The following is a 230,686-nucleotide window of genomic DNA, read 5'->3' as shown; positions in this document are numbered from 1 at the left end:
AACCCCGCGCTCGCGGGCAAGATCCGCTCCATGCTGCCCAAGTGGAACCTCAACTCCTTCGCCGAGACCGTGGTGTTCATGCTCAAGGAGCACGGGCAGGAGTACATGGAGAGCCTGCACCTGGTGCGCCGCGACCGCCTCGACATGGCCCGCCAGCTCGCCGCGCTGCCCGGTCTGACGGTCTACCCCTCGCAGGGCAACTTCCTCTTCGTACGCCTGCCGGTGGGTGCCGAGGGCACTGTCGTGCGCGACCGGCTGCTCACCGAGCACCGGATCCTGGTCCGTGAGTGCGGCAACAAGATCGGCTCGTCCAGTCGCTTCCTGCGACTCGTGGTGCGCCCCGAGACGGACGTGCGTCGCCTGGTGTCCGGCCTGGAGCAGGTGCTCTACGGGTCCAGGAGGGGAGCCGCCGTACCCGAGCTGGGCACAGGGACCAGCTACAGCTCGGGTACGGCGGCGGTGGACCGGCTGATCAGCGAGACGAACGGAGTCGGCATGCCGCTGGCCGCGCAGGCCGCCGCGATGCAGAGCCTGCCGCCCGCGCAGACCTGGCCGGGCCCGCCCCCGGCGCAGGCCCCCAGCGGAATGCCGGGCCTGGTCCCCGCTCCGGCCGCGGCCGCGATGATGCCGCAGGCGGCGCCGATGCCCGCGCCGCAGCAGCAGCCCATGCCCGCCGTCGCGCAGATGCCCGCCGTCGCGCAGATGCCCGGGGTCGCCCAGATGCAGCCGGCCATGCAGATGCAACCGGCGGCCCAGATGCAGCCGGCCCAGATGCAGCAGGTCCCCCAGATGCAGCAGGCCCCGTCACCGGCGGCCCAGGCACAGGCACGGTCCATGACACCGCCACCGGCGATGCCCGCCATGTCTCCCGCCCCGGCCGCCGGACTCGGCCAGACCGGCATGCCGGGCCTGCGCAACAGGGGTCTGACCGCCGCCCAGGTACGCGGCCGCACCGAGCCCGAACCGACACCCGCACCCCAGCCCACGGGCTGGCCGGCGGCGGGTGCGATGTACAACCAGGTCGGCTAGTACCGCCCGGTGCGGGCAGTGATCGTTTCCCACTCGCCCGCACTGAGGTCCGGTCGACGGGGCGGAGATGCGGTGGGTCGTCCTCGGACGGCTAGGACTTGTCCGGCCGATCACGGCGGAGACGCGGGGTGTGGCACGCACATCTGCGGCGTTGTCGTCGGTCGCCGACGCTCCGCGTCGCCTCCCTCCTCCGCCTTGCAGCTGCACGCACCACACCCCGCTCACCGGCGCCGACAAGGCGCCGTTGCTTTCCTCCACCGTGATCGACCGGACAGGTCCTAGGCGGTCCCGCCGTCGTTCCACAGTTGCTGGGGCTCGTCGCTGTTGCAGGTGGCCACCATCACCTGCTTGCCGCCGCCGTACGCCGGGGAGGCGATCTCCAGGCAATGCCCGGTCTCGGTGTTCTTCAGGGTCATGCCCGCCGCGGTGGAGGTCCCGAGACGCCACTGCACATAGCCGGTGCCTCCGACGCCGCCGCAGGTCTCCAGCCCGGCCGCGTAGTTGTTGTTGAAGGGCGCCGACAGGCATTTTCCGCTCGCCCGGTTGACCAACTCGAAGGTGCCGCCGCCGGAGGAGCGCAACGTCCATGCGTAGGCATCGCTGGAGTCGCAGGTCCCGAAGGCGGGGTAGACGGAACCCTCGCCGGACACGCACTGGCCGGTGGAGACGTTCCGCAGGCGCGACACGGACCCCGGGGAGAGTGCGGTCGCCCCGGACTTCGCGGACGGCGGCGGTCCGGCCTCGGGGGTGTCCGCCGCACCGGTCTGCACCGGCCCGGCCACGGCCGCCGCGGAGCCGGTCGCGCGCGCGGTCGCGGCCGACGGGGAGCCGGTGGCGGACGGCGTCCCGGCGGACGACGGTGACGCGGAGAGCGACGGTGACGGGGAGAACCACGGCGCCGGGGAGGACCGGTCCGGGCCCGACCCGGATGAGTCCGGCGCGAGAGTGATGGCCGTGATCGTCCCGCCCGCCACGACGACGGGCACGACCAGCATGCGCAAACGGCGTGCACGCTGCTTGCGGATGTAGGTGACCTGGTCGGCGTGGCCGACCGCCACTCCTCCGTGGGAGGCGGTGATGTACGGGGCCCGGCTGTCACCGGCGGCGCCGAAGCCCGCCATGTGCAGCAGTCTGCCGAGGAACGCGCTCCGGCCACGGCGCTGTGGACCTGACGAGCCGGGGGCGGTCAGTGCTGGGCCGCCCCCGGCTTCGGAGGGTCCAGGCGTACGCCTCCGTTGACCACACCGGCGACAACCGATCCCTGGGTGGCCTCCATGATCACGTCGCCGCCGGCCGCGAACCCACCGGAACCGGCCGCGGCACCGGTACCGACCGAGACCCCGGCACCGGCCGCGGCACCGGAGCCGGAAGCGTGCTGCCGGACCTGCTCGACCAGGGCACGCAGCACCCTGACGGCCTCGTCCCGCTCGGGTTCCGGCAGGTCCTGGAGCAGGTCCGTGAAACGCGTTTCCCAGGACAGGGACTGTGCGACCCGTACCCGTTCCAGCACTTCCTGCGCGTCTTCGTCGGAGGCCCGTGCGAGATCGGCGGCGGTCCGGTCGAGGCGCTGTAATACCGCCTCTTCCCGTTGCCCGGCTCGCCCCAGGAGCCGGGCCACTGTTGTTCTGGTCCCGGTCCAGGTGTCGGTGCCGGCCGCCGTCACGACCGCCGTTCCCCCCGAGGCGGCAAGCCCGACCAAGATTTCCGGCAACATCCAGATCCCCTATGAACAGTTGAGTGACGGAAGTTGAGCCACGCCATTCAACACGCCTCGTCGGGTGAAAGGGCACCGAATCCGACAAAGGCCCGGCGGAACCGCGCGATGAATCGCCGACGGTCGAGCCGGTCGAGTCGTGGGCCGGGGCGCACGAAGAGCGGATCCACGACTGGGCGCGCCTCGCGATACGCCCGGTCGCCTCCCGGCCGAAAGACGCCCTCCCGTGCGACCCGCGCGGGAGGCCCCGTCGACCGTCACGGCGACGCCCCTGCCACCACCCTGATCGCTCGGCCAACTCCCTTAATACGCAGGTGACTTGAGGCCACTCATGTCACACCACCGGAACCAGAACGCAACTCCGGCGGCCCTGTGCCCCACCCCCCTCCCGGCCTACGATCGACGCTCTTCGTCCACCCGTGTCATCGCGGATGGCTATGCCGGGTGGCTGGAACAGAGGTGGGAACCGTGCGCCGCAGAGCCCGGATCATGATGTCGACGACGGCCGCGCTGGCCCTCACGGTGGCCGTGAGCGGCTGCGGCGCGGAGACGGGATCGGGGTCCGACACCACGACCCTCACCGTCGTCGCGACGAACTACGGCGACAGCGTCCACAAGAACTCCATCGGCTACTGGGACCGCGTCGGCCTCGCCTTCCAGGCCGCCCACCCGGACATCCGTGTGGAGACCAAGGTCTACCCCGCCGACCAGGTCGCCGCGAAGGTCGCCGCACTGGTCGAGCAGGGCAGGGCGCCGGACGTCGTACAGACCGACAGCTACGCCGAGTACGCGGCGCAGGGCCGGCTCTACCGGGCGGACGAGCTGCTGTCGATCCCCGTGCAGGGCAGCTTCGTGCAGAGCCTCGCGGATGCCGGGCAGGTGCGCCGCGTCCAGTACGGCCTGCCGTTCACCGCGAGCACCCGGCTGCTCTACTACAACAAGGACCTCTTCACGGCGGCGGGCCTGACCCCGCCCACCACCTGGCAGGAACTGGTGGTGGACGCACGGGCGTTGAAGGCGCAGGAAGTGAAGTACCCGATCGCGGTGCCGCTCGGCCCGGAGGAGGCGGAGGCCGAGACACTGATGTGGCTGCTGGCCGGGGGCGGCGGCTACACCGACAACACCGGCAGCTACTCCCTCACCTCCGAGGAGAACGTCTCGACCCTGCGGTGGCTGCGGTCCTCGCTGGTCGCCGAAGGCCTCACCGGCCCGACCCCGCCGGGCGAACTGAACCGCGACGACGCCCTCCAGGCCTTCCTGGACGGCAAAGCCGCCATGGTCAACGCCCCCCTCTCGCTGATGCGCCAGATCGAGGACTCGACACAGAACGTGTCCTACGGCACCGTCCCGCTCCCCAGCAGCACCGGCCGGACCGTCCCGACCATGGGCACCACCGACTGGACCATCGCCTTCCGGCAGGCCGGACATCGTGAGGAGACGGGCGAGTTCCTCGACTTCCTGTACAGCGACAAGTACGTCATCCAACAGGCCGCCGAGTACCAGCTCCTGCCCGTCACCGTGCCGGCGAGCACGGCCATGCGCCAGGACAAGCAGTACCGCAAGCTCTGGAACGGCCTGGACACACTGGACAACATGGACCTCTACCCCCTCTCGGAGACCAGCTGGTCCAAGGTGGTGTCGGCGATCAGGGACCGGATCGGCAGGGCGGTGACACCGGGCGGCGACCCGGCGTCGGTACTGTCGTCGATCGCGACGGCGACACACTGAGCGGGCGGCGATCAGTGACCAGCGAGCAGTGGTCAGTGGTCGTTCTCCAGGTGCAGCTTGAGCAGGTCCACTCCGTAGTCGCCGCCGTTGGGGGTGCGGATGATGGTGTGGATGTGCTGCTGCGTGGGCGTCCCGTTCGGGCCGCCCATGCCGCCGCCGCTGGACTTGTTGCCGTACGCGAGCGGGGACTGGGCGTCGTACTCGATCAGTACGACCGGGCTGTGCACGCGGTAGTAGAACGCGGAGGAGTCCTTGGTCTCGCCGATCCAGGAGAAGTACGTGGTGTCGAGGTGCTTCTCCACCTCGGTCATCCTCACCTCGGCGTGCCCGTCGGCCATGTTCCCGACGTAGACCCGTACCAGGTCGAGCAGCTTGTCCCGCTGCGCGTCGGTGAGCGCGGAGCCCGCCAGGCCCTGATACGCGAGCTTGGCGTTGTCCTGCCCCGCGCCCGCCTTCAGGTTGTCGCCGGCCTTCTGCTCCGAGGAGATCACCTTGGCGCGCTGCGCGTCGGTCAGGGAGCGCAGCAGCGTCAGGCCGGCCGTGGTCTCCTTCTTGAAGAGGGTGATCTTCTCGCCCTTGTACGTGGCCGAGGTCGGCTCGGAGCCCATGAAGGTGGGCGTCATGACGACCTGGTCGCCGAGCACGAAGTAGTTGATGGCCACGTGGTGACCCTCGTACTGGAAACCCCAGGGCTCGGTGGTCGAGGGTGTGCCCATGAAGGTGAAGAAGTAGGCGCCCTCGGTGAGCGTGTCCCTGTTGCCTCCGCCGTAGTCGCCCAGGAACGCGTTGAGCTTCATGATGTTGCGGGTCTGGGTGAGCCCGTCCGCGGACAGGGCGGCGCCGAGCAGCGTGTACCCGAGGTCGCGCTGTTTGTCGGTGATGTCGCCCATCCGGACACCCGCGCGCTGGTACCCGTCGACATTGCTCCAGGCCGGCCATTCGTCGTCGTCCACGTCGAAGACCGCGGACTTCCGCTGCTGGGTGGAGAGGCCGTCCAGGAAGGCCTGCGCGGCCTTCACCACCGCGTCGGTGGAGACGTCGGTGGAGTGGATCGAGTACAGGTCGTCGACAAGCTTGCCGTCGGTGGTGAGACCCGTGAAGTCGGCGTACTTGACCTCGCTCGCACCGGGTCCCATCCCTCCGGCGCCACCGCCGGGACCGCCGGAGGGAGCACCGGACGGGCCGCCGGACGGCATGCCGTTCGGGGCGGCGGCGGAGGACGTCGAGGAGCCCGACGAGTCGGAGCCGGAACAGCCGGTCATGGTCGCCACCGCGGCGACGCCGCCGGCGAGCAGCGCCTTGTTCATGAACCAGCGGCGGCCGCGGTCGGCTTCGGGGGTTCGAGGTCTGTGTCCATGTCCATGCATGCGGGCCACACTCCCCGACGGACCTGTCGCGCCCTCGGGGGCCGCCTGTGAGTTGCTGGTGACGAGGACCCGTACGCCGCCCGGGTCCGGCCCCTACAACAGGCGTGAACCACTCACCGTGAAGCCGACCTCCGCCCCTCCCCCCGCCCGCGTGCCCGCGAACACCGTGCCGCCGTGGGCCTCGGCGACGTCGCGGACGATGGCGAGGCCGAGTCCGGAGCCGGGCAGGGCGCGGGCGGTGTCGGCGCGGTAGAAGCGGTCGAAGACGCGCCCGGTGTCGGCGGCGTCGATGCCGGGACCCCGGTCGCAGACGGTGATCGTGCCCCGGCGGATGCGCACCTCGATGGGCTCGCGGTCGTCGTCGGGGGCGAACTTCGCCGCGTTCTCCAGCAGGTTGCCCACCGCGCGGTCGAGCCCCTGGGGTCGGCCGTGGACGACGGAGTCGTCGGCGTCGATGTGCACGAGGCGGCGCGTACGCCGGTGCACGCGGCGCGCGGCGCGGCGGGCCACCTCGGCGAGTTCCACGGGCTCTTCGGGCTCGTCGCGAGCGCGGGCGAGGGCGAGCTCGACCAACTCGTCGACGAGGTGGCCGAGTTCGCGTGTCTCGCCCTCCACGTCGTCGAGGAGCCGGGCACGGGCGTCCGGGGACAGCTCGTCGGCGCGGCGGAGCACCCCGGCGTTGGTGCGGAGGCTGGTCAGAGGGGTGCGCAGCTCATGGGCGGCGTCCTGCACCAGCCGGTCCTGGGCCTCGCGTGCGGCGGCGAGCCGGGCGAGCATCCTGCCGAAGGAGGCGGAGAGGCGGCCGACCTCGTCCCGTCCGCCCACCGGCCCGTCGTACACGACCCGCCCGTCGAGGCTGACGTCCTCGGCGGCCGCCGTCAGCCGTACCAGGCGCCGGGTGATGCGCCCCGCGAGCAGTCGCCCCACGGCCGCCGCGGCGAGCGCGACCAGGAGCCCGGCCCCGGCGATCTCCCTGGCCATGCCGCCGAGCACGTAGTGCGTCTGGTCGACCTGGACGGCCACCTGGAGGGCTCCGCGGTCGCCGCCGAGCGCGGTGGTCAGCAGGCGGTGCGTGGCGCGGTCGGTCTCGACCTCGGTGGTGTACGACTCCCCGGCGGCGCCGGAGGCGGCCAGGGCGCGCGCGGTGTCGGGGACCGGCAGCGCCACGGCCGGGCCGCCGAGATGGGTGGGTGTGCCGTCGGGCGCCACGGCCTGCAGGATCACCTCCCGCTCCGCCTCGTCCCCCGGGCCGGGGAGGTCGGGCCCGGGGAAGAGGTCGGGACCCTGGGCGACCGCCTCGGAGAGGGCCACCGCCCGGTCCCGGTCACGGACGAGGGCGGTCATGGCGGACCGCAGGGTCCGGTCGGTCTCGGCGGTGATGCGGTCGGCGGCGGCGCCGTAGCTGAGCATGCCGACCAGGACCGCCACCAGGGCGCCGACCGCGGCGAAGGCGAGCGCGAACCGCGAACGCAGACTCATGACCGTCGCCTCACCGCCGCCGTCGCCTCACCGCTGCCACTGCCACTGCCACTGCCGCTGCCGTTGCCGTTGCCTCACCGCTGTCGCCGCCTCATGGCCGCCGTACCGCGTAGCCCACACCTCGCACGGTGTGGATCAGGTCGGGCGCACCGGCGTCGGCCAGCTTGCGCCGCACATAACCGACGTAACTCGCGAGGTTCTTGGCGTCCACGCCGGCATCGGGGCCCCATACCCGCCCGTAGACCGTCGCGTGGTCCAGCACCAGCCCCTCGTTGCGCACCAGGAGCTCCAGCAGGTCGAACTCGGTCCTGGAGAACCGTAGTTCCCGGTCCGTCCACCAGGCGCGGCGGGCGGCCGGGGCGACGCGCAGGGACGCGATCCGCAGTACCTCACCGGCCCGGACCACCGGCTCGTCGTCGTCCGTGGCCAGGTCGTCCGTGGCCAGGTCGCCCCTGCGCAGCAACGCCCGTAGCCGGGCGAGGAGTTCGGGTATCTCGAAGGGCTTGGGGAGGTAGTCGTCGGCGCCCGCGTCCAGGCCGGTGATCCGGTCCGGGGTCCCGGCCCGCGCGCTCAGCATCAGCACCGGGGTCCGGTCGCCGTCGGCGCGCAGTACCCGGCACACGCCCACCCCGTCGACGTACGGCATCATCACGTCGACCACCAGCGCGCTGAACGATCCGCGCCGGACCCGGGTCAGCGCCTCCACCCCGTCGGCGACCGTGACGACGTCGTACCCCTCCAACTCCAGGGCCCGCGCGAGGGATTCGCGGACCGCACGATCGTCGTCGACGACGAGGACACGATTCACCACGTCCACATGATGACCCACCGCCCCATGAGCAACGGTCGTTTCTCGCCCGCACTCCGGCCCCGGCTCTTACCGAACTCCGGACTTCCTCCCGCCGAGGTCTGAGATCACCCACCCACGATGGGAACCCCTGACCCGCCCCCCCACGGGAGTCCCCCCATGCCGACCGTCGCTGTCCGACTCACGCACCGCGCCCTGGCCGTCGCCGCGTGCGTCACCCTCGCCGCCACCGGCTGCACCGTCCTCAACTCGGCTTCCTCGTCGACCGAGTTGACGGCCAGAGCGCCGATCCCGGCCTCCGCGGCCCGGCACGGGGCCGGCGGGGCGAACACCGCCCAGGTCGTGGCCGCCGCCAACGCCTTCCTGGCGACGCTCTCCGACGAGCAGAAGGACACCGCCCTCTACGACTTCGACGACGCGGCCAAGAAGACCGGCTGGTCGAACTTCCCGACCCCCGTCGTGGCACGCAACGGCCTGAAGCTCGGCGACCTCACCGACGAACAGCAGGCGGCCGCCCTGAAGGTCATGGAGGCGGCCCTCAGCAGGAAGGGCTACGAGGAGCTCGTCGAGATCCGCAAGGCCGACGACTACCTCGCCTCGCTGCCTCCCCGCACGCCCACCCCTCCGACCGGCACACCGACCGGCACACCGACCGCGGCCCCGACGGGAGGCGGCGGCCGTCCCCCGGGCGGCGGCGGGGGCGCCAACTTCGGCTCGCAGTGGTACTACATCTCGTTCTTCGGCCTGCCCAGCAGGACCGGTGAGTTCACCGTCCAGTACGGCGGCCACCACGCGGCGTACAACCTCACCTACGCCGGGAACAACGTGAGCATCTCGCCCACCCTGACCGCGGTCGAACCGATGCAGTTCGACTGGGAGAACATGTACTACGCCCCGCTGGAGGACAAGCGGACCGCGACCATCGGTGCCATCCAGTCGCTCACCGCGGACGAGCTGACGGCGGCCGAGATCGACGGCAGCTTCGACGACCTGTACTTGGGACCCGGCCACGACGGCCCCTTCCCGGCGCAGCCCGAGGGCGTCCTCGTCAGCAGTCTCACCAAGGCCCAGCGGGCCGAGGTCACGGCGATGCTGAAGGCCTGGGTCGACGACCTGGACGAGCGGGCCGCCAAGCGGCTGCTGGCCAAGTACGTCTCCGAGTACGACAGGACGTACATCGGCTGGAGCGGCGGCACGACGCTCGACAACAACCAGACGTACGTACGCCTCGACGGTCCGTCCGCCTGGGTCGAGTTCTCCAACCAGCCCGGTGCCTCGACCGACGGGATCCATCAGCACACGATCTTCCGGGACGAGACCTCCGACTACGGCTGGGAATGACGGTCCACCACCGTGCGCCGCCCGCCGACCGCGCTCCCGATCGCGGTACTCCTGCCGTTCTTGCTGTTCCTGCCTTTCCTGCTGGTCGGCGGCCTCGCGTCGCCGGCCGGCGCGCACCCCATGAGCACCTCCGCCGTCCTCCTCGACATCGGCGACGACCGGGTCGAGGGGGAGGTGCAGCTGCCCATCGACCGCCTGGCGATCGCCGTGCACCGCGACCTGACCGGCGACAGTGTCCTCGGCGCCGACCGGGCGTTCCTGGGCCGCTACACGGCCGGGCACATCAGCGCCACAGCCGCGGGCGGCACCCCCTGGAAGGTCTCGCTGGGCACGCCGTCGGTCCGCACGATCGACGCGTCGCCGCACCTCGTCTACCCCCTCACCCTCCGCCCGCCCGACGGCCGCCCCGTCACGGACTTCGACCTCCACTACGACGTCATCGTCGAGGAACTGCTCACCCACAACGTCATCGTCACCGTCCGGTACGACTTCGACCGCGGCATCCTCAAGGCCGACGACGCCGAGACCCTCGGGATCTTCGACTTCGACACCAAGACGCTGAAGGTCCCCGCGGGCGAGGGCTCCTGGTTCCGGGGCTTCGCCACCACCGCCGGTCTGGGCATCAAGCACATCGGGGAGGGCGCGGACCATCTGCTGTTCCTCCTCATGCTGCTCGTCCCGGCCCCGCTGCCGGCGGCCGGCGGCCGGTGGCGCTCCCCCACCACCGCGTCGGCACGGCGCAGCGTCCTGCGCGTGGCGCATGTGGTCTCGGCCTTCGCCGTGGGCCACTCCCTCACCCTGGCGCTGGCGGCCACCGGGGTGATCGACCTGCCGTCCCGCCCGGTCGAAACGCTGATCGCCTTCTCGATCGCGGTGTCGGCGGTGCACGCGATACGCCCGCTGGTGGCCCGCGGCGAGATCCTGATCGCCGCGGGTTTCGGCCTGGTCCACGGTCTGGCGTTCGCCTCGCTGATCGGCGACCTCGGCCTCGACCGAGGGTCCCTCGTCACCACCCTGCTGGGCTTCAACCTGGGCATCGAGCTGACCCAACTGCTGGTCGTGGCCCTGCTGATGCCGTCCCTCCTGGTCCTGGCCCGCACCGCCGTGTACCCCGCGTTCCGTATCGGCCTGGCCGTCCTGGGCCTCCTCTTCGCCACCTCCTGGATGCTGGAGCGCGCCGGGCTCACCGCCTCCGACCCGTTCGAGGGCGTCCAGAACTGGCTGGTGGGACACCCCTTCCTCGTGGCACTCGCGCTCGCGGCGCTGGCCGCCACGGCGTACCGCGTCGCCCCGCGGGCACGACCGGCCGCGTCCACGGTCGCGAACGTCCCGGCCGTGTCGGCTGTCTCACAACAAACTTGACGAGTCGTCACTTTGCCGTACTGACAGCCGATCGACAGCATCCCTTCCTACGGTGCCGTGTCCATGACAGACACTTCAGGAGCAGCACACCCGATCGGGCGCCGCACCGTACTGATCGCCACGGGCGCCACGGCCGCCACCCTGGCCGTGGGCGCCGCCGCGCCCGAAGCCCCCACAGCCGACACGGCCCCCGCCGCCGCGGCGGCCGTCTGCACCCTCACCAAGGAGATGACCGAAGGCCCCTACTACCTGGACGGCGCCCTGGTCCGCGCCGACATCACCGAGAGCAAGCCGGGCATCCCGCTCAAGCTCGTGCTCCCCGTCGTCGACGACGACACCTGCGCCCCGCTCGCCGGCGCCCTCGTGGAGATCTGGCACTGCGACGCGCTGGGCGAGTACTCCGGCTTCGTCGGCAACAACGGCCACAGCGAACCGGACGACGGCACGTTCCTGCGTGGCGGCGTCCTGACGAACTCCAGCGGCGTCGCGAACATCACCACGATCTACCCCGGCTGGTACCGGGGCCGCTGCGTCCACATCCACGTGAAGGTCCACACGGGCGTCACCCTCACCGCCGACGGCTCGTTCACGGGCGGCCGCGAACTCCACACCGGCCAGCTCTTCTTCGACGAAACGATCACCACGGCGGTGGCCAGGCTCTCCACGTACTCCACGAACACGGTCACCCGCACCACCCTCGCCCAGGACTCGATCTACGACGACGGGGGCGCCGCGTCCGGCCTCCTGACCCTGACCCCCCTGGGCAGCACGGCGTCGTCGGGCTACACGGGCGCACTGACGCTCGGCGTCGAAACGAGCTGACCCCCGACCCCCACGGATCTCCCACCAGGGCCCCGCCGGACCGTACCGGCGGGGCCCTCCTCATCGATAAGACCACGATCATCTCTATTGCCGCGCATTCCCCTGAATGCCCGAATGCCTTACGCCCTATGGTGCTCGTTAAGCCGTTGTGACCCTGAAAGATATGCAGGTAAACGAGACTCATTCGCCCCCGTCTCCTGCCGGAAGCGGCAGTGTCTGGCTTGATGTCGCCGACGGACGCGCGCATCTGGAGCACTGTGCGGACCTGCTGGAGGAGTTCCTCAAGGCCATAAACCGTATGGAAAGCGAATACCTCCGGGCCGCACTGGACGCACATGCCGCAGATGGATCCCTCTGAGCAGGGTCGCGAAGGAGCCAAAGACAGATGGACTGGATTGAGGATGATCCAACCCTCCGCGACATCCAGATCGATCCGAGAGCCGCCCCCTATGATCCGCACGATCCGCTGAACCAGCAGTTCAACGGGGTCGACCCGCTCGGAACGCATCACCTCTGGCACGTCCCCGAGCCCGCGATCGCACCGGACGCGTGGGATCCGGACGAAGAGCTGGCTCAGATGCTGTACACGACGACCGCCGGCGTGACCTCCGCCGCGGTTCCACCGAACAGCCATGCGCATCGCCGCCGCCCGGTCAGCCGACGCCGGCCCCGGCCGGGATTTCAAGCCATTGCCGCAAAACACCGGATCATCGCGGTGGTTTTCCTCGTCACAATGATCATTGTATCCGCAGTGATGATGCTGGGATGGTCCGTCTCTTATTCGTACAATCAACTCCGCGGCATTTCCTTACTGGTGGTGTCGGCCAAGTTGGCGCGATGGTGGCCATTGACCGTGTACGGGCCCTGGCTCGTGGCGGGTCTGTCCATCCTGCGGGCATCGGTTCAGCACCGGAGCGCCCGGCGGTCCTGGGCCGTGATGCTGATCGCCTCCGGCACGGCGGTGGCACTCTGCGTCGGCCAGTCACCGCGTTCCCTGCTCGCGATGGTGGTCGTGGGAATCCCTCCGATCACCGCCCTGATCTGCTTCCGGGAACTCGTCGGCCAGATCTCGCCCCAGAACGGCCCCCGGCACGCCTGCCAGACTGTGAAGCGACCCAAGCAGCCAAGACCGTAGGCAGTCGACGGGAACACCCGGAAGGGCCCGCATGACACTCTCCATCGAAGACCGCCTGGCCATCGCCGAGTTGATCTCACTGCACGGCCATCTCTTCGACGACGGGCGCCTCGACGAGCTCGCGGAGCTCTTCAGCGACGACGTCGTCTACGACGTGCCCGCGTTCGGCCAGGGGGAGTTGGTGGGGATCGGGGCGATCCGGGACGCGGCCCTCGCGCTCGGCGCCGCGAACCCCGTCGCCCATCACGTCACCAACATCGTGATCGCCGACCTCGGGGACGACCGGGCGCTGGTGCGGTCCAAGGGGCTGGGGGTGACGGCGGACGGGGGCTGCGGATCGGTGTCGTACGAGGACGTCGTGGTGCGCCGGGCCGGGGGCTGGCGGATCTCGCGGCGGACGGTGGCGGCGCGGCGGGTGCCGCTGAACGGGGTGACGCTGAACGGGGTGACGCTCGGGGAACGATGAGTTCCCCGCCCCCCTCTGCCGCCTCCACTTCCCTCCACTTCCCTCCACTTCCCTCCACCCCTTCCACCCCCTCCGCCTCTCCACCCCCACCGGCCTCCACCTGCCACCTTGGCCGAGTGGCTGAGCGAGTGACCGGGTGTGCAGGAAGATGACTCGCGTGACGCGCATCGAACGGTGGATGGACGGGCTGGAGGAACGGGCCGCCGCCTCGCTGCCGGAGGACGTGTACGCGTACTTCCGGCGCGGCGCCGGGCAGGGCCTCAGCGTGGCGGAGGCGACCGAGGCCTGGGACCGGTTCCGGTTCCGGGCCCGACTGATGCGGGACGTGTCGAACTGCGAGGCCTCCACGACCGTACTGGGCACGCCCGTTCGTACGCCCGTGCTCGTCGCGCCCAGCACCCTGCAGCGCAAGGCGCATCCCGACGGGGAGGCCGCCACCGCGCGGGGCGTCGCGGACGCGGGGTCGCTGCTGGCGGTGACCTCGAACACCGCTGTCCTGTTCGCCGACCTGGTGCCCGCCGGGGCGCCGTGGTGGGTGCAGACCCATCTGACCCGGGACCGGGCGCTGACCGTCGAAACGCTGGAGCGGGCCGTCGTCGCCGGGGCACGGGCGGTCGTACTGACCGCCGACACACCGGCCATGGGCTCACGGGGCAAACGCGGCGCGCACGTCGGGGGCCTCGTCGGCCCGGAGGATCTGTACGGCAACGTCACCGGCGTTCCCGCGCCCGAGGCCGCCGAGCACGCGCTCGATCTGACGCTCGACGTGATCGGCTGGCTGCGCCGGCGGACCGGCGGTCTGCCCGTCGTGGTCAAGGGCGTGCTGCGCGGCGACGACGCGCGGGAGCTGGTGTCGGCCGGGGCGTCCGGGCTCATCGTCTCGAACCACGGGGGCCGCCAGTTGGACGGCCTGGTGCCCACCGCCTGGGCCCTGCCGGAGGTCGTCGACGCGGTGGCCGGTACCGGTGCCGAGGTCTACGTGGACGGCGGGCTGCGGCGCGGCACCCACATCCTGGCCGCGCTCGCCCTCGGTGCCCGAGCGGTGTTCATCGGCCGCCCCGCCCTGTGGGCCCTGACCGTGCGCGGCGCCGCCGGTGTGACCCGGCTGCTCGACGAACTCACCGACGAGCTCACCGAGGCGATGAGTCTGACCGGCGCGCCGAGCGTGTCCGAACTGACCCGCGACCTGCTGTGGACCGGATCCCCGCCGCTGCTGTGAGTCCGTGGTGGACATCCCGCGCTCCGTGCGCAGGCGCGTCCCACGACATGCAGGCCCCGACCGCCTGTGTCACCGTCATGTCACAGACAGTCACGTGGGTGAACCCCGGAAGCCGTCGCCTCGCTCTGAAGCGACGAGTGCCGGTGGGAGACCGGCGCCTGAACCACTTCGGGGGACTCCATGAAGACCATGAACGCCACGAACGGCACGCACGGTACGTATGACACGCACAGCACGCACAGCACGCACAGCACACGCGGCACACGCGGCACACGCGGCACACGCGGCACACGCGGCATCGTCATCCGCAGGACCGCGCCGGCGCTGGTCATCGCGGCCGCGGCCGCCCTGCTCATGACCGGGTGTCAGCCGGACGGGAGCAGCAGCGGGGCGGGGACGACCGGTACACCGTCCGGCGCATCGGTCGAGCCGGCGGCATCCACCTCCGAAGCCGCTCCCACGGCCCCGAAGGCATGTGCCCTGTCGGCTCTCGGCGCGTCCATGTACCAGGCCGCCGTACGACCGCCGGGCACCGGCACCGGAGCCGCGATCGTCGAGTTCACCAATGTGTCCGGCAAGCCGTGCACCGTCCACGGGCATCCGACCGTCGCGGGGGCGGGCAACGGTTCCCCGCAGAAGAACCGTCCGCTCAAGGTGACCCGTACGGGCTCCGCTTCCACGGTGAAGCTCGCACCGGGCGGGAGGGCGTGGACGAAGCTGACGTTCGTGCAGGTCCAGGGGGAGGCGGACGGCTACTGCGCGTCCGGGTCCACGCCCGTCACCTACCCGACGCTGGTCGTGGGTGTCCCGGGTGCCGGGGCGCACCAGGTCGCCCTGAAGGACGGCGTGCTGGCCGAGTGCGACGACAAGGTGACCGTCACCGCCCTGTCGGCGACCAAGCCCTCCTGAAGCACCTGCTCCGCACCCCGCCCCCGCACCTCGGGCCGCTACCGGCCGTTCCGCCGGACGGTGAGTTCCACAAGCGCCCGTACCGGGTAATCCGCCCGCGCCGAGATCCTCATATAACCATTGTGGGACATATCGGCGTGGAGAATGACCCCACCCGCGCCGCCGTACCGCTGCCCCTGGGAGCCCCGCATGGTGTTGAGCAGACGTACCTTCAGCACACTCGCCGGCACCTCCGCGCTCGGCTTCTCCCTCGGTGGGAGCAGCGGGGCGTTCGCCCACGCGACCACTCCCACCGGCCCCGCGCCCGGGCCGCCCGGCGCGGACGGCGCCCGGCACACCGTCGGCTTCGACCCGTACTCGATGCTGATCGACGGAAAGCGTGTCGTGCTGTGGTCCGGCGAGGTGCACCCCTTCCGCCTGCCGAGCCCCTCCCTCTGGCGTGATGTGCTGCAGAAGCTGCGCGCCCACGGCTACAACACCATCAGCGTCTACGTCTCCTGGAACTACCACTCCCCCGCCCCCGGGCACTACGACTTCACGGGCGTCCGCGACCTCGACCTGTTTCTGCGCACGGCCGCCGAGACCGGCCTGTACGTGATCCTGCGCCCCGGCCCGTACATCAACGCCGAGGTCGACGCGGGCGGCTTCCCCGGCTGGCTGACCGCCACCAAGGGCACCGCCCGGACCTCCGACCCGACCTACCTGTCGTACGTCGACGAATGGCTGAGCGCCGTGAACCGGATCGCGGCCCGGCACCTCCACACCCGCGGCGGCGGCACGATCGTCCTCTACCAGCTGGAGAACGAGTACGCGAACAACACCGCCAGTGCCCGGGGCCGCGACTACATGGCCCACCTCTACGCCAAGGTCCGCGCCGACGGCATCGACGTACCGCTCTTCCACAACGACAAGGGGCGCAACGGCTACTGGGCCCCCGGCACCTTCGACACGGGCGGGGAGAAGGGGCGTTATCTGTACGGCTTCGACGGCTATCCCTCGCCCTCCGGGCCGCCGCCCGACTGGGGGTACTACGGCATCGGCGGGGCGAAGGGCGGCTCCACCGCGAGTCCCGGGACCCCGGGGTTCCTGGCCGAGTTCGGGGGCGGCTGGTTCGATCCCTGGGGTGGCGTGGAGTTCGACGGCAAGGGGTACGCGGAGTCGGCGCGGACCCGTGACGCGGCGTACGAGCGACGCTTCTACCTCACCAATCTCGCCAACGGCATCAAGGTCCACAACGTCTACATGACCTTCGGCGGCACCTCCTGGGGCTGGCTGCCCGCGCCGGTCGTCTACACGTCGTACGACTACGGGGCCGCCCTCGACGAGGCCCGCAGACCCACCCCGAAGCTGGTCCCGATGCACCAGATCGGGCAGCTTCTGCACTCGGTGCCCGACCTCGCCAAACTCGACCGGGCGGAGGACGTCAAGGTCGGCGAGAGCGGCAGAAAGGCGGGGGCGGACGCCGGGATCACGGCGTACCACCTCGTCAACCCGGACACGAAGGCGCACTTCCACGTGCTGCGCAACGACCGGGCCGACGAGGTCGTGGCCGCCGTCACGCTCGCCGGGGAGGGCGTGACGGTACCGGTCCCCGGGCTCGACGCCCGGCTGCTCGCCACCGGACTCTCCCTCGGGCGCCGCACGTTGAGGTACTCCAGCGCCCAGCCCATGCTGCGGCTGACCGCCGGGCGCCAGGACATCGCCGTGTTCACCGGCCGGAGGGGCGAGCGGACGCGGACCGTGCTGGAGTGCGCGAGCGAGCCGACGGTCACCGTGCTGGAGGGCGGGGCCGACCATGCCCACGCGCACGGACTGCTGCGGGTCGACGCCGAACTCGGCGGACTGACACGGGTGTTGGTCGAGGGCGGCGGCATCTCCGCCCCGCTCCTCCTGCTGCTCGCCGACGACGAGGCCTCCGCACGGCTGTGGCGCTACGACACCCCGTCCGGCCCGGTGCTCGTGCATGGTCCGGCGTTGCTGCGCACGGCCACCCTGCGCGGCAACGCCGTTCATCTGACCGGGGACACGGTCGAGGCGGCGGACCTGGAGGTGTGGGGGCCGCGCGGGATGAGCGAAGTGGTCTGGAACCAGGGCATGTTGACAGCCCGGCCCACCGCCTCCGGGAGTCTGCGGGCCGCGCGGCGACTGCCGGGCGTCGGGAGCGTCCGCCTTCCCGTGCTGGGCAGTTGGCGCCATCACGCCGAGAACCAGGAATCCGCGGCGGACTTCGACGACTCGGCCTGGACGGTCGCCGACCGGACTTCCTCCTTCAGCACCACCCCGGTACCGGCCGGGCAGCCCGTGCTCTTCGCCGACGACTACGGCTTCCACTACGGAGACGTCTGGTACCGGGGGCACTTCGACAACGCGGGGGCCCTGGGGGCCGCGGGCGGTGCCGCCGAGTCGGTGTCCCTCTCGTACGTCACGGGGACCCAGGGGATGCTGATGGCGTGGCTGGACGGCAAGCCGCTGGGCGCGCACCGGATGCCGGTGCCGGACAGGGCGACGGTCAGGCAGGGCACCTGGGCGGCCACGGCCACCTTCCCCGTGCGGTACGCGGACGGGCCGCACGTGCTGTCCGTCCTCGTCCGCCGGATGCAGCACGACATGGACGGCGCGGCGAAGGACACGCACAAGGTGGCCCGCGGGCTGACCGCCGTGACCTTCACCGGCGCCGCGCCGGCGCTGAGCTGGCGGATCCAGGGGGCGGCGGCACCCGACCCGGTGCGCGGGCCGCTCAACCACGGCGGGCTGTACGGGGAGCGGAACGGCTGGTATCTGCCGGGGTTCGCGGACGGCGGCTGGAAGGTCGTCGACTTCCCGCGGGCGGTGCGGGGGCAGGGCGTCGCCTGGTACCGCACCGCGTTCCGGCTGGCCGTCGACCCGGGCGTGGACGCCTCGATCGGACTCACCCTCACCGACGATCCGGCCCGCGCCTACCGCGTCCAGATCTTCCTGAACGGCTGGAACATGGGCCAGTACATCAACGACGTGGGCCCCCAGCACACCTTCGTCCTGCCGAACGGTGTGCTGCGCACCCAGGGGTCCAACACCCTGGCCCTCGCCGTGCTCTCCGACGGCACCACCCCCGCCGGTCCGGGCGAGGTGAAGCTGACGCTGCTGGGCAGCGCGGCCGGAGGAGTGCCGGTGACCACGGTGGACTCCCCCGGCGCCACACCCGCGTCCTAGCCCAGCCGGATCACGTTCCAGGACAGCGGCTCCAGGACGGCGGTCAGTGTGCCGTCGTCCTGGAGGGCGGTGCCCTCGACGGGGTGCGGGGCGACCCGCTCCTGGTCGTCGAGGGTGTTGCGGGCGTCCGGGTCGGCGTCCGCGATCGCGCTGTGCTCGACGACCGTCGTCAACCCCAGTCGGCTCAGGGTGACTTCGAGCGGCAGCGGCTCGCTCTGGCTGCGGTTGACCGCGAAGACGGTGACGGAGCCGTCCTCGGCGCGCACCGCGGTGGCGTGCAGCAGGTCCACCTCGCCGTACTTCTTCGTCTCGTACGTCGGCGACACCGCGCGGACGTCGAGGACCTCCCCGCGCCCGTACCTCGACGCCTGCGCGAAGGGGAAGAACGTCGTCTGCCGCCAGGCCGGGCCGCCCGGCTCCGTCATGATCGGCGCGATGACGTTGACGAGCTGGGCGAGGCAGGCGACGGTCACCCGGTCCGCGTGCCGCAGCAGCGCGATGAGCAGGGAGCCGAAGACGACCGCGTCCGTGACGGAGTAGACGTCCTCCAGGATCCGCGGAGCCTCCTGCCAGTCCTCGACCGGGTGCGGGTTGGGGCGGCTCTGGTACCAGACGTTCCACTCGTCGAAGGAGAGGTTGATCTTCTTCCCGGACTTCAGCCGGGCGCCCACGTGGTCGCAGGTCGCCACCACGTTCTCGATGAACGACTCGGTGTCGACGGCGGAGGCGAGGAAGGAGTCGCGGTCGCCGCCGGTCTCCTCGTAGTAGGCGTGCAGCGAGATGTAGTCGACCAGGTCGTACGTCTCCGCCAGTACGGTCGCCTCCCACTGGGCGAAGGTCTCCATGTTCTGCCCGGAGGAGCCGCACGCGACGAGTTCGAGGTCCGGTTCGATCTGGCGCATCGCGCGCGCGGTCTCGGCGGCGAGGCGGCCGTACTCCTCCGCCGTCTTGTGGCCGGTCTGCCAGGGCCCGTCCATCTCGTTGCCCAGGCACCACAGCCCGATGCCGAACGGGTCCTTGCCGCCGTGCGCCACCCGCAGGTCCGAACGGGCCGTCCCGCCGGGGTGGTTGGCGTACTCCTGGAGTTCCAGGGCCTCGGCGACCCCGCGGGTGCCGAGGTTGACGGCCATCATCGGTTCGGCCTGCGGGCCGATCTTCTTCACGAAGTCGATGAACTCCGACAGACCGAAGCGGTTGGTCTCGGTGGAGCGCCAGGCGAGGTCGAGGCGGCGGGGCCGGTCCGCCACCGGGCCCACCGAGTCCTCCCAGTTGTAGGCGGAGACGAAGTTGCCGCCGGGGTAGCGGACCGCGGTGACGCCCAGCTCACGGACCAGCTCCAGTACGTCCGTGCGCAGGCCCGCGGCGTCGGCCGAGGGGTGGTCGGGTTCGTGGACGCCGGTGTAGACGCAGCGGCCGAGGTGCTCGACGAAGGAGCCGAAGAGGCGGGGACTGACCTCGCCGATGGTGAAGGCGGGGTCGAGGGCGAAGCGGGCGGTGCGCATGGTTTCCCTTCGGGGCGCCTGGGGTGGAGGGGGTGGTTTCTGGTCCGTGGGCGACTGCGGGTTTGTGGTGGTGGGTCGCGCCCACGCGGCGGAGCCGTACAGGGTCAGGGCCCCGCGCCCCTGCCGGGCGCCCGGCCGGCCCGGCGACGAAGCCCCCGCCCAGTGACTGCCGTGACCGGGCGGGGGCTTCACAGGACGGGTCAGCCGGCGAACGCGGGCTGCGCCAGCCCCTTCCCCGCGCCGGGTACCACGAGCACCGAGCCGGCCAGCGGATGCGGCGCCTCCAGGCCCGTACGCGCCGTGGTGATGTACAGGTCGGTCAGGTCGGGGCCGCCGAAGGCGCAGGCGGTGGGGCGGCGAACGGGGAGTTCCACGACCCGGTCCAGCCTGCCGTCCGGGGTGTAGCGGCGGACCGCTCCGCCGTCCCAGAGGGCCACCCAGACGCAGCCGTCGGCGTCGACGGTGAGGCCGTCGGGCCAGCCCGCGCCCTCCTCGACGACGGCCAGCGGGCGCCTGTCGAGAGGGAGCCGGTCGTCACCGACGTCGGAGACATCGAAGACGTCGACGCGGCGGGTCGGTGAGTCGATGTAGTACATCAGCCGGCCGTCCGGGCTCCAGCCCGTGCCGTTGCTGACGGCGACGTCGTCGAGGACCGTGCGGACCGAGCCGTCGGCGGTGATCCGGGACAGCGTGCCGCCGCCCGGCGCCTCGTCGTAGCGCATGGTCCCGAAGAACAGCGAGCCGTCGGGGGCGACCGCGGCGTCGTTCGCGCGGCGGCCGGGGACGGGGTCGCGGTGCAGCCAGCGGAAGCCCTCACCGGACCCGGGCGGCCCGTAGAGCCCCAGGCCGTCCCGGAGGTTGACGACCAGGCCGCCGCCCGCGCGGGGCTTCGCGGCGCCCACGTGCTGCTCGGTGACCATGACCGTGCGGCGGCCGGAGGCGGGGTCGTAGGTGTGGACCCGGGAGCCGAGGATGTCGACCCAGATCAGCCGCCGCGCGTGCGGGTCCCAGGTCGGGCCCTCGCCGAGGGCCGCCTCGGCGCGTACCGCCACGTCGCATGCCGTCGTCCCGGTCATCCCACCACGCTCCGGTGGCCGAGCCGCTCGGACAGTTCGACGGCACCCTTCGCGGCGAGCTGTTCCAGCTCCACACGGCGCTCGTCGCTCCAGCGGATCATCGGTACGGAGATGGAGAGCGCGGCGACGACCTGTCCCGTACGGTCGCGCACCGGGGCGGCGACACAGCTGACGTCCGGGTTGGACTCGCGGCTCTCCACGGCGACACCGCGGCGGCGGATCTCGGCGAGTGCCTCGCGCAGGGCGCCCGGCTCGGCGATGCTGTTCGGGGTCATCGCGACCAGGTCCGCGTCGTCCGGGACGCGGGAGGTCAGCTCCACGTCGGGCAGCGAGGCGAGCAGCATCTTGCCCACGGAGGTGCAGTGGGCGGGCAGCCGCCGGCCCGCGGCCGACACCATGCGCACGGCGTGCGTGGAGTCGACCTTGGCGATGTAGATGACGTCGGTGCCCTCCAGGATCGCCACATGGACGGTCTCGTCGCAGGTCTCGGCGACCGAGCGGGCGACCTGCTGCCCCTCGGCGGCGAGGTCCAGCTGCTCGGCGTACCGGCTGCCGAGCTGGTAGGGCCGCACACCGAGGCGGTACCGTCCCGGCTGGCTCGGCACCTGCACGATGTACGAGCGGGCGGCGAGCGTGGTGACCAGTTCGTGCACGGTGGTGCGGGGAAGCTGCAGCTTGCGCACGATGTCGGGGGCGGAGAGCGTCCCGTCCCCGTCGAGGAAGAGCTCAAGTATGTCGAGAGCTCGGGTCACGGCAGGTACAAGGCGTCCCACAACCGGCCCCCTCCCTATGTTCGAAATTTCAACAGCCGATCGGCATGACGAACACAGGTTACTCATGGTGCTCTTGGGCGGGCAATGGGCGGGTAACGGTGAGGTGTCGGGGGCAGGGTGGTCAGCGCCGGGTTCGTGGGTCGCCGAGCTCACCCCGTAGCCGCTGCGCCCTGAGCACCAGCTCCAGCTCGAAGCGCCGGTCCGGGTCGTCGATCTCGTCGCCCCACAGTTCCCGTATCTGCCGGAGGCGGTAGCGGACGGTCTGGGGGTGCACCCCGAGCCGCGCCGCGACCTCCGGCGCGCCCCCGCGCGTCTCCAGCCACGCCAGCAAGGTCTCCGCGAGCCGCCGCCCGTGCGTGGGCCCGCAGTGCGCGAGCGGCGCCAGCGAGCGCAGGGCGAGGTCGTCGATCAGTTCCTCGGGCTGCAGCAGCACCAGGGCCTCGGTGTGCTCGGTGCAGTACAGCACCTCCCCGCCGGGCAGCAGCCGCCGCTCCATCAGCCGTACCGCCGCATCCGCCCAGCGCAGCGACTTCGCCGCGTCGGCCAGCGGCACCGGCGGCCCGATCGCCCCCGACCAGCCGGTCAGCGCCCGGTGCAGCAGCTCCGGGCGCCCCGCCGCGTCCGGCTCGGGCACGACCATCCGCGGCTGCTCGTACTCCATGTCGAGCAGCACCCCCTGCCCCACGGCGGGCGCCACGGCCTCACGGGCGGGCCGCAGCAGCACCCCGACGGCGACCTTGTCGGGCAGCGGCCAGCCGATCCGGGCGGCCCGCTCGACGAGGGCCTCGGCGGGGTCGCCCCGGTGGTGATGCTCGGCGAGGAGCAACTCCATCAGCCGGCGCTGCAGGCGCAGGCGCTCCCCCGCCTGCCGGGCCGCGGCCTCGGCGTAGCCCCGTACGGACTGATCGACCAGGCCGTCCAGATACTCGTATCCCGCGTCGACGAGTTCGTACATCGCCGGTGGCGGGATCTCGACCCGCTGCCCGATCTCGGCGAACCGGCGCCAGGCGAGGCGGACGCCCAGCCGGTAGATCGCCTGGAGCGAGTCGAGGCTGCGGCCGTGCAGGCCCTCGCCCCGGCCGAACTCCTGGAAGACCTCCGGGGGAATGCGGGGCCGCCCCTCCGCGGTCTCCAGGTGCTGCACAAAGACCTCGATGGCGCGGCGGATGCCGACGAGGGCCATCGGCTCGCCGGAGTCGTCCAGGACGACGGGCAGATGCGGGTACTCGCGGCGGATCTCGCGCAGGATCTCCTCGGCGAGCGCCGGCGCCTCGGCCAGGGCGATCGCCGCGAACTGGCACACCTGGGTGCGGGGAACGTCATGCCAGGCCGAGCGCATGGCGACGGCTCCCTGGCCGGCCTGCGCATCTCGGTCCGCCACCGGCACGGCCCTCCGGCTCGGCACGGTCAGCGCTCCTGGCCGGCATGCTCATAGGTGATCAGTGGGGTGTTCGGCTGGTCGGGGGTCGCGTCGAGCAACGCGACGATGCCGAGCGCGGCGCCCACGGCGAGCGCGGCGCCGGCCGCGACGGTCAGTACGGCGGCGAGCAGTCTGGACATCGCAGGGTGAGCCTCTCTGTCGGAGGTCGTCCCCACCCGTTCCCGTGATCTGCGCAACCCGTTTCGCCGGTCCCGTCCGGCAAGTCCTCAGTCTCGACAATGCATTGACACTCCGTCAAGGGTGCCCGTACGGTTCCCGGCCCATACCGCACGTGCACTTACCCTCCTGGTGTCGACGCACCCGTATCACCGCGTACCACCCCGCATCACCTCGATCACTCGCCATCACCGTGATCACCCGTGCGTCGAGCCTCCTCACGCCCCTGGAGTGCCCGGATGCGCCGGAAAGCCCACCCGTCTCCCGACCACCACCCCTCACGGAGGCCCTCCGGGCCGCACCTGCCAATCACCCTCGCACTGGTCCTGCTCGGCCTCGGCACGTTCCTGCTCGTGCTGGCCCCGATGCTCGCGTGGTACGTGGAACCACGGGCCGCCGTGAACCCCATCGACATCGACACGACCGCGGTCTACACCGGTACCGGCGCCTACTTCGACGCCTCCGAGGTGCAGACCGTGTTCGACCAGCGGATCACCATCACCCAGCAGGTCAGAGGCGATGTCGCCGACAGCGAGCACAGTGGGCGCGCCGTCTGGGACGTGACGACGACGGTCGACACGGACAAGACGCTGCCCGCCGCCGACCCGCACGACGCGCTGGAGTTCTTCCCGAACCGCTGGGTCACCGACCGGAAGACCAACCGGCCCGTGCACTGCTGCCAGGAGAACCCCTACTTCGCGGGCGACGCCTACCTCAAGTTCCCCTTCGACGTGCAGAAACACGCGTACCGCTGGTGGGACAACTCGCTCGGCGCGCCCATCACGCTGACCTACCGCGGCACCAAGAAGGTCCAGGGCTACACCGGCTACCGCTTCACCGGCACGGTCGCCCCGACGAAGATCGGCACCCGGCTGGTGCCGGGCGGCATCGTCGACCGGCCGGGCAGCAGCCAGGTGCTGGCCGAGGAGTGGTACTCCAACCACGGCATCGAACTGGTCGTCGACCAGCGCACCGGGCGGGTGCTCTACGCCCAGGTCGGCCCGCGCAGGACGCTGCGCGCCCCGGGCTCCACGTACGACTCGGTACTGCTCCTGGACGCCGACAAGCTGGCCTTCACCCCGGCCACCCAGAAGGATCAGGTGAAGCTGGCGAAGAAGGAGAGCGGTCAGCTGCGCATGGTGGGGCAGACGTTGCCCGTTGGTACCGGTGTGCTCGGGTTCGTCCTTGCCGCGGCGGGGGTCGTTTTGGTGGTACGCGGGCGACGGAATCCCGGTTCGTCCGGTAACTCCCCTTCAACGCTCACGATGTGACGGACAGTCAGCTCCACAAAGGCCCGAATTTGTCACCTCGGTGAGTAGCAGCTTCGAACCACCGGGCGAAAACTGTCCACCCCACCCGAGCACAGCCCGCCCGCACTCCCGTGACAGCAGGCATGCACGCATCCCCCACAGATCGGCGGATTCACCGCACCACCGCCCCACACCCACACCCCCTGCACCCCACCATCTGCCCCACCGAGTTCCGCACCGAGTTCCGCACCGAGTTCCGCACTGAGTTCCGCACCCTGAGACGAGTTGGAGCACAAATGCCCCAGCACGTGCCCTCCCCGCTGCGCAGCGCGGTCCCGCGCGATGCGCAGTCACTCCCGGCGCTTCCCCCACAGCCGCGCCGAATCGTCTTCCTCGCCCACCGGGACCTCGGAAACCCCTCCGCGGGCGGCTCCGAGATCCTCGTCGACCAGCTGGCCGACGGACTGACCGGCCTCGGCCACCAGGTCACGCTGCTGTGCGGCGGGCCCGCGGCCTACCACGGCTACCGGGTCGTCTCGGCAGGCGGCGACCTCGGCCACTTCCTGCGCGCCCGCTCCGCCTTCCACCGTCAGGTCGGCGACTGCGACCTGCTGGTCGAGGTGTGCAACGGGATGCCGTACCTGGCGCCGCTGTGGCACCGCGGTCCCACCCTGTGCCTGGTCAACCACGTCCACACGGACCTGTGGCGGATGCGGTTCGGCGGGCCGCTGGCGCCCGCGGCCCGGATCGGCCGAAGACTCGAACACTGGGCGCTGGCGGGTGCGCAGCGCAGCAATCTGCTGGTCGCCGTCTCACCGTCGACGGCCCACGCGTTGCGTGCGATCGGGGTGGAGCGGGAGCGCATCCGGGTCGTGCACAACGGGGTCGAGGAACCGGGTCCGCGGGCCGAACGCTCGGCGGAGCCGTTGTTCGTGGCGATGGGACGGCTGGTCGAGTACAAGCGGATCGATCTGCTGCTGCGGCTGTGGGAGCGGGTCCGCCCGGTCACGGGCGGCCGGCTCGTGATCGTCGGCGACGGTCCCGAGCGGCAGCGGCTCGCCCATCTCGCGGGCCCCGGCGTGGAGTTCGCCGGGCATGTCTCCGAGGCCGAGAAGCACCGGCTGCTGTGTGCCGCGTGGCTGCTGCTGCACCCCTCCGCCATGGAGGGGTGGGGTCTGGTGGTCACGGAGGCGGCGGCGCGCGAGACACCGGCGGTCGCGTTCGACGTGCCCGGGCTGCGGGACTCGGTGGTGGACGGCGAGACGGGTGTGCTGGCCCGCGGCGAGTCCTCGTTCGCGGCGGCCTGGTGCACGCTCGCGCTGTCCACCCATCGCCGCACCCTGATGGGCAAGGCCGCCCGCGACCACGCGGCCCAGTACCGCTGGAACAACACGGTCCGCCAGTTCAGGGCGGTGGCCGCGGAGGCGGTCACCTCCTGGCGGAGGTGACGCCCATGAACGGCGACCCCGGCACACCCCGCCGAACCACCACCGCGGGCCCACCGCCGGACCGGCCCGACACCGGCGCCCCCGGCGGAGGCGCGTCGGGGGGATGGAAAGACCCCTCCTTCCGGCGTTCGTTCGCGCTCTTCCGGGCGTTCCTGCGCGAGCAGGACGACCCCGAGGCCTGCTACTCGCTGCTGGCCCGTGACGCCGCCGACCAGGTGGAGGCGTACGGCGCCGTCGAGGGCCGTACCGTCGTGGACGTCGGCGGCGGCAGCGGGTACTTCACCGCGGAGTTCCGGCGGCGCGGCGCGCACGCGTATCTCTTCGAGCCGGACGTACGGGAGTTGGGGCCGAAGCCGCCGAAGGCCTCCGTGGTCGCCGACGGCTATCTGCTGCCGCTGGCCGACGGGGTCGCCGATGTCGCCTTCACCTCCAACGTCCTTGAGCACGTGGCCGACCCGGGGACCTTTCTGAGCGAACTGGTACGGGTCACCCGCCCCGACGGGCTGATCTACGTCTCGTTCACCAACTGGCTCTCCCCCTGGGGCGGTCACGAGTGGGCGCCCTGGCACTACCTCGGCGCGGAGCGGGCGCGGGCCCGCTATCACCGCCGTACCGGAAAGCCCGCCAAGCACACCCTCGGCGAGAACCTGTTCGCCGTGCACATCGGCCCCACCCTGCGGCAGGTGCGCGCCCGCGACGACGTCACGGTCGTCTCGGCGCGCTCCCGCTACTGGCCGTTCCTCGCCTCCGCCGTCGCGAAGACGCCGGGGCTGCGGGAGTTCGCCACCTGGAACCTCCTCCTCATCCTCCGGCGGTGTCCACCATGACGACCACGGTCCAGGCTCCTCCCCCGGCAGCCGTCCGCCCCGTCACGACCACCTCCGGCCCCCCGCACGGGCCGCGGTCCAGGCGCTGGCTGCTGGGGTTCTGGGCCGTGGTGTTCGTACTGTTCCTGGCCGTGCACCCCGGACGCATGACCTTCGACACCAAGCTGGGTGTCGCGCTCGACCCCTGGCAGTTCCTCTCCGACCTCGGCCAGCTCTGGCACGACCGGGGCGGCTTCGGCGGCATCCAGGACCAGTACGTCGGTTACGTCTGGCCGATGCTGCCGTTCTACGGCCTGTGCAAGCTGATCCACCTCCCGGTGTGGCTGGCGGAACGGCTGTGGCTGTCCGTCATCGTCTCCGTCGCGTTCTGGGGCGCCCTGCGGCTCGCCGAACGGCTGCGGATCGGCAGCCCGTCCTCCCGGCTGCTCGCCGCCGTCACGTACGCGCTGTGGCCGGTCTTCACGGTGGTCGTCGGCTCGACCTCCGCCGCCGCGCTCCCCGGCGCCCTCCTCCCCTGGGTCCTGCTCCCGCTCACCGACGAGCGTTACGGCGCCCGTGTCGCCGCCCTCCGCTCGGCGCTGGTCGTCCCCTTCATGGGCGGTGTGAACGCGGCCGCGACCCTGGCCTCCCTGCTCCCGGTCGGGCTGTACCTGCTGTCCCGCCCGCGAGGACCCCGGCAGCGCAAGCTGATCACCTGGTGGGTGCCCGGCGTCGTCCTGGCGACGGCCTGGTGGGTGATCCCGCTGCTGATGCTCGGCATCTACGGCGAGAACTTCCTCCCGTACGTGGAGACCTCGCAGACCACGACCGCCACCATGTCCGCCACCGAGTCCCTGCGCGGCGCCGGGAACTGGGTCGCGTATCTGCACTTCGGCGAGGCCTGGCTGCCGGCCGGCTGGACCGTCGCGGCCTCGGCGGTCGTGATCGTCTGCTCGGCACTCGCGGCGGGGCTGGGCCTCGCCGGGCTGGCGAGACGGGACATGCCCGAGCGGCGCTGGCTCGTGCTGACCGTGCTGTCGGTCGCGCTCATCACCCTCGCCGGGTACGGCGGTTCGTTCGGCGCGCCCTTCCACGGCGTGGTCCAGGACTGGCTGAACGGCTGGCTGGTCCCCTTCCGCAACATCTACAAGTTCCAGACGGGGCTCGCCCTGGCGCTGGTGTTCGGCCTCGCGCATCTCGTCGGGGTCGCCGCCGAGCCGCGCGGCGCCCGTCCCGTCCGCGGCCGCGGTTACGCCCCTCTCGTCGCGGCCGTGCTGATCCTGCCGGGGCTCGCCTGGCCGTACCTCAACGGGTCGATCCTCAACCCGGGTTCCTTCCAGCAGCTCCCCCGGTACTGGCAGACCACCGCCGACTGGCTGGAGAAGTACTCCCCCGACTCCCGCGCCCTCGTCGTCCCCGCCACCGCGCACGGCCTCTACACCTGGGGCTCGCCCATCGACGACCCCCTCGACGTACTCGCCGACTCCCGCTGGGCCGAACGCGACTACGTCCCCTTCGGCACCCCGGGCAACCGGCGCGCCATGGACGCGGTCGACCAGGCCCTGCTGACGGGGAGTCAAGTACCTGGGCTCGCGGACTACTTGAGTCGCGCGGGGCTGTACTACGTCGTCGTCCGCAACGACCTCGACCCCGACCAGCTCGGCTATGTCCCGACGGCGACCGTGGAGCGGACCCTGGAGCAGTCGGGCTACCAGCGCGTCACCGGCTTCGGACCGGTCATGACCGGCGGCCGGATCGCGAACCACACCCCTCTCCAGGTCGAGGGCCTCTATCCGCGCGGGCGCGCCGTGGAGATCTACGAACCGGCGAGCAAGGACGTACCCCGCCCCGGGCAGGCCGGGCTGAGCTCGATCGCCTCGACCGCCGTCGTCTCCGGCGGCCCGGAGGCGCTGCTGCCGCTGGCCGCCGACCCGGCGATGCGCGGTCGCGCCGCCGTCCTGACCGGCGACAACCATCCCGGCCTCGGAACCTCGGAGGTCCAGGTGGTGGGCGACGGGCTGCGCCGCGCCGACACCCGCTTCGGCCTGGTCAACGCCAACACCTCGTACACGTACACACCCGACCAGCGCAACGACAGCGACAGTGCGCAGGACCCCGGCAGGAAGCCGCACCAGATCCTGCCGACGAAGGGCATCTCCCACCAGACGGTGGCCGAGCTGCGCGGCGCCCGCTCGGTGACCGCCTCGTCCACCGGCAACTGGCTCTTCCACCTGCCCCAGTACGACCCGGTGAACGCCTTCGACGGCAACCCCGGCACCGCGTGGGCGGAGGGCGCGGCCGGTTCCGCGAACGGGCAGTGGCTACGGATCCGCTTCGACGGGTCGGTGGACATGCCGACGTCCTTCAAGGTCACCCCGCTGGCGCAGGACGGTATGCGGTCGGCGGCGACCCGGGTGCGGGTGGAGACGGAGAAGGGGTCCGCCACCAGCTACCTCGAACCCAACGGCATGACCCAGTCCATCAAGTCCCCCGCCGGTTCCACGGGTTGGATGAAGCTGACGATCCTCGACTCCACCGAGCAGCACGCCGGTCTCACCGGCGCGGGCTTCTCCGAGATCGCCCTCCCGGACATCCAGGTGACCCGGCTGCTGAAGCTCCCGACCGACGCCGCCGGCTCGGACGCCTCCGCCGAGATCGTCTCCCTGCACCGCGCCGCCGACCCCACGGGCCTCTCCCCGACGGGTACCGAGGCGGGCCTGCACCGCGCCTTCTCGACCTCGACGGCGGGATCGTACGAGGTGAGGGCGAGTGCGGTCGCGATCCCGGGCGAGGAACTCGACAAGCTGCTGTACGAGGTCGCGCCCGACCAGCAGAGCCGCATCACGGCGACGGCGGACTCGACGGCGGCACTCGGCGCCGGGCTGTCCGCGCGCAATCTCACCGACGGCGACCTGACGACGGCGTGGATCGCCGGGGCCGGCCCGACGATCCACCTCGGCTGGCCCGGCAAACAGCCGGTGTCCTCCATCGTGCTGGCCCCCGCGGGCGGTCTGTCGGCCCGCCCGACGAAGATCGACATCCACTCTGCGGAGGGGGACGCGGTCGTCGCGGTCGACGAGAACGGCTGGGCCCGCTTCGACCCGATCACCACGGACCACCTCGACATCACCGTCACCGAGACCGCGCCGCTGACCGTGCACAACCCGGTCGCGAACGCGGACCTGCAGCTGCCGGTCGGCCTGACCGAGGCGTACATCCCCGGCCTCGACCAGTACCGCACCCCGCAGCCGTCGGCCACCCGCGCCTTCTCCCTCCCCTGCGGGAAGGGGCCGGAGCTCGCGGTCGACGGGGAGCTGTACCGGACGGGCGTGAAGGGGACGGTGGGGGATCTGGTGGAGCGCCGGGAGGTCGAACTGACGCTGTGTCAAGGCACCTCCGAGAACGCGGTGTTGGACCTCGGTTCCGGTGCGCACCGGGTCGAGGCGGGCGACGCCGGGCCGCTCGCGATCACTGACGTGACCCTCACACGCGGAACGGTCACGGCCGCGGCCGGTGCGGGTCGGGAACTGCGGATCGTGGACTGGCTGGGCGACCGCCGCGAGGTGGCGGTCGGCTCCGGCGCCGCCTCGTACCTGACGACGTACGAGAACTACAACGACGGCTGGCAGGCCACGCTGAACGGCAGGGAACTCACTCCGGTACGGCTCGACGGCTGGCAGCAGGGCTGGCGGATACCGTCCGGCGCGGGCGGCACGGTCAAGCTGTCGTACGAGCCCTCGACGACGTACGAGGCCGGGCTGATCGGCGGCGGGGTCGGCGTGGCGGCGCTCGCGGGCCTCGCGCTGTGGCGACGCCGGGAGGCCAACCCCGACGAGCCGCAGCCGGTGGCGCCGGGGGCCGGGGGGTGGCTCGGCACGGTGGCGCTCACGCTGGTGGGCGTGGTGATCGCGGGCCCGTTCGCGCTGCTGGTCCCCGCGCTGGCGCTGCTCGCGTGGAAACGGCACGAGTTGCTCGTACCGATCGCGTTCCTCGCGCTCGCGGGAGCGGGGATCGCCGCCGCGGTGGGCGCCGGGTCGGCGCCGGGGACGGGCGACGGGGCGTTCGGGCCCGCGGCCCAACTGCTGGCGTTGATCGGCCTGTTCGCGAGTCTGGTGAGCGTCCAGGAGTCGCCGGGGGCAGGGCCCGCCGGGGGCTCCGGTTCGGCCCCGCGGTTCGGTGTACCACCGGGTTCGGCGCCCCCGACCGCACCGCTGCCGCGCCGCCGACGGGGCGAGAACCGCGGGCCGGGAGCCCTTGAGGAGAAACCGGGCGCGGAGACCGGGCCACCCGCGGCGACACCGGGTACGGGCGCCGGGCCACTCGGATCGGCACGCCCTGCCGATTCCGGCGAAGCCGCGCCGCGGGCCGAGTCGGGCGGCGGTGGGGTCGGTGCGGCGTACCCGGCGTCCGAGGCCGGGACACGGGCCCCCGGCGCCGGGCCCACCGCACCGGGCCCCGGGCCCGGACCCGCCTCCGGTCCCACCGTCTCCGCCCGCGGCCCCGGCTCCGCCCCTCGCGAGGCCGAGCCGCGCACCGCGCGGATCGGGTTCCGCAAACCGCGGTCCGGGGCGGGTCCGGTGGACGCCACGGGGAACCCGGCGGACGAGGACACCGGCACGGGAAGGGGCGAACCTCTATGACCGCGGTCGAGCACCCGGCACGGGACGGTACGGACGGGCCGTCCCGGCCCCCGACCCGCGTACCGTTCCCCGTGGTGGACGAGGTCGCCCGGCACTGCCTCCAGGAGGAGGAACCCGAGACCGTCCACATCGAGGTCCACATCCCGGGCCGTCTCGACCCCGCCCGCCTCACCTCGGCGTTCACCGAGGCCCTGCGCCGCCACCCCCGCGTCCTGATGCGTGAGGCCGCGGGCCCCTGGTACCGCCGCCGCTACGAGTGGGAGCTCACCCCCGACCCGGACGTACGGGTCGTGTCCTTCCCGGCGCCGGACCGGGACGCCCTCAAGCACGCCCGCGACCGGGCGCTGGGCGAGGCCCCGTCGCTGTCGGCCTCGCCCCCGATACGGCTGGAGGTCGTCGACGAGGACGACGGATCCGCCGGCACGGTCCTGTTCCTCACCATCAACCACACCGCCCTCGACGGCCCCGCCTGCCTCCGTGTCCTCGCCACCGCGGCGGAGCTGTACGGCGGCAGGGACAACTCACCGGCGGCACCCCCCGTACGGCCGCCCGAGGCGGCAGCGAAGACCGGGCAGGTCGACACCCCGTCCACCTGGGCACCGCCCGCCCGCGTCGCCCAGGGCACCCCCGAGCCCTCACCCGGCAACGGCCTCCTCGTCACCGAGCTCGGTGTCCCGCACCGCCCCAAGGGCTCCCCGTACACCGTGAACGACCAGCTCATGGCGGCCACGGCCCTGATGATCACCCACTGGAACAGGGAACACGGCGCCCGTCCGCGCCCCCTGCGCATCACCATGCCGGTCGACGACCGCCCCCGGGGCACGGACATGCCCATCGGCAATGGCACCCGACTCGTCGAAGTCCCCTTCGCGGCAGCGGAGTTGGACGCGGCCCGGATGGGCGAGCTGCTCCGTCGTACGGCCGAGCGGACGCGCGCCCTCAAGTCACTTCCGCGCCCCCAGCTCGGCCACGGGGCGGCCGTCCTGACCGCCCCCGTGGTCCCGGTCGCCTGGCGGGCCGCCCTCACCAGGGGCCTGCGCCGCGCGGCCGGCCCCTGGACGTCGACCACACTGCTGAGCAACATCGGCCGCATCCCGTACGCGCTGGACTTCGGCGGGGAGGCGGGGCGCGCGCACGCGGTGTGGTTCTCGGCGCCCGCCCGGATGCCCCGCGGTCTGACCGTCACCACGGCGTCCACCGCGGGCCGTCTGCACGTCGCCCTGCGCTGGTCGCGCACCCTGCTCAGCCACGGCGACGGCGCCCATCTCCGCGATCTCTTCGAGCACTATCTGCACGCGACGGAGGAGGACGGCAGGCCATGACGGCAACAGCCTCGACACCAGGCGCGACAACGAACGCGACGGCGGACGCCATGACAGACGCAACGACGGAGGCAACGGCAGACGCAACGACAGCTGCGATGAAAGCCGCAATGACAGATGCGACGATCAACTCGTCAACGGCCGCCTCCCGCGCAGGACTTCGCGACTTCTACGAGAATCCCGCCGTACCCGTCGCCTCCGGCACCCCCCGCAGCCTCCGTCAGGCCCGGATGCTGGCCGCCGTGCTCGGCCCGGCCACGGACGGCGCGCGGACCGTGCTGGACATCGGCTGCGGCGACGGCACCGCGGCCGCCACCGCCGCCCCCCTGCTCGCCGGGCACCGCCTCGTCGGCGTCGACTGGTCGCAGGACGCCCTCAGACGCGCCCACGCCCACCTGCCGTACACGATCCGCGGCGAACTCACCGACGGCGGGCTGCCGTTCGCCGACGCCTCGGCCGACGCCGTGCTGTTCAGCGAGGTCGTCGAGCACCTCGTGGACCCCGACGGCGCCCTCGACGAGATCCGCCGCGTCCTGCGCCCCGGCGGCCATCTGATGCTCTCCACCCCGAACCTCGCCGCCTGGTACAACCGCGCCCTGCTGCTCGTCGGTGTCCAGCCCGTCTTCTCCGAGGTGAGCCTGCGCGCGATCCACGGCCGTCCCGGGCGGGAGGTCGTGGGCCATCTGCGGCTCTACACCGCCCGCGCGCTGCGGGAGTTCGTGTCCGCGGCGGGCTTCGAGGTCGTACGACTGGCCGGGGCGCCCTTCCACGGCGTACCGCGCCCGCTGCGGCGGCTGGACCGGCTGGCCTGCGCGGCGCCCGCCCTCTCCTCCATCCTGCTGCTGCACGCCCGAAGGACGTAGCCCATGTGGTGGGGAGTGGCCGCGGCCCTGCTGGCGAACGTCCTGTACAGCACCGGATTCGTCCTGGAGAAACGTGCGCTGGCCGCGCTGCCCGAGGTGGACATCCGCCGCCCCGCCCGGCTGCTGCGGCTGGTGTTCGCCAGCCCGCTGTGGATCGGCGGTTCGCTGGCGCTGGCCGCCGGCTTCGGCGCCCAGCTCGCGGTCTACCGCACCCTGCCGATCGCCGCCGCCCAGGGCATCTTCGTCTCCGGGCTCGTGCTGCTGGTGCTGCTCTCCTCCCGGCTGCTCGGCGAGGAGACGTCCGGCCGCGAGCGGTACGCGCTCGGCGCGATCCTGCTCGCCCTGCTGATGGTGGTCCTCTCCCTGCGCGAGGGCTCGGACCGGGTCAGCCGCAGCGCCCCCGCGCCGCTGATCCTGACGGTCTGTCTGCCCTCGCTGGCGGCGGGCCTGTGGCTGTACGGGGCCGCCGAGCGCCGTGCGCGGCACCGGCACCGGATGCCGACGACGGGCGTCGAGTACGGCGTGGCGGTGGGCCTGCTGTACGGGGTGAGCTCGCTGGCCATCAAGGGCGTGTCGAGCTATGTGACGACCGACGACCTGGCGGGGGCGGTGGTCCATGTCCTGCGCTCCCCGTACCCGTATCTCCTGCTCTTCACCGGCGCGTTCGGTCTGGTGATGTCGCAGGCGGCGCTGCAGCGCTGCCGGGCCTCGCTGATCGTGCCGGTCTGTACGACGGTGACGAGTCTGTTCACGGCGGTGCTCGGCACGCTCGCGTTCGGCGAGGCGCTGCCGCACGACCCGGTGCGGCTGACGCTGCGCCTGGCGGGCACCGCCCTCGCGGTGTCCGTGCTGCTGGCCATGCCCAAGCACGACACGGCACCCGAACCGCCCATCGTGGCCAAGGAGTTGACACCCCCATGAACCCCGACGACCCGCTGCTGAAGATCCTGGCCTGCCCGCTGGACAAGGGCCCGCTGCATCTGCTCGTACCGGACGAGGCCCCGGCGTCCGACGAAGCGCTCTACAACCCGCGCCTGCGCCGCCGCTACCCGATCGTCGACGGCATCCCGCAGCTGCTGCCGTCCTCCGGGGAGCAGGTCACGGAGGACGAACACGAGGAACTCCTCAAGCGCATGACCCCGAGAGCATGACCCCGATGACCCCGATGACCCCGATGACCCCGATGGCCCCGATGGCCGCAATGGTCGCAATGGTCGCAATGGCTGTAATGACCTCGATGAGCTCGATGCTCCCGAGAAGGGAAGTGACCCCTTGACGAGGACCCTGGCCGCCCGGCTCGCGCCCCATCTCCCGACCCGGCTGGTGGCCGCGGCCGCCCGGCTGGTCTACCCGCGCTTCGAGCCCGAGCTGGCCCGTCTCGCGGACCTCTGTCCGCCCGGCTGCGGCACGGCGGTGGACGTGGGCGGCTGGTACGGCCCCTGGACCCGCCGGCTGTCGGGCCGAGCCCGCCGTGTGGTGACGCTCGAACCGGTCCCCCACCTGGCCCGGCTCCTCTCCTCCTCCACCCCGTCCAACGTCCGGGTGGTCCGTGCCGCCGCCTCCGACCGCCCGGGCTCGGCGCAGCTCTGGCTCCCGCCGGACGACGCGGGCGACCGGGGCGTGTCGTCGTTGGTCCGCCGGGACATCCACGCCCGCGCCCTGGAGGTCCCCTGTGTGACCCTCGACAGCCTGCGCCTCCACGACGTCGACTTCATCAAGATCGACGTGGACGGCAACGAACTGGCGGTGCTGCGCGGCGCCGACGCCCTGCTGACCCGCGACCACCCGGCCCTCTTCGTCGAACTGGAGTCCCGTATCCAGCCCATCGCCCCGGTGGTCACCCATCTCGCCGAGCGCGGATACACGGGCTGGGTGCTGCCCGCCGCCAGCTGGGTGCCCCTGGCCTCCTTCCCCCTGGAGGCCCACCAGGCGCGCACGTCCCACGTGGTCGAGCAGGGCCTGCTGCGCCGGGTGCTGCCCCCGCACGGCCCCCGCTATGTGAACTCGGTCCTGTTCCTCCCGGACGGCCGCCGTCCGGGCGCCACCCCCGTACGCGACCATGGACCCCATGCCCGCCAAGCGACCCGCTAGCCCCTTCACCCCGCTCGACTTCCAACTGGTCCTGCTGCGCCGCATGGCCGACCACAACCCGGACCTCGTCGAGGACGCCCGTCACCGACTGGGCGTCTCGATCGCCGACATGCGCGAGGCGAACCGCCGCTGGCAGGCGATGCTGCACGCGCCGCGCTCCCGCGCCGCCACCTCACGCTACCGCTCGATCCTCGGCGCCCCCGAGTCCGTCACCCCCCGCCGGATCGGCGACCTGTCCTGCGAGGCCCTGCTGTGGCCCGTCCCTCTCTGGCCCGACCTCCGCTTCGAGGTCCTCGTCGCCCCGAACGGCGCCGCCTGGAACGAGTGGCTGGTCCGCGCGCCGGGGGCCGCGGGGCCCGAGCCGCGCACCCTGGACGACCTCCGCCCCTGGTCCTGCACGGTCGACGAGGTCGCCCACGCCTTCGCCCCCGCCCGTCCCCTGGAGGGCACGGCCCCGACCCGCTGGGGGCTGGCGTTCACGGCCCCGGACGCGTCGGGGGCGCCGCGGAAGTGCGCGGCGGAGTTCACATGGGGGTTGCTGCAGCGCGTGGGCGTCAGCGCAGAGCGGCCTTAGCGCAGAGCTGCCTTAGCGCAGAGCTGCCTTGACGACGGCCTCCGCGACGACCGGCACCGACGCCGGATGCAGCCACAGAAACAGATTCGGCTCGACCAGTTCGAGTTCCATCACACACGGGCTCCCGTCGTCGCCGTCGACGAGGTCGACGCGGGCGTAGAGGAGTTCCGTGCCGCCGAGCCCAGCCGGTACGGCCGCCAACGCGCGTTCGGCGACGGCGAGTTCGGCCGGGGTCGGCTCCCATGGCTCCAGCCGGGGGTGCGCGACCTTGTCCGCGTCGTACGCCGTGCCGGGCGCGAGCACGGCGCCCTTGCGGCTGGCGTGCAGGAAGCGGCCGCCGTAGAACTGCAGCGCGCGCTCACCGGCGGTGTCGACACTGGCCAGATAGGGCTGGACCATGGCGGTCAGCCCCCGGGCGTGCATCCGCTCCAGCTGCCGTACGGCCGTCTCGCGCTCTTCGGGCCGGTACCGGGCGGCGAGCCGCGCCCCCGCGCCGGAGGTGGGCTTCACGACGAACTCGTGGCCGTCGGGGAACACGGCGGGCTCGCCCGGCGCGAGGTAGCGGGTCGGCACGGTCGGTACCCCGGCCTCCGCGAGCTCCCCGACGTACCGCTTGTCGGTGTTCCACCGCACCACCGCCGCCGGGTTCGCCAGCCGCGTCAGCTCCCCGCAGCGCTCGGCCCACGCCACGAACTCCGGCACCCGCCAGGTGTAGTCCCAGGTCGACCGGATCACCACGAGGTCGAAGGCCGCCCAGTCGACCGCCGGGTCGTCCCAGTACACGACCTCGGCCCGCGCCCCGATGTCCTCCAGGGCCGCCTTCAACACGGGCAGATCCCGGTCCGCGCTCTCCACGCCCTCCTCCGGCCGATAGGTGGCGAGGGCGACACGGGCACGGGCGGCTGTACGGGCCACGGCGGACTCCATCCTCGTAACGACTGATTCCCGGTAACGGCTGATACCTGATAACGACTGATATCCGGTAACGACTGATACCCGATAACGAGTGCTACCCGAGGAAGCTAACAACCACCGGTGCGAGGAGGGAAAGAGGTTTGTGCGTCAGCCGGGGTCGGCCGCCTTCCACTCCTCGTGGGTGAGGGGAGGCTCGGTGAGCTGGGGCTTCAGGGGGCCGATCAGGGCGGCGAGGAGCACGCTGGGGCCGAGGAGGACATGGGCGCCGCGCTGGAGGGAGGAGACGTCGGTGAAGCGGCGGGCGATGCGGCCGTTGCCGGTGGCCGTGCGGAGAAGGCGGCCGACGTACGCGGCCAGGACCCGGTCGCGGAGCGCGGGGCCGGACGCCGTCGCGCCGGGGTAGAAGACGTCCTGGCCGGTGGCCAGGTCCCAGGCGGCGTTGACCGGGCGTGCCATCGCCTTCTGCGCGGCGCGGGCCAGTCCGGGCGTGCCCCAGCCCCGCCGGCGGATCACGTCGCGCAGCGCCACCGCGCTCTGGGCCGCGACCGACATGCCGTGGCCGTAGATCGGGTTGTACGCGGTGAGCGCGTCGCCGAGGACGGCGAAACCGTCGGGCCAGCGCCGGGCGCGCTCGTAGTAGTACCGGCGGTTCGCGGTGGACCGGGTGACGGCCACGTCGGTCAGCGGTTCGGCGTGGGCGATGAACCGGCCGATGACGGGGTGGCGCAGCTCTTCGAGGGCGAACCGCTGGAAGTCCCTCTCGTCGACGGTGGGTTCGCCGCCGCGCGTGCCCGACAGGGTGACCAGCCAGCGGCCGTCCTCGATGGGCAGCAGGACACCCGCCCGGCCGGGGCTCCCGTCGGGCGGACCGGCCTGCACGTTGATGACGGGGAAGCCGTACCGGGCCTTGTCGGGGGCGCGGTAGAACCGGCTGGCGTACACGAGGCCGGAGTCGACCCGCCGTTCCTCGGGGGCCGGCAGACCGAGGGCCTTCAGCCACTGCGGGGTGCGGGAGGCGCGTCCGGTGGCGTCGACCACCAGGTCGGCCGGGAGGGTGCGCTCGGCGTCGTCGTGGCTGCGCACCCGGACGCCGGTGACGGCGCCGGCGGTGCCGGCCAGCCCCAGCGCCTCGGCGCGCTCGACGAGCTTGACCCGGTCGTCGTCGAGGACCTGCGCGCGGACGGTCGCGTCGAGCAGGTCGCGGCTGCTGAGCAGCATGAAGTGGGACTCGCTCCAGCGCCGGAACCAGCCCTGCGGCGACAGCGCGACCATGTCCGTCGTGAGCGGGAGGCGGTGCGCCCCGGCCTCCCTGAGCAGGTCGACGGTGCCCGGTACGAGTTCCTCGATCGCCTGGACGCCGCCGGACCACAGCAGGTGGGCGTGGCGGGCCTGGGGCAGGTTCTTGCGGCGCTCGGGGCCGTCGGGCAGCACGTCGCGCTCGACGATCGTGACCACGTCCGCGAACTCGACCAGGGCGCGGGCCGCGAGCATGCCGGCGAGGCTGCCGCCGAGGACGACGGCGGACTTCAGCGGCCGGCCGGGGACACTCGTCAGATGGTTGCTCGGACGACGGCCGCTCGCAGGGCGGTCGCCCGTACGCGGGTCACTCGTACGCGGGTCACTCGTACGCGGGTCACTCGTACGCGGGTCACTCGTACGCGGGGCACTCGTACGCGGGGCACTCGTACGCGGGTCACTCGTACGGCCGTCACGCGTACGCCGGTCGCGCGGGGGTCTGGGGCTGGCACTCATGGGGCTGGCACGCTCTCTGCTGCGGCGGCCGCGACCTCGCGGACCGCCCTGATGTCGTCGGGATGGCGGAGGGCTCGGGACACGGCCTCGATGTCCGCCAGCAGGTTCTCGGTGTCCGGGCTGTTGAGGGGGGCGGCGGTGTCGTCCTCCTTGCTGCGCTTCCTGGTCTGGATGGCATCCTGGATCGTCACGACATGCGCGAGGGCCCCCGCCCGGCCGGGCTCGAACCCGAGGCCGAGCGCCGCCTTGTACGCCCTGCGCCACAGGTCCTCGTCGAGGAACCGGGCCAGGTGCAGCAGCGCGTCCCGGATGAACGTCTCGCGGCGCGTCAGACGCAGTTCGGGGGTGGCGCGGAGCCTGAAGGGGAGACGGCCGCCGTCCGTGCCGGCCCGCGTCAGGCGGTACAGGGGCCGCAGGTGCCAGTGGCCGAGGCGGGTGCGGGCCCGGCGGTGCAGGTACTGGCCGGCGTGCGGAAGGATGAAGCCGACCGCGATGAGGATGGCGGAGAGACAGGCGACCGGCGGGGACAGGCTGGTGCTGAGCCAGTCGAGGTCGTGGCCGGTCCAGCGCGCGACGACCGCGCAGAGCTTGGCACTGTCGTAGAGCAGGTTCATGGCGTAGCCGACGCCGAGGAACTTCAGACCGCTGCGCAGCCAGACGTCGAGTCCGTCGGTGCGGATCCAGTTCCAGATCAGCTTGGACGTGATCAGACAGGCCACGGTGTGCGCGAGCAGGTAGAGCACGATCTCTTCGCGCATGAAGGGCGTACGCGCGTAGTACGTGTCCAGGTCGTGGATCCGCTCGACGGGCACGTCGGAGAGCGCGAACAGCACCCACAGCGCGACGATCACGCCGGAGTAGACGGAGACCACCCAGCGGGTGGTGCGGCGGGTGGTCTCGGAGCGGTCCGAGATACCGCCCCGCCAGGCGGTGATCAGCAGCAGGCAGGAGCCGCAGAACGCGGTGATCAGGCTGTAGACCAGGGGCGCCGCGATGTTCGGTACGCCGGTGACACGGTTGGTCCAGGCGATGGTCGGCGGCGCCGCGAAGACGAAGACGCCGCAGGCGAGCACGAGCAGGCCGCCGACCGCGCGCAGCAGCGGGTCCTTCCAGAGCTTGACGATGCTGGGAAGTTTGATCGCGAGGGCGGCGGTGAGGACCGCCGTCGGGATCCAGAACGAGATGTAGAACCCGTCGAAGAAGCGGGAAGGATTCATCGCCGGTCAGTCCTGGGGTCCGCGGTAGCCCAGGGAGGCCTGGATGGCCCGTCCGACCGGGTCGACGGGGCCCTGGGTGCAGGGGCCGGTGACCCAGGAGCGGAAGACGCTGGCGAGGTGCAGCCCGAAGTCCTCGGCCTCGGCCTCGTCGGCCTCGTGCGAGCCGTTGCGGGCGGCGACGTTCAGCGCGATCTCCTGCCAGCCGGGGTCGTCGGACAGGGCGCGGGCGGCCGCCGCGCCCGCGAAGTGGTGGTGGGAGTGGGAGTGTCCCGCCATCATGTGCCACAGCTCATGGCCGAGGATGACGAGTTGCTGCACCGTTTCGGCGCGTTCCTCGACGATGACGAGGTCGAAGTCCTGGAACTCCATCCACAGGCCGGTCACTTCGATCTCGTCCGGGAAGCGCTCGAAGCGGAGCTGGATGGGGCGGTCGTCGCGGCGTCCGCTCATCTCCTGGCACAGGGCCTCGGCCAACTGCCGTACGTCGACGGGCGCGTCGAGCCGTTTCTTCAGCGCGCGGGTGAGCTCGACGGTGAGACCGCGCATCTCGGAGTCGGACCGGCGGGAGAGCAGTGCGGTGGTGCGCTTCCACGCGGTGCGCAAAGGCTTCGCGGTGTGGAAAGGCCTCATCGTTCCCCCTCCTCACCCTCGCCGCTCAGCAGACCCTCAAGCATGAGCGTGAGCGCTTCCTGTTTGCGGGGTGTCAGCCGCCGGCCCCGCAGCGCGAGGGTGACGACTCCGTGCTTGAGCGTGAACTTGAGCAGCGGGCCGTCCTCGGCGCCGCCCTCCAGTTCCTGGAGGATCCGTCGCAGAGCCGTGTTCAGGACGACGGGGGCCGGGTCGGTGAAGAACTTCGTGCCCTCCTCGATCCGGAAGAACTCCGCGAGCAGGGTGAGGTCCGGCACGTTCGGCATCTTGTCGCCGTTGAGGAGACTGCGGGCCCACTTGTCGCTGATCCCCAGCCGCGCGGCGACGTCCCGGCACACATCGGCGGGCCGCTTCCCGCTCTCGGCGAGATACGCCTCGTACAGCGCGCGGACACGCCCGCGGATCCGGTCGTCGACCTTGTCCGCGCCGGGCGCCGCGCTGTCGAGCAGTGCCCGGATCTCTCCCTCGGCGAGGGCCGTCCTCGTCGACAACTCCCGTACGTCCAGGACGTCGCCCCGGTGGAGGCCCTTCTCCGCGATCCGCGCGTCGAGGCGCGCGAGCGTCTCGTGAAGAGGAGGCAGTGACGCACTCACCCGTGCACTCCCGGCAGTTGAACCGTCGATCCGTCAAATGGTCGCGCTGTGCGCCGAGACTACGGGCCCGGCTCGACCCGCGCCATGGTTTCCGAACGATCGTTCCCGGTTCCAGAACGATCGCTCCCGTTCAGGGAGCAGCCCAAGGAATTCACCAGGGATCACAGGAACCAACGGGATCGGCAGGTTCAACGGATGCAACGGGATCAACGGGATCAACGGGGCATGAAGCGACCCAGCTCCCGCGACTTCTCCCGCAGCTGTGCCGCCCAGGTTCCGCCGTCCGGCGGGGCGGACATCCCGGCGCGCTCCGCGAGGACCAGCACCGTGGCCACAAAACCCTCGGAGAGGGCCAGCATGATGGCGTGCCCCGTTCTTCGGTGCCGCGTCGGCAGGGCGTCCACGAACACCTCGAGGACGGCCGGGTCCTCGCGTGAATAACGGCCATCGGCGCGACGGACTCGTCCGGCGTGCGCGCCGAGCTCCGCGTCCGTCCGTCTCCGTCATCCGTCTCGTCCGTCTCCGTCATCCATCTCACCCCTCCGGCAGGTTTCCCTTCCCCTGGTGTAGGAACGGTTCTGACGGTCACCGCCAGCACCTCCCTACCGGCAAGGAGTCACCCGTGTCCTCCCTCTTCCCTTCCCTGGTCAGCGGCTCGACCGCGCGGCGGCCCGCGTTGCGCTTCGGCGACCGGTCCCTGACGTACGCGGAGCTCACCGCCTCCGCCGGCGCGCTGGCCGCGCGGCTGGACGGCCGGGGGAGGGTCGCCGTGTGGGCGACGCCGTCCCTGGAGACCGCCGTCGGGGTGGTCGCCGCGCTGCTCGCCGGGGTGCCCGCCGTGCCGCTCAACCCCAAGTCGGGGGAGGGCGAGCTGGGGCACATCCTGTCCGACAGCCGACCGTCGCTGGTACTCACCGGGCCGGGCGAGGAACTCCCTGCGGCACTCGGCGAGTTGGAGCGCATCGAGGTGGAGGTGAACGCGGACGGACCAGCCGTCCCCGCGCACTCCACCGAGCCGGACGACCCCGCCGCCCCCGCCCTCGTCGTCTACACCTCCGGCACCACCGGCCCGCCCAAGGGCGCCGTCATCCCGCGGCGCGCCATCGCCTCGACCCTGGACGCGCTGGCCGACGCCTGGCAGTGGACCGGCGACGACGTGCTCGTGCACGGGCTGCCGCTCTTCCATGTGCACGGGCTGATCCTGGGCATCCTCGGGCCGCTGCGGCGCGGCGGGGCGGTGCGGCATCTGGGGCGGTTCAGCGCGGCGGGCGTGACGCGGGAGCTGAGCGAGGGCGCGACCATGCTGTTCGGGGTGCCGACGATGTACCACCGGCTCGCCGAGGCGCTGGCCGAGGACACCGAACTGGCCAAGGCGCTCGGCGGGGCGCGACTGCTCGTGTCCGGTTCCGCCGCGCTCCCGGTGCACGACCACCAGCGGATCACGGCCGCGACCGGGCGCCGGGTGGTCGAGCGGTACGGCATGACGGAGACCCTCATGAACACGAGCGTGCGGGTGGACGCGGAACCCCGGCCCGGAACGGTCGGGGTACCGCTGCCCGGCGTGGACCTGCGGCTCGTCGAGGAGGACGGGACGACGATCGCCTCGTACGACGCCGACGGCACCCCGACCGGTGCGCGTGACGCGGACGGCAACCTCACGGGCCCCTACGACGGTGAGACCGTGGGCGAGATCCAGGTCCGCGGGCCGAACCTGTTCACCGAGTATCTGAACCGGCCCGACGCCACCGCCGCCGCGTTCACCGAGGACGGCTGGTTCCGCACCGGTGACATGGCGGTCATCGACCCCGACGGGTCCGTACGGATCGTCGGCCGCAAGGCCACCGACCTGATCAAGAGCGGCGGCTACAAGATCGGCGCCGGGGAGATCGAGAACGCGCTCCTTGAGCATCCGGCGGTGCGCGAGGCCGCCGTCACCGGTGAGCCGGACGCGGACCTGGGCGAGCGGATCGTCGCCTGGATCGTGCCCGAGGACCCGCAGTCGCCGCCCGCCGCCGAGGAGCTGGCCGACCATGTGGCCCGCCGTCTCGCCCCGCACAAACGCCCTCGTGCCGTGCGCTTTCTCACGTCCCTGCCCCGCAACGACATGGGCAAGATTCTCAAGCGCGCCCTCCCTGATGCCGTCACGAAGGCCCCCCAGCATGACTGAGCGACTCTCCGCCCGCGAGGCCATCGCCCTGGCCGGCGACGAGTTCAGTGAACTCCCCGTACCCATAAGGGAGTTCAAGCAGGATGGTCCGCTGTCCTGGCAGGGGTACGACGACGCGCGGGCCCGCGCCACCGCCCGTACCGGCGAGGACGAGTCCGTCGTCTGCGGCACCGCGGTCGTCGGCACCACCCGTGCCGTGCTGATCTCCTTCGAGTTCGGCTTCCTCGGCGGCTCGCTCGGCGAACGCACCGGAGACCGTCTGGAGGCGGCGTACGCGCACGCCCGCGAGTACCGCCTGCCGGTCGTCTCGCTCGTCGCGACGGGCGGCAGCCGGATGCAGGAGGGCATGCTCGCGCTCACCCAACTCCAGCGGTTGGCACGGCAGTCGGCGCTCGCCCGGGAGGCGGGGCTGCCGCAGATCGCCGTTCTGCGGGACCCGACCACGGGCGGCGGCTGGGCCACGCTGGGCGCGGGTGCCGATGTGACGCTGGCGCTGCCCGGCGTCCAGGTCGGCTTCGCCGGCTCCCGGGTCCGCCCGCCCGACGCGGACCCGGCGGCGTACACGGCCGAGGCCCAGGTGGCGGCGGGCGCGGTGGACGCCGTCGTACGGCCGCAGCAGCTGCGGGAGACGCTGGCGCTGTGGCTGTCCCTGCTCACCACCCCCTCGGCCGAGGCCGGAGCCCCGTCCGCAGCCGAAGCCCTGTCCCCAGCCGGAGCCGGGGTCGAAGCCGCCCCTCCCCCGTCCGCCCTCGGTGTCCCCGGCCTCCCCACCACCGGCTGGGACGCCGTCCAGCGCGCCCGCTCCCCCGAACACCCCCGCGCCACCGCCTACTTGGACGCCTACTTCACGCGCCGCGCCGCGATCGGCGGCGACCGCTGCGGCGGTACCGACGACGGCATGCTGTGCGGGTTCGGCGCCGGGCCCGGGGGACGGACCGTCGCGTACGCGGCCCAGTGCGGTACCGCGACCCGCCCCGCCGGCTATCGCACCGCCGCCCGGCTGGTACGCCTCGCCGGCCGGCTCGGCATCCCCGTACTGACGCTGGTGGACACCCCGGGCGCCGCCAACGACGCGGAGGCCGAGCGGCAGGGCGCGGGCTCCGCGATCGCGGACCTGTTCGCCGCGGTGGCCACCGCCCGTACGCCCGTCACCACGCTGGTGATCGGCGAGGGCGGCTCGGGCGGCGCGCTCGCGCTGGCCGCACCGCACAACACCTGGGCCACACCGGACAGTTACTTCTCCGTCATCGCGCCGGAGCTCGCGGCCGCGATCCTCAAGCGCCCCGCGAGCGAGGTGCGCGCCACGGCGGACCACCTCCGCATCCGGCCCCAGGACCTGCTCGAACTGGGCCTGATCCGGGGCATCGTGGAACACCCGGGGCACTGAAGAGGCCTTGAAGGGACGCTGAAGGAGCGCTGAAGGAGCACTGAAGTGGAACGGCGGCGCCGGCTCCCCTCCCGAGGGGAACCGGCGCTGTCCGCGCAGGGGGACGGACGGACGAGGGCGGCCACCGCCCCCCACCGCCCTTCACGTCATCGGCGTGGATCCCCGCCGGAACCCGGCCGCCGCCGCGCGCCGTGCCAGGGCCCGCCCCGGCAGGACCACCCGTCCAGCGGCCCCCCGCCCGGCCCCCCACAGAAGGCGCCCCGCCCCCTTCCCCCGCACCATGCGATTAAGGACCGCCGCCCGGCGGGGCCCCACGGTCTGCTCTCGGGAGGACCTGCCATGACCGCCAGTCTCGAGCGCTTGCGCCGCTGCCACTTCGCCGTCGACCTGGGCGCGGCCCGGACCCGGGTGTATGTGAAGGGCGCGGGGCTGATCGTCGACCAGCCGAGTGTCGCCGCGATCAACACGAGGAGCGGCGCACTGATCGCGGTCGGCGAGTTCGCGGAGAAGATGACGGGCCGCACCCCCGACTACATCCGGGTGATGCGGCCGGTGTCCGGCGGCACGGTCGTCGACATCGAGATGGCCCAGCGCATGCTGCGCCAGCTGCTCGGCGACAAGGCGCGCCGCGCCCTGCGCCGCAAGCCGCGGCTGCGCGCCGCGGCCTGCACCCCGCACGACGCGGACCCGCTGGCCCAGCGCGCCACGATCGAGACGCTGGTCGGGCTGGGAGCGCGCCGGGTCGAGCTGGTCGACACGCTGATCGCCGCCGCCGTCGGCTGCGGGCTGCCCGTCGAGCAGCCGGAAGCCACCATGATCATGGTGTGCGGGGCGGCCGCCACCCAGGTCGCCGTGCTGTCCCTGGGGTCCATCGTGACCGCCGAACGCATTCCGGTGGGCGGCGAGGCCGTCGACCGCGCGATCGTGCAGCATCTGCGCCACCAGCACGAGCTGATGCTGCCGTCGCAGTCCGTACGCCCGCTGCAGCTCGCCCTCTCCGGGAACGGGCTCACCCCGCACGGTCCGGCGTCGACGGAGATCCACGGGCGGGACGTGGCGACCGGCCTCGCCCGTTCCGTGCAGGTCGACACCGCCGCCGTACGGGACGCCATCCAGACCCCGCTGACCGCCGTGCTCGACGGGATCGGGAAGGTGCTGCGGGCCTGCCCGCCCGACCTGGTGGCCGACCTCGCCGACCGCGGGATCATGATGGTCGGCGGGAGTGCGCTCCTGCCGGGGCTCGACCAGATGCTGCGGCAGGCGACGGGCATGCCGGTGCACATCGCCGAACGGCCGGACGTGTGCGCGGTGCAGGGCCTGGGCTACATGCTGGAGGGCAAGGTCGAGCCACTGCTCCTGGACCCACTGGCGAACTGACGTCCGGACCCCGAAGAAGCACCCGATGCCCGATCCCCGCCCGCATCCCGACCCTGGCCCTGACCCCGACCCTGGCCCTGGTCCCGACCCCGACCCCGACCCCGACCCTGGCCCTGGCCCTGGCCCTGGCCCCGACCCCGACCCTGATGCACCGGACCCCGGTACCAGTGCGCCGGACCCCGTTCCCGATGCCGATCCTGACGTGCCCGAGCCCGTTCCCGATGTGCCCGAGCCCGTCCGTGGTGTGCGCGATCCCGTCCCCCGCCTGCCGTCCCTCCTGGAGGCCGTCCTCAGCGTCGGCACCGACCTCGAACTGCGGGCCACGCTCCGCCACATCGTGGACGCCGCCGCCGAGCTGACGGGGGCCCGGTACGCGGCGCTGGGCGTGGTCGATCCGGAACAGGACGGACTCGTGCAGATCCGTACGGCCGGCGCCGACCCGCCCGAGCTCATGACGGCGGGGCGGCCGAAGGACGCCCTGGCCGTCCCGATCAGCGTCGACGACGAAGTGTTCGGAAACCTGTACCTCTCGGGGAAGCGCGGCGGACCGTTCACCCACGAGGACGAGCAGCTGCTGTGGGTGCTGGCGGCCCAGGCCGACATCGCGATCGGCAACGCCCGGCTGTACGAGGCGGCCCGGCGGCGCGAGCACTGGATCGAGGGCGCGGCCGCCGTCACCACCGCGCTGCTCACCGGTCAGAGCGCGGCCGACGCGCTGATGACCGTCGCCGAACAGGCCCGGCTCCTCGCCGACGCCGCGGCGGGTGTCATCCTGCAGCCCACCGAGGAGGGCGGTATGGAGGTGGTGACCGCCTCCACGCCCGACGACCCCGGTGACATCGTCGGCACCACGATCGAGCCGGGCAGCCCCGTCCTCGTACAACTCCTGGGCGGTGAACCGGTGTTCATCGACGACTCCGCGACCGACCCGCGGCTGACCGCGCATGTACGGCACCGGTTCGGGCCGAGCATGATGCTGCCGCTCCAGGCGGACGGCCGTCTCATCGGCACGCTCGCCCTGCCCCGTCGGCGCGGTGACCGCCCCTACAGCGCGGTGGAGCGGCTGCTCGCCACGCAGTTCGCCTCGCAGGCCGCGCTGGCGCTGGTCCTCGCGGACGCCCAGCACCACCGGGAACGGCTCGCGGTCTACGAGGACCGCGACCGGATCGCCCGCGACCTGCACGACCTGGTCGTCCAACGGCTCTTCGCGACCTGCATGATGCTGGAGTCCACGCAGCGCCGGAGCCGCGCGCGGGCCGAGGCGGACGACGACGTGTACGCGGCCCTCGGCCGTGCCGTCGACGAGCTCCAGTCCACCGTCCAGGAAGTCCGCACGGCGATCTTCGCACTCCAGCAGCCGCCCGCCGACGCCCCCACCACCTTCCGCGGCAAGGTGCTGCGCGAGACGGCGGGCGCGGCGGCGCTGCTGGGCTTCCAGCCGTCCGCCAGGTTCATCGGCGCGGTGGAGACCCGTGTCACGGAACCCGTCGCCGGCCATCTGCTCGCGGCGCTGCGCCGCGCCCTGGCCGCCGCGTCGAACCGCTCCGGGGTGTCCCGCATCGAGCTCACGGTCGACGTGACGGCGACACTGCCCTACGGGCGGGCCGGGGTACGGCTGACGGTCTTCGACGACGGGGACACGGAGGACGGCGGCGCGAAGGACGGGGATACGGAAGACGGGCACACGGAGGACGGCGGCGCGAACCGTGGCGGCGTGGGCACAACCGTCACCTGGCAGTCACCTCTCTGACGAAGAGCCGGCCGCGCCGGGCAACCACGCCACCCCGCACACCACTTGACGCCACCCCATGGCCTCCGTAGCGTCGCAGCCCGTACGCACACATGACCGACATTCACATCCGAGGACGGGACGACATGGCCCAGCGACGTGTGGTGGTGTCCGGCGGCGGTACCGGGATCGGGCGGGCGACGGCGGAGGTGTTCGCCGCGGACGGGGACCGGGTGGTGCTCCTCGGCCGCCGCGAGGACGTACTGCGCAAGGCGGCCGACGCGCTGAACGAGCAGTACGGGCAGTCGACGGCGACCTGGTGCGCGGCGGACCTCGCCGACCCCGAACAGGTCGGCGCGGCACGGGAGTTCATCATCGCGGACGAGACCCCGGTGGACGTCCTGGTGGCCAACGCGGGCGGCAACGCGGCCCCCGCGCACGACGGCACGCTCGCCTCCGTCGCCGAGGCGTACCGCAGCAACTTCGACGCCAACGTACTCACCGCGGTCCTGCTCACCGAGGCCCTGCTCCCCCATCTGCGCCGCCCCGGCGGGCGTATCGTGCAGCTCTCCTCCATCGCCTCGCTGCGCGGCCCGGGGTCGTACGGCGGTTCCAAGGGCTGGATCAACACCTACACCTATGACCTCGCGCGGCGGGTCGGCCCCGAGGGCATCACCGTGAACGCGGTCGCCCCCGGCTTCGTCGGCGACACGGAGTTCTTCGGCGACCGCGCGACGCCGGAGTTCGTCGCCTCCCGGGTCGCCCAGTCGCTGACGGGCCGGCCGGGCCACCCCTCGGAGATCGCCGCGGCCATCCGGTACGTGGCGTCACCGGAGGCCGCCTATCTGACGGGGCAGTTGCTGCACATCAACGGGGGCGCGGCGCTGGGCCGTTAGCCGCCCTGCGAAGAGCGGACCGGCGGGCGCGGCGTCACGGTCACCTCGGGGACGGTGCCGCCGCAGCGCAGTACGACGTCGAGGACGCGGAGGAACTCCTCCACCTCCAGCAGGGAGCCGGTCAGATAGCCGCGGTCCCGCCAGACCGGCATGACCTCGCCCGCGTACCCCCGGTCCCAGCCGTTGGTGAACTCGGTCGTCGAATCCCCCTCACCGCCCGCGCAGTCGCCGACCACGAACCGTGTGAAGCCCACGCCCGGATGCTCGACGCGGAACGCCTCGACGAGCTTCTCCAGGGCCGCCTTGCTCACGTGGTAGGCCGCGAACCCCGGCCAGGACGGCGTGAGCGAGCCGCCGATCGAGGAGAGATAGGCGGCGACCCCGCCCGACGCCGACAGATGCGGGAGCGCGGCGCTCGTGACCAGCGCCGCGCCGATGACATTGGTGTCCATGGCCCGGCGCCAGGTGTCGGCGTCGAGTTTCTCGACCGGGGCGAGCGGGCCGATGCCGGTCGCGTAGACCAGGGCATCGATACCGCCCAGCCCGGCAGCGGCCTCTTCGATCGCCGCCCGGCAGGAGGACTCGTCGGTCACGTCGCAGGCGACGGCGAGCGCGTCCGGTCCCGCCTCCTTCGCCGCGTCGACCAGCCGGTCGCGCCGGCGTGCCAGCAGGGCGACCTGGTCGCCGCGGCGCCCCAGGTCGACCCCTATGCAACGGCCCAGTCCACTCGACGCCCCGACCACCACAGCCTTCATATCAGAACCTCATTCTCAGTTTCCGATAATCCCCTTCCGCCGCTTCTATCACGAGTCGGGGCCGATGGGCAGACCCCCTGCAACGCCTCTTACACACTCACGCCTACACGCCCGTACCTACGGCGCCCGTACCTACGGCGCCCGCAGCCACGGCGCCCGCAGCTACGCGTTCGCGCGCAGATACCCCGAGTTGGCCACCTGACCGAGGAAGGTCAGCCGGGTGTCCGTGGCCATGTGCTTGTCGAAGGCCTCTTTGATACCGGGCCACTTGGGGTGCCCGAAGTCGTCGAGTACGACGATCCCGCCGGGCGCGACGATCTTCTCGGCCCACTCCAGGTCCGCGGCGACGCCCGAGGCGGAGTGGTCGCCGTCGACGATGATCACTCCGTAGGAACGGTCGGAGACCAGGGCGCGCACCTCGGGGTCCTCGGAGAAGCCCTGCTGCACACGGGTCGCGGCACCGGCCGCGCCGACCAGGGCCAGGTTGGTGCGCACCGCGGCACCGCGCACGGGAGTGCCCGTCGGGTCGGCCCCCTCGGTGGTGCCGGGCTGCAGCTGCAGGCCCGCGAGCGGGTCGACGATCGTCAGACTCGGGCTGCGTCCCGCGCGCTCCATCATCCGGATCAGGGCCGCGCCGAACATCCCGTACAGGGTGCCGATCTCGAGGATCTCGTCGTTCGGCGGATCGAGCAGCGGTACGGCGGAGAGCTTGCCGCAGATGTTCATGGTGCCGCCGGCGATCCGGCCGACCCCGAGCGCCTCCAGACCGATGAGCAGCCGGAACGCCTGGGCGATGTTCCGCTCCGCACCGTCCCTGTCCCCGCTCACCTGCGCCAACTCCTCGATGGCGCGGTCGAGATGGACCTGGGCCGGCATGCGCGACACGCCGCGCCCCGTCCCGTCGAACAGCAGCTCGACGGGGCGCTGACGATTGCGCATCGTCGTCAGCTCCTGCTGCAAACCTTCATATCCGTTTCCGACGGAACGGCGGATCTGGCGCTCGATGCGCTGATCGATGAGATCGGCGATCGGACGCAGGGCTCGCCTGGCGGCCTTGCTGGTGAGTAGCGCTCGCATGGCTCTTTGACCCTCGCAGATAGAGGAGAAGTGCTGCGTACACGGGGGGACAGAAGGGACGCACACCCTGATGACGACAGGCTGCGTAGTGGGGACCCAGTGCCCAAAGGACGGTAAAGCCTAAACGTCTCACAGGGAGAAGACAGCGAACATCAGACCGCCAAAGAGGGACGCGTGAATGATGCTTGGGCAACCAGAGGGTTACATGCGGCACGCTGTGCCACGCCACCAGCTGAATGGCGGTTCAGGAGGGGGCGCGGGTCGAAGAGGGCGGGGGGATTTATGGCTCACGGTGCGTGATGGCCGACAAGAGCCCGCTTCGTCACCCCACTGAGCCATTTCCGCTCTTTCGTCCCGAGCGCGTCCGGCAGGGACGGCCACTCCGTCTCCGCTCCCCCGAACGGCGGTACCGCGTTGCGGGCCCCCCTACCCGCTGCCACGGTGTACGAGGGAGCGGTGCCGTGGTGATGGTCTGCCCGGGAACAGCCCTGCAGGCGACGGCACCACGCGTCGATACACGCTGAATCGCGCCCCACCATCCCTGGCGTCGACATTCCGTGCATCGTCGCGTGTCCACACAACGGGGTAATCCACAGAAGTCCACAGAAAGCGGAAACTTCAATGGCGAATGGACCCATGGACAGGCGCGCCTTCGGCGAGCAGCCCGATCGACCCAGCAGCCCCCTGACGGGGCACGGCGCGGAGTACACCGGCCGGTACGTGGTGCTGCTCGACCTGAGCGACCAGGAGAGCGGACTGAACGCACTGCGTGCCGCCGCCGACATCGCACCGGTGGAGCGTGTCCGAGGCAGCGAGTCCGCGAACGTCTCCGAACTCCTTGAGCGCCCCGACGTGTCGGTGCTCTTCGAGGAGCTCGGCGCCGCCGTCGTCGAAGTGCGGCCCGACCAGCGCCACGCGCTGGTGACCACGGCCGAGGCCGAGCCCTCGATCATCGCGGCCGAGCCGGAGCGCATGGTCTACGCCTCGGTGATCACCGCCCCGCAGCAGGCGCCGACCGAGTTCTTCCCGGCCTACCGCAGCGACGAGGGCGTGGTCGAACGCCAGACGAACGCCGAGATCGCCGCCGCCCTGGGCCCGGCCTGGGACGAGCAGATCTGCACCTGGGGCATGCAGGCGATCCGCGCCAACATGTCCAGCCTGACCGGACGCGGTGTGAAGATCGCCGTACTCGACACCGGTGTGGACACCGACCACCCGGACCTGGCCGGGCGCATAGAGGACACGGCCTCCTTCGTCCCCGGCGAGACCGTCGAGGACGCCCATGGCCACGGCACGCACTGCATCGGCACCGTGGCAGGTCCCCTCCGCCCCCACGAGGGCCCCCGCTACGGCGTGGCGAGCGAGTGCCGGATCCTCGCCGCCAAGGTCCTCAACAACTCGGGCAGCGGCACCGACGGCCAGATCCTCGCGGGTATGGCCTGGGCCATCGCGCGCGGCGCACGAGCGATCTCCATGTCGCTCGGCGCCGGCGTCCGGCCGGGTGAGCTCTTCCCGCAGACGTACGAGAAGCTGGCCCAGCGTGCGCTCCAGCTCGGCACGGTGATCATCGCCGCCGCGGGCAACGAGAGCCGACGTCCCGGGCACACCGCGCCCGTCGGCCGACCCGCCAACTGCCCGTCCATCCTCGCCGTGGGCTCACTCGACAAGGCCCTCACGACGTCGTACTACTCCTGCGGCGGCATCAACGGCTCGGGCGGCGAGATCAACATCGCCGCTCCCGGCAGGAACGTCCACTCGGCCGCCCCCGGCGGCGGGTACCAGACGATGAGCGGCACCAGCATGGCCACGCCGCATGTCGCGGGTGTCCTCGCGCTGATCGCCCAGGCCAACCCCAACTCCTCCGCGGAGGAGCTCAAGGCCAGTCTGCTGTCGGGCGCGTTCCCGCTGCCGCAGCCCGTCGGGGACGTCGGCTCCGGTCTGCTCCAGGCCCCGTGAGCGAGCCGTCCCAGGCCGGGCCGGTCGCGGTCATCCTCGCGGTGGACCCCGACCGGTTCGCGGAAGTGGTCGAGGCCGCGCGCCGGGCCGGGCTGACGGTCACGGGCGAGCAGCCGATCCTCGGGACGCTCTCCGGCACGATCGCGGAGGACCGGATCCCGGCCCTTGAGGCGGTCGACGGCGTCCAATCCGTCGACCGGGACCGCACCGTCCGGCTCCCCCCACCCGACTCGCCGATCCAGTGAGTCCGCGAGACGCCCCGGGCCCGCGTCCGGGGCGTCTCGCCCCGGTGCGAACGCCGACAACGACGCCGTCGCTCAGCCCTGGACCAGCACGACGATCCCGCCCACCAGCAGGAAGGCACCGCCCGCGATGGCGATCCCGGCGAGGACCGCAAGGACCGACGGCCGGAGGATCGGTGTGGAGGACGGCCCGGCAGCCGCGCTCAACTGACGGCGGCGCAGCCCCAGCACACGGATACCGGCGAGCACACCGATCAGACCCATGAACAGATACGCCATGACGTCAGCCCTCCATACCGTCGAGTAGTTCCGCCAGCTTACCGATCACCAAAAGCGGGTCTCCCTGGGGGCGGGTCTCCCTCGACGAGGGGTTCGGTTCCGTGGGAAAAGGACGGCGGTGTCGTCGGCGGTGAGCACGGACACCCGCGCGTGGAATCAGCCGTTGCGGAGTTGGGAGGCCAGTGCGGCCAGGGTCTGGGCGGTGGCGGTCAGGCTCTCGACGGCTGCTTCCAGGTCCGCGGCCAGGCGGGGTGCCGGGAGGGTGGCGGGCGTGGGCGTGGGGACCGGCGTGCCGCGATAGCCGATGGGGCCCTCGTTGAAGCGTTGGTGGTAGCCGGTGAACGCCTGACCGGTCGGGGCTTCGACGAAGCGGACCTGGGCGAGTTGGGTCTCGGTCGAGCCGGCGTTGCGGGTGATGTCGAGACGGTAGTGGCGGTAGGCCGTGGTGTTGGCGCGTTCGATGGGGCGCCCCCGGCCGCCGGGGAGGGAACGGCCGGGGGACGGCGGAGGGGGATGCTCGGGCGACGGGGAAACGCGCAGCCGGCAGGGGATGCTCAAGCGGCAGGAGACGCTCCGGCGGCGGTGGACACTCAGGCGGCAGGGGTGTTCAGCACGTACTCGCGCGAGGCGTGCACCTCGCTGCGCAGGGCGGCCAGGTCGACGTCGAGGACCTGGCCGTCCCACTTGCGGGGCTCGCCATCGACGAGCACCGCGCTGATGTTGCGGGCGTCGGAGCCCAGCACGAGGGTGCCGATCGGGTCGTTGAGGGGCATGTTGTTGAGGTCCTCGGCCCGGACGACCAGCAGGTCGGCCTTCTTGCCCGGGGTGAGTGAGCCGGTGACGCCGGCCAGGCCGTTGGTGCGGGCGCCCTGGAGGGTGGCGAAGTCCAGGACGTCGTGGGTGGTGATGCGGGAGGGCTGCCGGTCGGTGCCGTGGGCGGCGTTGACCGCGCGCATCCGCTGGATGGCGTGCAGAGCCCGCATCTGTGTGAACATGTCGCTGGCCAGGGCGACTTCGACGTCGATGCTCAGTCCGGGGCGGATGCCGACGGACAGTGCCTCGTCGACGGCGGGGATCGCGGTCTCCAGGCCGATCTGCGCGTCGGAGGTCGGGGCGAGCGCCACGGTGGTGCCGGTCTCCCCCATCGCCTTCCAAGCCTCGGGGGTCAGCCCGGTGGAGTGGATGAGGGTGACGTCGGGGCCGAGAACGCCGTCCTTGGCCCAGCGCAGTACCGCCTCGGAGGAGGACGTGCCGAAGACGGCGTCCACGCTCACTCCGACACCCAAGTCCTCGGCCACGCGGGCGAGTTCAGGACCGTAGGCGAGTGCCGGTCCGGCGATCTCGTCGGTGGCCAGGGTCGCCAGGCGCAGCGTGAGCAACTGGTCGTCGCTGCTGAAGTACTGGTCCTTGATACGGGTCAGATCGCCCGGCCACTGCCGGTCCCACGCACCGAAGTGCGGGCCCATGGAGGCGTGCACGCCGCGGATGCCGGTGTCGCGCAGGGCCTCGATCGCGGCGTCGGAGTGCTCGCGGGTGCGGGAGTTGTGGGAGAAGTCGAGCATGGTCGTGATGCCGCTGTCGATCGCGGTCAGGGCGGCCAGCCGGGTGCCGGTGTACATGTCCTCGGGCCGGTAGACCGTGGCGTAGCCGGTCAGCGTGGCCATGACGTAGCCGCCGAGGTCGTCGACGTCCGGCATTATCCGGCGCAGCTGGGCCTCCCAGGCGTGCCGGTGGGTGTCGACGAAGCCGGGGCTGAGGATCGTGCCGGTGGCGTCGACGACCACGGCATCGCCCGCGCCGAGGTCGGGCCCGACGGCGGTGATCGTGTCGCCCTCGACGAGCAGGTCGCCGCGGTCGATGACACCGAGGTCGGGGTCCATGGTGACGATGGTCGCGCCGGTGAACAGGATGCGCCGCCGGTCGGCGGGCCGGCGCCGCAGCTCTTCGAGCACGGCGGCGCTGGTGGTGTCGTTGATGTTCATGAGGTGTCCCCAAGAGTGTTGGCGGTCCGGGAGGACCGGGGCGGCGGGGCGGCGGGTGCCGGGGCGGCGGGTGCCAGGACGGTGGGGTGCCAGGGCCGTGGATGCCGGGACCGTGGGTGCCTCGGCCGTGAGTGCCTCGGCCGGAGGGAGGGTCAGCCGGACGGAGGGTCAGCCGAGCTTCATGACGTAGCCCGCGTGGTGCAGTTCGTCGCCCTGGAACTCTCCGTAGGCCCAGAAGCCGAGGTCGTCCAGGTAGTCGATGCGGTCGCCGTCGATCCAGTACCGGCCCTGGTAGGCGTGCGGGCGGCCGCCCCGGGTCTCGTCGTAGCGGCCGTCGGCGGTGAGCCCCTGGTGCAGGAAGTCGTTCTTGTCGATCCAGACGCCGACCCGCGGACTGCCGGTCAGGTCCCCGGCGCCCGGGATGCCCGTCTCGGGGGCGGTGGCCCCCCGGCGCCCGGGATGCCCGTCTCGGGGGCGGTGGCCCGGCCGGGGGCGTCGACGCCGGCCCACAGGGCGGGCCGACCGGCCGCGACGAGTGCGCGGACCTGCTCCGGCCGGGTCATGAGGGTGGCCACCGCGCTCGGCACGTCGGCGGCGAGTTCGTCGGGCAGCACCAGGAAGTCGGGGGTGTTGCCCGGGGTCAGCGTCGCGACGTACTCCGAACGGTGACCGCGGCCGCCGGCCAGCGCGACGGTGTCCACGACCGCGGGGGCGATGGTCATGCCGGTGCAGTCGACGACGACGGCGTTGTCGTCCTGCGCCGCGGTGACGATGGCGGGGCCGACCCCCACGATCAGGGAGCCGACGAACAGGAGGTCGGCGCCGGTCAGGGTCCCGATCAGCGGGTCCATCGTCAGGATGCGGGCGCCTGTGAACAGGACCGGGCGCCCCTCGTCGTTCGAGAGGATCGCGTCGAGGGCCTCGGGGTTCCAGCTCAGGCTGTCGGTGATGCTCACTGCGTGCTCCTCGGTGGAGTCGGCTCATCGGTCTGCCCGATGCGCCAAGTGGGCGCCAGTGCAGTCCGAGGCGGATGTGGCGGATGTGGCGGATGTTCGGCAGCTACGGCGGCTGCCCGACCACCAGGTTCGTCGCGCGGTGGAGTCGGAACCAGGCCGCCGTGTCCCCAGGTGTCGCGCACCCACGATCCGTTCCGCCGTATGCGACCGAGGGGGCACGGGGCGGTCTCGGACGGCCCGCGCCGCTCCCGCACCGCACGAAGAGGGCCCAGCCGCTCGCGACGCTGGGTGCGCGGCACCCAGGAAGCCCTCACCCGGGGAGACGGCGGCCTGGTTACCACCGGCCGCCGGGCCTGGCTCTACCCGCTGCTGCGCAGGGTGGCCCCCGGGTATGTGACGACGACCGACCACCTGGGGCGCGCCGTGATCGCCGTCGTGGCGCTCCAGGGCGGCAGCCCCACGGTGCTCTCCAGCCGCGACATCAACCGGCTCGGCGCACCTGCTCCGACCGGCACCGCACCCATGCGGTGACGAGCCGCGTGCGGTGCATGAGGTCGGCGCGCACCTGGTACGCGAAGGTCCGGCCCGCGTCGGCCGTCACGGCCAGGTCGACGCGCTCCACAACACCAAGCTGGTGGTCACTGCTCCCGCTCCGCTCCAGCCGTGAACGGGCCGGTTGCGGGGGCTACACACTTGTCGACGACGGTCTTCTCGCCGGCTGCCGAGCCCTCCGAGCAGAGCCGTCCACCCCCGCCGAACGGCGAGTGCACATGCGCGGCATCGCCGCGAGCAGTACCCGGCCGTGGCGGTACGACTGTGCCTGCCGCGCGTTGTCCGACCATCGGGTCGCACGCCCGTGCAGGCCCGTGAGAGTGACCTCGACGCCGGTGACCTCCCGTACCACGTGCTGCAGTTCCTCAAGCGTCACGGGCGCGTCGCGGTCTTCCGGCTGCGGCGCGAACCGGGCCACCAGGATGCGCCCCGGGATCGGTCCGTGGGCGTAGATACCGCGCGGTGTCCATGTCCATCCGCGGCCGAGCTTGCCCGGGTCGTCGAAGTCGGCGACCGCCTGGTAGCCGACCAGGTGCGGATCGGTGCCGGCGAAGTCGGTGCCGAGCTGCTTGCGGATCACGCTGCGGCCACCGTCGGCCGCGACGACCCATCCGGCCGCCATCTCGCCCTCGCTGGTCTCCACCACGACATCGGCGTCGTCGCCGAGGTTCTCGCCCGTGCTGTGCACACCGTGCACCTCGATGCCGCGGCGGATCTCGACGCCGAGGCGGGCGCAGTGCTCGCCGAGCAGGATCTCAAGGTCGTACTGGGGCACGAGGATGCCGCCCGCCACCACGGCGTGCGCGGCCAGCACCGGATCGCTCTGGTCCACCAGCAGTGTTGCTGGTCAGAAGGTTTCTTCACGCGTAGCGCGGAGTGGGGCGGGTGGGACTCGAACCCACGGCCGACGGATGATGAGTCCTTTGAGGATCTTGGCGACCCTTGTCCATCAACGCCGATTTCTGGCCTCTTCGCAGGCCAGAGAGGGCGAGCACGGTCGGTACCGCTTGGTCTTTGTCAATCTGTTCCTGTCTTTGTGTCCCGAACGCGTCCCGAACGCGTCCCGAACGCCTGCAGGATCGACCGGCTCAGCCGACCCGGGGAGCCGCGCGGAGGGCGACGCCGGCAAGTTCTGGGGCGTGCCGAGCGAGATCGGCGACACCTTCGAGGGACTGAGCGGCGTCATCGGCAACCTCGGCCCGTTCCCCGCGTCCTGTCCACGTCGCGGATGTGGGCACAGCCGACCGGCCTTCCGCCATCAGGGCATCGCGGCGGCTTCCGCGCGGGACACGGCGACGTCCAGTACGGCCAGCAGCGCGTCGCGGACCGAGCCCGTCTTTCGTGCGTCGAAGACGATCAGTGGTACGTGCTCGGCGATGTCCAGTGCCCACCGCACCTCCTCGAGGTCGTGTTCGACCTCCCCGTCGAAAGCGTTGACGGCGACCGCGAAGGGGACGTTCCTGTGCTCGAAGTAGTCCACCGCCGCATAGCAGTCGTCGAGTCGGCGGGTGTCCACGATCACCAAGCTGCCGAGGGCGCCCTCCACCAGGTCGTCCCACATGAAGCCGAACCGGTCCTGGCCCGGGGTGCCGAACAGGTACAGCTTCAGTGTCGGGTCGATGGTGACGCGGCCGAAGTCCATGGCGACCGTGGTGGTGGTTTTGCCCGGAGTGTGGCTGAGGTCGTCCACTCCCGCCGCGACCTGGGTGATCGCGGCCTCCGTGGTCAGCGGTCGTATCTCGGATATCGAGCCCACGGCCGTGGTCTTGCCGACTCCGAAGCCGCCGGCGATGACCAGCTTGACCGGTGTCGGCGGCTGTTCAGCTGGTGTCACGGAGTGTGTCCCGTGAGTCGGGAACGGCACGGAGACCATTGATAACCCTTCGCAGTACGGAGAGATCCTGGGCGATCGCGGCGTTCGGCCGATGGACCGCGAGATGCCCGGCGGCACGCAGGTCCTCGACCAGCACGCGCACCACGTTGAGGTGCAGTCGCAGCCCGGCGGCCAGTTCCGCCACCGACAGCGGTCGCCGGCTGGCCGCGACGATCTCCTGGTGTTCGAAAGTGAGCGAGTGAAGGGCCAGGAGCCCGGCCGAGGTCGACACCACCTGGGCCTCCACCGGCATCGGCAGGCCGGTGCCGCCTGCCGACACCCGCCCGGTGGTCAGGAGGAACGGCCGGATCGCGGGGGCGCGGCGTCGCGGCTCCGGCGAGCCCTCGGCGTCCCCTGCTGCCTCGTGTGGTGGTCCGACGACGGACATCACGATCCCTTCACGATGTGCCTGCACCCGTGCCCCGGCTCGGGGAAGGTCAGCGGGCCGACTTCGCGCCGACACTGTTCTTCAGCTCCAGCACCAGTTGGGGAGTGAGCGCGGCCCCGGTCCGTTTGGCGAAGACGGTCATCGCGTAGGCGATGTTGCCCAGCTTCGCGGCCTCGGAGGTCACGATGCCGAGGACGGCGCCGGCTCCGATGGCCGACACCAGCACATGGCCGTGCTCCAGGTCGAGGATGACCTTGTTGAGGCCGCCGAGACCGTAGTTTCCGGATACGCCCGCGGCAAGACTCGTCAGACCGGCCACGATCGCGGCGAGCCGTTCGGAGTCGGCCTGCTCCCGCAGCTGGGATACGGCGATCAGCAGGCCGTCGGACGACACCGCGATGACGTCGGCCACGCCGGGGGTGTCTGCGGCGAACCGCTCCAGCAGCCAGGTGAAATCGGCCGCGGCGGCTCGCAGGTCGGTCGGTTCCGGCTTCTCGGAACTCATGTCAGCTGTCAACGTGGGCACTGCCCGGCTCCTTCTGGGATTTCTGCTGCTGAGATGGTTCGGGCCCGGTCGGAGCATGGTCGTAGTCCTGCTCCGCCTGGAGTACCGCGGCTTCGAACGCGTCGAGTTCCGAACGGACGGCCTCGGCGTCCAGGAGCTGTGGTACGGGCGACGATGTCCGGTCGACCGGGGAAGCGGCCCGGGCGAGTGTCGCTCCCCGCTCCCGCCGACGCAGTGGCCGGGAGGTACGAGGTGATGGCGGTTCGTCCGCGGCGACGGTTCGCTCCGCGTCAGTCCGCGCGACGGTCCGTTCCGCGGTGGTCGGGCCCGCGTCGGCGGGGGGCGCGACGCGCCGGGGCAGCTCACCGCGCGGCGACGGAGCCCCCGGCCGCTGAGGGGGGACGGCGGAGGCAGCGGCCGGCAGCGGCCCGGTGGTCCCCTTCCCCGTCCTCGCCGGGAACGGCGTCACGTTCGCAACCGGGCCCGTGGTCACGGGCTCCGGGAGGTCCACGGGGCTCATGGCCGACAGGAGCGCGGCGGGGACCCACACGGTGGCGCTGACGCCGCCGCCCGGCGTACGGGTCAGGGCCACCCGCACATCCCAGCGCCGGGCCAGGCTCCCGACCACGAAGAGACCGAGCACCTCGGTCGGTGCGAGATCGAGCCGTTCCCGGCGGACCAGCCGGGCGTTCTCCTCGGCGAGGCGTTCGGCGTTCATGCCGAGCCCGTGGTCGATGATCTCGATCAGAGTCCCGCCGTCCTCGGTGACGTCGGCGCCGGGGCGGACCACCACCTCGACGGACGTGTGGGAGGGGGAGAACGCGACCGCGTTCTCCAGCAGTTCGGCGAACATCAGGGTCAGGTCACCGATGATGTCGGGCTCGACGGTGACCTCCGTCTCGGACCGCAGGGACACCCGCTCATAGCCCTCGATCTGGGCGAGCGACGCACGGATGACGTTGGCCAGGGGGATCGGCCGGGACTCGATGCCGCTCTCCCGGATGCCGGCGAGCAGCATCAGGCTGTCGGCGTTGCGCTGGAGGCGTACGGCGATGTGGTCGATGCGGTATAGCTGTTCGAGGAGTTCGAGGTCGGTCTCCTCGCGTTCCATCGCATCGATCAGAAGCAGCTGACGGGTCGTCAGGAGGCTTACTCTGCGGCCGACGTTGCCGAACATCTCGGCCACGTTGCGGCGGCTCAGTACCTGTCGCTCCAGCAACTGTGCGGCGGCCACCTGTACTTGGTTGAACACCTCGGCCAGTCCGCCGATCTCGTCGCGCACCGGGACGGGGATCGGCCGCGGCTGCAGCGGGGTGGTGTCGTCGGACTCGTCGTCCGCGACCCGGGCCAGTTCCTCGCCCGCCACGTCGACCACCTGCTGGGCGGCGTCGGTCAGGGCCACCAGGGGACGTACGACCGAGCGCCGGACCAGGACACAGAAGGCCAGCCAGACGACAAAGCCGAGAACGGCCAGACCGAGCAGGTACAGCGAGCCTCGCAGGGCGTCCGTGGAGGCGGTGTCGGCCTCGGCTGCGGTCTGCTCGATCAGCGACCGGGTGATGCCGAGGCGGGTCTCGGACTGGCGCGTTCCGTCGGCGATCGCACTGCGCAGTTGCGCCGGTGTCTTGCCCTGCAGGGCACCGGGATCGATCTGCAGCTGCGCGAACTGGGCCTTGACTCCGTTCTGCTCCGCGCTGCGCTCGATGCCGTCCATGGTCAGCACCTGGCCAGGGGTGGCGATCCGCTGGAACCGGCGCGCCTGCTGGTCGTAGAGGGCATGGGAGTCGACTGCGCGGCTGTACTCGTTGAGGGCGTTGGCGTCACGGGTCTGCGCCGAGAACACCGCGCTCTCGAAGGACGCGTGGGCGGCGTCGGCGCGCAGCACCGTGTCGAGAAGTGCCGTGACCGTGGACGAAGAAGTGCCGGAGTAACGGTCCAGACCGATGCCGTCGATCAGATAGTCGACCGCGGAAGCGTAAGCGGGGTCGATGTCGGCGACGGCGACGTAGCCCCGTTCGAGCCTGTCGCGCAGGACACCGAGGCGGCGGATGTAGTCGAGCGCCTGCACCTCCTCGGGCGACAGGCCCGCGCCGAACGCCGTACGCACGGCGGCGACCTGCGCATCGGTGTTCCGCTGCGCCCGGCGGTACTCGTCGGCCGGCGGCAGCGAGGCTCCGGGACGGACCTCGTCGTACTGCACGGACAGCACGAGCGCCTGCCGGTGTTCGGCCTGTACGTCGTTGACGAGCTTCGCGACCTGTTCACTGTCACGCACCAGTTCCGCGATCCGGCCCGCGTCCTGGGCCTGCCGGGCCTGGTCGTAGGCCGCGATTCCGAGAAGCAGGCCGACCGCCGCGATGGGCGCGATCACCAGGACGTTGAGCTTGCGGCGGAAGGGCCACCGGTCGAGGAAGCCCACCGCTGTCGGACGCGACCGCTGACTCCGGTCGGCTGTCCCCGGTGGCTCGGGGGCGAGCGGCGGGTTCCCTCTGTTCCCGGACACCCGGGCCTCCTTCGACATGTTGCTGAGCCGCGGCAGCCGCGTCGTACTGGACCGCCGGTGGCCGGCAACGGACGTGACGCATTCACGGCGTTCGCCGCTGAGAGGAACGCATAGATCACGCCAGTGACTGAAACCGGCTGCGTGAGCGTAACTGCACCTTCAGCGACTTCACAGGTTTGGAATCATCAAAAATTGATCACGAAATTCTTACTGGCGGCCAACAGACCGTGACGTCTCGGCTGCGGCGGCACACGCCACCTCGCAGGCCGCCGACCGATGTATGGTGCCGGGCGGGGGAATTGACGCGAACCAACCGGTTGAGCATGATCCTCGGCAGCAAGCTTGCTGCCACCCCGAGCCACCACTCGGGAATCGCCGCCACGCCGTAGTCGCCGCAGGCCTCTCCGTCCGAGGCGCGGCGGGCCCTCGGACGGTGATCACACGCCGGAGCCCTCACCCGACCCTGAAACTCCTGTCCCCACAGCCCTGCCTGCCCTCTCATGCCCCGTGTTGGAGACCTCGTGCACCCCACCTACAAGGCGGCCCTGACGGCGACCGCCCTCCTGGCCACCGCCACGCTCGTCGCCGGCTGCGAGAGCGGCTCCCAGACCGCCGAATCCGTCAGCGCGTCCTCCGGCGGCTCGTCCAGACCTGGCTGCCCCAGCGCCCTCTTGCAGGCCAAGCGGGACGTCAAGGCGGCCGAGGACGTCAACGCCCCTTGGTCCGGGCCGACCAGCGGGCCCGCGGTCGTCCCGGACCGGAGCATCGTCTACATCGCCCAGACGCTGACCAATCCCGGCGTCGAAGGCGTCGCCAAGGGCGTCCAGGAAGCCGCCGACGTCATCGGCTGGCACGTGCGCACCATCAACGGCCAGGGCACGTCGGCAGGGCTCAAGACCGCCTTCGACCAGGCTCTCGCCCTCAAGCCCGACGGCATAGTCATCGGCGGTTTCGATCCCTCCGCCACCGCCGAGCAGGTGGCGCAGGCGAACGCCGCCGGCATCCCGCTGATCGGCTGGCACGCCGTCGGCGCCCCCGGCCCCAGCGCGAACCCGAAGCTGTTCAGCAACATCACCACAAGGGTCGAGGACGTGGCGAGGCTCAGCGCCGACTGGATCATCGCGCAGTCCAACGGCCGTGCGGGCGTCGTGCTGTTCACCGACGCCACCATCCCGTTCGCCAAGCACAAGTCCGACCTGCTCAAGAAGGAACTCGCCACCTGCTCCGGCGTGACGCTGCTGAGCTACGAGAACATCCCGATCGCCCAGGCCAACAGCCGCACCATCGGCAGGGTTTCCTCCCTTGCCGACCGCTTCGGCAACAGGTGGACCCACTCCGCCGCAATCAACGACCTGTACTTCGACTACGCGGGCTCCGCCCTGCGGGCCGCCGGAAAGAACGGTGCGGGCGCCCCGTTCAACATCGGTGCCGGTGACGGCGACCCGTCGGCCTTCCAACGCATCAACGGCAAGGAGTTCCAGGCCGCCACCGTGCCCGAACCGCTGTCCGAACAGGGCTGGCAGATCATCGACGAGTTCAACCGCGCCTTCGCGGGCAAGCCGTCCAGCGGGTACGTCGCCCCCGTCCACATCACCACCGCGGCCAACAGCGGCGGCGCGCCGTCCTGGGACTCCGAGGGCTACCGCGAGGCCTATCGCAAGATGTGGGACAAGTAGCCACCTGGCAAACCCTCGGGCGACCAGGGAAGAAATCGATGTCGCGACCACCGGCCGCGCCTGACAGGCGGCCGAGCCACAACTGGAACAACCTCGACCGAAGGCCTCCGGCTGCACAAACATCACTGACGACCTCGGGGGAAAGAGTGAGCGGCGTCCTGCCCATTTCCCCCGAGGTCGTTACGCCGTCCCCGTCGGCGACGACGGCTTGCCCGCAGACCTGCTGGGCCGTTTCGGTACGGGCCGTTGACCCGCACAGCAGCCAGTCACGGCGAACGGCCCCGCGCTCCAGGTATGGAGCATCTCAGCCCGCCGCCACCGGCGCCTTCCGCCGGCTCCCACTGGCCGACGTCATCCGTAGGGGCCGCGCGTTGCGTCGCGCGGCCCAAGCGTGTCGTGCTTGCCCAGGTACGTCAGGCCGACGCGCACACGCCGGTGCGGCGGGAGTGTGCATCGTCGGTCACCCTCGCCGCTGACGATGAGCTTGGTGGCTCGGCCTCCAACTGCGCGGGGGCCTCGTGCATTGCGCACCATCGGCATGACCCGATCGATGACCGTGCTGAAAAGGCTCCCTCATCCCGACGGGACAGTGGTCGCAAGGGGCGGACGCGACACAAACGTGCACTGGTGGACCTGGACGGTGCGACGGCCGCCCTCGGAGGACCGACCAGGTGTGCAGGCCGCGCACCGGCGCACTGACGTCGGCATCGAGCAACGAGCGGCCGGGAGCCGGACACCACGGACGGACCCCTGGAGATCAGGCGCGCACGTCACGCTCCTGCACTTCCCTGAGCACTCCGGCCACCGTCACGAAGTCGTTGTCCACGTGGAGAACGGAGCGCCAGGCACTCTTGGGGAACCGGTTGCGGAGTGGAGGAACTCGGTAGCGTCGGCTAGCAGAGGCGGAACACCCCGGCGGCGATGTGCCCCTCCCACGGCCCCAGTGCCCCAGGAGTGCGGAACAGGTGCCACAGGGCGGAGGTGTCCAACAGGTAAGTGATCACCCGAACGCCGCGCGCCGGGCAGCGAGCTTCTCGGCCGCGTCAAGCCGCTTGATCCGTGCGACGTAGTCCCGAAGGGCCGCGTTCACGGTCTCCTTCTTCGTCGTGGTACCCATGAGCCGCATGGCTTCGGCCGGCGCCTCGTCATCAAGATCAATCCGCGTGAGGACCACCACCGAAGCACTCGAAGCACTCCGCGCGGATCACGTCGGACGGACGCCGGACCTCCTACCGTGGTCGCGACACCGATGCGGGACGCAGACATGCCGCCCGAGATGGATCCAGCATGGGCGTGACACGCCCGACGCGGAGAATTCCACGGCCTCAATATCGGCCTCAACGCCCGGAAAGCACGCCCCGACAGGGGTACCAGGACCCCTCAACCCACCTGATCCACCAGCAGCGTTGCTGGTCAGAAGGTTTCTTCACGCGTAGCGCGGAGTGGGGCGGGTGGGACTCGAACCCACGGCCGACGGATTATGAGTCCTTTGAGGATCTTGGCGGTCCTTGCCGATCAACGCTCATCTTTGACGTGTTCCCAGGTCAGATGGGGTTATCCATGTGGGTGCTCCTCAACCCTTGTCAGTCTGTTCCTGTCCTTGCGGCCTCAACTCGGCCTCAACGAGGCCTGGCAGAATCACGCTGAAGAGATAGAGGACGATCGCGCCAGTTCAAGGACGAGATTTCGAACCCGCGCGCAGCGGAATCCCTTACCGATGCGGTAAGTCCTGGCCTCTCGGCCTGTCACTCCAGCGTCGAGGTCACCGCCCAGCCGCACAGGCGTTCACGGTCGGGGGACTCGGTCTTCCCTGTGCGCGGCGGCCGACGCGCCGCACTCGTCGGCGACTGTCGAGGGACTGGGTCATGTCCGCGGGAGTGGTGTATTGACGGCCACTCGGTGATCTCGTTCAGGCGGAGTGAGCCGCGCTGGTCCTTCACCCGTCTTGGTACGCCTGGTGGAGGATCCCACCAGTCTCGGACCGGCATCGTCTTGCGGCAGGTACTCGCACTGTGTCCCGGAGCGCAGGGCGTACAAGATCCCGCGCAGCACTTCCCGGTTGAACAAGGCCTTGGCCTGGATACGGGACCTGCGCTCACACTGCGGCAGCACCGGTTCAAGCCGGTCCCACAGTTCATCCGACACGATCCACGGTGACGTCCCTGCACCGGACCGAAAGCTCGACTACCGCGCTGAACACGACGATCAGCGCAGTTCCACCTCGTGGTGTTAGCCGTTGTTGAAGGCGATCTTCCGGACGGCCGCGCACGTCATAGCACCCTGGCGGCCGTGGTTGCGTGCCGCTCCTTCTCGAATGTTGCACTGCGAGTGAGTCAATATCTGTGCTCTTGAGGTGCGAGTTTGACGGACCACGCCGTGAGAGTTTGACGGACGATACAGAGAGAGTTTTTGCCGCAATGAGCGGAGTGAAATTATTCAACCGACACGGGCCGTTGCGGCATGCTACTGTCGATCTCAGTTGCAGTCGTGGTTCCCAAAACTTCAAGTGCTCCAACCCGGCTCTTGCCGACGAGGGCGCTTTTGTATTTCCGGTCATTTTCCGGGTGGGGTAATCATCGCGGCGACACGGTGCTCGCACAGTGCGGACGCCGGTGTACTGCCCCAAAGGAGATATGACATGGCTGCTGGTACCGTGAAGTGGTTCAACGCGGAAAAGGGTTTCGGCTTCATCGAGCAGGACGGTGGCGGCGCTGACGTGTTCGCCCACTTCTCGAACATCGCCGCCCAGGGTTTCCGTGAGCTGCTCGAAGGCCAGAAGGTGAACTTCGACATCGCGCAGGGCCTGAAGGGCCTGACGGCCGAGAACATCGTTCCGGCCTGACACGCACTTGTAGCTGGGGCCCGCATCCTTCGGGGTGCGGGCCCCAGCTGCAGCCATCTCCCGCGGCGGTTTCACCCGCGGAACGGCTCGGAGGAATCCGCAGTCTCACCACACGCGGCTCCTCCTTCAGGGATGCCGACGCATCCTGAAGAGCTACACGGCAGTCGCCGCCCGGACTTTACGTGTCCATCGCGTCACCCCATTAAGCACCTGCGCCCGCGTATATTTCCGCCGGCCGGATTTGCTTTCTTTCACCATCGGTCCATATCTGTAATTCTCTATGCCGCTCATCGCTGCGGGAATTCCTTGATATGCGCCGCATCGAGGAAGGTTCCGCATGAACCGCACACGTACGAACGACCGCTCCGCCCGCACCCGTAAGGGCGGTGCCGACGCAGGAAAGGGCGGCAGCCGCTTCGGCTCGCAGGCACCGCGCCGTTCCGGCGGCCCTGCTCGTTCAGGCAGTTACGGCCGTCGGCCCGCCGCGGTGCAGGGGGAGTTCGCGCTCCCCAAGACGATCACCCCCGCGCTGCCCGCCGTGGAAGGCTTCGCCGACCTCGGCATGCCCGAGCAGCTACTGGCCGAACTCGGCAGGCAGGGCGTGAGCGCGCCGTTCCCGATCCAGGGTGCGACGCTGCCGAACTCCCTGGCGGGCCGTGACGTGCTGGGCCGCGGGCGCACCGGTTCCGGCAAGACCCTGGCCTTCGGTCTCGCCCTGCTGGCCCGTACCGCCGGACAGCGTGCGGAGCCCCGCCAGCCGCTGGGGCTGATCCTCGTACCGACGCGTGAGCTGGCGCAGCAGGTGACCGACGCACTTACTCCGTACGCCCGCTCCGTCCGGCTGCGGCTGGCCACGGTGGTGGGCGGGATGTCGATCGGCAGGCAGGCCGGCGCGCTGCGAGGCGGGGCCGAGGTCGTGGTCGCGACTCCGGGCCGGCTCAAGGACCTCATCGACCGTGGCGACTGCCGGCTCAACCAGGTGGGTGTCACGGTGCTGGACGAGGCCGACCAGATGGCCGACATGGGATTCATGCCGCAGGTCACCGCGCTGCTCGACCAGGTGCGTCCGGAGGGGCAGCGGATGCTGTTCTCCGCGACCTTGGACCGTAACGTCGACCTGCTGGTGCGCCGCTATCTGACGGACCCCGTCGTGCATTCGGTCGACCCGTCGGCCGGTGCGGTCACGACGATGGAGCACCACGTGCTGCACGTCCACGGCGCTGACAAGCACGCCGCCACGACCGAGATCGCCGCTCGCGACGGTCGGGTGATCATGTTCCTGGACACCAAGCACGCCGTCGACCGGCTGACCCAGGACCTGCTCAACAGCGGGGTACGGGCCGCCGCTCTGCACGGCGGCAAGTCGCAGCCGCAGCGCACCCGCACGCTGGCGCAGTTCAAGACGGGGCACGTCAGTGTGCTGGTGGCGACCAACGTCGCGGCGCGCGGCATCCACGTCGACAACCTCGACCTCGTCGTCAACGTCGACCCGCCGACCGACCACAAGGACTACCTCCACCGCGGCGGACGCACCGCCCGCGCCGGCGAGTCCGGCAGCGTCGTCACCCTGGTCACACCGAACCAGCGCCGCGACATGGTCCGCCTCATGTCGGACGCCGGGATCCGGCCGCAGACCACCCAGATCCGCTCGGGCGACGAGGCCCTGAGCCGGATCACCGGCGCCCAGGCCCCCTCCGGCATCCCGGTCGTCATCACCGCACCGGTGGCCGAACGCCCCCAGCGCAGCACCTCTTCCCGAGGCCGACGCCGCCCCGCTTCGGCGACCCGCCGCGCGCCCGTACGCCAGTCCGTCTTCGATGCGGCGGCCTAGAACCTTCGTGATCAGGAAGCTGACCCATCTCGGCAGGAGGCACCTTTTGACGCTGGTTCAGATTCAGATGCAGCCCCGCCCGGCAAGCGCCGGCCCCGTGCACAGGACGGTGGCTGAGGTCATGGACGCGGCCGGACCACAGGTCTGTGACGACATGAGCGTGGAGGTGGCGCTGTCCGTCATGGCAGCCGCCCGCACGGGCCGGCTGGTCGTCTGCGACCAGGACGGCCAGTGCACCGGCCTGGTCACCCGGAGCGAACTCACCGCGGTCCGTGACAGCTCCGCCTACACGGACCGCGTCCGCCTGCGCGACATCCTCGGCGACCACGGGTCGTTCGCCTCACCCGTGACCACGATGGCCGAAGCCGAGCACGCGATGCGCTCCCGCCGGCTCGGTGCCCTGCCGGTGGTCGACAAGCAAGGCAGCGCGCTGGGCATCCTCGCCCTCTCCCGCTGAACCGACCCACCCTGGCCGGACCGTTCTCCCCTTCTCCCTGTGAGGTCACATGCGCTGCGTCATCGCCCGCTTCCCCTTCGAGCTCACCAAGAGCGGCGTGCTGGAATCGATGAGGGGCATCAAGCCCGAGCCGGGCACCGGCGAATCCGTGATCATCGGCCGCCGTCACTACCCCGTCAAGCAGGTCGGCCAGGTCATCACCCGCCAGGACCGCCGTGACTTCAGCGCCGGCGAAGTCCTCCGGGCCATGACTCAGCTCGGCTTCACCTGCCGCACCCTCCCCGAGGCCGCACCCGTACGCATCCTCAGCTCGCTCCAGCAAGCTTCCGCGATGCTCGGCACCCCCATGCCGGTCTGACCGACGGGACAGGCAACGAGCCGACACCTGAACAGCAGGGTGGGCCCGGCCGGCGCGCGCCGGCCGGGCCCACCCTGCTTGCAACGGGTTCCCGCCGCAGTGGCTGCTCAGTGGTCGGAATAGCTGAAGTCGCCCATGGTCCAGGCGCTGACGTCCTCGATCGCCACACGGTACATCCCGCCTGTCTCCGGGATCCCCACCGTGCCCTGCAGGATCCGGGCGACATGGAAGTGCAGGTGCGTGGGCGGCCCGTCCTTCTTCGCGGGGGTGTCGAAGACGGCGGAGAACTCGCCCAAGCGGGCGGAATCCGTCAGCACATCCGACACCCTCTGCCTCCACACGGCTTCGGGAGCCAGCCGACCGGTGATGACAGCACCACCGGTGACCACGGTCAGGGACATCTGATTGCTCTGCCCGGATTCCACCAGGGCGGCGACGTCAACGAGCAGCTCGTCAGGCTTCGACATGGGGCAGATTATATTTAGCTTGTCCTACCTTCCAAGCGGGGGTCTGAGCTGGTCATCCGTAGGATCGGCGGACCCAGTGGTTCTGGGTATGGCTGTGAGCTTGTCGCCGTTGGATGGCTCAAAGAACTTGGGATACGCGACTCGACCGCTGTGCAGGACAACGTCGGCGAGGTCGTCTGCGGGATCGATGTGTGACGACGAGCTGGCGGAGCAAGATCCGCTTCGGCTCAGCTGCTCTGTGAGGCTCGCGCGGTGTCCTCTTCGCGGCTGGTGAGCAACGCCAGGAGTGCCCGAACGGGCAGGTGGGACTCGGCCGGGTGACGAAGGGCCGGTCACTGACGAGCGTGTATCGGTTGCGCCGCCCCATCCGTTTCCGGCGCGGATAACCGGCCTGTTCGAGGTCGCCAACGATTGACTGAGCGGTGCGTTCGGTAATCGTGCACGTTGCGGCGATGTCCCGCAGTCGCTCGCTGGGTCCCGGACGATCGTCAGCAGCACCCGCGCATGGTTGGTGAAGAAAGTCCACCACGCCGGGATGTCCACGGTGATCAGCCTCCCCTTCCCCGACGGCACCAAGGCCAACACCCGTACGCCGGGCCCTAAATACCGGAAACCTGGCTCGCCTATCGTCCCAGATTCCGCGCCGCGGTAGCTGGCCTCCACGGAAACAGACAGCGGAGCCCGTCAGGCTTCAGACCGCCGGCCAGCAGCGTCGCCGCGCAGGTCATCGGCCAGCACCACCCCGGCCGTGATCCGGCATGACCCCGGTCATCGACCCGAACTTCGAGGACTCAGAAATCGGTCATCGTGGGATTGACCTTGGGAAGGCCCCCGGTCGGCGTCGGCGCCTTGGTGTTACCGGGTGAGGAGGGCGCTTACGGTTTTGCCGCCGGCCGTCCGGCGGGTCACCGCAGTGGCGTGGGCGAGGTAGTTGACCATGGGTCAGCCGAAGCCTCCGGTGCCGCCGTTCAGGTCGGGGGTGCGCATGCGCGGCACCTGCGGGCTGCGGTCATGCACGGCCACTTCGATGCTGTCCGGGTGCGCGGTCAGGTCCAGGTTGCAGGTGCCGCCGCCGTGGCGCAGGGCGTTGGTGACGAGCTCCGAGACCACCAGGACCACGGTGTCGGCATCCTCGGCTGCGATCGCTGGTACGAGACTTTGAAGGAACCCCCGGGTGCTCTCGCGTGTGTCGGCGACGGATGCCGTGGAGCGGACGGGTGGGGCGCAGACGCTCATCGTGTCCATCAGGTCACCTCGGTCTCTGGATCGTCGCTGCCCGGTCCTGTCTGCGCGGCTTGTGCCCTGGCCTGCGGCCCGTTAACCGGGTGGTGTCGGCTTGTCCCACCTGCCATCGCTGTCCGATTACCTCTCTGTCGAACTCACGAAAATCTATGGTGGCCGAAGTAGACATTGGGCTGCCTCCTGGTTATGGTTTCTCTCGTAGCCGAGATCAGCAGGGCCTGGCAGACACGAACTGCCGGGCAGCAGTACACGCAGTTGCAGTTCGCAGGACGGTGCGGTGGTGGAGTTTTCGAAGCCAGGGTGGTTGCAGGACGGCGACGGGACTGACGACCGGACCGGGTGGCCCGCAGTGATCAGGGGCCACCGTGAGCAGGACCGCAGTTGATGCAGTGGCAGTACCGGTAAGTGCAGTTCGCAAGACCCAGCAGTGAAGTCAGTGAGCAGTACTTCGGTGAAGGCGTCGGCTGCGGGCGCGCGCACCGGGAAGTTCGGCAGTGGGGTTCTAAGCCAGAGCAGTCGCAGGACGGGCGACGGGGCTGACTGCCGAAGAGTGGCGCTGTCACAGGTCACTACGCAATTCGCATCGCCAGTAGTACGCAGGAGAGCAGTACCAGTAGTACGCAGTCCCGTGTTTGGTAAGTGATTGATCCCAGAGGGAAGAACGGAGGAGCCAGGCGCCATCAGGATCGCCCGGGCGGTGTTGAGCCCGGGTACCGCAGGACATCGATAGGTAGGTGGTCTCCGGTCACGCATCCGCGATCCCCGCATTGCCCGTCCTCTCCCGGGTGGGTGTGCGGAACAAGTAGGCCGGCGCAGTATCAGGGTCGGCAGATGGTGTAGCAGTTCCTTCGGGGCCCTGGTGCCATACGGCACCAGGGCCCCTCCAGGCGTTCCACAGAGAGGTGCAATGACAGCAGACGACTCGTTCGGCCGGCTCGACGACGACGATTACCCCGCCTGCACGATGGGCCGGGCTGCCGAGATGCTCGGCACCACCCCCAGCTTTCTCCGTGCCGTCGGCGAAGCCCGCCTGATCACCCCGCTGCGCTCCGAGGGCGGGCATCGCCCCTACTCCCGCTACCAGCTGCGGATCGCGGCCCGCGCGCGTGAACTCGTCGACCACGGCACTCCCGTGGAGGCGGCCTGCCGGATCGTGATGCTTGAAGTCCGGCTCGAGGAAGCGCAGCGCGTCAACGCCCAGTACCCTCGCGCAGCGGCCGAAGAACGTCCACGGACGGCGGCTTGAGGTGGGCGTACCCGCCGGTGTCCCGGGCCGTGCATCCGCGCGTGTCGGGGGCGTGACGCGTGATCGTTTCCTGTGGTGATGGGGTGGGTGGGCGTGTAGCGTCTGCGTCAGCTGTCGTGGTTCGGAAGTTCCCCTTTGCCCGCACCTTTAGTGTGGGCGTTTTGCTGTGCTGTGCCGCAGGGACCAGGGCGATCACCTCCGCCTTCCCACACGGAGTGGGAGGCGTTCATCGGCTGGAAGGCATGACTATGGCTACGGGAACTGTGAAGTGGTTCAACGCGGAGAAGGGCTTCGGCTTCATCGCCCAGGACGGCGGCGGCCCGGATGTCTTCGCGCACTACTCCGCGATCAACTCCTCGGGCTTCCGTGAGCTCCAGGAGGGCCAGACCGTGACGTTCGACGTCACCCAGGGCCAGAAGGGCCCCCAGGCCGAGAACATCAACCCGGCCTGACTTTTCCCGCTCCCCGCTCGCGGGCACGGCGCTCGGCGCGTACGGCTGGCCCATGCAGCCCGTACCGTTTGTCCCGAGCAACGGGCGCCCGGGCTTGTCCGGCGCGTCGGCGGGATCTGAGATGCACGAATCAGGGTCGCGCAGCTGCTGCGCGGCCCTGATCCGTAGTCGAGACCGGCGTCCCGCGCTGGTGGGGCTGGCGGCAGGGCGGCGTGCCACGCCTCGACAGCGGTGGCCGCGTGTGAGGACTTCGGCGCGTGACGTTCCGGCAGGAGTTCATCGACCCGCACGGCGGGGTGTCTCCCACCCGGCTGACTGGGCTGTGGGATCAGTGGGGTGGGGGTCCCCTGCCAGGTGGAGCTGGCGCAAGGTGCTTTCTGTCTCGTGCCGTAGGTGTTCGGGAGAGGCCAGACGCCTCCACAGCGGGTCGGGGCGGCCGGGGACGGTGGCGCCGCGGGCGGACCATTCCTCGGCGAGCTGTGTGTACAGGGGTGTGCTCTGGTCCGGGGTTTCTCCGGGGGTCTGGCCACGGGCGTGTGCGGGGCGGGAAGGCCTTCGGCGCGTTTGTTCCGGAAGACGGGCATCGGCTCTGCGTTTACCGCTGCCGGCCTGTGCTCCGTGGCTGGAGTTCGTCCAATGATCATCCGTCACGTTCGTCAAAACGATTCTTCCGCCCTCTTGGACACCGTTTCCGGTGCGCTGCGACGACCTCGGCCACTGTCCGCCCTCGGCGAGGTGGGCACACCGTTGCCCCGGACGGAAATCGGTTGGCTGTCCGGTCGTTGGGTGGTCTGGGATGCGCTCCCGCCCCGGGGTATTTCCCCGAGCGCCCGCGGGGCGGTGCCCCACGGGCCTGGCACCTGACCCCGCTCCGCCCGCGCTGTCGCGTCGAGCGCGAGTGCCCGGGAGCGGGAAGCTGCCGAGGCGGCGCAGAGAGCCGGCGGCCGGCTGGCGCGTTCTGCCTCTCCGCTCTGCCTCTGTCAAGGCTCTTGTCGGCGGTGGTTCGCTTCCTGGAGGGCACCCTTGTGTGTCTCCGCGGCTTCGGGGGGCCGGCCTGCGCGGGCGCCGAGGTCGGCCGCCAGCAGCCTGTTGAGGGCGCTGGGGTTGCTGCTTTCGGCGTACTCGAGCATGTGCAACAGGGCTGTGAGCTCGCCCTGGCGGAGGTACAGGTGGGTCAGGCGGTCGGAGGCGCCAGAGACCAGTGCCCGGCGCACGCGGTTTTCGTAGACGCGTCGGTGCAGGTCGGCGAAACGGATCTGGGGTTCCTCGAACAGGCACGGCTGGGCGGGAAGGTAGGGGGCCAGGCTGTCCACCAACATGAGGAAGTCCTGGCCCTCCTGACGGTAATACGGCTGTTCGCTGCTGCCGGCCCCGGCCGGGTCGAGACGGAAAGCGTCGACGAAGGCCGCGACGAGCCGGGGCTCGGGAAGCAGGCCGGCCCCGGGCCACCGGACACCGGACAGGTACCGCTCCTCCTTGTCTGCGGTGTACAGACACCAGCCGGACGTGCCCGCCCAGTGCAGCCCGCAGTCGCCCCCGCCATGCTGATCCGCGAATGCCTGCGTGAACGAGATACCGGCCTCGACGTCGAGGTACGCGCCGTCCGTGTCGCGCCAGGGACCGCAACTCTGAATCCCGGTCACCGGCAGATCCGCTTCCAGGAGGCACTCGGCGACAGCAGCGGCATAGTGGCCCGCCCGCCTCGAAAGCTCAGCTGACATCTGGGGGCTCGGTTCGCGGGCCACGGAACTCTCTCCGCTGTCGGGATCGGACGGTGACGTCGCCGTAGGTCGTGCCGGGCCGGATTGACGTCCGTCGCAGCGCGTGCGGCAGCCCGTACCGGCTCGCGTCCGCGGGGTACGACGGCTGGTGATGGTACCGACCTGAACTCCGCGCGGCTCGCACTGCTCCCTGTGTTGCGCCTCGGCGGCGCCGGGGGAGCGGCCGTGTTGTTCGAGCTCGATTACCTCCTCACCGGCCATGCGGAAATCTATGGTGGCCGGAGTAGACATTGGGTGATCGACTGGTTATGGTTTCTCTCGTAGCCGAGATCAGCAGGGCCTGGCAGACACGAACTGCCGGGCAGCAGTACACGCAGTTGCAGTTCGCAGGACGGTGCGGTGGTGGAGTTTTCGAAGCCAGGGTGGTTGCAGGACGGCGACGGGACTGACGACCGGACCGGGTGGCCCGCAGTGATCAGGGGCCGCCGTGACCAGTACCGCAGTGGCAGTACCCGTGAGTGCAGTTCGCAGTACCCAGCAGTGAAGTCAGTGAGCAGCACCTCGGTGAAGGCGTCGGCTGCGGGCGCGCGCACCGGGAAGTTCGGCAGTGGGGTTCTAAGCCAGAGCAGAGGAAGGACGGGCGACGGGGCTGGCTGCCGAAGAGTGGCGCTGTGCGAGGCCACTGAGTAGTTCGCATCACCAGCAGTGCGCAGTAGAGCAGTACCAGCAGTACGCAGTCCCCCGTTTGGTAAGTAGTTGATCACCGAGGGAAGAACGGAGGAGCCGAGCGCCATCAGGATCGCCCGGGCGGAAGCCTTGAACCCGGGTACCGCAGGACATCGATAGTGAGGTGGTCTCCGGTCAAGCAACCGCGATCCCAGCGACCCCGACAGCATCTCGGTCGGGTATGCGGACACAGAAGGCCGGTGCAGTATCAGGGCCGGCAGATGGTGTAGCAGTTCCTTCGGGGCCCTGGTGCCGTACGGCACCAGGGCCCCTCCAGGCGTTCCACAGAGAGGTGCAATGACAGCAGACGACTCGTTCGGCCGGCTCGACGACGACGACTACCCCGCTTACACGATGGGCCGGGCCGCCGAGATGCTCGGCACCACGCAGGGCTTCCTCCGCGCCATCGGCGAAGCCCGCCTCATCACCCCGCTCCGCTCCGAGGGCGGACACCGCCGCTACTCCCGCTACCAGCTGCGCATCGCCGCCCGCGCCCGGGAGCTCGTCGACCACGGGACCCCCATCGAGGCCGCCTGCCGCATCGTGATCCTCGAAGACCAGCTTGAGGAAGCCCAACGCATCAACGCCGAATACCGCCGCGCCGCCGAATCAGCGCACCCAACGGCCGCGACCTGAGACGGCGAAAGACCTACAACTCCCCCGCGAGCTCCGCGGCTGCCGCCCACGCATGCTGCCCGGAACGCAAGCGTTCCGGGCAACTTCGTCTTTTGCGGACACCAACGGCAACCGTCGCATCGGCTGCGGCACAGCACCTGTCCGGGACAATAGGCGAGCCGGATTTCCGGCAGTTGTGGACAGGTCTCCGCGGCGAGTCCACCGACAAGGGTGGTGAAGGGCGCTGAGCAGGATGAATAACCAGGCTGGTGTTGCTTGTCAGCGGTCATGTAATTCGGCTCTGTCGGAGATCTTGTGATGCGGCCTGCCCGGCGCACCTGCTTCTACGCAGTCGGGGGCATCGCGTGTTCGGTGGATCAGTAGCGGTGGCCGGGCCAGTGCGGGTCCTCCCAGCGGTCAAGACCGGTGACCCCGAGCAGCCGTATCCGGTGAAGCAGTTCTTCGGATGCGCCGATGGCACGTAGCCGGGTTGGAGCATGGCGGACCAGCCAGACAGTCAGCTCGGCGCGCATCTCTTCCCCCGTTCTCCCAAGCGTCCCAGGGCAGTTGGTCACCGAGCAGGTCGTACTCCCACTGTGTCGCCGCTTCGGCCAGGTGCTGGTCGGCCGCGGGTCCGGTCAGTGCTTCCCAGGTGTGGAGCCACGGACTCAGCGCGCCCGATGCCTCGGCGCTCAGTATGAGGACCTCGTACGCGGGTACGGCGGGATCCGGATCGGTGAGCGTGTGCGCCCACCAGGCGTGCAGGAATTCCTCGACTGCCGCGGCCTGCTCAGCAGGCCACTGCTGCCAGTGGCCGAGTGCGAACGAGCGCCCGACCGTTTCCATGCCGAAGAGGGGCTCGATGAGGCCGCTGACGAGGGCCGTGGCGAACTGGGGCAGAATCCTGCGGAGGACGGATGCGTGATCGCTCCAGTCGATGGCCTCCCATGTGCGCTGCAGGAGGTCGGGGTCCAGCTCCGTGTCCGCCACCTTGAGCTGGGCAAGATCTTCCGCGCTGCCCCAGTGGCAGTCGCAGTTGTGCTCGTCGGGGTGAGCGGTCATCCCCCGAAAGGTGGCTGCCAGGCCATTCATTGCGGCGTCGAGGCGAAGTCGGGCGCGGGATCGGTCGAGGTTCATCATGGACGTTCGCCTTCGAGGACTCCGGGAGTTGGCACCGCCCGAAGATCGCTAACTTACCGGGGCGGGCCCCAGCCCGCCATCAAAATGACAGCATCCCGATTACTGCAGCCGCCCGCTCACCCGAGGATGGAGTCACGGGCTGTGAAGGATGCGTCTGCGGAGGAGGTCGAGGTTGGCCCGGCCGAAGCCCATGCGCTTGAGGAGCTTGGCTCTGGTCACGTGCCCCTCAACCTGGCCAGAACTCCAGGGAGTGGACAGGCCGGCGGTGACCGCGTCCAGGTCCCGTTTCATGCCGTTGACCAGGGAATGCAGGGCAGGCAGGTCGTCTGCGAGGACGCGGTCCATCCACGCGGGCAGTTCCTTGCCCCGCAGATCGCGCATCATGTCGGCGAAGTCGCGAACGTGGCGTGCGGTGGCGTCGAGGTGTGGGCAGGCGGCCCGGATCTCTTTGAGCTCGGTCGCGTCGGCCTCGGCGAGGTGTCCGGGGTTGGTCATGATCCAGCGGACGACGCGCCGGGGTTTCGGGGCGGGCCGCAGCTCGGGAGCAGGCGCGGGCTGGTTCTTCGGCTTGGGGCTGTGCGGCTTTTTGAAGGGGCGGAAGTAGCGGCGGACGCACTGAATGTCTCCGGTGAAGCCACGTGCGCGCAGTTCGCGGTGCAGCTGCGGGATGTCGTGGCAGCCCTCGCACCAGCGCCTGTGCAGGTAGGGCTTGTGTCCGTCCAGGATCGATGCCCGGTTGGTGGCCTTGACCAGCAGTTCGTCGAGACTCCGGGCGCGGGCGAAGCGCCGTACGGTCGAGTGGTCTAGGGCGTGTTTCGAAAGTCCCGTCTGGCCCGCGACGCCTGGCACGGCGCCTCGCCGCGTTGTCGGGATCGTCCGCGTACGCCCAGTACGCGGACGACCCTCCGCCTTGCGATGCACCGCACCAGACGCCGCGGGCCCCGCCCTCCGGGCGGACGACGCTACTTTCGAAACACGCCCTAGCCGCAGCTGACGGCCGATCGCGGCCAGGGATTTACCCTCGGACAGCAGCTGCTGCACCGCCGTGTACCGCTCGGTGGTGCGGGCCACCAGCCGCCTCGGGTGCCCGAGGACGTCCCGGGTGCCGTCCGGCGGGACGAACGAGGCCCCTTCCGGCGGTGGCTCCGCCGTCCCCCAGGGTGCCGTGGCGGACTCCGTGACGGCCGGGGGCGTCGTGAACGCCTTACGGATGCACGGGTGATGGGCACCGACCGTCTTCTCCACAGCTTCGGCGAGGTTGCGCAGCAGGTGCCAGGCGTCTGCCACTTGCCGGGCCTGCGGAGCGCCGCTGCGGGCGCCTTCGGCGTATGCACCGGCCCGGTCACGGCAGATCACCTCGATCTCGGGGTGACCGCGCAGCCAGTCGGCCAGCGGCTCGGCGTCCCGGCCCGGCAGTACATCGACCGGGCGCCGGTCTTCCAGGTCCACCAGGATCGTGGCGTACGAGTCGCCCTTGCGCAGTGCGAAGTCGTCGACCCCGAGTACCCGCACGCTGAACTGTGGTAACTCCGGTAACCCGCGAAGGAGTTCAAGGAGCCTGCCCTTGGCGACGCAAATGCTCAGCGCGGCCGCGAGCCGCGCACCCGGCCGGCCCGCCAGAACAGCGGCGATCGAGGTGAGCAGTGTGCGCAGCAGCGGCGTGTACCGGGCATGCGGGCTGGTCAGCCCTTCGATCTGCTCGGCGAACGTCACCGCCGGACACTGCGGGTTGAGGCACTCGAACCGGCGCACCATGAGTTCGACCACCGCCGGGGCTCCGCCGACGGGCGCGTCAGCGAGCCGGCGCGCGTACCGGCCGTGCACTCGCCACGACACCGCCCCGCATCTTGGGCACCTCGCCGTCGATACCGCGGAGTGAGCGCGAAACGTGACCGTTCCGGCCGCACACTCGATCGACTCGACCACCATACCGGCCAAATGCGGCAGCAACCGCTCCAAACCCCCTGAACCGCACACCCGGTAGATACCCAGATCAGGCAGGTGACGTCACAAGATCCCCGGCAGAGCCGAATTCGCTGACCGTCGACACAGACGTTCAGACGCTTGTCCAGGCATCGAGGAAGGCTTTCCGCCCAGCGGGATCGTCCGACCTGCGGTCTGCGTGCAGGACTCGCCAGGCCGTGAGCTCGAGATCTCGCAGCCACAGTTCTCCGATGACCTGTGTCTTGAGGTCGGGAAAATGGTCGGACTCGGCGAGGGCTTGACCGATCACCTCCCCGGCTGCGACGCGCTGGGGCGGCGTCATCTGGTCCACGGCCGAGAGGATCTGTCGGGCCAGGGCGGTTCCCTCTCCTGTCAGGGAACGCAGCACCAGAGCCTTGATGTTGGCGGGTAGCAGGTACGCGGTACCCGAGGTCCTCCACAGCTCCGCCCAGAAGCGTTCTCCTGCCTTGGTGGGGGAAGGCAGCGCGGCCAGTAGCCCGAGGAGATGGCCGGTGGCCGCATAGCCGTCGGAGTGGGCGGCTGCGACGATTGCGATACCGGCGACGCGCTCCACATCGAGATGGCCCGCTTCGAGATGCGGAGCCAGGCCCAATTGGTGTTCCACCTGGTGTGCGAGGGGGGCGGATACGTGGGGGCGGACCTCAGGAAGCATCGGCAATCCTTGCGCGTAGGCGGGCCCAATGCCCGTTCGGAAGTTCTGATCGTTCCCATGACCAGCCGATCTACTCGGCTGTGGCGGGCCCAATCGACGCCAGGATCAACGAGGTCGGAGTTCAAACGGTTGCGGAGCACCACGCCGGCGACGTGGGCGTGGTGCTCCGCAACCGGGCTCCTAGAATCCCGTCGGGGTGTCGTCTCCTAGCATGACCCCATGATCACCGGTGACGTTCAGGAGTCCGAGGGAGGACGAGAAGCTGTGTCCCGCGACGCCGCTGAAGCCGAGTACATTCACGCCGCCTCAAGGGGTGGAGAACGCCGTGAAGACGGGCCGCCCGCCGGATCACAAGCCGACGAAGCAGAAAAGGAAGCTCACCCGGTTGCCGCTCTGGTGGAGCGGGCGGCCGACCTGGCCGAACCGATCAAGCCGAGGTTGCGTGGCTGGCTCCATGCCGCAATGGTCCCCGCCGCACTGATCGCGGGCATCGTGCTCATCTGCCTGGCCCGCACCCCGCAGGCGGCCCTGGCCTGCGCCGTGTACTCGGTCACCGCCTGGCTGCTGTTCGCGACGAGCGCCATCTACCACCGCGGAACCTGGGGGCCGCTCGGCGAGGCGCTCCTGCGACGTCTCGACCACGCCAACATCTTCCTCATCATCGCCGGCACCTGCACGCCCCTGGCCGTGCTCCTCCTCCCGCCGGACCAGCGGTCCGTGCTGCTGTGGATCGTGTGGGCGGGCGCATTGGCCGGCATCGCGTTCCGGGTCCTGTGGGTCGGAGCGCCGCGCTGGCTGTACACCCCGTGCTACCTGGCACTGGGATGGGCACCGGTGCGCTACCTGCCCGACTTCCTGCATACCGGCGGAGTGGCCGTACTCGTCCTGGTGGTGGCCGGCGGTCTTCTCTACAGTGCGGGTGCGGTCGTCTACGGTCTGCAGCGACCCGACCCCTCGCCGCGGTGGTTCGGCTTCCACGAGGTATTCCACGCCCTGACCGTGGCAGCCTTCACCGCGCACTACATCGCCATCTTCCTGGCCACCTACTGACCCCGCGACAGGTGTTCCGGCCCGCGCCGCTCATCGCCCACGCTGCCGCGTGCTGGACCGCGACGGGCCGGGCGGTCGCCGAGGGCGCCTGCGAGAGCAGTTCGAGGGCGGCATCCGGCGGTTCCGCACTGGCAGCCAATGGCGAGAGGTGCCAGAGGAGTTTGGGGCCTGGCAGACGTGCCAGGCGTCGCGGGCCAGACGGGACTTTCGAGACACGCCCTAGGCGCGTGCATGTGCGGCCCGCCAACTGCTCGTGGCTGTGAACTGCGTGCCTGGAACCGCTACTGGGAGGAAGCGCAGACCGGCTATACGGGATGCGGGCGCCTCGAGCGATGCCATGCATGACAAGCTGTTCTTTCCACTGCCCGAACCCAGGAGGTCACCATGGCTGCAGAGTCTCCATCGCACGAAGGTTCGGAGCCGGTTGACGCCGAGAGCTCTGCCCTCTCGCCCGACGAGGACGGCCAGTACGACCTGAAGCGCAAGTTTCGGGAGGCGCTGGCGCGCAAGCGCGGCATGCAGGCGGACGCCGCCGCCCTCGCTGGGAACACCGACGCGTCGAAGGTCCGCAGCGCGCACGGCCCGGCTGCGAGCCAGCGGTCGTTCCGTCGCAAGAGCGGCGGCTGAGATCTAAGTTTGGCTCTGACGCGTAAATAAGTGCAGGTGGGGGCTGTTTCGCGGTGCGGCAGCATGATCAACGGGCATGCTCGGGTCGTTCCAGTGACCGATGCGGCTGTCGAGGTGCCCGTTGTCCCTCCGCCCCCGTTCCGGTGAGCAAGTCCCGCCTCTGACCGCGCGGGCGAGCAACCCGGGCGGCACGACGGCGATATGGGGGCGCGACCCGCCCCGGACGGGACGTCGGGTCCAGGAGGTGTGGAACGTTCCAGCGACTACCACTGCGATTCTGGAGCTGGGCGACCGTCTGGTCTGCCAGGGCGTCGCCCGGGTGGTGGGAGGCCACCGGCGCGTACTGGAAGCCGTACTTCTTCCTGCTGGAAGCCCGCGGCCTGGAATGCTGGCTGGTCAACGCCCGTGACGTGAAGAACGTCCGGGGACGGCCCAAGACGGACAAGCTGGATGCGGTCTGGCTGGCCAAGCTCACCGAGCGGGGCATGCTCCGCCCGTTCAATGGTAGTGATCAGGTGTGGGTGACACCGCGATGAACACCTCGGCGTACACCTGACGCGTGACATGTGACGAGGACGACCGGGTACTGACCGATGATCGCCCGGCCGTTGTCGGCCGGGCGATCATCGGTAGATACGCGTATCCCACGTACGTGGAGGACAACTAAGGGGTGTCCCGTAAATGATCTCCGAGCTGCCTCGGGAGTCGTTGGCCCTCGTGCGGGCCGCTCGCCTATCCGGCGAGGGCGAGGTTGTGCATCCGGGCGATGCCGAGCATGGCGTGGTGGACTCCGTCGCCCCTGAGGCGGCAGTCGCGGAGGATCTTCCAGGTCTTCATGCGCGCGAAGACGTGCTCGACGCGGGCGCGGACCTGCTTGTGGGACTTGTTGTGTGCTTCCTTCCAGTCCGGAAGGTCTTCGCCCTTGCGTCGGCGGTGGGGCATGACGAGCCCGGTGCCGGGATAGCCGCCGTCGGCGATCGTGAGTGTTCTGCCGACGGCGGCTTTGGCACCGGATTCCTCCCACGCCTTGCAGTCGTTGCGGTTTCCGGCAAGAGGCCGGCCCACCACGACGACCAGGCGGGTGTCGGCGTCGATGACGACCTGGTGGTTGGTCGAGTACCGGTAGTTCTTGGACTGCTCTGCCACCGTGTGGTCCCGGGTCGGGACCAGGGTGCCGTCCACGATGAGCACGGTGTCCTTGGCGAACCGCTTGCGGGGCTGGAGCGCGAGCATCGGCCCGAGGTGGTCGATGATGCGGTCCGCTGCCGACTTGGACACCCCGAAGAGCGGGGCGAGCTGGCGCATCGTCAAGTTCGTGCGCCAGTACGCCGCGACCAGCAGAGCCCGGTCCTCCAGCGGGAGGCTCCACGGCCGGCCTTTGCGGACCGCATCCGCACCCTCGCGCCGCAGTACGGTCACCAGCTTGCCGAACAGGCGAGGGCTCAGCCCGGTGAACGGGGCTATCCAGGACGGCTCCGACGCCGTGATCACACCAGCCACAACAAGATCATCTCATCCGTGACCAGCAGTTACGGGACAGCCCTTAGTGTCCTGCGCCGGGAATTCGATCAAGATATGCCGCGAGGCGTTGGAGGATCTCGTCGGCGTCCTTGGTCCAGATGAACGGCTTCGGGTTGTCGTTCCAGTGGGCGATCCAGGTGCGGATGTCGCGCTCCAGGGCCTGGACGTTCCTGTGCACTCCGCGACGTATCCGCTTGTCCGTCAGCAGGCCGAACCACCGCACGACCTGGTTGAGCCAGGACGAGTAGGTGGGCGTGAAGTGCATGTGGAAGCGAGGGTGGCCCTCCAGCCACTTGCGGACCGTGGGCGCCTTGTGGGTGCTGTAGTTGTCGCAGACCAGGTGGACGTCGAGGTGGTCGGGGATCTCCTTGTCCAGCTTGGCGAGGAACTTCTTGAACTCCGCTGCCCGGTGGCGGCGGTGGATGGAGCCGATCACCTCGCCGGTGGCCACGTCCAGGGCGGCGAACAAGGTGGTGATGCCGTGGCGGACATAGTCGTGGGTCCGGCGCTCGGGCATCCCCGGCATCATCGGCAGCACCGGCGCCGAGCGGTCAAGCGCCTGGATTTGCGACTTCTCCTCGACGCACAGGACCAGCACCTTCTCCGGCGGGTCGAGGTAGAGGCCGACGATGTCACGGACCTTGTCGATGAACTGTGGGTCGTTGGACAGCTTGAAGGTGTCCACCTGGTGCGGCTTGAGTCCAAGGCCGGGTAGTTAGCGTTTTCGCTGGTCACGCAAGGAAGTTGAACGAGTCTCGGTGTAGGACAACGGAGCTCGTTGGTACAGGCAGTCGACCAAGACAGCTTGTATCCGAGGAGCTCCGTTGCCTTCGCATTGTGTCCTGCCGCCCGCCCTGACGACCATCACCCGTACGGTCACGGTAGCCGGGGGCCGGTTCGCGCCGGGACATCTGGGAGAGCTGACGGCGGTCGTGCCGTTCGAGCTCGTGGACGCGGTCCTTGCGGAGACGAGAGCTGTACAGCGGCAGCTGCGTGATCTGCCGTCGAGGGCCGGGGTCTACTTCCTGCTGGCGATGTGCCTGTTCCCTGAGGTCGGCTATCGCCTCGTCTGGGACAAGCTGACCGCGGGTCTGTCCGGGATGCCGGTGGTCTGTCCGTCGGCGAAGGCGTTACGTGACCTGCGCCGACGGCTCGGCAGCGCGCCGGTGCGGGCGTTGTTCGAGGTGCTGGCCGGGTTGCTGGCCCGTCCGACGACGCCAGGTGTGCGTTTCGGTGCGTACCGGACGGTGTCGTTCGACGGCTGCAGTTCGCTGAGGGCTCCCGATTCCGAGCGGAACCGAGCCTGGCTGGGGAGGACTTCGCATCATGGCTATCCGACGCTGGAGTTGATGACGCTGGTCGAGACCGGCACCCGGGCCCTGGTCGGCGCAGTGTTCGGCCCCGCCGCCGAGGGCGAAACAAGCTACGCCGGCCGGCTGCCGCATCTGCTGCGGCCGGACATGCTGGTGCTGTGGGACAAAGGATTCGACAGCAACGCCTTCCTCACGGCGGTCACCGACACCGGCGCCCAGGTCCTGGGCCGGCTCCGCAGCAACCGGCGCGCGCCGGTGCTCACTCGCCTCGCTGACGGCTCCTACCTGTCGGTGATCGGCACCGTGAAAGTGCGGGTCATCGGCGCACAGATCGCCGTGACCTGCGCGGACGGCACGTCCTTCACCGGGTCCTACCGACTGGTCACGAGCCTGATCGACGCCCGCCGTTACCCCGCCACCGCGCTGGTGGGTCTCTATCACCAGCGATGGGAACACGAATCGGCGTACTACGCGCTCCGCCACACGATCATGAACGGCCGCAACCTGCGCTCGGGCGACCCGGCCGGCATCGAGCAGGAGATGTGGGCTCTGCTCACCCTCTACCAGGCACTGCGGACTGTAATGGTCGAGGCCGCGGAGGCGCTGGCGGGCACCGATCCGGACCGCTGCTGCTTCACCGTCGCCCTCCAGACCGCCCGTGACCAGGTCGTCCAGGCCGCTGCCGTCATTACCGACCCCGCCGACGTCGGTCACCTCGGACTGATCGGGCACCGGATCCTGCCCCGTCTCCTCCCGCCCCGACGCCAACGGGTCAGCGCCCGCAAGGTCCAGTCACCGATGTCCCGCTACAGCACCCGCCACGAGGACGGCAGGCCCGACACCAGCCGCACCATCACCGGTCTCGACATCAACGTCCTCGAGCCTCCGGAATCCCGCCCTCAGCTCCCCGCCGTCTCCCGCGACGACCGGCACACCGCCCTCGCCGAGCGCCGCCGTCACCGAATCCTGGCCCTGCTCGAGAAGGACCCCAACCGCCTCTGGCGCCCCCGTGACATCGCCTCCCATTTCGGCGCCCCCGTGACATCGCCTCCCATTTCGGCGAAATCACCATGGAGACCATGTATCGACAGCTTTCCAGATGGGCCGAAACCGGCCTCATCCACAAACTGGGCCCCGGCCTCTATGCCGCCACAGCATGGACCCCAGCCCCCCTTGCATGACCAGCGAAAACGCTAACCACCCGGCCTTGGGGAAGCTTCATCCTCGCCTTCCACCGCGCTCCCGGCCTCGTGCGCGTGCTCAATCTGTCGGACGAGGCGTACAGGCTGCCCGACCGCACCACGGTCCTTCTGGCCAGCGGTCCCGTCGAAGACGGATTGCTGGAACCCGACCACGCTGTCTGGCTCAAGAAACAACGGCCTCCATCTGGAGCATCCCCTCAATCCGCCAGGGCCTGTCCGGTGTCCACTCCCCGCCGATCGACCAGTCCCTGGCCCACACGAACGATTGCGGCCCCGCGCCTTGGAATATATAAAAGATCTTACATCTTGATACACTTCGCCTGATGCACTCAAGTGGAGGAGGCCACCATGAGTCGGACGGTCATTGATCTCGACGACGAGGCACTGGAAGCAGCTGCCAGAGAGCTCGGCACCTCTACCAAACGCGACACCATCAACACCGCGCTGCGAGAAGTCACGGCCCGCTACCGGCGTTTGCGAGCACTCGACGAGGCCCGCGAACTGGTGGCCGAGGGCGCTCTGGACATCGACCTACTGCTGGACAAGAGCGCATACCGCCCCACGAGCGCGGGCGCGGCGGACGATCACCGCGACACCGGAGCGCACGAGTGACAGTCGCCGACTACCTCATCGACACCTCCGCCCTTGCCCGCGTCCTGTTCCGCCAGAACACGGCCGAATGGGACGACAGGATCGCCGCCGGCCTCGTCGCGATCTGCGACCTCACCGAACTGGAAGTCCTCTACTCGGCCCGTTCGGCCACGGACCGCGCCCGCTTGAAGTCGGCACTCGACGCCCACTACGCCTGGTGCCCCATGCCCGACGGTGTCTACCGCCGCTCCCGCGTCATCCAGGAACAGTTGACCGCCAAGGGAGAACACCGCAGCGCGGGCCCCGTGGACCTCCTGGTGGCCGCAGCCGCGGAAGAGGCGGGACTCACTCTGCTCCACTACGACCGCGACTTCGAAACCATCGCCCGCACGACAGGGCAGCCGGTCCGCACGATCGACCTCAGGCAGTAAAAGCTCGCGCGGTGCCGACGGGCACCGAGCTTCTGACCGACCCGGCCGCCTGGCGGTCAGTCCGCTGCGGCCTGGGCCGTCTCCCGACACCCAGGGGTCACCGGGCGACACCACTTCCGGATCCTCGCGTCCAGCCAGCGTCCAGAATTCGACGTCCAGACGCTCGCACAGCCCACCCACGACGCCACCCTCCAGCCGTGGGCCGATACGTCTGCGCAGGCCAAAGTGACCTCAACTAACGCTGACGGCAACGGAGTCGAACTCACGAGCAGCGGATTCAGCCCCGTGGCCCAACGCCCTGAATCCGCACCCCTGATGAGACGTTTCCGCAGGTCAGCGACCTGCATGGTGGGGCGGGTGGGACTCGAACCCACGGCCGACGGATTATGAGTCCTTTGAGGATCTTGGCGACCCTTGTCGATCAATGCGCATCCATGACGTTTTTGCAGGTCAGAGTAAGTATGCCGCGTCGGCATCCCTTCGCCTTTGTCGGTCTGTTCCTATCCTTGCGTCCCGAACGCGTCCCGAACACGTCCCGGATGGACAGGCTTGGCCGACGCAGGACCGGTTGTGCCAGCCCAGGAAGGGGTCCCGAACCCGCGCGCAGCGGATTCCCCTTCCAACGCACGATGGCTCCACCCCAGCAGTCGGGACAGAGCCTTCTACGACCGATGTCGTTGGCCAAGATGTCTTCAGAGGGCGGTATGAGACCTGATGCCCGATTCTTCGGTTCGTGCGGGACGAGAGGGCAGGTCGTGGCGACGTCGGTCGGCTACGGCCGAGGCTGGGTGAACAAGCCTGGCTCGGTCTCGGTCAGGATCCCGCGGCCGGCCAGCCGCTTGAGCTTGAGGCGGACGTTGTTGATGTTGTTGGGCGCGACCGCCAGGTCCATGGCCTCGCACACCTGCCGGGCCCGCAGCGGGTGGTCGGCCGCGGTGAACACCGCCATGATCTGCTGGTAGGCCGAATGATCCGGCAGCTTCGGTGCCGGCGGCGCGGGCGGCCCGGGGTCGGGCAGCCCCAGCAGTGCCTTGCGGGTGATCCGGACTTCCTCGGCGGCCCGGCCGGGTTCGTCGAGCTGTGCGGTCAGCTGCGCGACCTGTTCCCGCATCGTCTCGGCCTGTGCGGTGATCTCGCGTTCCCGCTCCTCCAGCCGCGCCGGCACCGCGCCGAGCGCCAGCTCCCCGCCGGTCATGCGGTGCGCCAGGCCGATGTGGTCGCCCCGGTCAGCCGACGCAGTATCACCGCGGTCATCGCCCAGTACACCCGCGACTCCGAACTGCGGGGCAGATGCTGGTAGTAGGTTCCATTTCTTAGGTATCCGTAAGAGCGCGGTCTCCAGCGACGCTCTAATCCTGGTCTCAGGTTGATCGGGGACAATGCGCGGTAAAAACATCGACTGGAAGGGGGCGGGCCGGCGTGCGGATCATGATCGCGGATGATGACGCGGCCATCCGTGAGTCGCTGGAGCGGGTGCTCCAGGTAGAGGGTTACGACACCAGCACCGTCGCCAACGGTTTCGCCGTGCTCGACGGGGTCGGTGGGGCCGGCGGTGACACGCTGGATCTGCTGCTCCTCGACGTGATGATGCCCCGCCTCGGTGGGTTGGAGACCTGCCGGCGGTTGCGGGCCGCGGGTCGGGATCTGCCGGTGTTGATGCTGACCGCCCGTGACCAGGTCTCCGACCGGGTCGCGGGACTGGACGCGGGCGCCGACGACTACCTGCCCAAGCCGTTCGCCACCGAGGAGTTGCTGGCCCGGGTGCGGGCCCTGTTGCGCCGGCGCACGCCGGCCGACGAGGAGTCGCAGATCCTGTCGTTCGCCGACGTCCGGCTCGATCCCGACAGGTTCGAGGCGTGGCGGGGCGGGCGGCCGCTGCGCCTGACCCGGACCGAGTTCTCCCTCCTGCAGGTCCTCGTGTGCAACGCGACCCGGGTCTTGACCCGTGACGCGCTGTTCGAGGCGATCTGGGGCTTCGGCATGAGCTCCACCGCCAACAACCTCCAGGTATACGTGAGCTACCTGCGCCGCAAGATGGAGGCCGAGGGTGAGCCGCGATTGATCTACACGCTGCGCGGCCTGGGATACACGTTGCGGGAGACTCCTCCGTGAGCAGGCCCGCCGGCCGGGAACCGCGCCGGCTGACCCGATGGTGGCGCCGGCGGTCCCTGCGGACCAGGCTGACGGTGATCGCGGCGACGGCCATCGCGGTCAGCGTGTTCGTGGCCTTCCAGGTGGCCAGCGAGCTACTGGACTGGGAGCTGCAGGACACCGCCGAGAATCAGCTACGCGCCGACTCCCGCGTCCTGGCGACGAACGCGGAGCGCGCCGGTCTGGCGCAGGTCCAGCTACCGCCGTATCCCGGATCCGGTCGGCTGGTGCGGGTCATCCTGCCCGACGGCTCGATCCGGACGCCGGCCGGCCAACCCGCGCTGCCCCCGGTCAGCGAGCACGCCGGGCGCGTGGCGCAGGGCGCGTCGGCCGACCTGATGGAGTCGAACGACAGCGACGACGACGGCTACATCATCTACACGCTGCGGGCGGGCGACGGCGCGGTCCAGGTGGCCCGCGTCGTCGACGACAGCCCGATCAACCGGTTCGGGTTGGGCATGCTGCTGATCGGGCTGCTCTGCGTGGTCGGCGGCGCCCTTGTCGGGCGGACCGTGGCGCGGACCGGGCTGGCACCGATCGACCGGCTGACCGCCGCCGCGGTACGTGTCGCGCACACCCGGGATCTCGACGCCGACATCCCGGATGAGGGCGGTGGGGAGATCCGGCGGCTGATCCAGTCGATCAACGACATGCTCGCCGCGCTCCGGGACTCCCGGCGGGCCCAGCGGCTGCTCGCCGAGGACGCCGCCCACGAGCTCAAGACCCCGCTCACCAGCCTGCGCCTCAACGTCGAGCTGCTGATCCGGCTCGATCGGCGCGGCACCCTGGACAGCGCACTGCCGGCGGAGAGCCGGACCCGGCTGCTCAACGATCTCGGCGCCCAGGTGGCCGAGTTGAGCACCCTTGCCGCCGAGCTGACCGACCTGGCGCGCGGTGACGTCAGCGACGAGAGCACCGAGGTGCTCGACCTCGCCGACGTGGTGGTGGCCGCCGCGACCCGGGCGCGTTCCCGCGTGCCCGACATCGAGGTCGCGCTCGACGTGACCTCTGTGTGGGTGAGCGGACGTCCCGCTGCGCTCGAGCGGGCGGTGCTCAACCTCATCGACAACGCCGGCAAGTGGTCCCCCGCGGACCAGCCGGTCCAGGTCCGGCTCCGTGCCGAGGGCGCGTCGGTGGTGCTCGAGGTCGACGACGCCGGGCCGGGCATCGACGCCGCCGACGTACCGCGGGTGTTCGACCGGTTCTACCGTGCCGACAGCGCCCGGGCGTTGCCGGGATCCGGTCTGGGGCTGTCGATCGTGCAGCGGGTCGTCGACGCCCACGGCGGCCGGGCCACCGTCGCCCGCTCCGCACGCGGTGGTGCGCTGCTTCGGGTCGACCTTCCGGCCGCGGCCCCGCCCGCCCCGATCGCGCGGCTCACCGCCGGGGAGGACACCCCGGTGCGCTGACCCGCCCCGGCGGCGCGGCGCAGGACAAGGGACGGCGGCCCTCGGGCATGGCCCCGCGCGGCTCACCCTCGGGCCAGGACATCGCGGTGCGCCGACCCCAGCCCCGGCGCGTGGCGCAGGACCAAAGGGCGGCGACCGTCGGGCCCATGAAAAAAATCCGGGACGGGCCTGGGTCCCCGTCCCGGATCTCGTCCGTGCCGCCGCGCTCACCGTTGCAGCGCGGGCTCCTCGTCGTCGGCGAGCGGCTGTTGACCGTCCGGCAGCTCCGCCGCTGGACGGGACAGCCGGCTCGGCCACCACATCCGCCGGCCGATCAGCAAGGTGAGGGCGGGCACCAGGACCGACCGCACCAGCAGGGCGTCGAGCAGCACGCCGAAGGCGACCAGGAACCCGACCTCGATCAGCATCACCAGCGGAAGTGTGGCGAGGACCGCGAACGTGGCCGCCAGGACCAGGCCTGCCGAGGTGATGACGCCACCGGTGGCCGAGAGGGCTTTGAGCATGCCCTCTCTGGTGCCGAGACGCACGGTCTCCTCCCGGGCCCGGCTGGCCAGGAAGATGTTGTAGTCGACGCCGAGCGCCACCAGGAACAGGAATGCCAGCAGCGGCACCGAATAGTCGATGCCCTTGAACCCGAGGATCGTGTCGAAGACGAACACGCTGCCGCCGAAGGCTGCGGCGAATGAGACGATCACGGTGGCCATCAGGACCAGCGGGGCCAGGATCGCGCGCAGCAGCAGCCCGAGGACGATCAGGACGACGGCGAGCACCAGCGGGATCACCAGCTTCTCGTCACGCTTGGTGGTCACCTCGGTGTCGAGGTTCTCCGCACTCGGCCCGCCGACGATCGCCTCCGCCCCGCTCACCGCGTGCACGGCGGTGCGCACCCGCTTGATCGTGTCGTACTCTGCGACGGTGTCCGGCGCGTCCTTCGGGAACACGGAGATGTTGGCCCAGCCACCGCTGGTCTGCTCCGGGATGGCCAGGGCCACACCGCGAGTGTCCTTGACGATGTCGAGCACCCGCTCCTGGTGCGCCGGCCGCGTGAAGATCGTCATCGGCTGGCCGCCGAGCTCCGGGAAGTGCTGGCGGAGAACGGTGAAGCCGGTGACCGACTCCGGCGCGGACAGGAACTGGTCCTGCTCCCGCAGGGCGCCGGTGTTGCCCGCCAGCCCGAGGGCGAGCACGCCGAGGACTCCGAGCGAGCCGAGCGTCGCCACCCACCGGCGGCGGCTGATGGCGGTGCCGAGCCGTCCCCACAGCCCCGGCTTCTCCTCCACGGCCGTGCTGAACCGCGGGATGGCCGGCCAGAAGATCCGCCTGCCGAGCACCACGAGCACCGCCGGGAACAGCGTCAGCATGGCCACCAGCGCGCACAGGATGCCGGCCGCACCGATCGGGCCCAACCCGCTGGTGCTGTTCAGGTCCGCGACGAGCAGGCAGAGCAGGCCGGCGACCACGGTGGCCGCGGACGCGACGATGGCCGGCGCCGCGCCGCGTAGCGCGTGGACCATCGCGACCCGGACGTTCTCATGGTGGTGCAGTGCCTCCCGATATCGAGCGATGAGCAACAGCGCGTAGTCCGTGCCGACGCCGAATACCAGGATCGTCAGCAGCGCCGAGTTCTGGTCGTTGACCACGATGCCGAAGCCCTTGACGAGCAGGTAGACGGTCCCCATCGAGGTCAGTGCGGCCGCGCCAACGGCCACCAGCGGGATGATCCACAACACCGGGCTGCGGTAGGTGAGGATGAGCAGGAGCGTGACGACGACGATGGTGGTGAGGAGGACCTGCACGTCGATGCCGTCGAAGACGGCGTCCATGTCGCCGTCGATCGCGCCCGGGCCGGTCACGTCGAGTTCCAGGCCGGAGGGGCGGTCCTTCGCGGCGTCACGTAACGGGCCGACGATGTCCTCCGGTGCGCCGTAGGCCGTGCTCACCTCGAGGGTGAACATCATCGCCTTGCGGTCGGTGGAGGGGCTCGTCGGTGAGCCCTCGTCGTCCTCGCCGGCCGCCGCCGTCGCCTTCGGCGGGTACCGCTTGGCAAGGGTGTTGTAGTGGCGCTCGACCGTCGCGCGGTCGGCGTCGGTCATGCCGCCGGCGCGGTGGTACACGAAGACGAACGTGTTGTTGTCACCGCCGGGGAGACTGTCGTCCAGCACCGCCACCTTGGTGGACTCGGCACTGGCCGGCAGGGTGTCTACGGCGCTGTCGGTGGTGACCGAGCTCAACTTTCCGCTCAGCGGCACCATGCCCGCCGCCAGCACCAGCCACAAGCCAATCACCAACCATGGCACCCACCGGCCTGCCAACCGACCGGCCGGCGCTTCCCCGGACGGCGCTGCGTTGACTGCCATCACTAGCCTCCTACATACGAGTTGCATCGCTTATCTGGATGCCTACTTCCTACCGAGCGAACCTGAGACGACTGTTAGTACGGTGCTCAGGCCGGTTGGCCGAACCATGTGCCCAGCGCACGCACCAGCGTGGTGGCGTCGAGGTCCTGCCCGGTAGGCAAGGCCCAGGCGACACAGCCGTCGGGCCGGATGAGCAACGCGTCGACGTCCACCCGGTCCGTGCGGGCGGTGACGGTGTTGACCCGTCCGGTCCACGCGGCCGCGGCGTCGCGGGCCTCCGCGCGGTCGACGAGGTCGAGCAGGAGCCCACGACCCTCACGCAGCAGGTCCGCCGACCGGGTCACCGCGGTGACGACGTCCGGGTCGGGCCGCTCCAGCGTCAACTTCATGTCCGGGCACAGGGTGCCGACGAGCCGGTGGTCGTCGCCCAGGTCGTACCGGACGTCCATGCCGGCGAGCATGTCGGCGACGTACCGGTGGGCGTCGTCGAGGGTCCTGGCGCAAGGTCCCCTCTCCGTGGCGCTGGCTGCCGGTCGTCGCACTGCCCGTGGCTGTGGGCTGGGCGTGGGGTTCCTTCGCCGTGCCGGATGACCCGTCCCGTTCTGGCGAGAGCGATATCCACACCCCCGGACCAGTGCGCCTGTTCCTCGAACTCACTGTGTTCTTCGGCGCGGTGGCCGCGCTGAACTTCGCCGGCCTGCGCCGCGCGGCCCGCCGGCTCCTTGTGATCATGGTCGGCTACCAGGTCCTCGCCTACGACCGAATCGGCTGGCTGCTCAGCCACTGATCCGCCTCCGATACGTTCGCACCGTTGGCCGGATGTGCGCCGGCGGAGCCATCCCTCCCACAGAGCCACACCCAACTTCGACTTCCTCAAGCGCGCCCGGGAGGCAGACAAGCCGAGGGAGGTCATCGCCCGCACGATCACCGACCTGGCGACGGTCGGCGCCCCCGCCACCTGGGCCCTCTCCAACCACGACGAAACCCGCCACGCCACCCATACCGGCATCACGACCCCGCTGCGCGACCAGGGCCACCCCACCGACCTCACCCTCGGCACCCGCCGAACCCGAGCAGCGGCCCTGATGATGCCGGCCCTGGAGGTCCGTCACGAGAACGCTTTCCCCGTAGCGGACCATCGCCTCGTAGTACCTCGCGGCCGCGACTCGCAGCCTCGTGATGCGACTCCTTGAGAAGTTCGGCCGTCTTCAGTACGGGCCGTTAAGCCGTCGCTCCGGCCGGCCTCAGCAGCGGCTCGGTGATCAGCGGAGCCGAGGCCCAACCTCGCGCCACCCCACCACTCGGATGCCCCTGCCCAGCCTTGGCAGGCATCGACGGCACGGCATCGGAACGGACCCTTCCGTTTCCCTGTGTCCTGCCGGCGTCCCGAATTCGACGTTCAGCCGCTCACACCGGCCATATTCAGCAACGTCCCCGACCGCGGCGGCAGCACATCTGTGCAGGTCAGGCCAGTTCGAAGAGCCACCGACAGCCACAACACCAAACCCGCGAGCAACGGATTCAGTCCGTTCAGGCAAAGTTGACGCTCCGACAGCCAAAAATAAACGTTTCCGCAGGTCAGAGACCTGCACAGGTGGGGCGGGTGGGACTCGAACCCACGGCCGACGGATTATGAGTCCGCTGCTCTAACCGGCTGAGCTACCGCCCCTTACGGCGCGTCGCGCACATTTGTGCGCGCCGTCTGCCGCAGCATAGCCGCTCATACGATCTCCTGCTTCGGATGGTCGGCAACGCACGACCATGAGGACTTCGGCGTGGCCCGCGCGGTTCCCCCGGGCATGAAAAAGGACCCCGGAGGGGTCCTCTTCCGTTGCTCTCCCGACTGGACTCGAACCAGTAACCTGCCGGTTAACAGCCGGCTGCTCTGCCAATTGAGCTACAGGAGACTGCGCTCCCCCGACTGGACTCGAACCAGTAACCTGCCGGTTAACAGCCGGCTGCTCTGCCAATTGAGCTACGGAGGATTGCCTCGTTGCATCGAACGCACCTACCCGGGTATTCGCCAGGGGGCGTGCGCTCGCTGCGACACATACATTAGCGCAAGCAGGGGGGTGCTCCGCCAATCGGTTCCCCCTGCACCGATGCCGACGCAAGGGAAGGGTGGCCGTCATGCGCTACCGGCTCACATTCGTCGCCGGACTGGCTCTGGGTTACGTGCTGGGCACACGCGCCGGGCGCGAGCGCTACGAGCAGCTGAAGAAGTCCGCGCGCCAGGTCGCGCAGAACCCGGCGGTGCGCAACACCGCGGAGACCGCCGCCCAGCAGGGGCGCGAGCTCGCGGGCAAGGCGTTCCACACGGTGAGCGAGAAGGTGGGCGACCACGTCCCCGACTCGGTCGCCGACCGGGTCCGCTCCCTGCGTGAGCGGAACACCAACAGCACCGGCGAGGACGACTGGGGCACCAGCAACACCTAGCAGCCCACCGCGGTCGAGGAATCCGGGGCGCGGCCCCGGATTCCGGGGCACGGGAAACCGCGCGGCCGGCCCCTACATCCCCGCGGCCCAGCGATCCCGGGGTCCGCGGGGATCCGGGGCAAGCCCGCGCCCCAGGGGCGCGGGGAACCGCGTGGCCATCCCCCACCCGCCCGCGGCCCGAGAACACGCACCACCCCACCTCCACGAACACCCCACAGCCCGCCCCGCACCGCGCGGCCCGGCGCGGTCATCCCCCTCCGTACGGCAGAATTTCCGCCATGGGGATAGTCGCCGGGTTGGACAGTTCGCCCGATTTCACTCGTATCGTCGTCTGCGATTCGGACACGGGGGCCGTGCTCAGGCAGGGGTATGCGCCGCACCCGTTGGAGAACACCGAGGGCGGCGGCCGTCCTTCCGATGTCGATCCACAGGCCTGGCTGCTGTCCCTGGGCGAGGCGGCCGGCGGCGGGCTGCTCGAAGGTGTGCAGGCCATCGGCGTCTCCGCGCAGCAGAACGGCCTGGTCCCGCTGGACACCCAGGGCAACACGGTGCGGCCGGCCATGGTCGGCGGCGACAAGCGCGCACAGGTCGCCGCCGCCGATCTCATCGACGCGCTCGGCGGCCGCGAGGCGTGGGCCCAGGCCGTGGGCTGCGTACCCCAGGCCGCGCAGCCCGTGACCAAGCTGCGCTGGCTGAACAAGACCGAACCCGACGCCGCGCTGCGCACCGCCGTGCTGCTGCAGGCGCACGACTGGCTGGTGTGGCAGTTGCTCGGGCGGCCGCTGCGGCGGACCACCGACCGGGGCGGGGCCTCCGGGACCGGCTACTGGTCGGCGGCGACCGGCGGCTACCGGCCGGATCTCGTCGAACTCGCGCTCGGGCACCAGGCCACGCTGCCCGAGGTGCTGGGCCCGTCCGAGGCCGCGGGGACGACCCCCGAGGGGCTGCTGATCTCCGCGGGGACGGGAGAGACCATGGCGGCGGCCTTCGGGCTCGGCATCGGGCTCGGGGACGCGGTGGTGTCCCTGGGCGCCTCCGGGTCCGTGATGGCCGTACACCCCGAGGCGCTGGTCGACTCCTCCGGCATGATCACCTCATTGGCGGACGCGACCGGTATGCATCTGCCGGTGGTGACCACCCTCAATGCCGTACGGACCCTGCGCGGCGCCGCCGAACTGCTCGGCCTGTCCGAGCTGGAGAGCCTGTCCGAGCTGGCGATGAAGTCCACGCCGGGCGCACACGGGCTGGTGATGCTCCCGTACCTGGAGGGCGAGCGGACCCCGAATCTGCCGCACACCGCCGGCACCCTCGCCGGGCTGCGGCGCGAGTCGATGCGGCCCGAGCATCTGGCGCGGGCCGCCTTCGAGGGCATGCTGTGCGGGCTCGCGGACGCGCTCGACGTGCTGCGCGGCCGGGGTGTGGACGTCCGGCGGGTGTTCCTGCTGGGGGCGGCCGCCGAGCTGCCGGCCGTGCAGTCCGCGGCGCCCGCGCTGTTCGGCGCGCAGGTCGTCGTGCCCCAGCCGGCGGACTACGCGGCGCTCGGCGCGGCCCGTCAGGCGGCCTGGGCCCTCGGTGTCTCGCAGGGCACGCTCGACCCCCGGCTGCCACCCGTCTGGCAGGGTGCGGTCGCCCAAATTCTGGAGCCCGGCGAGGAACTGGCCGTGGGTCAGGCCGTACGCCAGCAGTACGTGTCCGTACGGGAACAGACGCATCCGGGGGCGTTCCGGGCATAGGGGGCGTAGAGGAGTGCCGAGAGGTGTCGAGGGGTGTCGCGGATGCGTCCGGGTGCGTTCCACGACCCGACGGGCCGCCAAGGCGTAGGTCTTGAGGTCCGGTTCCGGTCCGCTCTTGGTCCGCTCTTGGATTAATCGGTTGGGGTAACGCGGGTGGAGTGTTCGACGATAGGGGGTGGTGCACCACCGACCGCACTGCCGTCGACGACTCCGAGAGAAGCCGCGTGCTCATACGACTCCTTCGGACCTACCTCAGTCCGTACAAGAAACCCATCGCCCTCCTGGTGCTGCTGCAGTTCCTGCAGACCTGCGCCACCCTGTATCTGCCGACCCTGAACGCGCACATCATCGACAACGGTGTCGTGAAGGGGGACACGGGTTACATCCTGTCGTTCGGCGCCCTGATGATCGGGATCTCGCTGATCCAGGTCTTCTGCAACATCGGCGCCGTCTACTACGGCGCCCGTACCGCCTCCGCCGTCGGCCGGGACATCCGGGCCGCCGTCTTCGACCGGGTGCAGTCCTTCTCCGCGCGTGAGGTCGGCCACTTCGGGGCGCCCACCCTGATCACGCGCACCACCAATGACGTCCAGCAGGTGCAGATGCTCGCCCTGATGACGTTCACCCTGCTGGTGTCGGCGCCGATCATGTGTGTGGGCGGCATCGTGCTGGCCCTCGGCCTGGATGTGCCGCTCTCCGCGATCCTGGTCGCCGTGGTGCCGGTCCTCGGCATCGGTGTGACGCTGATCGTGCGGCGGCTGCGGCCGCTGTTCCGGACCATGCAGGTACGCCTGGACACCGTGAACCGGGTGCTGCGCGAGCAGATCACCGGCAACCGCGTCATCCGCGCCTTCGTCCGGGACGACTACGAGAAGGACCGCTTCGAGGTCGCGAACGCCCGGCTGACCGAGGTGTCGCTGGGCACCGGACGCATGCTCGCACTGATGTTCCCGATGGTCATGACCGTCGTGAACCTCTCGTCGATCGCCGTGGTCTGGTTCGGAGCCCACCGCATCGACAGCGGCGGCATGCAGATCGGCGACCTGACCGCGTTCCTCGCCTACCTCATGCAGATCGTGATGTCCGTGATGATGGCCACCTTCATGTTCATGATGGTGCCGCGCGCCGAGATCTGTGCCGAGCGCATCCAGGAGGTCCTGGACACCTCGTCGAGCGTCGTCCCGCCGACCGCCCCTGTCGTGGAGCTGCGCCGCCACGGCCACCTGGAGATCCGCGGCGCCGGGTTCCGCTACCCGGGGGCCGAGGAGCCGGTGCTGAGGGCCGTCGACCTGGTGGCGCGGCCGGGCGAGACGACCGCCGTGATCGGATCGACGGGCAGCGGAAAGTCGACGCTGCTGGGGCTCGTACCCCGGCTCTTCGACGCCACGGACGGGGAAGTGCTCGTCGACGGTATCGATGTATCGACCATCGAACCGAAGCTGCTCGCGAAGACGGTCGGGCTCGTCCCCCAGAAGCCGTACCTGTTCGCGGGCACGGTCGCCACCAACCTCCGGTACGGCAATCCGGACGCGACCGACGAGGAGCTGTGGCACGCGCTGGAGGTGGCGCAGGCCAAGAGCTTCGTGGAGCGGCTGGAGAACGGCCTCGACTCGCCGATCGCGCAGGGCGGCACCAATGTCTCGGGCGGCCAGCGCCAGCGCCTCGCCATCGCCCGTACGCTCGTCCAGCGCCCCGAGATCTATCTCTTCGACGACTCCTTCTCCGCGCTCGACTACGCGACCGACGCGGCGCTGCGTGCCGCGCTCGCCGCCGAGACCTCCGAGGCGACGGTGGTGATCGTCGCCCAGCGGGTGTCGACCATCCGGGAGGCCGACCGGATCGTGGTCCTCGACGAGGGCCGGGTCGTGGGCACCGGGCGTCACCACGAACTCATGGCCGGCAATGAGACCTACCGGGAGATCGTGCTCTCCCAGCTGACGGAAGCGGAGGCTGCCTGATGGCCGGTCCCATGGGACGCATGATGGCCGGGGGCGGCCCCGATCAACGCTCGATGGATTTCAAGGGCTCCGGGAAACGGCTCCTGTCGCAGTTCAAACCCGAGCGCGTCACCATGTACGGAATGCTGGTCGCCGTCGTACTGAGCGTGGGGCTCTCGGTGATCGGGCCGAAGATCCTCGGCAAGGCCACCGACCTGGTCTTCGCGGGGATCATCGGACGCCAGATGCAGCCCGGCACCACCAAGGCCGAGGTGCTCGCCGGAATGCGGGCACGCGGCGAGGGCGGCATGGCCGACATGCTCTCGGGAACCGACTTCACCCCCGGCAAGGGCATCGACTTCGACGCCGTCGGGAACATCCTGCTGCTCGCGCTCTGTACGTTCCTGCTGTCCGGCCTGCTGATGGCGGTGGCGACGCGGCTGGTGAACCGGGCCGTCAACAAGACCGTCTACCACATGCGCGAGGACCTGCAGGCGAAGCTGTCGCGGCTGCCGCTGTCGTACTTCGACAAGCGTCAGCGCGGTGAGGTCCTCAGTCGCGCGACGAACGACCTCGACAACATCCAGCAGACCCTGCAGCAGTCGATGGGCCAGCTGGTGAACTCCCTGCTGACCATCGTGGGTGTGCTCGCGGTGATGTTCTGGGTCTCGTGGCTGCTCGCGCTGGTCGCGCTGGTCACGGTCCCGCTCTCGTTCGTCGTCGCCACCCGCATCGGCAAGCGCTCACAGCCGCACTTCGTGCAGCAGTGGCGCACCACCGGCAGACTCAACGCGCACATCGAGGAGATGTACACCGGACACGCGCTGGTGAAGGTGTTCGGACGGCAGGAGGAGTCGGCGAAGCAGTTCGCCGAGCAGAACGAGAAGCTGTACGAGGCCGGGTTCAAGGCGCAGTTCAACAGCGGGGTCATGCAGCCGCTGATGATGTTCGTGTCGAACCTCAACTATGTGCTGGTGGCGGTGGTCGGCGGACTGCGCGTCGCGTCCGGCTCGCTGTCGATCGGCGACGTACAGGCCTTCGTCCAGTACTCCCGCCAGTTCTCGATGCCGCTGACGCAGGTCGCGTCGATGGCGAACCTGGTGCAGTCGGGTGTCGCGTCGGCGGAGCGCATCTTCGAACTCCTCGACGCGGAGGAGCAGCAGGCCGACCCGGTGCCCGCGGCACGCCCCGACGAACTGCGCGGACGGGTGGCCCTGGAGCACGTGTCCTTCCGCTACGACCCCGAGAAGCCGCTCATCGAGGACCTCTCGCTGAAGGTGGAGCCGGGCAACACGGTGGCGATCGTCGGCCCGACGGGTGCGGGCAAGACGACGCTGGTGAACCTGCTGATGCGCTTCTACGAGGTCACCGGCGGCCGGATCACCCTCGACGGTGTCGACATCGCGTCCATGTCCCGGGACGAACTGCGGGCCGGGATCGGGATGGTGCTCCAGGACACCTGGCTGTTCGGCGGCACGATCGCGGAGAACATCGCGTACGGGGCCTCGCGGGACGTCACCCGCGGGGAGATCGAGGAGGCGGCGCGCGCCGCGCTGGCGGACCGTTTCATCCGTACGCTCCGGGAGGGCTACGACACCGTCATCGACGACGAGGGGACCGGCGTCAGCGCGGGTGAGAAGCAACTGATCACGATCGCCCGGGCGTTCCTGTCCGATCCGGTGATCCTGGTGCTTGACGAGGCGACCAGCTCGGTCGACACCCGTACGGAGGTGCTGATCCAGAAGGCGATGGCGAAGCTGGCGGACGGGCGGACCTCGTTCGTGATCGCCCACCGGCTCTCCACGATCCGGGACGCGGACACCATCCTCGTGATGGAGAACGGGTCGATCGTGGAGCAGGGCGCGCACGCGGAGCTGCTCGCGGCGAACGGCGCGTACGCCCGCCTGTACCAGGCCCAGTTCGCCCAGGCGGTGGCCGAGGTCGACTAGGGTTCCCGCCCGCGCGGTTCCCCGTGCCTCTTCTCAGGGGCGTGGGGAACCGCGCGGGGAGCCCTCAGTCCAGGTAGCCGCGGAGTTGGTCGGCGAAGGCGTGGTCCCTGAGCTTGTTCAGGGTCTTGGACTCGATCTGGCGGATGCGTTCGCGCGTGACGCCGAAGATGCGGCCTATTTCCTCAAGGGTGCGGGGCCGGCCGTCGGCCAGGCCGTAGCGGAGTTGGACGACCTTGCGTTCGCGCTCGCCGAGCGTGGACAGGACCGCCTCCAGGTGCTGGCGCAGCAGCAGGAACGCCGCGGACTCCACCGGCGAGGTCGCGTCACCGTCCTCGATCAGGTCGCCGAGCGCCACATCGTCCTCCTCCCCCACCGGCGCGTGCAGCGACACCGGTTCCTGGGCGAGGCGCAGCACTTCGCTCACCCGCTCGCTCGGGAGGTCGAGGTGCGCGGCCACCTCCTCCGGCGTCGGCTCGTAGCCGCGCTCCTGCAGCATGCGGCGCTGGACGCGGACCACCCGGTTGATCAACTCGACGACGTGCACGGGGACTCGGATCGTGCGTGCCTGGTCGGCCAGCGCCCTCGACATGGCCTGCCGGATCCACCAGGTCGCGTACGTCGAGAACTTGTACCCGCGGGCGTAGTCGAACTTCTCGACCGCCCTGATCAGACCGAGGTTTCCCTCCTGGACCAGGTCGAGCATGGTCAGGCCCCGGCCCACGTACCGTTTCGCGACCGAGACGACCAGGCGCAGGTTGGCCTCGATGAGACGGCGTTTGGCCATACGGCCCATGACGACCAGTTTGTCCAGGTCGAGGGCGAGTTGGCTGTCCAGGTCGGGTGCGCGGCGGAGCTTCTCCTCGGCGAACAGGCCGGCTTCGACACGGCGGGCGAGTTCGACCTCCTCCACCGCGGTGAGCAGCGGAATGCGGCCGATCTCGCGCAGGTACTGGCGGAACAGGTCGGAGGAGGGGCCGCCGGTGTCCGTGGTACGGCCGCGGGACGGCTCCACGGGCTCGGGGACCTCGGCCTCGGTCTCGACCTCGATCTCGACCCCGGCGGTCTCCACCGCACCGGCCGACGGCTCGTCCGGCTCGGGCGGCCCCTGCGGATCCGTCTCGGGGTGGTGCGCGGCACGGCTCTGCGGGGGGACCCCCGCGACGACGTCGGGCTCGGCGTCCGTATCCGTGTCCGTGAGCTTGTCGGTCTGGGTGAGGGTCTGGGTCTGCACGGGGGCGACCTCCAGGAATGTCGCTGCTGAGGCGTGCGGCAGCGGTACGTCCGGGATGGGGTCGACGGCCTCGCCGCTGCCCATCCCGTAGTCGTTTGGCGGAACCGCGGGAATCGGAAACCCGTCGCGTGCGGGTCGGCCGCGCTCCGAGGACTCAGGCACCGCAACCCAGTGTGGAGTACGACACATCGCCGCCACGAGGGGCGTGCGGTGACTTTTTGCGTCCGCGCCGTGACCCGGCGGTGACCGTGTCGTACGAGTGCGCAGCTCAGCGGGCACGAAACACGGCGAAGGGCGTACGGAATCGGCATGTGCACCGGTGCGGTGCGGGCCGTCCGGCCTCAGAGTGCCTCGGCGCCCCGCTCGCGCAGCGCCTGTCCGTACTGCTGGAGCACCCACAGCTCGTTCTGCACGGCCGCCAGCTGGGCCGGGTCGCCGTGGGCGCTCGCGCGGGCCAGGGCGCCCTGGACGTCCACGATGCGGCGGTCGACGGCGCGGCGGCGGACCATGACGAGCTGGTCGCCCGCGTAGGTCTCGTCGACGGTCTTGCGCATGATGGCCTCGACGGCCAGCTCGGTGACCATGGCGCGGACCGTGTTGTCCGGGGCGACCTCGCGGACCCGGACCAGATACTCCTGGGGGTCCTGGACGCCGTACTCGGCGCCGCCCGCCTCCATGATCGCCAGGCGTACGGCGGCGTACGGCGGGGCGGTGAACTCGTCGATCCCGTACGCGTCGAAGGCCGGGGAGACCAGCTCCGGGCGCTGGAGGGCGAGTTTGACGAGCTCGCGCTCGGTGGCGAAGACGGGGTTGCGGAGGTTGAGCGCCGGGCCGCCGACGGGGGTCTGGACGGCGCCGTACGTCGGCTGGGGGCGCTGCCCGTTCGGTGTCGGGGCCGGGCCCTTGCCGCCGCGGTCGCGGGCCCAACGGGCCAGCTGGGCCACCCGCTTGACCACGAACTGGGTGTCGAGGATGCCGAGCATGCCGGCGAGCTGCACGGCGACCTCGTGCTGCGCGCCGCTGTTCTTGATGCGGGCGACGATGGGCGCCGCCTCGTCGAGCGCGGCGGCCCGTCCCGCCGGGGTCTCCAGGTCGTAGCGCAGGATGATCTGGCGCAGGGCGAACTCGAAGAGCGGGGTGCGGGGTTCGACCAGGTCCACGACCGCGTCGTCGCCCTTGGCGAGGCGCAGTTCGCAGGGGTCCATACCGTCCGGGGCGATCGCGATGTACGTCTCGGCGGCGAACTTCTGGTCGTCCTCGAAGGCGCGCAGGGCCGCCTTCTGGCCCGCGGCGTCGCCGTCGAAGGTGAAGATCACGCGGGCCGAGCCGTTGTCCATCAGCAGGCGTCTGAGGATCTTGATGTGGTCGCCGCCGAACGCCGTGCCGCAGGTCGCGATGGCGGTGGTGATCCCGGCCAGGTGGCAGGCCATGACGTCGGTGTAGCCCTCGACGACGACCGCGCGGCTGGCCTTGGCGATGTCCTTCTTGGCGAGGTCGATGCCGTACAGGACCTGGGACTTCCGGTAGATCGCCGTGTCGGGTGTGTTGAGGTACTTGGGCCCGTTGTCCGCCTCGTACAGCTTGCGGGCGCCGAAGCCGACGACCTCGCCGCCGATGTCGCGGATCGGCCACATCAGGCGGCCGCGGAAGCGGTCGATGGGGCCCCGGCGGCCCTCCTGGGCGAGGCCGGAGAGGAGCAGTTCCTTGTCGGTGAAGCCCTTGCCGCGCAGATGGCGGGTGAGGTGGTCCCAGCCCTGGGGGCTGTAGCCGACGGAGAAGTGCTCGGCGGCGGACTGGTCGAAGCCGCGCTCGGCGAGGAACTTACGGCCGGTGTCGGCCTCGGGGCCGAGGGCCAGCTGCTCGACGTAGTAGTCGGCGGCGGCCTTGTGGGCCTCGACCAGCCGGATCCGCTCGCCGCGCTGGTGGGAGGGGTTGTACCCGCCCTCCTCGTAGCGCAGGGTGATGCCCGCCTGTCCGGCGAGGCGCTCGACGGCCTCCGAGAAGGTGAGGTGGTCGACCTTCATCACGAACGTGAGGGTGTCGCCGCCCTCCTGGCAGCCGAAGCAGTGGAAGAGACCCTTGCTCGGGCTGACCTGGAAGGACGGCGACTTCTCGTCGTGGAAGGGGCACAGACCCTTGAGGTTTCCGCCGCCCGCGTTGCGCAGCTGGAGGTACTCGGACACGACGGCGTCGATCGGGACCGCGTCCCGAACCGCCTTCACGTCCTCGTCGTTGATCCTTCCGGCCACGCGTGAATTCTACGGGCGTGGTGTGACAGTCGGGTGCCGCCGTCGGTCGCAGGGACCTCTGATCGGTCAGGGGACCAGGCTTTCCAGCGGTACGTGCGGGTCGGCGAGCGCCTCGGCGTCCACCTGGGCCCGGGATCGGATCAGTCGCTGGACGAGTTCCGTGACGTCCCACACATTCACGTTCATCCCGGCCAGCACCCGCCCGTCCTTCAGCCAGAAGGCGATGAACTGCCGCTTGCCCGCGTCGCCCCGGATCACCACTTGGTCGTACGTCCCCGGGGGCGCCCAGCCCGAGTACTCCAGGCCGACGTCGTACTGGTCGGAGAAGAAATAGGGCACCCGGTCGTACGCCGCCTCCTGGCCCAGCATCGCGCGGGCCGCCGCCGGTCCGCCGTTGAGGGCGTTGGCCCAGTGCTCGACGCGCATCCGGGTGTCGAAGAGGGGGTGCGGGAAGGCGGCGACGTCACCGGCGGCGTAGATGTCGGGGTCGGAGGTGCGCAGCAGGCCGTCGACCGCGATGCCGCCGCCGTACGCGCGGTCGGCGATCTCCAGGCCCGCGGCCTCGGCGAGCCCGGTGCGCGGCGCCGCCCCGATGGCCGCCAGGACGTCGTGGGCCGGGTGCTCCTCGCCGTCGTCGGTGCGGGCGGCCAGCACCATGCCGTCCTGGCCGACGATCTCGGTGAGCTGGGCCCCGAAGTGGAAGCGGACGCCGTGCTCGCGGTGCAGCTCGGCGAAGAGGTTGCCCAGCTCGGGGCCGAGGACCGCGTGCAGCGGGGTCGACCCGTGCGCGACGACGGTGACCTCGGCGCCGTACTCGCGGGCCGCCGCCGCGACCTCCAGGCCGATCCAGCCCGCGCCCGCGATCACGATGTGCCCGTTGTCCCGGCCCAGCGCGGCGAGGACGCCCTTGAGGCGTTCGGCGTGGGCGAGGCGGCGCAGGTGGTGGACGCCCGCGAGGTCCGTGCCCGGGATGTCGAGGCGACGCGGTTCCGCACCCGTCGCGAGGAGCAGCTTGTCGTAGTGGACGAGGGTGCCGTCGTCGCCGAAGCGGACCGTCTTCGCCGTGCGGTCGATCGCGTCGACGGTCTGGCCCAGGTGCAGTTCCACGTCGTTCTGCGCGTACCAGGCCGGTTCGTGCACGAAGACGCTGTCCCGCTCCTCCTTGCCGAGCAGATAGCCCTTGGAGAGCGGCGGGCGCTCGTAGGGGTGGTCACGCTCGTCGCAGATCAGTATCACGCGGCCGGTGAATCCCTCCGCTCGGAGTGTCTCGGCCGCCTTGGCGCCGGCCAGGCCTCCTCCGACGATGACAAAAGTCTGATCCGCGTCGACCACTTGATGCCTCCTCGTAACGTTGTCGCCACAGCCGAGCCTCCCGCACGCAGCGTGATGCGGGAAGAGGGAGTGGCCCGATCAGGCCACGCAGGGTCACACTCCGCCGCCGGTCGCGGGGCGGGTGGTGAGCCTGAGGTGCAGTGAGCGTGCCGAGGCGTCCGTGAGCGAGGCAATCTGGTCGACGATCACCCGCTTGCGGGCGCGATCGTCCCCGGCCTCGTCGAACAGGGACCGGAACTGCGGGTCCAGCCCCTCCGGGGCGCGCACGGTGAGCGCCTCGGCCAGCTCGGCGACGACGATCCGCTGATCGGCGCGGAGCCGCTCCTGCTCGGCGCGCTGCATGACATACCGGTCGGCGACCGCCTTGAGGACGGCGCACTCGTGGCGCGCGGCGCGCGGGACGACCAGCTCCGCCGCGTACCGCGTGAGCCGTCCGATGCCGTAGGCCGCGCGCGTGGCGCCCTCGGCGGCCAGGCAGAAGCGGCCGATGAGCTGGCTGGTGGCGTCCTTCAACCGGGCCTGGGCGACGGCCGATCCGTCGTACCCGTGCGGCCACCACTCCTGCTCCAGGAGCCGGTCGAGGGCCTCGGCGAGCTCGGCCGGGTCGGTGCCGGCGGGCACATAGCGGCCGATGGCCACCTTGAAGATCTCCTGGCGCTCCGGTTCGGCGTACAGGCAGCCCGGGTCGATGTGGCCCGCGTGCAGACCGTCCTCGACGTCGTGCACCGAGTACGCCACGTCGTCGGACCAGTCCATGACCTGGGCCTCGAAGCACGTACGGGTGCCGGGGGCGCCCTTGCGGACCCAGTCGAAGACCGGCCGGTCGTCCTCGTAGACCCCGAACTTCGGCGAGGCGGGCTGGGTCGGGTGGGCGCCGCGCGGCCACGGGTACTTGGTGGCGGCGTCGAGGGCGGCACGGGTCAGATTGAGGCCGACGCTGACGAGTTCGCCGGTCTCGTCGCTGCGGACGAAGCGCTTGGGCTCGATCCTGGTCAGCAGGCGCAGCGACTGCGCGTTGCCCTCGAAGCCGCCGCAGTCCTCCGCGAACTCGTTCAGAGCCTGTTCGCCGTTGTGCCCGAAGGGCGGGTGGCCGAGGTCGTGGGAGAGGCAGGCGGCCTCGACGAGGTCGGGGTCGCAGCCGAGGGCGGCGCCCAGCTCACGGCCGACCTGGGCGCACTCCAGGGAGTGCGTGAGGCGGGTGCGGGCGCTGGCGTCCCAGTACTGACTGCGCGTGCCCGGGGTGACGACCTGGGTCTTGCCCGCGAGGCGGCGCAGCGCGGCGGAGTGCAGTACGCGGGCGCGGTCGCGCTGGAAGGCGGTGCGGCCGGGACGTTTGTCGGGCTCGGTGGCCCAGCGCTCGACGGCCGACTCGTCGTACCCGGCGTGAGCGCCGGAGGTGGCGTGCGAGGCGTGGTTGTCGTATGTCGTGGGTGTCTTCGGTGCTTGCGGCGCTTGCGGTGCCTTCGGTGCAGTGCCTTCCATGCACTCGACAGTAGACGCAGGCAGTGACAAACGGGGCGCGGCCTACCGCGCCGGAACCCGGTTCAGGCCGAGGCGAGCTCGCGTGCGGAGGCGGACTCGGGGGTCGCGACCGCCTGGTCGTAGCGGTGCAGGACCAGACGGGCCATCGCGGCGTGGGCGCCGAGCGGGGCGGCGGCGATCCAGGGGGCGGCCGCGGCGCACTCGGTGGCGAAGCGGCCGGGCGCGGTGAAGTAGGAGGCGACGGCGATGCGGTGGCGGCCACGGGCGGCCAGGGCGCGCACGGCGGCGGCGACGGTGGGCGCGGCGGCGGAGGCGTACGCGGGGACGACGGGGACTTCGAGGCGTTCGGCCAGCAGTTGGGCGGTGCGGCGGGTGTCGACGGCCGACTCGGGGTCGCGTGAGCCCGCGGCGGCGAGCACGACACCGCCGGCACGCCGGGCCGTTTCACTCGTCCGGGTCCGCCAGCCGGCCTCGACGAGCCGCTCGTACAGCGTCTCGACGAGCAGCGGGTGCGGGCCGAGCGGGGCGGCGACGCGGGTGCGCAGTCCCGGGACGGCGGCCGCGGCCTCGGGGATGTCCCGCTTGACGTGGTAGCCGCGGCTGAGCAGCAGCGGCACGAGAACGGCGTCCTGCGCGCCGGCGGAGGCGAGGGAGGCCAGCGTGTCGGACAGCAGCGGCTCGTTGAGCTCGATGTGACCGAGGCGCACGGACAGGTGCGGGCGCAGCTCGCAGACGCGTTCGATCAGGGTGCGGACGGTGCTCAGCGCGCGCGGGTCACGGCTGCCGTGCGCGACGAGGACGAGGGGTGGCGGCGTCGGACTTGGGGTCTCCCCTGCTCGACCGGAGCGGAGAGCTTGGGGAAGAGTGCCGTTGAGCGACACGAGGCTGAGCCGGCTGCTGAGCCGGCTGGTGATCGCGTTCATGAGTTGCGCCGTACTGTCGAGGGGGGCGCCACCGAGCGGTTGGCCGCCGGGGCGGGTTCTGGACTCGTCGCGAGAAGGTTTCGACGCCGTCATGAACCGATGGTGACGGCAGGAGGTTGCCGGACCGTTGCACGGGCATGACGGGTGTTTTCCGGGGGTTCACGGTGCGGGGCGGTACCGGTGTGAGCACCTCCCACCTGCGGTTCCTTCACGTCGAATGAACCCGGTCACCCTGACCGCGTGAACCGAACGGGCTTACGCTGCGTCCCCATCTGTCGAATACCGACGCGAGCCGACGTCACCGGGGGGACGAACAACCATGCCGCGCCTGCCGCATCCAAGGATCCGCAGACCGCGCCTGCCACGCCTGCCGCGGCTGCCCCGCACCCGCGCCGGGCAGCGCAGGGCCATACAGGCGATCATGCTGCTGTGCGTGCTGGCGCTGTCCCCGGCCACCTGGCTGTATGTGACGACGGCCGACCGGCTGCGGACGACCGCGGACGCCCCGCGCACCGAGGTCGCGGTGGTGTTCGGGGCGGGGCTGTGGAACGGCGAGCCCTCGCCGTACCTCGCGCACCGGCTGGACGCGGCGGCGCGGCTGTACCGGGCCGGGCGCATCGAGGTCGTGCTCGTCACCGGGGACAACAGCCGCAAGGACTACGACGAACCGGACGCCATGCGGGCCTATCTGACGAAGCGTGGGGTGCCGGACGCCCGGATCGTCAGCGACTACGCCGGCTTCGACACCTGGGACTCGTGCGTGCGGGCCCGGAAGATCTTCGGGGTCCACGAGGCGGTACTGATCAGCCAGGGCTTCCACATCCGGCGGGCGGTCGCGCTGTGCCGGGCGGCGGGCGTGCGGTCGTACGGCATCGGGGTCGACGACACGCACGACGCCACCTGGTACTACGGCGGTACGCGCGAGGTGTTCGCGGCGGCCAAGGCCGCGCTGGACGTGGTGTTCCGGCCCGATCCGCAGTTCCTGGGGCCGAAGGAGCCGGGGGTGGCCCGGGCCCTGGCGGTGGCGCGGAAGTGACGGCGGCCATCGATCCCGCCGGTCTGTCGGCCGCCGAGCGCCGCGTCTGGGAGGCCTTCCCGCTCGGCGAGAGCGTGGACTTCCGGGAGGGACGCGAGGGCCCCGACACGGGTGCGGACGACCCCGCGGCCGGCGCGTCCTGGGGTCCCGAGCGGACCGTACGGGCCGAGGTGCTGCGGGCGCTGCTGATCGACGGACCGGCGCACGACGGTGAGATCGCGGGCCTGAAGCTGACGGGCGCGCGGATCACCGGGCCGCTGGATCTCTCGTACGGGACGGTCGAGCAGGCCATGCGACTGCGGTGGTGTCACTTCGAGCAGGCTCCGCAGCTGTACGGGGCGCAGCTGCGCGCCCTGGTGCTGAGCGACTCGGTGCTGCCAGGCCTCACGGCGGGAAACCTGCGGGTCGACGGGGCACTGCGGCTCAGCTGCTGCCGGATCACCGGTCCGGTGCGGCTCCAGGGGGCGAAGATCTCCGGCGCCGTGTTCGTCAACGGGGCACGGCTCGGCCGCCCCGCGGCCCCGGACACCCCTGATGCCCCGGACACCCCTGGCGCCCCGGACACCCCTGGCGCCCCGGACACCCCTGGTTCCCCGACCCCGGAGGCGGCCGAGGAACCGGTTCTCCAGCTCAACCACGCGAACGTCGGCACCGACGTCTGGGCCGTCGGCCTCGTCGCGCACGGCCAGGTACGGCTGAACGGGGCCACGGTCGGCGGCCAGCTGAACCTCGACGACGCCGAGCTGCTCGCGGCGCCCGGCGCGACCGCCCTGCACGCCGAGACCCTCTCGGTCGGCACCGACCTGCGGGCCAAGCGGCTGCGGGCGCGGGGCCGGGTCAACCTGAGCGGGGCCAGGATCCCCCACCAGCTCAATCTGGACCACTCCCGGCTGTCCAACCCCGGCGGTGTGGCCGTGCGTGCCAGCAGCTGCGTGATCGGTGAGCTGTGGCTGCGCGCGGCCTCGCCGATCGAGGGCGCCGTGAATCTGCGCCGCTCCCAGCTGGACCTGCTGCACGTCCCTCCGGAGGTGTGGCCCGACCGCGTCCGGCTCGACGGCCTCAGCTATCGCGTCCTCGCCCCGCGGCTGCCCGCCGAAGAGCGGCTGCCGCTGCTGGAACGCGACGAGGGCGGTTATGTTCCGTACGCCTACGAGCAGTTGACCGCCGCGTACCGCACCGCGGGCGACGACGCGGCTGCCCGCACGGTCCAGCTGGCCAAGCTGCGCCGGCACCGCGGCACGCTCCCCCGCCCCGCCAGTTTCTGGGGCCATCTGCAGGACGTGACCGTCGGCTACGGCTTCCGCCCGATGCGCGCCGCCGGGTGGCTGCTGTTGCTGCTGTGCACCGGTGCCCTCGCCTTCGCGCTGCACCCTCCGCACGCTCTGAAGCCCGCCGAGGCGCCCGGCTTCAACTCCGTCTTCTACACCCTCGATCTGCTGCTGCCCATCATCGACTTCGGCCAGGAGGCGGCCTTCGCGCCGCGCGGCTGGTACCAGTGGCTCTCGTATCTGCTGATCGCCACCGGCTGGATCCTGGCGACGACGATCGCGGCGGGCGTGACACGCTCGCTGAACCGCCAGTAGCCGTACGGCCGCCGCTCCGGCTGCCGCAACAGACATACGAAGCTAGGCTGAAACAGGACATTCGTGGTACGGGGGTCGGTACGGGGGCCGCGGAAGCCGGGCCGGCGACGACCGGACAGCCCGACGGGACACGCGGGCCATCGGGCGTGGGGCGCGCCCGCCGGGCCGGTACGGAGGTCGGTCCCCCGCGCCCCGACACCCTCTCGCCGCGCACTTGGCCGCCGTATCGCCCGCGGGTCGTGGCGTGCCCGACCGTGATGCCCGCCCGTCCCTTCCGCCGTTCCCTCCACCTGTTTCACCCGTCCATTTGATCCGTCCATTCCATCCGTCCATTCCATCCGCCCATTCCATCCGCCCATTCCATCCGCCCATTTCGTCCGTCATTTCATCGGCACTTTCCGGCTAGGAGGAAAGCGCATGAGTCGGCACCGTCGTTACGCACTCCTCATTCCGCTCGTGGTCTCCTCGGTGGCCCTGTCGCCGGCGATGGCCGCCCGAGCGGCCCCATCGGCCCCCTCGGCCCCGTTGCCCACCGCGCTCACCAAGGCCTCGCCGACCTGCAAACTGCAGGTGGCGCCCGACACCAACCCTGCCGAATTCGATCTGGTACTCAACGGGTTCAGGCCGAATTCCCAGGTCCGCATCAGCGGACCGAAGTTCTTCAAGGGCGTCGTCAACAACCAGGGGGCGTTCACCGAGGACAACGTCCCCAGAGGCAACTACACGGTGACGACCGGTGAGGACCGCCGGGGGAACAAGCTGAAGATCGGCTGCGAGAAGCCGCCCAGGCTGCCCGTCCCCGCGGCCCTCAACATCACGGACGCGGACGCGGCGGTGAGCTCCCCCACCGGCCCGGTCAACTGCGCTGTGGGACAGGCGGTGAAGTTCGAGGGCAAGCTCACCGGCACGGGAACCGGAACGGTCAAGTACGTGTGGACGAGCAGCACCGGCAAGCGGACCGAGGCCTCCGTCACCTTCAACGGCCCCAGCACCGCGACCACTTCGTTCACCGTGACCGCCCGCGCACGCCAGAGCAACGCGGCCCGGGCCCCCAGGGTGACCGTCCAGCTCACGGTGCCGAAGCAAGGAGCCGAGGCGGGCATCTCGTCGGAGCGCGTGCGGTTCGTCCTCCAGTGCCAGTGAACGGAGCATCGCACCGGGGTGGGGTGCCGTGCGCCTCACGGCGGGCGGGGGCCGTCGGGGAGGCCCCCGTCCCGGCCGCGTAACGCACCCCGTCCCGGCGTGTAACACGCCCGACGCACGCTGAGCGGTATGCAGACCTCCGCGACGCCCACCCACTGCCCGTACTGCGCCCTGCAGTGCGGGATGAACCTGACGCCCGCGCCCGGCGCGGGCGGCGGGCTCCTCGTGGAGGAGCGCGTGGACTTCCCGGTCAACCGGGGGGCGCTCTGCGGCAAGGGCCGCACCGCGCCCGCGCTGCTGTCGTCGCGGGTACGGCTGACCTCGCCACTCGTGCGGAACGCGGGCGTGCTGGAGCCCGCGAGCTGGGAGGAGGCGCTCGACCGGATCGCCGCAGGGCTGTCCCGCACGCGCACGGAGCATGGCCCGGACGCGTGCGGGGTGTTCGGCGGCGGCGGACTGACCAACGAGAAGGCGTACGCCCTCGGGAAGTTCGCCCGGGTCGTCCTTCGCACCTCGCAGATCGACTACAACGGCCGCTTCTGCATGTCGTCCGCGGCGGCGGCCGGCATCAAGGCCTTCGGCCTGGACCGGGGGCTGCCCTTCCCCCTGGAGGACATCCCGGGGACCGGCTGTGTGATCCTCGTCGGCTCCAACCTCGCCGAGACCATGCCGCCCGCGCTGCGCTACCTCACCGAGCTGAAGGACAACGGCGGCCGGCTGATCGTCGTCGACCCGCGCCGGACCCGGACGGCCGAGCAGGCGGACCTGCACCTCGCGCCGCGCCCCGGCACGGACCTGGCGCTGGCGCTGGGACTGCTCCACCTGATCGTCGCCGAGGGCCGCACCGACGAGGCGTACATCCGGGAACGGACGAACGGCTGGGAGGAGGCGCGGGCCGCGGCGATGGCGCACTGGCCGGAGTACGTGGAACGGATCACGGGGGTGTCCGTTCCCCAACTCCGGGAGACGGTACGGCTGTTCTGCGAGCCGGAGAGCGCGATGGTGCTCACCGCGCGCGGACCCGAGCAGCAGTCCAAGGGCACCGACACCGTGGGCGCGTGGATCAACCTGTGCCTGGCGACAGGCCGTTCGGGGCGCCCGCGGTCCGGATACGGCTGCCTCACCGGGCAGGGCAACGGGCAGGGCGGCCGCGAACACGGCCAGAAGGCCGACCAGTTGCCCGGCTACCGCAAGCTCACGGACCCGGCGGCGCGCCGCCATGTCGCCGAGGTGTGGGGCGTGGACCCGGACGCGCTGCCGGGACCGGGCCGCAGCGCGTACGAACTCCTCGACGCGATGGGTACGGACATCCGCGCGCTCCTGCTGATGGGCTCGAACCCGGTGGTGTCCGCCCCGCACGCCTCACACGTCGAGGAACGCCTCCGGTCGCTGGACTTCCTGGCCGTCGCGGACGTGGTGCTGTCGGAGACCGCGGCCCTCGCGGACGTGGTGCTGCCGGTCGCGCAGTGGGCGGAGGAGACGGGCACGACCACGAACCTGGAGGGCCGTGTGCTGCTGCGCCGCCGGGCGGTCGGCCCGCCCGAGGGCGTCCGCACCGACCTCGACGTCCTGCACGAACTGGCCGCCCGGCTGGGCGTGGAGAAGGGCTTCCCCGCCGACCCCGAGGAGGTCTTCGAGGAACTGCGCCGGGCGAGCGCGGGCGGCCCCGCGGACTACTCGGGGATCACCTACCGGCGGCTGGCGGAGGAGAACGGGGTGTTCTGGCCGTGCCCGGCCGATCCTCCGCCGCACGGGGACACGAGCACCGCGGGGGCGGGGCGCACGGCCGCCGCCCCGGGCCCGCAGGCCGCTGCGAGCGCCCCCCGGCCCCCGGCGCACCCCGGCACCCCCCGGCTCTTCCTCGACCGGTTCGCCACCGAGGACGGGCGGGCACGGTTCGTGGCCGTGTCGCACCGGGCGATCGCCGAGGAGCCGGACGCCGAGTACCCGGTGCTGCTGACCACCGGGCGTGTGGTCGCGCAGTACCAGTCGGGCGCGCAGACCCGGCGCGTCGAGGAGCTCAACGCGGCGGCGCCCGGGCCCTTCGTGGAGATGCACCCGCGGCTGGCCGAGCGGCTCGGGGCGGCGGACGGGGACACGGTGGCGGTGGTGTCGCGGCGCGGGCGCGCCCTCGCACCGGCCCGGATCACGACCGCCATCCGCCCCGACACCGTCTTCATGCCCTTCCACTGGCCGGGCGAGGGCCGCGCCAACACCCTGACCAACCCGGCCCTGGACCCGACCTCCCGCATGCCCGAGTTCAAGGCGTGCGCGGTGCGGCTCGAAACGGTGAACCACTCCTAGGAATACCCGCGTTGGCAGATGCCCGGGGCACTAGCATGTGGCCCCTGCCACCCCGCCGGGTCGTGGACCGGTGCGGGGCCACTCGTCGGCGGGGGATCGCGTGACGCAGCAGTACAGCTACCGGTGGGGGCATTCCGGGCTCACCGCCGACTTCGATCTGGACGGCCGCACACCCCGGCTGGTCCGGCTGGCGCAACCGGGTGAAGCGGAGTCCAGGGCGAACGCCGAGGCCGCGCTGCCGCTCGTCGACGTGACCCTCCTCGGGCACGGCACCGGCTGGTCCGGGCCGCGCTTCACGGGTACGGCGCTCGGGCGGCGGCTGCGCCACCGCGCCCATCACGCCGCGTACGGCGACGGCTGGCACCACCTCACCGTGCAACTCCAGGACCCGGCGGGCGGGTTGACCGTCTTCGTCGAGTACTCCTCGCCGGACGCCGTGCCCGTGCTGCGCACCCGCGTCCGGCTCCGCAACAACGGCGACGCGCCGGTCGCCGTACGCTCCGTCAGCAGTCTGCTGCTGGGCGCGCTGCCCTCGCCGGACGTGCTCGACGTGCACCGGGCGCGCAACGACTGGCTCGCCGAATGCCGTTGGTACGCCGAGGAGTTGCGGGAGTCCGTGCCCGACACCGGCCGCGCGCTGCACGGGCACGACGGGCGGGCCGGACTGCGGCTCGCCGGCCGCGGCAGCTGGCCCACCGACGGGCACCTGGCGATGGGCGCGTTCACCGACCGCGGGACGGGGCGCTGCTGGCTCTGGCAGATCGAGTCCGCCGCGAGCTGGCTGTGGGAGGCGGGCGAGGCGGACCACCACACGTACCTCTCCCTGAGCGGCCCGACGGCGGACGACCATCAGTGGCGTCAAGTCCTCGCCCCTCGCGAGGAGTTCACCTCCGAGTACGCGGCCCTCGCGCTCGGCGACGGCTTCGACGGGGCGCTGGCCGCGCTGACCGACTACCGCCGCCGCGTCCGCCGCCCGCACCCCGACCACGACCGGCTTCCCGTCGTCTTCAACGACTACATGAACACCCTCATGGGCGACCCGACCACCGAGAAGCTGCTGCCGCTGATCGACGCGGCGGCCGAGGCGGGCGCGGAGTACTTCTGCGTCGACGCCGGGTGGTACGACGACGGGGGCGACGACGGGGGCGAGGACGAGGGCAAGGGCGAGGGCAAAGGCGAGAGCGGGGACGGGAGCGGCGGGGGCGAGGACGCGGGCTGGTGGGACAGCGTCGGCGCCTGGCTGCCGTCGACGCGGCGCTTCCCGGGCCCCGGCGGCCTCACGGCCGTGCTGGACCGGATCCGGGAGCGCGGGATGGTGCCGGGGCTGTGGCTGGAGCCGGAGGTGGTCGGCGTCCGCAGTCCGCTCGCGGCCGAGCTGCCGGACGAGGCCTTCCTGCGCCACGAGGGCGGGGTGCGCGTCACCGAACAGGGCCGCCACCAGCTGGACCTGACACATCCGGCCGCCCGCGCGCACCTCGACCGGACGGTCGACCGCCTCGTCGGCGACTGGGGCGTGGGCTATCTCAAGCTCGACTACAACATCACCACCTCCGCGCCGGGCCTCCTCGACCACTCGCGCGCCTGGTTGTCCTGGCTGTCGGCCGCCTTGGACCGCCACCCCGGCCTGGTCGTCGAGAACTGCGGGTCGGGCGGTCTGCGCATGGACGGCGCCTCCCTGGCCGTCGCCCAGCTCCAGTCCACCTCCGACCAGCAGGACCCGCTGCGCTGTCCGCCCATCGCGGCCGCCGCGCCGACCGCGGTGCCGCCGGAGCAGGGCGCCGTATGGGCGTATCCGCAACCGGGGTTCACGGACGAGGAGATCGGCTTCACGCTCGGCTCGGCGCTGCTGGGGCGCGTACATCTGTCCGGGCACCTGGACCGCATGACGCCCCGGCAACTCGGGCTGGTGCGGGAGGCGTTGGTGACGTACAAGGCCATCCGGGGTGATCTTCCCCGGTCGGTGCCGTTCTGGCCGCTGGGGCTGCCGGGGTGGACGGACGCGTGGGTGGCGCTGGGCATGCGGGTGCCGTTCCCCGACACCACGTACCTGCTGGTGTGGCGCAGGGCGGGCGGCGAGGCCGAAGTGACGCTGCCCATGGGGCACTTGGCGGGCCGGGAGGCCGGCGTCGACATCCTGCACGCGACGGCCGGGGCATCCGCCGGTCCGGTGGAGTGGGACGGGGCGGCGCTGCGGGTGAGGCTGCCGGAACCTCCGGCGGCGCTGCTGGTGCGGCTCTCCGCGTAGGCCGCGCCCGGTTCAGGGGCGGGTGCGCCAGTCCCCGCCCCCCAGGAGCGTCCCGCGGGCCCGCAACCGGGCGGCGACGGCGGGAGCGGCCACATACACCCAGGCCCGTACGGCGGTGCCGTCGGCACGGGTCACGTCCCGGGCGATGCGCTCGTACAGGTTGCGGGGGTCGCCCGGCGCGTACTCCTCCAGCCGGTCGAGCGCCCCGAGCAGTTCCCCGTACCTCTCCGGGAGCGCGGTGACCAGCTCCCCGCGTACGACGCCTCCGGGCTCCTCGACGGCGTACGGATACCCGGGCCCGTCGTACAGCACGATCCCCCGCATCCGGCCGGGCTCCTCGGACGCGGTACGTCCGCGGAGGAAGAGGTCGTGGTGGTGCTCGCCGGGGCGCAGGGTGCCGTAGACGAAGAAGGGGAGCCGTCCCCCGTCCGGGACGCGCACGACGCTCAAGGGGCGGTCTCCTCCTTCACCCATCGCAGATAGTCCGCGCTTCCCCGGACCACGGGCGTCGCGACGATCTCAGGGGTGTCGTAGTCGTGCGCGTCGAGGAGATGCCTCTCCAGCGCCTCGTAGCGGGCAGCCGTCGTCTTGAACAGCACCTGCCACTCGCTCGCCGTCTCCACCTCCCCCTGCCACCGGTAGACGGACGTCACCGGCCCGCTGATCTGCGCGCAGGCCGCGACCCGCGCCCGCACGGCGCCGCGTGCGAGGGCCTCCGCCTTCTCGGGGGCGTCGGTCGTGGTCAGCACCGTCAGCCAATCGGCTGTGGCTATGTCTGTGGCTATGTCTGTGTCGATGCCTATGTCCATGCCTATGTCCATGCCTATGTCCATGCCTATGTCCATGCCCATGTCCATGTCCATGCCTATGTCCATGCCCATGTCCATGGTCGGTCTCCTTCGCGCGCCTCGGCCCGGATCGCGGGATGCGGCCGGTGATGTCGTCCGACACGCCCGGCTCGGTCGTACCGCGGTACTACATTCACTCGTTTCATTGAGCTCCCGGGTACCACGGTTCCCGGTCCGCGGGCCCCTAGCGTGGCGGATGAGCAGCCAGGTGGGGTCCAACCCCCCCGAGCGTGAGGGAACAACGATGATCGAGGCACATCAGCTGACGAAGCGGTACGGGGAGAAGACGGCGGTCGACCGGCTCGACTTCGTCGTCAGGCCCGGCACGGTCACCGGCTTCCTCGGCCCCAACGGCGCCGGCAAGTCCACCACCATGCGCATGATCATCGGGCTGGACGCGCCGTCCGGCGGCAGTGTGACGGTCAACGGCAGGCACTACGCCGAGCACACCGCGCCACTGCAGGAGGTCGGCGCGCTGCTGGAGGCCAAGTCGATCCACCCGGGCCGGTCCGCCTTCGACCATCTGATGGCGCAGGCCCACACCCACGGCATCCCGCGCCGCCGGGTGGAGGAGGTCATCGAGCTGACCGGGCTGCGGTCCGTGGCCAAGAAGCGCGCGGGCGCCTTCTCGCTCGGCATGGGCCAGCGGCTGGGCATCGCCGCGGCGCTGCTGGGCGACCCCGCCACCATCATGCTCGACGAGCCGGTCAACGGGCTGGACCCCGAGGGCGTGCTGTGGATCCGCAACCTGCTGACCGGGCTCGCGGCGGACGGCCGTACGGTCTTCGTCTCCTCGCACCTGATGAGCGAGATGGCGCTGGTCGCCGACCATCTGATCGTCGTCGGACGCGGCCGGCTGCTGGCCGACACCACCGTGCGGGAACTGGTCCAGCAGGCTGGCGGTGACACCGTGACCGTGGCCTCCGACCGGTCCGCCCGGCTGCGCGAGGTGCTGGCCGGCCCCGGCGTCGAGATCACCGGCGCGATCGGCTCCGAGGAGCTGCAGGTGACGGGCCTGTCCGCGCGGGCCATCGGTCTCAAGGCCGCCGAGCACGGCATCCCCCTGTTCGAGCTCAGCGCCCGGACCGTCTCGCTGGAACAGGCCTTCATGGACCTGACCCGCGACGCCGTCGAGTACCACGCCACCGCCACCGTCGAGGCCCCTGGGAGGGCGGCATGAGCACTGTCACCGTCACCGGCACCGACCCCGGCGGCTCCGCACCCCCGCCGGTACGGGCCGTACGCCCGCCGTACAAGGTCACCGGGCGTCGGGTGCTGCGCTCGGAGTGGGCGAAGCTGTGGTCCCTGCGCTCCACCTGGATCACCCTCGGTCTGGGCCTGCTGTTCCTGATCGCGTTCGGCGTGATCGCCGCCGCGCACTACAAGTCCGAGCTCAGCTCCGGTCGTCCGCTGCGCGCCGACGACGCCTCGGCCACCGCGCTCAGCCTCTCCGTGTTCGGCACCAACTTCGCGCAACTGGCGCTCGGTGTCCTGGGCGTGCTGGTCACCGCCGGTGAGTACTCCACCGGCATGATCCGCTCCACGCTGGCCGCCGTCCCGCGCCGACTGCCGGTGCTGTGGTCCAAGGCGGCGGTGTTCGGCCTGCTCGCCCTCGTCGTCTCCACCGTCGGCGTCTTCATCGCGTTCCTGATCGCCGGCGGGATCGTCTCCGGCACCCCCGCGGCCCTCACGCTCTCCCACTCCGGCGTCGTCCGCGGCCTGCTGGGCGCGGGCCTCTACCTCGGTCTGGTCGGCGTGATCGGCACCGCCCTGGGCGCGCTGCTCCGTTCGGTCGCCGGCGGCATCTCGGTCCTGGTCGCCTCGCTGATGCTGATCCCCGGCCTGATCTCGCTGCTGCCCAGCTCGTGGCGGGACGACATCGGCCCGTACCTGCCCAGCAACGCGGGCGAGTCGATGTTCGCGCTCACCCACGACTCGACGGCCCTGTCGCCGACCGCCGGGCTTCTGGTCTTCCTCGGCTGGACCGTGCTCGCGCTGGCGGGCGCCGCCTACCGCCTCGTACGCACCGACGCCTGAGGCCTACCGCCTCGCCCGCTTCCCGGACACACAATGGACGGGTGAGACCCATGAACGCGGACCAGTGACACCCATGAGCATCGACGACACCGCCCACCGGGAGACACCCTCCGAAACACCTTCCGAGGCGCCCCCCGAAGCACCCTCCGAAGCTCCCTTCGCGGAGGCGGACCTCCCGTGGAATCACCCCCTGGCCCGCGGGCTGTCCCGTCTCGGCCGACGGCTCAAACGGGGCGACCGGAACCATCCGTGGATCCTGGACGCCGGGGTGACCGCGGTCGTGGCGCTGATGTTCTGCGTGCCGGACCTGGTGCACGACGGCGACGGCGACGGTGGCGGCGACGGCGGGCGACGCGGCTTCGACATCAACCTCACCCACCTGCCCTGGCCGGGGACCCTCGCGCTGCAGGCCGGGCTGGTCCTGCCCCTGCTGTGGCGGCGCAGAAGACCCTCACTCGCCTTCGCCGTGATCGCCGCGGTGTTCTTCCTCCAGCTGGCGCTCGGGGTCTGGCTGCGCGCCGACGTCGCCCTACTGATCGCCCTCTACAGCCTGGTGCTGCACGGAGAGCTCAGACGGCTGCCCGTGGCCTGTGCCGTCACCGCCGCCGCCCTGGGGCTGGTCGCCGTGCGGCTGCCGTCCGAGGTGTCCGTCCTGGACGCGCTGTTCTTCCTGTTCAGCGCCATCACCGCGGCGGTCGCGCTCGGTCTGGCGGTACGGATCCGGCGCGCCCAGCTCGCCGTGCTGCGCGACCGCGCGACCCGCCTGGAGATCGAACGCGACCAGCGCAGCAAGCTGGCCGCCGCCACCGAACGCACCCGGGTGGCCCGCGAGATGCACGACATCGTCGGCCACAACCTCTCCGTCATCATCACCCTCGCCGACGGCGGCGCGTACGCCAGCGACCAGTCCCCGGAGCGCGGCAAACAGGCCCTGCTCCTCATCGGTGACACCGGGCGCCAGGCGCTGGGCGAACTGCGCCGCATGCTCGGCGTCCTGCGCGAGCAGACCCAGACCCCCGCCGCGCCCCAGCTCAGCCCCCAGCCGGGCATCGACGACCTCGACGCCCTGTGCGCCCGGATCCGCGCCGCCGGTCCACAGGTCGTCTACCGCACCGGCGGCGAGCTGGACACCCTGGACCGCGGTGTCCAGCTGACCGTCTACCGCATCGTCCAGGAGGCCCTCACCAACGCGCTCAAGCACGCGGGCCACGACACCCGCGTCGAACTCGCGGTCGACGTCGAGGACACACGGCTGCACATCGACGTCCACGACACCGGCCGGGGCGGAGGTACCGTCCGTCCCGGGCCGTCCCCGGAGGAAGGACACGGACTCGCCGGTATGAGAGAACGCGCAGCCCTCTACAACGGGACCGTCACCGCGGGGCCCGCCCCCGGCGGAGGATGGACGGTGCGGGCCACACTCGACCTCACCCCGCCGGCCGGGGCGGACGTCACCCCGCCGGCCGCCACCGGTGGTGCGGTGTGACCACCGTGCTCATCGTGGACGACCAGCCCCTGCAACGCCTCGGCTTCCGGATGCTGCTGGAGAGCACCCCCGACACCGAGGTCGTCGGCGAGGCCGCGCACGGCGGTGACGCCGTCCGCAGGGCCGCCGAACTCCACCCGGACGTGATCCTCATGGACGTACGGATGCCCGGCATGGACGGCATCGAGGCCACCCGCCGTGTCGTCGCCTCCGGCGGCCGCTCCCGCGTCCTCATCCTGACCACGTTCGACCTGGACGAATACGCCCACGCGGCGCTGCGCGCGGGAGCCAGCGGGTTTCTGCTCAAGGACGCCCACCCCGAGGAACTGCTGGCGGGCATCCGCGCGGTCGCGGCGGGCGACGCGGTGATCGCCCCCGCGCTGACCCGCCGCCTCCTCGACGCCTACGCCAAGCACCTGCCCCGCGAGTCGTCGGATCGATCGGGCCGGTCGGGTCCGTCGGGTCAGAGGGCGGCGGACGATCCCCGGGTACGCGCCCTGACCGAACGGGAGTACGAGATCTTCGTCGCCATCGGCCAGGGCTGGAGCAACAGTGAGATCGCCGAGCGCCTGGTGGTGACGGAGTCCACGGTGAAGACCCATGTCGGCCGCGTACTGGCGAAGGTGGGAGCCCGCGACCGCGTCCAGGCGGTCATCCTCGCCTACGACCTCGGCCTCGCCCACCCGAACCCACCACCTGTCTAGCCCCACCACCCGTATCGAGGGCCGTGCCGGCCCCGGACGACCGTGACCATGCCGGGTGTGCGTCCAGTACGTGTGCCAGGCCGGTGTCCTCGCCGGAGGCGGCCCAGCCGGCGACCAGGCCACCTTCCCGCACGGCCTGCGCACCGGCCTGGTCATCACCGTGGTGCTCCTGCCGGCGGCCGTGGCGGCGACCCCGCTGCTCAAGGCCGGCCGATAGCGACCTCTTCGTCACCACGCGGACGGTCACCGCGTGGAGTTCGGCTTCCTTGAGGACAAAGCTCCGTCCGGGACCCATGCGCCCCGGTCACCCGTTCACACCCCTGCCCGGCGCCCTTCCGGATCTTTTCCGGGACACACCGGCCGTACGCCGGTGACCTGCTGGAATGGCGTCGACCCGGCCCCCGCCGCGCCCCGTCCGACACCCGTTCACCGCACCTTCGGCGCTCTTTCGGGAAGCGGACCCGGCCGAGTGCCACTTACCTCGGAAGGGCAGGGGTTCGACCGACACAGCGGCACTTGGGGGTGCCGCGGGCCGCGCCCCCTCGGAGGAGCGAGCAACCATGCGACGCACAGCCCGTCTGCTGACCGGTACCGCGCTCGCCGTCGTCGCGGCGGGCCTCGCCACCGCGCCCGCCTACGGCGGGTCCACGGAGAGCCTGGAGGTGTTCCCCTCCACCGTCATCCCCGGTTCCGCCGTCACCGTCAACACCGCGGCCTGCGGCGCGGACGGCACGGCGACGGGCGACGCCAGCGCGGTCGGCGCGGGCACCTTCATGCTCGCCGCCAGCGCGCACGAACAGGACGCGATCGGCCAGTTCCGGGTGCCGCCGGGCGCGCAGCCGGGAACGTACGAGATCGTCGCGAAGTGCTCTCGCGGCCGGCAGGTAACGGGCGACCTGATGGTGAACCTGACCGCGACGCGCGACCAGATCCAGCCGCGCGGACATGTGAATACGGGGGTCGGCGGCGCACTCGGCCCCGACCCCGTGCAGACCGCGGCGGGAGTGGCGGCCCTGGCCGTCGCCGCCGCGGGCGGTACCTGGCTCCTGCATCGCCGGGCGAGAGGCGACGGGATCTGACGGACACCCTCCGCTGTCCGTCCGCCGGTACCGCCGTTCCCTCCCCCTCCGTGGCCCGACGCCCCTCGCGGCCCGGAGGGGGACGGGGACCCACCCAGACCACGACTCCCGACCACGACCAGCAACCACAACCACAACCAGCAACGACGACTCCCGACCACAACCGAACGAGCCCTGGCCCCGAGAGGAGGCCGCCGTGCCCCGGGTCAGCAACTCCGCCATAGCGTTCGTCACCGTGGTCGCTCTCTGCTCCGGCGTCTGGCTGCTCCACAACGGCGCCGCGAGCCATCCGCCGCCCCAGCCATCCGCCGCGCAGGCCGCCGCCGGTGACGCCCGTGAACGAGTCGCCCGCGCACTCCCGCACTCCCCGCCCGAGCACATCCGCATCCCCTCGATCGGCGTGAACGCCCCCTGATGGGCCTCGGCCTCACCCCGCAGGGCAGCCTGGACGTCCCGCCTCCCGACAAGCCGAACCTCGCGGGCTGGTACGAGGCCGGCACCACCCCGGGCGAGAAGGGCACCGCCGTCGTCGCCGGACACGTCGACAACGCCGACGGCCCCGCCGTCTTCTACGACCTCGGCGCCCTCAAGAAGGGCGGCTCCATCGAGATACGGCGCCGCGACGGCGGCACCGCGCTCTTCACCGTCGACGCCGTCGAGGTCTACGCCGCCCGTGACTTCCCCGACGACAAGGTCTACGGCGCCGCGCCCCGCCCCGAACTGCGCGTCATCACCTGCGGCGGCGGCTATTCGAGGTCGACCGGGTACCAGGGCAACGTGGTCGTCTTCGCCCACCTCACCGGCAGCCGCTAGCACCCACCGTGCCTGCGGTGCCTGCGGTGCCCGCGGTGCCCGCGGCGCCTACGCGATCCACTCCTGGTACGCCAGGTTCGCCACCAGCGCGAACACCACCGTCAGCAGCACCACCCGGACGAACCCGCTGCCCCTCTTCAGCGCCGTGCGCGCCCCCACCATGCCGCCCACCAGGTTGAACACGGCCATCAGCGCGGCCAGTTGCCAGTACACCGTGCCCTTCCAGGCGAAGGTCGCGAGGGCTCCCGCGTTGGTGCAGCAGTTGACGATCTTGGCGGTGGCGGAGGCGGTCACCAGGTCGAGGTGGAGCAGCGCGCTGAGGGCGAGGACGAGGAACGTACCCGTGCCGGGGCCGATGAGCCCGTCGTAGAAACCGATCCCGAGGCCCGCGAACCCGATCGCGGCGAGCACACGGCGCGGCGGGACGGGGCCGGCCGCGGGCGCCGTACCGAAGGCGGGCCGCAGCATGACGAAGGTCCCGACGCCGAGCAGCACCACCATGACCACCGGCTTCAGCACCTCCGTGCTCATCCCGGCGGCCACGAAGGCGCCGACCGTGGAACCGGCCAGTGCCGCGAGACCGATCCGCACGGCCAGCCGCACATCCACCGGCGCCTTGCGCGCGTACGTCACCGCCGCGCCCGTCGTCCCGACGATCGCGACGGCCTTGTTCGTCCCGAGCGCGTACGCCGCCGGGGTGCCGGCCGGCAGCCCGAGCAGCATGGCGGGCAGCAGGAGCAGCCCGCCGCCGCCCACCACGGCGTCGATCCAGCCCGCCGCGAGGGAGGCGAGGCACAGTACGACGACGATGGTCAGCGATATGTCGGGCATGATCGCGACCCTATGCTCCACGAAGGTCCCGGACGTGCGTCGGGGCGTGCGTGGGAGCGTGCGCCGAACCCTCACAACCGGGCGCCTCCCCCGCTGAGGGCAGCGTTCCCCCCGGGAAACAGACGTGATGCGACCGGGTAACACCGGCACCGCACGCTGCGGTACATGACCTCGAATACGCGTGTGGTGGTGATCGGCGCCGGGCTCGCGGGCGCCCGTCTCGCCCAGCGGCTCGGCGAGCTCGGTGCGTCGGCGATATCGGCGATATCGGCGGTGCCGACGGTGCAGTCCGTACCGCCGGTGCCGACGGTATCGCCCGTACCGCCCGTACCGGCGCTGTCCGTCACGCTCGTCGGCGAGGAGGAACACCGCCCGTACAACCGGGTGCTGCTCGCCGAGGTGCTGGCGGGCCGCTACGCCCCCGAGGTCATCGCCCTCCCGCGGCCCGCCCGCCTCACCCACGCCCGGGTCACCGGTATCGACCGGGCCGCCCGCACCGTGCACTGCGCGGACGGCTCGCTGATCGCATACGACACGCTGGTCCTCGCGACGGGTTCGAACCCCGTACTGCCGCCCCTGCGCGGTCTGTTCACCCCCGGTCGGCACGAACTCCCGGAGGGTGTGCACGCGTTCCGCACGATGGACGACTGCCTGGGCCTGTCGAAGGCCGTACGGCCCGGTGTCCGCGCCGTGGTGATCGGCGGCGGGCTGCTCGGCGCCTCCGCCGCCCGCGCGCTGGCGGTGCGCGGCGCCCAGGTCGTGCTGGCCCAGCAGGCCGAGCGGCTCATGGAACGCCAACTGGACCCGTCCGCGTCCAGGATGGTGCACCGGCACCTGACGGACCTGGGCGCCGAGGTGCACACCGAGTGCCGGGTGCGCGACGTGCGCTGTGTCGGCGGCGCGGTCCGCTCGGTCGAACTCGCCGACGGATACGCCCTCGACGCCGACCTCGTCGTCCTCGCCTGCGGCGTCCACCCCCGGGTGGGCCTCGCCCAGGACGCGGGCCTCGCCGTCCACAAGGGCATCCTCGTCGACGACGAACTGCGTACGTCCGATCCGCACATCCGGGCGATCGGCGACTGCGCCCAGCACAACGGCACGGTGTACGGGCTGGCCACCCCGGCCCTCGAACAGGCCGACGTCCTGGCCGAGCTGATCAGGGGCAACCCCGGCGCCCGTTACACCGGCACCCGCTCCCTGACCCGCCTCACCCTCACCGGCCTCACCGGCCGTACAGGCAAAACCAGCAACACCAGCAACACCAGCCACGACGGCCATATCAATCACAGCGGTCACAGCGGTCACAGCGAACACACCAACGACACCGACCACACCCCTTTCGACATGGCGGCCTTCGGCGACCCCGATCCCCGCCCCGGCGACGACGTCGTCCAGCTCACCGACGCCACCCGCGGCACCTACCGCAAGGTCGTCGTCCGCGACGACCGGCTGGTCGGCGGCGTGCTCGTCGGCGACCTCGGCACCGTCGGCGCGCTGGCCCGCGCCTGGGAGGAAGCCGAACCCCTCCCCGCGGACGGCGCCCCGCTGCTCCACCTGCTCACCAACGACGGAGGCTCCTGAATGTCCACGGACACGACGAAGGCGGCGGCGGCGAACGCCACCGACGGCACCGCGCACACGATCGTGCTCGTCGGCCATGGCATGGTCGGCCAGCGCTTCCTCGAAGCGCTCGCCGAACGCGGCCTGACCGCCACGCACCGCGTGGTCGTGCTGTGCGAGGAGCCGCGCCCCGCGTACGACCGCGTCCGGCTCACCTCGTACTTCGCGGGCCGCACACCGGACGAACTCTCGCTCACCGACGCCGAGTTCATCGCGGCGCACGGCATCGAACTGCACCTCGGCGACCCGGCCGAGACGATCGACCGGGACACCCGGCGCGTCACCGCCCGCTCGGGTCTGGTGATCGCGTACGACACCCTGGTCCTCGCCACCGGCTCGTACCCCTTCGTACCGCCGGTGCCCGGCAAGGACGCCGAGGGCTGCTTCGTCTACCGCACCATCGAGGACCTGCTCGCCATCGAGGAGTACGCGAAGGCGCGGGCGACGACGGGCGCCGTGGTCGGCGGCGGTCTGCTCGGCCTCGAAGCGGCGGGCGCGCTGAAGGGGCTCGGACTGGCCACGCACATCGTGGAGTTCGCGCCACGCCTGATGCCCGTACAGGTCGACGAGGGCGGCGGCGCCGCCCTCCTGCGCACCATCCGGGACATGGGCCTGACCGTCCACACGGGCACCGGCACCCAGGAGATCGTCACCGGCGACGACGGCGCCGTGACCGGCATGAAGCTCTCCGACGGCTCCGAACTCGCCACGGATCTCGTGGTGTTCTCGGCGGGCGTGCGCCCGCGCGACCAGCTCGCCCGCGACACCGGGCTCACGGTCGGCGAACGCGGCGGCATCACGGTCGACGCGCAGTGCCGCACCTCGGACCCGTATGTCTTCGCGATCGGTGAGTGCGCCCTCGCCTCGGACGGCCGGGTCTACGGCCTGGTCGCGCCCGGCTACGAGATGGCCGAGACGGCCGCCGCCACGATCGCGGCCGACGAGGCGAGCTTCACCGGCGCCGATCTGTCCACCAAGCTCAAGCTGCTCGGCGTCGACGTGGCGTCCTTCGGCGACGCGCACGGCGCCACCTCCGACTGCCTCGACGTCGTCTACTCCGACTCGCGCTCGGGCACGTACAAGAAGCTGGTCATCGGCCGCGACGGGGCGCTGCTCGGTGGCATCCTGGTCGGCGACGCGGACGCGTACGGCACCCTGCGCGCCCTCACCGGCTCGGTGCCGCCGATCGCCCCCGAGCAGCTGGTCCTCCCGGCGGGCGCGGGCGCCCCGGTCGCTCTCGGCCCCTCCGCGCTCCCCGACTCCGCCGTCATCTGCTCCTGCCACAACGTCACCAAGGGCACCATCCGCGGTGCGGTCGCCGAGCACTCCTGCACCACGGTGCCGGAAGTGAAGAAGTGCACCAAGGCCGGTACCGGCTGCGGGAGTTGCGTCAAGGTCCTCGGCCAGCTCGTCAACGAGGAGCTGGCGGCGAGCGGCGTCGAGGTCGACCACGGCCTGTGCGGCTGCTTCGCACAGACCCGCGAGGAGCTGTACGAGATCGCCCTCGCGCTGCGCATCCCCTCCTTCCAGGCCCTGCTGGACCGCTACGGCCGCGAGGGCGCCCGGGGCGGCGAGGGCTGCGAGACCTGCAAGCCGGCCGTCGCCTCGATCATCGCCTCCCTCGCTCCGACGATCGGCGCCAGCGGCTATGTCCTGGACGGCGAGCAGGCAGCCCTCCAGGACACCAACGACCACTTCCTCGCCAACCTCCAGAAGAACGGCTCGTACTCGATCGTGCCGCGCATCCCCGGCGGCGAGATCACCCCCGAGAAGCTGATCGTGATCGGCGAGGTGGCCCGGGACTTCGGCCTCTACACGAAGATCACGGGCGGTCAGCGCATCGACCTCTTCGGCGCACGGGTGGAACAACTCCCCCTCATCTGGGCGAGGTTGGTGGACGCGGGCTTCGAGTCCGGGCACGCGTACGGAAAGGCCCTGCGCACGGTCAAATCCTGTGTCGGCCAGACCTGGTGCCGCTACGGCGTCCAGGACTCCGTCCGCATGGCGATCGACCTGGAGCTGCGCTACCGGGGGCTGCGCTCCCCGCACAAGCTCAAGTCGGCGGTCTCCGGGTGCGCCCGTGAGTGCGCCGAGGCCCAGTCCAAGGACTTCGGCGTGATCGCCACGGCGGCGGGCTGGAACCTGTACGTCGGCGGCAACGGCGGCGCCACCCCGCGCCACGCGGACCTGCTGGCCCAGGACCTGAGCGACGCCGAACTCATCCGTCTGATCGACCGGTTCCTGATGTTCTACATCCGCACCGCGGACCGGCTGGAGCGCACGTCGACCTGGCTGGAGCGGATTCCCGGCGGCCTCGACCACATCCGCGACGTGGTCGTCGACGACTCCCTGGGCATCTGCGAGGAGCTGGAGTCGCTGATGTCCGCGCATGTCGCCGCCTACCGCGACGAGTGGGCCGAGACCATCAACGACCCCGAGAAGCTCGCCCGGTTCGTGTCCTTCGTGAACGCCCCGGACACCCCCGACCCGGTTGTCGGCTTCGTCCCCGAACGCGACCAGATCAAGCCGGACCTGCCGCTGCTGAGCATCGGCCGACGCCCCCTGGAAGCCGCCACCATGGAAGCCCTGGAAGGAAGTGCCCAGCGATGACCCTGGCACCCGAGACGACCGCCCTCAAGGTCCAACTCCGGCTGGCGGACTCCTGGTTGACCCTCTGCGAGCTGTCCGCGCTGACGCCGGGCCGCGGGGTCGCCGCCCTGCTGCCGGACGGCGGCCAGGCCGCCGTCTTCCTCGACCGCGCGGGCCGGATGTACGCGATCGACAACCGTGACCCGTTCGGCGGCGCCGCCGTCCTCTCCCGCGGCCTGATCGGCTCCCACCGGGGCCGCCCGTTCGTGGCCTCGCCTCTCCTGAAGCAGCGGTTCGACCTGGAGTCGGGCCAGTGCCTGGACGACGAGACGGTACGGGTGACGACGTACGAGGTCCGGGCTTCCTGACGGACGAGGTGCACACCGCCCGACGTCCGGGGTGACCGGATCCTCCTCGCGCCCACCGGCCACCCCGGATTCACTTGACCGATCGTTCTGAATGACCCTACGGTCGTCCCCATGGCCAGGACCAAGGAGTTCGACCCGGACGCCGCGTTGCAGTCGGCCCTCGAACTGTTCTGGCGGCGCGGCTACGAGGCGACATCGATGACGGATCTCGTCGAACACCTCGGCGTCGGACGCGCCAGCATCTACGCGACCTTCGGCAACAAGCACGAGCTGTACCTGAAGGCGCTGGACCGCTACCAGCAGACACGCAATCCGCAACTCCTGCGGGAACTCTCCCAGCCGGGCCCCGCACTGCCCGCCGTACGCGCGGTGATACGCCGTTACGCGACCGAGGCGGCGACCGACGGCAGCCGTCTGAGCGGCTGTTTCGTCACCAACACGGCCGCCGAGCTGGCACCCCACGACACGGCCGCGGCCCGCCGGGTCGAGCACAGCTGGGACCACGTCGAAACCCTGCTGCACTCGGCCCTGGTCCGCGCCCAGGCCCAGGACGAACTGCCCGCCGACCGCGACCCGCTCGCCCTCGCCCACCTGCTGCTGGTCCTGATGCAGGGGCTGCGCGTGATGGGCAAGGCGTCCGCGGACCCGACCCGCGTCCACGACGCGGCGGAGCAGGCACTGACACTGCTCGACTGAGGAACACACCCCCACACACACCACACTCTCTGCACGCACCCATACTGAACCGATCGGTCAAAAAAGGGATCCCGGAATGACCACACGCTTCACAGGAAAGACGGCCCTCGTCACGGGCGCCGGATCCGGCATAGGCCGGACCACCGCCCTGGCGTTCGCCGCGGAGGGCGCGCAGGTCGTCGTCGCCGGTCGCACCGCCGCCCCGCTCGGCGAGACGGTCGCGCTGATCGAGGCCCAGGGCGGAAAGGCGCTGGCGGTGACCGCCGACGTGTCACGCGCCGATGAGCTGCGAACCCTCGTCGACGCGGCCGTCGACCGCTTCGGCTCCCTGGACGTGGCGGTCAACAACGCGGCCGTCTTCCACAGCGGTACACCGCTGGCCGACCTCCCGGAGGCCGACTGGCACGCGCAACTGGACATCAACGTCACCGGCGTGTTCCTGGCCCTGCAGGCGGAGATCCGGCAGATGCGGACACAGCCGTCCGGCGGCGCGATCGTCAGCCTGGCCTCCACCATCGGTCTGCACACCCGGCGCCCCGGCGTCGCCGCCTACGCCGCCACGAAGGCCGCCGTCACCGCGCTGTCCCGGGCCGCGGCCCTCGACCACATCGCTGACGGCGTCCGGATCAACGTCGTCAGCCCCGGCGCCGCCGCCACCCCGATGTCCCGGCGGCCCGGCGAGTCGGAGGCCGAGCGGGTGGAGCGGGTACGTCACGAACTGCCGCTGGGCAGGGTCTCGAAGACCGAGGAGGTGGCAGCGGCCATCCTCTACCTGGCCTCGGACGAGGCGGCGTCGATCGTCGGCACGGACTTGGTGGTGGACAGCGGAGGCGCCCTCTGAGCCAAAGCCGCTTCCCGATCACCGAGCGACGACACCGCGATGGTCGCAGCCGGCCAGGGCAACGTCCTCGCTTCCCGTCTGCTCCACCGCGCCCACGCCGAACCGGGCTGGTTCCTTTACGCCCCGGCGTGCGCGTTGGTAGAAGCCGACCGTGCCCGGCACGGGCGAGCATCTGGCCTCCCTTCCCGGCATCACGGTCCTCGACCTGGACCTGACTGCCGCCCTGGCCCTCGCACGGCAGGAGACCTGGACCGCAGCTCACAGCCACTACGCCGCGCAACCCACACCGGACCGTCCCGACGGCGCGATCATCGTCACCACCGCCCCGCACCGGTGGGCCGGCGAGCCGGTCCGCGTACTGGACCTCACCCCCTGACCACAGCAGCAGACGCCTGCGGACCCGCCGGATCCGCCGATGCGGCACTGTTTCGTCGGTGACGTACAGGTGATCGCGGCCAGTCGTCGGGCCGACCTCCTACGCCTTCAGCGCACCGTACGCCACACCGGTGAGCTGCTCGGAGGCGCTCCAGAGGAGCTCCCCGGCGGTGTCGTTGAGTGTCCACCCGGCCCGCCAGGAGTTCGCGGGCGCGCCGCGCCACATCGCGAACGAGGGTCCGGTGAAGGAGTCGGGCCGTACGTCGGGCGCGGTGGCGGCGTACAGCGTGGGCAGCGCCCCGGCGTCCGGGCTCTGCGCGAAGAGCCGGTTCCCGATCTCCATGGCCCGCTCGGAGCCCTTGCGCCCTGTGAGCCTCGGGGCGGCGGTCTGGAGGTTGGTGGAGGCGTACCCGGGATGAGCGGCGGCAGCGACGACACCGGACCCAATACCAACCAGCCGCCGCGCGAGCTCATGGGTGAACAGCAGATTGGCGGTCTTGGATCGCCCGTAGGCAAGCCAGCGCCGGTACGCGCCCCGCTCGCTGTTGAGGTCACGGATGTCGATATTGGCAAGCACGTGGAACATGCTCGACACGGTCACGACGCGGGCGCCGGGGGTGGCGAGCAGTGCGGGAAGCAGCAACCCGGTGAGTGCGAAGTGCCCCAGGTGATTGACCCCGAACTGGGTCTCGAACCCGTCGGCGGTACGCCCCAGCGGCAAGGCCATGACACCGGCGTTGTTGACGAGCAGATCGAGCCGTTCACCGTACACATGGTCGAACGTCGCCGCGAACTCCGCCACGGAGTCGAGATCGCCGAGGTCCAGCCGTACGAACTCCACGTCCGCGCCGGGCACTTCGGAGGCGATCCGGTCCCCGGCCTCGCTCCCCCGCTCCTCACTCCGACAGGCAAGCACGACCCGCGCCCCGTGCCGGGCGAGCTCACGCGCAGTGACAAAACCGATCCCGCTGTTGGCCCCGGTGACGACGGCCGTACGACCGAACTGATCAGGGATGTCACGCACATTCCACCCGGCCATGATGAAAACCCTTCTACCGATGCCCGTCACTTACAGTACGCCGCGCAGCACCCGCCCCCTCAGTCCCGCCGAATCAACTCGGGATCAATCCGCCGCCCCACGAGCGGCAACGCCCCCACCGCTGCGACGACCAGCACCCCGAGAGCACAGCCAAGCAGAAGCGGCACCCCGTCCCCGTCCCAGAAGACTGCCCCGCCCCCGGTGACCAGATAACTCGACTCGGCCATCTTTCCCACCACCACCGCCAACACCAACCCCACAGCCAACGGCAACACCACCTGCACCACCTGCACAGCCCGCAACGTCCGCGCCCGCGCCCCCAACAAGGCCAACGCCGTAACCTGCGGCCGCCGCTCGACGGCTCGGTCGGTGGCCGCGACGAGATAGGCGGCGACGCCGATGACCAGGCCTAGGATCATGCCTACGGCGAGGAGGGTCTTGACGATGGTGACCCGCTGGAACGAGTCGACGATCAGTCCCGGAGTGGTGACACCGGCCATGGGGGCGATGCCGCCGATGCCGTCGAGGACGGTGCGGACGGTTTTCTCGGACGGACCACTGACGAGTGTCAGGGTGGCACTCTCCGGGCGCGCGTTCGGGGGCAGTGCGGCTGGGGGGATCAGGATCGCTCCGCTCGGCAGGACTTGGATGTCCTCATGGTCGCGATACCGGATGGTCTGCTGCGGCACCGTGAGCTTCAGGTCACGGGAGCGCTGTCCCTCCTTCAGCCCGAAGAGGACGCTGGCCCCCGCCTTGGCACCGGTGCCCTCAGGTTGCGTGACATCCCACAGCCGCATGGGCCGCCCGTCCACACACCCCTCGGCCCACGGCACCGCCTTGCGCAGCTGACCGCACGTCGCCACCACGGCCCCAGGGCTGGGAGAATCTCCCGTGTCGGCGGAGTCCGACCTCAGCTTGACGACATGCGCCCGGAGCCCCGGCAGCGCCTCGACGGCCCGTCGCTGGGGCCCGCTGAGCTCTCCGTACGGGATCTCGTACGTCTGGACGGCCAAGGTGCTCTTGGCCACCCCGTTCAGTTCAATGACGACCCCCTGCGCGAGAGAAGCCGCGAAGACCAGCAGTACGAGCCCGGTGGCCACCCGGATCGCACCGCCCGGCTCGGCCTCGTTGCGCCGCATCGCGAGCCCGAGGGAAAGCGACCGGGTGGAGCGCGCCATCCGCTGCGCGAGGAATCGGGACAGCGACGGAAGCGAGAGCGCGAGCCCGACACCGGCCAGGATGATCCCCAGCGGCATGAGCAACGAGGACACGGCGGTGCTCGTGGGAGCATGGCCCGTCGCGCCCGCGACGCAGTAGCCCGTGATGACTCCCAGACCTGCGATCAGTGGCAGGAAGACCCACTTCGAGGGCGGCTTCTCCACCGCGCCGCGCCGGACGGCCAGGGGATTGGCAGCGGCCTTCCCCGCACTGGCGCGACCCACGTACCAGGCCAGCGCCGGACATCCGACGAGACACACCACGAGGGTCTGGAAGGTCAGCGCGCCATCGGCCGGGTACCACGTGAACCCCGGCAGACCGACTCGTGAGACGAGTTGGTTCACGGCCCAGTACTCGCCGAGTCCGAGGATCGCGCCCAGCCCGGCGGCGGCGACGGTCTCGGCGGCGTTCACCCGCTGGGTCCCCTTCTTGCTCAACCCCAGCAGGCGCAGCGCGGCCAGCCTGCGCGCCCGGTCGGCCGCGGAGAGGCGTGCGCAGACCGAGAGGAAGACGGCGAGCGGGAGCAGCACGACTCCCGCCAATGTGAAGCGCAGGATGCCGAGGGTTGTGGAGTCCAACGTAGGAGCTGGCCCGTAGCTCTCGCCGAACCGCTCCACAGGGCTGCCGCCGGAGAGTTCGGCACGACTCATGCCTACGTACGCGAAGAGCTCATCGGGGCGGGCCAGCCCCTCGGCACCGATCAGCCCGACTTCCTCACCAGGGACCAGCTGGGCCAACGCCGCGTTGTGCTGACGCAGTTCGTGCAGCTGTGGCGAGACGAACACTTCACCGTCCCGCGGGAACGAGGGGAGTCCCGGGGGCGGCTCGACACTCCTCGTACCACGGGCCGTGAAGACCCGGGTGAGGGGTGTTGAGCCATAGGGATCTGTGTGGTCGAGCGTCAGCGGGTAGCCGTCCGCGACGACGCCGTTGGATTGAGCTGTGGGACTGACGGACTGTCTGCCGACAATGCGCCCATCCTGCGCGGCGAGGATACCGGGAATCGCCAACACGATGGCCAGACAGCACACACCCAGTGAGCCGCCGACCGTCATGAGGACGAATCGCACACGATTGCCGCGTCCACTGCCGAGCAGCAGTCTTAGGCCCAAGAGGAGTTCCTTCACAACTCCCCCGGCCCCTGCGCGACGAGCTCACCATCAAGCATCGTGTAGCGCTTGTCCGCCTGGGACGCGACCTTCGCGTCGTGCGTGACGAGCACGACTGCCGTGCCCTGCGAACGGGCAAGCGCGAGGAACTCCTTGAGGACCGTGGCTGCGTTGGCGCTGTCCAGCGACCCTGTTGGCTCGTCGGCAAAGACCACTGCGGGCCTGTGCACGAGAGCGCGAGCGACGGCAACACGCTGGTTCTGTCCACCGGACACCTGCGAAGGACGCCGTTCCTTCAGATCCCCGAGGCCCAGACGCCCCAGTACCTCCCCTGCAGCAGCGAGCGCCGGAGCTTTGCGCTGCCCCGCCAGCCGTAGCGGCAGAGCGGTGTTCTCCTCCACTGTCAGCTCGGGCAGGAGCTCTCCGTACTGGAAAACAAACCCGAAGCGGTCTCGGCGCAAGGTGCTGAGTTCCTCATCGTCGAGTGCTGCCAACGGGCGGCCTTCAAAAAGGACTTCACCGCTCGCGACGGGCAGAACGCCCGCAAGGGTGTACAGGAGGGATGACTTGCCCGAGCCGCTCTGACCCATAATCGCCGCGACCTCGCCCCGATGGAGTGCAATGGACGCGCTCTTAACAGCGTGGGCCGGGCCGTAGTAGAGGTCGATTCCCTTGGCGGAGAGGACTTCTGACGTGTTGATCTGGACTCCCGAAGGGAAGCGGGACTCGGGCCTGCACCCGAGTCCTGGACACCGGTGAAACCGCTCAGCGCTTGCGGAAGTGCACCTCGCCGGAACAGTCGTCCAGCCAAACAGTTCCGCGATCAACACAGGCCCGAACATAGGCATCGTCCGTGTAGCGCTGGGAGGCCTCCCAGTTGGACTTGTGCAGGAACACCGACTTCCCCTGCTTTCCGTAGTACTCGACCCCATCGTGGCCTTCGACCCGGACCCGCACGTAGACATTGTGGCCGTCGCGGGGCGACGTGTCCCTGAGGTATCCCGCCCACTCGAAGGAACCATGGTTCTGCCCTGGCGGGTTGAACCGATAGTGGCCGTTCTGGAAGTTGGCTCCCCTCGCCTGGAAATCGGGCATGTAGTGCCACGATTCCGCGATCGCCGCGCCTGCCCCGGCGAGGAAGACTCCCGCTGCCACCACACACACCACTGCCGGCTTCATCTGTCACCTCTCTGCCCCCGACGACCCCACCGGCCCCCAGGAGTTACAAAAGGTAATGGATCAGTAACGCGCTGAATCCTTTGGCCTACAAATCGCCATCCCATCAGGTGATCCGGAAGCACAGGAAGCGCGTGGCAAGTGCTGTTGTCGGGCCCCACCGCCCGCGAGGGCCCCGGCCTGAGTGAGGAGCGGCGCCGTCGTGTCTTCGGCCGGTTCTGGCGCGCTCCCGACGCGCCCAAGGGCGGTACGGGCCTGGGCTTCGCCCTGGTGCAGCGGCACATCGGCGGCTGCGAGGTCGAGTCGGCCGCGCCCCCGTACGGGGGTCTCGACGCCGTCGTACGGCTGTCCCCGGCCGTACGACGGGGTGGCACCTCCGCACAAGGTGCCACCCCGTTTCTTTCGTACGCCGGGGCCGTCGACCGTCGGTGAGGGTCGGGGTGACGGTCGAAGGCCCCGGGGCCTGCGCAGCCCTCGGTGAGGGCTACCGGTGGTCGCTGCCCTTCGACGACGACGCCGCGCGCCCCGCCTCGAGCCGCGCCACCGGGATCCGGAAGGGGGAGCAGGACACGTAGTCCAGTCCCACCTCGTGGAAGAAGTGGACCGATTCCGGGTCGCCGCCGTGCTCGCCGCAGACGCCGAGCTTCAGGTCGGGCCGGGTCGCGCGGCCCGCCTTCACCGCGGAGCGGACCAGGGAGCCCACCCCGTCCCTGTCGATCGTCTCGAAGGGGCTGACGCCGAAGATGCCCTTCTCCAGGTAGGCCGTGAAGAAGGAGGCCTCCACGTCGTCGCGGGAGAAGCCCCACACCGTCTGCGTGAGGTCGTTCGTGCCGAAGGAGAAGAACTCCGCCGCCTCGGCGATCTGACCGGCGGTCAGCGCGGCCCGCGGGAGTTCGATCATCGTGCCGATGGCGAGCTTGAGGTTCGTGCCGGTGGCCGCCTGGACCTCGGCGATGACCTGGTCGGCCTCCTCGCGGACGATCTCCAGCTCCTGGACCGTGCCCACGAGGGGGATCATGACCTCGGCCCGGGGGTCGCCCTTCGCGTTCTTGCGTTCCGCCGCCGCCTCCGCGATCGCCCGCACCTGCATGGTGAACAGGCCGGGGATGACCAGGCCCAGGCGTACGCCACGCAGGCCCAGCATCGGGTTCTGCTCGTGCAGCCGGTGCACCGCCTGGAGCAGCCGCAGGTCGTTCTCGTTGGCGTCGCCGCGCGACTCGGCCAGCGCCACCCGTACCGACAGTTCGGTCACGTCGGGCAGGAACTCGTGCAGCGGCGGGTCCAGGAGACGGATCGTCACCGGGAGGCCGTCCATCGCCTCGAAGAGTTCGACGAAGTCCCGCTTCTGGAGGGGGAGCAGGCCCTTGAGGGAGTCCTCGCGTTCGGCGTCCGTGTCGGCCAGGATCAACCGCTCGACCAGTTCCCGCCGGTCGCCGAGGAACATGTGCTCGGTGCGGCACAGGCCGATGCCCTGCGCGCCGAAGCGGCGGGCCCTCAGGGCGTCCTCCGCGTTGTCCGCGTTGGCGCGGACGCGCAGCCGGCGGACCCGGTCCGCGTACGCCATGATCCGGTGCACGGCGGCGACCAGTTCGTCGGCGTCGTCGGCGCCCGCGTGCATCCGGCCCTCGAAGTACTCGACGACCGGGGAGGGGACCACCGGGACCTCGCCCAGGTAGACCTTGCCCGTCGAGCCGTCGATCGAGACGACGTCGCCCTCCTCGATGACCAGACCGCCCGGGGCCGTCATACGGCGCCGCTTGGTGTCGACCTCGAGTTCCTCGGCGCCGCAGACGCACGTCTTGCCCATACCGCGCGCCACGACGGCCGCGTGCGAGGTCTTTCCACCCCTCGACGTCAGGATGCCCTCCGCCGCGATCATGCCGTCCAGGTCGTCGGGGTTGGTCTCGCGGCGGATCAGGATGACCCTCTCGCCCGAGCGCGACCACTTGATCGCGGTGTACGAGTCGAAGACCGCCTTGCCGACCGCCGCGCCCGGTGACGCCGCGATGCCCCGGCCGATCTGCTCGACCTTCGCCTGCTCGTCGAAGCGGGGGAACATCAGCTGGGCGAGCTGGGCGCCCGTCACCCGCTGGAGCGCTTCCGCCTCGTCGATCAGGCCCTGGTCGACGAGCTGCGTGGCGATACGGAACGCCGCGCCCGCCGTGCGCTTGCCGACGCGGGTCTGCAGCATCCACAGCTGGCCGCGCTCGATGGTGAACTCGATGTCGCAGAGATCCTTGTAGTGGTTCTCCAGGGTCTCCATGATCTGCATCAGCTGGTCGTACGACTTCTTGTCGATCGTCTCCAGCTCGGCGAGCGGGACGGTGTTGCGGATGCCCGCGACGACGTCCTCGCCCTGGGCGTTCTGGAGGTAGTCGCCGTACACGCCCTGGTGGCCGGAGGCGGGGTCGCGCGTGAACGCCACACCCGTACCCGAGTCGGGGCCCAGGTTGCCGAACACCATCGAGCACACGTTCACCGCGGTGCCGAGGTCGTGCGGGATGCGCTCCTGACGGCGGTAGAGCTTGGCGCGGTCGGTGTTCCAGGAGTCGAAGACCGCGTGGATGGCGAGGTCCATCTGCTCGCGCGGCTCCTGCGGGAAGTCCCGGCCCGCCTCGGTCTTGACGATCCTCTTGAACTTGGTGACCAGCTTCTTGAGGTCCGCGGCCTCCAGCTCCGTGTCGACCGTGACCTTCTTGGCCGTCTTCGCCGCGTCCAGCGCGTCCTCGAAGAGCTCGCCGTCGACACCGAGGACCGTCTTGCCGAACATCTGGATGAGACGACGGTACGAGTCCCACGCGAAGCGGTCGTCGCCGGCCTGCTTGGCCAGGCCCTGGACCGACTTGTCGGAGAGGCCGATGTTCAACACGGTGTCCATCATGCCGGGCATGGAGAACTTCGCCCCGGAACGCACCGATACGAGCAGGGGGTTATCGGCCTGGCCGAGCTTCTTGCCCATCCCCGCTTCGAGGGCTTCGAGGTGCGCACTCACCTCGTCACGCAGTGCCGCGGGCTCCGCACCGCTGCCGAGGTAGGTCTTGCACGCCTCGGTGGTGATCGTGAAGCCGGGAGGGACGGGAAGGCCCAGGTTGGTCATCTCGGCGAGGTTCGCACCCTTGCCGCCGAGGAGGTCCTTGAGCTCTTTGTTGCCCTCGGTGAAGTCGTAAACGAACTTCGCTTCCTCGACGCCGCTGTCGCCGCTCTCGGCTACGTGGGGATCTTTGTTTTCCGACACGAGTCTCGACTCCTCGACGTCGCGGTGGCTGCCCTGACGGCGAGGAACATACCCAGATCGAAGGCGTCTGGGTACGTCTACTTGCACGTCATACGCCTGTAACCACCCGTCCGCCACTCGATTGAAAGTCAAGCCTTGGCAAGTGGTCGCGAGACGATGTTTTCACTTCTTGAACGAACCAGCACCCGCAGACCGCGCCAATCGCTCACCTGAGCGGCCTCCTGCGCGTCTGAGTTTAATCGATGAACGATCGAAGGGTGGCACTGAGTGCCACCCCTTAGGGAAGTGCAGCCGGTCAAGATCCGCTCATCTGAGCATCACCCCTATCAAGGGTGGCGAGAATCACGCCGTAAAGACGGCCGAAATTTCATCATGCGGACCGCGAGGCGGACCACGATGTGGACGCGGGGTGACGTGGGGTGACGTAGGTACGACATGCGGATACGGCATGCGGATACGGCATGCGGATACGACATGCGGATACGACATGCGGATACGACATGCGGACGTCATACGCCCAGCGCCGCCAGCCGCTCCTCCACCCGCTCCGGCGCGTACAGGTACTCCACGACCAGCGCCCCCGCACCGACCAGCCCGGCCCGCTCCCCGAGCCGCGAGGTCACCACGTCCAGATGAGCGGTCGAGCGGGGCAGCGCCCGCTGGTACAGCAGCTCGCGCACACCCGTGAGGAACGGGGTTCCGGCCAAATCCCCGGCGATCATCAAAACCCCGGGGTTGAGCAGCGTCACGACGGTCGCGAGTACGTCCCCGACCTGTCGCCCCGCCTCCCGCGCGAGCGCCATCGCCTCCGGGTGCCCGGCGGTCAGCAGGTCCCGCACATCCGAGCCGGAGGCCGCCGGTACGCCGGACTCGGCGAGTCGGCGCGCCACCGCGCCACCGCTGGCGACGGCGGCCAGACAGCCGTAGGAACCGCATCGGCACAGCGCGTCCGCGCCGACCCGGATGTGCCCGATGTCGCCGGCGCCCCCGTCGATCCCCCGGTAGATGGAGCCGCCGACGACCATGCCCGCGCCGATACCCGTGGAGACCTTGACCAGGGCGAACGCCGAGCAGTCCGGGTAACCGGTGCGCTGTTCGCCGTACGCCATCAGGTTGGCGTCGTTGTCCACGAGGACCGGGACCCTGATGCCGCCCTTGCTCCCGCCCCTGGCCCCGCCCGCGGCCCCGCCCCCGCTGTCGCGCTCGGTGCCGGTGCCGGCGTGCTCGGCGAACGCGCGTCCCAGGCGCCCCCGTATGTCGTAGCCGTCCCAGCCCGGCATGATCGGCGGCTGCACCACCCGGCCGGTGTCGGTGTCGACCGGGCCCGGCACCGCAAGGCCGATCCCGCAGACCGCGTCCGGTCGCTGCCCGGCCTTCTCCAGCAGTTCGGCGAACCAGCGGCCGAGCTCGCCGAGCACGGCGTCCGGGCCGTCCTCGATGCGCAGGCTCCCGTGGTGCTCGGCCTGGATCTCCCCTGTGAGCGAGACGACGGCGGCCCGGCCGTGCCGGGTGTCCAGGTCGGCGGCGAGGACGACGGCGTGTTCGTCGTCGAACTCCAGCGTGATGGAGGGGCGCCCGCCCAGCGGGGAGTCCACCGGGCCGCCCGCACCCTCGCGCAGCCAGCCCGCGCGGAAGAGCCGGTCGAGGCGCTGGCCGACGGTGGCCCGCGACAGACCGGTGGCCTGCTGCAGCGCGCCGCGCGTCGTGGCGCGGCCACTGCGCACCAGTTCGAGCAGTTCCCCGGCGCTTGCCTGATGCCCGGCCCTCATGGCCTTCACCGCCCTTCCTGCCGTCCCCGCCATGCCCGTCATGCCCAACCCCTTGCGTTCACCAACTCTGCATTACATATTGAGTTTTGCGTGTTAAATAGACGTAACCCTACGGTAGCTAGTGCCGAACCGATCGGCCGGACGTCTTCGGGGAGACCTGAGTGGACAGCACAACCCAACTCACCATCCGCCGCACGGGGATCACCACCCCCGTGCGCACCTCGGGCTCACCCTCTCCGCCCGGGTCGCGTGAGATCACCCACTCGGGTGCCCATGTATACGATCGCGACCGCTCCAGCGGGTCGCTGCACCTCAGGGCCGCCCACGTACTGGAGGGCAACTGGACGGGAACGTCGACGGTTCCCTCGCGCGGTCTGTATCCGCACCAGTGGTCCTGGGACTCCGCCTTCATCGCGATCGGCCTGCGCCACCTGTCCCCCTTGCGGGCACAGACGGAACTGGAGACGCTGCTCGGCGCCCAGTGGGGTGACGGCAGGATTCCGCACATTGTGTTCAACCCCTCCGTTCCGCTGGACGCGTACTTCCCGAGCCCCGACTTCTGGCGCTCCTCGACCGCGGGGCGGGCCGCGGGCGCCCCGCGCACCGTACAGACGTCGGGCATCGTGCAGCCACCGGTGCACGCGCTCGCCGCCTGGCTGGTGCACCAGGCCGACCCGGGCCTGTCCCGGTCGCGTTCCTTCCTCTCCCGGGTGTATCCCCGGCTGGCCGCCTGGCACCGCTATCTGCTGCACCGCCGGGACCTCGGCGGCGGCGGACTCGCCTCCGTGGTCCACCCATGGGAACAGGGCATGGACAACAGCCCGTGCTGGGACGCCCCGCTGAGCCGTGTCACCCCGGCCGCGCCGCGCTCCTTCCGCCGCGCCGACCTCGACCACGGATCCGCCGAGGACCGCCCGACAGACCTCGACTACGGGCGGTACGTGCGGCTCGCGACGGACTACCGGGACGGCGGGTACGCCGACGGCGGCGGCGAGTTCGCCGTCGAGGACCCCGCGTTCAACGCGCTGCTGATCGCCTCCGAGCACGCGCTCGCCGCGATCGCGCGGGAACTGGGCGCGGCGGGGACGGCGCGGCACGCCCGCGCGGAGCGCCTGACGGCGGCGCTGGTGGAGCGGCTGTGGGACCCGGAGGAGGGGATGTTCTTCTGCCGGGATGTGTACGCCAGGGGCGGCGAGAGCGGTGCTCTCACTTCGGAGCGGCGCTCTTCCGAGAGCGGTGCTCTCGCTTATGGGCACGGCTCCGCCGAGAGCGGCGCTCACGGTTCAGAGCAGCGCTCCGGCGAGAGCACCGCTCACTCTCCAGAGCACCGCTCCAGCGAGAGCAGCGCTCACGGAACGGAGCAGCGCTCACGCACCGGTGCGCTCATTCCCGAGCGCAGTGTCGCCGGGCTGCTCCCGCTCATCCTCCCCGCGCTGCCACGCGACATCGCGGCCACCCTTGTGCGTACGGCCGGCGGGCCGCACTTCGGGCTCGGCGGGGTCGCCCGGCTGGCACCGAGTTACGACCTGACCGGGCACGCCTTCGATCCGCACCGCTACTGGCGCGGACCGGCCTGGTTCAACACGAACTGGCTGCTGGAGCGCGGGCTGCGGTTGCACGGGGAGCACGGGCGCGCGGAGGAGCTGCGGGCCGCGCTGCTGGAGACCGCCGACACGTCCGGGTTCGCGGAGTACGTCGACCCGTACACCGGCGAGGCCTGCGGAGCGCTCGGCTTCAGCTGGACGGCCGCGCTGACCCTGGACCTGCTGCACGAGCCCTCCGGCACGGACCGGATGAACCGGGCGGACCGACCGGACCGGATGAACCGGATGAACCGGACGGACCGACCGGACCGGACGGACCAGGAGCCGGGCCCGGACCTGAACCCGAACCTGGGCCCGGACCTGAGCACGAACCCGGATCGGAACCAGGCCGTGGCCCACCCGGGGCACGGGCACGACGTGTTCGGCGAGGAACTCGGCACGACGACGGCACACAGTTCAGAGCAACCCGGCACGACGACGTCGCACAGTTCAGAGGAACCCGGCACGACAACGTCACACAGTTCATTCGAGACGGGCACCAAGGGAGGGGACCGGGGATGACGGACCGGCATCATCTGCTCGTGCACGGTGGGACGTTCGCCGCCGTGGGCGACGGCGGCGACATCAGCGGGGTACGGAACGGCAGCTCCCCGGACGGGTTGTTCGTACGGGACGCCCGGCATCTCAGCCGCTGGCAGCTGACCCTCGACGGCGCGGTGCCCGAGGCGCTCACACCGGTCGCGGACGGCGACACCGCGCGCTGTGTGCTCGTACCGCGTGGTGGCCGCAACGAACCGCCCGCGTACACGCTCTTCCGTGAACAGGCCGTCACCGACGGGGCGTTCGTGGAGTCGTTGCGGGTGACCAGCAACCGCCCGGCGCCCACGACCGTGCGTATCGCGCTCACCGTGGACGCCGACTTCACGGACCAGTTCGAGCTGCGCTCCGACTACCGTACGTATGCCAAGACCGGCGCCGTACGGGGGCGTCAAGTCCTCGACGACGGCGTGGAGTTCAGCTATCAGCGCGGGGAGTGGCGGTCCTGTACGACGGTCACCTCCGAGCCGCCGCCGGACGGGGTCGAGGAGACCGGCACGGGTGCGCGTCGCCTCGTATGGACCCTGGAGCTCGAAGCGCATGCCTCGGCGGAGCTGGCGCTGCGCGTCGCGGCCCGCCCGCACGGGGCGCTGAAGGAACCGGAGGTTCCCCGCTCCCCCGCCGCCGCGAACGAGCGGCTGCTGGCGCTGGAGGGTGCGTTCGCGGAGGGGGTGCCCTTCCCGACCGGCTGGCCCGAGCTGGCCGCGGCCTGCGCGCGGGGTCTGTCGGACCTCGCGGTGCTCCAGGTCCCGGCGAAGGGTCCGGACGGCGAGGAGCTGCTCGTTCCGGCGGCCGGAGTCCCCTGGTTCCTCACCCTGCTGGGCCGCGACGCCCTGCTGACCTCGCTCTTCGCGCTCCCCTACCGCCCCGAGCTCGCCGCCGCCACGCTGCCCGCGCTCGCCGCGACCCAGGCGGTGGAGGTGGGAGCGGGTGCGGTGGCCCAGCCCGGCAAGATCGTGCACGAGGTGCGCCACGGTGAGCTGGCGCACTTCGGGCAGGTGCCGTACGGGCGGTACTACGGTTCGGTGGACGCGACGCCGCTGTTCCTGGTGCTGCTCGGCGCGTACACCGAGCAGACCGGCGATGTGAGCCTGGCCCGGCGGCTGGAGGCCAACGCCCGTGCGGCGATCGGCTGGATGCTGGACCACGGCGGTCTGACCTCCGTCGGCTATCTCGTCTACCGCGCGGACGGCGGCGGCCTCGCCAACCAGAACTGGAAGGACTCCCCCGGCGCGATCTGCTCGGCCGACGGCAGCCGTCCCAGTGGTCCGGTGCTGGCGGCGGGCGCGCAGGGGTACGCGTACGACGCGCTGCGCCGCACCGCCCATCTGTCCCGCACGGTGTGGGGCGACGAGGTCTACGCGGCCCTTCTCGAACAGGCCGCCGGTGACCTCCGCGACCGCTTCCAGCGGGACTTCTGGATGAGCGAACACGCCTTCCCCGCGCTGGCGTTGGACGGCGACGGCCGCCAGGTCGACGCGCTCGCCTCGGACGCGGGCCATCTGCTCTGGTCGGGGCTGCTCGACAAGGAGTACGGCGAACTGGTCGGCCGCCGGCTGCTGGAGCCGGACTTCTTCTCCGGCTGGGGCGTGCGCACGCTGGCCGCCGACCAGCCGGCGTACCACCCGCTGTCGTACCACCGCGGTTCGGTCTGGCCGCACGACAACGCGCTGATCACGCTGGGGCTGGCCCGCTACGGCCTGCACGACGAGGCCCGTACGGTCGCCCACGCGCTCGTCGACGCCGCCACGGCCGCCGGCCACCGCCTTCCCGAGGTCCTCGCGGGGTACGGCCGCGAGACGCACGGGGAGCCGGTGCCGTATCCGCATGCGTGCGTACGGGAGTCCCGCTCGGCGGCGGCACCCCTGGCCCTGCTCACGGCGGTCGGGGGCGCCTGAGGGAGCCCCCGGCAGGGGAGTCAGCCCCCGGACGTGTCCAGTTCCGCGTCCTCGCCGATGCCCGCGCAGTCGTACGGGTCCTTGAGCCAACCGTCCGGCAGGACGACCCTGTTGTTGCCGGACGTACGGCCGCGGGGCCCGTCCGCGCCCGTGGGCCAGGGCTGGTCGAGGTCCAACTCGGCCAGCCCTTCGGAGAGTTCGGCCAGGGACGAGGTGATCGCGAGGCGCTTACGCATCTCCGAGCCGACGGCGAAGCCCTTCAGGTACCAGGCCACGTGCTTGCGGAAGTCGATGACCCCGCGCGCCTCGTCGCCGATCCACTCGCCGAGCAGGGTGGCGTGGCGGACCATGACGGCCGCGACCTCGCGCAGGGTCGGGCGGGCGTAGGCGTCCGGGCGCCCCTCGAAGGCGGCCACCAGGTCGCCGAAGAGCCACGGCCGGCCCAGGCAGCCGCGCCCGACCACGACCCCGTCGCAGCCGGTCTCCCGCACCATCCGCAGCGCGTCCTCGGCGGACCAGATGTCGCCGTTGCCGAGGACGGGGATCTCCGGCACATGCTCCTTGAGCCGTGCGATGGCGTCCCAGTCGGCCGTGCCGCCGTAGTGCTGGGCGGCGGTGCGGCCGTGCAGGGCGATGGCGGTGACTCCCTCCTCGACGGCGATCCGTCCGGCGTCGAGGAACGTGATGTGGTCGTCGTCGATGCCCTTGCGCATCTTCATCGTCACGGGCAGGTCGCCCGCCCCGGCGACGGCCTCGCGCAGGATCGCCCGCAGCAGGTGGCGCTTGTACGGGAGGGCGGAGCCGCCGCCCTTGCGGGTGACCTTCGGGACCGGGCAGCCGAAGTTCAGGTCGATGTGGTCGGCGAGGTTCTCCTCCGCGATCATGCGGACGGCCTTGCCGACGGTCGCCGGGTCCACGCCGTACAGCTGGATCGAACGCGGCGTCTCGGTCGCGTCGAAGCGGATCAGCTGCATGGTCTTCTCGTTGCGCTCGACCAGCGCCCGCGTGGTGATCATCTCGCTGACGAACAGGCCCTTGCCGCCGCTGAACTCGCGGCACAGCGTACGGAACGGCGCGTTCGTGATCCCGGCCATGGGGGCGAGGACCACGGGCGGCCGAACGGTGTGGGGGCCGATCGACAGCGGGGAGGCGGTGGTGGCGGGCGCGGCGGCGAGGGCGGTCGTGGACATTCCCCCATTGTCGCGTATCCCCAGGGCCGCGTACGCGGCCAGGTGCGGCGGCGGTCATTAGTTAGACGCACTATCGACATCGGCGTACTCTGGATGAATGTCCGAGCTCAGCCCCCGCCGCCGTCTGCTCGTCCTCGCGATCTGCTGCATGAGTCTGCTGATCGTGAGCCTCGACAGCACGGTTCTGAATGTCGCCCTGCCCTCGATGCAGAAGGAACTGCATGCGAGCGTCGCGGGCCTCCAGTGGACCATCGACGCGTACACGCTGGTCCTGGCGTCGTTGCTGATGCTCGCGGGTTCGACCGCCGACCGCATCGGCCGCCGCAGGGTCTTCCAGGCGGGCCTGGTGCTCTTCACCCTCGGTTCGGTGTTGTGTTCCCTGGCCCCGAACCTGGATTCGCTCGTCGCCTTCCGCATGGTGCAGGCGGTCGGCGGTTCGATGCTGAACCCGGTCGCGATGTCGATCATCACCAACACCTTCACGGCCCCCCGGGAGCGGGCCCGCGCGATCGGCGTCTGGGGTGGCGTGGTCGGCATCTCGCTGGCCGCGGGCCCGATCGTGGGCGGCCTTCTCGTGGACACCGTCGGCTGGCGCTCGATCTTCTGGCTCAACCTCCCGGTCGGCGTCGCCGCACTGCTGCTCACCTGGCGTTACGTCCCCGAGTCCCGCGCCCCCAAGGCCCGCCGCCCCGACCCGGTCGGGCAGGTCCTCGTCATCGCGCTGCTGGGCTCACTGACGTACGCGATCATCGAGGCGCCCAGCTCCGGCATCCTGAAGACCGCGGTCTTCGGCGTGATCGCCGTCGCCGCGCTGCTCGGTCTGCTCCGCTACGAGCCCCGGCGCGACGAACCCCTCATCGACCTGCGCTTCTTCCGCTCGGCGCCGTTCAGCGGGGCCACGGTCGTCGCCGTCAGCGCGTTCGCCGCGCTCAGCGGGTTCCTGTTCCTCTCGTCGCTCTATCTGCAGAACGTGCGTGGCCTGAACGCACTGCACGCGGGCCTGTGGATGCTGCCCATGGCGGTCATGTGCTTCGTGTGCGCGCCGCTGTCGGGGCGGCTGGTCGGCAGCCGGGGGCCGCGGCTGCCCCTGCTGATCGCGGGGGTCGCGATGACCGCGAGCGGGATCCTGTTCGCCGCGTTCGAGGCCGAGACGTCGAACGTCACGCTCGTCATCGGTTACGTCCTCTTCGGCCTCGGCTTCGGCTTCGTGAACGCCCCCATCACCAACACCGCCGTCTCGGGCATGCCCCGCAGCCAGGCCGGTGTGGCGGCCGCCGTCGCCTCGACCAGCCGCCAGATCGGCGGCACCCTCGGCGTCGCGGTGATCGGTGCGGTGCTCGCCTCCGGCATCCAGGACTCCGCGTACAAGGAGACGTTCGTGTCGGCCGCCCGCCCGGGCTGGTGGATCCTCACCGGCTGCGGTCTCGCCGTTCTCGTCCTGGGCGCGCTGACCAGCGGGCGCTGGGCGCGCGGGACTGCCGAGCGGGCGGCTCGGCAGTGGGAGTCGACGGAGGAAGAGGCGGACGTGGAGGTTCGGGGCGACTCGGGCGGCGTACGGCGGGACACGAAGACCGAGGCTGCCTGAGCGCTCCGCTCGGGGGGAGCTGTAGCGCTGCGGGTGGTTCGTCGGCTTTCCCCGGTACGTGGCTGGGCGCGCCCACGCGGCGGAGCCGCACAAATGTCACAGCCCCGCGCCCCTTACGGGGCTCGGATCTTGCTCAGGCGGCTTCCGCCTCCGCCGTCCGGGCGGTCTCGTACAGCTTCGTCAGGCGTTCGCGGGTCTGCTCGTCCGTGGGGGCGTACGTCACCATGCGGGCGTCCATGTCGGGGGCCAGCCACAGGTCGGTGTGGGTGAGGGTGAGGACTCCGACGTACGGGTTCAGGAACTGCTTGGTCTTGCTGCGGGCGCCGCCGAACACCTCGTACCGCTCCCAGATCTCCCGGAACTCCGCCGACTCCGTCCGCAACCGCTTGACCAGCATCTTCCAGGCGGGCTCACCGAGGTGACCGGCCATGGAGCTGCGCAGCTTGGCGGCCATCACATGCATGGTCTCGTCGAGGAGCACGATCGACTCGCGCCACTCCGGGTGGGTGTAGGTGAGGATCATGCAGTTGCGGTCCTCGGGCGGTACGGAGTCGAGGTCGCGCATCATCAGCCGGGCGTACGTGCGGTTGTACGCCAGGATGTCGTAGCGGCTGTTCTGGATGCAGGCCGGGAGCGGCTCCAGCTGGGTCAGCACCTCCAGCAGGGCCGGGGTGAGGGTCGGGCACCGCGCGGCAGGCGTCGGGTCGACGGCTCCGGCCAGCCGGAAGAGGTGGTCGCGCTCGCTGGAGTCGAGCAGCAGGCTACGGGCCAGCGCGTCGAGGACCTGTTCGGAGACCTGGATGTCACGGGCCTGTTCGAGCCAGGTGTACCAGGTGACGCCGACGGCGGAGAGCTGTGCGACCTCCTCGCGGCGCAGGCCCGGTGTGCGCCGACGGCGGCCGCGGGGCAGCCCGACCTGCTCGGGCGTGATGCGTTCGCGCCGGTTGCGCAGGAAGGCGGCGAGCTCGGTCCGCCGGATCTCGCTGCCGCGGGGGGCCACGGTGCCGTGCGGCTGGGGTTCCACCAGTTGGGGAGGGGTCGTGGTGCTCTCCTGCGTCATCGTCGTCATGCCTCCAGCCTGCCGTTCACCGGAACCTGTTGCCAGGTACTGCTTCTACCAGGATAAGGAGACTCTGGTACCAGGCTGCGGGCAGGATAAGTCTGAAGGACGTGACCGAAACCGGAATTCTCAGGACTCCTGTCCGCTCGCCCTCCGGGGCACCCGTTCTCGGCGGCCTCGGACTCTTCACCGTGCTGCTCGGGGCCGCGCTGCCCCTCATCGACTTCTTCATCGTCAACGTGGCCCTGCCGACCATCGGCCACGACCTGAACGCGAGCGAAGCCGTCCTCGAACTCGTCGTCGCCGGGTACGGGGTCGCGTACGCCGTCCTGCTGGTCCTGGGCGGACGCCTCGGCGACCTCTTCGGGCGGCGCCAGTTCTTCCTGGGCGGCATGGCCGCTTTCGGCCTGACCTCACTGGCGTGCGGGCTGGCGCCCAGCGCCTGGACGCTGGTGGCGGCGCGCGGCGCGCAGGGCGCGGCGTCCGCGGCGATGCTGCCGCAGGTGCTCGCCACCATCCAGGCCGCGACCGCGGGCGCGCGCCGCGGCAAGGCCATGAGCCTGTACGGCGCCACGGCGGGCCTCTCCATGGTGGCCGGGCAGATCCTCGGCGGTCTCCTGGTCGCGGCGGACATCGCCGGCACCGGCTGGCGCGCGGTGTTCCTCGTGAACGTGCCCGTCGTGATCCTCGGCCTGATCCTGGCCGCGCGTGCCGTCCCCGAGACGCGCTCACAGCACCCGGAGCCGATCGACACCCCCGGCACGGTCCTGCTCGCCGTGGCGCTGCTCGCCCTCCTCGCCCCGCTCACGGAGGGCCGGGCGGCGGGCTGGCCCCTGTGGACCTGGCTGTCGCTGGCCCTGTTCCCCCTCGCGGCGGCGGCGTTCTACTTCGTCGAGCGCCGGGAGGACCGCGAGGGCCGTACGCCCCTGGTCCCCCCGAGCCTGTTCGCGCTGACCTCGCTCCGCCGGGGCCTGATCATGATCGTGCCGTTCTCGATCGGTTTCAGCGGCTTCATGTTCGTGATCGCGGTGGCACTGCAGCGGGGCGCGGGCCTCGGCCCGGTGCCGGCGGGCCTGGCCCTGGCACCGATGGCGGTGGCCTTCTTCGTCGTCTCCCTCTGCGGGCCCCGGCTGATCGCCCGCTACGGCACCCGGATCGTCACTGTGGGCGGACTGGTCCAGGCGGTGGGTGTGGTCCTCATCGCGCTGACCGCGTGGCGGTCCTGGCCGGACCTGGGCGTGTGGCAGTTGCTTCCGGGCGCGGCGGTCGCGGGCGCGGGTCAGGCGCTCCAGCTCCCGGTCCTCATCCGGATCATCCTCTCCGAGGTCCCGGCCGCCCGGGCCGGCGTCGGAAGCGGTGTCATGGCCACCACCCAGCAGTCGGCCCTCGCCGTCGGCGTCGCCACTCTGGGCACCCTCTTCCTGTCCCTCTCCTCCAGCCACGGCATGCGGGACGCCCTGGTCACGACCCTCCTGGTCCAACTGGCGGGCGTGGCCGTGACGACCGCCCTGAGCCTGCGGCTGCCGCGCACGATCAGCTGAGGAACGCTCCGACGTCGCCGACTCACCGACGCGCAGGCGACGTCGGGGCGCACGGCCACGGTCGGCCGGCCCTCGCCCGACCCCTCAGTGGCGGACCAGACAGAAGGGGTGCCCCGCGGGATCCGTGTAGACGTGCCGGCCGCGCCCGTCGGAGGCGTCCAGCAGGGTCGCGCCGAGGGCCAGGACCTGGTCCCGCGCCCCGTCCAGGTCCGGGACGCCGAAGTCCAGGTGGAACTGCTGGGGTTGCGCGGGGTCGGGCCACCGCGGCGGCCGCTGGTCCGCCACTCGCTGGAAGGCCAGGACGAGACCGGACGGGGTGTGCAGCGTCGCCCACTCCTCGTCGAGCGTCCAGCGCCGGTCGGGCCGGTTGACCGTGCCGCCGAGCACCGCCGCGTAGAACCGGGCGAGTTGGAGGGGTTCGGGACAGTCCGGCACCACGCACTGCAGTTCGGCGATCACGGGCCGATCCTGGGCCAGGTCGCGGGGCGGATCCTGGAGCGGATCCTGGAGCGGATGCCGGGCAGGTCCCGGGGCACGTGCGGGGAACCGGCCGCCCAAGAGTCCCCGTTGATCTTCTTCATGCTGCACACTCCTTGCTGCGAACGCCTTGCCTGGCAAGCGGAGCGGTAACACCTGGAGGTGTCATGCTGCAGATCAACACGAGCAAGGTAAGCCGGTGGGATCAGCACGGGCGCGAGCACGTCGTACGCGTGCAGCGAGCGGGCGTACAACGCACGATCAGGTGCGACACCTGCGGCTGGCGCAAGGGCGCGCAGTTCCTGCCGTGGCTGAAGGCGGAGGAACACCTCGCGGAGGCGCACCAGGCGACGGTGGACCCGACGGGGTCGTAGGGCCGGACGGGGTCGTAGGGTCGGTCAGCGTCCCAGTCCGCGCAGGACCAGGTCCACGACGGTCGTGAACTCGGCCTCCACGCCCGGCTGTTCCCACTCGCGGGCGTAACACGGGTCGTGGAAGCGGTTCGTGGCGTCGAAGACCGCGCGGGCCGTCGCCGCGGCGTCGCCGTCCACGGCCGTGAAGTCGCCCTCGCCCACACCGCGCTCGACGATGCGTGTGAGCTGGTCGACGAGGTCGGTGATGTGCTCCTCGACCACGGTGCTGGCCTCACCGAGCAGCACCGAGTACGTGGCGAACAGCTCCGGATCGTCCCCCGCCTTGTGGCGCTTGGCCGTGAACAGCGTGCCCAGCCAGTTCCGCAGCGCCTCGGGAGCGGTCTCGTCCCGCGTGCGGGTGATCTCCTCCAGCGTCTGCGACGTACGGTCCAGCCAGCGCTTCGTGACCGCCTCCCGCAACGCCGCCTTCGTACGGAAGTGGCGGTAGACACTGCCGTGGCTGACGCCGAGCGCGCGGGCCACGTCCACCACGGTGGCCTTGGCCGGGCCGTGGCGGCGCAGCACCTCCTCGGTCGCGGCGAGGATGCGCTCGGCGGTCAGTACTTCGGTGGTCGGTGCCATGACGAGACCGTACCTGCCGGTACCGTCAGCGCTCGCTGTCGAGATGTGCCATCTGGACCGTCGGGTAGCGGTCGCCCGCGGCGGCGTCCGCCGGCACCGCTTGCTCGATCGCGGCCAGATCGCCCTGGTCCAGGGTGACGTCCAGCGCCCCCAGCGCCTCGGTGAGCCGGTCGCGGCTACGGGCGCCCACCAGCGGCACGATGTCCTCGCCGCGGGAGAGCACCCACGCGATCGCGATCTGCGCCACGCTGACGCCCTTCTGCTCGGCGATCTTCCGCAGCGCCTCGACGAGCGCGAGGTTGTGCTGGAGGTTCTCGCCCTGGAAACGGGGGCTCATGGCCCGGAAGTCGTTCGCGGCGAGCTGCCGGTCGGCCGTGAAGTGGCCGGAGATCAGTCCGCGGGACAGTACTCCGTACGCCGTGATGCCGATGCCCAGCTCCCGGGTCGTCGGCAGGATGCCGTCCTCGATGCCGCGCGAGATGAGCGAGTACTCGATCTGCAGGTCCGCGATGGGCGCGGTGGCGGCGGCCCGGCGGATCGTGTCCGCGCCGACCTCGCTGAGGCCGATGTGCCGTACGTGCCCGGCCGCCACGAGTTCCGCGATCGCCCCGACCGTCTCCTCGATCGGTACGCCGGGGTCGACCCGGGCGATCCGGTACACGTCGATGTGGTCCACGCCGAGCCGCTGGAGGGAGTACGCGGCGAAGTTCTTCACCGCTGCCGGGCGGCCGTCGTATCCCGACCAGCCGCCGTCCGGGTCGCGCAGCGCGCCGAACTTGACGCTGGTCAGCGCCTGTTCGCGGCGCGCGGCGGGGGCTGCCCGCAGTGCCTCGCCGATCAGCATCTCGTTGTGGCCCATGGCGTAGAAGTCGCCGGTGTCGAGCAGGGTCACGCCCGCTTCGAGGGCGGCGTGGATCGTGGCGACGGACTCGGCCCGGTCGGCATCGCCGTACAGCGCGGACATGCCCATGCAGCCGAGGCCGAGGGCTGAGACCTGGGGGCCGGTGGTGCCGAGGGGGCGAGTTCGCATGAGGACTCCTTGGTGTTTCTGGAGGACCGGTGTCCCTTCACCATGACATGACAGCTGACAGATTTCAATATCTGTCAGCTGTCACCTGTCTGTCAGCTGTCACCTGTCAGCTGTCGTGTGTCAGCCGCCCGCCGGCCGCCTGCCGGCCGTTGGGACCTGCAGACACGACAATGCCGGGCCCCCCGAAGGGAACCCGGCATCCGCACACAGCTGTGGCAGTACCTCAGCAGCCGATCAGACGGCTCGCGAGGTAGCCCTCGATCTGGTCCAGGGACACGCGCTCCTGCTTCATGGAGTCGCGCTCACGCACCGTCACCGCGTTGTCGTCGAGCGTGTCGAAGTCGACCGTGACGCAGAACGGCGTGCCGATCTCGTCCTGGCGGCGGTAGCGACGGCCGATGGCGCCCGCGTCGTCGAACTCGATGTTCCAGTGCTGGCGCAGGGCGGTGGCGAGACCCTTGGCCTTCGGGGAGAGCTCGGGGTTGCGGGAGAGCGGGAGGACGGCGACCTTGACCGGCGAGAGGCGCGGGTCGAGGCGCAGCACCGTGCGCTTCTCCATCTTGCCCTTGGCGTTGGGGGCCTCGTCCTCGACGTAGGCGTCCAGGAGGAAGGCGAGCATCGCGCGGCCGACACCGGCGGCGGGCTCGATGACGTACGGAGTCCAGCGCTCGCCGGCCTCCTGGTCGAAGTAGGAGAGGTCCTGGCCGGAGGCCTTGGAGTGGGCGGACAGGTCGTAGTCCGTCCGGTTCGCGACGCCCTCCAGCTCGCCCCACTCGTTGCCGCCGAACTGGAAGCGGTACTCGATGTCGGCGGTGCGCTTGGAGTAGTGCGAGAGCTTCTCGGCCGGGTGGTCGTACCAGCGCATGTTCTCCTCGCGGAGACCGAGGCTGGTGTACCAGTTCCAGCGCTCCTGCATCCAGTACTCCTGCCACTTCTCGTCCTCGCCCGGCTTGACGAAGAACTCCATCTCCATCTGCTCGAACTCGCGGGTGCGGAAGATGAAGTTGCCAGGCGTGATCTCGTTGCGGAAGGACTTGCCCATCTGCGCGATGCCGAACGGCGGCTTGCGGCGCGACGTCTGCTGCACGGAGGCGAAGTTGGTGAAGATGCCCTGGGCCGTCTCGGGGCGCAGGTAGGCGACGGAGCCGCTGTCCTGCGTGGGGCCGAGGTGGGTGGAGAGCAGGCCCGAGAACTGCTTGGGCTCGGTGAACGTGCCCTTGTTGCCGCAGTTGGGGCAGTTGAGGTCGGTGAGGCCGTTCTCCGGGGGGCGGCCGTGCTTCGCCTCGTAGGCCTCCTCCAGGTGGTCGGCGCGGTAGCGCTTGTGGCAGGAGGTGCACTCGGTGAGCGGGTCGGTGAAGGTGGCGACGTGCCCCGACGCGACCCAGACCTCGGTCGCCAGGATCACCGACGAGTCGATACCGACGACGTCCTCACGGGAGGTGACCATGTAGCGCCACCACTGGCGCTTGATGTTCTCCTTGAGCTCGACGCCGAGCGGGCCGTAGTCCCAGGCGGCCTTCTGCCCGCCATAGATCTCGCTACAGGGGAAAACGAAGCCACGGCGCTTGCTCAGGCTGACGATGGTGTCGATCTTGTCGGCGGCCACGATGCTCTCTTCAGTACGAACGGACGGCGCGAATGATTCAGGTTACCGGCGCCGCCCACCCTCGTATCAAATCGGTTCGGGGACACCTCTCCCATCGTGCCCCTTACCGCCTCATTCGCCATCCGGTTGCCGCCTCATTCGCCATCCGGCTCACCGAGGGCTTACCGAGAGCTTGTTGACAATCGTTTCCAGATTTGTTGAAAATGAGTGTCATGAACGTACGACGGCGCCTCGCCGCTACTCGCATAGGCACGGCCGGGTCCGCGACCCTGGCCGCCACCGCCCTCGGCCTCGGCGCCCTCACCGGCTGCTCGGGCTCCGCCGCGGCCGACGGTACGAGCAGCGGGAAGCTCGACGTCGTGGCGTCGTTCTATCCCCTGCAGTACCTCGCCGAGCAGATCGGCGGGACGCATGTGCACGTCACGAGCCTGACCCAGCCCGGTCAGGAGCCGCACGACCTGGAGATCAGTGCCCGGCAGACCGCGCAGCTCCAGTCGGCGGACGCCATCGTCTACCTCAAGAACCTGCAGCCGGCCGTCGACGACGCCGTGGCGCAGTCCGAGGTCAAGACCAAGATCGACGCCGCGTCGCTGACCACGCTGGAGAAGCACGGCAACGAGGTCGGCGGGCACGCGGCCTCGCACGACTCCTCCAAGGGCGAGGAGACCGGCGCCACCGACCCGCACATCTGGCTCGACCCGGTGAGGTACGCCGAGGTGGCGAGCGGCGTCGGCAAGGCCCTGGAGAAGGCCGATCCCAAGCACTCCGCGGACTACGAGAAGAACACCGCGGCCCTGCTGAAGAAGTTCTCCGCCCTCGACACCCGGTACAGGACGGGCCTGGCGAACACCAGGACCAAGGTCTTCATCACCACCCACGCCGCCTTCGGCTACCTCGCCGAGCGCTACGGCCTCACCGAGGAGGCCATCAACGGCCTGGACCCGGAGTCGGAGCCCAGCGCGAACCGGGTGAAGGACCTTGAGAAGATGGCGAAGGCCGACGGCGTCTCGACGGTCTTCTACGAGACGCTCGTCAGCGACAAGACCGCCAAGACCATCGCCGGCGACGCCAACCTGAAGACGGACGTCCTCGACCCGATCGAGGGCATCACCGACAAGTCCAAGGGCAGCGACTACCTGCAGGTCATGGAATCGAATCTGAAGGCGCTGCAGACGGCGTTGGGCGCCAAGTGACCCCCAGTTCCAGGAGGACAGCGTGAGCGAGCCCGTCATATCCCTGCGCGGCGTGACCGCCGAGCTGGGCTCGCGCCCCGTCCTGCGCGGCATCGACCTCACCGTGCACCGCGGTGAGGTCGTCGCGCTGCTCGGCGCGAACGGTTCCGGCAAGTCGACCGCGATCCGCAGCGTCATCGGTCAAGTCACCCCCAGCGGCGGCGAGATCGAGATCTTCGGCACCCCGCGGCGCCGCTTCCGCGACTGGAAACGGGTGGGGTACGTCCCGCAGCGCACGACCGCCGCGGGCGGCGTGCCCGCGACGGTGACCGAGATCGTCGCCTCCGGCCGGCTCTCCCGTGCCCGCTTCGGCGTGCTGCGCAAGGCCGACCACGAGGCCGTACGCCATGCCCTGGAGCTCGTCGGCATGGCGGACCGCGCCAAGGACTCGGTGAACGCGCTCTCGGGCGGCCAGCACCAGCGCGTCCTGATCGCCCGCGCCCTCGCCTCCGAACCCGAACTGCTGATCATGGACGAGCCGATGGCGGGCGTGGACCTCGTGAGCCAGGAGGTGCTGGCGCGCACGCTCAGGGAGCAGGTGGCGGCGGGCACCACCGTCCTCCTGGTCCTGCACGAGCTGGGCCCCCTGGAGCCGCTGATCGACCGGGCGGTCGTCCTGCGCGACGGCTGCGTCCTGCACGACGGCCCGCCCCCGCGGGCGGTAGGCCAGCACGCCCTGCCCGGCCACGACCACGTACACCCGCACGCGGCTCACGACGCCGAACCGATCCGGACGGGACTGCTGAGCTGATGGGACCGATGGGACCGATGGGACTGCTGAGCTGATGGAAATCCTCGACTACGCCTTCATGCAGCGGGCGCTGCTCGCCGCCGTCCTGGTGGGCATCACCGCGCCCGCCGTCGGCATCTACCTCGTCCAGCGCCGCCAGGCCCTGATGGGCGACGGCATCGGCCATGTGGCGATGACCGGCGTCGGCCTCGGCTTCCTGCTCTCGGCCAACCCCGTGTGGATGGCGACGGCCGTCTCCGTCCTCGGCGCCGTGATCATGGAACTGATCCGCTGGTACGGCAAGACGCGCGGCGACATCGCGCTCGCCATGCTCTTCTACGGCGGTATGGCGGGCGGCGTGATGTTCATCAACCTCGCGCCGGGCGGCTCCAACGCCAACCTCACCTCGTACCTCTTCGGCTCGCTCTCCACGGTGAGCGAGTCCGACGTCACGGCGATCTGCGTCCTCGCCGCCCTCGTCGTCCTGGTCACTCTCGGTCTGCGCCGCCAACTGTTCGCGGTCAGCCAGGACGAGGAGTTCGCACGGGTGACGGGCCTGCCGGTGCGTGCCCTGAACCTGCTCACCGCCGTCACCGCCGCCGTCACCGTGACGGTCGCGATGCGGGTGGTCGGCCTGCTCCTGGTCAGCGCGCTGATGGTGGTTCCGGTGGCGGCGGCCCAGCAGCTCAGCCGCAGCTTCGCCGCCACCTTCGCGATCGCGGTGGCGATCGGGGTGAGCGTGACCATCGGCGGCACCGTGACCTCGTACTACCAGGACGTGCCGCCCGGTGCGACGATCGTGCTGCTCACCATCGGCGCGTTCATCGTGCTGACGGCACTGGCGACTCCGCTGGCCCGGCGCCGGGCCCGGGCGCTGGCCGCCGCGCAGGGGGCCGGAGACCCGGCGGAGTGCGCAATTCCGGCCACCCGTGGCCCGGAACGCAAGGTCGGCGTCTGACCACGCACAGTCCGGGCTGGCACAATGGCCGGGCAAGGGCAGACGTGAGGAGGCAACGGTGACAACCGCTGGATCGCCCGTTCGGGGCCGTTCCACCCGGCAGCGTGCCGCCGTGGCGGCAGCGCTCGACGAGGTGGACGAGTTCCGCAGTGCGCAGGAGCTCCACGACATGCTCAAGCACAAGGGTGACTCCGTCGGACTCACCACTGTGTACCGCACGCTGCAGTCCCTCGCCGACGCCGGCGAGGTCGATGTGCTGCGTACCTCCGAGGGCGAGTCCGTCTATCGCCGCTGCTCCACCGGCGAGCACCACCACCATCTCGTCTGCCGTGTCTGCGGCAAGGCGGTCGAGGTCGAGGGCCCGGCCGTCGAGACGTGGGCGGAGGCGATCGCGACGGAGCATGGCTACGTGAACGTCGCCCACACCGTTGAGATCTTCGGTACGTGTGCGGAGTGTGCTGCCGCCAAGGGGTAGTGGAGCTCGTTTTTTGGCTGCGGGGCGGTGGAGCTGGGCGCGCAGTTCCCCGCGCCCCTGAGGGGCGCGCCTCCTGACGCGGCGCCCCCTCACACATCAGGCCCTACTCCTCGCGGCCCCTCATGGCCTGTTCCATCGCGAGCAGTTCCTCGTTCGGGACGGCTCCGCCGAAGCGGCGGTCGCGGGAGGCGAACTCGACGCAGGCGCGCCAGAGGTCACGCCGGTCGAAGTCGGGCCACAGGACGTCCTGGAAGACCATCTCGGCGTAGGCGCTCTGCCACAGAAGGTAGTTGGAGGTGCGCTGCTCGCCGCTCGGCCGCAGGAACAGGTCCACCTCCGGCATGTCGGGGTAGTACAGATACTTCGCGAAGGTCTTCTCGTTGACCTTCGACGGGTCGAGCCGGCCCGCCTTCACGTCCTGTGCCAGCGCCTGCGCCGCGTCGGCGATCTCGGCGCGGCCGCCGTAGTTCATGCAGAAGTACAGCGTGAGCCGGTCGTTGCCCTTGGTCTGCTCCTGGGCGATCTGGAGCTCGTTGGCCACCGACCGCCACAGCTTGGGCATACGGCCCACCCAGCGGACCCGGATGCCCAGCTCGTCGAGGGTGTCCCGGGTCTTGCGGATGAAGTCACGGTTGAAGTTCATCAGGAAGCGCACCTCGTCCGGCGAGCGCTTCCAGTTCTCCGTGGAGAAGGCGTACAGCGAGATCGCGCCGACCCCCATCTCGACCGCGCCCTGCAGCACGTCCAGCACGCGCTCGGCGCCGACCTTGTGCCCCTCGGTGCGCGGCAGCCCCCGCTCCTTCGCCCACCGCCCGTTCCCGTCCATGATGATCGCCACATGGTTCGGGATCAGCTCGCCGGGGAGCTTGGGCGCGACGGCACCGGACGGGTGCGGTTCCGGTGTCCTGTACTCGCGGCGCTGGCGTCCCAGGATCCCGCGTACGACCATGTGCTTCTCGTCTCCCTCGGTCTTACTTTTCCACGTAACGAAGTGAGCGCAGCCCGCGCTCCAGATGCCAGTGCAGATAGGCCGAAACCAGCCCGCTGCCCTCCCGGACGTACCGCGGCTCGCACGCGTCCGCGGTCTCCCAGTCTCCCGTCAGCAGCGCGCCGAGCAGTTCCAGGGCCCCCGCCGAGGGTACGACGCTGCCGGGCACCCGGCAGTCCACGCAGACGGAACCTCCCGCCGCGACCGAGAAGAACCGGTTCGGTCCCGGCATCCCGCACTTCGCGCAGGCGCTGAAGCTGGGCGCGTACCCGTTCACGGCGAGGGAGCGCAGCAGAAAGGCGTCGAGCACGAGGTGCGGTTCGTGCTCGCCGCGGGCGAGGGTGCGCAGTCCGCCGACGAGCAGCAGATACTGCTGCACGGCGGGTTCACCCTCGTGATCGGTGAACCGCTCCGCCGTCTCCAGCATGGCCGTCCCGGCGGTGTAGCGCGCGTAGTCGGTCACGATCCCGCCCCCGTACGGAGAGATCGTCTCGCTCTGTGTGCACAGCGGCAGCCCGCGCCCGATCAGTTCGCTCCCCCGCGCGAAGAACTGCACGTCCACGTGCGAGAAGGGTTCGAGCCGCGCCCCGAACTTCGACTTGGTCCGCCGTACGCCCCGGGCCACGGCCCGTACCCGGCCGTGACCGCGGGTGAGCAGGGTGATGATCCGGTCCGCCTCACCCAGCTTCTGGGTGCGCAGCACGATGCCGTCGTCGCGGAACAGACTCATGGGGCCATTCTCGCGTACGCCGGGAGCGGCCCGGCGTCCTGGAGGGCTGTTGCCGTTTCGTGACAGTCCGGTCCAGGTCCGATCACATGGCGAGCCCAGCGTGAACCACCGCGGCCTCCCCGGCCTTGTCCTGGTGGACAGGCCCTGGCCGCGTGCACGTCCACTCGATCATGGGAGCAAGCATGCGACGACTCGGAACCTCACTGGCAGCACTCGTGTTGGCGGGAGCCGGGATCGCGGGAGCGGTGGGAACGGCGCAGGCCGCCCCCGCCGCGTCGACAGTGTGTGAGACGGGCTGGGGAAGCCTGGAGAAGCTCGTCACGCTGGCGGAGGACTACAAGCCCCCGCTGACGGACATCAAGACCGGCCAGTACGAGTGCTTCGACCGTATGGTCATCGACTTCAAGGGCGGCAAGACGACCGGGGCGATCGGCTACCGCGTCAAGTACGTCGACAAGCTGATCTCGGTCGGTACGGGAGAGATCCCCGTCTCCGGCGGGGCGATCCTCCAGATCGCCGTGGGCCCGAACTTCGACCCGGCGACCGGCGCGGAGTCGTACCCGGGCAAGCACGCGCAGCCGCTGCCCGGAGTGGACCTCACCGGCTACCGGACGTTCAAGGACACCCGGTACGTCGATGCCCTTGAGGACGACGCGGTGGTGGGGCTCGGCGTGCGCGCGCGGCTGCCGTTCCGCGTGACGCAGTCGGGCGACCAGCTGATCATCGACGTCGCGCACTCCTGGAACGCCACCTCCTAGTCACGATCCGCCCGCCCGCCCGTACCGCACGGCCTCCCGGATGCCGGAGGCCGTGCGGTCACGTGCTTCTAGGGCACCTCACCGCGGCTGCGTGCGTTCGCATACGCCGTGGCCGCGCTGAGCCGCTCCGCGGCGGTGGCCCGCCGGGCGGTGTCCGGCCCGCAGTCCCACTCCTTGCCCCCACCCAGCGGTCTCAGCTGTACGTACGGTCCCTCGTGTCCCATGACCATGCCCACCCTCCCTGTGCGTGTGTCGACGACGTACGAGCCGATAGCCGGCTCCGCCGGTGGCCTCACCGCAGCACCGCCGCGAGCCGGGCCGCGACCTCGATGGAACAGCCGCCCAATTCGACGCGCGGACAGGGGGCCTCCCGCGCCAGACTCGCCGGGTCGATCCGCAGCGACGGCAACGTGATTCCGGCCTTCTCCAGTACCGCCCGCAATTCCTTCACCGTTACCTCCGCCTCTTCGACGCAGAGCGCCGCGTGTTGTGCCGTCACGCTGTTCCCCTGACTTTCCGAGTTTCACTCTTCGCATCTCCAGGGTGACGCTCCGCATCTACACTCGGCAGGAGTCTGTCCTCTACAAGTGCGGCGCAGCGTAAGGGGTTTGCCATGGCCAACGGTTCGCGGCAGGCGGCGTGGGAGTTCTTCGGGGCGGAGCTGAAACGACGGCGGGAGGATGCCGGTTTCACTCAGGTGGAGCTGGGGGCGAGGGCTTTTGTCTCCGGGGGTTACATCGGCCAGTTCGAACAGGCCATTCGGAAACCACAGTTGGATGTGGCCCAGCGGATCGATGAGCTCCTACAAACCGATGGTTTTTTCGAGCGCACGTGGCGAAAACTGATTGACGACAAGCGGTACGCGGATTACTTCGCGGAGGTGGTGGAGCTTGAGCGCACGGCGACGCGGCTGTGCGAGTTCGCGCCGACACTCGTACCGGGGCTTCTTCAAACGGCCGAGTACGCAGGCGCGGTGACGCTGGCGACCAACCCGTTCATCACAGACGAGTACGTCGAGGAGATGGTGACCGCTCGACTGGAGCGGGCCCGCATCCTCAGCGACGCTACAAGGCCCGAGTATTGGGCCGTACTGCACGAGAACGCCCTACGTATCCCGGTGGGCGGCCCGGCCGCGATGGCCAAGCAGCTCGACCACATCGCGGCGATGGTGCGGGAACGCAAGGCGGTCGCGCAGGTGGTCCCGTACGCCGCGGGAGCGCACACCGCCATGGGCGGGATGCTGGCCCTCATGGAGTTCGAGGACGCACCGCCAACTGCCTATACAGAGACCTCGTTTTCGGGGACGTTGATGGACGACCCAGCGGTGGTGAAGCGTGCACAGCGCGCATACGATCTGCTCAGGGCCGTCGCGCTGTCGCCGGAGGCGTCCCTGGCCCTGGTCGAATCGGCGGCGGAGGACCACAGACGATGCGCGAGTACGACCTGAGCAAAGCCCACTGGCGCAAGAGCAGCTACAGCAACGGCGAGGGCGGCAGCTGCGTCGAAGTCGCGTACGACTTCCCCGGCGCCGCCCGCTGGCGCAAGAGCACCTACAGCGATGGCAACGGCGGCAGCTGCCTCGAAGTCGCCGACGGAGTCCCCGGTGTCGTCCCCGTTCGGGACAGCAAGGTCACGGACGGGCCCGTCCTCCTCGTCGGCTCGCGCGCCTGGATGGAGTTCATCAGCACCGTATCGGTGTGAGCCGCCCCCCACCCACCCAGGTCCGCCGACGCCCAAGTGGCGTAGGCACTACTCTGATGCCGCAGAACACGCGTGCGACACAGGGGATTTGGGAAAGGTAACGGGCCATGCCGCTGAGCACCGGGGAATCGGGGTCCATCGGGTCCATAGGCGGCTATACGCTCGTCGACCGGCTCGGCAGCGGCGGCATGGGGGTCGTCTACCTGGGACATTCGGCCTCGGGCCGCCAGGTCGCGGTGAAGGTCGTGCACGCCCAGGACGCCCAGGACGAGGAGTTCCGGGTCCGCTTCCGACAGGAGATCGCGGCAGCCCGACGGGTGAGCGGAGCATTCACCGCCCCGGTGGTGGATGCCGATCCGGACGCCGAAGTCCCCTGGATGGCAACGCTCTACGTACCCGGCCGAACGCTGTCCGAAATCGTGGCCAAGAAAGGCCCGTTGAGCGGGCACGCACTGCGCACGCTGGCATTGGGGCTGGCCGAGGACGGTCCACGGGTCATCGACTTCGGAATCTCGCGCGCCGCCGACAACCAGGCCCTCACCGTGACGGGACGGCTGATCGGCACCCCGCCCTTCATGTCCCCGGAGCAGTTCGCCTCGCCCCGGGACGTCGCCGCCGCCTCCGACGTGTTCTCGCTGGGCTCGCTGCTGGTGTACGCGGCCACCGGAAACCGCCCCTTCGACGGCGGCAGCCCGTATATGACGGGTCACCAGGTGGTGCACGAGCCGCCGACGCTGGACAGCGTACCGGAGCCTCTGCTGAGCATCGCCGAGCGCTGCCTGGACAAGGACGCGACGGCGCGGCCCGGACTCGACGAGCTGCACCGGCTGTTCAGGACCATGCCGGACACGGCCGGCGGCCCCGCCGTGTCCGGCCCGCCGACCGTCACCGGACGCCGGAAGCACTCGCGGGGGCGTGATGACACGACGGCCCCGACCGGCGCGGGCCGCGGCGGCCGCCGCGGCCGCCGGGTGCGCACCCTCGTCGTCCTCGGCGCGGCCCTGGCCGTCACCGTGGTGGGGGTGTCGGTGTCCCACCTGGTGTCGGGAGGGAAGAACACCACCGGCACACCCGTGACGTCCACGTCCCGCGCCACCGGTTCTCCCGCCCCGAAGCTCCCCGTCGGCTGGGGGCCCTGGCGTGCGAACCTCGCCCAGGCCCCGGACGAGGCGTACGCGGACATCTCCATCAGCGGCTCGGAGTCCGGCCGCGTGCCCGGCGGTGCCTCCCTGTCCTGATGCTGTTGGCGAATCCGGTCGGTCATGTCGGCTGCCCAGCATGTGTGCCGGAAGCCGTGAGCACTAAATCAATTTAGTGCTCACGGCTTCCACGGAGGATGGCTCCGCGGCGGATTTGCCAACAGGGTCTGTACTGCGCGGGGACCGGCTTCACGGTCGCCAAGGTCGCTACGAGAAGCCGGGCCTGAACGTGGCCGAGACCTGGCGGCTGGTCGCCCTCTCCGCCGCTACCGGAAAGCGGCTCTGGTACCGCCCGATCAACGAGGTCTGGCCCGCCGTCCTGTTCGACGGCGGCGCCCTGGCGAAGTCGGACGACGGGGAGGACGGGACGAAGTTCGTCGCCTTCGACGCCCGGACGGGCAAGGACCTGTGGCGGACACCCGCGAAGTCGTCGGTGAGCAACTCCTGCTCCCCGCCGGCCCTGGACGGCGTCCCCTACGGCCTGTGCACGCAGCAGAACTCCGACACCGGCTCGACCGGCCTGGTGCGCCTCGACCCGGCCGACGGCACGCCGCACGACCCTCGGTCACCCTCCTCGACGGCGTCGTGTACTTCGTCCGGCCCGACGGGACCGTCATCGCGGTCAGGGTGACCGACGGCGCCCAGCTGTGGAAGCGGTCGACGCAGATCGAGAATCTGTCGAAGCCGGTGCTGTCGACGACGTACGACGACCTCTTCTTCGCCAACCGCTACGGCCGGCTGCTCGCGCTCGACCGCGCGACCGGCGCCGCGCGGTGGACCACGGACAAACTGGACGACCCCGGGAACTCGGCGGAGAGCACGGTCCCGACCCTGCTGCTCGTGAAGGACGCGATCGTGGCCGTGGCGGGCGACACCGCCTTCTCCGTACGACCGGACCGCGCCACGGCCAAACCGACACCGGCCGCCTCGGCCACGCACTGAGCCGCCGGCGGCATCACCGGTTCGCCGAGACCAGGCCCGCCTCATACGCGATGATCACCAGCTGCACCCGGTCCCGTGCGCCCAGCTTGGACAGCAGGCGGGTGAGGTACGTCTTCGCCGTGGCGACGCTGATGAAGAGCCGCTCGGCTATCTCCGTGTTGGACAGGCCCGTGCCGACCAGGGTCAGGACCTCGCGTTCGCGGTCCGTGATCGCGGCCAGATCGCGGCGTCCACGCGGCGGTTCCAAGGAACGGGCGGCCGTGAAGTCCTGGATCAGACGGCGGGTGACGCTGGGGGCGATCAGGGCGTCTCCGGCGGCGACGACCCGGATCGCCGCGAGGATGTCGTCCAGGGCCATGTCCTTGACCAGGAACCCGGACGCGCCCGCGCGCAGCGCCCCGTACACGTAATCGTCGTCGTCGAAGGTGGTCAGGACGACGATCCTCGACTCGCCCGAACCCGCCGTGATGCGGCGGGTCGCCTCGATACCGTCCACACCCGGCATGCGGATGTCCATCACCACGACGTCCGGGCGCAGGTCGTCGGCCAGGGACACCGCCTCCTCGCCGTCCGCCGCCTCCCCCACCACCTCCACGTCCTCGATGTCGTCGATGACCATCCGCAGGGCCGTGCGGATCAGCTGCTGGTCGTCGGCGAGGACGACACGGATCGTCATCGGATGCCCACCGCCGCCGTCGCCGTGACCGGGACCGGAAGGCGAGCCGTCACCCGGAAGCCGCCGTCGGGACGGGGGCCCGCCGTGAACTCGCCGTGCAGCAGGGCCACCCGCTCCCGCATGCCGACCAGGCCGAAACCGGTGTCGGTGGTGCTGCCCCGGCCGCGCCCGTCGTCGCTGACCTCGACGGCCACGTACTCCTCGCCGTGGTCGACCGTCACCCGGCAGGCCGTCGTCCCCGCGTGGCGTACGACGTTGGTGATCGACTCCTGGATGATCCGGAAGGCGGACAGGTCTGTTTCCGGGGGGGAGTCGGCGGCGCGGGCCCTTCCAGTGGACGTCGACCTGGACGCCCGCCGCCGTTGTCGCGGCGGCCAGCCGGTCGAGGTCGGCGAGGCCCTCGGCCGGGCGCAGTCGCGGATCCTCCAGGGCGGCGGCCCGGCTCTGGTCCGCCTGCCGCAGCGCGACCAGCATCCGGCGCAGCCCCGCCAGGGTCTCCCGCCCGGTCGTCTCCACCGCCGTCATCGCCTCGCGCGCGGCGTCCGGCCGGGTGTGCACGACGCGGGCCGCCGCCCCGGCCTGGAGGGCGATGATGCCGATGCTGTGGGCGACCATGTCGTGCATCTCGCGGGCGATGCGCAGGCGTTCGTCGGTGACGGCCTGGGTGGCGGCCCGGGCACGGAGCGTCTCGCCGTACGCGCGGGTGCGGTGGGAGACGTCGCCGAGGAGCCAGGCGACGACGGCCGTCAGCGCCACGGTCAGCTCGATCAACGTACCGATGCCCCATCCGCACAGCAGCCGCACGGTCTCCCAGGCCACCAGGACGGCGAGCGCCATGGACAGGGCGGTGACTCCGATGCGGCGGGGCGGCCGGCCGCGATGAAGTAGAGGGCGAGGTCGACGGAGAGGAACTCGGCCGGTTGGATCGCTCCCACGGCCAGGTTGATGGTGAGGAGAGCGGCGGCCGCCAGGAGCAGGGTGAGGGCGGTCAGCGGCCGTCGGTGCAACCATGTGCTGCCGAGCAGCGCCAGGACGCAGGCCACGGCCAGGATCAGCAGGCCGTCCCAGCGGTAGAACTGGGCGGCGACAAGCTCGTTGGCCGTCGTCTCACCGGGGAGCCGGACGCGGGCGAGGAAGGTGAACGCCGTACTCGCGCACCAGGTCAGGGCCACCCAGGCACCGGGCGGTACGGGCTTGAGGCGGGGCGGGAGCGGCATGACATGCATGCGGCGATCGTAGACACGGGGGCCGTGGACGGGCATCGGCCCGGGGACGTACACCCCTGGTCGACACGGGCGACACCACCGTCGTACGGAACGGACGCCTGGAGCCTTGTCAGTGGGCGGCCGTACTGTGCACCCAACGCGCACAACACACCCCAACGCCGTACGGCATCACGCGCACTGGAGGAACCATGTCCGCGAGCGCCCGTCTCGTCACCACGCTCGCAGGCCCGCTGGAGTCGGCCACGGCCGGCTTGCCAGGAGAGCGGTGCCTGCCGGGCCGGACGCTGATCCTGCAGAGCGACGACACGCATCTGGCCGCGTACGACCTGGCCGCGGCGCTCGCGGGTGAGCCTTCGGTGGCACGCTTCCCGAGGCCGTGGCCGCAGCGTTTCGGGACGTGCACCGTGGCGCCGGGGCTGGACGTCGCGGTCTTCGCGGGCGTGCACGCGGTGCGGGCGGTGGACCGGCGGGGCACGACCCTGTGGGAGGTGCGGCACGGCTGCTGGGAGGGCAGCTGCCGGGAGACGCACACCTCGTTCGAGGAATACGGCGCGGGCAACGAGAACAGCGAGAACGCCGGAAACAGCGGAAACGACGGCAACGGCGGAAACACGAAGAGCCGCGGGCACTTGTACGCCGACAGCGGCTCGGTGGTCTTCTCCGCGGACGGCAAGCTGGTCTGGGCCCATGTCCGCGGGCCGCTCGCGGAGGGGGACGAGGACCCGGACGTGATCGATGAGTGGCTGGTGCTGGACGCCACGGACGGGAGGGTGCTCGGGCAGGCGGAGACCCAGACCGCGGCCGCCGGTTCGGGTCATGTGTCGCACCCGGATCCCGGGCAGATGGGGCTGAGCGTCGGCGAGGGCCAGGACGGGGTGCCGCTGCTGTGGGGCCGCTGGGACGGCGAGCGGCTCACCGTCGACCGGATCGGCGACGACGACCGGTGTCTGATGGCGGTGAGCCCGTCCGGCGAGCACTTCCTGACGCTGACCCACTACCAGGAGGCCCTGGCCCTGCACCGCGTCACGGACGGCTCGGTGGTGTCGGAGCTGGACGCGGAGGACGTCATACCGGAGCACCCCGCCCTGGACCCGGACAACGACGAGCCCGACGTGCGCTGGGACTACTACGGCGGCTTCCTCGACGAGCACACCGTCGTCGCCGGCACCAGCGAGGCCGACGAGGAGTACGGGGCGGGGCGGCACTGGCTGGTCGACGTACGGGACATGCGGCTGCTCGGCGAGGTCGCCTACCCCTTCCCGATATCCGGCGTGCCCAACACCCTGGGCGACGGCAGCTGGTACACGATCGCCGAGGACACGAAGGAACTCCAGGTGTGGCGCCTGGCCGACGCCTACTGAGCGTCCGGTTCCGCGCGGGCGGCCTCACGGCCTACGGCCTGGTTCGCATTCCTTCGTACAGGAGGTCGAGCACCCGCCCCACCTGTTCGCGATCCTCAAGTACGTCGGCGACCATGGCGATGCCGCTGAGTGACACCACCACATCGTCCGCTTCGACCTCGGGACGCGTGACCCCCGCCGCGGCGGTCGCCGACAGCAGCGCGCCAACCGCGTCATCGAGCTGCTCACGGCTCTGCGCGAACGGGTCCCTGCCCGCGGCCACGACGGCCCGGATCGCCTCCGTCAGACCGATCTTGGTAGCCCAGTAGTCGACGAAACGGTCCATCCAGGTACGCAGGGCACCGGCGGGCGGCAGCTCGTCGAGCAGCTCCCCGGCCGCAGCGCACACCGCGTCCAGTTCCGAACGGTATGCCGCTTCGATGAGGTCCTCTCGCGCCGGGAAGTGGCGGTAGACCGTCCCCACACCGACGCCGGCCTCCTTGGCGATCTCGGTGAACGGGACATCCGGACCACGCTCCACGAACAGCTGCAACGCCACCGCGAGGACGCGCGCACGATTGCGCTGCCCATCCGCGCGCGGCCTGCGCTGCACAGCCTCGGTCACGGCCACCTCCACGAACCGGAATGCATTCCACTTTCCATCATACCCGGAGCGTGACCTCCGTCGAGCGCGCGTCACACCGACTTGCAACCGGAATTTATTCCGCTTAGCCTGACGTTACCGGAACTGATTCCGCATAACGTAGGAGCCCGCACACATGAGCACACACGAGCGTTTCACGACACCCTTCGGTTTTCACAGCACCGCCGACGAGGTCATCAAGGGTGTCGACCTGACCGGCAGGCGCGCGATCGTCACAGGCGCCGCCTCCGGCATCGGCGTGGAAACGGCACGCGCCCTGGCCAGTGCCGGTGCGGATGTCACTCTCGCCGTCCGCAACGTCGAGGCGGGCAACCGTGTCGCCCAGGAGATCACGGCCGGCACGGGCAACTCCAAGGTGACCGCCGCGCCGCTGGAGCTGACGGACCGGGCCTCGGTCGCGTCCTTCACCGACGCCTGGCAGGGCCCGCTGCACATTCTGGTGAACAACGCCGGGATCATGGCCCTGCCCGAGCTGCACCGCACGCCCGAGGGCCGGGAACTGCAGTTCGCCACCAACTACCTCGGCCACTTCGACCTGACCCTCGGCCTCCACGACGCGCTCGCGGCCGCCGGCGGCGCGCGCATCGTCTCCCTCAGCTCCACCGCCCACCTGTTCTCGCCGGTCGTCTTCGACGACATCCACTTCGAGCGTCGCCCCTACGAGGAGTGGGCGGCCTACGGCCAGTCCAAGACCGGCAACGTGCTGCTGGCGGTAGGAGCGGCCAACCGGTGGGCCGACGACGGAATCACCGCCAACGCGGTCATGCCCGGCGGCATCCGCACCGGCCTCCAGCGCCACCAGCAGGACAACATGACGCCCGAGGTCGAGGAAGCCTTCGCCAACTTCACCTGGAAGACCGTCGAGGAAGGCGCCGCCACCTCGGTCCTGCTGGCCGCGTCCCCCCTGCTCGAAGGCGTCACCGGCCGCTACTTCGAGAACTGCAACGAGGCCGAGCTCAACACCGACCCCAACCCCTACGCCGACAGCGGCGTGCGCCCCTACGCCCTCGACGCGGACAACGCCCAGCGGCTCTGGGACCTGGGCACCGCGATGCTCCGCGCCTGAGGGCGCGCAGAGCATCGACATGCTGCTTCTCCGCGAGCCCTCAGGGTCGCGCCGGGAAGTACTGCCGCGGAGTGACGCCCACGGCCCGGTGGAAGGCCGCGACGAAGGAGCTCGCGGAGGCGTACCCGACGTGGCGGGCGACGGTCTCCAGTGCGCGGCCCTCGGCGAGCAGGGGCATCGCCGCCTGCATCCGCAACCGCTCCCGCCACTGCCCGAAGGCAAGGCCCGTCTCGGCGACGAAGAGCCGCGCCAGGGTCCGGGCGCTCGCACCGACCCGGTCTCCCCAGGCGGACAGCGGGCGGCCGTCCGCCGGGTCGTCGGCGAGGGCCCGGGCTACGGCACGCGCCCGCGGGTCGCTCGGCTCGGTCACGGCGACGCTCGTCACGGGGACGGGGCTCAGCACGTCGAGGAGTACGGCCTCGGCGCGGGCCCGGGTGTCGGCGGCCAGACCGGTGTCCGTCAGGTGGTCGATGAGGGCGCGCTGGAGCGGGCCGACCGCCACCACCGTCGGCTCCGCCCAGGCGATCTGCGGGCAGCGCGCGGGATCGACGTACGGGCTGCGCATGACGGTGTCGCCCGCCGCCCGCGTCGTGTGCGGCAGTCCGGCCGGGATCCACAGGGCGAGCGAGGGCGGCAGCAGCCAGGAGCCCCGTTCGCTGCCGATGCGCAGCAACCCCTGTGCGGACCAGGCCAGTTGGTGCACCGGGTGCCAGTGCGTGGTGAAGGTGGTGCCCCGCGGCATGGTGAAGTGCCCGACGAAGATCGCCGTGGTGGTCGTCGGCGGTGTGTACTGTCCGTTCGGCGACATGGGACGGCAGCGTAGCCCGTGGCGGACGGCGTGCGCCCGCCCCTAGCGTCGGGGCATGCCGATGAACCGAGCCCACCGCAGACTGTGCAGCTCCGAGAAATGGGCACGGACGACCAAGGACCGCATCCTGCCCTGGGCGCTGGAGGGCGTGGATCCGGGGGCCGACGTACTGGAGATCGGACCCGGGTACGGGGCCAATCTGCGGGTGCTCGCGGAGCGGGTGCCCCGGCTGACCGCCGTGGAGATCGACGGCGAGACCCGCCCGGCTGTTGCGGGAGCGGTGGGGCGAGCGGGCCCGCATCCTGCACGGGGACGGCGCGGACCTGCCGCTGCCCGACGCGTCGTACGACACCGTGGTCTGCTTCACGATGCTCCACCACGTGCCCACCGCCGAGCACCAGGACCGTATCTTCGCCGAGGCCTTCCGGGTGCTGCGTCCCGGCGGTGTCCTCGCCGGCAGCGACAGCCGGCCGAGCCTGCGGTTCCGGCTGCTGCACCTCCGCGACACGATGAACACCGTGGACCCGCGCACGCTCCCCGCGCGTCTCGCCGCCGCGGGCTTCACGGACGTGTCCGTGGACCTGCACCCGGAAGGCGGCGGCCTCCGCTTCCGCGGCACCCGCCCCTGACCGGGCCCCCGCCCCATGAGGAACCGCCGCGCATACCGCCGGTGCTCAGCCCACTCCCCTGGACTCCTGTGCCGCCCTCGCCCCGATGCCGCGGAAGTGGTCCGCCATCGCGCGCTGTGCGGCCTCGACATCGCGGGCGCGCAGGGCGGTGACGATGTCCCGGTGGCGGCGGACGGTCACCTCGGGTGCCGGGTCGTCGGTCCAGCCGCGTACGCCGGCGACCCGGCTGAAGACCGTCCAGAAGGCGCCGAGGAGCTGCAGCACGAGCGCGTTGCCGAGCGTGGCGTACAGCAACTCGTGGAACTCGCGGTCGAGTTCGGGGAAGGGCCGGCCCGCGCGGCCCGCCTCCTCCATCTCCGCCACGACGGCTTCGAGGCGGTCGAGTTCCGGCTCGGTCAGCACGGCCACGACCCGTCGTATCAACCCCTCCTCCAGCACTTCCCGCACCTGGAGGATCTCCGCGAGCGCCCCGGTCTCGTTCTTGTCGTCCGGCTGGGCGAGCGTACGGAAGGTGAGGCCGTCGACGAAGGGTGTCAGGGACGCCTCGCCGACATAGGTGCCGTAGCCGTGCCGGATGTCGACTATGTCGAGGGCCTGCAGCGCCTTGAGCGCCTCGCGGACGGAGTTGCGGCTCACCCCGAGGTCCTGCATCAGCTCGGTCTCGGTGGGCAGCGGGGCACCTGCCGGGAGCCTGCGGTCGAGGATCAGCTGCGTGACCTCGCGCTGGATCTGGCTGCTCACCCGGCGCTCGGACCCGCGCCCGGGCCCGGGCCCGCGCCGGTTCCCGGTCTCCTCAGACATGCGCCGCATCGTACGCTCACTGGACATCCGACGTCCCACCTCCGGGCTGATTCGGCTCCAAGAGCCCGCAATTCAGGGCTTCATTGGTCGCACCTCTGGAAGATATCCGGACGGTACGCCATTCGTGTGCGATCCCTTGACCGGTCTCACGGGCCCTCTTATGGTCACGCTGCCCACCATGACGTAGGACGTCGTATCTCTAACCTCTCTCTGGAGGAACCGTGCGCGACGTGACCGACCACCCGGCGCCGCACCGCCGACGTTTCCTGAAGTACACCGGCGCGCTCGGCGCGGCCGCCGCCCTCTCCTCCTCGCCGGCGGCCTGCTCGGCCGGGCCGGAGTCCACCAACGACACCGGCGGCGGGGCGGGCGGCAAGGACGCCACGCTCACCGCCGTCATCGGCTACGGCAACGACGGCAGCTGGGACCCGACACAGACCGCGTCCGCCTTCTCCATGGCGGCCAACCACCACATCTACGAGGGTCTGCTCGACACCGATCCGATCTCGCGGGAGCCGTACGCGGCGCTCGGGACCCGGGTGCCGTCGGATCTCACCGGCACCTCGTGGAGGTTCACACTGCGGGCCGGGGCCACCTTCCACGACGGCAGGCCCGTCACCGCGGACGACGTGGTCTTCGTCTTCGACCGGATCCTCGACCCGAAGACCCAGACCCTCGCCAAGGGGTTCTTCGCGAGCTGGCTGAAGGAAGTGCGGAAGATCGACGCCTCGACCGTCGAGCTGGTGCTCAAGTTCCCCTTCCCCCAGGGGATTTCGCGGCTCACCCTCGCGAAGATCATGCCCAGGCACGTCTTCTCCCTGCCCGGCGCCTGGGACGACGCGATCAGGGGGAAGGCGGTGGGCTCGGGACCGTACCGGCAGACCGCCCACCACCCCAAGTCGAACACCACCTTCGAGGCCTTCGCCGCCTACAACGGCCCCCGCAGACCGGCCTTCAAGAAGATGAACTGGCTGACGATCGTGGACGCGGCCCCGCGCGTCGCGAAGATCTCCGGCGCCAGTGCCGGGGCCCCGATCGCCGACAACATCCCGTACGTCAACATCGAGCGGCTCAGGAAGGGCGGCCTGACCGTCGAGGGCGGCGCGGGCATGAACAACCTCTTCCTGATGTTCAACACCGAGCACAAGCCCTTCGACGACGTACGGGTCCGGCAGGCGCTGCACTACGCCGTCGACACCGGCAAGATGGTCGAGGTCGCCCTGCGCGGGCACGGCAGGCCGTCGAGTTCGTTCCTCGACGAGGGCAATCCGAGCCACCGGCCGGCGAAGACCGTGTACGGGTACGACCCGAAGAAGGCCCAGCAGTTGCTGAAGGCCGCCGGGGTCTCCGGACTGAAGATCGAAATCCTGTCCGTGAACGTCAGCTGGATCGTCGACTGTCTGCCGACCATCAAGGCGTCCTGGGACGCGATCGGCGTCGAGACCACGCTCTCCCCGCAGGAGACGACCGCCGTCTTCACCAAGATGGACCAGAAGCAGGACTACCAGGTGGTCGCCGCCGCCTCGAACCCCAACCAGTTCGGCCTCGACGCCGACCTGATCATGCACTACAACTACGGCCCCGAGAACCTGTGGATGCGGTACGCCCGGTGGGCCGACGACCCGGTCGCGGAGCAACTCTTCAAGGACATGGACCGGGCGACGCGCGAGCCGGACCCCGACAAGAAGAAGACGATGATCCAGGACTACATCGACATCGTCGCCGAACAGGCCGTGCTCTACCCGGTCGTGCACAACGAGCTGATGACCGCCTGGGACCCCGGGAAACTCACCGGGATAAGGGCCCAGCCCTATCCGGGCATCAACCTCCTTCAGGCCAAGTGGGTTTAGCGGAACGGGAGTTCGCACGTGGTCGCCATCGCCCGCATCCTGGCCCGCCGTATCGCCCTGCTCGTGCCGCTCATGCTCGGCATCGTGCTGTTCGTGTTCCTGGTGATGCGGTTCTCGGACGTCGACCCGGCGTCCGCGTTCTTCCAGGGCGCCAACCCCACACCGGGGCAACTGCACGACTTCCGGCAGCGCAACGGCCTGCTCGATCCCTTCCCGGTCCGTTACGTCCACTTCATCGGCGACCTGCTCCACGGCGACCTGGGCACCAGCGCGCTGACCCGGGCACCGGTCGTCGACCAGGTCACCACCGCGCTGCCGCTCACCCTCCAGCTCACCTTCCTGGGCCTGGGCATCGCGGTGGTGCTCGCACTGCTCGGCGGGGTCACCGCCGCGATCCACCGCGACCGGCTGCCCGACCAGGTCATCCGGGTCGCCTCCCTGACCGGGGTCGCGGCGCCCGGCTTCTGGCTGGCGCTGCTGATGATCCAGTACCTGGCCGTGGACCGGGGCTGGTTCCCGACCGGCGGATACATCAACCCCGGCGACTCGCTGAGCGGCTGGCTGAAGACGATGACGCTCCCGGCCCTCGCGCTCTCCCTCCCCGTCGCCGCCCAGCTCACCCGGATCGTGCGCACCGCCGTGGTCGAGGAACTGGACAAGGACTACGTACGCACGGCGATCGGCAGCGGACTGCCGCCGGTGGTCGTGGTCGGCCGCAATGTGCTCCGCAACGCCCTGATCAACCCGCTCACCGTGCTGGGCCTGCGCGTCGGCTATCTGCTCGGCGGCGCGGTCGTCATCGAGACGATCTTCTCGCTCCCCGGGATGGGCAAGCTGATGATCGACGCCGTGCAGAACGGCGACCCGGCCGTCGTCCAGGGAGTCGTCCTGACGACGGCCACCGGCTTCGTGGTCGTGAACCTCGTCATCGACATCCTGTATCTGCTGGTCAACCCACGACTGAGGGATGCCACGCGATGATCCCCCCGCTCTCTTGCCGCCGACTCGCCGCGGTCCTCGCCCGGCCCGGCATCCGGCTGCGGCGCCTGCCCCTCCTCTCCCGGATCGCGGTCGCCTTCCTCGCCGTGGTCGTACTGGCCGCCCTCCTCGCCCCCCTGCTCGCCCCGCACGACCCGCTCGACCAGCAGCCGCAGGCCGACGGCACCGGACACCCCTCCGGCAGCCACTGGATGGGACAGGACAGCCTCGGCCGGGACATCCTCAGCCGGCTGGTGTACGGCGCCCGCTGGTCCCTCGCCATCGGCCTGGGCGCCACCGCGCTGGCCCTCGTGGTGGGCGCGCTCCTCGGCGCGGTCGCGGCAACCTCGCGGGGCGCGGTCGACGAGACGCTGATGCGCTGCCTGGACGTGGTGATGGCCTTCCCCGGCATCGCGCTGGCCGCCGTCCTGGTCGCGGTCTTCGGCGGCGGCATCACCGTGCTGATCTGCGCGATCGCGTTCCTGTTCACCCCGCCGGTGGCCAGGGTCGTACGGGCGAACGTCCTCGACCAGTACGGCGAGGACTATGTGACCGCGGAACGGGTGATCGGCGCCCGCACTCCGCACATCGTGCTCCGCCACGTGGCCGTCAACTGCGCCGCCCCGGTCCTGGTGTTCTGCACGGTCCAGGTCGCGGAGGCGATCGTCTTCGAGGCCTCGCTGTCCTTCATCGGCGCCGGGGTCCGGCCCCCCGACCCGTCCTGGGGCAGTGTCATCGCGGACGGCAAGAACATGGTGCTGACGGGCGGCTGGTGGGCGACGGTCTTCCCCGGCCTGCTGATGCTGATCACCGTCCTGTCGCTGAACATCCTCTCCGAGGGCGTCTCGGACGCCTGGGCCGCGCCCGCCGCACGGGAGGTGCCGGCGACGACGGACGCCGACCGGCTGGAGGCACCCGAGCCCGGCAGCGAAAAGGCCCTCGAACTGCCCGGCCTGACGAAGGCCGCCGCGCGGCTGCGCGCACGGGCCCGCCCGCTCCCCACCGGCCGGCCCGTCCTGTCCGTCGAGAACCTGGCCATCGGCTTCGACACCCGCCACCGCGGTGTGGACATCGTCGACGGCATCACCTTCGACGTGCACCCCGGTGAGGTCCTGGGCCTGGTCGGCGAGTCCGGCTGCGGAAAGTCGCTGACCGCGCTCGCGGTGATGGGCCTGGAACCGAAGGGGGCCCGCGTTCGGGGCCAGGTCCACTTCCAGCAGCGCCGGCTGGTCGGCGAGCCGATGCGCGTACGACGCCGCCTCCTCGGCCACGAGATGGCGATGATCTACCAGGACGCGCTGTCGTCCCTGAACCCGGCGATGACGATCAGGGCGCAGCTCAAGCAGCTGGTGCGCAGGGGCGGCAGCCGCACACCCGCCGAACTCCTCGGCCTGGTCGGCCTCGACCCCGACCGCACCCTGCGCAGCTACCCCCACGAACTCTCCGGCGGCCAGCGCCAGCGCGTCCTGATCGCGATGGCGCTCTCCCGCAGCCCGGAGCTGATCGTGGCCGACGAGCCGACCACCGCCCTCGATGTGACGGTCCAGGCCCAGATCATCGAGCTGCTGCTCCGGCTCCGCGCGGAACTGGGCTTCGCCCTGATCCTCGTCTCGCACGACCTGGCCCTGGTCGCCGACGTCACCGACCGGGTGGTCGTGATGTACGGCGGCCAGATCGTGGAGACGGGTGTGACGGCGGACCTGGTGGCGGCGCCGGCCCACCACTACACGCGCGGCCTGCTCGGCAGCGTCCTGTCCCTGGAGTCGGCGGCCGAACGCATGACACAGATCAGGGGGGTCGTGCCCTCCCCCGCCGACTTCCCGGCGGGCTGCCGTTTCGCCGACCGCTGTCCGCCGGCCAGCGACATGTGCCGGACCACGGCGCCCGGCCTTCTTGGCACGCGCACCCACACGGCGGCGTGCCACCACCCGGCGGTCGACCTGGTGACGACGGAGAGCGAGACGGTCACATGAACGCGCTGCTCGAACTGTCCGCTGCCCATGTCGTCCACAAGGCCCGCACCGGCGGTCTGTTCGGCCGCGACCGGGTGTACGCCCTGACCGGCGCCGACCTCACCCTCGCGCGCGGCGAGACGGTCGGCGTCGTCGGCGAGTCCGGCTGCGGCAAGTCGACGCTCGCGAAGGTGCTGGTGGGCATCCAGCGGCCGACGTCCGGAACGGTCCGCTTCCAGGGCCGCGACCTGTGGACGATGAGCCCGGCCGAGCGACGCGCGTCCGTGGGCGGCAGCACGGGCATGATCTTCCAGGACCCGTCGACGGCCCTGAACCGCCGGTTGCCCGTACGCCGGATCCTGCGGGACCCGCTGGATGTGCACAGACGCGGCACCGCGCTTCAACGGGAGGACCGGGTAGGGGAGTTGATGTCCCTGGTGGGCCTCCCCCGCGCCCTGGCGGACGCCCTGCCCGGCCAGCTCTCCGGCGGTCAGCGCCAACGTGTGGCCATCGCGCGCGCCCTGGCCCTGGACCCGGACCTGGTGGTCGCCGACGAGCCGACGAGCGCGCTGGACGTCTCGGTCCGCGCCCAGATCCTCAACCTCCTGCTGGACCTGAAGGAGCGCCTGGACCTGGCCCTGGTCTTCGTCTCGCACGACATCCAGACGGTACGGAGGATGAGCGACCGGGTGATCACGATGTATCTGGGCCGGATCGTGGAGGAGTCCCCGGCCGCCGAGGTCACCGAGCACGCCCGGCACCCCTACACCCGGGCCCTCTTCTCCGCGACCCCCGGCCTCCTGGACCCGATCGACCCGATCCCGCTGGTCGGCCCCGTCCCCTCGGCCACGCACCCGCCGACCGGCTGCCCGTTCCGCACCCGCTGCTGGAAGGCGGACGGGGAGTGCGCCGACACGATGCCGGACTTCACAGCCGCGTCGAACCCGGGCCACCGCTTCCGGTGCCACCATCCTGTGCAGGAGGACCAGTCGACCCGCGACCTGGTGGCCCAGGCCGCGTCCGCCACCGCCGACACCACCGCCGGCACCACCGTCGCGGCGGCGGCCGACATCCCCGCCCAGCAGCATCCTTGATCGTCCCGAGGGAGCCTTCATGCCGATCCCCGCCCCGCTGACCGGTGTCGTACCACCCGTCTGCACGCCCCTGACACCGGACCGCGAGGTAGACGTCCCCTCGCTCATCGGGCTCGTGGACCACTTGACGGCAGGGGGCGTCGACGGCCTGTTCGTCCTTGGTACGTCCTCGGAGGCGGCGTACCTGACGGACGCGCACCGGCGGCTGGTCGTGGAGACGGTGGTCGCCCATGTGGCCGGCCGGCTCCCCGTGCTGGCCGGGGCGATCGACATGACGACACCGCGGGTACTGGACCACGTGGCGTACGCGACGGCGGCGGGCGCGGACGCGATCGTGGCGACGGCCCCCTTCTACGCCCGTACGCATCCGGCGGAGATCGCGCGCCACTTCCGGCTGGTCGCGGCCCGCTCGTCCGTACCGGTGTTCGCGTACGACCTGCCGTCGTCCGTCCACACCAAACTGGAGCCCGAGCTGCTGCTGTCCCTCGCCGCGGAGGGTGTACTGGCCGGTCTCAAGGACTCCAGCGGCGACCTGGCCTCCTTCCGCGCGGTCGTCACGGGCGCCCGCGCCCGCTCCGACATCGCCGGCTTCACCGCCCTGACCGGTTCCGAACTCGTCGTCGACTCCGCGCTCGCCCTGGGGGCGGACGGTGCCGTGCCCGGTCTCGCCAATGTCGACCCGCACGGGTACGTACGGCTCGATCGGCTCTGCCGTGCGGGGGACTGGGCGGGGGCCCGGTCCGAACAGGAGCGGCTGTGTGCGCTGTTCGGGATGACCGGGGTGGGTGAGGGCCGGATGGGGGGCACGTCCTCGGCGCTCGGGGCGTTCAAGGCCGCGCTGTACCTGCGAGGCGTGATCGCCTGCCCGGTCACCGCCGAGCCCCAGGTGCCGTTGTCGGAGGCGGAGGTGGAACGGGTGGGCAAGTACTTGGCGGGGGCGGGGTTGCTGTAGGGGGTACTCGCCCCCGCCGCCCGGCCCCCCGGGCATCCGTCACCCCACCACCCGCCCCACCAGCACCCTCCGAAACACAATCGACGCGTACGCCCCCGTCGCCCCCGTCTCGTACAGAACGCCGACCCGCCCACCCCCGACCTGCACCAGGTCGGAGTACGCCGCCCGCCACGAGGACAGCGTCACCGCCCTGGTGAACGTCGCACCCCCGTCCGTGCTGCGCCAGATCGCCATCGCGCGGCGGGCGGTCGGGACGGAGGGGCCGGAGAAGAGCAGGGGGGCGCCCCTGCCGCGGAGCTGGAGGACGCTGCCCTGGACCTCCGGGACGTCGTTCAGCGTGGGCTGCACAGTGTACGGCCGGTCCACGATCGCCCCGCCGTCGCTGGAGTAGGTGTCCAGGCGGTTGCCACGGCTCGTGCCGCCCTGGTCGCGGGCACTGAAGTACAGCCGCCCGTCGGTGAGTTCGGCCACGCCGCTCTCGTTGGCGTTGTCGTGGCCGTCGTACGAGTCGTCCACGAAGCCCAGGTGCCAGGTCCGGCCGCCGTTGTCGGAGTAGATCGCGTGCGCCCCGTAGTACTTGGCCTCCCGGCCCGTGTCGGTCGAGCCCTTGGGCGGGGCGGCGGAGTGGTTGGCGGGGACGACCAGGCGGCCGGCGTGCGGGCCGTGGCGGAGGGCGATCGCGTGGCCGGGGCCCGTCGCGTACCAGCGCCAGTCGCGCGGTTTCACCTCGGACGTGATGTCACGGGGAGAGGAGAAGTGCACGCCGTCGTCGCGGCTCGTCTGGACGAAGACTCGGCGGGCCTGCTGGGGCGCGACCTCGCCCCGCATGATCCGTGCCTCCGTCGCCCCACCGCTGTTGTAGGACGTGACCAGCACGATCCGGCCGGTGCGCGGGTCAACGACCGGCGCCGGGTTGCCCCGGGTGTCGCCGCCCCCGGCCGCGACGACGCGCAGCGGACCCCACGTACAACCTCCGTCGGAGGAGCGCCGCAGGACAACGTCGATGTCGCCGGTGTCGCCGGCGCCGTCGTGCCGTCCTTCGGCGAAGGCGAGCAGCGTGCCCGCGCGGGTCGTGATCGCGGCCGGGATGCGGTAAGTGGCGTAACCGCCCTCGCCCGCGGAGTACGGGACGGAGGAGGTGCAGTCGGGTCGGAGGACAGGGGCGGCGGACGCGATGCCGGCGCCCGTGAGCCCGGCGAGGATGACCTCGGCCAGCGCACCCACGGCCACCGCTGCGACGAGGCTCACGTGTGTCCTTTGGTATCCGTAGTGATTCGTCATCTGTCGGTGAGCTGTCCTGTGCCGGATTCGTGTGTGCGTGTGTGGGTCGAATGCGTGACCCTTTCCCGGGATGGTCGTTGATCGGATGACAGCATCACGGACGGGGAGGGGGATCGGTGAGGCGGAAGCTGCCGCTCGCCGAGGGCGAGACGTCCCGCACCGCCTGTGCCCGGGGTCTGCTGCGCACGGGGGTGGACGAGAAGAGCGGCGAACTCCTGCCCGCCGCCGTGCTGACGGAGCGTGTCGGCTGGGCCGCCGACCTGGTGTCCGGCATTGCCGCCTCGCTGCTGGCCGCCCACGGGAACACCGCCGACGTGGACGTCCTGGCGTCCGGTGAGGACGCCGGGGGGCGGAAGCTGCCGTCGAACGCGTGGATGGCCCTGCGCCGGCTCGGATGGACCGTCGGACCGGCCGAGGGCATCCGTGTCAATGACCGGATCGTCCGCATGGCCCAGGAACAGGCCGGGCGTACGCTGCGGTCGGCGAAGTGGCGCGCCGACCTCACCGCCGCGGTCATCGCGACCTGGCCCGCCGATCCGGCCAGGCGCACGGCGCAGGAGTGGGACCGGGTACGCGAGGCGGTTCCCGGCGGCGAATACCTGCCCTCCAGTGTCATCAAGGGCCGTACCCGGCAGATCGCCGCGTTCACGCGCAAGCAAGGGCGGCTGCCGGTCGACGTGTTCGAGATGGAAGCCGCGCCCCGAATCACACGGATGCTGCTGCTTTCGGCCTGCGACGGACAGCAGGCCACCCTCGAACGCCACGAGAGCGATCCGGGCCGGGCACTGCTGCGGCTGCAACTGCCCACCCGGCCCGACCCGCGGTCGTACAAGGACTGGACATGGGTGTCCTGCCCCCTCCCGCTCCCGCCGACGATTCCGGCCGGTGCGGTGCTGCACCTGCCCACCCTGCGCGCGGCCGGCGGCCAGGTACGCGCCGACCTCGCCTACACCCACGCCGTTCCCCAGACCCGGCGCACCGGGCTCACGGTCGCGCTTGGTGTGGACTGGGGCCTGAACACCCTGCTCAGTGCCGGGGCCGCCCGTCTCCACGACGACGGCCGGATCACCGCCCTGGGAGCCGGGGGCATGTTCCGGGCGGCCGGTGTCCTCGCCCGGCAGCACCGGCTGCGCCGCCACAGTGAGTACCTGCACGCGAAAGCCGAGCATTACCAGCGGCTCATCGGCCAAGACGGACAGCACGCCCTGAACGGCAAGCACGCGGTCCTGGCCGAGGAGATCCGCGCTGTGTCCGCGCGCCGGTCGAACCGCAACGAGGCGCTGGCCTGGGCCGCCGCACGCTGGGCGGTGGACCAGGCCATCACCGCCAAGGCCAGCATCATCTACCTCGAAGACCTGCGGTCGATGGAAGCACGCGGCATGGGCCGCACCCACAACACCCGCATGTCCCAGACCGTGCGCGGACAGATCGTGACCCGTCTGCGGCACCTCGCCGCCGAGGCGGGCATCGCCGTGGTCACCGTCCCGGCCCGCAACACCTCCAGACACTGCCCTCAGTGCCTCACCCCGCTGCGGCACCGCAAGGCCCCCGACCGGCCCACCGTCCCGGGCTGGAAATGGGCGCTGTGCCCCAGCTGCGGCTGGCAGGGCGACCGCGACACGGGGGCGTGGCAACGCATCGCCGCACGCGGCCTCACCCACCAGACCAGGACCGTGACAGACCGCACCAGCTCTGCCATGATCATCCGCTCGGTGATCGACACACTCGAGGCCAAGGCGGTCATCACACCCGCCGCTCTGAAGACCAGCCGGACGGACCGGTCCAAGACCGGACCCACCCGGCGGCACACCACACGCCCCGCGCCCAGGCGACGCAGGGCACCCTCCCCCACCAGCCCCTCGGGCCCGGCGGGCAAGCGTCCGGAGGGACACGCTCACACGGACCGGACCCGGCTGCCCCGCGCAGCCCACCGGCACCAGGACGTGACGACAACCAGCACACCCACCACCAGCCGCCACAGGCCACGAGGAGCAGCACGGGGCGCAGGATTCCACCTGCACGCCCACGCCACCCCTCCACGGTGGGCAGATCCCCCGCCAGACACCACGTCCGACATGGGATCGCTCAGCTGATTAGAGACGCTGCGTCTCAGGGTGTTCCTCGCTCTCCCCTCGCGCGGCAGCACAAGCAGCAACACAAGGGACGTTACGGTGTGTCGCTCACACCGTACCCTGAGCCACCGTCCGTCATTCCCGCCCCGTCGCCTACGAGGGCGTACGCGCCGCCACCAGCAGTCGCGTCACATCGTCCGCGCAGATCGTCAGTGCCGCGCCCACGGTGAACAGGACGTCCCGTTCGGCCGGTGTATACGGACCGTCCGCCAGCGCGATCCTGGCCCCCTGGAGCAGGATCGACTCGCGCCCCGCCGCGGCGAGGTGCGGCGCCAGCGGGTCCAGGGCCTCGTGGAGCTCTATGGCCAGGCCCGCCCCGCACGGGCCCCCGAAGAGCCGGCCGGTGTCGGCGGCGAGCGCCTCGACGAGGGCGCCGAGCTGGTCCTCCGTGCAGTCGTCGAAGCCGGCCGAGCGTACGGTGGCCGCCGCGGTCTCCAGGGCCGTACGGGAGCAGGTGCCCCCCGCGGCGAGCACGGCGAGGGCGACGGTGTGGACGGCGTCGCGGAGCATCGCCGAGAAGCGGGTGGTGGTCGGGTGGTCGAGGACGTCGGCGCCGTAGTGGTGACGGCAGGCGGCGCACTCCACCACAGGTCCCGTGTCGCCGCGCGGCAGGACCGGGACACCCAGAAGGGTGAAGCGGCGGCGGCCGGCGAGCCGCTGGTAGTTGCGGTCACCCCCGCAGCCGGGGCAGAAGAATTCGCCGTCCCCCAGGGTGCTCCACGCGGTACGGGTGCCCAGAATGCGCGAAATCTGCACTGCACGACCGTTTCGTCCCCACCCTGGCAGCACGTCGCACACCTCCGTAACCCCGCGGCAACATCGCCGCGCTGGCGTGATGTTAGCCACATTGTTGAGGAAGAGTCAGCACCTTGGACGAGACCTGTCCGTGATCTTCACGTCGATTGGCCGGTAACCGACGGGGCCCCGTCCCCCTCGAAAGGTGGACGGGGCCCCGAAAGCGCCGGTCAAACTCCTCAGCGGGACGCGCGGTTGACCGCGGAGACCACGGCCTTCAGCGACGCGCGTGTCGTATTCGCGTCGATGCCGATTCCCCACAGAACCTTGTCGTCGATCGCGCACTCGATGTACGAGGCGGCCTGCGCGGAGGCGCCCTCGCTCATCGTGTGCTCCTGGTAGTCGAGCAGGCGGGCGTCGATGCCGACGGACTGCAGGGCGTCGAAGAAGGCGGAGATCGGACCGTTGCCGGTACCGGTCAGGACGGTGTCGGCGCCGTCCACCGAGGCCTCGACGGTCAGCGAGTCGATGCCGTCGCGGTCGGTCGTGGTCTGTCCGGCCTTGACCTGGATACGACCCCACGCGTTCTCGGGGCTCGGCAGGTACTCGTCCCGGAAGATCGCCCAGATGTCCTTCGGGGTGACCTCGCCGCCCTCGGCGTCCGTCTTCACCTGGATGATCTTCGAGAACTCGATCTGCATCCGGCGCGGCAGGTCCAGCTTGTGGTCGTTCTTCAGGACGTACGCGATACCGCCCTTGCCGGACTGCGAGTTGACGCGGATCACGGCCTCGTACGAGCGGCCGACGTCCTTCGGGTCGATCGGCAGGTACGGGACGGCCCACTCGATGTCGTCGACGGTGACGCCCTTGGCGGCCGCGTCGGCCTCCATGGCGTCGAAGCCCTTCTTGATGGCGTCCTGGTGGGAGCCGGAGAAGGAGGTGTAGACGAGGTCGCCGACGTACGGATGCCGGGCGTGCACCTCCATCTGGTTGCAGTACTCGGCGGTGCGGCGGACCTCGTCGATGTTCGAGAAGTCGATCTGCGGGTCGACACCCTGCGAGAACAGGTTCATGCCCAGCGTGACCAGGTCGACGTTGCCGGTGCGCTCGCCCTGGCCGAACAGACAGCCCTCGATGCGGTCGGCGCCGGCCATCAGGGCCAGCTCGGCGGCGGCGACCGCCGTACCGCGGTCGTTGTGCGGGTGGACGGACAGGCAGACGTACTCGCGGCGGGACAGGTTGCGGGACATCCACTCGAAACGGTCCGCGTGCGTGGAGGGTGTCGAACGCTCCACCGTGGCGGGCAGGTTGAGGATGATCTCGCGGCCGGGGCCGGGCCGCCAGACGTCCATGACGGCCTCGCAGACCTCCAGGGCGAAGTCCAGCTCGGTGTCGGTGAAGATCTCGGGGCTGTACTGGTAGCCGAACGTCGTCCGCTCGTCCAGCAGCTTCTCGGCGTACTCCATGACCAGCCGGGTGCCGTCGACGGCGATCTGCTTGATCTGGTCCTTGGAGCCGCGGAAGACGACCCGGCGGAAGACCGGGGCCGTCGCGTTGTACAGGTGGACCGTGGCGCGCCTGGCGCCGACCAGGGACTCCACCGTGCGCTCGATCAGGTCCTCGCGGGCCTGGGTCAGTACGGAGATCGTGACGTCGTCCGGGATCGCGGTCTCGTCCTCGACGATCGAGCGGACGAAGTCGAAGTCGGTCTGACCGGAGGCCGGGAAACCGACCTCGATCTCCTTGTAGCCCATCTTCACGAGCAGGTCGAACATCTCGCGCTTGCGGGCCGGGGACATCGGGTCGATCAGCGCCTGGTTGCCGTCCCGCAGGTCCGTCGACAGCCAGCGGGGGGCGACGGTGACGCGGTTGTCCGGCCAGGTGCGCTCGGGGATGTCCACCTGCTCGTACTTGCCGTACTTGTGGACCGGCATGGCGGTGGGCTGCTGGAAGTTCGGCATGATGCGTGGGCTCCTCAGAGGGTGTCCGGAAGGACGGCCGACGGCGCAACGCCGAACTCCGCGGGGAGGGGGTCGGCCTCGACTACAGGCCCTCGCCGCGGCAGCTAAGGAGAAGCAGCCCGATACGCATGATGCTCCGCATGTTAGTCGAGCCGCGCTCCGTACGGAGGGCTGTATCAGTATGCGGGATCGCAAGCACATAAGGAAGAAAACAGACAAAAAGTGCGGGACGCCACTCAGGGTGAGCCCCCATACCACTGGAGAGCGGATCGACGGGCTCCTTATCGCCGCATTTCACACGATCTTGGTCGCCGGTAGTGACAGCGACGTGACTCAGTGCAATGGTGCCGGGCATGACCGCGAACCCGGCAGGCTTCGAGCCTGTCTTCTGCACCATCGTGCCGCCCCACGTCCTCGACACGCTGGCCCAGCACGAGGACCCCGCGCTCGCCGGGCCCGCGCGCCGCACCCTGGAGCGCGACGCCTTCGAGCGCACCCACCGCCGGCTGACCACGGTCATCGGCGCGCCCTCCGTGGCCCCGCCCCAGGGCGCGCCCGCGGACCAGCCGCACCGCACCATCTACGACGCCAGGCACCACCAGGACCTGCCCGGCAAGAAGGTCCGCGGCGAGGGCGACAAGCCCGGCAAGGACGCCACGGTCAACCGCGCGTACGCCGGTCTCGGCGCCACCTTCGACCTCTATCTGAGCGCGTACGCCCGCAACTCGATCAACGGCGAGGGCCTGCCCCTCGACGCGAGCGTGCACTTCGACGTCGACTACAACAACGCCTTCTGGAACGGCGAGCAGATGGTGTTCGGCGACGGCGACGGCGAGATCTTCCTCGACTTCACCATCCCGGTCGACGTCATCGGCCACGAGCTGACCCACGGCGTCACCCAGTACACGGCGAACCTCACCTACTTCGGCCAGCCGGGCGCCCTGAACGAGTCCATGTCGGACGTCTTCGGCTCGCTGATCAAGCAGTACACCCTCGGCCAGACCGCCGCCGACGCCGACTGGCTGATCGGCGCGGGGCTCCTCGCCCCGCGCGTCACCGGTATGGCGCTGCGCTCCATGAAGGCGCCGGGCACCGCCTACGACGACGACGTCCTCGGCAAGGACCCGCAGCCCGCGACGATGGACGGCTATGTGAGGACCGGCCGCGACAACGGCGGCGTCCACATCAACTCCGGCATCCCCAACCACGCCTTCTACCTCGTCGCCCAGGCCCTCGGCGGCCACGCCTGGGAGCGTGCCGGGCAGATCTGGTACGACGTCCTCACCGGCGGCGAGCTCAAGTCCCAGGCGAGCTTCACCGACTTCGCCCAGCTGACGATCGCACAGGCCAGGAGCCGGTACGGCGAGGGTGAGGAACTCCAGTCCGTCACCAAGGCCTGGGAGCAGGTCGGGGTGCCGACGTCATAGCTTCGGCGTCCGACTCGTACTAGACAGGACCCATGCGTATTCAGGTGCGGCGCACGGGCGGGTTCGCGGGCATCGAGCGCCGTGCCGAGGTGGACACCTCGGGACGGTCCGATGCCCATGAGTGGCACGCCCTGGCCGAGCAGGCGATCGCCTCCGGCCGGGGCACGCGCCCCGCCGGAGTCCCCGACGGCTTCAGTTACGAGATCACGGTGGACGGAAAGACGGTCTACGCCGCCGACCCGAAACTGACGGAGGAACAGCGCCAACTGATCGTGCGGGTCCTGAAGGAGGGCGCGTAGCGACCTTCAGGGGCGCGGGGCTGTGACATATGCGGCTCCGCCGCGTGGGCGCGACCAGCCCCCACCGGCCCGCAGTCGCGCACGACACCGCACCACCCCTCCGACGAGGCGCCCCCACCAGAAGCCGTAACTCCCGGTTCACACCGACCCGTTGACTTCCCTTACTGCCGGTAAGGATGATCGCGCGCATGGCGACGAACCCCCTACCGCAGTTCCCGCCCGGCTTCCTCTGGGGCGTGTCCACCTCGGCCCACCAGATCGAGGGAGCCGCGGACGAGCGCGACCCCTCGGTATGGGACGCGTTCACGGCCGGGCCCGGCCACATCAAGGACGGCTCCACGGCCGACGTGGCCTGCGACCACTACCACCGCTACCCCGAGGACGTGGCCCTCCTCGCCGACCTCGGCGTGGACGCGTACCGCTTCTCGATCTCCTGGCCCCGGGTGAACTCCCCCGGCGGCCTCGACTTCTACGACCGCCTGGTGGACGCACTCGTCACGGCGGGCATCCGCCCCGTACCGACCCTCTTCCACTGGGACCTCCCACTGAAGTCGCAGGAGGCAGGGGGCTGGCTGAACCGGGACACCGCGGAGCGCTTCGCCGAGTACGCCGGCACGGTCGCCGCCCGCCTCGGTGACCGCGTCAAGAAGTGGATCACCCTCAACGAGCCCGCCGAACACACCCTCCTGGGCCACGCACTCGGCGCCCACGCCCCCGGCGAGCGGCTTCTGTTCGACGCCCTGCCGGTGGCCCACCACCAACTGCTCGCCCACGGTCTGGCCGTACGGGCCCTGCGCGCGGCCGGTGTCACGGACATCGGCATCGCCAACTCGCACGGCCCGACCTGGGCGGCCTCCGAGCGGCCCGAGGACGTGGAGGCCGCCGACTTCTACGACCTGCTCCTCAACCGCCTGTTCGCGGACCCGCTGCTGCTGGGCCAATACCCGCAGGGCATCGGCGAGTTGATGCCGGGCGACGTCGAGTCCGACCTGAAGGTCATCGCGGAGCCGCTGGACTGGTACGGGATCAACTACTACCAGCCGACCAAGGTGGGTGCCCCCGAGGGCGCGGAGATCGAGTTCAGTGGACTGACCCTGCCCGCCGAACTCCCCTTCTCCGTCCGGGAACTGGAGGGCTACCCGGTCACGGACTTCGGCTGGCCGGTGGTCCCCGAGGCGCTGACCGAGCTGCTGGTGGGTTTCCGCGAGCGGTACGGGGACCGGCTCCCGCCGGTGGTCATCACCGAGAACGGCTGCAGTTACGAGGGCATCGACGACCAGGAGCGGATCACCTTCCTCGACGGCCATGTCCGGGCGCTGCACCGGGCGTTGGAACAGGGCGTGGACGTGCGCGGGTACTTCGTGTGGTCGTTGCTGGACAACTTCGAGTGGGCCGAGGGGTACGCGCGGCGCTTCGGTCTGGTCCACGTCGACTACGACACGCTGGAGCGGACCCCGAAGGCGTCGTACGGCTGGCTGCGGGACGCCCTGCGGGCGCGGGGATGACGGCGGCGGACCCCGCCGTGTCCGTGGGGGCGCTCGCCGAGCCCGTGGAACGGGTCGGCCGGGGCTGGACCTCGGCGCTGTCGCTCGCCAACGGGGCCATCTGGGTGGGCTGGTACGGCCCGCTGCAGATCCTGCTGGCCTCCCAGGCGGAGGACTTCGCCCCCGGCACCGGCATGTCCAAGGAGACGATGCTGGCGTGGGTCACCGGGGCGGGCGCGGTGGTGTCGCTGGTCGCCAACCCGCTCTTCGGCGCGCTGTCCGACCGGACGACGGCGCGCTGGGGCCGCCGTACGCCGTGGATCGTGGCGGGTGCGGCGGGCGGCGCCCTCTCCCTGTTGCTGCTGGCGGGCGCGGGCGGCATCTGGACGATGGCGGCCGGCTGGTGCCTGGTCCAGCTCACCCTGAACGCCGCCTTCGCCGCGATCACCGCGGCCGTCCCCGACCGGGTGCCACGGCTCCAGCGGGGTTCCGTGGGCGGCTGGCTGGGCGCGGCGCAGATCCTGGGCGTGGTGGGCGGCACGGGCCTCGCGACGGCGGCGGGGGGCGTGGGCGGCGGCTATGCGGCGTGCGCGGTGTTCACGCTGGTGGGCGTGTTGCCGTACGTACTGCGCTACGAGGATCTGCGGCTGCCGGCCTCGGCCCGTCCCGTGTGGTCCTGGCGCGCGTTCATCGCCTCCTTCTGGCTGAGCCCGCGCCGCCACCCGGACCTGGCCTGGGCCTGGCTGACCCGCTTCCTGATCAACCTCAGCAACGCGCTGGTCCTCCTCTACCTCCTGTACTACCTCCGGGACCGGCTGCACTACGACGACCCCGAGAACGGCGTGCTGATCCTCACGGCGGTGAACGGGGTCACCCTCCTCGCCACGGTCGTGGTCGGCGGAGTGTGGTCGGACCGGGTGGGCCGCCGCAAGCCCTTCGTGATCTGGTCGGGGGTGCTCATGGCGGTGGCCACGGCGGTCCTCTCCGGCTGGCAGACCTGGCCGGGCGCGATCGTCGCGGCGGCGGTCCTGGGCATCGGCTTCGGCGTCTTCACCTCGGTCGACTTCGCCCTGATGACGGACGTCCTGCCCAAGGCCGTGGACCGCGGCAAGGATCTCGGTGTCATCAATGTCGCCAACGCCCTCCCCCAGGTCGCCGCCCCGGCCCTGGCAGCGCCGATCGTGACCTATCTGGGCGGCTACCGGGTGCTGTACCTGGTGGCCGCGGTGATCGGACTGGCGGGGGCGGTGCTGGTGGGGCGGATCAGGGGGGTGGACTAAACCGGCACACCGGCACACCGAGTGCCATATCCCGGCATGGTCGAGGTGTGGCCACCAAGAAGATCGCCATCGCGGTGCCCGAGGAACTCGTGGAGGCGGCGCGCGGGCTCACCGGCAACATCTCCGGTTATGTGGCGGAGGTGTTCGCCCGCCAGATCCGCAATGACCTCCTGGCCGAGGAACTGCGCCGCTACCAGGACGAGCACGGCGCCTTCGCCGATGAGGAGCGGGCCGAGGCCGACACGCTCCTGCACGGGGATCCGCTACCGAACGATCTTGCGGCATGACCAATGTGCCGTCGGCCTGATACTCGACTCCGAGGGGCTGTCCGCCTGGATCGAGGAGTATCGCAAGGTCAGCGCGATCATGGACGCCGCTCAGCGAAAGAAGACGGACCTCGTCGTCAGCGCCAACACGATCATCGAGGTCACCCACGCCGGCACGAACATGCACCGCCTGAACTGGCTGCTGTCGCGCATCAAGGTCGAACCCGTCACCGAGCAGTCCGCCAAGGCCGCTGCAAAACTCCTCAAGGAGGCAGGCCTGCACGGCCACAAATACGCCATCGACGCCACCGTCGCCGAAACCGCCCTGCGCCAGCCCGGTCCCGTCGCGATCCTCACCTCGGACACGGACGACATGAGGAAGCTCTGTGGCCGGCGGGTCAAGGTAATCCCCCTCTGACCCCAAGTTCCGGACGGCGGCGACGGTGCTGATCATGGAACTCGCGGAGTAGTGGGCCGACCAGGCGGGCGACCCCGCTCGCGGCGGATGCGGGTGGTCGTCAGCGCATCGCGCACCTTGGCGTCATCGGGCCCGAGAGCCAGCCGGTTACGCCGGTTCAGGGCTTTGCGTAGCCCCCGTGCCGAGCGTGACGAGAAACGCCGGCCAGCCAGGCGTGAACTTGAGCCAGTTGTCCCATCAGGACGGGTCAGGGGCAGCAGTCATGCACGGGATTGTGGCGGTAGGAAGTGGCTCGTGTCGCCTCGTCTCACACCCGTGCCCCCGCGGGCGAGAGCGGCCGGCTGGGGCGTGCGCGCGTCAGGTGATGTTGAGGGCTCGGCGTGCCTGGCTGATCAGGTGCTGAGCGTCGGTGCCGATGACGGCGGACTCCCGCAGCGTCTTCCAGACCTTCAGGTGGGTCGAGACGCTCGAAGCGTCGTCGAGCCAGAGTTCCGCGTGCCAGTTCTCCACGATCACCTGAGTGTCGTCGTAGATCCAAAAGCCTCCGCCGGGCGGGAGCTTGAGAGACGCGGAGAGGGGAACGATTCCGAGTTCCACGGTGTCGAGGCCGACGACTCCAGCGAGGCGGTCGAGTTGTCCGGCGAGCACCGAGGGCGGGCAGATCAGGGAGTGGAGGACCGGTTCCCAGAGCAGGATGTGATAGCGCCTGCCGCTGTCGTAGAGGCCCTCTTGGCGCCTCATGCGGGAGCGCACGCCCTCTTCGATGTCGCGTGGCGACTGGTGCAGTTCGGCGAAGCGGCTGAGAATCGCGCGCGCATAGTCCGGCGTCTGGAGCACTCCCACAACCCAGCTCGACTCCCAGGCGCGCAGGACCGTTGAGTTCGCCTGCGCGACGTTGTGGGCCTCCTGGACGACCTTGTGACCGGAGGCGAGCTGCCGTCTCCAGCTACGGACGTGGGACTCAAGTCCCCGGAGACGGGCGAGGAGTTCCTCCGCCGACTCTGGCCGTCCGGTCGCCTCGGCCCACGCCTTCAGGTCTTCGGCCGTCGCGGTCTGACGCCCGGTCTCCAGCTTGCTGACCTTGGACTGCGTCCAGCCCAGGCGCTCGGCCAGTCCGGTACCGGTGAGCCGACCTTCAGGGACGGACTCCCGCAGCTCCCTCAGACGTTCGCCGAGGGCCGCGCGCGCCTGCTGGAAGTCGGTGCTCACCGGGTCTCGCTCATTCCTTCGCGGCCAGGTCTGCCGCGAACTCCTCGTAGGGGACGGCGTGATGCCAGGCGGCATCCCGCACCATCGAGTATCGGATCACTTCATCCGGCTGGGTGATCAATTCGACGTCCGTCAAGTTGTCGTCGGCGTCGAAGTTGAGGAGGGCGACCAGTCGCGAGTCGAAGATCCAGAAATCCTCGTCCGGGAGCTGGAGACGCTTCGCGTCGTCGCGCGAGAGGTTGCGGATGTCCTCGCCGAGGGCGGCGTTCTTCTCGGCGTGCGCGAGGAGGTAGCGCTGCCCGACGGTCGCGGGGCTATCGACGAGGCGCACTCGCTCAACCCTCGCGCCGCCCTCGGTCTGCCGCCGGATCGTGCGGCAGTACGGCGTGTCCATGTCCCACGTCGGCGCCTCGCCGCTCTCGAATTGTGCGTAGGTGCCGGTGCCTTCGTCGCTCGTGTACCGGCGCCGGGTCTCCAGCCGCCAGGCGGTGTGCTTGAAGGTCTCGAAGAGGCCGTTGAAGGCGTCCAGGTCGATGATCTTCGCTTCGCGCGTCAAGTCCTTCGGCCCCCAGTCAGTGATCAGTTCGCGCGGGACGACGATGGGCACCTCGCCCGCGCCCAGGTGCCGAAGCTGGGCGATGTCCTCGGGGTCGGTGAGCGGTGGCCCGTGAACGATGATTTCGTGGCTGTCGAGATCCTCGTGGACGGACGGGCATCCTCCCTCGCCGGAGCCTGTCCCGTTGAAGCGCAGTCGCCTCATGATCAGCCCTCTCTCGTAGGGTTTTCGATCAGCTTCGCGTCCGGTCCAGCTCCCCGGCTACGGTCTCCCCTCTACCACAAGAGAATGCCCATGAATAACTCGGCCCAATTGAAGAATAGTTGAGAATATGCGCTAGCTGCACCAGCGAGCCGGCGTGACGCTGGGCCCATGGTCACAGCACAGGAACCGAACACCACCGACGCCGAGACGGCCGTCGAGACTCTGCGGGAAGCACTGACGGCGGCGGGGATCGTCCTGCCCTCCCTGGGCGCGGACAACGCGTCGCTCTCCTTGAACCTGGTCATCCTCGGCCGGGTGCGCACCGACATGGCGCTCCGGCTGGCCGATGCCGTCCGGCGGGGGTGCTCATGAGCGCCTACACGCCGGAGATCGGCGATCTGGTGTGGGACGAGGCGACGCGCAAGGTCGGCCAGGTCATGGACGGCGTTGGCCCGTACTGGCAGCTCAAGCCTCCCGGCGGCGGGCGCGAGTGGGACGCGCAGGGCCCTCTGAGGCCCGCCACGGCGGCGGAGAAGCTCTCGTGCGACGTGGCCATGGCCAACGCGCGGAGCCGGGGTGAGTGGCCGTGAGCAAGGTTGAGCGGCGGTGGGAATACGGCAGCGGGCGCGCCGGGCACATGCAAGCTGTCGTGAACAACGGCGAGTTCGTCCGGCACCAGACGGCGTACCGCGCCTACTTCGATCACGCCTCGGAGTGCCCGGAGTGCTTGGACAGCGTCTGCCCCCAGGCGCGTCGATTGTGACGCGTGGTCAGAGGCCGTGAACAGCCCGAGGAGTGACGCGCGCCCCTACAGCGGAAGACCGGCCAGTCTCCCCCCTGGCCGGGCTTATCCATCTCCATCGACATGTGGACACAGCCAGGGCGCTGACGATCAGAGTGCCGTTCGCGAGCCTGATCGTCCAGGATGGTCAAGGACATCAAGAACCCGACGTGGACCACCACATACCAGGGGGCCACTTCTGATCCACGCGGGGAAGACGTGGGACGAGAGCCCCCTCCAGATCCCCGACGTCGAGGTGCGTCCCGAGGAACTTCCGGTGGGGCCCTCCTCGGCGTGGTCGAGGTGCTCGACGTCGTGAGGGACTCGGAGAGTCTGTGGGCGGAAGCTGGGTACCTCCACTGCGTGCTCGCTTCCCCGGCCGCTGGCGAAGCCCGTGCCCGTGCGTGGTCGACTCGGACCGCGGACGCCCCCGGTCTCGCCGCGTACGTGATCAAGACCGATTCCGGGTCTTGCGGGACGCGTGCTAGCAGTTGGGACAGGTCCGTAGTGCGTCAAGATCGGCTTGGGAATCGGGTCCGCGGACCGTCCCGATCTGGCCCGCTCCCACGTGGCCGACCTCCGCGTGGTCACCGCGGCCCGCCCGGGCGACCCTGGCCTGGCTCGTCCGGTGGTCGAACTCCTCGCCGCGATCAAGGAGTTCGCCCGCCTCTGGGAGTCCCACGAGGTGACCGTACGGCGCGCCGCGACGAAGCGCTTGTTGCACCCCACCGTGGGCCTGCTGGAACTGGACTGCGAGATCCTCCTCAACTCCGGCGACAGCCAACTTCTCCTCGTCCACACGGCCCGCGCCGGCACGGACTCCTACGAACGCCTCCAACTCCTGCGCATGCTGGGCACCCAGAACCTGTCCCCGAGCCCGGGGACGAAATTCGGCCACTTTCGACAACCCGTCAACGACCCGGGAATGGATTCCCGGGCTTGCAGCTCGTGACCATCACTGGCGGTGATGGGGCCGGCCGCGTCCAGAACTCACGCGATGAGCGTGAGTTCAGGGGCCGCTGACTGGACCCCGCAGACCCACGCCATCCACCCGCGGTGGGCGATGTTGTGGGACGAGTTACGGTCCGCGTGATCAACGAATCCGCAGGACCGGCAGGCGAACCGGGCTTGTGAGGGCCGGTTGCCGCGTTCGATGTGATGACATTGGGAGCATTCCTGGCTGGTGTATGCCGGATCCACGTACACCACCGGCACCCCGGCCCTCTTCGCCTTGTAGACGATGAAGGCGCCGAGTTGCGCGAAGGTCCAGGAGTGGAGCGTGGTGCGTTGGGGCTTTCTCAGCCGGGCCCGCTCGCGAATGCCCTTCAGGTCTTCCAGGGCTACTCCGCGACCGGTGCGTTCAGCCTCCGCCACGATCCGTTTCGAAATCTTGTGGTTGATGTCCTTGTTGCGGCGGGCCTCGCGTCCCGCGTACTTCTTGGCCCGCCGCTTCGCGGACTTGGTGTTCTTCTGTTGCAGCGTGCGCCGCAGTTTCCGGTCCTGTTCCCGTTTCCGGTTGATGCGGCGCCCGGAGTGTTTTTCGCCGTCGGACGTGGCGGCGATGTTCACGATGCCCAGGTCCACGCCGAGGAAGGCGGCCGGGTGGGCGTTCGGGGCGGCTTCGGGGATCTCGCAGGTCGCGATCAGATACCAGGTGCCGTCCTGGCAGACCAGGTCGGACTCGCCCTGGCGATGCCGGGCCAGCACGGCCAGCTGCCCGGCCTGCCCGGTGAAGGCCAGGTTCTTCATCCGGCCCGTCGTGGTCCAGATCGAGACGGTGCGCTGCCCGTGCTGCCAGGACAGCATCCGGTCGTCATACGGCTGCGCCGCCTGCGGGCGGAAGGCGACCGGCTTGCCCGCGGCCCGTGCAAACCGCTTGGATCCCGGTCTGCCGTAGCGGCCCGCCCGCAGGTTCGCCTTCAAGGTGGTGTAGGCGTCACAGGTCTTCTTGATCGCGTGCTGGGCGGCCTGCGCCCCAAGACCCCACCGTTCCCGGATCGGGAGATAGGCGTGTTTGCGCAGCTCCAGCGGGCGGCGCGCGTTCTGTTCGAACGCGACCTGCGCGCCCCAGGTGGCAGCCTCATTACACGCGGTCACAGTCGCCTCAAGTGCCGCCGCCTGTATGGGCGTCGGCAGCAGCTTGACCCGCACCACCAGCTTCACACCCCCGAACCTAACGCCCGCGTCGTACAAGCGAGCCAGGTCCGTATATCCGTCAGTCGATCAAGCGACCAGTCGACCGCACGTGCGAGACACGGAGCTTTGTCCCGCTCCGCTGGAAGCCATGACGGGCACCCCGTACCCGAAGGCGACGATGCCGCGACGCTCCGCGACCACGGGATGCGATTCCTCCCGGGGCTGAAGTCCCGGGGTTCCTCGCAAGAATCCGCTGAAAAAACCGCCCGGCATCCCTTGCAATCCCGAGCCGCTCACGCATCAATAGAGCCGTAACATCCGACGGACCGTCAGATACGCCGCCGCGTGGCGTCCCGCACCCCGCTCGCGGACGGTCCGTGTACACATTTCTCCGCACCCGCACCGGCGTTCACCGGTGACGCGTCCGTGTGCCCGGCCCGGCCCCGGCCTCTGAGCAGGCGGTTCCGTCCCTCCATCCCCACATGGCAATTCCCCGCAAGGGAAGGGAACCCGATGAGACGCAAGCAGTTCGGAATCGCCGCGGCCTTAACCGCCGGCACCCTCGCCGCGACCGGCCTGGCCCTCGCGCCGACCGCCGCGGCCGTCACCCCGCTGACCGCGACCATCAACGCGACCTGCACGATCGGCGGGGGCGGCGCAGCCACCCTGACCGCCACCCAGACCGGCACGGCCGCGACCATCACCCTCAGCTCCACCGCGATCACCTCCCCGCTCCCGCTGTCGAAGGACTCCATCGCCTCCACATTGACGATGGCGAAGGCCGGCGGCGGCACCGTCGCCTTCACCGGCACGAAGAATCCCGCCATTCCGCTGGGCGGCGGGGTCAGCGTCGGTCCGCTCAGCGGCACCGTCGCCTCCGGCAACAGCCTCGACGCGTTCGGCGGCTCCCTGAAGATGGTGGTCTTCGGCATCACCATCACCTGTACCGCGAGCGCGGCGCAGTCACCGGGCCCGTTCGTCTTCAGCTGAGCCCCGGTACAGCACCCGCGTGAAGACCGGTGTCGCCTGCGCGCGGCGGCACCGGTCCTCGTACTGCCCGAACACCCCGAACACCCCGAACACCCAGGCCGGCCCACGCACGAGCCCGGTCGTGACCTTGACACGACCTGATGGCCCATCAGTTAGTGTCTCTGCACTCCATTGACTTCTCGCACGCCCCGCACATCAATGGCCCCCTGTCGGCGCAGACGAGCCGCTGCGCCCACATCCCTCAGGAGGGGGCACATGGCAACGCACAGGGGAACCACGGGTTCGTCCACCCGAAGACGCCGCTGGGCGGCGCTGCTCGGGGCGGCCGCGCTGGCGGTCACCGCGGGAGGAGCGCTGGCCGCCCCGGCCGGCGCCTCGACCGCGGACGCACACAACGTGGACTTCGCCACGCACTGCATCCCGCCGGCGATCGCGGGCATCCCGCCGATCGACGGCACCACCACCGCGCTCATCACGGTGGACAACCCCAGTCCCAAGGTCGGTGACACCGTCACCGTGACGTACAAGGTGGTCACGCCCGCCGCGAACAACCCGACCGCCCTCGCCCTGCCCGCCGACATCATGACGCCCAGCGGAAAGGTCGCTCTCGGCGGGGCACAGACGGGAGACGTCACCGTCGTGGGCCCCAGGAGGAACGACCCGGTGGCGGGCAACGCGCCCTTCCCGGGGTTCAGCATGACCGGCACCTTCACCGTCACCAGTCCGGGCGCCATCACCCTCGCGCCCGGCGACTACAACATCCACACCAGCTACATCCTGGAGCTGGACACCCCCTGCACGGTCACCAACCCGCCCGCCCCGGTATCCGAGACGATCACCGCGACGGACGGAACCCAGACCAACAACCGTGCCATCTCGCTCGGTTCGGCCTCCGGGAAGCCCGGTGACAGCGTGACCGTCACCGGCAGCAACTTCACCCCGGGCGCGAGCGTCACCCTCGCCGGACGGTCGGGGGCCACCCAGACCGCCGACACGGGCACCGCGACCGCGAACGCGCAGGGCTCCATCAGCGGCACACTGGCCGTCAACGACAAGACGACGACCGGTGTGGTGGCGTACGAGGGCGCGAGCTGGAGCGACAGCAAGGGCGCGGGACCGGCGGCGTACGTGGTCGTCGACGACACCCCGATCCCCGCGGGCTCCCAGAAACTCACCACCACGGTGAAGGCGGGAACCCTGTCGATGTCCCAGGCCGGGGACGCCGTCCAGCTGTCGGCGGTGGACTTCGGCAAGGGCGGGGCCTCGACCGGCGCCCTGCAGACGGTGACCGTCAAGGACTTCCGCGGCGGACCCGCGGGCTGGTCCCTGACCGGCAAGGTCACCGACTTCACCGGTCCCGGCGCCAAGATCGATGCCGGGAAGCTGAGCTGGACCCCCGCCTGCGCGACCAAGGCGGGCAGCCCGAGCACCTGCCAGGCCGGTTCGTCCGGTGCGGTGGGCGGTTCGGGAGCGACACTGGCGTCCACCCCCAACGGGGCGTTCACCGGTGGTGAGTTCACCGTCGACGCCGGGCTCTCGCTGGACGTACCGGCGTTCACCCCGCCGGGTTCCTACTCGGGTGTGCTCACGCTGACGCTCACCTGACCGTCCCGTCCGCACCTTTGGCACCTTCGGCACCTCGGTGGCCGGGCGCGCACCCGCCCGTCCACCTCGCCCGGTCCATCACGTCCGCGGGGGTCCGCACCCATGCGCAAGCCGTACGTCCTCCTCCTGATCCTCCTGATCCTCCCGTGCCTGTTCCTGGCCGCACCGGCCACGCCCGCGCACGCCGCCGACAACGGCAGCTGGTCCGTGTACCCCGTCTCGTCGCGGGTCTCGGCCCGCCCGTACTTCTACCTCTCCGCCGATCCCGGGCAGACCATCGAGGACAAGATGGTCGTCGCCAACAAGACGGGGAAGCCACTGGCCTTCCGGCTGTACGCGGCCGACGCGTACAACACCGCGCGCGACGGCGGGTTCGCGGTGCGGACGGTCAAGGAACGGATGCGGGGCGTGGGCGCCTGGGCGCGGCCCGCGAAGTCCCGGGTCACCGTCCCCGCCCACCGGACGGTCACCGTGCCGTTCACGCTCCGCGTGCCCGAGGACGCCGAACCGGGCGACCATCCGGGCGCGCTGGTGGCGCTCGACGAACGCGTCGAGGCGGGCGACGGAACGGCGGTCGCGATGGGGGTGCAACGGGCGGTCGGTGCCCGGGTCTACCTCCGGGTCGGCGGACCGGCCCTCCCCGCCCTCGCCGTCGAGAAGGTCCACTTCACCCACCACCAGCCGCTGGTCCCCGGCACGGGCTCCAGCACGGCCACCATCTCGTACACCCTCCACAACACCGGGAACGTGACGCTGAACCCGAGGGTGCGGCTGAAGGCGGCGGGCCTCTTCGGCCGTACGCTGCTGTCCCGGGGGCTCACGAAGGTCCCCTCGGAGCTGCTCCCCGGGCAGCGGGTACGGCTGAGCGAGCCGTGGCACGGGGCGCCCCAACTCGACTGGGGCGACGTGACGTTGACGGCCAGCGCGCCGGGCACCCGGCAGTCGGCGAGCACGTCGTTCCTCGCGCTGCCGTGGCTGCTGGCGGCGCTGCTGCTGGGCGCGGGAGCCGTAGGGACCGTGCTGCTGCTCAGGGCGCGCCGCGGCGGCACCGGGCCGTGGCGGCGCGGCGGGCGCCGGGGCGGGCCGGGACGGTGGCGGCTCGGCGGGGGCCGGAGCGCGCGAGGACGGTGGCGGCTCGGCGGAGGCCGGAGCCGGACAGGACGGTGGAGGCTCAGAGGGCGTCCGGGCCGCGCTCGCCCGTCCGCACCCGCACGACCGTCTCGACCGGCACGGCCCACACCTTCCCGTCCCCGATCTTCCCCGTCCGCGCGGCCTTGACGATCGCGTCGATCGCGCCGTCCGAGTCCGCGTCCTCGACGACGACCTCGATCCGGACCTTGGGCACCAGATCGACCTGGTACTCGGCCCCGCGGTACACCTCGGTGTGGCCGCGCTGGCGCCCGTACCCACTGGCCTCGGTGACGGTCAGCCCGTGCACGCCGAGTTCCTGGAGAGCGGTCTTGACCTCGTCGAGGCGGTACGGCTTGACGATCGCGGTGATGAGCTTCATGCCTGGGCCTTGGCCTTCTGAGCGGTGGGGAGGGAGGACGAGACCGGGGCACCGTGGCCCAGGACCCCGTGATCGTAAGCGGTCTCGGCGTGCACCGTAAGGTCCAAGCCGGTGTACTCGTGTTCCTCGTCCGCCCGCAGACCCATGACCTCCGCGGGGACACCGCGGGGGCGTCACAGGGCGGTGGGCGTACGGCAAGGGCTTGTGGATCAGGGACAATGGGCGCCATGAGCGTTCGTACCCAGTCATCCGAGCCGCCGGAATCCTCGGGGGCACCCCACCGCGCCGGCTTCGCCTGCTTCGTGGGCCGCCCCAACGCGGGCAAGTCCACCCTCACGAATGCTCTGGTCGGCCAGAAGGTGGCGATCACCGCGAACCAGCCGCAGACGACGCGGCACACGGTACGGGGCATCGTGCACCGCCCCGACGCCCAGCTGATCCTGGTCGACACCCCTGGCCTGCACAAGCCGCGCACGCTGCTGGGCGAGCGCCTGAACGACATCGTGCGCACGACGTGGGCCGAGGTCGACGTCATCGGCTTCTGCCTCCCCGCGAACGAGAAGCTCGGCCCGGGTGACCGTTTCATCGCGAAGGAACTGGCGTCCATCAAGAAGACGCCGAAGATCGCGATCGTCACGAAGACCGACCTCGTCGACAGCAAGACGCTGGCCGAGCAGCTCATCGCGATCGATCAGCTCGGGCGGGAGCTGGGGTTCGAGTGGGCGGAGATCGTGCCGGTCTCGGCGGTCGGCGACGAGCAGGTGGACCTGCTGGCCGACCTGATCGTCCCGCTCCTTCCCGAGGGCCCGGCGCTCTACCCGGAGGGTGACCTCACCGACGAGCCCGAGCAGGTGATGGTGGCGGAGCTGATCCGGGAGGCGGCGCTGGAGGGTGTGCGCGACGAGCTGCCGCACTCCATCGCCGTCGTCGTCGAGGAGATGATCCCCCGCGAGGACCGGCCGGCCGACAAGCCCCTCCTCGACATCCACGCCTTCGTCTACATCGAGCGGCCCAGCCAGAAGGGCATCATCATCGGCCCGAAGGGCCAGCGCCTGAAGGAGGTCGGCATCAAGTCCCGCAAGCAGATCGAGGCGCTGCTGGGCACGCCGGTCTTCCTCGACCTCCACGTAAAGGTCGCCAAGGACTGGCAACGCGACCCCCGCCAACTCCGCAAACTGGGCTTCTGACACTCCCCAGCCCCCACCGACCCGCAGCCAAACAATCCAGGACGGACGGGGAATCCGGGGCGCAGCCCCGGCCCCAGGGGCGCGGGGAACTGCGCGATCAACCCCCACCGGCCCGCGGCCGACGAACAAGACCGGGGCCGGGGGCGGAGCCCCAGGGCCGGGGAGCTCCGGCTCAGCCCGCGGTCACCGTCAGGCGGAGCGTGCCGTCGAGCCCCGCCAGCAGCACCGGCGTCTCCGGACCACCGAGGTCCCGAACCGCCGCCCGGTCCTCCGAAGACACCTCCCCCGCCTCGGACACCACGGCCGCCGCCTCCAGAGACCTCGCCCCGGACGCCACCGCCATGGCCACCGCGGTACGCAACGCGCTCAACCGCAGAGAGGCGAGCTCCACGCTCCCCGCGACATACGTACGGCCGGTCTCATCACGTACGGCCGCCCCCTCGGGCACCCCGTTGCGCGCCCGCGCGGAACGGGCCAGGGTGACGATCTTGCGGTCCTCAGGATCAAGCGCGCTGCTGTCGGTCATGCCCAGAGCATACGAAGGGATCGGGAGACACCCGCACACACCCACCCGCGGCCGATCACACCCACGCCCGCCGGCACCCGCTCACGCCCGGTCGAGACGCAGCCGCTCCGCCTTCGGCAGACCGGCGACGACGAGATCGTACGAATCCTCGACGAGCTCCCGGACCAGCCGGTCCGGGAGTCCGCCGTCGACCGTCACGGTGTTCCAGTGCCGCTTGTTCATGTGATAGCCGGGGATGACCAGCCCCGGGTGCTCGCCGCGCAGCCGGACCGCGTCCTGCGGGTCGCACTTCAGATTGACGGTGAGCGGGCGCGCGTCCAGTCGCGTCAGCGCGAACAGTTTGCCCAGCACCTTGAAGACGGAGATCTCCGGGGCGAAGGGGAAGTCCTCGACGGTCGCGTTGAAGGACAGACAGAACGCACGCAGCTGCTGCGGGGTCAATCCGGCTTCTCCTCCTCGGCAGGCTCCGGGTCCACCGGGCCGACGGGCTCGACGAGCACCGTGACGATCTTGTTCCGGCGCCCGGCCGCGGCCTCCGCCGTCAGCCGCAGCTCACGCCCGTCGGGCAGCTCGACCACCGACGAGGCACCGGCGATCGGAACCCGCCCGAGCGCCTTGGCGAGCAGTCCGCCGACCGTCTCCACGTCCTCGTCGTCGTACGCCTCGAAGCCGTACAGCTCGCCGAGGTCGCCGATGTCGAGGCGGGCGGTCACCCGGTAGCGGTCGTCGCCGAGTTCCTGGACGGGCGGCAGCTCACGGTCGTACTCGTCGGTGATCTCGCCGACGATCTCCTCAAGGATGTCCTCGATGGTGACGATGCCGGCCGTGCCGCCGTACTCGTCGATGACGACGGCGACGTGGTTGCGCTCCTGCTGCATCTCGCGCAGCAGATCGCCCGCGTTCTTGGTGTCGGGCACGAAGGTGGCGGGCCGCATGGTCGTCGACACCAGCTCGGACTCGGCGTCGCGGCTGATGTGCGTCTTGCGGGCCAGGTCCTTCAGATACACGACCCCGACGATGTCGTCCTCGCTCTCCCCGGTGACGGGGATGCGCGAGAAACCGGAGCGCAGGGCAAGGGTGAGCGCCTGGCGGATGGTCTTGTAGCGCTCGATGACGACGAGGTCGGTCCTCGGCACCATCACCTCCCGTACGAGGGTGTCTCCCAGCTCGAAGACGGAGTGCACCATCCGGCGCTCCTCGTCCTCGATCAGGGACTCCTTCTCGGCGAGGTCGACCAGCGCGCGCAGCTCGGCCTCGGAGGCGAACGGACCGCGTCTGAAGCCCTTGCCGGGCGTCAGCGCGTTGCCGATGAGGATGAGGAGGGACGGGATCGGGCCCATGATCCGTGCCAGCGGCAGCAGCACGTACGAGGCCACCGTCGCCGTGTTCAGCGGGTGCTGGCGGCCGATGGTGCGCGGCGAGACGCCCACCGCGACGTACGAGACGAGGACCATGACCCCGATGGCGACGACGAGCGCCTCCGCCGTCTCGTCGAACTCCTTCAGGCAGGCGTAGGTGACGAGCGAGGCGGCGGCCATCTCGCAGGCCACGCGCACCAGCAGCGCGACGTTCAGATAGCGGGTCGGGTCGGCGGCGACCTGGGCGAGGTTCGCGCTGCCGCGCCGCCCGGACCGTACGGCCTCCTCGGCGCGGAAGCTGGAGACGCGCGCGAGGCCCGCCTCCGCGCAGGCGGCGAGCCAGGCGACGACGACCAGGGCGATGGCGCCGATGACGAGCTGCGGACTCATGACACGGTCGGGGCCGGCGAGGCACCCGTCATGCCCTTCTCCTCGCGCCAGCCGTCCACGATGGCTGCCTGGAGTCCGAACATCTCGGCCCTCTCGTCCGCCTCCTCGTGGTCGTAGCCGAGCAGATGCAGCACTCCATGGACGGTGAGGAGCTGGAGTTCCTCGTCCATGGAGTGCTGCGTGGGAGCTTCCTTGCCCTGCCGCTCGGCGACCTCCGGGCAGAGCACGATGTCACCGAGGAGCCCCTGCGGGGGCTCGTCGTCGTCCTTGGACGGTGGCCGCAGCTCGTCCATCGGGAAGGACATGACATCCGTCGGGCCGGGCAGGTCCATCCACTGGATGTGCAGCTGCTCCATGGCGTCGGCGTCCACGGCGATCACCGAGAGTTCGGAGAGCGGGTGGATGCGCATCCGTGCGAGGGCGTAGCGGGCGATGTCGAGGATCGCCTGCTCGTCGACCTCGGTTCCGGACTCGTTGTTGACGTCGATCGACATGGTGCTGGCTTGTCTACTTCCCCTTGTGGCCGGCTTTGCCGTGGCCCTTGTGGGAGCCGTTCTCGGTGCCGTTCTCGTTGTCGTACTTCTCGTACGCGTCGACGATACGGCCGACCAGCTTGTGCCGTACGACATCGTGGGACGTGAGCCGCGAGAAGTGGACGTCGTCGAGGCCCTCCAGGATGTCCTGGACCTGACGCAGACCCGACTTCGTCCCGCTCGGCAGGTCGACCTGCGTCACGTCGCCCGTGACCACGATCTTCGACTCGAAGCCGAGGCGGGTGAGGAACATCTTCATCTGCTCGGCGCTGGTGTTCTGGGCCTCGTCCAGAATGATAAAAGCATCATTAAGGGTGCGACCCCGCATATAGGCCAGGGGTGCGACCTCGATCGTCCCCGCCGCCATCAACCGCGGAATCGAGTCCGGGTCCAGCATGTCGTGGAGTGCGTCGTAGAGGGGCCGCAGGTAGGGGTCGATCTTCTCGTAGAGCGTGCCGGGCAGGAAGCCGAGCCGCTCGCCGGCCTCCACCGCGGGGCGGGTGAGGATGATCCGGTTGACCTGCTTGGACTGGAGCGCCTGTACGGCCTTCGCCATCGCGAGGTACGTCTTGCCGGTACCGGCGGGGCCGATGCCGAAGACGATGGTGTGCTTGTCGATGGCGTCGACGTACCGCTTCTGGTTGAGCGTCTTGGGTCGGATGGTGCGGCCGCGCGAGGACAGGATGTTCTGCGTGAGCACTTCGGCAGGGGTTTCCTGACCGTCGCCCTCCCCGTTCTCGCTCGCCCTGAGCATGGCGATCGAGCGTTCCACTGCGTCCTCCGTCATCGGCTGCCCGGTGCGGAGCACCAGCATCATCTCGTCGAACAGGCGCTGGACGAGGGCCACTTCACCGGCGTCGCCCACCGCACTGATCTCGTTGCCCCGGACGTGGATGTCGGCTGCCGGGAAGGCCTTCTCGATCACGCGCAGTAGCGCGTCTCCTGATCCCAGCACAGTGACCATGGGGTGCTTGGCCGGGACGGTGAAGTGCGCTCGTGCCTGCCCCTGAGCGGGGCTGTGAGCTGTGGGTGTCTGAGTCATGGGCCGGCGCTGTAGGCCTGCTTTTCCTCCTTGATCGGCACGCTTGCCACGGGGGCAGCCTTGCGTCTCCAAGAGTACGACGGTGGGGTGACAGTGCCGTAGGGCTTTTCGTCACCGCTTCTCGGCGCGGGACTCACCGCTTCTCGGCGCGGGACTCGCCGCTTCTCGGCGCGGGACTCACCGCTTCTCGGCGCGGGACTCACCGCTTCTCGGCGCGGGACTCACCGCTTCTCGGCGCGGGACTCACCCTGGTACCGCGCGACAGCGAGGCCCCGTGACCGGCGTCACAGAGCCCGGACGCCTTCGCCGAACCATTTGGCCTTTCCGGAGGCGTGGCGGCTGCGGGAGTCCCGACAGGATCGGCTGGCGACCGATCGGCTGACAAACCGTCACGCGCAAAGGAAAGCTCAGGCCGAGCGGCCGAAGCCGATCGTCGGGACCGCGCGGCGCAGCGGCCACGGCCGGGTCACCTCCGGCAGCAGCCCCTCCAGGAACGCGTACCGCCGCAGTGCCGTCGGATCCTGGTCGTCGACCGACTGGACCCGGCGCCACCAGGCCGCGATCTCGGCCCAGCCAGGCGCCGAGAGGGAACCGCCGAACTCCTGGACGGAGAGCGCGGCGGTCAGTCCGGCGAAGGCGAGCCGGTCGGCGAGCGGCCAGTCGGCGAGGGTGCCCATCACGAACCCGGCGACGAAGACGTCACCGGCACCGGTGGGGTCGAGGGCCTCCACGGCGATCGCGGGAACCTCGGCGGTCTCCCCGGTACGACCGTCCACGGCGTACGCGCCCTCGGCGCCGAGGGTGACGACGGCCAGCGGAACGTATTCGGTCAGCGCGTGCGCGGCGGCCCGCGGACAGTCCGCCCCGGTGTACCGCATCGCCTCGTCCGCGTTCGGCAGGAACGCCTCGCAGTGCTCCAGGTCCGCGAGCCCCGCCAGGTCCCAGCGCCCGGTGTCGTCCCAGCCGACGTCCGCGAAGATCCGGGTGCCCGCGCGCGCGGACTCGGCGATCCACTGCGCGCGCGTGCCGGGCACGAGCGAGGCGACGGCGGCACGCGCGCGGGGGGCGTGTTCCGGCGCGGGCTCCTCCGGCGGCGGCTCGTGCCCGTGGCTGACCATCGTCCGCTCGCCCTCGTACGCCATCGACACGGTGACCGGTGAGTGCCAGTCGGGCACGGTGCGCGACGGGGTGAGGTCGATGCCCTCGCCCTGCTCCAGGGCGTCCCAGCAGTACTCCCCGTAGTGGTCGTCCCCGAAGGCCGCCGCCAGGGAGGTCTTGAGGCCGAGGCGGGCGAGGGCGGTCGCCATGTTGGCCACGCCGCCGGGGCTCGACCCCATCCCGCGCGCCCACGACTCGGTCCCGCGCACCGGGGCGGTGTCGAGTCCGGTGAAGATGATGTCGAGGAAGACCGTGCCCGTGAGGTAGACGTCCCAGGGCGGGTCCTGAGGACCGCGCAGCCCCGCGAGCGGGTCGACGTGGGCGTGACAGTACGGTCGCTCTCCGTTGGACGCGATCACGGTGCGCTCCCTGGCGTGGTGCGGATTCAGGCCAGTGTGCACCAAACGGCACACGGGACGGCGCCGGTCGAGCCGGAGCGGACCGACGTACAACCGCGGCGAAGCCCACGCCCTTACCCTAGTCCCCCCACCCCAAACGGAACGTGACCCGGATCACATCGCCCCGCCTGTGTCACGCCCCCGCCCACTTGATACAAATTGCCCGCGCGTTCCTGTCCGTCGACAGCCGCTCATCCCCCCTGCCGAGCCGCTCTTTCGCATGCCCTGGGAACGCCCGTGTCCGCCCGCACCACCACGCCCTGGCCCCTCGTCGCCCTTTTCACGGCCGGGTACCTCGCCCCGTACCTCCTCCCGACCACCGTCGGCAGACTGAACGCGGGCCTCCCCCTCTCCGCCACCGAGGCCGGGTCCATCGGCAGCGCCCTGCTGCTGGGTTCGGCGGCGGCGGGCTTCCTGCTCGCCTCCCGCGTGGACCGCCTCGGCCCCCGGCGGCTCGCCCGCGCGGGCCTGCTGCTGGCCGCCGTCGGCTACGGCACCGCCGCCCTCACGACCACCGTCCCCCTGGTCGTTCTCGGCGCGGTGGCCGGCGGCCTCGGCTCCGGCACGGCCACCACCGTCGCCGCCACCGGGATCGCCGCGCAGCGCGACCCGCACCGCACCACCACCCTGGGCCTGCTGGGCGTCTCCGCCCTCGCGGGCACGCTGTATCTGGCCATCCCCCATCTGGGTCCGGGCCACGGTCAGCCGCTCGCCGCGATCGCCTGCACCGCCCTGCTCGTACTGCCCGCGACCCGCCGCCTCCCGGCCCCCGAGGCTCCCCCGGCCGTCCGCGCCGTCCGCGCCGGCACACCTCTCCCCCACCTCCGCGCCGGCCTCGTCCTCGCCGCCACGATGTTCTGCTGGTCCCTGGCGCAGAATTCACTCTGGGGTGTCAGCGGCCGGATCGGGCTGACGCAGGCGGGGTTGACGGAAGTGACCGTCGGCGCGGTCTTCGCGGCGGCGCTCGGTGCCGGTCTGCTGGGCGTGATCGGCGCGGGCGCCCTCGGCCCGCGGCTGGGCCGGGCGCTGCCCATCGGGGCGGGCACGGCCCTGATCGCCGGGTGCATCACGCTCAGCGCGGCGGCCACCGACCTGCCGTCCTTCGCGACCGGCGAGATCGCCTGGAACACGCTCTACCCGGTCGTGCTCTCCTACGTCATCGGTCTGGCCGCGTCCCTGGACCGGCGCGGCCGGTGGGCGGTCCTCGTCGGCTCCGGCTCCTCGCTCGGCACGGCGTGCGGCCCGCTCACGGGCAGTCTGCTCGCCGCGCGGGCCGGCTACCCGGCGATGGGCCTGGTCCTGGCCCTCGGGCTGCTCCTGATCACCGTCCCGATGACGGCCGTGGCCCTGCGCACCCGGCGCGGTACCCCGCTCCCGCAGGAACACCCGGTCGTGGAGCTCCCGTTGGAGGCGGTCCCGGCTCCCCGGACGGCGTACGACACGGCGGGACCCCGGCGGGCGGCGGCAGGAGCGACGGCCGCACCGGGGTCCGCAAACGGATAGGTCCGCCGCGGTCTAGCCGAACTCGTACGCCTCGACCTCGGCGAGGTACCGCGCCCGCCGCTCCTCGTCGTGCTCCAGGAAGGACGCCACGAACGAGTTGCGGGCCAGCTCCCGCATCCGCTCCCGGTCCAGCCCGAGCGCCTCGTGCACCGCGTGGAAGGTGTCGCCGATGTATCCGCCGAAGTACGCGGGGTCGTCGGAGTTGACGGTGCACAGCAGTCCGGCGTCCAGCATCGCGGGCAGCGGGTGGTCCGCCAGGACGTCCACGGCGCGCAGCCGTACGTTCGACAGCGGGCAGAGCGTCAGCGGCACCCGCTCCCGTACCAGCCGTTCGACCAGCTCGGGGTCCTCCATGCAGCGCAGCCCGTGGTCGATGCGCTCGACGCCGAGCACGTCCAGCGCCTCCGTGATGTACGCCGGCGGCCCCTCCTCGCCCGCGTGGGCGACGCGCCGCAGTCCGAGCGCGGCGGCGGCCTCGTACACCTCGCGGAACTTGACCGGCGGGTGCCCGACCTCGGCGGAGTCGAGGCCGATGCCGACGATCCGGTCGAGGTACGGCTTCGCGGCCTCCAGGGTGGCCAGCGCCGACTCGGCGGACTCGTCGCGCAGGAAGCACATGATCAGCTGGGTGGAGACGCCATGCGCCTCCACGCTGCGGGAGAGCGCGCGGTGCAGCCCCTCGACGACCGTCCCCATGTCGACCCCCCGGGCGATGTGGGCCTGCGGGTCGAAGAAGATCTCGGCGTGTCGCACGCCCTGCGCGGCGGCCCGCGCGAGATACGCGTCGGCCAGGTCGGCGAAGTCCTGCTCCGTGCGCAGTACGGCCATGAGCTCGTAGTACAGGTTCAGGAACGACTGGAGGTCCTCGAAGAGATACGCCTTGCGCAGCTCCTCGGTGTCCGCGTACGGCAGCGTGACGCCGTTGCGCGCCGCGAGCTCGAAGGCCAGCTCGGGTTCGAGGGTGCCTTCGATGTGGAGGTGCAGTTCTGCTTTGGGGAGGGGCATCAAAGCATGGTACGGGCGTTTTACGAACGCTTCGGAACCGGCACCCGCAGCAGATCGTGCGCCACGGTCAGCTCCCCCTCGAACCCGGCGGCCCGGGCCTGCCGCTCGAACTCCTCCGGATCGGAGTACCGCTGGCTGAAGTGCGTGAGCACGAGCTGTCGTACGCCCGCGTCCCGCGCCACCCGGCCCGCCTGACCGGCCGTCAGGTGACCGTGTTCGACGGCGAGTCGGTGATCCCCGTCCAGGAACGTCGACTCGATGACGAGGAGGTCGCAGCCCTCGGCGAGCGCGTCCACGCCCTCGCACAGCCGGGTGTCCATGACGAACGCGAACCGCTGCCCGCGCCGCACCTCGCTCACCTCGTCGAGCGAGACCCCGCCGAGCGCGCCCTCCCGCTGGATCCGCCCCACGTCCGGCCCCTTGATGCCGTGCTCCGCGAGCCGTTCGGGCAGTATCCGCCGCCCGTCCGGCTCGACCAGCCGGTACCCGAAGGACTCCACGGGGTGGGAGAGCCTGCGGGCCTCCAGGGTGTACGAGGAGGTGGCGGCGAGGACGCCGTCCACCTCGACCGGCGCCTCGGTGAGCTCGACGGTCTCGCGGTAGGCCGTCGCGTACCGCAGCCGGTCGAAGAAGCGCTGCCCGGAGCGCGGATAGTGCGCGGTCACCTGGTGCGGGACGCGGTCGAGGTTGATGCGCTGGATCACCCCGGCGAGTCCCAGCGAGTGGTCGCCGTGGAAGTGGGTGACACAGATCCGGTGCACGTCGTGCGCGGCGACCCCGGCGCGCAGCATCTGCCGCTGGGTGCCCTCGCCGGGGTCGAAGAGCAGGCCCTCCCCGTCCCAGCGCAGCAGATAGCCGTTGTGGTTGCGGTGCCGGGTGGGGACCTGGCTGGCGGTGCCGAGGACCACCAGTTCACGTACGGACAAGGCCGGTTACCCCGGCGGCCACTGCATGCCACGGCCGCCCAGCAGGTGGGCGTGCGCGTGGAAGACGGTCTGGCCGACGCCGCTGCCCGTGTTGAACACGAGGCGGTAGCTCTCCAGCTTCTCCTCGGCCGCGACCTCACCGGCCTCGCGCAGCACGTCCGCGGCGATGACGGGCTCGGCGGCCGCGAGGGACGCCGCGTCCGGGTGGTGCACCTTGGGGATGACCAGGATGTGGGTGGGCGCCTGGGGGTTTATGTCGCGGAAGGCGACGGTCGTCTCGGTCTCCCGGACGACGTTCGCGGGCACGTGCCCCGCGACGATCTTGCAGAACAGACAGTCATCCCGCGGCGTGCCGTCTTCCTGTCGCCTCCGGGGCGCCTCAGCCGGTGTCGAGGTGCCGACCGTGCTCGACCCTTCGGGCCTCCGCGCGCTCGCCCTCTCGACACCGGCGCGCCCCTGCAGCTCGCCAGCCATAGGTGTGCTCCTCACGCCGTGTGATCAGTACGCTCCGCATGCTATCGGCAGCCCCCCGTCAGCCGAGCTCCGGCAGCGTCGGCGCCGTCTTCGCCGGGTTCTCCGCGAGCGCGGCCAGCGCGATCCGGATCGCCTCGTCGAGCTGCGCGTCGCGCCCCGCCGCGTGGTCCTGCGGGGCCTGGACCACCTCGACGTCCGGGTCGACACCGTGGTTCTCCACGCCCCACCCGTAACCATCCAGCCAGAAGGCGTACTTGGGCTGGGTGACGAGCGTCCCGTCGACGAGCCGGTAGCGGCTGTCGATGCCGACCACCCCGCCCCAGGTCCGGGTTCCGACGACCGGCCCGATGCGCAGCGCCTTGATCGCCGCGTTGACGATGTCGCCGTCCGAGCCGGAGAACTCGTTGGCGACGGCGACGACCGGTCCGCGCGGCGCGTCCTCCGGATAGCTGGACGGCCGCATCCCGCGCGGCAGGTCCCAGCCCACGATCCGCCGGGCGAGCTTCTCGACGACCAGCTGGGAGGTGTGTCCGCCGCGGTTCTCCCGGACGTCCACGACCAGCCCCTCCCTCACCACCTCGACGCGCAGGTCGCGGTGGAGCTGCGCCCACCCGGAGCCGACCATGTCCGGCACATGCAGATAGCCGAGCCTGCCCCCGGACTTCTCGTGGACGTACGCCCGCCGGTCCGCGACCCACGCGTGGTACCGCAGCGGCTCCTCGTCGGCCAGCGGTACGACGACGGCGTGCCGCGGATCGCCGCCGCCCGACGGCGAGACGGTCAGCTCGACCGGCTTGCCCGCGGTGCCGACGAGCAGCGGCCCGGGGCCGGCCACCGGGTCCACCGGCTGCCCGGCGACCGCGACGATCGCGTCACCGGCGCGCACCGCGACGCCGGGCGCGGCGAGCGGCGCCCGTGCGTCCGGGTCGGAGGTCTCGGAGGGCAGGATCCGGTCGATGCGCCAACTGCCGTCCTCGTGGCGGGAGATGTCCGCGCCGAGCAGCCCCTGCGCCCGGTCGCCGCCGCCCCATCCGCCGCGCGGAGTGACATACGCGTGGGAGGTGCCGAGTTCGCCCTGCACCTCCCAGAGGAGGTCCACCAGGTCGTCGTGGGTGGCGAGCCGCTCCAGCACCGGCCGGTATCGGTCCAGCACCGCCTCCCAGTCGGTACCGCCCAGGTCGGGCCGCCAGAAGTTGTCCCGCATGAGGCGGCCGACCTCGTCGTACATCTGCCGCCACTCGGCCGCCGGGTCGACGGTCTGGCGCACCCGGGAGAGGTCGACGGTGATGTTCGTGTCGCTCTCGTCGTCGTTCGAGGCGCGGCGGTCGCTGGGGACGACCTTGAGCTTGCTGTCGGTCCACAGCAGGACGCGCTTGCCGTCACCGCTGACGGAGAAGTGGTCGGCGTCCGCGGCGAGGTGTTCGACGCGCTGCTGGGCGAGGTCGTAGCGCTCCAGCTCGGTCTTCGGATCCGGGTCGTCCGGGGTGGCGCGGGAGGCGCCGAGGACGCCGACGACCGGGTGGCGCAGCCACAGCAGGCCGTCCTTGGCGGCCCGCAGCGTCGAGTAGCGGGCGGCCTCGACGGGGAAGGGGACGATCCGGTCGGCGAGTCCGTCGAGGTCGATCCGGGTGGTGGGGGTGCCCTCGCTGTCGGGCGTCTCCTCCTTGTCGGGCGTCTCGAAGGGGCGGCCGTGGCGCTGCGGTCCGAACGGGGACGGGGTGGTCGCGGCGAGCGTGATCAGATGCGGCCGGGAGCCCCCGACGAACGCGAGGTCGAAGACGTGCTCGTCGTAGACCGGGTCGAAGGCGCGCGCCGACAGGAAGGCGAGGTGTTTGCCGTCCAGGGTGAAGGCGGGCGCGTAGTCGCGGAAGCGGAGCGGGGTCGCCTCGGTCACCGACAGATCGGCGGTGTTGGCCAACTTGAGCTGGCACAACGGACGCGGGCCGGGGTGCGACCAGGCGAGCCAGGCGGAGTCCGGCGAGAACACCAGCCCGGTGGCGTCCCCGTCCTCGCTCCGGTCGACCTCCCGTACCTCCCCGCTCTCCCGCTCGACGAGCAGGACCCGTCCGTCGTGCGAGGCGACGGCGGCGCGGCTGCCGTCGGGTGCCATCGCCAGCGCGAGGACGCGGCCGAGTCGGCCGGCGGCGAGCCGGCGCGGCGTCGCTCCGGGGGCGACCCCGGTGGCCGGGGCGAACTCCAGCGCGTCGTCGCCCTCCGCGTCCGTCACCCACACCACGTACTCCTCGCCCTCCACCCGGAAGGTGCGGGGCAGCCGGGCGCGGACGCCGGGCCGGGCGGCGAGGGCGCGGGCGGGGCCGGAGCGGTGGGTGACCCAGTGGACGGTGCCGCGCACGGAGACCGCGCTGCCGCGTCCGGTGTGGTCGGGGGCGGCGGCCGAGAACCAGCGGGAGGCGCTCACGAGGTACGGCTGCTGGTCGACGCGCTGTCCGCCGAGCCGGATGTCGAGCCGGCGCGGTTCGGCGCCGTCCAGGTCGTCGAGGAGCCACAGTTCACCGGCGGACGCGTACACGACCCGTACACCGTCGGTCGCCGCGTGCCGGGCGTAGAAACCGTCGATGGGAGTGTGCCGTCGCAGGTCGGAACCGTCGGCGAGGGAGGAGTAGAGCGCCCCGACCCCTTCGTGGTCGGACAGGAAGGCGGCGCGCTCCCCCACCCACAGCGGGTATTCGAGGTTCCCGTCCAGGTTCTCGTGCAGCCGTACGAACTCGCCGGCCCCCACCCCGTCGCCGCCGTCCCTGTCGATCCACAGCTTGCCCGCCGTACCGCCGCGGTAGCGCTTCCACCAGGCGGCCTCGCGCCCCATGGGAGCGGACAGCAGCAGCACGCCCGGACCGCCGTGGGCGACATCGCCGACCGGCCCGTACGGAAGGGTGGTCGCGGGGCCGCCGTCGAGCGGGACGGCCCGCGCCCAGGTGCGGCGCAGACTGGCCTGGCCCTGGGTGCTGAGCGCGAGCACGCGCCCGTCCGGGGTCCAGCCGCGCACCTGGGTCTTCGAACTCCCCCAGTACGTCAACCGCATGGACGGTCCGCCCTCCAGGGGCGCGGCATGCACCTCGGGCGCCCCGTCGCGCGTCGACGTCCAGGCGACGGTCGTGCCGTCCGGGGAGATGCGGGGGTGGTTCACCGGCATGTTGTCGGCACTGACCCGCCAGGCGCGGCCTCCGCCGTCGAGGGGGGCGACCCAGACGTCGTCCTCGGCGGTGAAGGCGACCAGATCGCCGTGCAGATGCGGAAACCGGAGATACGCAGGCATTACCGATGATGCGGACGATGCAGACTGAGTCACCCGAACACCCTATGCAGCGACGGCTCCGGCCAACAGGGGTTTGGATCACTTGCCCTGAGAGGGCCAGCAGGTCGGGTCGCCCTTGCACCACATGGTCCTCGTCACGGTGACGGTGGTCGTGGGGCCCGGCCGGCGGTAGGTGGGCGGCCGGTAGGTGGGGGGCGTGTACGAGGGCGTGCTCGCGGCGTTGCAGTTGCCGAGCACGCTCACGTGGAACCACTCCTTGCCCCCGACCTCGGCGGTCAGGTTGCCGCGGACGCACTTGCCCTCGACCTGGCGGGTGACCTTTCCGGTGATGGTGATCTTCTGCCGGTCCTCGGTCTGCCCGCGGCAGTCGACCTCCACCACGGAGGGCGTGGAACCGGAGGCGGACGGCGTGCGCCCGGGGGTGTACGCCTTGTTCCCGTCGCCGTAGGACCCGTTGCAGCTCAGGTACTGCACATCGACATGCTGCCGCCGCAGTTCCGCGGTCCCCGCCAGGTCGGTCGTGTACGCCACCCCGGCGGCACTCAGCCCGCCCACGGGCTCGCACGCGGCCACTCCGAAGGCGGTCACCACCGCGAGTCCGGCGACCACCGGTCCCCGACGGCCCGTCACCCGTCGTCGAATACGCATCAACGCCCCCATGGACGGCAGCGTGCCACTGTCCCGCGCGTCGCGGTAGACCTCAAACGGCCACTCCGTACTCGTGCACGTCGCCGTACCCGGGGGAGGCCCAAGGCATCCCCGGTGCGTGCGCGAGGTCAGGACCAGCGGCCGCTGCGCGCCATCAGCAGCGCGGTCGCCACCGTCCCGGCGGTCGAGGTACGCAGCACGGTGCGCCCCAGGTGGTACGTCTTCGCGCCCGCCCCGGTGAACAGCTCGATCTCCTCGGGGGAGATCCCGCCCTCGGGGCCGACCACCAGCACGATCCCCCCGGAGGCGGGGATGTCGGCCGTCACGAACGGCTCGGTGCCGAGCTCCGTGTCCTCGTGCAGCACCGCCGCGAACTCGGCCTGGGCCAGCAGTGCGGCAACCTGCTTGGTCGTCATCACGCCCGCGACCTCCGGGAAGCGCACCCGGCGCGACTGCTTGCCCGCCTCCCGGGCCGTGGCCCGCCACTTGGCGAGCGCCTTCGGACCGCGGTCGCCCTTCCACTGGGTGATGCAGCGGGAAGCGGCCCAGGGCACGATCGCGTCGACGCCGGTCTCGGTCATCGTCTCCACGGCCACCTCGCCCCGGTCGCCCTTGGGGAGGGCCTGGACGACGGTGATGTGCGGCTCCTCCGCGGGCTCCTCGCTGTAGGAGTCCATCTGGACGATCAGCCGGTCCTTGCCCTCGGTGTCCAGCACCACGCAGTCCGCCCAGCGCCCGGCCCCGTCGGTGAGGACGACGTCCTCGCCGGGCCGCAGCCGCTTCACGGAGACGGCGTGGCGCCCCTCGGGGCCGTCGAGGACGTACCGGCCGCCGCTGCCCGCGTTGAAGTGCTCGACCACGAACACCGGTGCGGTCATCGGATCCTGCCCTCCTCGTTGCCGGCCGCCGACAGCGCGGTCCTCGCCGCTTCGAGCTCCGCGTTCAGCACCTCCACCAGCTGACCCGCCGGGAGGTCGCGGGCCATCCGGTGCCCCTGGCCCGCCCACAGCGCCATGCCCTGCGCGTCGCCCGCCTTGGCGGCCGCCTTGCGCAACGGGGAGGTGAGGTGGTGGATCTCGGGGTAGGCGGCGGGCGCGTACGGGCCGTGCTCGCGCATGAACCGGTTGACCAGACCGCGCGCCGGACGCCCGGAGAACGCGCGCGTCAACTCCGTCCGTACGAAAAGGGGGTTGGTCAGCGCCTGCTTGTGCACGGCGTTGGCGCCGGACTCGGGGGTGGCCAGGAACGCGGTGCCGAGCTGCGCGGCGCTCGCGCCCGCGGCGAGCACCGCGGCGATCTGGTTGCCGCGCATGATGCCGCCGGCGGCGATGATCGGAAGGTCCACGGTCTCACTGACCTGGGTGATCAGGGAGAGCAGTCCGATCCCCGTACCGTCCGTCTCCGGATTGTCGCGGTGGGTGCCCTGGTGGCCGCCCGCCTCCACACCCTGCACGACGACCACGGCGGCGCCGGCCCGCTGCACGGCGAGGGCCTCCTCGGCCGTCGTCGCGGTGACCATGGTGAGCGTGCCGGCGCGGCGCAGGGAGTCCAGGACCTCAGGGCTCGGGACACCGAAGTGGAACGACACCACCGCCACCGGGTTGTCGTGCAGCACGGCGAGTTTCGCGTCGTAGCCGTCGTCGCGACCGCTGTCCGGCTCACCGAGGCCGGTCTCGTACCAGGCGGCCTCACCCGCGAGCTGGTGGGCGTACACCTCGACCGTGGCGGGGTCCGCGCACTCGGTCTGCGGCATGAACAGATTGACGCCGAAAGGGCGCCCGGTGAGCCCGCGCAGCTGCTTGATCTCCTGGTACATGCCGTCGGCGGTCTTGTACCCGGCGGCGAGGAACCCGAGCCCGCCCGCCTCGGACACGGCGGCGGCGAGTTGCGGGACGGAGACGCCGCCCGCCATGGGGGCCTGCACGATCGGGTGAGGGAAGAGATCGGTCAGTGCGGTGGACATGACGGCATGTTGTCACGTCCTCCGAACAAGTCCGAATCGGGCCTTCCGCCTGGCATAGGCCACCGGAATGGACGGTCAGGGGCGGGTTTGCCCACCCTCGGCGAAGAACCCACCGGGGGCCTGGGGGCGAAGCCCCCAGGAACACCCGTCAGCGACCGTTGAACGCGTCCTTCAGACGCGAGAACAGACCCTGCTGCCCGGGCTGGAACTGCCCGATGGGCCGCTCCTCGCCGCGCAGCTGCGCCAGCTCCCGCAGCAACCGCTCCTGCTCGGGATCGAGCTTCGTCGGCGTGGTCACCTCGACGTGCACGATGAGGTCACCCCGGCCACCGCCCCGCAGATGCGTGACACCCCGCCCGTGCAGCGGAATCGACTGCCCGGACTGCGTGCCCGGACGGATGTCGACCTCCTCAAGACCGTCGAGGGTCTCCAGCGGCACCTTGGTGCCGAGGGACGCCGCGGTCATCGGAATGGTCACCGTGCAGTGCAGATCGTCACCGCGCCGCTGGAACGTGGAGTGCGGCAGCTCGTGGATCTCGACGTAGAGGTCACCGGCGGGACCGCCACCGGGCCCGACCTCGCCCTCGCCCGCGAGCTGGATCCGCGTGCCGTTGTCGACACCGGCGGGGATCTTCACGGTCAGCGTGCGCCGGGACCGGACCCGCCCGTCGCCCGCGCACTCCGGGCACGGGGTCGGAACCACGGTTCCGAAGCCCTGGCACTGCGGACACGGCCGGGACGTCATGACCTGCCCCAGGAAGGACCGGGTCACCTGGGACACCTCACCCCGCCCGCGACACATGTCACAGGTCTGGGCCGAGGTCCCCGGCGCCGCGCCCTCACCGTTGCAGGTGGCGCAGACGACGGCCGTGTCGACCTGGATGTCCTTCGTGGTGCCGAAGGCCGCCTCGTCCAGCTCGATCTCCAGCCGGATCATGGCGTCCTGGCCACGCCGCGTACGCGACCGCGGGCCGCGCTGCGACGCCGTACCGAAGAAGGCGTCCATGATGTCCGAGAAGTTCCCGAACCCGCCGGCGCCGAAGCCGCCCGCGCCGCCGCCCGCCTGGGACAGCGGGTCGCCGCCGAGGTCGTAGACCTGCTTCTTCTGCGGGTCCGACAACACCTCGTACGCGGCGTTGATCTCCTTGAACCGCTCCTGCGTCTTCGGATCGGGATTGACGTCCGGATGCAGCTCGCGTGCGAGCCTCCGGAACGCCTTCTTGATCTCGTCCTGGGACGCGTCGCGGCGCACGCCGAGTACGGCGTAGTAGTCCGTGGCCACTTACGACTCCGCCAGGATCTGTCCGACGTACCGTGCCACCGCTCGTACCGCTCCCATCGTTCCCGGATAATCCATGCGGGTCGGGCCGACCACGCCGAGTTTGGCTACTGCCTCGTCGCCCGAACCGTAGCCGACCGAGACCACGGACGTGGAGTTGAGTCCCTCATACGCGTTCTCGTGACCGATTCGCACGGTCATGCTCGAATCCCCGGCCTCACCAAGCAGTTTGAGGAGCACGACCTGCTCCTCCAGTGCTTCGAGCACCGGCCTGATGGTGAGAGGGAAGTCATGTCCGAAGCGCGTCAGATTGGCCGTCCCGCCGATCATCAGCCGCTCCTCGGTCTCCTCGACGAGCGTCTCCAGAAGGGTGGAGAGCACCGTCGCGACCGTACCGCGATCCTCCGCCTCGAACGCGTCCGGGAGGTCCTGCACGAGCTGCGGGACGTCCGCGAAGCGACGGCCCGCGATCCGGCTGTTGAGCCGGGCCCGCAGATCCGCGAGAGACGTTTCTCCGAACGGCGCCGGGCAGTCGATCATCCGCTGCTCGACCCGCCCGGTGTCCGTGATCAGCACGAGCATCACACGAGCCGGGGCGAGGGACAGCAGCTCCACGTGCCGCACGGTCGATCTCGTCAGCGACGGATACTGCACGACGGCGACCTGCCGCGTCAGCTGCGCGAGCAGCCGCACCGTCCGCCCGACGACGTCGTCGAGATCGACAGCGCCGTCCAGGAAGTTCTGAATGGCCCGCCGCTCGGGCGCGGTCATCGGCTTGACGCCTGCCAGTTTGTCGACGAAGAGGCGGTAGCCCTTGTCCGTGGGGATGCGCCCGGCGCTGGTGTGCGGCTGGGCGATGTACCCCTCGTCCTCCAGGGCGGCCATGTCGTTGCGGACGGTGGCCGGGGAGACTCCCAGCCGGTGCCGCTCGGTCAGCGCCTTGGAACCGACCGGCTCCTCGGTGCCGACATAGTCCTGGACGATGGCGCGCAGCACTTCGAGCCGTCGCTCACTGAGCATCGCGCACACCTCCCACTGTCGACCCCTCGGCGCCCGGCTTGGCACTCAGCGTGCGCGAGTGCCAGCATCCCCCGGCCCAGTGTACGGCCGGTGGGTACGGCCCCGGCAAGGGCGGGCCTGCGATCTTGCGCGACGTGCACCGACGTGTCCTGTCATGTCGTACCGTCCGCTCCCACGAAGTCGTACCGTCCGGTCCCTCGTCGCCGGCGTCGGCGCACGAAGGTGACTTGGGAAGAGGCGGGGCGGGAGGAGCCGACACCGCGGGTGGGACGGCGGCGACTTCCGGCCTGCCTCGCGGAGGGCGCGCGGTTGCGCGGGGAGGCGCAGGCGCGGAGAAGGCGGCGGACGCCCCGGTGCGGGCCGGCGGGGGCCGGCGGGGGCCACACCGCCCACGGCCCCGTGGTCGTGCTGCGGGGCGACCTTGCGGTGGTGTCCTGCGGCGACCCGGTCGAGGAGTCCGGCGAGCCGCAGGCGGGCCCCGACGCCGTACCGTCGCGCCGGGACCGTACGAACACGGGGTCCACGGCCGTTCCGTGATCGGGCACGTACCGCGTTTCGGCGTGTCGCGTTTCGGCGTGTCGCGGTGAGTGCCGCCGGGCTTCTCCTATCGTCATCCGAATGCGCCAGTACTCTCCGGACCTGACCCCGCCGTGGAAGAAGCCCAAGCCCGTGCCGGAAGTGCCGGCGGAGCCGGGCCTGGTGGTCGAGGAGCCGGGCACCGGCTTCTGCGGCGCGGTGATCCGCTGCGAGGCGGGCACGGTGACGCTGGAGGACCGCTTCGGCAAGCACCGGGTGTTCCCGCTGGAGCCACGCGGCTTCCTTCTGGAGGGGAAGGTGGTGACGCTGGTCCGCCCGTCCGCCGCCACTCCGGTACGGCCGTCGCGTACGGCCTCGGGTTCGCTCGCCGTACCGGGCGCGCGGGCCCGGGTGGCGCGGGCCGGGCGGATCTACGTCGAGGGCCGCCACGACGCCGAACTGGTCGAGAAGGTCTGGGGCGACGACCTGCGCATCGAGGGCGTCGTCGTGGAGTACTTGGAGGGCATCGACGACCTCCCCGCGATCGTCGCCGACTTCGCACCGGGCCCCGACGCCCGCCTGGGCGTCCTGGTCGACCATCTGGTCCCCGGCACGAAGGAGTCCCGCATCGCGGGGTCGGTCACGAGCGAGCACGCCCTGGTGCTGGGGCACCCGTACATCGACATCTGGGAGGCGGTGAAGCCGTCCTCCGTGGGCATCCCGGGGTGGCCCCGCATTCCGCACGGGCAGGACTGGAAGACGGGGGTGTGCCAGGCCTTGGGCTGGCCGGAGAACACCGGGGCGGCCTGGCAGCACATTCTGTCGCGGGTGCGGTCTTACAAGGACCTGGAGCCGGAACTGCTGGGGAAGGTGGAGGAACTGATCGACTTCGTTACGGCCAGCGGTGAGGCCTGACCTTCTCGTAAGTGGCGAACTCGCTGGTGTCCAGTTCGACGCCGAGTGGCTCCAACGGCGTGAGATCGCCGAACTTCGTGATCCGCTGGCGCCGGTAATCCGCGTCCTCTCCATCGCCCGTCGGCTCAGTGAGCAGCACGCACTGCGCCATAACGGGGTCGATGATGAAGTAGGCGGGTACCTTCGCCGCTGCGTAGATCGAGCGCTTGACTCCGTAATCGCGGTCCACGCTCGACTTGGAGACGACTTCCACCAGCATGGTGATGACCTCGGACGGCATCAACCTTCCGTGACCGGGTCCGACGCCTCGCTCGACGACCACAAGGTCCGGCTGCGGCTCACTGGTCTCTTCGAGGATGGCGATGTCCTGGGTCTGGAGTCGCCGCCAGTGCCGCCGGGGGATCTGGTCCTGGATCGCCTCCAGAATGTCGTTGTGGGCCACGTCCGGCCCCGCCATCATCACAATTACCCCCCGGAGGAGCTCGACCTTGAATCCTTCGGGAACCTCAAGGTTCTCGAAGATCTTCACGATGTTGGTGGTCATCGGTCGGTCGTCCACAGCGGTCATCTCCGCGGCCCTCCGGTTTCCGCCACCGTGCAATTACGGCGGCAGCCTACGAACAAGGTTAGGGACCGAACCGGCGTTCCGCAGTCGTTCACTCCACCGAGTGATCAGTCCACCAAGTCCCTGACCACCGCGTCCGCCAGCAACCGCCCCCGCAGCGTGAGCACCGCGCGCGCCTCCTCGTACGGCCGGTTTTCGAGCAGCCCGTCCGACAGTGCCCTGCGGGACGCGGCCAGCCCCTCCGGTCGCAGCAACGACAGTGGTACGCCCTCCCGGAGCCGCAGCTCCAGCAGGACGCGCTCCACCCTGCGGTCCTCCTCGGAGAGGAGCTCGCGGCCCGCGCCCGGGGAGCGGCCGGAGGCCAGCGCCGCCGCGTACGCCCCCGGGTGCTTCACGTTCCACCAGCGCACGCCGCCGACGTGGCTGTGGGCGCCGGGGCCCGCGCCCCACCAGTCGGCGCCGCGCCAGTACAACTCGTTGTGCAGGCAGCGGCCCGCCTCCGACGTGGCCCAGTTGGAGACCTCGTACCAGTCGAAGCCCGCCGCCGACATCACCTCGTCCGCGATCAGGTACCGGTCGGCGTGGACGTCGTCGTCCGTCATCGGGACCTCGCCGCGGCGGATGCGGCGGGCGAGCTGGGTGCCCTCCTCGACGATCAGGGCGTACGCGGAGATGTGGTCGGGCCCGGCGCCGAGCGCGGCGTCCAGGGACGCGCGCCAGTCGTCGTCCGACTCCCCCGGCGTGCCGTAGATCAGGTCGAGGTTCACATGCTCGAACCCGGCCGCGCGGGCCTCCGCGACACAGGCCTCGGGCCGGCCGGGCGTGTGCGTACGGTCGAGCACCTTCAGGACGTGCTGCCGGGCGCTCTGCATGCCGAAGGAGATCCGGTTGAACCCTCCGGTCCGTAGCTTCTCCAGATACTCCGGATCCACCGACTCCGGGTTCGCCTCGGTCGTGATCTCCGCGTCGTCCGCGAGCCCGAACTCGTCCCGGATCGCCCCCAGCATCCGTACGAGATCGTCGGCGGCCAGCAGCGTCGGCGTACCGCCGCCGACGAAGACCGTACGGACGGGGCGCGGGTCGTCGCCGAGGACCTTGCGGGCGAGCCGGACCTCGTCGATCAGCGTTTCGGCGTAGTTGTCGCGGGAGGCGAGCACACCTCCGGTGCCCCGCAGCTCGGTCGCCGTGTAGGTGTTGAAGTCGCAGTAGCCGCAGCGGGTCGCGCAGTACGGCACGTGGAGATAGAACCCGAGGGGGCGCTCGGCGGCCCCGGCCAGGGCGTACGCGGGCAGTGCGCCGTCGTCGGGGACGGGCTCACCGTCGGGAAGTGCGGAAGGCATGTCCTCCATTGTCCCGTACGCCGCCGCATACCCTGCTCGGCTGTCCCGTACAGGGCCGCATGCCCTACTCCGCCTGCAACACCAGCAGCGCCAGGTCGTCCTCCGGCGGCTTGCTGCCGAACTCGTGCACCAGTCGCCGGATCCGTTCCGCGACGAGCTCGGCGCTCAGCCCGGCACAGCCCGCGAGGGCCTCCGCGAGCCCGTCGTCGTCGTCGAACTGGCGGGGCCCGCTGCGGCGCTCCGTCACCCCGTCGGTGACGCACAGGACGGTGTCGCCGGGGTACAGCTCGAAGGTCTCGGAGACGTAGGTCGCGTCCTCGAAGACCCCGAGAAGGGTCTGCGGCTCGGCCACCTCCCGTACGTCGCCCGCGGGGCCCAGGATCAGCGGCAGCGGATGCCCGGCGGAGGCGAGGGTGCAACGGACGCCGCCGTCGAAGGGCACCAGTTCGCCGTACAGCATGGAGAGGAAACGGGTCTGGGGGCCCTCGTCGGGGCCGAGCCCGGGTCCGCCTGCGGCCACCAGCGCGCGGGCCGCCGCGTCGGCCGCCTCCGTCGCGTCGTCGAGGAGGAGCTGGTTGAGGCGGTCGAGGACGTCCGCGACGTGGTAACCCTCGCGGGCCAGCAGGCGGAGCCAGGGCCGGGCGAGGCCGATCACCACGGCGGCCTCCGGGCCCTTGCCCTGCACATCACCGAGGACGAAGCACCAGCGTCCGTCGCCGGCCGGGAAGAGGTCGTAGAAGTCGCCGCTGGGCCCGCCCTTGTCGAGCGGCTCGTACACGAGGGCGCTGCGCACCCCGGGGATCTCGGCGACCGCGCCGGGCAGCAGGCCGCGCTGGAGGACCCGGCTGATGGTGGCCTGGCGCGCGTACTGGCGGGCGGCGCCGATGGCGAGGGCTATCCGGCGGCTGAGGTCCTCGACGAGTCCGGTGATCTCGTCGGGGAAGCCGACCGGTCCGGCCCGCCCGATGACGAGGGTGCCGAGCGGCCGCCCACCCGCGATCAGCCGATACGCGAGCGCCGCGCCACTCACCCCACCCGCACCGCAGCCATCGCCCGCACCGCCCACACGGCCAGCTCCACCCGCACCACAGCCATCGCCCACACGGCCAGCTCCACCCGCACCGTCTGCACCGCAGCTACCACCCGCAGCACCCGCACCGTCTGCACCGCAGCCACCACCCGCACCGCCGGCACCACCCGCCCCCAGCGCCTCCCCCGCATCGACATCCACACCGGCACCAGCACCACCGGCAGGGGCACCGACACCCCCGCCTAACGCCTCCCCCGGCCAGGGCACCGGCACGGCCCGCGACCGCACCGAGTCCGGCAGCCGCGGCGGATCCTTCTCCAGTGCCCGGCGCAGCTCCTCGATCCGGTTCTCGCTGCCGTGCCAGACCCGGGCGAGCCGCGGCCCCAGGGCCAGCCCGAGCCCGCCCGCCCGGTCGGTGGCCTCGTCCTCCAGCCACACCGCGCACCAGTCGGCGAGCCGTGGCACGAGGAGCTGTCCGGCGAGCGCGGCGACCAGGTCCTCGTCGAGCTGCCCGGCGAGCAGGTCGGAGGCCTCGGCGAGGAAGGAGAGGGCGCCGCGGTTGAGCCAGTCGCCGTCCTGCCGCCGTCCACGCCGCGGCGCGTGGGCGCCGCCCTCACCGCCGGGTGTCCCCCGCCCCGGGGCGTACCCGTCGCCGTACGCCGCCGTCATCCCGTCGACGAGCAGTCCCACGTCGAGGGCCGGCGTCCCCGCGTCGGCCGATCCCGCCGCGATGCCCGCACCCGTCCCAAAACCGACCCCCGTATCGAAACCGACGCCCGTGTCGAAACCGACGCCCGTGTCGACACCCAGACCGCCATCACCGCTCAGCCCGTCGGCGACGCCCAACCCTCCACCGACACTCAACCCGCCGTCACCGCTCAGCCTGGCATCGCCGCTCAACCCGCCGTCACCGCCCAACCCGCCGTCGACGCTCAGCCCCCCGTCGACAGGCAGCCGCGCCCAGACCGTCTTGACCCCGGTCCGATAGGTGATCCCCCATGCCTCCGACAGCGCGGCGACGAGCCGCAACCCGCGGCCGTACTCCGGTGTGCCGTACGCGCGTTCGATGGCCTCCTCGCGTACCGCCCGCGAGGGGTGGTGGTCGGAGACCTCGACGACCACGGCGCCCATCGCGCCGCCGTCCGTGATCTCCAGCCGGCAGACCAGCTCGACGTCGGTGCCCGCGTGCACGACGGCGTTGGTGACGAGTTCGCTGACGACCACGACGGCATCGCCGACCAGGCGTTCGCCGACTGTCTCGGCGCCGGGCAGGGCGAGTTCGGCCCAGCCGGCGAGTGCCTCGCGCACCAGCCGTCGGGCGGCACCGGGCGCGAGCGGAGTGCCCGGCAGCGCGGCGCGCGCCATCGTTTCCTGGCCCGCGCGGTGGTGCGCGGGCGTACCAGGGGCAAGCGCCATGGAGTCCGGCTGTGACTCCCGTTGCGTCGGAATGGCCCCCACTGTGCGGCTCCCTGAGCAGATCGGACGAATACGCCTCAGGCGACACGGACAGAGTGACAGACTGACCACGCCCATAAGCGCCGAGTTACCGAAGTGGGCCGCCATGAGTGAGAACAGTGCTACGCGTGTGCTCGAAGACGGACAGAAAGATGGCCAGATTCGAGCATCCGAGCTGCGCCCTCTGCTCGCCGCGATGACAGCCGCACGGGACGGCGACTTCACGAAGGTCCCGGAGACGGGGCACGGCCTGGTGGCCGACCTGAGCGCCACCTTCAACCAGATCATCGACCGCAGCACCCACTTCAACACGGAAGTGCAGCGGGTACGGCGGGAGCTGGTCCGGCACGGCCGGCTCGACGAGCGGCTGTCGGCGAGCCCGGGCCAGGGCGGCTGGACGAGCCGTGTGAATGACGTGAACCAGTTGCTCGACGCCCTGGTGGCACCGGCCGCGAACGCGACGCGCGTCCTGGACGCCGTGGCCGGCGGCGATCTCACCCAGCGGGTCGACCTGCACGACGGGAACCGGCAACTCAGGGGCGATCTGCGGCGGTTGGGCCGCGCCGTCAACAAGATGGTCGATCAGCTCTCCCTCTTCACGGGCGAGGTGACCCGGGTCGCCCGTGAGGTCGGCACCGAGGGCCGCCTCGGCGGGCGCGCCAAGGTACAAGGGCTCTCCGGCAGTTGGCGCGATGTGACCGAGGCGGTCAACACGATGGCGTCCCGGCTGACGGCCCAGGTGCGGGACATCGCCCTGGTGACCACGGCGGTGGCGCGCGGCGATCTGACCCGTACGGTGACGGTCGAGGCGACCGGCGAGCTGCTCGAACTGAAGCTCACCGTGAACACGATGGTCGACCAGCTCTCCGCCTTCGCCGACGAGGTCACCCGCGTCGCCCGCGAGGTCGGCACCGAAGGCCAACTGGGCGGCCGCGCCCAGGTCAGAGGCGTCTCCGGGGTCTGGAAGGACCTCACCGACAACGTGAACTTCATGGCCTCGAACCTGACCTCGCAGGTCCGCAACATCGCCCAGGTCACCACGGCCGTGGCCAACGGCGACCTCAGTCAGAAGATCACGGTCGACGCGAAGGGCGAGATCCTCGAACTCAAGTCGACCATCAACACCATGGTCGACCAGCTCTCCGCCTTCGCCGACGAGGTCACCCGCGTGGCCCGCGAGGTCGGCACCGAAGGCAACCTCGGTGGGCGCGCCCAGGTCAGGGGCGTCTCGGGCGTCTGGAAGGACCTCACCGACAACGTCAACTTCATGGCGGACAACCTGACCTCCCAGGTCCGCAACATCGCCCTCGTCTCCACGGCCGTCGCGCAGGGCGACCTCGGCAAGAAGATCACCGTCGAGGCGAAGGGCGAGATCCTCGAACTCAAGTCGACCATCAACACCATGGTCGACCAGCTCTCCGCCTTCGCCGACGAGGTCACCCGCGTGGCCCGCGAGGTCGGCACCGAAGGCAACCTCGGCGGCCAGGCCCAGGTCAGGGGCGTCTCCGGGGTCTGGAAGGACCTGACGGACAACGTCAACTTCATGGCCCTGAACCTGACCAGTCAGGTCCGCAACATCGCCCAGGTGACGACGGCCGTCGCGAACGGCGACCTGTCGAAGAAGATCACCGTCGACGCCCGCGGCGAGATCCTCGAACTGAAGGACACCGTCAACACGATGGTGGAGCAGCTGCGGGCCTTCGCCGACGAGGTGACCCGGGTGGCCCGCGAGGTCGGCACGGACGGCCGGCTCGGCGGTCGCGCGCAGGTGCTCGGTGTCTCCGGCGTCTGGCGGGACCTCACCGACAACGTCAACTACATGGCCGACAACCTGACCTCGCAGGTCCGCAACATCGCGCAGGTCGCGACGGCCGTGGCGCAGGGCGACCTGTCGAAGAAGATCGACGTGGACGCGCGCGGCGAGATCCTCGAACTCAAGACCACCATCAACACGATGGTCGACACCCTCTCCTCCTTCTCCTCCGAGGTCACGCGGGTGGCCCGCGAGGTGGGCTCGGAGGGCCAACTCGGCGGCCAGGCACGGGTCGAGGGCGTGTACGGCACCTGGAAGCGGCTCACGACGAACGTGAACGAGCTCGCCTCCAACCTCACCACCCAGGTCCGCGCGATCGCCGAGGTCGCCTCCGCGGTGGCCCAGGGCGACATGTCCCGCTCCATCACCGTGGAGACGCAGGGCGAGGTCGCCGAGCTGAAGGACAACATCAACCTGATGGTGGCCAACCTCCGCGAGACGACCCGTGCCAAGGACTGGCTGGAGTCGAACCTCGCCCGTCTCGCCGCGCTGATGCAGGGCCACCGGGATCTGATGGAGGTCGCCGACCTGATCCTGCGCGAGCTGACCCCGCTGGTGAACGCGCAGTACGGCGCCTTCTTCCTGGCCGACCCGGAGGAGGACGGGACCTCCCTGCACACCGCCGTCCCCGCCAAGGGACTCGCCTTCATCGCCGGATACGGCTCGGCGCAGGGCGCGACCGTCGACACCGGCGGTATGCCGGTGCACGGCCTGGTCCGGCAGGCGGCCCGGGAGAAGAAGCGGATCCTCGTCGAGGAGGCTCCGCCGGACTACATCAAGATCAACAGCGGTCTGGGGGAAGCCGCCCCCGCCAGTGTCGTCATCATCCCGATCCTCTTCGAGGACAAACTCCTCGGCGTGATCGAGCTCGCCTCCTTCTCCCGCTTCTCGGACGTCCATCTGGCCTTCTTCGACCAGTTCGTGAACACCATCGGCGTCGCCATCAACACCATCATCGCCAACTCCCGTACGGAGTCCCTGCTCGGCGAGTCCCAGCGCCTGGCCATCCAGCTCCAGGACCGCTCGGACGAACTCCAGTCGCAACAGGCGGAGCTGCAACGCTCGAACGCCGAACTGGAGGAGAAAGCGGCGCTCCTGGCGACGAGTTCGCAGTACAAGTCGGAGTTCCTGGCGAACATGTCGCACGAACTGCGCACGCCGCTCAACTCACTGCTGATCCTCGCCCGCCTCCTCTCCGACAACCCGGACGGCCATCTCACCGACCAGGAGGTGCAGTTCGCGACGACGATCCACCGCTCGGGCTCCGATCTCCTCCAGCTCATCAACGACATCCTCGACCTGTCGAAGATCGAGGCGGGCCGTATGGACGTACGCCCGAAGAGGCTGCCGTTGATCAAACTGCTCGACTACGTCCACGCCACCTTCCGCCCGCTCACCCTGGACCGCGGTCTCGCCTTCGAGGTGACGGTCGGGGAGGACGTACCGCGGGAGATGTACTCGGACGAGCAGCGGCTCCAGCAGATCCTGCGCAATCTGCTCTCCAACGCGATCAAGTTCACCGCGACCGGCCGGGTCGAGCTGCGCGTCAACCGCCTCAAGGACCCCGAACACGCCTTCACCCGCGAGAACAGCGACGACGTGATCGCCTTCGCCGTCTCCGACACCGGCATCGGGATCGCCGCGGAGAAACTCCCGGTGATCTTCGAGGCGTTCCAGCAGGCCGACGGCACCACCAACCGCAAATACGGCGGTACCGGCCTCGGCCTGTCCATCAGCCGGGAGATCTCCGGGCTGCTCGGCGGCCGCATCATCGCGGAGAGCTCCCCCGGGAAGGGTTCCACCTTCACGCTGTACGTCCCTGTCGTCAGCCCCGGCCACACGGCGACCGGCGCCGCCCCGGAGGACCACCGGCCACCCGTACCCGAACAGCTGTCCACCGAGCCGTACACCGCCCACGACACCGACGACTCCTGGCCCACCCCCACCAAGCTGGAGGCCTGGAAGGCCGGCCGTGCGGGCCAGGTCCTGCCGGGGCGCCGGGTGCTGATCGTGGACGACGACATCCGCAACGTCTTCGCGCTCACCCATGTCCTGGGCCGCGTCGGCATGCCCGTCCTGTACGCGGAGAACGGCCGTGAGGGCATCGAGACCCTGGAGCGCAACCCTGACGTCGAACTCGTTCTGATGGACATCATGATGCCGGAGATGGACGGCTACGAAACGATCTCCGCCATCCGCCGCACCCCCCGCTGGACGGGCCTGCCCATCGTCGCGCTGACCGCGAAGGCGATGCCGGGAGACCGCGAGAAGTCCATCGCGCGCGGTGCCAACGACTACGTACCCAAGCCGGTGGACGTCGACCAGCTGCTCACGGTCGTCTGCGCCCTCCTCGACCCGGAGAGCACGGACGACGCGGAGCAGGACGACGCCGACGAACCCGTTGTTCCGGGACCGAGCACAGCAGCCGGGGAGGCCGCGGTCCCGCCGACGACCGAGTGAGGCACAGTCACCATGAGCGCTGAGGAAACGACCGACGAGCGCGCCAGCATCCTCCTGGTCGACGACATGGAGGACAACCTGATCGCGCTGGAGGCCGTCCTGGGATCCCTCAACGAGCCGCTCGTCCGCGCGCGTTCGGGCGAGGAAGCGATGAAGGCACTGCTCAGGCAACGCTTCGCCGTCGTCCTCCTGGACATCCGCATGCCGGGCATGGACGGCTTCGAAACCGCCGCGAACATCAAACGGCTCGACCAGACCAAGGACGTTCCCATCATCTTCCTGACCGGCACCGACGCCGACGCGGGCTATGCCTTCCGCGGCTACGCGACCGGCGCCGCCGACTACTTGACCAAGCCCTTCGACCCATGGGTGCTCCGCGCCAAGGTCACCGTCTTCCTGGACCTGCACCGCAAGAACCAGCAACTGGAACGGATGCTCGCGCACGAGCAGGGCCAGTTCGACGAGCTGGCCGACCGGCTGGAAAGAATCGAGGCCCACATGGCGACGAGCGGCTTGGACGATGTCTTCGAACTGCGCCACCAGGTACGCCGGATGGAGGAGTCGTTACGAGAGATGCGCCGGAGGCGGGGCGTGTAACACCCCACCTCCGTAGGGGCGATGTCCTCGGACACGCCGTTCGTGTCTCAGTGGCTCAGTGGCTCAGTCCTGGATGTACCGGACGACGACGCTCATCCCCGTACCCCGCTCCGTCCGCCAGCTCACCTCGTCCCCGACCTCGCGCCACAACAGCGCCTTGCCGAGGGCGGAGTTGGGGCTCAGACGCTCCGCCTCGTCACCCGCGAGCATCGCGATCTCGTACGTCGTGATCCCGGGTTCGTCCCGGTCCTCGACACCGACGAGACAGCCCGGCACGACCATCGACCCGCCGCTCAGGGAGGCGTCGGGGATCACCTGGTCGAGCACGGCACGCAGAAAACTCCGCCGGTCCTTGAGCGCTTCACGGCGCTTCTCGTGGTCGGCCAGCTGTGCCCTCCGGGAGGAGGAGTCGACGGCCACCACCTCCGGAGGCGGCTGGTCCAGCGCGTCCTGCACCCGCTGCAGCTCCCGCTGCACCCGTCGGTGAGCGGCGAGGGTGAGACGGTCGACACGAACGGGGGCAGGGGAGGGTCCGACGGCCGGGATCGGCTGCGCCGGGATCGGCTGCGCCGGGATATGGCCCGTTGTGCGGTCGGTTGCTCGGTCGGATGTACGGCCGGTCGCGCGGCCGGATGTGCGGTCCGATCCGCGATCCGTCACCCTCTGCACGCGCAGCAGTTCGGTGGTCCGGCCCTCGGGTGCGCCGGGCGACCCCGGGGCGTGGTGGCGCGCCAGCCCCACCTGCCCGTCGTCTCCCAGCACCGGGACCTCGGCACGTGCTATCGCCGCACGGATCATGGCCTGCACCTCGGCGTGCGCGAGGCGCACCACCGCCCGCCCGTCGCGCAGGACGTCCACGGCGTCGGCACCGGGGAAGTTCGCAACCCCCGCACCGCCGAGGAATCGCGCGGCGCCCGGCACGGTCCCGCGCATGCTGAACGCGTGCTGGGCCGCGTTGACCTCGTCGCGGTGAAGACGTGCCACGGACACGAGGGGCGGCCGCCCGTCACCCGCCCCCGCGGCCCGCGCGAACCTCCGGTCCCGGACGGCCGCCGACGCCGCGGCCCGCACCGGCACCGCGGCAGGCGCCGCCCCGGGGGCACCCGTATCCGCGGTGGCATCCGCCTGTACCGAGGTACCCACCAGTACGGTGGCACCCCCGCTTCCAGCGGTCCGAGCCACCCGCCCCGTAGGCTCGGCGCGCGGCCCCGCGCCGGGCGGCACGCCCGGATCGGCCCCCGCCGCTCTCGCCGCCGTCGTCTCGATACCGAGCCGTTCGAGCTCCGCCCACAGCGGCCCCAGCGCCTGTTCCGGATCGAGGAAGAAACGGCTGCCCCGGATGCGGACGAACGTCCAGCCCACTCGCTCCAGTTCGCGCTGACGCGCCGCGTCCGCGTCCGCGTTCTCCTCGGTGTGGAAGGCGTCGCCGTCGCACTCCACGGCCAGTCGCTGCGTACCGCCCTCGACGACGAGGTCGATGCGGTAGCGGCCGGCCGGGTACTGGGGCCGCACACGGTAGCCCCGCTCCCGCAGCGCCAGATACACGCGCTGTTCGAAGAGACTGTCGAAGGCCTGGTGCGGGACGTCGGGCCGGACCTCGCCGAGGTCCGCGCCGTCCCGTTCCTCCGCCGGACGCGAGAACCAGTCCAGGTAAGCGCGCCGCAGATCGGTCTCTCCCAGCTCCGTGAGCGTCACACTGTGGAACAGCCGCACCTGGTCGCGGGCGCGGGAAGCGGCCACGTTGATGTGCTGCCGGTACAGCGAACTGCTGTAGGAGCCGATACGGCGCGGCCCGTCCGGACCGGTGAGGGACGCCACCAGGCCGATGAAGACGATGTCGCGTTCGTCGCCCTGGAACTCCTCCGCGTTGCCCACGCGCAGCCGTCGCCGCTGCCGCTCGTCGAGCGGGATCCGGTCGGCCAGCAGATCCTCAATGAGGAACTTCTGACCCGTACCGAGCAGCGTGATCACGCCCAGGGTGCGTCCCGCGTAGGCGGGATCCGCGATGCACCGGGCGATCTCGTCCACCAGGCGCTCCGCCTCGGGACGGTTGATCTGCTTCTGCCCGCTGCCCTCCACGTAACCGTCGGCCACGTGTACGGATCGCAGCGGCGGCAGCCGGTCGGCGCCGTACTGCCGCAGCGGCTGGAGCCGACCTCCGTAGCACAGCTGGTTGGAGAAGCCGATGATCTCCGGCATGCACCGGAAGTGTTCCTGGAGCATCAGCCTGCCGCGGCCGCCCGCGAGACCGGACGCGATGTCGAAGAGACTCGCGGTGGGCGTGAAGAGATTACGGCGGGCCGCGGGCAGCTCACCGAGCAGCCGCCGCTGCAACGCGAACTGTTCGTCGTGGTCCACTCCGACCTGTGCGGGGCTGACCTGCTGGTCGTCGCCGACGACGATCACCTTCGCGCCGAGCCAGGCCAGCAGCAGCGCCTCGGGACCGGACTGGCTCGCCTCGTCGATGATCACGACGTCGAAGCGCCCGGCCCGGTCCATCGGCACCGTCTCGGTCACCTGGTGCAGCGGCATGATCCAGGCGGGCACCGCCTCCTGGCTGGCCTGCAGGCTCTCGCGGGCCTGCCTGCGGTAGGTGGCGGCGTATTTGCCCGTGCCCTTGCCCAGCTTGCGGACGCTCTGCTGGTACGAGGTGAGGGCCACGGCCTGGTCGTCCGTGAGCCGGGACAGGCAGCTGAACCAGGACTTGTCGGCCGCCAGCCGCTCCAGGCTGATCCGGATCTCCGCATCGGCCTCCGCGAGCCGCCGCAGCTGAGTGGCCTCGGCTGCCGGGTCGGTCAGCTCCTGCATCCGGGCGTGCCAGGCCGACCACGACCAGGCGGCCCCGACCTCACCGAGCCGGGTGTCCCAGACCGGATCCCGCGGCTCGGACTCCAACAGGTCGGCGACCTCGGGGAGTTCGGCCGCGACCTGCCGGTAGGCCTCGTCGCACGCCTTCTTTCGCGCCAGCGCCTCCCGCAGGTCCTCCAGTTCGCCCACGGCGGTGCCGTACGCGTCCGCGTCGCGTGCCTCGACCGCCGCGCGGGCCCGGTCCACGGCTGCCGACGCGCCCCTTCGGTGCGCGGCGGCGCGCAGTACGCCGAGGGCGCCGTCGATCAGGGCGCGTGGGCGATCGGCGGCACGGCGCGCCGCCCTGGCCCGCAGCACGCTCCGCACGGTGTTCGCCGCCTCGTCGTTCCCCCAGTCGACCCCCGCCAGCCCCGGAGTCACCGCGGCCACCTGGACGACGTCCCGGCGCAGGTCGGCGAGGGCGGTCAGCGCGGTGAGCGTGGCGACGTCCTGGCGCAGCCGGGCGATACGGGGATCGGTGGCCTGCCATGCTCCGGTGTCGGCGCCGTCTCCCCAGCCCCGTTCGATGTCCTGCAGGTGGCGTTCCAGGGTGACGCGATGCAGTACGGCGACCGCGGCGGGCTCGGTCTCCACGGCGCGGCCGTCGACCCGTACCGTCTCCGGAAAGTCGCCGACCGCCTTGCGCAGCTTCGACCTCAGCCCCAGCGGTCCGCGCAGCCTCTCTCCCGCCGCGAGCCCGTCGCGGAGCGCGTTGGCGAGGCCGAGGGCCGTCGGCACGTCGTGCGGCTCCAGGCCGCTGACCAGCGTGGAGCCGAGCGCGGCCGCCGCGTCCTCGACGGCGGCCAGCGCGACCGTGGTGCGCTCGTGCCGACTGCGCGCGCCGAGATCCTGTCCGGCCAGCACATCGCCACGCAGTTCGGCGGCCCAGCCCCGCGGTGTGGCCGCCGCTGCCGCGGCCATGAAACGGTCGAGTGCGGCGGCCAGTTGGTCCTGCTGTGCGACTGTCAGGGAGGACACGGCGTCGTCGAGGCGGGAGACGGAGCCGTCCTTCCGCAGCGCCGCGAGGTCGGCCTCCGCGGCGCGGATCGTCTCGATCGCCTCAGCGAACTCGGGCCCCGACGGCAGCTGTCCCGGCTCGGGCAGTGCCGCCCCGACGGTGGCCGCGAGCCTCCGGTGACGGTCGGTGAAGGCGAGCGCGGCACGGCGCAGCCGGGGCAGGGCGTCCACGTCGAGGGTGGGG

General features: G+C 70.8%; 202 protein-coding genes, 3 tRNA genes and 13 pseudogenes (2 of these 218 cut by a window edge). 113 read left to right on the top strand and 105 right to left on the bottom strand.

All coding sequences use genetic code 11. The features are described 5' to 3' along the window. A protein-coding gene (locus tag RV986_RS35945; protein ID WP_475921354.1) for a pyridoxal phosphate-dependent aminotransferase crosses the window boundary here: on the top strand, window positions 1-1,029 show its 3' portion. Its footprint begins 714 nt before the window's first position; the window shows 1,029 of its 1,743 coding nt (coding positions 715-1,743); its start codon lies beyond the left edge, outside the window; it ends in the stop codon at window positions 1,027-1,029. Window positions 1,030-1,307: 278 nt separating this feature from the next. Here RV986_RS35945 and RV986_RS35940 read toward each other — a convergent pair whose 3' ends face one another. Both RV986_RS35940 and RV986_RS35935 read right to left on the bottom strand, forming a co-directional pair. Next, window positions 1,308-2,150, bottom strand: a complete 843-nt coding sequence (locus tag RV986_RS35940; protein WP_475921353.1) for an RICIN domain-containing protein — start codon at window positions 2,148-2,150, stop codon at window positions 1,308-1,310. Between the two features lie 65 nt (window positions 2,151-2,215). Beyond that, window positions 2,216-2,743 (bottom strand): hypothetical protein, encoded by a 528-nt coding sequence (locus RV986_RS35935; RefSeq protein WP_475921352.1) that lies wholly within the window; start codon window positions 2,741-2,743, stop codon window positions 2,216-2,218. Between the two features lie 468 nt (window positions 2,744-3,211). On the opposite strand from RV986_RS35935, the gene RV986_RS35930 reads away from it, so the two are divergent. Beyond that, window positions 3,212-4,471, top strand: a complete 1,260-nt coding sequence (locus RV986_RS35930) for an ABC transporter substrate-binding protein (protein WP_475921351.1) — start codon at window positions 3,212-3,214, stop codon at window positions 4,469-4,471. Between the two features lie 32 nt (window positions 4,472-4,503). Here the strand turns inward: RV986_RS35930 and RV986_RS35925 are convergent, their stop codons facing one another. From RV986_RS35925 to RV986_RS35910, 4 genes and pseudogenes are all read right to left on the bottom strand, one after another. Then, window positions 4,504-5,838 (bottom strand): DUF3500 domain-containing protein, encoded by a 1,335-nt coding sequence (locus tag RV986_RS35925; RefSeq protein ID WP_475921350.1) that lies wholly within the window; start codon window positions 5,836-5,838, stop codon window positions 4,504-4,506. Between the two features lie 93 nt (window positions 5,839-5,931). After that, window positions 5,932-7,317 carry a sensor histidine kinase gene (locus RV986_RS35920; protein ID WP_475921349.1) on the bottom strand — a complete coding sequence of 462 codons (1,386 nt, stop codon included), beginning with the start codon at window positions 7,315-7,317 and terminating at the stop codon, window positions 5,932-5,934. Window positions 7,318-7,327: 10 nt separating this feature from the next. Continuing rightward, window positions 7,328-7,372: pseudogene (locus RV986_RS35915) on the bottom strand (hypothetical protein); the annotation flags it as partial. Window positions 7,373-7,408: 36 nt separating this feature from the next. After that, complete coding sequence (locus RV986_RS35910) at window positions 7,409-8,128, bottom strand: response regulator transcription factor (RefSeq protein WP_475921348.1); 720 nt, start codon at window positions 8,126-8,128, stop codon at window positions 7,409-7,411. A 156-nt stretch (window positions 8,129-8,284) separates the two neighbouring features. On the opposite strand from RV986_RS35910, the gene RV986_RS35905 reads away from it, so the two are divergent. The 9 genes from RV986_RS35905 to RV986_RS35865 all read left to right on the top strand — a co-directional run bounded on the left by RV986_RS35905 (window position 8,285) and on the right by RV986_RS35865 (window position 18,568). Beyond that, window positions 8,285-9,466: a DUF3500 domain-containing protein gene (locus tag RV986_RS35905; protein ID WP_475921347.1), complete on the top strand. Its 1,182-nt coding sequence runs from the start codon at window positions 8,285-8,287 to the stop codon at window positions 9,464-9,466. Between the two features lie 12 nt (window positions 9,467-9,478). Then, window positions 9,479-10,828: a HupE/UreJ family protein gene (locus tag RV986_RS35900; protein WP_475921346.1), complete on the top strand. Its 1,350-nt coding sequence runs from the start codon at window positions 9,479-9,481 to the stop codon at window positions 10,826-10,828. 63 nt (window positions 10,829-10,891) lie between these two features. Next, window positions 10,892-11,650, top strand: a complete 759-nt coding sequence (locus tag RV986_RS35895; RefSeq protein WP_475921345.1) for an intradiol ring-cleavage dioxygenase — start codon at window positions 10,892-10,894, stop codon at window positions 11,648-11,650. A gap of 148 nt (window positions 11,651-11,798) precedes the next feature. Then, a complete protein-coding gene (locus tag RV986_RS35890) occupies window positions 11,799-12,008 on the top strand; it encodes a hypothetical protein (RefSeq protein ID WP_475921344.1) in 210 nt (69 codons plus the stop codon). 27 nt (window positions 12,009-12,035) lie between these two features. After that, window positions 12,036-12,785, top strand: a complete 750-nt coding sequence (locus tag RV986_RS35885; RefSeq protein WP_475921343.1) for a DUF2637 domain-containing protein — start codon at window positions 12,036-12,038, stop codon at window positions 12,783-12,785. A 31-nt stretch (window positions 12,786-12,816) separates the two neighbouring features. Further along, window positions 12,817-13,251, top strand: coding sequence for a nuclear transport factor 2 family protein (locus RV986_RS35880; RefSeq protein ID WP_475921342.1), 435 nt, complete (start codon window positions 12,817-12,819; stop codon window positions 13,249-13,251). A 157-nt stretch (window positions 13,252-13,408) separates the two neighbouring features. After that, window positions 13,409-14,470, top strand: coding sequence for an alpha-hydroxy acid oxidase (locus tag RV986_RS35875; RefSeq protein ID WP_475921341.1), 1,062 nt, complete (start codon window positions 13,409-13,411; stop codon window positions 14,468-14,470). A 189-nt stretch (window positions 14,471-14,659) separates the two neighbouring features. Continuing rightward, on the top strand, window positions 14,660-15,379 hold the full coding sequence (locus RV986_RS35870; protein ID WP_475921340.1) for a DUF4232 domain-containing protein: 720 nt from the start codon (window positions 14,660-14,662) through the stop codon (window positions 15,377-15,379). Between the two features lie 189 nt (window positions 15,380-15,568). Next, the gene (locus RV986_RS35865; RefSeq protein ID WP_475921339.1) at window positions 15,569-18,568 is read left to right on the top strand and encodes a beta-galactosidase; all 3,000 of its coding nucleotides are present in this window, start codon (window positions 15,569-15,571) and stop codon (window positions 18,566-18,568) included. Here RV986_RS35865 and arfA read toward each other — a convergent pair. The 5 genes from arfA to RV986_RS35840 all read right to left on the bottom strand — a co-directional run bounded on the left by arfA (window position 18,565) and on the right by RV986_RS35840 (window position 23,479). Further along, a complete protein-coding gene (gene arfA, locus RV986_RS35860; RefSeq protein ID WP_475921338.1) occupies window positions 18,565-20,070 on the bottom strand; it encodes an arabinosylfuranosidase ArfA in 1,506 nt (501 codons plus the stop codon). The genes RV986_RS35865 and arfA overlap by 4 nt on opposite strands. 200 nt (window positions 20,071-20,270) lie before the next feature. Beyond that, the gene (locus RV986_RS35855; protein ID WP_475921337.1) at window positions 20,271-21,146 is read right to left on the bottom strand and encodes an SMP-30/gluconolactonase/LRE family protein; all 876 of its coding nucleotides are present in this window, start codon (window positions 21,144-21,146) and stop codon (window positions 20,271-20,273) included. Beyond that, entirely contained in the window at window positions 21,143-21,919 is a 777-nt protein-coding gene (locus tag RV986_RS35850) for an IclR family transcriptional regulator (RefSeq protein WP_475921336.1), read from the bottom strand. Before RV986_RS35850 ends, RV986_RS35855 begins: the two co-directional genes overlap by 4 nt. A 121-nt stretch (window positions 21,920-22,040) precedes the next feature. Next, window positions 22,041-23,258 (bottom strand): PucR family transcriptional regulator, encoded by a 1,218-nt coding sequence (locus tag RV986_RS35845; RefSeq protein ID WP_475924558.1) that lies wholly within the window; start codon window positions 23,256-23,258, stop codon window positions 22,041-22,043. Between the two features lie 68 nt (window positions 23,259-23,326). Then, window positions 23,327-23,479, bottom strand: a complete 153-nt coding sequence (locus RV986_RS35840; RefSeq protein WP_475921335.1) for a hypothetical protein — start codon at window positions 23,477-23,479, stop codon at window positions 23,327-23,329. A gap of 276 nt (window positions 23,480-23,755) precedes the next feature. Between RV986_RS35840 and pgfA the strand changes: the two genes are divergently transcribed. The 10 genes from pgfA to RV986_RS35790 all read left to right on the top strand — a co-directional run bounded on the left by pgfA (window position 23,756) and on the right by RV986_RS35790 (window position 36,510). Next, window positions 23,756-24,787, top strand: coding sequence for a cell envelope lipid trafficking protein PgfA (gene pgfA, locus RV986_RS35835; RefSeq protein ID WP_475921334.1), 1,032 nt, complete (start codon window positions 23,756-23,758; stop codon window positions 24,785-24,787). A 275-nt stretch (window positions 24,788-25,062) separates the two neighbouring features. After that, window positions 25,063-26,214, top strand: a complete 1,152-nt coding sequence (locus tag RV986_RS35830; protein ID WP_475921333.1) for a glycosyltransferase family 4 protein — start codon at window positions 25,063-25,065, stop codon at window positions 26,212-26,214. A gap of 5 nt (window positions 26,215-26,219) precedes the next feature. Next, the gene (locus RV986_RS35825) at window positions 26,220-27,041 is read left to right on the top strand and encodes a class I SAM-dependent methyltransferase (protein WP_475921332.1); all 822 of its coding nucleotides are present in this window, start codon (window positions 26,220-26,222) and stop codon (window positions 27,039-27,041) included. Beyond that, a complete protein-coding gene (locus tag RV986_RS35820) occupies window positions 27,038-31,660 on the top strand; it encodes an alpha-(1->3)-arabinofuranosyltransferase (RefSeq protein WP_475924557.1) in 4,623 nt (1,540 codons plus the stop codon). Before RV986_RS35825 ends, RV986_RS35820 begins: the two co-directional genes overlap by 4 nt. Then, a complete protein-coding gene (locus RV986_RS35815) occupies window positions 31,657-32,982 on the top strand; it encodes a condensation protein (RefSeq protein WP_475921331.1) in 1,326 nt (441 codons plus the stop codon). Before RV986_RS35820 ends, RV986_RS35815 begins: the two co-directional genes overlap by 4 nt. Before the next feature lie 110 nt (window positions 32,983-33,092). Beyond that, window positions 33,093-33,845, top strand: a complete 753-nt coding sequence (locus RV986_RS35810) for a class I SAM-dependent methyltransferase (RefSeq protein WP_475921330.1) — start codon at window positions 33,093-33,095, stop codon at window positions 33,843-33,845. Between the two features lie 15 nt (window positions 33,846-33,860). After that, complete coding sequence (locus RV986_RS35805) at window positions 33,861-34,766, top strand: hypothetical protein (RefSeq protein WP_475924556.1); 906 nt, start codon at window positions 33,861-33,863, stop codon at window positions 34,764-34,766. Beyond that, window positions 34,763-34,996, top strand: a complete 234-nt coding sequence (locus tag RV986_RS35800; RefSeq protein ID WP_475921329.1) for a Trm112 family protein — start codon at window positions 34,763-34,765, stop codon at window positions 34,994-34,996. The genes RV986_RS35805 and RV986_RS35800 overlap by 4 nt, the downstream gene beginning before the upstream one ends. Before the next feature lie 121 nt (window positions 34,997-35,117). After that, the gene (locus RV986_RS35795; protein ID WP_475921328.1) at window positions 35,118-35,936 is read left to right on the top strand and encodes an FkbM family methyltransferase; all 819 of its coding nucleotides are present in this window, start codon (window positions 35,118-35,120) and stop codon (window positions 35,934-35,936) included. Then, window positions 35,905-36,510 carry a hypothetical protein gene (locus RV986_RS35790; RefSeq protein WP_475921327.1) on the top strand — a complete coding sequence of 202 codons (606 nt, stop codon included), beginning with the start codon at window positions 35,905-35,907 and terminating at the stop codon, window positions 36,508-36,510. The genes RV986_RS35795 and RV986_RS35790 overlap by 32 nt, the downstream gene beginning before the upstream one ends. Before the next feature lie 12 nt (window positions 36,511-36,522). Here RV986_RS35790 and RV986_RS35785 read toward each other — a convergent pair whose 3' ends face one another. From RV986_RS35785 to RV986_RS35760, 6 genes and pseudogenes are all read right to left on the bottom strand, one after another. Next, window positions 36,523-37,437 carry an ATP-grasp domain-containing protein gene (locus tag RV986_RS35785; protein WP_475921326.1) on the bottom strand — a complete coding sequence of 305 codons (915 nt, stop codon included), beginning with the start codon at window positions 37,435-37,437 and terminating at the stop codon, window positions 36,523-36,525. A gap of 135 nt (window positions 37,438-37,572) precedes the next feature. Next, window positions 37,573-38,916, bottom strand: coding sequence for a pyridine nucleotide-disulfide oxidoreductase (locus RV986_RS35780; protein WP_475924555.1), 1,344 nt, complete (start codon window positions 38,914-38,916; stop codon window positions 37,573-37,575). 257 nt (window positions 38,917-39,173) lie between these two features. After that, entirely contained in the window at window positions 39,174-40,394 is a 1,221-nt protein-coding gene (locus RV986_RS35775; protein WP_475921325.1) for an MAB_1171c family putative transporter, read from the bottom strand. 6 nt (window positions 40,395-40,400) lie between these two features. Beyond that, window positions 40,401-41,024, bottom strand: a complete 624-nt coding sequence (locus RV986_RS35770) for a toxin-antitoxin system, toxin component family protein (protein WP_475921324.1) — start codon at window positions 41,022-41,024, stop codon at window positions 40,401-40,403. Then, window positions 41,021-41,635, bottom strand: a complete 615-nt coding sequence (locus RV986_RS35765; RefSeq protein ID WP_475921323.1) for a transcriptional regulator — start codon at window positions 41,633-41,635, stop codon at window positions 41,021-41,023. Before RV986_RS35765 ends, RV986_RS35770 begins: the two co-directional genes overlap by 4 nt. A gap of 215 nt (window positions 41,636-41,850) precedes the next feature. After that, window positions 41,851-42,114: pseudogene (locus tag RV986_RS35760) on the bottom strand (DUF6086 family protein); the annotation flags it as partial. 143 nt (window positions 42,115-42,257) lie between these two features. On the opposite strand from RV986_RS35760, the gene RV986_RS35755 reads away from it, so the two are divergent. The 5 genes from RV986_RS35755 (at window position 42,258) to RV986_RS35735 (ending at window position 49,191) form a co-directional block, all read left to right on the top strand. After that, the gene (locus tag RV986_RS35755) at window positions 42,258-43,802 is read left to right on the top strand and encodes an acyl-CoA synthetase (RefSeq protein WP_475921322.1); all 1,545 of its coding nucleotides are present in this window, start codon (window positions 42,258-42,260) and stop codon (window positions 43,800-43,802) included. Next, window positions 43,795-45,189, top strand: a complete 1,395-nt coding sequence (locus RV986_RS35750; protein WP_475921321.1) for a carboxyl transferase domain-containing protein — start codon at window positions 43,795-43,797, stop codon at window positions 45,187-45,189. Before RV986_RS35755 ends, RV986_RS35750 begins: the two co-directional genes overlap by 8 nt. 339 nt (window positions 45,190-45,528) lie before the next feature. Beyond that, window positions 45,529-46,566 carry a rod shape-determining protein gene (locus tag RV986_RS35745; protein ID WP_475921320.1) on the top strand — a complete coding sequence of 346 codons (1,038 nt, stop codon included), beginning with the start codon at window positions 45,529-45,531 and terminating at the stop codon, window positions 46,564-46,566. Window positions 46,567-46,768: 202 nt separating this feature from the next. After that, window positions 46,769-48,316: a sensor histidine kinase gene (locus RV986_RS35740; protein ID WP_475921319.1), complete on the top strand. Its 1,548-nt coding sequence runs from the start codon at window positions 46,769-46,771 to the stop codon at window positions 48,314-48,316. Between the two features lie 125 nt (window positions 48,317-48,441). Continuing rightward, window positions 48,442-49,191, top strand: coding sequence for an SDR family NAD(P)-dependent oxidoreductase (locus RV986_RS35735; protein WP_475921318.1), 750 nt, complete (start codon window positions 48,442-48,444; stop codon window positions 49,189-49,191). Here RV986_RS35735 and RV986_RS35730 read toward each other — a convergent pair. Together RV986_RS35730 and RV986_RS35725 are read right to left on the bottom strand one after the other, a co-directional pair. After that, window positions 49,188-49,946 carry an SDR family oxidoreductase gene (locus RV986_RS35730; RefSeq protein WP_475921317.1) on the bottom strand — a complete coding sequence of 253 codons (759 nt, stop codon included), beginning with the start codon at window positions 49,944-49,946 and terminating at the stop codon, window positions 49,188-49,190. The two genes, RV986_RS35735 and RV986_RS35730, sit on opposite strands and share 4 nt — an antisense overlap. Before the next feature lie 162 nt (window positions 49,947-50,108). Beyond that, a complete protein-coding gene (locus RV986_RS35725) occupies window positions 50,109-51,023 on the bottom strand; it encodes a class I SAM-dependent methyltransferase (protein ID WP_475921316.1) in 915 nt (304 codons plus the stop codon). 621 nt (window positions 51,024-51,644) lie between these two features. On the opposite strand from RV986_RS35725, the gene RV986_RS35720 reads away from it, so the two are divergent. Then, window positions 51,645-52,979, top strand: coding sequence for a S8 family peptidase (locus RV986_RS35720; RefSeq protein WP_475921315.1), 1,335 nt, complete (start codon window positions 51,645-51,647; stop codon window positions 52,977-52,979). Continuing rightward, the gene (locus tag RV986_RS35715) at window positions 52,976-53,224 is read left to right on the top strand and encodes a hypothetical protein (RefSeq protein WP_475921314.1); all 249 of its coding nucleotides are present in this window, start codon (window positions 52,976-52,978) and stop codon (window positions 53,222-53,224) included. Before RV986_RS35720 ends, RV986_RS35715 begins: the two co-directional genes overlap by 4 nt. A 72-nt stretch (window positions 53,225-53,296) precedes the next feature. On the opposite strand, the gene RV986_RS35710 is transcribed toward RV986_RS35715, so the two are convergent. The 5 genes from RV986_RS35710 to RV986_RS35690 form a co-directional block, all read right to left on the bottom strand. Further along, window positions 53,297-53,500 carry a hypothetical protein gene (locus RV986_RS35710; protein ID WP_475921313.1) on the bottom strand — a complete coding sequence of 68 codons (204 nt, stop codon included), beginning with the start codon at window positions 53,498-53,500 and terminating at the stop codon, window positions 53,297-53,299. A 156-nt stretch (window positions 53,501-53,656) separates the two neighbouring features. Next, window positions 53,657-54,058, bottom strand: coding sequence for a hypothetical protein (locus tag RV986_RS35705; protein WP_475921312.1), 402 nt, complete (start codon window positions 54,056-54,058; stop codon window positions 53,657-53,659). A 32-nt stretch (window positions 54,059-54,090) separates the two neighbouring features. After that, window positions 54,091-55,482: an amidohydrolase family protein gene (locus RV986_RS35700; protein ID WP_475921311.1), complete on the bottom strand. Its 1,392-nt coding sequence runs from the start codon at window positions 55,480-55,482 to the stop codon at window positions 54,091-54,093. Window positions 55,483-55,650: 168 nt separating this feature from the next. Beyond that, window positions 55,651-55,992, bottom strand: coding sequence for an Atu4866 domain-containing protein (locus RV986_RS35695; RefSeq protein WP_475921310.1), 342 nt, complete (start codon window positions 55,990-55,992; stop codon window positions 55,651-55,653). Further along, window positions 55,884-56,438, bottom strand: coding sequence for a hypothetical protein (locus RV986_RS35690; protein ID WP_475921309.1), 555 nt, complete (start codon window positions 56,436-56,438; stop codon window positions 55,884-55,886). Before RV986_RS35690 ends, RV986_RS35695 begins: the two co-directional genes overlap by 109 nt. A 201-nt stretch (window positions 56,439-56,639) precedes the next feature. Here RV986_RS35690 and RV986_RS35685 point away from each other — a divergent pair, with 201 nt between their 5' ends. Further along, window positions 56,640-56,969 carry a hypothetical protein gene (locus tag RV986_RS35685; RefSeq protein ID WP_475921308.1) on the top strand — a complete coding sequence of 110 codons (330 nt, stop codon included), beginning with the start codon at window positions 56,640-56,642 and terminating at the stop codon, window positions 56,967-56,969. 13 nt (window positions 56,970-56,982) lie between these two features. Beyond that, on the top strand, window positions 56,983-57,105 hold the full coding sequence (locus RV986_RS35680) for a hypothetical protein (protein ID WP_475921307.1): 123 nt from the start codon (window positions 56,983-56,985) through the stop codon (window positions 57,103-57,105). Window positions 57,106-57,123: 18 nt separating this feature from the next. Here RV986_RS35680 and RV986_RS35675 read toward each other — a convergent pair whose 3' ends face one another. The 5 genes from RV986_RS35675 to RV986_RS35655 all read right to left on the bottom strand — a co-directional run bounded on the left by RV986_RS35675 (window position 57,124) and on the right by RV986_RS35655 (window position 62,277). Further along, window positions 57,124-57,822 (bottom strand): FAD-dependent monooxygenase, encoded by a 699-nt coding sequence (locus tag RV986_RS35675; RefSeq protein WP_475921306.1) that lies wholly within the window; start codon window positions 57,820-57,822, stop codon window positions 57,124-57,126. Between the two features lie 426 nt (window positions 57,823-58,248). Further along, window positions 58,249-58,863: a GTP-binding protein gene (locus RV986_RS35670; RefSeq protein ID WP_475921305.1), complete on the bottom strand. Its 615-nt coding sequence runs from the start codon at window positions 58,861-58,863 to the stop codon at window positions 58,249-58,251. Continuing rightward, window positions 58,811-59,251: a DUF742 domain-containing protein gene (locus RV986_RS35665; RefSeq protein ID WP_475921304.1), complete on the bottom strand. Its 441-nt coding sequence runs from the start codon at window positions 59,249-59,251 to the stop codon at window positions 58,811-58,813. Before RV986_RS35665 ends, RV986_RS35670 begins: the two co-directional genes overlap by 53 nt. 49 nt (window positions 59,252-59,300) lie before the next feature. Next, window positions 59,301-59,756, bottom strand: a complete 456-nt coding sequence (locus RV986_RS35660; protein WP_475921303.1) for a roadblock/LC7 domain-containing protein — start codon at window positions 59,754-59,756, stop codon at window positions 59,301-59,303. Window position 59,757: 1 nt separating this feature from the next. Beyond that, on the bottom strand, window positions 59,758-62,277 hold the full coding sequence (locus tag RV986_RS35655; protein ID WP_475921302.1) for a sensor histidine kinase: 2,520 nt from the start codon (window positions 62,275-62,277) through the stop codon (window positions 59,758-59,760). Window positions 62,278-62,780: 503 nt separating this feature from the next. Here RV986_RS35655 and RV986_RS35650 point away from each other — a divergent pair. Further along, on the top strand, window positions 62,781-63,935 hold the full coding sequence (locus RV986_RS35650) for a substrate-binding domain-containing protein (protein WP_475924554.1): 1,155 nt from the start codon (window positions 62,781-62,783) through the stop codon (window positions 63,933-63,935). A gap of 757 nt (window positions 63,936-64,692) precedes the next feature. Here the strand turns inward: RV986_RS35650 and RV986_RS35645 are convergent. From RV986_RS35645 to RV986_RS35635, 3 genes and pseudogenes are all read right to left on the bottom strand, one after another. Beyond that, a pseudogene (locus tag RV986_RS35645) lies at window positions 64,693-64,939 on the bottom strand (PIN domain-containing protein). A 14-nt stretch (window positions 64,940-64,953) separates the two neighbouring features. Then, window positions 64,954-65,109: pseudogene (locus RV986_RS35640) on the bottom strand (type II toxin-antitoxin system VapB family antitoxin); the annotation flags it as partial. Window positions 65,110-65,798: 689 nt separating this feature from the next. Then, on the bottom strand, window positions 65,799-66,083 hold the full coding sequence (locus RV986_RS35635; RefSeq protein WP_475924553.1) for a transposase: 285 nt from the start codon (window positions 66,081-66,083) through the stop codon (window positions 65,799-65,801). A gap of 490 nt (window positions 66,084-66,573) precedes the next feature. Between RV986_RS35635 and RV986_RS35630 the strand changes: the two genes are divergently transcribed. The 4 genes from RV986_RS35630 (at window position 66,574) to RV986_RS35615 (ending at window position 69,423) form a co-directional block, all read left to right on the top strand. Then, the gene (locus RV986_RS35630) at window positions 66,574-66,777 is read left to right on the top strand and encodes a cold-shock protein (RefSeq protein WP_181650999.1); all 204 of its coding nucleotides are present in this window, start codon (window positions 66,574-66,576) and stop codon (window positions 66,775-66,777) included. A gap of 337 nt (window positions 66,778-67,114) precedes the next feature. Continuing rightward, window positions 67,115-68,608, top strand: coding sequence for a DEAD/DEAH box helicase (locus RV986_RS35625; protein ID WP_475921301.1), 1,494 nt, complete (start codon window positions 67,115-67,117; stop codon window positions 68,606-68,608). A gap of 67 nt (window positions 68,609-68,675) precedes the next feature. Further along, on the top strand, window positions 68,676-69,065 hold the full coding sequence (locus RV986_RS35620) for a CBS domain-containing protein (RefSeq protein ID WP_475924552.1): 390 nt from the start codon (window positions 68,676-68,678) through the stop codon (window positions 69,063-69,065). A gap of 49 nt (window positions 69,066-69,114) precedes the next feature. After that, window positions 69,115-69,423 carry an SCO5918 family protein gene (locus tag RV986_RS35615; RefSeq protein WP_475921300.1) on the top strand — a complete coding sequence of 103 codons (309 nt, stop codon included), beginning with the start codon at window positions 69,115-69,117 and terminating at the stop codon, window positions 69,421-69,423. 107 nt (window positions 69,424-69,530) lie between these two features. Here RV986_RS35615 and RV986_RS35610 read toward each other — a convergent pair whose 3' ends face one another. Then, complete coding sequence (locus RV986_RS35610; protein ID WP_471195218.1) at window positions 69,531-69,890, bottom strand: hypothetical protein; 360 nt, start codon at window positions 69,888-69,890, stop codon at window positions 69,531-69,533. 855 nt (window positions 69,891-70,745) lie between these two features. Then, a pseudogene (locus RV986_RS35605) lies at window positions 70,746-71,135 on the bottom strand (ATP-binding protein). Window positions 71,136-72,039: 904 nt separating this feature from the next. Between RV986_RS35605 and RV986_RS35600 the strand changes: the two are divergent. Both RV986_RS35600 and RV986_RS35595 read left to right on the top strand, forming a co-directional pair. Beyond that, window positions 72,040-72,378 (top strand): MerR family transcriptional regulator, encoded by a 339-nt coding sequence (locus tag RV986_RS35600; protein WP_475921299.1) that lies wholly within the window; start codon window positions 72,040-72,042, stop codon window positions 72,376-72,378. A 248-nt stretch (window positions 72,379-72,626) separates the two neighbouring features. After that, entirely contained in the window at window positions 72,627-72,830 is a 204-nt protein-coding gene (locus RV986_RS35595) for a cold-shock protein (protein WP_030224583.1), read from the top strand. Window positions 72,831-73,810: 980 nt separating this feature from the next. On the opposite strand, the gene RV986_RS35590 is transcribed toward RV986_RS35595, so the two are convergent. Then, window positions 73,811-74,551, bottom strand: a complete 741-nt coding sequence (locus RV986_RS35590) for a DUF6292 family protein (protein WP_475921298.1) — start codon at window positions 74,549-74,551, stop codon at window positions 73,811-73,813. Window positions 74,552-75,574: 1,023 nt separating this feature from the next. On the opposite strand from RV986_RS35590, the gene RV986_RS35585 reads away from it, so the two are divergent. Then, window positions 75,575-75,913, top strand: a complete 339-nt coding sequence (locus RV986_RS35585; RefSeq protein ID WP_475921297.1) for a MerR family transcriptional regulator — start codon at window positions 75,575-75,577, stop codon at window positions 75,911-75,913. Window positions 75,914-76,309: 396 nt separating this feature from the next. Here RV986_RS35585 and RV986_RS35580 read toward each other — a convergent pair whose 3' ends face one another. The 3 genes from RV986_RS35580 to RV986_RS35570 all read right to left on the bottom strand — a co-directional run bounded on the left by RV986_RS35580 (window position 76,310) and on the right by RV986_RS35570 (window position 79,649). After that, window positions 76,310-76,954 carry a hypothetical protein gene (locus RV986_RS35580; RefSeq protein ID WP_475921296.1) on the bottom strand — a complete coding sequence of 215 codons (645 nt, stop codon included), beginning with the start codon at window positions 76,952-76,954 and terminating at the stop codon, window positions 76,310-76,312. Between the two features lie 210 nt (window positions 76,955-77,164). Then, on the bottom strand, window positions 77,165-78,961 hold the full coding sequence (locus tag RV986_RS35575) for an ISL3 family transposase (RefSeq protein WP_475924551.1): 1,797 nt from the start codon (window positions 78,959-78,961) through the stop codon (window positions 77,165-77,167). Window positions 78,962-79,088: 127 nt separating this feature from the next. Then, window positions 79,089-79,649: a hypothetical protein gene (locus tag RV986_RS35570; RefSeq protein WP_475921295.1), complete on the bottom strand. Its 561-nt coding sequence runs from the start codon at window positions 79,647-79,649 to the stop codon at window positions 79,089-79,091. Window positions 79,650-79,868: 219 nt separating this feature from the next. Here RV986_RS35570 and trhA point away from each other — a divergent pair, with 219 nt between their 5' ends. The 4 genes from trhA (at window position 79,869) to RV986_RS35550 (ending at window position 81,862) form a co-directional block, all read left to right on the top strand. After that, window positions 79,869-80,699 (top strand): PAQR family membrane homeostasis protein TrhA, encoded by an 831-nt coding sequence (trhA, locus tag RV986_RS35565; protein ID WP_475921294.1) that lies wholly within the window; start codon window positions 79,869-79,871, stop codon window positions 80,697-80,699. 49 nt (window positions 80,700-80,748) lie between these two features. Further along, window positions 80,749-80,922, top strand: a complete 174-nt coding sequence (locus tag RV986_RS35560; RefSeq protein ID WP_475921293.1) for a transposase — start codon at window positions 80,749-80,751, stop codon at window positions 80,920-80,922. A gap of 161 nt (window positions 80,923-81,083) precedes the next feature. Continuing rightward, window positions 81,084-81,326: a DUF5302 domain-containing protein gene (locus RV986_RS35555; RefSeq protein WP_475921292.1), complete on the top strand. Its 243-nt coding sequence runs from the start codon at window positions 81,084-81,086 to the stop codon at window positions 81,324-81,326. Between the two features lie 269 nt (window positions 81,327-81,595). Next, window positions 81,596-81,862, top strand: coding sequence for an IS110 family transposase (locus RV986_RS35550; RefSeq protein WP_475924550.1), 267 nt, complete (start codon window positions 81,596-81,598; stop codon window positions 81,860-81,862). Window positions 81,863-82,058: 196 nt separating this feature from the next. Here the strand turns inward: RV986_RS35550 and RV986_RS35545 are convergent, their stop codons facing one another. Next, window positions 82,059-82,826 (bottom strand): transposase, encoded by a 768-nt coding sequence (locus tag RV986_RS35545; protein WP_475921291.1) that lies wholly within the window; start codon window positions 82,824-82,826, stop codon window positions 82,059-82,061. Window positions 82,827-82,869: 43 nt separating this feature from the next. After that, window positions 82,870-83,550, bottom strand: a pseudogene (locus RV986_RS35540) (IS630 family transposase); the annotation flags it as partial. A gap of 121 nt (window positions 83,551-83,671) precedes the next feature. On the opposite strand from RV986_RS35540, the gene RV986_RS35535 reads away from it, so the two are divergent. From RV986_RS35535 to RV986_RS35525, 3 genes are all read left to right on the top strand, one after another. Then, the gene (locus tag RV986_RS35535) at window positions 83,672-85,357 is read left to right on the top strand and encodes an IS4 family transposase (protein ID WP_475921290.1); all 1,686 of its coding nucleotides are present in this window, start codon (window positions 83,672-83,674) and stop codon (window positions 85,355-85,357) included. A gap of 353 nt (window positions 85,358-85,710) precedes the next feature. After that, complete coding sequence (locus RV986_RS35530) at window positions 85,711-85,974, top strand: type II toxin-antitoxin system VapB family antitoxin (protein ID WP_475921289.1); 264 nt, start codon at window positions 85,711-85,713, stop codon at window positions 85,972-85,974. Next, complete coding sequence (locus RV986_RS35525) at window positions 85,971-86,384, top strand: PIN domain-containing protein (RefSeq protein ID WP_475921288.1); 414 nt, start codon at window positions 85,971-85,973, stop codon at window positions 86,382-86,384. Before RV986_RS35530 ends, RV986_RS35525 begins: the two co-directional genes overlap by 4 nt. Before the next feature lie 772 nt (window positions 86,385-87,156). Here the strand turns inward: RV986_RS35525 and RV986_RS35520 are convergent. After that, entirely contained in the window at window positions 87,157-87,579 is a 423-nt protein-coding gene (locus tag RV986_RS35520; protein ID WP_475921287.1) for a hypothetical protein, read from the bottom strand. Between the two features lie 224 nt (window positions 87,580-87,803). On the opposite strand from RV986_RS35520, the gene RV986_RS35515 reads away from it, so the two are divergent. Together RV986_RS35515 and RV986_RS35510 are read left to right on the top strand one after the other, a co-directional pair. Further along, window positions 87,804-88,496, top strand: a complete 693-nt coding sequence (locus RV986_RS35515) for a response regulator transcription factor (RefSeq protein ID WP_475921286.1) — start codon at window positions 87,804-87,806, stop codon at window positions 88,494-88,496. Continuing rightward, window positions 88,493-89,944, top strand: a complete 1,452-nt coding sequence (locus RV986_RS35510) for a HAMP domain-containing sensor histidine kinase (protein ID WP_475921285.1) — start codon at window positions 88,493-88,495, stop codon at window positions 89,942-89,944. Before RV986_RS35515 ends, RV986_RS35510 begins: the two co-directional genes overlap by 4 nt. Window positions 89,945-90,150: 206 nt before the next feature. On the opposite strand, the gene RV986_RS35505 is transcribed toward RV986_RS35510, so the two are convergent. Both RV986_RS35505 and RV986_RS35500 read right to left on the bottom strand, forming a co-directional pair. Continuing rightward, on the bottom strand, window positions 90,151-92,301 hold the full coding sequence (locus RV986_RS35505; protein ID WP_475921284.1) for an MMPL family transporter: 2,151 nt from the start codon (window positions 92,299-92,301) through the stop codon (window positions 90,151-90,153). Between the two features lie 86 nt (window positions 92,302-92,387). Then, entirely contained in the window at window positions 92,388-92,843 is a 456-nt protein-coding gene (locus RV986_RS35500) for an aromatic-ring hydroxylase C-terminal domain-containing protein (RefSeq protein ID WP_475921283.1), read from the bottom strand. Window positions 92,844-92,848: 5 nt separating this feature from the next. Here RV986_RS35500 and RV986_RS35495 point away from each other — a divergent pair, with 5 nt between their 5' ends. After that, window positions 92,849-93,088 carry a DUF2568 domain-containing protein gene (locus RV986_RS35495; protein ID WP_475921282.1) on the top strand — a complete coding sequence of 80 codons (240 nt, stop codon included), beginning with the start codon at window positions 92,849-92,851 and terminating at the stop codon, window positions 93,086-93,088. Window positions 93,089-93,122: 34 nt separating this feature from the next. Continuing rightward, window positions 93,123-93,494, top strand: coding sequence for a hypothetical protein (locus RV986_RS35490; RefSeq protein ID WP_475921281.1), 372 nt, complete (start codon window positions 93,123-93,125; stop codon window positions 93,492-93,494). 402 nt (window positions 93,495-93,896) lie between these two features. Here the strand turns inward: RV986_RS35490 and RV986_RS35485 are convergent. The 3 genes from RV986_RS35485 to RV986_RS35475 all read right to left on the bottom strand — a co-directional run bounded on the left by RV986_RS35485 (window position 93,897) and on the right by RV986_RS35475 (window position 94,286). Next, window positions 93,897-93,970 (bottom strand) — tRNA-Ile (locus RV986_RS35485). A gap of 165 nt (window positions 93,971-94,135) precedes the next feature. Next, window positions 94,136-94,208, bottom strand: a tRNA-Asn gene (locus RV986_RS35480). A gap of 5 nt (window positions 94,209-94,213) precedes the next feature. Further along, window positions 94,214-94,286: transfer RNA gene (locus RV986_RS35475), tRNA-Asn, on the bottom strand. 145 nt (window positions 94,287-94,431) lie between these two features. Here RV986_RS35475 and RV986_RS35470 point away from each other — a divergent pair. The 4 genes from RV986_RS35470 to RV986_RS35455 all read left to right on the top strand — a co-directional run bounded on the left by RV986_RS35470 (window position 94,432) and on the right by RV986_RS35455 (window position 100,356). Then, window positions 94,432-94,737: a YtxH domain-containing protein gene (locus RV986_RS35470; RefSeq protein WP_475921280.1), complete on the top strand. Its 306-nt coding sequence runs from the start codon at window positions 94,432-94,434 to the stop codon at window positions 94,735-94,737. Window positions 94,738-95,015: 278 nt separating this feature from the next. Then, window positions 95,016-96,470 carry an FGGY family carbohydrate kinase gene (locus tag RV986_RS35465; RefSeq protein WP_475921279.1) on the top strand — a complete coding sequence of 485 codons (1,455 nt, stop codon included), beginning with the start codon at window positions 95,016-95,018 and terminating at the stop codon, window positions 96,468-96,470. A 224-nt stretch (window positions 96,471-96,694) separates the two neighbouring features. Continuing rightward, the gene (locus RV986_RS35460; protein WP_475921278.1) at window positions 96,695-98,428 is read left to right on the top strand and encodes an ABC transporter ATP-binding protein; all 1,734 of its coding nucleotides are present in this window, start codon (window positions 96,695-96,697) and stop codon (window positions 98,426-98,428) included. Further along, window positions 98,428-100,356: an ABC transporter ATP-binding protein gene (locus RV986_RS35455; protein WP_475921277.1), complete on the top strand. Its 1,929-nt coding sequence runs from the start codon at window positions 98,428-98,430 to the stop codon at window positions 100,354-100,356. Before RV986_RS35460 ends, RV986_RS35455 begins: the two co-directional genes overlap by 1 nt. A 64-nt stretch (window positions 100,357-100,420) precedes the next feature. On the opposite strand, the gene RV986_RS35450 is transcribed toward RV986_RS35455, so the two are convergent. From RV986_RS35450 to RV986_RS35430, 5 genes are all read right to left on the bottom strand, one after another. Continuing rightward, window positions 100,421-101,749: an RNA polymerase sigma factor gene (locus RV986_RS35450; protein ID WP_475921276.1), complete on the bottom strand. Its 1,329-nt coding sequence runs from the start codon at window positions 101,747-101,749 to the stop codon at window positions 100,421-100,423. A 179-nt stretch (window positions 101,750-101,928) separates the two neighbouring features. Beyond that, the gene (gene dnaG, locus RV986_RS35445) at window positions 101,929-103,836 is read right to left on the bottom strand and encodes a DNA primase (protein ID WP_475921275.1); all 1,908 of its coding nucleotides are present in this window, start codon (window positions 103,834-103,836) and stop codon (window positions 101,929-101,931) included. A 66-nt stretch (window positions 103,837-103,902) separates the two neighbouring features. Further along, on the bottom strand, window positions 103,903-105,168 hold the full coding sequence (locus RV986_RS35440; protein WP_475921274.1) for an NAD(P)/FAD-dependent oxidoreductase: 1,266 nt from the start codon (window positions 105,166-105,168) through the stop codon (window positions 103,903-103,905). Window positions 105,169-105,261: 93 nt separating this feature from the next. Then, window positions 105,262-106,650, bottom strand: coding sequence for a deoxyguanosinetriphosphate triphosphohydrolase (locus RV986_RS35435; RefSeq protein ID WP_475921273.1), 1,389 nt, complete (start codon window positions 106,648-106,650; stop codon window positions 105,262-105,264). Window positions 106,651-106,712: 62 nt separating this feature from the next. Continuing rightward, window positions 106,713-107,666, bottom strand: a complete 954-nt coding sequence (locus RV986_RS35430; RefSeq protein WP_475921272.1) for a sirohydrochlorin chelatase — start codon at window positions 107,664-107,666, stop codon at window positions 106,713-106,715. Window positions 107,667-107,892: 226 nt separating this feature from the next. On the opposite strand from RV986_RS35430, the gene RV986_RS35425 reads away from it, so the two are divergent. From RV986_RS35425 to RV986_RS35405, 5 genes are all read left to right on the top strand, one after another. After that, the gene (locus RV986_RS35425) at window positions 107,893-108,609 is read left to right on the top strand and encodes a SanA/YdcF family protein (protein ID WP_475921271.1); all 717 of its coding nucleotides are present in this window, start codon (window positions 107,893-107,895) and stop codon (window positions 108,607-108,609) included. Further along, the gene (locus tag RV986_RS35420; protein WP_475921270.1) at window positions 108,606-110,192 is read left to right on the top strand and encodes a membrane-associated oxidoreductase; all 1,587 of its coding nucleotides are present in this window, start codon (window positions 108,606-108,608) and stop codon (window positions 110,190-110,192) included. The genes RV986_RS35425 and RV986_RS35420 overlap by 4 nt, the downstream gene beginning before the upstream one ends. Before the next feature lie 417 nt (window positions 110,193-110,609). Further along, the gene (locus RV986_RS35415; protein WP_475921269.1) at window positions 110,610-111,335 is read left to right on the top strand and encodes a hypothetical protein; all 726 of its coding nucleotides are present in this window, start codon (window positions 110,610-110,612) and stop codon (window positions 111,333-111,335) included. A gap of 129 nt (window positions 111,336-111,464) precedes the next feature. After that, window positions 111,465-113,639: a molybdopterin oxidoreductase family protein gene (locus tag RV986_RS35410; RefSeq protein ID WP_475921268.1), complete on the top strand. Its 2,175-nt coding sequence runs from the start codon at window positions 111,465-111,467 to the stop codon at window positions 113,637-113,639. Window positions 113,640-113,709: 70 nt separating this feature from the next. Then, window positions 113,710-115,884 (top strand): alpha-galactosidase, encoded by a 2,175-nt coding sequence (locus RV986_RS35405; RefSeq protein ID WP_475921267.1) that lies wholly within the window; start codon window positions 113,710-113,712, stop codon window positions 115,882-115,884. 12 nt (window positions 115,885-115,896) lie between these two features. Here RV986_RS35405 and RV986_RS35400 read toward each other — a convergent pair whose 3' ends face one another. After that, window positions 115,897-116,334, bottom strand: a complete 438-nt coding sequence (locus RV986_RS35400; RefSeq protein WP_475921266.1) for a gamma-glutamylcyclotransferase family protein — start codon at window positions 116,332-116,334, stop codon at window positions 115,897-115,899. Further along, window positions 116,331-116,693, bottom strand: coding sequence for a divalent-cation tolerance protein CutA (gene cutA, locus RV986_RS35395; RefSeq protein WP_475924549.1), 363 nt, complete (start codon window positions 116,691-116,693; stop codon window positions 116,331-116,333). Before cutA ends, RV986_RS35400 begins: the two co-directional genes overlap by 4 nt. A gap of 283 nt (window positions 116,694-116,976) precedes the next feature. Here cutA and RV986_RS35390 point away from each other — a divergent pair, with 283 nt between their 5' ends. The 7 genes and pseudogenes from RV986_RS35390 (at window position 116,977) to RV986_RS35360 (ending at window position 122,851) form a co-directional block, all read left to right on the top strand. Then, window positions 116,977-117,912: an ABC transporter ATP-binding protein gene (locus RV986_RS35390; RefSeq protein ID WP_475921265.1), complete on the top strand. Its 936-nt coding sequence runs from the start codon at window positions 116,977-116,979 to the stop codon at window positions 117,910-117,912. Next, window positions 117,909-118,769: an ABC transporter permease gene (locus RV986_RS35385; RefSeq protein ID WP_475921264.1), complete on the top strand. Its 861-nt coding sequence runs from the start codon at window positions 117,909-117,911 to the stop codon at window positions 118,767-118,769. The genes RV986_RS35390 and RV986_RS35385 overlap by 4 nt, the downstream gene beginning before the upstream one ends. Window positions 118,770-118,842: 73 nt before the next feature. Further along, window positions 118,843-120,255, top strand: coding sequence for a sensor histidine kinase (locus tag RV986_RS35380; RefSeq protein ID WP_475921263.1), 1,413 nt, complete (start codon window positions 118,843-118,845; stop codon window positions 120,253-120,255). Continuing rightward, window positions 120,252-120,959, top strand: a complete 708-nt coding sequence (locus RV986_RS35375; RefSeq protein WP_475921262.1) for a response regulator — start codon at window positions 120,252-120,254, stop codon at window positions 120,957-120,959. Before RV986_RS35380 ends, RV986_RS35375 begins: the two co-directional genes overlap by 4 nt. A 55-nt stretch (window positions 120,960-121,014) precedes the next feature. Further along, window positions 121,015-121,176, top strand: a complete 162-nt coding sequence (locus tag RV986_RS35370; protein ID WP_475921261.1) for a hypothetical protein — start codon at window positions 121,015-121,017, stop codon at window positions 121,174-121,176. Window positions 121,177-121,519: 343 nt separating this feature from the next. Further along, complete coding sequence (locus RV986_RS35365) at window positions 121,520-122,038, top strand: hypothetical protein (RefSeq protein ID WP_475921260.1); 519 nt, start codon at window positions 121,520-121,522, stop codon at window positions 122,036-122,038. 196 nt (window positions 122,039-122,234) lie between these two features. Further along, window positions 122,235-122,851 (top strand): annotated as a pseudogene (locus RV986_RS35360) (class F sortase). 48 nt (window positions 122,852-122,899) lie between these two features. Here the strand turns inward: RV986_RS35360 and RV986_RS35355 are convergent. Further along, window positions 122,900-123,682, bottom strand: a complete 783-nt coding sequence (locus RV986_RS35355; protein ID WP_475921259.1) for a sulfite exporter TauE/SafE family protein — start codon at window positions 123,680-123,682, stop codon at window positions 122,900-122,902. Window positions 123,683-123,847: 165 nt separating this feature from the next. Here RV986_RS35355 and RV986_RS35350 point away from each other — a divergent pair, with 165 nt between their 5' ends. From RV986_RS35350 to RV986_RS35325, 6 genes and pseudogenes are all read left to right on the top strand, one after another. Further along, entirely contained in the window at window positions 123,848-125,263 is a 1,416-nt protein-coding gene (locus RV986_RS35350) for an NAD(P)/FAD-dependent oxidoreductase (RefSeq protein WP_475921258.1), read from the top strand. Further along, window positions 125,264-127,912: a nitrite reductase large subunit NirB gene (gene nirB / locus RV986_RS35345; RefSeq protein WP_475921257.1), complete on the top strand. Its 2,649-nt coding sequence runs from the start codon at window positions 125,264-125,266 to the stop codon at window positions 127,910-127,912. After that, window positions 127,909-128,259, top strand: coding sequence for a nitrite reductase small subunit NirD (gene nirD, locus RV986_RS35340; protein WP_475921256.1), 351 nt, complete (start codon window positions 127,909-127,911; stop codon window positions 128,257-128,259). Before nirB ends, nirD begins: the two co-directional genes overlap by 4 nt. A gap of 111 nt (window positions 128,260-128,370) precedes the next feature. Continuing rightward, entirely contained in the window at window positions 128,371-128,955 is a 585-nt protein-coding gene (locus tag RV986_RS35335; RefSeq protein ID WP_475921255.1) for a TetR/AcrR family transcriptional regulator, read from the top strand. A gap of 76 nt (window positions 128,956-129,031) precedes the next feature. After that, window positions 129,032-129,796: an SDR family NAD(P)-dependent oxidoreductase gene (locus tag RV986_RS35330; protein WP_475921254.1), complete on the top strand. Its 765-nt coding sequence runs from the start codon at window positions 129,032-129,034 to the stop codon at window positions 129,794-129,796. Window positions 129,797-129,835: 39 nt separating this feature from the next. Then, window positions 129,836-130,172, top strand: a pseudogene (locus tag RV986_RS35325) (hypothetical protein). Between the two features lie 99 nt (window positions 130,173-130,271). Here the strand turns inward: RV986_RS35325 and RV986_RS35320 are convergent. From RV986_RS35320 to RV986_RS35305, 4 genes are all read right to left on the bottom strand, one after another. Continuing rightward, entirely contained in the window at window positions 130,272-131,210 is a 939-nt protein-coding gene (locus tag RV986_RS35320; protein WP_475921253.1) for an oxidoreductase, read from the bottom strand. 59 nt (window positions 131,211-131,269) lie between these two features. After that, window positions 131,270-133,540 carry an FtsX-like permease family protein gene (locus RV986_RS35315; protein WP_475921252.1) on the bottom strand — a complete coding sequence of 757 codons (2,271 nt, stop codon included), beginning with the start codon at window positions 133,538-133,540 and terminating at the stop codon, window positions 131,270-131,272. A gap of 11 nt (window positions 133,541-133,551) precedes the next feature. Next, a complete protein-coding gene (locus RV986_RS35310; RefSeq protein ID WP_475921251.1) occupies window positions 133,552-134,127 on the bottom strand; it encodes an ABC transporter ATP-binding protein in 576 nt (191 codons plus the stop codon). A gap of 175 nt (window positions 134,128-134,302) precedes the next feature. Beyond that, window positions 134,303-134,716 (bottom strand): hypothetical protein, encoded by a 414-nt coding sequence (locus RV986_RS35305; protein WP_475921250.1) that lies wholly within the window; start codon window positions 134,714-134,716, stop codon window positions 134,303-134,305. Between the two features lie 138 nt (window positions 134,717-134,854). On the opposite strand from RV986_RS35305, the gene RV986_RS35300 reads away from it, so the two are divergent. Beyond that, complete coding sequence (locus tag RV986_RS35300) at window positions 134,855-135,145, top strand: hypothetical protein (RefSeq protein ID WP_475921249.1); 291 nt, start codon at window positions 134,855-134,857, stop codon at window positions 135,143-135,145. Window positions 135,146-135,197: 52 nt separating this feature from the next. Here RV986_RS35300 and ppdK read toward each other — a convergent pair whose 3' ends face one another. Both ppdK and RV986_RS35290 read right to left on the bottom strand, forming a co-directional pair. Further along, on the bottom strand, window positions 135,198-137,948 hold the full coding sequence (ppdK, locus tag RV986_RS35295) for a pyruvate, phosphate dikinase (protein WP_475921248.1): 2,751 nt from the start codon (window positions 137,946-137,948) through the stop codon (window positions 135,198-135,200). Window positions 137,949-138,457: 509 nt separating this feature from the next. Next, window positions 138,458-139,750 (bottom strand): ROK family transcriptional regulator, encoded by a 1,293-nt coding sequence (locus tag RV986_RS35290; protein ID WP_475924548.1) that lies wholly within the window; start codon window positions 139,748-139,750, stop codon window positions 138,458-138,460. Window positions 139,751-139,971: 221 nt separating this feature from the next. Between RV986_RS35290 and RV986_RS35285 the strand changes: the two are divergent. Then, window positions 139,972-141,489, top strand: a pseudogene (locus RV986_RS35285) (MGH1-like glycoside hydrolase domain-containing protein); the annotation flags it as partial. Window positions 141,490-141,818: 329 nt separating this feature from the next. Beyond that, a complete protein-coding gene (locus RV986_RS35280) occupies window positions 141,819-143,756 on the top strand; it encodes an amylo-alpha-1,6-glucosidase (protein WP_475921247.1) in 1,938 nt (645 codons plus the stop codon). 20 nt (window positions 143,757-143,776) lie between these two features. On the opposite strand, the gene dusB is transcribed toward RV986_RS35280, so the two are convergent. Continuing rightward, the gene (dusB, locus tag RV986_RS35275; protein ID WP_475921246.1) at window positions 143,777-144,946 is read right to left on the bottom strand and encodes a tRNA dihydrouridine synthase DusB; all 1,170 of its coding nucleotides are present in this window, start codon (window positions 144,944-144,946) and stop codon (window positions 143,777-143,779) included. 97 nt (window positions 144,947-145,043) lie between these two features. Here dusB and RV986_RS35270 point away from each other — a divergent pair, with 97 nt between their 5' ends. Beyond that, complete coding sequence (locus RV986_RS35270) at window positions 145,044-146,531, top strand: MFS transporter (protein WP_475921245.1); 1,488 nt, start codon at window positions 145,044-145,046, stop codon at window positions 146,529-146,531. A gap of 133 nt (window positions 146,532-146,664) precedes the next feature. On the opposite strand, the gene RV986_RS35265 is transcribed toward RV986_RS35270, so the two are convergent. Beyond that, window positions 146,665-147,600, bottom strand: coding sequence for a helix-turn-helix transcriptional regulator (locus tag RV986_RS35265; RefSeq protein ID WP_475921244.1), 936 nt, complete (start codon window positions 147,598-147,600; stop codon window positions 146,665-146,667). 101 nt (window positions 147,601-147,701) lie between these two features. On the opposite strand from RV986_RS35265, the gene RV986_RS35260 reads away from it, so the two are divergent. Next, window positions 147,702-149,132, top strand: a complete 1,431-nt coding sequence (locus RV986_RS35260; protein ID WP_475921243.1) for an MFS transporter — start codon at window positions 147,702-147,704, stop codon at window positions 149,130-149,132. Window positions 149,133-149,216: 84 nt separating this feature from the next. Here the strand turns inward: RV986_RS35260 and RV986_RS35255 are convergent, their stop codons facing one another. Together RV986_RS35255 and RV986_RS35250 are read right to left on the bottom strand one after the other, a co-directional pair. Beyond that, window positions 149,217-149,591, bottom strand: coding sequence for a VOC family protein (locus RV986_RS35255; protein WP_475921242.1), 375 nt, complete (start codon window positions 149,589-149,591; stop codon window positions 149,217-149,219). Continuing rightward, window positions 149,588-149,713: a hypothetical protein gene (locus RV986_RS35250; protein WP_475921241.1), complete on the bottom strand. Its 126-nt coding sequence runs from the start codon at window positions 149,711-149,713 to the stop codon at window positions 149,588-149,590. Before RV986_RS35250 ends, RV986_RS35255 begins: the two co-directional genes overlap by 4 nt. Window positions 149,714-149,776: 63 nt before the next feature. On the opposite strand from RV986_RS35250, the gene RV986_RS35245 reads away from it, so the two are divergent. After that, window positions 149,777-149,983: a hypothetical protein gene (locus RV986_RS35245; RefSeq protein ID WP_405879634.1), complete on the top strand. Its 207-nt coding sequence runs from the start codon at window positions 149,777-149,779 to the stop codon at window positions 149,981-149,983. Window positions 149,984-150,007: 24 nt separating this feature from the next. On the opposite strand, the gene RV986_RS35240 is transcribed toward RV986_RS35245, so the two are convergent. The 3 genes from RV986_RS35240 to RV986_RS35230 form a co-directional block, all read right to left on the bottom strand. Beyond that, window positions 150,008-150,604, bottom strand: coding sequence for a TetR/AcrR family transcriptional regulator (locus RV986_RS35240; protein ID WP_475921240.1), 597 nt, complete (start codon window positions 150,602-150,604; stop codon window positions 150,008-150,010). A 25-nt stretch (window positions 150,605-150,629) separates the two neighbouring features. Further along, window positions 150,630-151,634, bottom strand: coding sequence for an aldo/keto reductase (locus RV986_RS35235; RefSeq protein WP_475921239.1), 1,005 nt, complete (start codon window positions 151,632-151,634; stop codon window positions 150,630-150,632). A gap of 223 nt (window positions 151,635-151,857) precedes the next feature. Next, window positions 151,858-153,240 (bottom strand): glycine--tRNA ligase, encoded by a 1,383-nt coding sequence (locus RV986_RS35230; protein WP_475921238.1) that lies wholly within the window; start codon window positions 153,238-153,240, stop codon window positions 151,858-151,860. 212 nt (window positions 153,241-153,452) lie between these two features. Between RV986_RS35230 and RV986_RS35225 the strand changes: the two genes are divergently transcribed. From RV986_RS35225 to RV986_RS35210, 4 genes are read left to right on the top strand one after another with little or no spacing between them, the layout of a single operon-like run. Beyond that, a complete protein-coding gene (locus RV986_RS35225) occupies window positions 153,453-154,433 on the top strand; it encodes a metal ABC transporter substrate-binding protein (RefSeq protein ID WP_475921237.1) in 981 nt (326 codons plus the stop codon). 22 nt (window positions 154,434-154,455) lie between these two features. Beyond that, window positions 154,456-155,223, top strand: coding sequence for a metal ABC transporter ATP-binding protein (locus RV986_RS35220; RefSeq protein WP_475921236.1), 768 nt, complete (start codon window positions 154,456-154,458; stop codon window positions 155,221-155,223). 34 nt (window positions 155,224-155,257) lie between these two features. After that, a complete protein-coding gene (locus RV986_RS35215) occupies window positions 155,258-156,160 on the top strand; it encodes a metal ABC transporter permease (protein WP_475921235.1) in 903 nt (300 codons plus the stop codon). 58 nt (window positions 156,161-156,218) lie between these two features. Next, on the top strand, window positions 156,219-156,635 hold the full coding sequence (locus tag RV986_RS35210; protein ID WP_475921234.1) for a Fur family transcriptional regulator: 417 nt from the start codon (window positions 156,219-156,221) through the stop codon (window positions 156,633-156,635). 103 nt (window positions 156,636-156,738) lie between these two features. On the opposite strand, the gene RV986_RS35205 is transcribed toward RV986_RS35210, so the two are convergent. Next, the gene (locus RV986_RS35205; RefSeq protein ID WP_475921233.1) at window positions 156,739-157,584 is read right to left on the bottom strand and encodes an isoprenyl transferase; all 846 of its coding nucleotides are present in this window, start codon (window positions 157,582-157,584) and stop codon (window positions 156,739-156,741) included. Window positions 157,585-157,606: 22 nt separating this feature from the next. Next, window positions 157,607-158,353 (bottom strand): DNA repair protein RecO, encoded by a 747-nt coding sequence (recO, locus tag RV986_RS35200; protein ID WP_475921232.1) that lies wholly within the window; start codon window positions 158,351-158,353, stop codon window positions 157,607-157,609. 182 nt (window positions 158,354-158,535) lie between these two features. Here recO and RV986_RS35195 point away from each other — a divergent pair, with 182 nt between their 5' ends. Further along, on the top strand, window positions 158,536-159,111 hold the full coding sequence (locus tag RV986_RS35195; RefSeq protein WP_475921231.1) for an AMIN-like domain-containing (lipo)protein: 576 nt from the start codon (window positions 158,536-158,538) through the stop codon (window positions 159,109-159,111). Window positions 159,112-159,179: 68 nt separating this feature from the next. On the opposite strand, the gene RV986_RS35190 is transcribed toward RV986_RS35195, so the two are convergent. Both RV986_RS35190 and RV986_RS35185 read right to left on the bottom strand, forming a co-directional pair. Next, window positions 159,180-159,407, bottom strand: a complete 228-nt coding sequence (locus RV986_RS35190; protein ID WP_475921230.1) for a hypothetical protein — start codon at window positions 159,405-159,407, stop codon at window positions 159,180-159,182. Beyond that, window positions 159,404-159,610 carry a hypothetical protein gene (locus RV986_RS35185; RefSeq protein WP_475921229.1) on the bottom strand — a complete coding sequence of 69 codons (207 nt, stop codon included), beginning with the start codon at window positions 159,608-159,610 and terminating at the stop codon, window positions 159,404-159,406. Before RV986_RS35185 ends, RV986_RS35190 begins: the two co-directional genes overlap by 4 nt. 114 nt (window positions 159,611-159,724) lie before the next feature. Between RV986_RS35185 and RV986_RS35180 the strand changes: the two genes are divergently transcribed. From RV986_RS35180 to RV986_RS35170, 3 genes and pseudogenes are all read left to right on the top strand, one after another. Then, window positions 159,725-160,558 (top strand): helix-turn-helix domain-containing protein, encoded by an 834-nt coding sequence (locus tag RV986_RS35180; protein ID WP_475921228.1) that lies wholly within the window; start codon window positions 159,725-159,727, stop codon window positions 160,556-160,558. Beyond that, window positions 160,540-160,812 (top strand): DUF397 domain-containing protein, encoded by a 273-nt coding sequence (locus tag RV986_RS35175; RefSeq protein WP_475921227.1) that lies wholly within the window; start codon window positions 160,540-160,542, stop codon window positions 160,810-160,812. Before RV986_RS35180 ends, RV986_RS35175 begins: the two co-directional genes overlap by 19 nt. A 107-nt stretch (window positions 160,813-160,919) precedes the next feature. Next, window positions 160,920-162,953: pseudogene (locus RV986_RS35170) on the top strand (protein kinase domain-containing protein). A 13-nt stretch (window positions 162,954-162,966) separates the two neighbouring features. Here RV986_RS35170 and RV986_RS35165 read toward each other — a convergent pair. The 4 genes and pseudogenes from RV986_RS35165 to RV986_RS35150 form a co-directional block, all read right to left on the bottom strand. Continuing rightward, complete coding sequence (locus RV986_RS35165) at window positions 162,967-163,629, bottom strand: response regulator (protein WP_475924547.1); 663 nt, start codon at window positions 163,627-163,629, stop codon at window positions 162,967-162,969. Further along, a complete protein-coding gene (locus RV986_RS35160; protein WP_475924546.1) occupies window positions 163,626-163,892 on the bottom strand; it encodes a sensor histidine kinase in 267 nt (88 codons plus the stop codon). The genes RV986_RS35165 and RV986_RS35160 overlap by 4 nt, the downstream gene beginning before the upstream one ends. A 244-nt stretch (window positions 163,893-164,136) precedes the next feature. Beyond that, window positions 164,137-164,244 (bottom strand): annotated as a pseudogene (locus RV986_RS35155) (hypothetical protein); the annotation flags it as partial. Between the two features lie 152 nt (window positions 164,245-164,396). Continuing rightward, window positions 164,397-164,855 (bottom strand): hypothetical protein, encoded by a 459-nt coding sequence (locus RV986_RS35150; protein WP_475921226.1) that lies wholly within the window; start codon window positions 164,853-164,855, stop codon window positions 164,397-164,399. A 188-nt stretch (window positions 164,856-165,043) separates the two neighbouring features. Between RV986_RS35150 and RV986_RS35145 the strand changes: the two genes are divergently transcribed. Next, window positions 165,044-166,216 carry a hypothetical protein gene (locus RV986_RS35145; RefSeq protein ID WP_475921225.1) on the top strand — a complete coding sequence of 391 codons (1,173 nt, stop codon included), beginning with the start codon at window positions 165,044-165,046 and terminating at the stop codon, window positions 166,214-166,216. Window positions 166,217-166,247: 31 nt separating this feature from the next. On the opposite strand, the gene RV986_RS35140 is transcribed toward RV986_RS35145, so the two are convergent. Beyond that, window positions 166,248-166,832 carry a TetR/AcrR family transcriptional regulator gene (locus RV986_RS35140; RefSeq protein WP_475921224.1) on the bottom strand — a complete coding sequence of 195 codons (585 nt, stop codon included), beginning with the start codon at window positions 166,830-166,832 and terminating at the stop codon, window positions 166,248-166,250. 142 nt (window positions 166,833-166,974) lie between these two features. On the opposite strand from RV986_RS35140, the gene RV986_RS35135 reads away from it, so the two are divergent. Beyond that, the gene (locus RV986_RS35135; RefSeq protein WP_475921223.1) at window positions 166,975-167,925 is read left to right on the top strand and encodes an SDR family NAD(P)-dependent oxidoreductase; all 951 of its coding nucleotides are present in this window, start codon (window positions 166,975-166,977) and stop codon (window positions 167,923-167,925) included. A 40-nt stretch (window positions 167,926-167,965) separates the two neighbouring features. Here RV986_RS35135 and RV986_RS35130 read toward each other — a convergent pair whose 3' ends face one another. Then, window positions 167,966-168,733 carry an AraC family transcriptional regulator gene (locus tag RV986_RS35130; protein WP_475921222.1) on the bottom strand — a complete coding sequence of 256 codons (768 nt, stop codon included), beginning with the start codon at window positions 168,731-168,733 and terminating at the stop codon, window positions 167,966-167,968. A 269-nt stretch (window positions 168,734-169,002) separates the two neighbouring features. Here RV986_RS35130 and RV986_RS35125 point away from each other — a divergent pair, with 269 nt between their 5' ends. Continuing rightward, window positions 169,003-169,362: a class I SAM-dependent methyltransferase gene (locus tag RV986_RS35125; protein ID WP_475921221.1), complete on the top strand. Its 360-nt coding sequence runs from the start codon at window positions 169,003-169,005 to the stop codon at window positions 169,360-169,362. 45 nt (window positions 169,363-169,407) lie between these two features. Here RV986_RS35125 and RV986_RS35120 read toward each other — a convergent pair whose 3' ends face one another. Beyond that, the gene (locus tag RV986_RS35120; protein ID WP_475921220.1) at window positions 169,408-170,172 is read right to left on the bottom strand and encodes a FadR/GntR family transcriptional regulator; all 765 of its coding nucleotides are present in this window, start codon (window positions 170,170-170,172) and stop codon (window positions 169,408-169,410) included. Window positions 170,173-170,384: 212 nt separating this feature from the next. Here RV986_RS35120 and RV986_RS35115 point away from each other — a divergent pair, with 212 nt between their 5' ends. Genes RV986_RS35115 through RV986_RS35095 form a run of 5 tightly spaced genes read left to right on the top strand, consistent with a single transcriptional unit; the run spans window position 170,385 to window position 176,989 of the window. Further along, entirely contained in the window at window positions 170,385-172,013 is a 1,629-nt protein-coding gene (locus RV986_RS35115; protein ID WP_475921219.1) for an ABC transporter substrate-binding protein, read from the top strand. A gap of 18 nt (window positions 172,014-172,031) precedes the next feature. After that, the gene (locus RV986_RS35110; RefSeq protein ID WP_475921218.1) at window positions 172,032-172,994 is read left to right on the top strand and encodes an ABC transporter permease; all 963 of its coding nucleotides are present in this window, start codon (window positions 172,032-172,034) and stop codon (window positions 172,992-172,994) included. Continuing rightward, window positions 172,991-174,964, top strand: coding sequence for a dipeptide/oligopeptide/nickel ABC transporter permease/ATP-binding protein (locus RV986_RS35105; protein WP_475921217.1), 1,974 nt, complete (start codon window positions 172,991-172,993; stop codon window positions 174,962-174,964). The genes RV986_RS35110 and RV986_RS35105 overlap by 4 nt, the downstream gene beginning before the upstream one ends. Then, a complete protein-coding gene (locus RV986_RS35100) occupies window positions 174,961-176,037 on the top strand; it encodes an oligopeptide/dipeptide ABC transporter ATP-binding protein (RefSeq protein ID WP_475921216.1) in 1,077 nt (358 codons plus the stop codon). Before RV986_RS35105 ends, RV986_RS35100 begins: the two co-directional genes overlap by 4 nt. Before the next feature lie 19 nt (window positions 176,038-176,056). Further along, window positions 176,057-176,989, top strand: coding sequence for a dihydrodipicolinate synthase family protein (locus RV986_RS35095; protein WP_475921215.1), 933 nt, complete (start codon window positions 176,057-176,059; stop codon window positions 176,987-176,989). Window positions 176,990-177,028: 39 nt separating this feature from the next. Here the strand turns inward: RV986_RS35095 and RV986_RS35090 are convergent, their stop codons facing one another. Next, window positions 177,029-178,270 carry a sialidase family protein gene (locus RV986_RS35090; protein ID WP_475921214.1) on the bottom strand — a complete coding sequence of 414 codons (1,242 nt, stop codon included), beginning with the start codon at window positions 178,268-178,270 and terminating at the stop codon, window positions 177,029-177,031. A gap of 116 nt (window positions 178,271-178,386) precedes the next feature. Here RV986_RS35090 and RV986_RS35085 point away from each other — a divergent pair, with 116 nt between their 5' ends. After that, on the top strand, window positions 178,387-180,363 hold the full coding sequence (locus RV986_RS35085) for a zinc ribbon domain-containing protein (protein ID WP_475921213.1): 1,977 nt from the start codon (window positions 178,387-178,389) through the stop codon (window positions 180,361-180,363). A 132-nt stretch (window positions 180,364-180,495) separates the two neighbouring features. On the opposite strand, the gene RV986_RS35080 is transcribed toward RV986_RS35085, so the two are convergent. Then, on the bottom strand, window positions 180,496-181,191 hold the full coding sequence (locus RV986_RS35080) for a tellurite resistance TerB family protein (protein WP_475921212.1): 696 nt from the start codon (window positions 181,189-181,191) through the stop codon (window positions 180,496-180,498). Between the two features lie 185 nt (window positions 181,192-181,376). Beyond that, window positions 181,377-183,098, bottom strand: a complete 1,722-nt coding sequence (leuA, locus tag RV986_RS35075; protein ID WP_475921211.1) for a 2-isopropylmalate synthase — start codon at window positions 183,096-183,098, stop codon at window positions 181,377-181,379. Between the two features lie 353 nt (window positions 183,099-183,451). On the opposite strand from leuA, the gene RV986_RS35070 reads away from it, so the two are divergent. From RV986_RS35070 to RV986_RS35045, 6 genes are all read left to right on the top strand, one after another. After that, window positions 183,452-184,525: a M4 family metallopeptidase gene (locus tag RV986_RS35070; RefSeq protein WP_475921210.1), complete on the top strand. Its 1,074-nt coding sequence runs from the start codon at window positions 183,452-183,454 to the stop codon at window positions 184,523-184,525. 32 nt (window positions 184,526-184,557) lie between these two features. Beyond that, window positions 184,558-184,824, top strand: coding sequence for a protealysin inhibitor emfourin (locus tag RV986_RS35065; RefSeq protein WP_475921209.1), 267 nt, complete (start codon window positions 184,558-184,560; stop codon window positions 184,822-184,824). A gap of 176 nt (window positions 184,825-185,000) precedes the next feature. Continuing rightward, window positions 185,001-186,329, top strand: a complete 1,329-nt coding sequence (locus RV986_RS35060; RefSeq protein ID WP_475921208.1) for a GH1 family beta-glucosidase — start codon at window positions 185,001-185,003, stop codon at window positions 186,327-186,329. Further along, window positions 186,326-187,588: an MFS transporter gene (locus RV986_RS35055; RefSeq protein WP_475921207.1), complete on the top strand. Its 1,263-nt coding sequence runs from the start codon at window positions 186,326-186,328 to the stop codon at window positions 187,586-187,588. Before RV986_RS35060 ends, RV986_RS35055 begins: the two co-directional genes overlap by 4 nt. Before the next feature lie 47 nt (window positions 187,589-187,635). Continuing rightward, entirely contained in the window at window positions 187,636-187,875 is a 240-nt protein-coding gene (locus RV986_RS35050) for a type II toxin-antitoxin system CcdA family antitoxin (protein WP_475921206.1), read from the top strand. Beyond that, window positions 187,865-188,272 (top strand): PIN domain-containing protein, encoded by a 408-nt coding sequence (locus tag RV986_RS35045; RefSeq protein ID WP_475921205.1) that lies wholly within the window; start codon window positions 187,865-187,867, stop codon window positions 188,270-188,272. The genes RV986_RS35050 and RV986_RS35045 overlap by 11 nt, the downstream gene beginning before the upstream one ends. A gap of 357 nt (window positions 188,273-188,629) precedes the next feature. On the opposite strand, the gene RV986_RS35040 is transcribed toward RV986_RS35045, so the two are convergent. Continuing rightward, the gene (locus tag RV986_RS35040) at window positions 188,630-189,481 is read right to left on the bottom strand and encodes a helix-turn-helix domain-containing protein (RefSeq protein ID WP_475921204.1); all 852 of its coding nucleotides are present in this window, start codon (window positions 189,479-189,481) and stop codon (window positions 188,630-188,632) included. Between the two features lie 10 nt (window positions 189,482-189,491). After that, window positions 189,492-190,244: a DUF6879 family protein gene (locus tag RV986_RS35035; RefSeq protein WP_475924545.1), complete on the bottom strand. Its 753-nt coding sequence runs from the start codon at window positions 190,242-190,244 to the stop codon at window positions 189,492-189,494. A 165-nt stretch (window positions 190,245-190,409) separates the two neighbouring features. Here RV986_RS35035 and RV986_RS35030 point away from each other — a divergent pair, with 165 nt between their 5' ends. From RV986_RS35030 to RV986_RS35015, 4 genes are all read left to right on the top strand, one after another. Continuing rightward, entirely contained in the window at window positions 190,410-190,613 is a 204-nt protein-coding gene (locus RV986_RS35030) for a hypothetical protein (protein WP_475921203.1), read from the top strand. After that, the gene (locus tag RV986_RS35025; protein WP_475921202.1) at window positions 190,610-190,831 is read left to right on the top strand and encodes a hypothetical protein; all 222 of its coding nucleotides are present in this window, start codon (window positions 190,610-190,612) and stop codon (window positions 190,829-190,831) included. Before RV986_RS35030 ends, RV986_RS35025 begins: the two co-directional genes overlap by 4 nt. Continuing rightward, a complete protein-coding gene (locus RV986_RS35020) occupies window positions 190,828-191,004 on the top strand; it encodes a hypothetical protein (protein WP_475921201.1) in 177 nt (58 codons plus the stop codon). Before RV986_RS35025 ends, RV986_RS35020 begins: the two co-directional genes overlap by 4 nt. A 541-nt stretch (window positions 191,005-191,545) precedes the next feature. Then, the gene (locus tag RV986_RS35015) at window positions 191,546-191,974 is read left to right on the top strand and encodes an MmyB family transcriptional regulator (RefSeq protein WP_475921200.1); all 429 of its coding nucleotides are present in this window, start codon (window positions 191,546-191,548) and stop codon (window positions 191,972-191,974) included. A gap of 38 nt (window positions 191,975-192,012) precedes the next feature. Here RV986_RS35015 and RV986_RS35010 read toward each other — a convergent pair whose 3' ends face one another. After that, window positions 192,013-193,185: an RNA-guided endonuclease InsQ/TnpB family protein gene (locus tag RV986_RS35010; RefSeq protein ID WP_475921199.1), complete on the bottom strand. Its 1,173-nt coding sequence runs from the start codon at window positions 193,183-193,185 to the stop codon at window positions 192,013-192,015. Between the two features lie 486 nt (window positions 193,186-193,671). Here RV986_RS35010 and RV986_RS35005 point away from each other — a divergent pair, with 486 nt between their 5' ends. The 3 genes from RV986_RS35005 to RV986_RS34995 all read left to right on the top strand — a co-directional run bounded on the left by RV986_RS35005 (window position 193,672) and on the right by RV986_RS34995 (window position 197,031). Then, complete coding sequence (locus RV986_RS35005) at window positions 193,672-194,148, top strand: hypothetical protein (protein WP_475921198.1); 477 nt, start codon at window positions 193,672-193,674, stop codon at window positions 194,146-194,148. A gap of 255 nt (window positions 194,149-194,403) precedes the next feature. Beyond that, on the top strand, window positions 194,404-195,753 hold the full coding sequence (locus RV986_RS35000) for a beta-xylosidase (RefSeq protein ID WP_475921197.1): 1,350 nt from the start codon (window positions 194,404-194,406) through the stop codon (window positions 195,751-195,753). Window positions 195,754-195,855: 102 nt separating this feature from the next. Continuing rightward, the gene (locus RV986_RS34995; RefSeq protein WP_475921196.1) at window positions 195,856-197,031 is read left to right on the top strand and encodes a DUF916 domain-containing protein; all 1,176 of its coding nucleotides are present in this window, start codon (window positions 195,856-195,858) and stop codon (window positions 197,029-197,031) included. Here RV986_RS34995 and RV986_RS34990 read toward each other — a convergent pair. Continuing rightward, on the bottom strand, window positions 196,925-197,263 hold the full coding sequence (locus RV986_RS34990) for a P-II family nitrogen regulator (RefSeq protein ID WP_475921195.1): 339 nt from the start codon (window positions 197,261-197,263) through the stop codon (window positions 196,925-196,927). The two genes, RV986_RS34995 and RV986_RS34990, sit on opposite strands and share 107 nt — an antisense overlap. After that, window positions 197,260-197,415 (bottom strand): annotated as a pseudogene (locus tag RV986_RS34985) (ammonium transporter); the annotation flags it as partial. The gene RV986_RS34990 and the pseudogene RV986_RS34985, both read right to left, overlap by 4 nt. 66 nt (window positions 197,416-197,481) lie before the next feature. On the opposite strand from RV986_RS34985, the gene era reads away from it, so the two are divergent. Then, window positions 197,482-198,450: a GTPase Era gene (gene era / locus RV986_RS34980; RefSeq protein ID WP_475921194.1), complete on the top strand. Its 969-nt coding sequence runs from the start codon at window positions 197,482-197,484 to the stop codon at window positions 198,448-198,450. A gap of 172 nt (window positions 198,451-198,622) precedes the next feature. Here era and RV986_RS34975 read toward each other — a convergent pair whose 3' ends face one another. The 6 genes from RV986_RS34975 to RV986_RS34950 form a co-directional block, all read right to left on the bottom strand. Continuing rightward, window positions 198,623-198,976, bottom strand: coding sequence for a cytidine deaminase (locus RV986_RS34975; RefSeq protein ID WP_475921193.1), 354 nt, complete (start codon window positions 198,974-198,976; stop codon window positions 198,623-198,625). Window positions 198,977-199,057: 81 nt separating this feature from the next. Next, complete coding sequence (locus tag RV986_RS34970; protein ID WP_475921192.1) at window positions 199,058-199,417, bottom strand: MmcQ/YjbR family DNA-binding protein; 360 nt, start codon at window positions 199,415-199,417, stop codon at window positions 199,058-199,060. Next, window positions 199,414-200,724, bottom strand: a complete 1,311-nt coding sequence (locus RV986_RS34965; protein WP_475921191.1) for a hemolysin family protein — start codon at window positions 200,722-200,724, stop codon at window positions 199,414-199,416. Before RV986_RS34965 ends, RV986_RS34970 begins: the two co-directional genes overlap by 4 nt. After that, the gene (ybeY, locus tag RV986_RS34960; RefSeq protein WP_475921190.1) at window positions 200,721-201,218 is read right to left on the bottom strand and encodes an rRNA maturation RNase YbeY; all 498 of its coding nucleotides are present in this window, start codon (window positions 201,216-201,218) and stop codon (window positions 200,721-200,723) included. Before ybeY ends, RV986_RS34965 begins: the two co-directional genes overlap by 4 nt. A gap of 13 nt (window positions 201,219-201,231) precedes the next feature. Next, a complete protein-coding gene (locus tag RV986_RS34955; RefSeq protein ID WP_475921189.1) occupies window positions 201,232-202,299 on the bottom strand; it encodes a PhoH family protein in 1,068 nt (355 codons plus the stop codon). A 407-nt stretch (window positions 202,300-202,706) separates the two neighbouring features. Next, window positions 202,707-203,816, bottom strand: a complete 1,110-nt coding sequence (locus tag RV986_RS34950) for a carbohydrate kinase family protein (protein ID WP_475921188.1) — start codon at window positions 203,814-203,816, stop codon at window positions 202,707-202,709. Between the two features lie 276 nt (window positions 203,817-204,092). Here RV986_RS34950 and RV986_RS34945 point away from each other — a divergent pair, with 276 nt between their 5' ends. Next, window positions 204,093-205,358 (top strand): MFS transporter, encoded by a 1,266-nt coding sequence (locus RV986_RS34945; protein ID WP_475921187.1) that lies wholly within the window; start codon window positions 204,093-204,095, stop codon window positions 205,356-205,358. A gap of 12 nt (window positions 205,359-205,370) precedes the next feature. Here the strand turns inward: RV986_RS34945 and RV986_RS34940 are convergent, their stop codons facing one another. The 9 genes from RV986_RS34940 to hrcA all read right to left on the bottom strand — a co-directional run bounded on the left by RV986_RS34940 (window position 205,371) and on the right by hrcA (window position 215,947). Then, window positions 205,371-206,363 carry an adenosine deaminase gene (locus tag RV986_RS34940; protein ID WP_475921186.1) on the bottom strand — a complete coding sequence of 331 codons (993 nt, stop codon included), beginning with the start codon at window positions 206,361-206,363 and terminating at the stop codon, window positions 205,371-205,373. A 20-nt stretch (window positions 206,364-206,383) separates the two neighbouring features. Then, window positions 206,384-207,289, bottom strand: a complete 906-nt coding sequence (locus RV986_RS34935; RefSeq protein WP_475921185.1) for a ribonuclease Z — start codon at window positions 207,287-207,289, stop codon at window positions 206,384-206,386. 6 nt (window positions 207,290-207,295) lie between these two features. Further along, on the bottom strand, window positions 207,296-207,622 hold the full coding sequence (locus RV986_RS34930) for a histidine triad nucleotide-binding protein (protein ID WP_475924544.1): 327 nt from the start codon (window positions 207,620-207,622) through the stop codon (window positions 207,296-207,298). A gap of 199 nt (window positions 207,623-207,821) precedes the next feature. Continuing rightward, entirely contained in the window at window positions 207,822-211,037 is a 3,216-nt protein-coding gene (locus RV986_RS34925) for a S41 family peptidase (protein WP_475921184.1), read from the bottom strand. A gap of 78 nt (window positions 211,038-211,115) precedes the next feature. After that, window positions 211,116-211,685 carry a hypothetical protein gene (locus RV986_RS34920; RefSeq protein ID WP_475921183.1) on the bottom strand — a complete coding sequence of 190 codons (570 nt, stop codon included), beginning with the start codon at window positions 211,683-211,685 and terminating at the stop codon, window positions 211,116-211,118. A 128-nt stretch (window positions 211,686-211,813) separates the two neighbouring features. Continuing rightward, entirely contained in the window at window positions 211,814-212,563 is a 750-nt protein-coding gene (locus RV986_RS34915; protein WP_475921182.1) for a 16S rRNA (uracil(1498)-N(3))-methyltransferase, read from the bottom strand. Next, complete coding sequence (locus RV986_RS34910; RefSeq protein WP_475921181.1) at window positions 212,560-213,648, bottom strand: nitronate monooxygenase; 1,089 nt, start codon at window positions 213,646-213,648, stop codon at window positions 212,560-212,562. Before RV986_RS34910 ends, RV986_RS34915 begins: the two co-directional genes overlap by 4 nt. A gap of 148 nt (window positions 213,649-213,796) precedes the next feature. Then, window positions 213,797-214,930 carry a molecular chaperone DnaJ gene (gene dnaJ, locus RV986_RS34905; protein ID WP_475921180.1) on the bottom strand — a complete coding sequence of 378 codons (1,134 nt, stop codon included), beginning with the start codon at window positions 214,928-214,930 and terminating at the stop codon, window positions 213,797-213,799. After that, a complete protein-coding gene (gene hrcA / locus RV986_RS34900) occupies window positions 214,931-215,947 on the bottom strand; it encodes a heat-inducible transcriptional repressor HrcA (protein ID WP_475921179.1) in 1,017 nt (338 codons plus the stop codon). Between the two features lie 363 nt (window positions 215,948-216,310). Here hrcA and RV986_RS34895 point away from each other — a divergent pair. Further along, window positions 216,311-216,445 (top strand): annotated as a pseudogene (locus tag RV986_RS34895) (MBL fold metallo-hydrolase); the annotation flags it as partial. Between the two features lie 120 nt (window positions 216,446-216,565). Further along, complete coding sequence (locus tag RV986_RS34890) at window positions 216,566-217,378, top strand: DUF3097 domain-containing protein (RefSeq protein ID WP_475921178.1); 813 nt, start codon at window positions 216,566-216,568, stop codon at window positions 217,376-217,378. Here RV986_RS34890 and RV986_RS34885 read toward each other — a convergent pair. From RV986_RS34885 to RV986_RS34875, 3 genes are all read right to left on the bottom strand, one after another. Continuing rightward, window positions 217,356-217,946 carry a Uma2 family endonuclease gene (locus RV986_RS34885; protein ID WP_475921177.1) on the bottom strand — a complete coding sequence of 197 codons (591 nt, stop codon included), beginning with the start codon at window positions 217,944-217,946 and terminating at the stop codon, window positions 217,356-217,358. The two genes, RV986_RS34890 and RV986_RS34885, sit on opposite strands and share 23 nt — an antisense overlap. Window positions 217,947-218,050: 104 nt before the next feature. Continuing rightward, window positions 218,051-219,283: a radical SAM family heme chaperone HemW gene (hemW, locus tag RV986_RS34880; RefSeq protein WP_475921176.1), complete on the bottom strand. Its 1,233-nt coding sequence runs from the start codon at window positions 219,281-219,283 to the stop codon at window positions 218,051-218,053. Window positions 219,284-219,347: 64 nt separating this feature from the next. Further along, window positions 219,348-221,729 (bottom strand): SpoIIE family protein phosphatase, encoded by a 2,382-nt coding sequence (locus RV986_RS34875; protein WP_475921175.1) that lies wholly within the window; start codon window positions 221,727-221,729, stop codon window positions 219,348-219,350. Between the two features lie 235 nt (window positions 221,730-221,964). Between RV986_RS34875 and RV986_RS34870 the strand changes: the two genes are divergently transcribed. Further along, window positions 221,965-226,041, top strand: a complete 4,077-nt coding sequence (locus tag RV986_RS34870) for a HAMP domain-containing protein (protein ID WP_475921174.1) — start codon at window positions 221,965-221,967, stop codon at window positions 226,039-226,041. 12 nt (window positions 226,042-226,053) lie between these two features. Further along, window positions 226,054-226,638, top strand: coding sequence for a response regulator (locus RV986_RS34865; protein WP_475921173.1), 585 nt, complete (start codon window positions 226,054-226,056; stop codon window positions 226,636-226,638). Window positions 226,639-226,701: 63 nt separating this feature from the next. Here RV986_RS34865 and RV986_RS34860 read toward each other — a convergent pair whose 3' ends face one another. Beyond that, window positions 226,702-230,686, bottom strand: the 3' portion of a protein-coding gene (locus RV986_RS34860) for an AAA domain-containing protein (protein WP_475921172.1). It continues 1,646 nt past the right edge of the window; the window shows 3,985 of its 5,631 coding nt (coding positions 1,647-5,631); its start codon lies off the right edge, out of view; it ends in the stop codon at window positions 226,702-226,704.

It is taken from the genome of Streptomyces sp. RLA012 (assembly GCF_056270325.1).
This window is presented reverse-complemented; position numbering and strand designations above follow the sequence as displayed.

Coding starts and splice junctions, on each gene's coding strand:
- RV986_RS35940 (WP_475921353.1), bottom strand. CDS start 2,150: ATGGCGGGCTTCGGCGCCGCCGGTGACAGCCGGGCCCCGTACATCACC.
- RV986_RS35935 (WP_475921352.1), bottom strand. CDS start 2,743: ATGTTGCCGGAAATCTTGGTCGGGCTTGCCGCCTCGGGGGGAACGGCG.
- RV986_RS35925 (WP_475921350.1), bottom strand. CDS start 5,838: ATGCATGGACATGGACACAGACCTCGAACCCCCGAAGCCGACCGCGGC.
- RV986_RS35920 (WP_475921349.1), bottom strand. CDS start 7,317: ATGAGTCTGCGTTCGCGGTTCGCGCTCGCCTTCGCCGCGGTCGGCGCC.
- RV986_RS35905 (WP_475921347.1), top strand. CDS start 8,285: ATGCCGACCGTCGCTGTCCGACTCACGCACCGCGCCCTGGCCGTCGCC.
- RV986_RS35895 (WP_475921345.1), top strand. CDS start 10,892: ATGACAGACACTTCAGGAGCAGCACACCCGATCGGGCGCCGCACCGTA.
- RV986_RS35885 (WP_475921343.1), top strand. CDS start 12,036: ATGGACTGGATTGAGGATGATCCAACCCTCCGCGACATCCAGATCGAT.
- RV986_RS35880 (WP_475921342.1), top strand. CDS start 12,817: ATGACACTCTCCATCGAAGACCGCCTGGCCATCGCCGAGTTGATCTCA.
- RV986_RS35870 (WP_475921340.1), top strand. CDS start 14,660: ATGAACGCCACGAACGGCACGCACGGTACGTATGACACGCACAGCACG.
- RV986_RS35865 (WP_475921339.1), top strand. CDS start 15,569: ATGGTGTTGAGCAGACGTACCTTCAGCACACTCGCCGGCACCTCCGCG.
- arfA (WP_475921338.1), bottom strand. CDS start 20,070: ATGCGCACCGCCCGCTTCGCCCTCGACCCCGCCTTCACCATCGGCGAG.
- RV986_RS35855 (WP_475921337.1), bottom strand. CDS start 21,146: ATGACCGGGACGACGGCATGCGACGTGGCGGTACGCGCCGAGGCGGCC.
- RV986_RS35845 (WP_475924558.1), bottom strand. CDS start 23,258: ATGCGCTCGGCCTGGCATGACGTTCCCCGCACCCAGGTGTGCCAGTTC.
- RV986_RS35840 (WP_475921335.1), bottom strand. CDS start 23,479: ATGTCCAGACTGCTCGCCGCCGTACTGACCGTCGCGGCCGGCGCCGCG.
- pgfA (WP_475921334.1), top strand. CDS start 23,756: ATGCGCCGGAAAGCCCACCCGTCTCCCGACCACCACCCCTCACGGAGG.
- RV986_RS35830 (WP_475921333.1), top strand. CDS start 25,063: ATGCCCCAGCACGTGCCCTCCCCGCTGCGCAGCGCGGTCCCGCGCGAT.
- RV986_RS35825 (WP_475921332.1), top strand. CDS start 26,220: ATGAACGGCGACCCCGGCACACCCCGCCGAACCACCACCGCGGGCCCA.
- RV986_RS35820 (WP_475924557.1), top strand. CDS start 27,038: ATGACGACCACGGTCCAGGCTCCTCCCCCGGCAGCCGTCCGCCCCGTC.
- RV986_RS35815 (WP_475921331.1), top strand. CDS start 31,657: ATGACCGCGGTCGAGCACCCGGCACGGGACGGTACGGACGGGCCGTCC.
- RV986_RS35810 (WP_475921330.1), top strand. CDS start 33,093: ATGACAGATGCGACGATCAACTCGTCAACGGCCGCCTCCCGCGCAGGA.
- RV986_RS35800 (WP_475921329.1), top strand. CDS start 34,763: ATGAACCCCGACGACCCGCTGCTGAAGATCCTGGCCTGCCCGCTGGAC.
- RV986_RS35790 (WP_475921327.1), top strand. CDS start 35,905: ATGGACCCCATGCCCGCCAAGCGACCCGCTAGCCCCTTCACCCCGCTC.
- RV986_RS35785 (WP_475921326.1), bottom strand. CDS start 37,437: ATGGAGTCCGCCGTGGCCCGTACAGCCGCCCGTGCCCGTGTCGCCCTC.
- RV986_RS35780 (WP_475924555.1), bottom strand. CDS start 38,916: ATGCTCGCGGCCCGCGCCCTGGTCGAGTTCGCGGACGTGGTCACGATC.
- RV986_RS35775 (WP_475921325.1), bottom strand. CDS start 40,394: ATGAATCCTTCCCGCTTCTTCGACGGGTTCTACATCTCGTTCTGGATC.
- RV986_RS35770 (WP_475921324.1), bottom strand. CDS start 41,024: ATGAGGCCTTTCCACACCGCGAAGCCTTTGCGCACCGCGTGGAAGCGC.
- RV986_RS35750 (WP_475921321.1), top strand. CDS start 43,795: ATGACTGAGCGACTCTCCGCCCGCGAGGCCATCGCCCTGGCCGGCGAC.
- RV986_RS35745 (WP_475921320.1), top strand. CDS start 45,529: ATGACCGCCAGTCTCGAGCGCTTGCGCCGCTGCCACTTCGCCGTCGAC.
- RV986_RS35735 (WP_475921318.1), top strand. CDS start 48,442: ATGGCCCAGCGACGTGTGGTGGTGTCCGGCGGCGGTACCGGGATCGGG.
- RV986_RS35730 (WP_475921317.1), bottom strand. CDS start 49,946: ATGAAGGCTGTGGTGGTCGGGGCGTCGAGTGGACTGGGCCGTTGCATA.
- RV986_RS35725 (WP_475921316.1), bottom strand. CDS start 51,023: ATGCGAGCGCTACTCACCAGCAAGGCCGCCAGGCGAGCCCTGCGTCCG.
- RV986_RS35720 (WP_475921315.1), top strand. CDS start 51,645: ATGGCGAATGGACCCATGGACAGGCGCGCCTTCGGCGAGCAGCCCGAT.
- RV986_RS35710 (WP_475921313.1), bottom strand. CDS start 53,500: ATGGCGTATCTGTTCATGGGTCTGATCGGTGTGCTCGCCGGTATCCGT.
- RV986_RS35700 (WP_475921311.1), bottom strand. CDS start 55,482: ATGAACATCAACGACACCACCAGCGCCGCCGTGCTCGAAGAGCTGCGG.
- RV986_RS35685 (WP_475921308.1), top strand. CDS start 56,640: ATGCGACCGAGGGGGCACGGGGCGGTCTCGGACGGCCCGCGCCGCTCC.
- RV986_RS35670 (WP_475921305.1), bottom strand. CDS start 58,863: ATGGTCTCCGTGCCGTTCCCGACTCACGGGACACACTCCGTGACACCA.
- RV986_RS35665 (WP_475921304.1), bottom strand. CDS start 59,251: ATGTCCGTCGTCGGACCACCACACGAGGCAGCAGGGGACGCCGAGGGC.
- RV986_RS35660 (WP_475921303.1), bottom strand. CDS start 59,756: ATGAGTTCCGAGAAGCCGGAACCGACCGACCTGCGAGCCGCCGCGGCC.
- RV986_RS35655 (WP_475921302.1), bottom strand. CDS start 62,277: ATGTCGAAGGAGGCCCGGGTGTCCGGGAACAGAGGGAACCCGCCGCTC.
- RV986_RS35630 (WP_181650999.1), top strand. CDS start 66,574: ATGGCTGCTGGTACCGTGAAGTGGTTCAACGCGGAAAAGGGTTTCGGC.
- RV986_RS35625 (WP_475921301.1), top strand. CDS start 67,115: ATGAACCGCACACGTACGAACGACCGCTCCGCCCGCACCCGTAAGGGC.
- RV986_RS35620 (WP_475924552.1), top strand. CDS start 68,676: ATGCAGCCCCGCCCGGCAAGCGCCGGCCCCGTGCACAGGACGGTGGCT.
- RV986_RS35615 (WP_475921300.1), top strand. CDS start 69,115: ATGCGCTGCGTCATCGCCCGCTTCCCCTTCGAGCTCACCAAGAGCGGC.
- RV986_RS35610 (WP_471195218.1), bottom strand. CDS start 69,890: ATGTCGAAGCCTGACGAGCTGCTCGTTGACGTCGCCGCCCTGGTGGAA.
- RV986_RS35600 (WP_475921299.1), top strand. CDS start 72,040: ATGACAGCAGACGACTCGTTCGGCCGGCTCGACGACGACGATTACCCC.
- RV986_RS35595 (WP_030224583.1), top strand. CDS start 72,627: ATGGCTACGGGAACTGTGAAGTGGTTCAACGCGGAGAAGGGCTTCGGC.
- RV986_RS35590 (WP_475921298.1), bottom strand. CDS start 74,551: ATGTCAGCTGAGCTTTCGAGGCGGGCGGGCCACTATGCCGCTGCTGTC.
- RV986_RS35585 (WP_475921297.1), top strand. CDS start 75,575: ATGACAGCAGACGACTCGTTCGGCCGGCTCGACGACGACGACTACCCC.
- RV986_RS35580 (WP_475921296.1), bottom strand. CDS start 76,954: ATGACCGCTCACCCCGACGAGCACAACTGCGACTGCCACTGGGGCAGC.
- RV986_RS35575 (WP_475924551.1), bottom strand. CDS start 78,961: ATGGTGGTCGAGTCGATCGAGTGTGCGGCCGGAACGGTCACGTTTCGC.
- RV986_RS35570 (WP_475921295.1), bottom strand. CDS start 79,649: ATGCTTCCTGAGGTCCGCCCCCACGTATCCGCCCCCCTCGCACACCAG.
- trhA (WP_475921294.1), top strand. CDS start 79,869: ATGATCACCGGTGACGTTCAGGAGTCCGAGGGAGGACGAGAAGCTGTG.
- RV986_RS35555 (WP_475921292.1), top strand. CDS start 81,084: ATGGCTGCAGAGTCTCCATCGCACGAAGGTTCGGAGCCGGTTGACGCC.
- RV986_RS35530 (WP_475921289.1), top strand. CDS start 85,711: ATGAGTCGGACGGTCATTGATCTCGACGACGAGGCACTGGAAGCAGCT.
- RV986_RS35520 (WP_475921287.1), bottom strand. CDS start 87,579: ATGACCGGCGGGGAGCTGGCGCTCGGCGCGGTGCCGGCGCGGCTGGAG.
- RV986_RS35505 (WP_475921284.1), bottom strand. CDS start 92,301: ATGGCAGTCAACGCAGCGCCGTCCGGGGAAGCGCCGGCCGGTCGGTTG.
- RV986_RS35470 (WP_475921280.1), top strand. CDS start 94,432: ATGCGCTACCGGCTCACATTCGTCGCCGGACTGGCTCTGGGTTACGTG.
- RV986_RS35465 (WP_475921279.1), top strand. CDS start 95,016: ATGGGGATAGTCGCCGGGTTGGACAGTTCGCCCGATTTCACTCGTATC.
- RV986_RS35455 (WP_475921277.1), top strand. CDS start 98,428: ATGGCCGGTCCCATGGGACGCATGATGGCCGGGGGCGGCCCCGATCAA.
- RV986_RS35435 (WP_475921273.1), bottom strand. CDS start 106,650: ATGGAAGGCACTGCACCGAAGGCACCGCAAGCGCCGCAAGCACCGAAG.
- RV986_RS35430 (WP_475921272.1), bottom strand. CDS start 107,666: ATGACGGCGTCGAAACCTTCTCGCGACGAGTCCAGAACCCGCCCCGGC.
- RV986_RS35425 (WP_475921271.1), top strand. CDS start 107,893: ATGCCGCGCCTGCCGCATCCAAGGATCCGCAGACCGCGCCTGCCACGC.
- RV986_RS35415 (WP_475921269.1), top strand. CDS start 110,610: ATGAGTCGGCACCGTCGTTACGCACTCCTCATTCCGCTCGTGGTCTCC.
- RV986_RS35410 (WP_475921268.1), top strand. CDS start 111,465: ATGCAGACCTCCGCGACGCCCACCCACTGCCCGTACTGCGCCCTGCAG.
- cutA (WP_475924549.1), bottom strand. CDS start 116,693: ATGGACATAGGCATCGACACAGACATAGCCACAGACATAGCCACAGCC.
- RV986_RS35390 (WP_475921265.1), top strand. CDS start 116,977: ATGATCGAGGCACATCAGCTGACGAAGCGGTACGGGGAGAAGACGGCG.
- RV986_RS35385 (WP_475921264.1), top strand. CDS start 117,909: ATGAGCACTGTCACCGTCACCGGCACCGACCCCGGCGGCTCCGCACCC.
- RV986_RS35380 (WP_475921263.1), top strand. CDS start 118,843: ATGAGCATCGACGACACCGCCCACCGGGAGACACCCTCCGAAACACCT.
- RV986_RS35365 (WP_475921260.1), top strand. CDS start 121,520: ATGCGACGCACAGCCCGTCTGCTGACCGGTACCGCGCTCGCCGTCGTC.
- RV986_RS35355 (WP_475921259.1), bottom strand. CDS start 123,682: ATGCCCGACATATCGCTGACCATCGTCGTCGTACTGTGCCTCGCCTCC.
- RV986_RS35350 (WP_475921258.1), top strand. CDS start 123,848: ATGACCTCGAATACGCGTGTGGTGGTGATCGGCGCCGGGCTCGCGGGC.
- nirB (WP_475921257.1), top strand. CDS start 125,264: ATGTCCACGGACACGACGAAGGCGGCGGCGGCGAACGCCACCGACGGC.
- nirD (WP_475921256.1), top strand. CDS start 127,909: ATGACCCTGGCACCCGAGACGACCGCCCTCAAGGTCCAACTCCGGCTG.
- RV986_RS35335 (WP_475921255.1), top strand. CDS start 128,371: ATGGCCAGGACCAAGGAGTTCGACCCGGACGCCGCGTTGCAGTCGGCC.
- RV986_RS35330 (WP_475921254.1), top strand. CDS start 129,032: ATGACCACACGCTTCACAGGAAAGACGGCCCTCGTCACGGGCGCCGGA.
- RV986_RS35320 (WP_475921253.1), bottom strand. CDS start 131,210: ATGGCCGGGTGGAATGTGCGTGACATCCCTGATCAGTTCGGTCGTACG.
- RV986_RS35310 (WP_475921251.1), bottom strand. CDS start 134,127: ATGGGTCAGAGCGGCTCGGGCAAGTCATCCCTCCTGTACACCCTTGCG.
- RV986_RS35305 (WP_475921250.1), bottom strand. CDS start 134,716: ATGAAGCCGGCAGTGGTGTGTGTGGTGGCAGCGGGAGTCTTCCTCGCC.
- RV986_RS35290 (WP_475924548.1), bottom strand. CDS start 139,750: ATGGCGGGGACGGCAGGAAGGGCGGTGAAGGCCATGAGGGCCGGGCAT.
- RV986_RS35280 (WP_475921247.1), top strand. CDS start 141,819: ATGACGGACCGGCATCATCTGCTCGTGCACGGTGGGACGTTCGCCGCC.
- dusB (WP_475921246.1), bottom strand. CDS start 144,946: ATGTCCACGACCGCCCTCGCCGCCGCGCCCGCCACCACCGCCTCCCCG.
- RV986_RS35270 (WP_475921245.1), top strand. CDS start 145,044: ATGTCCGAGCTCAGCCCCCGCCGCCGTCTGCTCGTCCTCGCGATCTGC.
- RV986_RS35265 (WP_475921244.1), bottom strand. CDS start 147,600: ATGACGACGATGACGCAGGAGAGCACCACGACCCCTCCCCAACTGGTG.
- RV986_RS35250 (WP_475921241.1), bottom strand. CDS start 149,713: ATGAAGAAGATCAACGGGGACTCTTGGGCGGCCGGTTCCCCGCACGTG.
- RV986_RS35245 (WP_405879634.1), top strand. CDS start 149,777: ATGCTGCAGATCAACACGAGCAAGGTAAGCCGGTGGGATCAGCACGGG.
- RV986_RS35240 (WP_475921240.1), bottom strand. CDS start 150,604: ATGGCACCGACCACCGAAGTACTGACCGCCGAGCGCATCCTCGCCGCG.
- RV986_RS35235 (WP_475921239.1), bottom strand. CDS start 151,634: ATGCGAACTCGCCCCCTCGGCACCACCGGCCCCCAGGTCTCAGCCCTC.
- RV986_RS35225 (WP_475921237.1), top strand. CDS start 153,453: ATGAACGTACGACGGCGCCTCGCCGCTACTCGCATAGGCACGGCCGGG.
- RV986_RS35215 (WP_475921235.1), top strand. CDS start 155,258: ATGGAAATCCTCGACTACGCCTTCATGCAGCGGGCGCTGCTCGCCGCC.
- RV986_RS35205 (WP_475921233.1), bottom strand. CDS start 157,584: ATGGTCGTACGCGGGATCCTGGGACGCCAGCGCCGCGAGTACAGGACA.
- recO (WP_475921232.1), bottom strand. CDS start 158,353: ATGAGTCTGTTCCGCGACGACGGCATCGTGCTGCGCACCCAGAAGCTG.
- RV986_RS35195 (WP_475921231.1), top strand. CDS start 158,536: ATGCGACGACTCGGAACCTCACTGGCAGCACTCGTGTTGGCGGGAGCC.
- RV986_RS35180 (WP_475921228.1), top strand. CDS start 159,725: ATGGCCAACGGTTCGCGGCAGGCGGCGTGGGAGTTCTTCGGGGCGGAG.
- RV986_RS35175 (WP_475921227.1), top strand. CDS start 160,540: ATGCGCGAGTACGACCTGAGCAAAGCCCACTGGCGCAAGAGCAGCTAC.
- RV986_RS35165 (WP_475924547.1), bottom strand. CDS start 163,629: ATGACGATCCGTGTCGTCCTCGCCGACGACCAGCAGCTGATCCGCACG.
- RV986_RS35150 (WP_475921226.1), bottom strand. CDS start 164,855: ATGCATGTCATGCCGCTCCCGCCCCGCCTCAAGCCCGTACCGCCCGGT.
- RV986_RS35145 (WP_475921225.1), top strand. CDS start 165,044: ATGTCCGCGAGCGCCCGTCTCGTCACCACGCTCGCAGGCCCGCTGGAG.
- RV986_RS35135 (WP_475921223.1), top strand. CDS start 166,975: ATGAGCACACACGAGCGTTTCACGACACCCTTCGGTTTTCACAGCACC.
- RV986_RS35130 (WP_475921222.1), bottom strand. CDS start 168,733: ATGTCGCCGAACGGACAGTACACACCGCCGACGACCACCACGGCGATC.
- RV986_RS35120 (WP_475921220.1), bottom strand. CDS start 170,172: ATGCGGCGCATGTCTGAGGAGACCGGGAACCGGCGCGGGCCCGGGCCC.
- RV986_RS35105 (WP_475921217.1), top strand. CDS start 172,991: ATGATCCCCCCGCTCTCTTGCCGCCGACTCGCCGCGGTCCTCGCCCGG.
- RV986_RS35100 (WP_475921216.1), top strand. CDS start 174,961: ATGAACGCGCTGCTCGAACTGTCCGCTGCCCATGTCGTCCACAAGGCC.
- RV986_RS35095 (WP_475921215.1), top strand. CDS start 176,057: ATGCCGATCCCCGCCCCGCTGACCGGTGTCGTACCACCCGTCTGCACG.
- RV986_RS35090 (WP_475921214.1), bottom strand. CDS start 178,270: ATGACGAATCACTACGGATACCAAAGGACACACGTGAGCCTCGTCGCA.
- leuA (WP_475921211.1), bottom strand. CDS start 183,098: ATGCCGAACTTCCAGCAGCCCACCGCCATGCCGGTCCACAAGTACGGC.
- RV986_RS35070 (WP_475921210.1), top strand. CDS start 183,452: ATGACCGCGAACCCGGCAGGCTTCGAGCCTGTCTTCTGCACCATCGTG.
- RV986_RS35065 (WP_475921209.1), top strand. CDS start 184,558: ATGCGTATTCAGGTGCGGCGCACGGGCGGGTTCGCGGGCATCGAGCGC.
- RV986_RS35060 (WP_475921208.1), top strand. CDS start 185,001: ATGATCGCGCGCATGGCGACGAACCCCCTACCGCAGTTCCCGCCCGGC.
- RV986_RS35055 (WP_475921207.1), top strand. CDS start 186,326: ATGACGGCGGCGGACCCCGCCGTGTCCGTGGGGGCGCTCGCCGAGCCC.
- RV986_RS35030 (WP_475921203.1), top strand. CDS start 190,410: ATGGTCACAGCACAGGAACCGAACACCACCGACGCCGAGACGGCCGTC.
- RV986_RS35025 (WP_475921202.1), top strand. CDS start 190,610: ATGAGCGCCTACACGCCGGAGATCGGCGATCTGGTGTGGGACGAGGCG.
- RV986_RS35005 (WP_475921198.1), top strand. CDS start 193,672: ATGAGACGCAAGCAGTTCGGAATCGCCGCGGCCTTAACCGCCGGCACC.
- RV986_RS35000 (WP_475921197.1), top strand. CDS start 194,404: ATGGCAACGCACAGGGGAACCACGGGTTCGTCCACCCGAAGACGCCGC.
- RV986_RS34995 (WP_475921196.1), top strand. CDS start 195,856: ATGCGCAAGCCGTACGTCCTCCTCCTGATCCTCCTGATCCTCCCGTGC.
- RV986_RS34990 (WP_475921195.1), bottom strand. CDS start 197,263: ATGAAGCTCATCACCGCGATCGTCAAGCCGTACCGCCTCGACGAGGTC.
- era (WP_475921194.1), top strand. CDS start 197,482: ATGGGCGCCATGAGCGTTCGTACCCAGTCATCCGAGCCGCCGGAATCC.
- RV986_RS34975 (WP_475921193.1), bottom strand. CDS start 198,976: ATGACCGACAGCAGCGCGCTTGATCCTGAGGACCGCAAGATCGTCACC.
- RV986_RS34965 (WP_475921191.1), bottom strand. CDS start 200,724: ATGAGTCCGCAGCTCGTCATCGGCGCCATCGCCCTGGTCGTCGTCGCC.
- ybeY (WP_475921190.1), bottom strand. CDS start 201,218: ATGTCGATCGACGTCAACAACGAGTCCGGAACCGAGGTCGACGAGCAG.
- RV986_RS34955 (WP_475921189.1), bottom strand. CDS start 202,299: ATGACTCAGACACCCACAGCTCACAGCCCCGCTCAGGGGCAGGCACGA.
- RV986_RS34940 (WP_475921186.1), bottom strand. CDS start 206,363: ATGCCCCTCCCCAAAGCAGAACTGCACCTCCACATCGAAGGCACCCTC.
- RV986_RS34925 (WP_475921184.1), bottom strand. CDS start 211,037: ATGCCTGCGTATCTCCGGTTTCCGCATCTGCACGGCGATCTGGTCGCC.
- RV986_RS34920 (WP_475921183.1), bottom strand. CDS start 211,685: ATGCGTATTCGACGACGGGTGACGGGCCGTCGGGGACCGGTGGTCGCC.
- RV986_RS34915 (WP_475921182.1), bottom strand. CDS start 212,563: ATGACCGCACCGGTGTTCGTGGTCGAGCACTTCAACGCGGGCAGCGGC.
- RV986_RS34910 (WP_475921181.1), bottom strand. CDS start 213,648: ATGTCCACCGCACTGACCGATCTCTTCCCTCACCCGATCGTGCAGGCC.
- hrcA (WP_475921179.1), bottom strand. CDS start 215,947: ATGCTCAGTGAGCGACGGCTCGAAGTGCTGCGCGCCATCGTCCAGGAC.
- RV986_RS34890 (WP_475921178.1), top strand. CDS start 216,566: ATGCGCCAGTACTCTCCGGACCTGACCCCGCCGTGGAAGAAGCCCAAG.
- RV986_RS34885 (WP_475921177.1), bottom strand. CDS start 217,946: ATGACCGCTGTGGACGACCGACCGATGACCACCAACATCGTGAAGATC.
- hemW (WP_475921176.1), bottom strand. CDS start 219,283: ATGCCTTCCGCACTTCCCGACGGTGAGCCCGTCCCCGACGACGGCGCA.
- RV986_RS34875 (WP_475921175.1), bottom strand. CDS start 221,729: ATGGCGCTTGCCCCTGGTACGCCCGCGCACCACCGCGCGGGCCAGGAA.
- RV986_RS34870 (WP_475921174.1), top strand. CDS start 221,965: ATGACAGCCGCACGGGACGGCGACTTCACGAAGGTCCCGGAGACGGGG.
- RV986_RS34865 (WP_475921173.1), top strand. CDS start 226,054: ATGAGCGCTGAGGAAACGACCGACGAGCGCGCCAGCATCCTCCTGGTC.